Annotated in this window: 218 protein-coding genes, 2 tRNA genes and 1 pseudogene (2 of these 221 cut by a window edge); 88 read left to right on the top strand and 133 right to left on the bottom strand. The window is 62.9% G+C overall.

Annotation, left to right across the window (positions count from 1 at the left end):
- Both AC2TZ7_RS06525 and AC2TZ7_RS06520 read left to right on the top strand, forming a co-directional pair.
- A protein-coding gene (locus AC2TZ7_RS06525) for a Crp/Fnr family transcriptional regulator (protein ID WP_489866298.1) crosses the window boundary here: on the top strand, nt 1-299 show its 3' end. The gene continues 427 nt to the left of window position 1, outside the view; only the last 299 of its 726 coding nucleotides appear in the window; its start codon lies beyond the left edge, outside the window; it ends in the stop codon at nt 297-299.
- 124 nt (nt 300-423) lie between these two features.
- Complete coding sequence (locus tag AC2TZ7_RS06520; protein ID WP_489866297.1) at nt 424-1,284, top strand: Crp/Fnr family transcriptional regulator; 861 nt, start codon at nt 424-426, stop codon at nt 1,282-1,284.
- Between the two features lie 357 nt (nt 1,285-1,641).
- On the opposite strand, the gene AC2TZ7_RS06515 is transcribed toward AC2TZ7_RS06520, so the two are convergent.
- The 12 genes from AC2TZ7_RS06515 to uxaC form a co-directional block, all read right to left on the bottom strand.
- A protein-coding gene (locus AC2TZ7_RS06515; protein ID WP_489864349.1) for an IS3 family transposase occupies nt 1,642-2,795 on the bottom strand; the annotation gives its coding sequence in 2 pieces (ribosomal slippage) (nt 1,642-2,543 and nt 2,543-2,795; 1,155 coding nt in all).
- A gap of 846 nt (nt 2,796-3,641) precedes the next feature.
- Nucleotides 3,642-4,523 carry a sugar kinase gene (locus AC2TZ7_RS06510; protein WP_489866296.1) on the bottom strand — a complete coding sequence of 294 codons (882 nt, stop codon included), beginning with the start codon at nt 4,521-4,523 and terminating at the stop codon, nt 3,642-3,644.
- The gene (locus tag AC2TZ7_RS06505; protein ID WP_489866295.1) at nt 4,520-6,040 is read right to left on the bottom strand and encodes a UxaA family hydrolase; all 1,521 of its coding nucleotides are present in this window, start codon (nt 6,038-6,040) and stop codon (nt 4,520-4,522) included. The genes AC2TZ7_RS06510 and AC2TZ7_RS06505 overlap by 4 nt, the downstream gene beginning before the upstream one ends.
- Nucleotides 6,033-7,217 (bottom strand): mannonate dehydratase, encoded by a 1,185-nt coding sequence (gene uxuA, locus AC2TZ7_RS06500; RefSeq protein ID WP_489866294.1) that lies wholly within the window; start codon nt 7,215-7,217, stop codon nt 6,033-6,035. The genes AC2TZ7_RS06505 and uxuA overlap by 8 nt, the downstream gene beginning before the upstream one ends.
- Nucleotides 7,214-8,653: a mannitol dehydrogenase family protein gene (locus AC2TZ7_RS06495; protein ID WP_489866791.1), complete on the bottom strand. Its 1,440-nt coding sequence runs from the start codon at nt 8,651-8,653 to the stop codon at nt 7,214-7,216. The genes uxuA and AC2TZ7_RS06495 overlap by 4 nt, the downstream gene beginning before the upstream one ends.
- Nucleotides 8,631-9,374, bottom strand: coding sequence for a 2-dehydro-3-deoxy-D-gluconate 5-dehydrogenase KduD (kduD, locus tag AC2TZ7_RS06490; protein WP_274963303.1), 744 nt, complete (start codon nt 9,372-9,374; stop codon nt 8,631-8,633). The genes AC2TZ7_RS06495 and kduD overlap by 23 nt, the downstream gene beginning before the upstream one ends.
- Nucleotides 9,371-10,195, bottom strand: a complete 825-nt coding sequence (kduI, locus tag AC2TZ7_RS06485; RefSeq protein ID WP_274963302.1) for a 5-dehydro-4-deoxy-D-glucuronate isomerase — start codon at nt 10,193-10,195, stop codon at nt 9,371-9,373. Before kduI ends, kduD begins: the two co-directional genes overlap by 4 nt.
- 11 nt (nt 10,196-10,206) lie before the next feature.
- Entirely contained in the window at nt 10,207-10,512 is a 306-nt protein-coding gene (locus AC2TZ7_RS06480) for a cupin domain-containing protein (RefSeq protein WP_489866293.1), read from the bottom strand.
- A 13-nt stretch (nt 10,513-10,525) separates the two neighbouring features.
- Nucleotides 10,526-11,806 (bottom strand): TRAP transporter large permease, encoded by a 1,281-nt coding sequence (locus AC2TZ7_RS06475; protein ID WP_078540065.1) that lies wholly within the window; start codon nt 11,804-11,806, stop codon nt 10,526-10,528.
- 4 nt (nt 11,807-11,810) lie between these two features.
- Nucleotides 11,811-12,368, bottom strand: coding sequence for a TRAP transporter small permease (locus AC2TZ7_RS06470; protein ID WP_078540066.1), 558 nt, complete (start codon nt 12,366-12,368; stop codon nt 11,811-11,813).
- Between the two features lie 62 nt (nt 12,369-12,430).
- Nucleotides 12,431-13,411, bottom strand: coding sequence for a TRAP transporter substrate-binding protein (locus tag AC2TZ7_RS06465; RefSeq protein ID WP_078540067.1), 981 nt, complete (start codon nt 13,409-13,411; stop codon nt 12,431-12,433).
- Nucleotides 13,412-13,439: 28 nt separating this feature from the next.
- Complete coding sequence (uxaC, locus tag AC2TZ7_RS06460) at nt 13,440-14,846, bottom strand: glucuronate isomerase (protein ID WP_489866292.1); 1,407 nt, start codon at nt 14,844-14,846, stop codon at nt 13,440-13,442.
- A gap of 98 nt (nt 14,847-14,944) precedes the next feature.
- Here uxaC and AC2TZ7_RS06455 point away from each other — a divergent pair, with 98 nt between their 5' ends.
- A complete protein-coding gene (locus AC2TZ7_RS06455) occupies nt 14,945-15,652 on the top strand; it encodes a GntR family transcriptional regulator (protein ID WP_489866291.1) in 708 nt (235 codons plus the stop codon).
- 305 nt (nt 15,653-15,957) lie between these two features.
- Here AC2TZ7_RS06455 and AC2TZ7_RS06450 read toward each other — a convergent pair whose 3' ends face one another.
- The gene (locus AC2TZ7_RS06450) at nt 15,958-17,034 is read right to left on the bottom strand and encodes an ABC transporter ATP-binding protein (protein WP_489866290.1); all 1,077 of its coding nucleotides are present in this window, start codon (nt 17,032-17,034) and stop codon (nt 15,958-15,960) included.
- 101 nt (nt 17,035-17,135) lie between these two features.
- On the opposite strand from AC2TZ7_RS06450, the gene AC2TZ7_RS06445 reads away from it, so the two are divergent.
- The 7 genes and pseudogenes from AC2TZ7_RS06445 (at nt 17,136) to AC2TZ7_RS06415 (ending at nt 23,707) form a co-directional block, all read left to right on the top strand.
- A complete protein-coding gene (locus AC2TZ7_RS06445) occupies nt 17,136-17,843 on the top strand; it encodes a GntR family transcriptional regulator (protein WP_489866289.1) in 708 nt (235 codons plus the stop codon).
- Complete coding sequence (locus tag AC2TZ7_RS06440; RefSeq protein ID WP_489866288.1) at nt 17,840-18,742, top strand: alpha/beta hydrolase; 903 nt, start codon at nt 17,840-17,842, stop codon at nt 18,740-18,742. Before AC2TZ7_RS06445 ends, AC2TZ7_RS06440 begins: the two co-directional genes overlap by 4 nt.
- Before the next feature lie 30 nt (nt 18,743-18,772).
- Nucleotides 18,773-19,990 (top strand): annotated as a pseudogene (locus tag AC2TZ7_RS06435) (ABC transporter substrate-binding protein).
- Between the two features lie 77 nt (nt 19,991-20,067).
- On the top strand, nt 20,068-20,982 hold the full coding sequence (locus tag AC2TZ7_RS06430) for a carbohydrate ABC transporter permease (RefSeq protein WP_088725796.1): 915 nt from the start codon (nt 20,068-20,070) through the stop codon (nt 20,980-20,982).
- Nucleotides 20,979-21,812 carry a carbohydrate ABC transporter permease gene (locus AC2TZ7_RS06425; RefSeq protein ID WP_078540075.1) on the top strand — a complete coding sequence of 278 codons (834 nt, stop codon included), beginning with the start codon at nt 20,979-20,981 and terminating at the stop codon, nt 21,810-21,812. Before AC2TZ7_RS06430 ends, AC2TZ7_RS06425 begins: the two co-directional genes overlap by 4 nt.
- A 12-nt stretch (nt 21,813-21,824) precedes the next feature.
- Nucleotides 21,825-22,712 carry a sugar phosphate isomerase/epimerase family protein gene (locus AC2TZ7_RS06420; protein ID WP_088725798.1) on the top strand — a complete coding sequence of 296 codons (888 nt, stop codon included), beginning with the start codon at nt 21,825-21,827 and terminating at the stop codon, nt 22,710-22,712.
- Complete coding sequence (locus AC2TZ7_RS06415; protein WP_489866287.1) at nt 22,709-23,707, top strand: Gfo/Idh/MocA family protein; 999 nt, start codon at nt 22,709-22,711, stop codon at nt 23,705-23,707. The genes AC2TZ7_RS06420 and AC2TZ7_RS06415 overlap by 4 nt, the downstream gene beginning before the upstream one ends.
- A 623-nt stretch (nt 23,708-24,330) precedes the next feature.
- On the opposite strand, the gene AC2TZ7_RS06410 is transcribed toward AC2TZ7_RS06415, so the two are convergent.
- Nucleotides 24,331-24,921 carry a 2-hydroxychromene-2-carboxylate isomerase gene (locus AC2TZ7_RS06410; RefSeq protein WP_489866286.1) on the bottom strand — a complete coding sequence of 197 codons (591 nt, stop codon included), beginning with the start codon at nt 24,919-24,921 and terminating at the stop codon, nt 24,331-24,333.
- A gap of 171 nt (nt 24,922-25,092) precedes the next feature.
- Here AC2TZ7_RS06410 and AC2TZ7_RS06405 point away from each other — a divergent pair, with 171 nt between their 5' ends.
- Nucleotides 25,093-25,356 carry a hypothetical protein gene (locus AC2TZ7_RS06405; protein WP_489866285.1) on the top strand — a complete coding sequence of 88 codons (264 nt, stop codon included), beginning with the start codon at nt 25,093-25,095 and terminating at the stop codon, nt 25,354-25,356.
- Between the two features lie 171 nt (nt 25,357-25,527).
- On the opposite strand, the gene AC2TZ7_RS06400 is transcribed toward AC2TZ7_RS06405, so the two are convergent.
- From AC2TZ7_RS06400 to AC2TZ7_RS06335, 14 genes are all read right to left on the bottom strand, one after another.
- The gene (locus AC2TZ7_RS06400; protein WP_098410084.1) at nt 25,528-26,130 is read right to left on the bottom strand and encodes a plasmid pRiA4b ORF-3 family protein; all 603 of its coding nucleotides are present in this window, start codon (nt 26,128-26,130) and stop codon (nt 25,528-25,530) included.
- Nucleotides 26,127-27,752 (bottom strand): IS66 family transposase, encoded by a 1,626-nt coding sequence (gene tnpC / locus AC2TZ7_RS06395; RefSeq protein ID WP_489864353.1) that lies wholly within the window; start codon nt 27,750-27,752, stop codon nt 26,127-26,129. The genes AC2TZ7_RS06400 and tnpC overlap by 4 nt, the downstream gene beginning before the upstream one ends.
- A 60-nt stretch (nt 27,753-27,812) precedes the next feature.
- Nucleotides 27,813-28,163 carry an IS66 family insertion sequence element accessory protein TnpB gene (tnpB, locus tag AC2TZ7_RS06390; RefSeq protein WP_009803441.1) on the bottom strand — a complete coding sequence of 117 codons (351 nt, stop codon included), beginning with the start codon at nt 28,161-28,163 and terminating at the stop codon, nt 27,813-27,815.
- Nucleotides 28,160-28,585: an IS66-like element accessory protein TnpA gene (tnpA, locus tag AC2TZ7_RS06385; RefSeq protein WP_489864689.1), complete on the bottom strand. Its 426-nt coding sequence runs from the start codon at nt 28,583-28,585 to the stop codon at nt 28,160-28,162. Before tnpA ends, tnpB begins: the two co-directional genes overlap by 4 nt.
- A 24-nt stretch (nt 28,586-28,609) precedes the next feature.
- On the bottom strand, nt 28,610-28,945 hold the full coding sequence (locus AC2TZ7_RS06380) for an antitoxin Xre-like helix-turn-helix domain-containing protein (protein WP_489866284.1): 336 nt from the start codon (nt 28,943-28,945) through the stop codon (nt 28,610-28,612).
- Between the two features lie 146 nt (nt 28,946-29,091).
- Nucleotides 29,092-30,339, bottom strand: coding sequence for a Mob protein (locus tag AC2TZ7_RS06375; protein WP_489866283.1), 1,248 nt, complete (start codon nt 30,337-30,339; stop codon nt 29,092-29,094).
- Nucleotides 30,340-30,691: 352 nt separating this feature from the next.
- Nucleotides 30,692-32,206 carry an aldehyde dehydrogenase (NADP(+)) gene (locus AC2TZ7_RS06370; RefSeq protein ID WP_489866282.1) on the bottom strand — a complete coding sequence of 505 codons (1,515 nt, stop codon included), beginning with the start codon at nt 32,204-32,206 and terminating at the stop codon, nt 30,692-30,694.
- A 77-nt stretch (nt 32,207-32,283) separates the two neighbouring features.
- Nucleotides 32,284-33,045: an SDR family oxidoreductase gene (locus tag AC2TZ7_RS06365; protein ID WP_078604208.1), complete on the bottom strand. Its 762-nt coding sequence runs from the start codon at nt 33,043-33,045 to the stop codon at nt 32,284-32,286.
- A gap of 119 nt (nt 33,046-33,164) precedes the next feature.
- Nucleotides 33,165-34,193 carry a TRAP transporter substrate-binding protein gene (locus AC2TZ7_RS06360; protein ID WP_078545523.1) on the bottom strand — a complete coding sequence of 343 codons (1,029 nt, stop codon included), beginning with the start codon at nt 34,191-34,193 and terminating at the stop codon, nt 33,165-33,167.
- A 50-nt stretch (nt 34,194-34,243) separates the two neighbouring features.
- Complete coding sequence (locus AC2TZ7_RS06355) at nt 34,244-35,521, bottom strand: TRAP transporter large permease (RefSeq protein ID WP_078545521.1); 1,278 nt, start codon at nt 35,519-35,521, stop codon at nt 34,244-34,246.
- Complete coding sequence (locus AC2TZ7_RS06350) at nt 35,518-36,054, bottom strand: TRAP transporter small permease (RefSeq protein WP_078601893.1); 537 nt, start codon at nt 36,052-36,054, stop codon at nt 35,518-35,520. Before AC2TZ7_RS06350 ends, AC2TZ7_RS06355 begins: the two co-directional genes overlap by 4 nt.
- Before the next feature lie 4 nt (nt 36,055-36,058).
- On the bottom strand, nt 36,059-37,216 hold the full coding sequence (locus AC2TZ7_RS06345) for a fumarylacetoacetate hydrolase family protein (protein ID WP_489866281.1): 1,158 nt from the start codon (nt 37,214-37,216) through the stop codon (nt 36,059-36,061).
- 141 nt (nt 37,217-37,357) lie between these two features.
- On the bottom strand, nt 37,358-38,074 hold the full coding sequence (locus tag AC2TZ7_RS06340; protein WP_078545515.1) for a FadR/GntR family transcriptional regulator: 717 nt from the start codon (nt 38,072-38,074) through the stop codon (nt 37,358-37,360).
- Nucleotides 38,075-38,103: 29 nt separating this feature from the next.
- Nucleotides 38,104-39,522, bottom strand: a complete 1,419-nt coding sequence (locus AC2TZ7_RS06335; protein WP_489866280.1) for an FAD-binding oxidoreductase — start codon at nt 39,520-39,522, stop codon at nt 38,104-38,106.
- A gap of 155 nt (nt 39,523-39,677) precedes the next feature.
- Between AC2TZ7_RS06335 and denD the strand changes: the two genes are divergently transcribed.
- From denD to AC2TZ7_RS06320, 3 genes are read left to right on the top strand one after another with little or no spacing between them, the layout of a single operon-like run.
- Complete coding sequence (gene denD / locus AC2TZ7_RS06330) at nt 39,678-40,661, top strand: D-erythronate dehydrogenase (RefSeq protein WP_489866279.1); 984 nt, start codon at nt 39,678-39,680, stop codon at nt 40,659-40,661.
- Nucleotides 40,658-41,560, top strand: coding sequence for an NAD(P)-dependent oxidoreductase (locus AC2TZ7_RS06325; protein WP_489866278.1), 903 nt, complete (start codon nt 40,658-40,660; stop codon nt 41,558-41,560). The genes denD and AC2TZ7_RS06325 overlap by 4 nt, the downstream gene beginning before the upstream one ends.
- Complete coding sequence (locus AC2TZ7_RS06320) at nt 41,557-43,332, top strand: IlvD/Edd family dehydratase (RefSeq protein WP_489866277.1); 1,776 nt, start codon at nt 41,557-41,559, stop codon at nt 43,330-43,332. Before AC2TZ7_RS06325 ends, AC2TZ7_RS06320 begins: the two co-directional genes overlap by 4 nt.
- A 487-nt stretch (nt 43,333-43,819) precedes the next feature.
- On the opposite strand, the gene AC2TZ7_RS06315 is transcribed toward AC2TZ7_RS06320, so the two are convergent.
- From AC2TZ7_RS06315 to AC2TZ7_RS06285, 7 genes are all read right to left on the bottom strand, one after another.
- On the bottom strand, nt 43,820-44,698 hold the full coding sequence (locus AC2TZ7_RS06315) for an SMP-30/gluconolactonase/LRE family protein (protein ID WP_489866276.1): 879 nt from the start codon (nt 44,696-44,698) through the stop codon (nt 43,820-43,822).
- Nucleotides 44,699-44,724: 26 nt separating this feature from the next.
- Nucleotides 44,725-45,651 carry a 3,5-dioxohexanoate:acetyl-CoA acetone transferase gene (gene kce, locus AC2TZ7_RS06310; protein WP_078545473.1) on the bottom strand — a complete coding sequence of 309 codons (927 nt, stop codon included), beginning with the start codon at nt 45,649-45,651 and terminating at the stop codon, nt 44,725-44,727.
- Nucleotides 45,652-45,655: 4 nt separating this feature from the next.
- A complete protein-coding gene (locus AC2TZ7_RS06305; RefSeq protein ID WP_489866275.1) occupies nt 45,656-46,597 on the bottom strand; it encodes a 3-hydroxyacyl-CoA dehydrogenase in 942 nt (313 codons plus the stop codon).
- Nucleotides 46,597-47,391 carry an SDR family oxidoreductase gene (locus tag AC2TZ7_RS06300; protein WP_078604222.1) on the bottom strand — a complete coding sequence of 265 codons (795 nt, stop codon included), beginning with the start codon at nt 47,389-47,391 and terminating at the stop codon, nt 46,597-46,599. Before AC2TZ7_RS06300 ends, AC2TZ7_RS06305 begins: the two co-directional genes overlap by 1 nt.
- Nucleotides 47,392-47,405: 14 nt before the next feature.
- Complete coding sequence (locus AC2TZ7_RS06295) at nt 47,406-49,469, bottom strand: ABC transporter permease (RefSeq protein ID WP_489866274.1); 2,064 nt, start codon at nt 49,467-49,469, stop codon at nt 47,406-47,408.
- Nucleotides 49,466-51,037, bottom strand: coding sequence for a sugar ABC transporter ATP-binding protein (locus AC2TZ7_RS06290; protein WP_489866273.1), 1,572 nt, complete (start codon nt 51,035-51,037; stop codon nt 49,466-49,468). The genes AC2TZ7_RS06295 and AC2TZ7_RS06290 overlap by 4 nt, the downstream gene beginning before the upstream one ends.
- A 76-nt stretch (nt 51,038-51,113) precedes the next feature.
- Nucleotides 51,114-52,229: a sugar ABC transporter substrate-binding protein gene (locus AC2TZ7_RS06285; RefSeq protein ID WP_078601924.1), complete on the bottom strand. Its 1,116-nt coding sequence runs from the start codon at nt 52,227-52,229 to the stop codon at nt 51,114-51,116.
- Between the two features lie 122 nt (nt 52,230-52,351).
- Here AC2TZ7_RS06285 and AC2TZ7_RS06280 point away from each other — a divergent pair, with 122 nt between their 5' ends.
- The 8 genes from AC2TZ7_RS06280 (at nt 52,352) to AC2TZ7_RS06245 (ending at nt 60,481) form a co-directional block, all read left to right on the top strand.
- Nucleotides 52,352-53,044: a GntR family transcriptional regulator gene (locus AC2TZ7_RS06280; protein WP_489866272.1), complete on the top strand. Its 693-nt coding sequence runs from the start codon at nt 52,352-52,354 to the stop codon at nt 53,042-53,044.
- Nucleotides 53,045-53,602: 558 nt separating this feature from the next.
- Nucleotides 53,603-54,757 (top strand): ABC transporter substrate-binding protein, encoded by a 1,155-nt coding sequence (locus tag AC2TZ7_RS06275; RefSeq protein ID WP_246831799.1) that lies wholly within the window; start codon nt 53,603-53,605, stop codon nt 54,755-54,757.
- Nucleotides 54,758-54,849: 92 nt separating this feature from the next.
- Nucleotides 54,850-55,704: a branched-chain amino acid ABC transporter permease gene (locus tag AC2TZ7_RS06270; protein WP_489866271.1), complete on the top strand. Its 855-nt coding sequence runs from the start codon at nt 54,850-54,852 to the stop codon at nt 55,702-55,704.
- A gap of 3 nt (nt 55,705-55,707) precedes the next feature.
- Nucleotides 55,708-56,679, top strand: coding sequence for a branched-chain amino acid ABC transporter permease (locus tag AC2TZ7_RS06265; protein WP_489866270.1), 972 nt, complete (start codon nt 55,708-55,710; stop codon nt 56,677-56,679).
- Nucleotides 56,672-57,439 (top strand): ABC transporter ATP-binding protein, encoded by a 768-nt coding sequence (locus AC2TZ7_RS06260; protein ID WP_489866269.1) that lies wholly within the window; start codon nt 56,672-56,674, stop codon nt 57,437-57,439. The genes AC2TZ7_RS06265 and AC2TZ7_RS06260 overlap by 8 nt, the downstream gene beginning before the upstream one ends.
- Nucleotides 57,436-58,140 carry an ABC transporter ATP-binding protein gene (locus AC2TZ7_RS06255; protein ID WP_489866268.1) on the top strand — a complete coding sequence of 235 codons (705 nt, stop codon included), beginning with the start codon at nt 57,436-57,438 and terminating at the stop codon, nt 58,138-58,140. Before AC2TZ7_RS06260 ends, AC2TZ7_RS06255 begins: the two co-directional genes overlap by 4 nt.
- Before the next feature lie 72 nt (nt 58,141-58,212).
- On the top strand, nt 58,213-58,983 hold the full coding sequence (locus AC2TZ7_RS06250) for a FadR/GntR family transcriptional regulator (protein ID WP_489866267.1): 771 nt from the start codon (nt 58,213-58,215) through the stop codon (nt 58,981-58,983).
- A gap of 85 nt (nt 58,984-59,068) precedes the next feature.
- Nucleotides 59,069-60,481, top strand: a complete 1,413-nt coding sequence (locus tag AC2TZ7_RS06245) for an amidase family protein (protein WP_489866266.1) — start codon at nt 59,069-59,071, stop codon at nt 60,479-60,481.
- A 990-nt stretch (nt 60,482-61,471) separates the two neighbouring features.
- Here AC2TZ7_RS06245 and AC2TZ7_RS06240 read toward each other — a convergent pair.
- Together AC2TZ7_RS06240 and AC2TZ7_RS06235 are read right to left on the bottom strand one after the other, a co-directional pair.
- A complete protein-coding gene (locus AC2TZ7_RS06240) occupies nt 61,472-62,743 on the bottom strand; it encodes an RNA-guided endonuclease InsQ/TnpB family protein (RefSeq protein ID WP_489866265.1) in 1,272 nt (423 codons plus the stop codon).
- Complete coding sequence (locus AC2TZ7_RS06235) at nt 62,733-63,368, bottom strand: IS607 family transposase (RefSeq protein ID WP_489866790.1); 636 nt, start codon at nt 63,366-63,368, stop codon at nt 62,733-62,735. Before AC2TZ7_RS06235 ends, AC2TZ7_RS06240 begins: the two co-directional genes overlap by 11 nt.
- 679 nt (nt 63,369-64,047) lie before the next feature.
- On the opposite strand from AC2TZ7_RS06235, the gene AC2TZ7_RS06230 reads away from it, so the two are divergent.
- The gene (locus tag AC2TZ7_RS06230; protein ID WP_489866264.1) at nt 64,048-64,359 is read left to right on the top strand and encodes a CopG family ribbon-helix-helix protein; all 312 of its coding nucleotides are present in this window, start codon (nt 64,048-64,050) and stop codon (nt 64,357-64,359) included.
- Nucleotides 64,356-64,637: a type II toxin-antitoxin system RelE/ParE family toxin gene (locus AC2TZ7_RS06225; RefSeq protein ID WP_489866263.1), complete on the top strand. Its 282-nt coding sequence runs from the start codon at nt 64,356-64,358 to the stop codon at nt 64,635-64,637. Before AC2TZ7_RS06230 ends, AC2TZ7_RS06225 begins: the two co-directional genes overlap by 4 nt.
- A gap of 62 nt (nt 64,638-64,699) precedes the next feature.
- Here AC2TZ7_RS06225 and AC2TZ7_RS06220 read toward each other — a convergent pair whose 3' ends face one another.
- Together AC2TZ7_RS06220 and AC2TZ7_RS06215 are read right to left on the bottom strand one after the other, a co-directional pair.
- Nucleotides 64,700-65,191 carry a plasmid pRiA4b ORF-3 family protein gene (locus AC2TZ7_RS06220; RefSeq protein ID WP_489866262.1) on the bottom strand — a complete coding sequence of 164 codons (492 nt, stop codon included), beginning with the start codon at nt 65,189-65,191 and terminating at the stop codon, nt 64,700-64,702.
- The gene (locus tag AC2TZ7_RS06215) at nt 65,188-65,652 is read right to left on the bottom strand and encodes a helix-turn-helix domain-containing protein (protein WP_489866261.1); all 465 of its coding nucleotides are present in this window, start codon (nt 65,650-65,652) and stop codon (nt 65,188-65,190) included. Before AC2TZ7_RS06215 ends, AC2TZ7_RS06220 begins: the two co-directional genes overlap by 4 nt.
- Before the next feature lie 181 nt (nt 65,653-65,833).
- Here AC2TZ7_RS06215 and AC2TZ7_RS06210 point away from each other — a divergent pair, with 181 nt between their 5' ends.
- Complete coding sequence (locus tag AC2TZ7_RS06210; protein WP_489866260.1) at nt 65,834-66,262, top strand: YdcF family protein; 429 nt, start codon at nt 65,834-65,836, stop codon at nt 66,260-66,262.
- A 238-nt stretch (nt 66,263-66,500) separates the two neighbouring features.
- Here AC2TZ7_RS06210 and AC2TZ7_RS06205 read toward each other — a convergent pair whose 3' ends face one another.
- The 7 genes from AC2TZ7_RS06205 to AC2TZ7_RS06175 all read right to left on the bottom strand — a co-directional run bounded on the left by AC2TZ7_RS06205 (nt 66,501) and on the right by AC2TZ7_RS06175 (nt 73,907).
- Nucleotides 66,501-67,274, bottom strand: coding sequence for a carbon-nitrogen hydrolase family protein (locus AC2TZ7_RS06205; protein WP_489866259.1), 774 nt, complete (start codon nt 67,272-67,274; stop codon nt 66,501-66,503).
- 52 nt (nt 67,275-67,326) lie between these two features.
- Nucleotides 67,327-68,502, bottom strand: a complete 1,176-nt coding sequence (locus AC2TZ7_RS06200; protein ID WP_489866258.1) for an iron-containing alcohol dehydrogenase — start codon at nt 68,500-68,502, stop codon at nt 67,327-67,329.
- A gap of 21 nt (nt 68,503-68,523) precedes the next feature.
- Complete coding sequence (locus tag AC2TZ7_RS06195) at nt 68,524-69,357, bottom strand: ABC transporter permease (protein ID WP_489866257.1); 834 nt, start codon at nt 69,355-69,357, stop codon at nt 68,524-68,526.
- Entirely contained in the window at nt 69,350-70,222 is an 873-nt protein-coding gene (locus tag AC2TZ7_RS06190; RefSeq protein WP_489866256.1) for an ABC transporter permease, read from the bottom strand. The genes AC2TZ7_RS06195 and AC2TZ7_RS06190 overlap by 8 nt, the downstream gene beginning before the upstream one ends.
- A 3-nt stretch (nt 70,223-70,225) precedes the next feature.
- Nucleotides 70,226-71,314 (bottom strand): ABC transporter ATP-binding protein, encoded by a 1,089-nt coding sequence (locus AC2TZ7_RS06185; protein ID WP_489866255.1) that lies wholly within the window; start codon nt 71,312-71,314, stop codon nt 70,226-70,228.
- Nucleotides 71,315-71,376: 62 nt separating this feature from the next.
- Nucleotides 71,377-72,486 carry an ABC transporter substrate-binding protein gene (locus AC2TZ7_RS06180; RefSeq protein ID WP_489866254.1) on the bottom strand — a complete coding sequence of 370 codons (1,110 nt, stop codon included), beginning with the start codon at nt 72,484-72,486 and terminating at the stop codon, nt 71,377-71,379.
- 74 nt (nt 72,487-72,560) lie between these two features.
- Entirely contained in the window at nt 72,561-73,907 is a 1,347-nt protein-coding gene (locus AC2TZ7_RS06175; RefSeq protein ID WP_489866253.1) for a glutamine synthetase family protein, read from the bottom strand.
- Nucleotides 73,908-74,034: 127 nt separating this feature from the next.
- On the opposite strand from AC2TZ7_RS06175, the gene AC2TZ7_RS06170 reads away from it, so the two are divergent.
- From AC2TZ7_RS06170 to AC2TZ7_RS06085, 18 genes are all read left to right on the top strand, one after another.
- Nucleotides 74,035-74,862 carry a helix-turn-helix transcriptional regulator gene (locus tag AC2TZ7_RS06170; protein ID WP_489866252.1) on the top strand — a complete coding sequence of 276 codons (828 nt, stop codon included), beginning with the start codon at nt 74,035-74,037 and terminating at the stop codon, nt 74,860-74,862.
- A 106-nt stretch (nt 74,863-74,968) separates the two neighbouring features.
- Entirely contained in the window at nt 74,969-75,724 is a 756-nt protein-coding gene (locus AC2TZ7_RS06165; RefSeq protein ID WP_489866251.1) for a glycosyltransferase family 2 protein, read from the top strand.
- Between the two features lie 616 nt (nt 75,725-76,340).
- Nucleotides 76,341-76,742 (top strand): hypothetical protein, encoded by a 402-nt coding sequence (locus tag AC2TZ7_RS06160; RefSeq protein ID WP_489866250.1) that lies wholly within the window; start codon nt 76,341-76,343, stop codon nt 76,740-76,742.
- 366 nt (nt 76,743-77,108) lie between these two features.
- A complete protein-coding gene (locus AC2TZ7_RS06155; protein ID WP_489866249.1) occupies nt 77,109-77,477 on the top strand; it encodes a MarR family EPS-associated transcriptional regulator in 369 nt (122 codons plus the stop codon).
- 22 nt (nt 77,478-77,499) lie between these two features.
- Nucleotides 77,500-77,928, top strand: a complete 429-nt coding sequence (locus AC2TZ7_RS06150) for a YdcF family protein (RefSeq protein ID WP_489866248.1) — start codon at nt 77,500-77,502, stop codon at nt 77,926-77,928.
- Between the two features lie 28 nt (nt 77,929-77,956).
- Entirely contained in the window at nt 77,957-78,970 is a 1,014-nt protein-coding gene (locus AC2TZ7_RS06145) for an NAD-dependent epimerase/dehydratase family protein (protein WP_489866247.1), read from the top strand.
- Nucleotides 78,971-78,973: 3 nt separating this feature from the next.
- Nucleotides 78,974-80,122: an NAD-dependent epimerase/dehydratase family protein gene (locus AC2TZ7_RS06140; protein ID WP_489866246.1), complete on the top strand. Its 1,149-nt coding sequence runs from the start codon at nt 78,974-78,976 to the stop codon at nt 80,120-80,122.
- Nucleotides 80,122-81,156, top strand: a complete 1,035-nt coding sequence (locus tag AC2TZ7_RS06135) for an SDR family NAD(P)-dependent oxidoreductase (protein ID WP_489866245.1) — start codon at nt 80,122-80,124, stop codon at nt 81,154-81,156. Before AC2TZ7_RS06140 ends, AC2TZ7_RS06135 begins: the two co-directional genes overlap by 1 nt.
- Nucleotides 81,157-82,059: a sulfotransferase family protein gene (locus AC2TZ7_RS06130; RefSeq protein ID WP_489866244.1), complete on the top strand. Its 903-nt coding sequence runs from the start codon at nt 81,157-81,159 to the stop codon at nt 82,057-82,059.
- A complete protein-coding gene (locus AC2TZ7_RS06125) occupies nt 82,046-83,362 on the top strand; it encodes a flippase (RefSeq protein ID WP_489866243.1) in 1,317 nt (438 codons plus the stop codon). Before AC2TZ7_RS06130 ends, AC2TZ7_RS06125 begins: the two co-directional genes overlap by 14 nt.
- Complete coding sequence (locus tag AC2TZ7_RS06120) at nt 83,359-84,006, top strand: CatB-related O-acetyltransferase (protein WP_489866242.1); 648 nt, start codon at nt 83,359-83,361, stop codon at nt 84,004-84,006. The genes AC2TZ7_RS06125 and AC2TZ7_RS06120 overlap by 4 nt, the downstream gene beginning before the upstream one ends.
- A gap of 5 nt (nt 84,007-84,011) precedes the next feature.
- A complete protein-coding gene (locus AC2TZ7_RS06115; protein WP_489866241.1) occupies nt 84,012-85,109 on the top strand; it encodes a glycosyltransferase family 4 protein in 1,098 nt (365 codons plus the stop codon).
- Complete coding sequence (locus tag AC2TZ7_RS06110) at nt 85,102-86,514, top strand: hypothetical protein (protein WP_489866240.1); 1,413 nt, start codon at nt 85,102-85,104, stop codon at nt 86,512-86,514. The genes AC2TZ7_RS06115 and AC2TZ7_RS06110 overlap by 8 nt, the downstream gene beginning before the upstream one ends.
- 2 nt (nt 86,515-86,516) lie before the next feature.
- The gene (locus AC2TZ7_RS06105) at nt 86,517-87,677 is read left to right on the top strand and encodes a glycosyltransferase family 4 protein (RefSeq protein WP_489866789.1); all 1,161 of its coding nucleotides are present in this window, start codon (nt 86,517-86,519) and stop codon (nt 87,675-87,677) included.
- A gap of 10 nt (nt 87,678-87,687) precedes the next feature.
- Nucleotides 87,688-89,451: a carbamoyltransferase family protein gene (locus AC2TZ7_RS06100; RefSeq protein ID WP_489866239.1), complete on the top strand. Its 1,764-nt coding sequence runs from the start codon at nt 87,688-87,690 to the stop codon at nt 89,449-89,451.
- A 372-nt stretch (nt 89,452-89,823) separates the two neighbouring features.
- Nucleotides 89,824-90,942 carry a GDP-mannose 4,6-dehydratase gene (gmd, locus tag AC2TZ7_RS06095; protein WP_489866238.1) on the top strand — a complete coding sequence of 373 codons (1,119 nt, stop codon included), beginning with the start codon at nt 89,824-89,826 and terminating at the stop codon, nt 90,940-90,942.
- Between the two features lie 9 nt (nt 90,943-90,951).
- The gene (fcl, locus tag AC2TZ7_RS06090) at nt 90,952-91,923 is read left to right on the top strand and encodes a GDP-L-fucose synthase (RefSeq protein ID WP_489866237.1); all 972 of its coding nucleotides are present in this window, start codon (nt 90,952-90,954) and stop codon (nt 91,921-91,923) included.
- A 10-nt stretch (nt 91,924-91,933) separates the two neighbouring features.
- Nucleotides 91,934-93,382: a mannose-1-phosphate guanylyltransferase/mannose-6-phosphate isomerase gene (locus AC2TZ7_RS06085; RefSeq protein WP_489866236.1), complete on the top strand. Its 1,449-nt coding sequence runs from the start codon at nt 91,934-91,936 to the stop codon at nt 93,380-93,382.
- A 198-nt stretch (nt 93,383-93,580) separates the two neighbouring features.
- Here the strand turns inward: AC2TZ7_RS06085 and AC2TZ7_RS06080 are convergent, their stop codons facing one another.
- The 9 genes from AC2TZ7_RS06080 to AC2TZ7_RS06040 all read right to left on the bottom strand — a co-directional run bounded on the left by AC2TZ7_RS06080 (nt 93,581) and on the right by AC2TZ7_RS06040 (nt 103,425).
- Nucleotides 93,581-94,849 carry a DUF6538 domain-containing protein gene (locus AC2TZ7_RS06080; protein WP_489866235.1) on the bottom strand — a complete coding sequence of 423 codons (1,269 nt, stop codon included), beginning with the start codon at nt 94,847-94,849 and terminating at the stop codon, nt 93,581-93,583.
- A gap of 198 nt (nt 94,850-95,047) precedes the next feature.
- Nucleotides 95,048-96,043, bottom strand: a complete 996-nt coding sequence (locus tag AC2TZ7_RS06075) for an XdhC family protein (protein ID WP_489866234.1) — start codon at nt 96,041-96,043, stop codon at nt 95,048-95,050.
- 151 nt (nt 96,044-96,194) lie between these two features.
- Nucleotides 96,195-97,517 (bottom strand): TRAP transporter large permease, encoded by a 1,323-nt coding sequence (locus tag AC2TZ7_RS06070; RefSeq protein WP_078572507.1) that lies wholly within the window; start codon nt 97,515-97,517, stop codon nt 96,195-96,197.
- A 1-nt stretch (nt 97,518) separates the two neighbouring features.
- Complete coding sequence (locus AC2TZ7_RS06065) at nt 97,519-98,064, bottom strand: TRAP transporter small permease subunit (RefSeq protein WP_489866233.1); 546 nt, start codon at nt 98,062-98,064, stop codon at nt 97,519-97,521.
- A 40-nt stretch (nt 98,065-98,104) separates the two neighbouring features.
- A complete protein-coding gene (locus AC2TZ7_RS06060) occupies nt 98,105-99,178 on the bottom strand; it encodes a C4-dicarboxylate TRAP transporter substrate-binding protein (RefSeq protein ID WP_489866232.1) in 1,074 nt (357 codons plus the stop codon).
- A gap of 80 nt (nt 99,179-99,258) precedes the next feature.
- Entirely contained in the window at nt 99,259-99,720 is a 462-nt protein-coding gene (locus AC2TZ7_RS06055; protein ID WP_083077612.1) for an SRPBCC family protein, read from the bottom strand.
- Nucleotides 99,717-102,083 (bottom strand): xanthine dehydrogenase family protein molybdopterin-binding subunit, encoded by a 2,367-nt coding sequence (locus AC2TZ7_RS06050; protein ID WP_489866231.1) that lies wholly within the window; start codon nt 102,081-102,083, stop codon nt 99,717-99,719. The genes AC2TZ7_RS06055 and AC2TZ7_RS06050 overlap by 4 nt, the downstream gene beginning before the upstream one ends.
- Nucleotides 102,080-102,568, bottom strand: coding sequence for a (2Fe-2S)-binding protein (locus tag AC2TZ7_RS06045; protein WP_489866230.1), 489 nt, complete (start codon nt 102,566-102,568; stop codon nt 102,080-102,082). Before AC2TZ7_RS06045 ends, AC2TZ7_RS06050 begins: the two co-directional genes overlap by 4 nt.
- The gene (locus tag AC2TZ7_RS06040) at nt 102,565-103,425 is read right to left on the bottom strand and encodes an FAD binding domain-containing protein (RefSeq protein ID WP_083077617.1); all 861 of its coding nucleotides are present in this window, start codon (nt 103,423-103,425) and stop codon (nt 102,565-102,567) included. The genes AC2TZ7_RS06045 and AC2TZ7_RS06040 overlap by 4 nt, the downstream gene beginning before the upstream one ends.
- Nucleotides 103,426-103,578: 153 nt before the next feature.
- Between AC2TZ7_RS06040 and AC2TZ7_RS06035 the strand changes: the two genes are divergently transcribed.
- Both AC2TZ7_RS06035 and AC2TZ7_RS06030 read left to right on the top strand, forming a co-directional pair.
- Nucleotides 103,579-104,232 carry a TetR/AcrR family transcriptional regulator gene (locus tag AC2TZ7_RS06035; protein ID WP_198453242.1) on the top strand — a complete coding sequence of 218 codons (654 nt, stop codon included), beginning with the start codon at nt 103,579-103,581 and terminating at the stop codon, nt 104,230-104,232.
- A 227-nt stretch (nt 104,233-104,459) separates the two neighbouring features.
- Nucleotides 104,460-105,164, top strand: a complete 705-nt coding sequence (locus AC2TZ7_RS06030) for a hypothetical protein (protein ID WP_083077620.1) — start codon at nt 104,460-104,462, stop codon at nt 105,162-105,164.
- A 109-nt stretch (nt 105,165-105,273) separates the two neighbouring features.
- Here the strand turns inward: AC2TZ7_RS06030 and AC2TZ7_RS06025 are convergent.
- The 15 genes from AC2TZ7_RS06025 to AC2TZ7_RS05955 all read right to left on the bottom strand — a co-directional run bounded on the left by AC2TZ7_RS06025 (nt 105,274) and on the right by AC2TZ7_RS05955 (nt 114,852).
- Nucleotides 105,274-105,349 (bottom strand) — tRNA-Phe (locus AC2TZ7_RS06025).
- A 98-nt stretch (nt 105,350-105,447) separates the two neighbouring features.
- Nucleotides 105,448-105,639, bottom strand: a complete 192-nt coding sequence (locus AC2TZ7_RS06020) for a DNA gyrase inhibitor YacG (RefSeq protein WP_078545394.1) — start codon at nt 105,637-105,639, stop codon at nt 105,448-105,450.
- A complete protein-coding gene (locus tag AC2TZ7_RS06015) occupies nt 105,636-106,688 on the bottom strand; it encodes a ribonuclease E/G (RefSeq protein WP_083077623.1) in 1,053 nt (350 codons plus the stop codon). The genes AC2TZ7_RS06020 and AC2TZ7_RS06015 overlap by 4 nt, the downstream gene beginning before the upstream one ends.
- Nucleotides 106,688-107,257 (bottom strand): Maf family protein, encoded by a 570-nt coding sequence (locus tag AC2TZ7_RS06010; protein WP_489866229.1) that lies wholly within the window; start codon nt 107,255-107,257, stop codon nt 106,688-106,690. The genes AC2TZ7_RS06015 and AC2TZ7_RS06010 overlap by 1 nt, the downstream gene beginning before the upstream one ends.
- Complete coding sequence (gene infA, locus AC2TZ7_RS06005; protein ID WP_010397442.1) at nt 107,254-107,472, bottom strand: translation initiation factor IF-1; 219 nt, start codon at nt 107,470-107,472, stop codon at nt 107,254-107,256. Before infA ends, AC2TZ7_RS06010 begins: the two co-directional genes overlap by 4 nt.
- A gap of 82 nt (nt 107,473-107,554) precedes the next feature.
- A complete protein-coding gene (locus AC2TZ7_RS06000) occupies nt 107,555-108,448 on the bottom strand; it encodes a carbon-nitrogen hydrolase family protein (RefSeq protein WP_489866788.1) in 894 nt (297 codons plus the stop codon).
- Between the two features lie 8 nt (nt 108,449-108,456).
- The gene (locus AC2TZ7_RS05995) at nt 108,457-109,038 is read right to left on the bottom strand and encodes a GNAT family N-acetyltransferase (protein ID WP_489866787.1); all 582 of its coding nucleotides are present in this window, start codon (nt 109,036-109,038) and stop codon (nt 108,457-108,459) included.
- Nucleotides 109,038-109,445, bottom strand: a complete 408-nt coding sequence (locus AC2TZ7_RS05990) for a ketosteroid isomerase-related protein (RefSeq protein ID WP_489866228.1) — start codon at nt 109,443-109,445, stop codon at nt 109,038-109,040. Before AC2TZ7_RS05990 ends, AC2TZ7_RS05995 begins: the two co-directional genes overlap by 1 nt.
- A gap of 82 nt (nt 109,446-109,527) precedes the next feature.
- Complete coding sequence (locus tag AC2TZ7_RS05985) at nt 109,528-110,358, bottom strand: NAD(P)H-binding protein (protein ID WP_489866227.1); 831 nt, start codon at nt 110,356-110,358, stop codon at nt 109,528-109,530.
- 138 nt (nt 110,359-110,496) lie between these two features.
- On the bottom strand, nt 110,497-110,949 hold the full coding sequence (locus tag AC2TZ7_RS05980) for an arsenate-mycothiol transferase ArsC (RefSeq protein WP_489866226.1): 453 nt from the start codon (nt 110,947-110,949) through the stop codon (nt 110,497-110,499).
- A gap of 4 nt (nt 110,950-110,953) precedes the next feature.
- Complete coding sequence (locus AC2TZ7_RS05975; RefSeq protein ID WP_078521735.1) at nt 110,954-111,430, bottom strand: UPF0262 family protein; 477 nt, start codon at nt 111,428-111,430, stop codon at nt 110,954-110,956.
- Nucleotides 111,430-112,743: a histidinol dehydrogenase gene (gene hisD / locus AC2TZ7_RS05970; protein WP_489866225.1), complete on the bottom strand. Its 1,314-nt coding sequence runs from the start codon at nt 112,741-112,743 to the stop codon at nt 111,430-111,432. Before hisD ends, AC2TZ7_RS05975 begins: the two co-directional genes overlap by 1 nt.
- Before the next feature lie 137 nt (nt 112,744-112,880).
- Nucleotides 112,881-113,360, bottom strand: a complete 480-nt coding sequence (locus tag AC2TZ7_RS05965; RefSeq protein ID WP_489866224.1) for a DUF2948 family protein — start codon at nt 113,358-113,360, stop codon at nt 112,881-112,883.
- Between the two features lie 51 nt (nt 113,361-113,411).
- Nucleotides 113,412-114,680: a UDP-N-acetylglucosamine 1-carboxyvinyltransferase gene (murA, locus tag AC2TZ7_RS05960; protein WP_083077647.1), complete on the bottom strand. Its 1,269-nt coding sequence runs from the start codon at nt 114,678-114,680 to the stop codon at nt 113,412-113,414.
- A 1-nt stretch (nt 114,681) separates the two neighbouring features.
- Nucleotides 114,682-114,852: a hypothetical protein gene (locus AC2TZ7_RS05955; protein WP_165756964.1), complete on the bottom strand. Its 171-nt coding sequence runs from the start codon at nt 114,850-114,852 to the stop codon at nt 114,682-114,684.
- 118 nt (nt 114,853-114,970) lie between these two features.
- Here AC2TZ7_RS05955 and AC2TZ7_RS05950 point away from each other — a divergent pair.
- Nucleotides 114,971-115,045 (top strand) — tRNA-Thr (locus tag AC2TZ7_RS05950).
- Between the two features lie 28 nt (nt 115,046-115,073).
- Here AC2TZ7_RS05950 and AC2TZ7_RS05945 read toward each other — a convergent pair.
- The 5 genes from AC2TZ7_RS05945 to AC2TZ7_RS05925 form a co-directional block, all read right to left on the bottom strand.
- Nucleotides 115,074-116,381, bottom strand: coding sequence for a sigma-54-dependent transcriptional regulator (locus AC2TZ7_RS05945; RefSeq protein ID WP_489866223.1), 1,308 nt, complete (start codon nt 116,379-116,381; stop codon nt 115,074-115,076).
- Nucleotides 116,378-118,141 (bottom strand): ATP-binding protein, encoded by a 1,764-nt coding sequence (locus AC2TZ7_RS05940; protein WP_489866222.1) that lies wholly within the window; start codon nt 118,139-118,141, stop codon nt 116,378-116,380. The genes AC2TZ7_RS05945 and AC2TZ7_RS05940 overlap by 4 nt, the downstream gene beginning before the upstream one ends.
- Nucleotides 118,142-118,163: 22 nt before the next feature.
- Nucleotides 118,164-118,547, bottom strand: a complete 384-nt coding sequence (locus tag AC2TZ7_RS05935) for a DUF1850 domain-containing protein (RefSeq protein ID WP_489866221.1) — start codon at nt 118,545-118,547, stop codon at nt 118,164-118,166.
- Entirely contained in the window at nt 118,544-120,625 is a 2,082-nt protein-coding gene (locus AC2TZ7_RS05930) for a TRAP transporter permease (protein ID WP_489866220.1), read from the bottom strand. Before AC2TZ7_RS05930 ends, AC2TZ7_RS05935 begins: the two co-directional genes overlap by 4 nt.
- Before the next feature lie 72 nt (nt 120,626-120,697).
- On the bottom strand, nt 120,698-121,648 hold the full coding sequence (locus AC2TZ7_RS05925) for a TAXI family TRAP transporter solute-binding subunit (RefSeq protein ID WP_489866219.1): 951 nt from the start codon (nt 121,646-121,648) through the stop codon (nt 120,698-120,700).
- A gap of 309 nt (nt 121,649-121,957) precedes the next feature.
- On the opposite strand from AC2TZ7_RS05925, the gene AC2TZ7_RS05920 reads away from it, so the two are divergent.
- The gene (locus AC2TZ7_RS05920) at nt 121,958-122,992 is read left to right on the top strand and encodes an AbrB family transcriptional regulator (protein WP_489866218.1); all 1,035 of its coding nucleotides are present in this window, start codon (nt 121,958-121,960) and stop codon (nt 122,990-122,992) included.
- 8 nt (nt 122,993-123,000) lie between these two features.
- Here the strand turns inward: AC2TZ7_RS05920 and AC2TZ7_RS05915 are convergent, their stop codons facing one another.
- The 5 genes from AC2TZ7_RS05915 to AC2TZ7_RS05895 all read right to left on the bottom strand — a co-directional run bounded on the left by AC2TZ7_RS05915 (nt 123,001) and on the right by AC2TZ7_RS05895 (nt 127,116).
- Nucleotides 123,001-123,636, bottom strand: coding sequence for a hypothetical protein (locus tag AC2TZ7_RS05915; RefSeq protein WP_246831640.1), 636 nt, complete (start codon nt 123,634-123,636; stop codon nt 123,001-123,003).
- 52 nt (nt 123,637-123,688) lie between these two features.
- Complete coding sequence (locus AC2TZ7_RS05910) at nt 123,689-123,823, bottom strand: aa3-type cytochrome c oxidase subunit IV (RefSeq protein WP_078521743.1); 135 nt, start codon at nt 123,821-123,823, stop codon at nt 123,689-123,691.
- 61 nt (nt 123,824-123,884) lie between these two features.
- A complete protein-coding gene (locus AC2TZ7_RS05905) occupies nt 123,885-124,379 on the bottom strand; it encodes a DUF6173 family protein (protein ID WP_489866217.1) in 495 nt (164 codons plus the stop codon).
- Nucleotides 124,376-125,428, bottom strand: a complete 1,053-nt coding sequence (locus AC2TZ7_RS05900; protein ID WP_489866216.1) for an MBL fold metallo-hydrolase — start codon at nt 125,426-125,428, stop codon at nt 124,376-124,378. Before AC2TZ7_RS05900 ends, AC2TZ7_RS05905 begins: the two co-directional genes overlap by 4 nt.
- Nucleotides 125,425-127,116 (bottom strand): acyl-CoA dehydrogenase, encoded by a 1,692-nt coding sequence (locus tag AC2TZ7_RS05895; protein ID WP_489866215.1) that lies wholly within the window; start codon nt 127,114-127,116, stop codon nt 125,425-125,427. The genes AC2TZ7_RS05900 and AC2TZ7_RS05895 overlap by 4 nt, the downstream gene beginning before the upstream one ends.
- Before the next feature lie 114 nt (nt 127,117-127,230).
- Here AC2TZ7_RS05895 and AC2TZ7_RS05890 point away from each other — a divergent pair, with 114 nt between their 5' ends.
- Nucleotides 127,231-128,193 carry an L-threonylcarbamoyladenylate synthase gene (locus tag AC2TZ7_RS05890; protein WP_489866214.1) on the top strand — a complete coding sequence of 321 codons (963 nt, stop codon included), beginning with the start codon at nt 127,231-127,233 and terminating at the stop codon, nt 128,191-128,193.
- 82 nt (nt 128,194-128,275) lie between these two features.
- On the opposite strand, the gene AC2TZ7_RS05885 is transcribed toward AC2TZ7_RS05890, so the two are convergent.
- Nucleotides 128,276-128,836 carry a YqgE/AlgH family protein gene (locus tag AC2TZ7_RS05885; RefSeq protein ID WP_078521749.1) on the bottom strand — a complete coding sequence of 187 codons (561 nt, stop codon included), beginning with the start codon at nt 128,834-128,836 and terminating at the stop codon, nt 128,276-128,278.
- Nucleotides 128,837-129,009: 173 nt separating this feature from the next.
- On the opposite strand from AC2TZ7_RS05885, the gene AC2TZ7_RS05880 reads away from it, so the two are divergent.
- A complete protein-coding gene (locus AC2TZ7_RS05880) occupies nt 129,010-129,867 on the top strand; it encodes a protein-disulfide reductase DsbD domain-containing protein (RefSeq protein ID WP_489866213.1) in 858 nt (285 codons plus the stop codon).
- Between the two features lie 25 nt (nt 129,868-129,892).
- Here AC2TZ7_RS05880 and AC2TZ7_RS05875 read toward each other — a convergent pair whose 3' ends face one another.
- From AC2TZ7_RS05875 to AC2TZ7_RS05865, 3 genes are all read right to left on the bottom strand, one after another.
- Entirely contained in the window at nt 129,893-133,261 is a 3,369-nt protein-coding gene (locus AC2TZ7_RS05875; RefSeq protein ID WP_489866212.1) for an efflux RND transporter permease subunit, read from the bottom strand.
- Between the two features lies 1 nt (nt 133,262).
- On the bottom strand, nt 133,263-134,723 hold the full coding sequence (locus AC2TZ7_RS05870) for an efflux RND transporter periplasmic adaptor subunit (RefSeq protein WP_489866211.1): 1,461 nt from the start codon (nt 134,721-134,723) through the stop codon (nt 133,263-133,265).
- A 162-nt stretch (nt 134,724-134,885) separates the two neighbouring features.
- The gene (locus AC2TZ7_RS05865; protein WP_489866210.1) at nt 134,886-135,710 is read right to left on the bottom strand and encodes a uracil-DNA glycosylase; all 825 of its coding nucleotides are present in this window, start codon (nt 135,708-135,710) and stop codon (nt 134,886-134,888) included.
- A 98-nt stretch (nt 135,711-135,808) separates the two neighbouring features.
- Here AC2TZ7_RS05865 and AC2TZ7_RS05860 point away from each other — a divergent pair, with 98 nt between their 5' ends.
- From AC2TZ7_RS05860 to plsY, 4 genes are read left to right on the top strand one after another with little or no spacing between them, the layout of a single operon-like run.
- Nucleotides 135,809-136,774, top strand: a complete 966-nt coding sequence (locus tag AC2TZ7_RS05860; protein ID WP_098409958.1) for an aspartate carbamoyltransferase catalytic subunit — start codon at nt 135,809-135,811, stop codon at nt 136,772-136,774.
- Nucleotides 136,767-137,252: a hypothetical protein gene (locus AC2TZ7_RS05855; RefSeq protein WP_489866209.1), complete on the top strand. Its 486-nt coding sequence runs from the start codon at nt 136,767-136,769 to the stop codon at nt 137,250-137,252. The genes AC2TZ7_RS05860 and AC2TZ7_RS05855 overlap by 8 nt, the downstream gene beginning before the upstream one ends.
- A gap of 10 nt (nt 137,253-137,262) precedes the next feature.
- Entirely contained in the window at nt 137,263-138,543 is a 1,281-nt protein-coding gene (pyrC, locus tag AC2TZ7_RS05850) for a dihydroorotase (RefSeq protein WP_489866208.1), read from the top strand.
- 19 nt (nt 138,544-138,562) lie between these two features.
- On the top strand, nt 138,563-139,171 hold the full coding sequence (gene plsY / locus AC2TZ7_RS05845) for a glycerol-3-phosphate 1-O-acyltransferase PlsY (protein ID WP_078521757.1): 609 nt from the start codon (nt 138,563-138,565) through the stop codon (nt 139,169-139,171).
- An 18-nt stretch (nt 139,172-139,189) separates the two neighbouring features.
- Here the strand turns inward: plsY and AC2TZ7_RS05840 are convergent, their stop codons facing one another.
- Nucleotides 139,190-139,921: an SDR family NAD(P)-dependent oxidoreductase gene (locus AC2TZ7_RS05840; protein WP_078521758.1), complete on the bottom strand. Its 732-nt coding sequence runs from the start codon at nt 139,919-139,921 to the stop codon at nt 139,190-139,192.
- A gap of 149 nt (nt 139,922-140,070) precedes the next feature.
- Here AC2TZ7_RS05840 and argB point away from each other — a divergent pair, with 149 nt between their 5' ends.
- The 4 genes from argB to AC2TZ7_RS05820 all read left to right on the top strand — a co-directional run bounded on the left by argB (nt 140,071) and on the right by AC2TZ7_RS05820 (nt 143,185).
- A complete protein-coding gene (argB, locus tag AC2TZ7_RS05835; RefSeq protein ID WP_078521759.1) occupies nt 140,071-140,949 on the top strand; it encodes an acetylglutamate kinase in 879 nt (292 codons plus the stop codon).
- A complete protein-coding gene (locus tag AC2TZ7_RS05830) occupies nt 140,942-141,580 on the top strand; it encodes a ferredoxin (RefSeq protein ID WP_489866207.1) in 639 nt (212 codons plus the stop codon). The genes argB and AC2TZ7_RS05830 overlap by 8 nt, the downstream gene beginning before the upstream one ends.
- Entirely contained in the window at nt 141,577-142,095 is a 519-nt protein-coding gene (locus tag AC2TZ7_RS05825; protein WP_489866206.1) for a SixA phosphatase family protein, read from the top strand. The genes AC2TZ7_RS05830 and AC2TZ7_RS05825 overlap by 4 nt, the downstream gene beginning before the upstream one ends.
- Nucleotides 142,096-142,201: 106 nt before the next feature.
- Nucleotides 142,202-143,185: a malate dehydrogenase gene (locus AC2TZ7_RS05820; RefSeq protein WP_078540190.1), complete on the top strand. Its 984-nt coding sequence runs from the start codon at nt 142,202-142,204 to the stop codon at nt 143,183-143,185.
- A 119-nt stretch (nt 143,186-143,304) separates the two neighbouring features.
- On the opposite strand, the gene AC2TZ7_RS05815 is transcribed toward AC2TZ7_RS05820, so the two are convergent.
- The 18 genes from AC2TZ7_RS05815 to rplO all read right to left on the bottom strand — a co-directional run bounded on the left by AC2TZ7_RS05815 (nt 143,305) and on the right by rplO (nt 159,078).
- On the bottom strand, nt 143,305-144,096 hold the full coding sequence (locus AC2TZ7_RS05815; protein WP_078540191.1) for an amino acid ABC transporter ATP-binding protein: 792 nt from the start codon (nt 144,094-144,096) through the stop codon (nt 143,305-143,307).
- Nucleotides 144,097-144,112: 16 nt separating this feature from the next.
- Nucleotides 144,113-145,432 carry an amino acid ABC transporter permease gene (locus AC2TZ7_RS05810; protein WP_098409951.1) on the bottom strand — a complete coding sequence of 440 codons (1,320 nt, stop codon included), beginning with the start codon at nt 145,430-145,432 and terminating at the stop codon, nt 144,113-144,115.
- Between the two features lies 1 nt (nt 145,433).
- On the bottom strand, nt 145,434-146,696 hold the full coding sequence (locus AC2TZ7_RS05805; RefSeq protein WP_489866205.1) for an amino acid ABC transporter permease: 1,263 nt from the start codon (nt 146,694-146,696) through the stop codon (nt 145,434-145,436).
- Between the two features lie 137 nt (nt 146,697-146,833).
- Entirely contained in the window at nt 146,834-147,850 is a 1,017-nt protein-coding gene (locus AC2TZ7_RS05800; protein WP_489866204.1) for an amino acid ABC transporter substrate-binding protein, read from the bottom strand.
- A 219-nt stretch (nt 147,851-148,069) separates the two neighbouring features.
- On the bottom strand, nt 148,070-148,780 hold the full coding sequence (locus AC2TZ7_RS05795) for an ATP12 family chaperone protein (protein WP_489866203.1): 711 nt from the start codon (nt 148,778-148,780) through the stop codon (nt 148,070-148,072).
- Entirely contained in the window at nt 148,777-149,442 is a 666-nt protein-coding gene (locus AC2TZ7_RS05790; RefSeq protein WP_489866202.1) for an HAD-IA family hydrolase, read from the bottom strand. Before AC2TZ7_RS05790 ends, AC2TZ7_RS05795 begins: the two co-directional genes overlap by 4 nt.
- Entirely contained in the window at nt 149,439-150,479 is a 1,041-nt protein-coding gene (locus tag AC2TZ7_RS05785) for an RluA family pseudouridine synthase (RefSeq protein ID WP_489866201.1), read from the bottom strand. The genes AC2TZ7_RS05790 and AC2TZ7_RS05785 overlap by 4 nt, the downstream gene beginning before the upstream one ends.
- Entirely contained in the window at nt 150,476-150,853 is a 378-nt protein-coding gene (gene crcB / locus AC2TZ7_RS05780) for a fluoride efflux transporter CrcB (RefSeq protein ID WP_078521781.1), read from the bottom strand. The genes AC2TZ7_RS05785 and crcB overlap by 4 nt, the downstream gene beginning before the upstream one ends.
- A 44-nt stretch (nt 150,854-150,897) precedes the next feature.
- Entirely contained in the window at nt 150,898-152,214 is a 1,317-nt protein-coding gene (locus AC2TZ7_RS05775; RefSeq protein WP_098409945.1) for a replication-associated recombination protein A, read from the bottom strand.
- A gap of 86 nt (nt 152,215-152,300) precedes the next feature.
- Entirely contained in the window at nt 152,301-152,891 is a 591-nt protein-coding gene (locus AC2TZ7_RS05770; RefSeq protein ID WP_489866200.1) for an acyl-homoserine-lactone synthase, read from the bottom strand.
- A gap of 52 nt (nt 152,892-152,943) precedes the next feature.
- The gene (locus AC2TZ7_RS05765) at nt 152,944-153,555 is read right to left on the bottom strand and encodes an autoinducer binding domain-containing protein (protein WP_489866199.1); all 612 of its coding nucleotides are present in this window, start codon (nt 153,553-153,555) and stop codon (nt 152,944-152,946) included.
- 245 nt (nt 153,556-153,800) lie between these two features.
- Nucleotides 153,801-154,220, bottom strand: coding sequence for a 50S ribosomal protein L17 (gene rplQ / locus AC2TZ7_RS05760; protein ID WP_078521789.1), 420 nt, complete (start codon nt 154,218-154,220; stop codon nt 153,801-153,803).
- A 140-nt stretch (nt 154,221-154,360) separates the two neighbouring features.
- On the bottom strand, nt 154,361-155,377 hold the full coding sequence (locus tag AC2TZ7_RS05755; protein WP_075775948.1) for a DNA-directed RNA polymerase subunit alpha: 1,017 nt from the start codon (nt 155,375-155,377) through the stop codon (nt 154,361-154,363).
- Nucleotides 155,378-155,497: 120 nt separating this feature from the next.
- On the bottom strand, nt 155,498-155,887 hold the full coding sequence (gene rpsK, locus AC2TZ7_RS05750) for a 30S ribosomal protein S11 (RefSeq protein ID WP_078521791.1): 390 nt from the start codon (nt 155,885-155,887) through the stop codon (nt 155,498-155,500).
- Nucleotides 155,888-155,902: 15 nt separating this feature from the next.
- Nucleotides 155,903-156,271: a 30S ribosomal protein S13 gene (gene rpsM, locus AC2TZ7_RS05745; RefSeq protein ID WP_078521793.1), complete on the bottom strand. Its 369-nt coding sequence runs from the start codon at nt 156,269-156,271 to the stop codon at nt 155,903-155,905.
- 184 nt (nt 156,272-156,455) lie between these two features.
- Entirely contained in the window at nt 156,456-157,106 is a 651-nt protein-coding gene (locus tag AC2TZ7_RS05740; RefSeq protein ID WP_078521795.1) for an adenylate kinase, read from the bottom strand.
- A 30-nt stretch (nt 157,107-157,136) separates the two neighbouring features.
- Nucleotides 157,137-158,507 carry a preprotein translocase subunit SecY gene (gene secY, locus AC2TZ7_RS05735; RefSeq protein WP_078540199.1) on the bottom strand — a complete coding sequence of 457 codons (1,371 nt, stop codon included), beginning with the start codon at nt 158,505-158,507 and terminating at the stop codon, nt 157,137-157,139.
- A 103-nt stretch (nt 158,508-158,610) separates the two neighbouring features.
- Nucleotides 158,611-159,078 carry a 50S ribosomal protein L15 gene (gene rplO, locus AC2TZ7_RS05730; RefSeq protein ID WP_078521799.1) on the bottom strand — a complete coding sequence of 156 codons (468 nt, stop codon included), beginning with the start codon at nt 159,076-159,078 and terminating at the stop codon, nt 158,611-158,613.
- 421 nt (nt 159,079-159,499) lie between these two features.
- Between rplO and AC2TZ7_RS05725 the strand changes: the two genes are divergently transcribed.
- The gene (locus AC2TZ7_RS05725; RefSeq protein WP_489866198.1) at nt 159,500-160,513 is read left to right on the top strand and encodes an SDR family NAD(P)-dependent oxidoreductase; all 1,014 of its coding nucleotides are present in this window, start codon (nt 159,500-159,502) and stop codon (nt 160,511-160,513) included.
- 85 nt (nt 160,514-160,598) lie between these two features.
- The gene (locus tag AC2TZ7_RS05720) at nt 160,599-161,777 is read left to right on the top strand and encodes an MFS transporter (protein WP_489866197.1); all 1,179 of its coding nucleotides are present in this window, start codon (nt 160,599-160,601) and stop codon (nt 161,775-161,777) included.
- On the opposite strand, the gene AC2TZ7_RS05715 is transcribed toward AC2TZ7_RS05720, so the two are convergent.
- The 7 genes from AC2TZ7_RS05715 to ectA all read right to left on the bottom strand — a co-directional run bounded on the left by AC2TZ7_RS05715 (nt 161,774) and on the right by ectA (nt 170,605).
- On the bottom strand, nt 161,774-164,056 hold the full coding sequence (locus tag AC2TZ7_RS05715; RefSeq protein WP_489866196.1) for an FdhF/YdeP family oxidoreductase: 2,283 nt from the start codon (nt 164,054-164,056) through the stop codon (nt 161,774-161,776). The two genes, AC2TZ7_RS05720 and AC2TZ7_RS05715, sit on opposite strands and share 4 nt — an antisense overlap.
- 186 nt (nt 164,057-164,242) lie before the next feature.
- A complete protein-coding gene (cydB, locus tag AC2TZ7_RS05710) occupies nt 164,243-165,256 on the bottom strand; it encodes a cytochrome d ubiquinol oxidase subunit II (RefSeq protein WP_489866195.1) in 1,014 nt (337 codons plus the stop codon).
- Nucleotides 165,253-166,671 carry a cytochrome ubiquinol oxidase subunit I gene (locus AC2TZ7_RS05705; protein WP_489866194.1) on the bottom strand — a complete coding sequence of 473 codons (1,419 nt, stop codon included), beginning with the start codon at nt 166,669-166,671 and terminating at the stop codon, nt 165,253-165,255. Before AC2TZ7_RS05705 ends, cydB begins: the two co-directional genes overlap by 4 nt.
- Before the next feature lie 171 nt (nt 166,672-166,842).
- On the bottom strand, nt 166,843-168,273 hold the full coding sequence (locus tag AC2TZ7_RS05700) for an aspartate kinase (RefSeq protein WP_489866193.1): 1,431 nt from the start codon (nt 168,271-168,273) through the stop codon (nt 166,843-166,845).
- A 10-nt stretch (nt 168,274-168,283) separates the two neighbouring features.
- Complete coding sequence (locus tag AC2TZ7_RS05695; RefSeq protein ID WP_078540207.1) at nt 168,284-168,685, bottom strand: ectoine synthase; 402 nt, start codon at nt 168,683-168,685, stop codon at nt 168,284-168,286.
- Nucleotides 168,686-168,737: 52 nt separating this feature from the next.
- On the bottom strand, nt 168,738-170,024 hold the full coding sequence (gene ectB / locus AC2TZ7_RS05690) for a diaminobutyrate--2-oxoglutarate transaminase (RefSeq protein WP_093476885.1): 1,287 nt from the start codon (nt 170,022-170,024) through the stop codon (nt 168,738-168,740).
- 50 nt (nt 170,025-170,074) lie between these two features.
- Nucleotides 170,075-170,605, bottom strand: coding sequence for a diaminobutyrate acetyltransferase (gene ectA, locus AC2TZ7_RS05685; RefSeq protein ID WP_255266394.1), 531 nt, complete (start codon nt 170,603-170,605; stop codon nt 170,075-170,077).
- A gap of 253 nt (nt 170,606-170,858) precedes the next feature.
- On the opposite strand from ectA, the gene AC2TZ7_RS05680 reads away from it, so the two are divergent.
- Nucleotides 170,859-171,338: a MarR family winged helix-turn-helix transcriptional regulator gene (locus tag AC2TZ7_RS05680; RefSeq protein WP_098412416.1), complete on the top strand. Its 480-nt coding sequence runs from the start codon at nt 170,859-170,861 to the stop codon at nt 171,336-171,338.
- A 15-nt stretch (nt 171,339-171,353) separates the two neighbouring features.
- Here AC2TZ7_RS05680 and AC2TZ7_RS05675 read toward each other — a convergent pair whose 3' ends face one another.
- Nucleotides 171,354-172,139: a metallophosphoesterase family protein gene (locus AC2TZ7_RS05675; protein ID WP_489866192.1), complete on the bottom strand. Its 786-nt coding sequence runs from the start codon at nt 172,137-172,139 to the stop codon at nt 171,354-171,356.
- A complete protein-coding gene (locus tag AC2TZ7_RS05670) occupies nt 172,136-173,221 on the bottom strand; it encodes a diacylglycerol/lipid kinase family protein (RefSeq protein WP_489866191.1) in 1,086 nt (361 codons plus the stop codon). Before AC2TZ7_RS05670 ends, AC2TZ7_RS05675 begins: the two co-directional genes overlap by 4 nt.
- Nucleotides 173,222-173,471: 250 nt before the next feature.
- On the opposite strand from AC2TZ7_RS05670, the gene AC2TZ7_RS05665 reads away from it, so the two are divergent.
- From AC2TZ7_RS05665 to AC2TZ7_RS05655, 3 genes are all read left to right on the top strand, one after another.
- A complete protein-coding gene (locus tag AC2TZ7_RS05665; RefSeq protein WP_489866190.1) occupies nt 173,472-174,479 on the top strand; it encodes an ABC transporter substrate-binding protein in 1,008 nt (335 codons plus the stop codon).
- Between the two features lie 92 nt (nt 174,480-174,571).
- Complete coding sequence (locus AC2TZ7_RS05660; RefSeq protein WP_489866189.1) at nt 174,572-175,483, top strand: ABC transporter permease; 912 nt, start codon at nt 174,572-174,574, stop codon at nt 175,481-175,483.
- Nucleotides 175,476-176,576, top strand: a complete 1,101-nt coding sequence (locus AC2TZ7_RS05655; RefSeq protein ID WP_489866188.1) for a quaternary amine ABC transporter ATP-binding protein — start codon at nt 175,476-175,478, stop codon at nt 176,574-176,576. Before AC2TZ7_RS05660 ends, AC2TZ7_RS05655 begins: the two co-directional genes overlap by 8 nt.
- Nucleotides 176,577-176,626: 50 nt before the next feature.
- Here the strand turns inward: AC2TZ7_RS05655 and AC2TZ7_RS05650 are convergent, their stop codons facing one another.
- Nucleotides 176,627-176,911, bottom strand: a complete 285-nt coding sequence (locus tag AC2TZ7_RS05650) for an antifreeze protein (protein ID WP_489866187.1) — start codon at nt 176,909-176,911, stop codon at nt 176,627-176,629.
- A gap of 335 nt (nt 176,912-177,246) precedes the next feature.
- On the opposite strand from AC2TZ7_RS05650, the gene AC2TZ7_RS05645 reads away from it, so the two are divergent.
- Together AC2TZ7_RS05645 and AC2TZ7_RS05640 are read left to right on the top strand one after the other, a co-directional pair.
- Nucleotides 177,247-178,467: an efflux RND transporter periplasmic adaptor subunit gene (locus AC2TZ7_RS05645; RefSeq protein ID WP_489866186.1), complete on the top strand. Its 1,221-nt coding sequence runs from the start codon at nt 177,247-177,249 to the stop codon at nt 178,465-178,467.
- Nucleotides 178,468-178,477: 10 nt separating this feature from the next.
- A complete protein-coding gene (locus tag AC2TZ7_RS05640; protein ID WP_489866185.1) occupies nt 178,478-181,546 on the top strand; it encodes an efflux RND transporter permease subunit in 3,069 nt (1,022 codons plus the stop codon).
- A 143-nt stretch (nt 181,547-181,689) separates the two neighbouring features.
- Here AC2TZ7_RS05640 and ptsP read toward each other — a convergent pair whose 3' ends face one another.
- The 4 genes from ptsP to AC2TZ7_RS05620 form a co-directional block, all read right to left on the bottom strand.
- Nucleotides 181,690-183,933, bottom strand: a complete 2,244-nt coding sequence (gene ptsP / locus AC2TZ7_RS05635; RefSeq protein WP_098409924.1) for a phosphoenolpyruvate--protein phosphotransferase — start codon at nt 183,931-183,933, stop codon at nt 181,690-181,692.
- A 40-nt stretch (nt 183,934-183,973) separates the two neighbouring features.
- Nucleotides 183,974-185,227: an aspartate kinase gene (locus AC2TZ7_RS05630; RefSeq protein WP_078521836.1), complete on the bottom strand. Its 1,254-nt coding sequence runs from the start codon at nt 185,225-185,227 to the stop codon at nt 183,974-183,976.
- A 156-nt stretch (nt 185,228-185,383) separates the two neighbouring features.
- Complete coding sequence (locus tag AC2TZ7_RS05625; protein ID WP_489866184.1) at nt 185,384-185,818, bottom strand: DUF1178 family protein; 435 nt, start codon at nt 185,816-185,818, stop codon at nt 185,384-185,386.
- A 67-nt stretch (nt 185,819-185,885) separates the two neighbouring features.
- Nucleotides 185,886-187,094: a 3-deoxy-D-manno-octulosonic acid transferase gene (locus tag AC2TZ7_RS05620; protein ID WP_489866183.1), complete on the bottom strand. Its 1,209-nt coding sequence runs from the start codon at nt 187,092-187,094 to the stop codon at nt 185,886-185,888.
- Between the two features lie 168 nt (nt 187,095-187,262).
- Here AC2TZ7_RS05620 and AC2TZ7_RS05615 point away from each other — a divergent pair, with 168 nt between their 5' ends.
- A complete protein-coding gene (locus tag AC2TZ7_RS05615) occupies nt 187,263-188,858 on the top strand; it encodes a GMC family oxidoreductase (RefSeq protein ID WP_489866182.1) in 1,596 nt (531 codons plus the stop codon).
- Nucleotides 188,859-188,997: 139 nt separating this feature from the next.
- Here AC2TZ7_RS05615 and AC2TZ7_RS05610 read toward each other — a convergent pair whose 3' ends face one another.
- Together AC2TZ7_RS05610 and AC2TZ7_RS05605 are read right to left on the bottom strand one after the other, a co-directional pair.
- Complete coding sequence (locus tag AC2TZ7_RS05610) at nt 188,998-189,753, bottom strand: EcsC family protein (protein ID WP_489866181.1); 756 nt, start codon at nt 189,751-189,753, stop codon at nt 188,998-189,000.
- Between the two features lie 48 nt (nt 189,754-189,801).
- Entirely contained in the window at nt 189,802-190,284 is a 483-nt protein-coding gene (locus tag AC2TZ7_RS05605; RefSeq protein WP_489866180.1) for a GNAT family N-acetyltransferase, read from the bottom strand.
- Nucleotides 190,285-190,361: 77 nt separating this feature from the next.
- Between AC2TZ7_RS05605 and AC2TZ7_RS05600 the strand changes: the two genes are divergently transcribed.
- Nucleotides 190,362-190,961 (top strand): flavin reductase family protein, encoded by a 600-nt coding sequence (locus AC2TZ7_RS05600; RefSeq protein WP_489866179.1) that lies wholly within the window; start codon nt 190,362-190,364, stop codon nt 190,959-190,961.
- On the opposite strand, the gene AC2TZ7_RS05595 is transcribed toward AC2TZ7_RS05600, so the two are convergent.
- Nucleotides 190,951-191,829, bottom strand: a complete 879-nt coding sequence (locus tag AC2TZ7_RS05595; protein ID WP_489866178.1) for a DMT family transporter — start codon at nt 191,827-191,829, stop codon at nt 190,951-190,953. The two genes, AC2TZ7_RS05600 and AC2TZ7_RS05595, sit on opposite strands and share 11 nt — an antisense overlap.
- A gap of 137 nt (nt 191,830-191,966) precedes the next feature.
- On the opposite strand from AC2TZ7_RS05595, the gene AC2TZ7_RS05590 reads away from it, so the two are divergent.
- The 3 genes from AC2TZ7_RS05590 to AC2TZ7_RS05580 are packed head-to-tail and all read left to right on the top strand — an operon-like array spanning nt 191,967 to nt 193,796.
- Complete coding sequence (locus AC2TZ7_RS05590) at nt 191,967-192,839, top strand: S-methyl-5'-thioadenosine phosphorylase (protein ID WP_489866177.1); 873 nt, start codon at nt 191,967-191,969, stop codon at nt 192,837-192,839.
- A gap of 7 nt (nt 192,840-192,846) precedes the next feature.
- Nucleotides 192,847-193,377, top strand: coding sequence for an adenine phosphoribosyltransferase (locus AC2TZ7_RS05585; protein ID WP_078521850.1), 531 nt, complete (start codon nt 192,847-192,849; stop codon nt 193,375-193,377).
- Nucleotides 193,374-193,796, top strand: coding sequence for an NUDIX hydrolase (locus AC2TZ7_RS05580; protein ID WP_489866176.1), 423 nt, complete (start codon nt 193,374-193,376; stop codon nt 193,794-193,796). The genes AC2TZ7_RS05585 and AC2TZ7_RS05580 overlap by 4 nt, the downstream gene beginning before the upstream one ends.
- A gap of 123 nt (nt 193,797-193,919) precedes the next feature.
- Here the strand turns inward: AC2TZ7_RS05580 and AC2TZ7_RS05575 are convergent, their stop codons facing one another.
- The 10 genes from AC2TZ7_RS05575 to coxB all read right to left on the bottom strand — a co-directional run bounded on the left by AC2TZ7_RS05575 (nt 193,920) and on the right by coxB (nt 202,915).
- Entirely contained in the window at nt 193,920-195,323 is a 1,404-nt protein-coding gene (locus tag AC2TZ7_RS05575; RefSeq protein WP_489866175.1) for an FAD-binding oxidoreductase, read from the bottom strand.
- A gap of 134 nt (nt 195,324-195,457) precedes the next feature.
- Nucleotides 195,458-196,042, bottom strand: coding sequence for a GNAT family N-acetyltransferase (locus AC2TZ7_RS05570; RefSeq protein WP_098409914.1), 585 nt, complete (start codon nt 196,040-196,042; stop codon nt 195,458-195,460).
- The gene (locus tag AC2TZ7_RS05565; protein WP_078604301.1) at nt 196,042-197,301 is read right to left on the bottom strand and encodes a M16 family metallopeptidase; all 1,260 of its coding nucleotides are present in this window, start codon (nt 197,299-197,301) and stop codon (nt 196,042-196,044) included. The genes AC2TZ7_RS05570 and AC2TZ7_RS05565 overlap by 1 nt, the downstream gene beginning before the upstream one ends.
- Entirely contained in the window at nt 197,298-198,695 is a 1,398-nt protein-coding gene (gene thrC, locus AC2TZ7_RS05560) for a threonine synthase (RefSeq protein WP_489866174.1), read from the bottom strand. Before thrC ends, AC2TZ7_RS05565 begins: the two co-directional genes overlap by 4 nt.
- 9 nt (nt 198,696-198,704) lie before the next feature.
- Nucleotides 198,705-199,385, bottom strand: a complete 681-nt coding sequence (locus AC2TZ7_RS05555; RefSeq protein ID WP_489866173.1) for an SURF1 family protein — start codon at nt 199,383-199,385, stop codon at nt 198,705-198,707.
- 72 nt (nt 199,386-199,457) lie between these two features.
- Nucleotides 199,458-200,261: a cytochrome c oxidase subunit 3 gene (locus AC2TZ7_RS05550; RefSeq protein ID WP_098409911.1), complete on the bottom strand. Its 804-nt coding sequence runs from the start codon at nt 200,259-200,261 to the stop codon at nt 199,458-199,460.
- A 17-nt stretch (nt 200,262-200,278) separates the two neighbouring features.
- Nucleotides 200,279-200,872: a cytochrome c oxidase assembly protein gene (locus tag AC2TZ7_RS05545; RefSeq protein ID WP_078521866.1), complete on the bottom strand. Its 594-nt coding sequence runs from the start codon at nt 200,870-200,872 to the stop codon at nt 200,279-200,281.
- Nucleotides 200,869-201,063: a cytochrome c oxidase system small membrane protein gene (locus AC2TZ7_RS05540; RefSeq protein WP_078540229.1), complete on the bottom strand. Its 195-nt coding sequence runs from the start codon at nt 201,061-201,063 to the stop codon at nt 200,869-200,871. The genes AC2TZ7_RS05545 and AC2TZ7_RS05540 overlap by 4 nt, the downstream gene beginning before the upstream one ends.
- A gap of 3 nt (nt 201,064-201,066) precedes the next feature.
- A complete protein-coding gene (gene cyoE, locus AC2TZ7_RS05535) occupies nt 201,067-202,002 on the bottom strand; it encodes a heme o synthase (RefSeq protein WP_078521869.1) in 936 nt (311 codons plus the stop codon).
- 34 nt (nt 202,003-202,036) lie between these two features.
- A complete protein-coding gene (gene coxB, locus AC2TZ7_RS05530) occupies nt 202,037-202,915 on the bottom strand; it encodes a cytochrome c oxidase subunit II (RefSeq protein WP_489866172.1) in 879 nt (292 codons plus the stop codon).
- A gap of 168 nt (nt 202,916-203,083) precedes the next feature.
- Between coxB and tldD the strand changes: the two genes are divergently transcribed.
- The 5 genes from tldD to AC2TZ7_RS05505 all read left to right on the top strand — a co-directional run bounded on the left by tldD (nt 203,084) and on the right by AC2TZ7_RS05505 (nt 210,057).
- Nucleotides 203,084-204,508, top strand: a complete 1,425-nt coding sequence (gene tldD, locus AC2TZ7_RS05525; RefSeq protein ID WP_489866171.1) for a metalloprotease TldD — start codon at nt 203,084-203,086, stop codon at nt 204,506-204,508.
- Between the two features lie 195 nt (nt 204,509-204,703).
- On the top strand, nt 204,704-205,834 hold the full coding sequence (dprA, locus tag AC2TZ7_RS05520) for a DNA-processing protein DprA (RefSeq protein ID WP_489866170.1): 1,131 nt from the start codon (nt 204,704-204,706) through the stop codon (nt 205,832-205,834).
- Between the two features lie 102 nt (nt 205,835-205,936).
- A complete protein-coding gene (gene topA / locus AC2TZ7_RS05515; RefSeq protein ID WP_489866169.1) occupies nt 205,937-208,480 on the top strand; it encodes a type I DNA topoisomerase in 2,544 nt (847 codons plus the stop codon).
- A 239-nt stretch (nt 208,481-208,719) separates the two neighbouring features.
- On the top strand, nt 208,720-209,424 hold the full coding sequence (locus tag AC2TZ7_RS05510; RefSeq protein ID WP_078521876.1) for a CoA transferase subunit A: 705 nt from the start codon (nt 208,720-208,722) through the stop codon (nt 209,422-209,424).
- Between the two features lie 3 nt (nt 209,425-209,427).
- Nucleotides 209,428-210,057 (top strand): CoA transferase subunit B, encoded by a 630-nt coding sequence (locus tag AC2TZ7_RS05505; RefSeq protein ID WP_078602074.1) that lies wholly within the window; start codon nt 209,428-209,430, stop codon nt 210,055-210,057.
- 36 nt (nt 210,058-210,093) lie between these two features.
- Here AC2TZ7_RS05505 and AC2TZ7_RS05500 read toward each other — a convergent pair whose 3' ends face one another.
- Complete coding sequence (locus AC2TZ7_RS05500; RefSeq protein WP_489866168.1) at nt 210,094-210,975, bottom strand: lytic transglycosylase domain-containing protein; 882 nt, start codon at nt 210,973-210,975, stop codon at nt 210,094-210,096.
- 354 nt (nt 210,976-211,329) lie between these two features.
- Between AC2TZ7_RS05500 and AC2TZ7_RS05495 the strand changes: the two genes are divergently transcribed.
- The 13 genes from AC2TZ7_RS05495 to AC2TZ7_RS05435 all read left to right on the top strand — a co-directional run bounded on the left by AC2TZ7_RS05495 (nt 211,330) and on the right by AC2TZ7_RS05435 (nt 223,570).
- Entirely contained in the window at nt 211,330-211,560 is a 231-nt protein-coding gene (locus AC2TZ7_RS05495) for a hypothetical protein (protein ID WP_274962983.1), read from the top strand.
- A gap of 125 nt (nt 211,561-211,685) precedes the next feature.
- Entirely contained in the window at nt 211,686-211,895 is a 210-nt protein-coding gene (locus AC2TZ7_RS05490; RefSeq protein ID WP_489866167.1) for a hypothetical protein, read from the top strand.
- A gap of 79 nt (nt 211,896-211,974) precedes the next feature.
- Entirely contained in the window at nt 211,975-212,877 is a 903-nt protein-coding gene (gene cpaB, locus AC2TZ7_RS05485; RefSeq protein ID WP_489866166.1) for a Flp pilus assembly protein CpaB, read from the top strand.
- A 210-nt stretch (nt 212,878-213,087) separates the two neighbouring features.
- On the top strand, nt 213,088-214,479 hold the full coding sequence (locus AC2TZ7_RS05480) for a type II and III secretion system protein family protein (protein WP_489866165.1): 1,392 nt from the start codon (nt 213,088-213,090) through the stop codon (nt 214,477-214,479).
- Between the two features lie 17 nt (nt 214,480-214,496).
- A complete protein-coding gene (locus tag AC2TZ7_RS05475; protein ID WP_489866164.1) occupies nt 214,497-215,144 on the top strand; it encodes an OmpA family protein in 648 nt (215 codons plus the stop codon).
- A 261-nt stretch (nt 215,145-215,405) separates the two neighbouring features.
- Entirely contained in the window at nt 215,406-216,674 is a 1,269-nt protein-coding gene (locus tag AC2TZ7_RS05470; protein ID WP_098409900.1) for a CpaE/TadZ family protein, read from the top strand.
- A 19-nt stretch (nt 216,675-216,693) separates the two neighbouring features.
- Nucleotides 216,694-218,148 carry a TadA family conjugal transfer-associated ATPase gene (locus tag AC2TZ7_RS05465; protein ID WP_098409899.1) on the top strand — a complete coding sequence of 485 codons (1,455 nt, stop codon included), beginning with the start codon at nt 216,694-216,696 and terminating at the stop codon, nt 218,146-218,148.
- 12 nt (nt 218,149-218,160) lie between these two features.
- Nucleotides 218,161-219,120, top strand: a complete 960-nt coding sequence (locus AC2TZ7_RS05460) for a type II secretion system F family protein (RefSeq protein WP_098409898.1) — start codon at nt 218,161-218,163, stop codon at nt 219,118-219,120.
- 10 nt (nt 219,121-219,130) lie between these two features.
- Nucleotides 219,131-220,138: a type II secretion system F family protein gene (locus AC2TZ7_RS05455; protein ID WP_098409897.1), complete on the top strand. Its 1,008-nt coding sequence runs from the start codon at nt 219,131-219,133 to the stop codon at nt 220,136-220,138.
- A 4-nt stretch (nt 220,139-220,142) separates the two neighbouring features.
- Entirely contained in the window at nt 220,143-220,712 is a 570-nt protein-coding gene (locus AC2TZ7_RS05450) for a tetratricopeptide repeat protein (RefSeq protein WP_489866163.1), read from the top strand.
- A 27-nt stretch (nt 220,713-220,739) separates the two neighbouring features.
- On the top strand, nt 220,740-221,612 hold the full coding sequence (locus tag AC2TZ7_RS05445; RefSeq protein ID WP_098409895.1) for a tetratricopeptide repeat protein: 873 nt from the start codon (nt 220,740-220,742) through the stop codon (nt 221,610-221,612).
- A 4-nt stretch (nt 221,613-221,616) separates the two neighbouring features.
- A complete protein-coding gene (locus AC2TZ7_RS05440; protein WP_134330293.1) occupies nt 221,617-222,117 on the top strand; it encodes a prepilin peptidase in 501 nt (166 codons plus the stop codon).
- A gap of 142 nt (nt 222,118-222,259) precedes the next feature.
- Nucleotides 222,260-223,570, top strand: coding sequence for a DUF8689 domain-containing protein (locus AC2TZ7_RS05435; protein ID WP_489866162.1), 1,311 nt, complete (start codon nt 222,260-222,262; stop codon nt 223,568-223,570).
- 5 nt (nt 223,571-223,575) lie between these two features.
- On the opposite strand, the gene AC2TZ7_RS05430 is transcribed toward AC2TZ7_RS05435, so the two are convergent.
- Nucleotides 223,576-224,433, bottom strand: a complete 858-nt coding sequence (locus AC2TZ7_RS05430; protein WP_489866161.1) for a LytTR family DNA-binding domain-containing protein — start codon at nt 224,431-224,433, stop codon at nt 223,576-223,578.
- Between the two features lie 107 nt (nt 224,434-224,540).
- Nucleotides 224,541-224,760: the 3' end of a bifunctional methylenetetrahydrofolate dehydrogenase/methenyltetrahydrofolate cyclohydrolase FolD gene (folD, locus tag AC2TZ7_RS05425; protein WP_078545214.1), read on the bottom strand. The gene runs 683 nt beyond the window's last position; 220 of the gene's 903 nt are visible here — the last part of the coding sequence; its start codon lies beyond the right edge, outside the window; it ends in the stop codon at nt 224,541-224,543.

Here is a 224,760-nt window from a genome sequence, read left to right as displayed (position 1 = left end):
TTGGCCGTCGCAGCGCGGATAAACGCGTCGCACATTTTCTCCTCGAGCTTGGCGAGCGCCTTTCTTTCGTGGGCTTTGCGGACAAGCGCGGCTTCGATTGTCCGCTCACGCAGTATCATCTGGCCGATGCTCTGGGGCTAAGCGCGATACACGTCAACAGAGCGCTTCGCCGGCTGCGCGAGGATGGGCTGGTCACCTTTCGCTCGGGCCGCGTTTCCTTCCACGATTACGACCGGCTGATCAGCGAGGCAGAGTTCGATCCTTCCTACATGGACCAGGAAGGCCCATTGCTGACGTGATTGCACTCGGCACGCTGATCCATGTCAGGACCGTTCCTTATGATCGCGCTAATATAAGATGGGAAGTTTGAGCGGAGGTCCTCGAAACCGACCCGCAAGGAAACTTCAGTTAGGCGAGGTCTAAATGCTGCTTAATAGTCAACTCACCTGCGCATCATCATCGACCTGTCGACAGTTCGTGGAAGATGGAATTGGATTCTTCGGGGAGATTGACGCATGCGCGGCGAAAGCCTTGGCGACGCGAACACACGTCGCCCGCTTCCCTTCGGGCACGACCATCTTTGCCCAGGGCGAACCCGCTGCCTCGATTGGTATTCTATGTTCTGGAATCGTCAAAGTCGTCAACCAGACTGAAGACGGTGAAATGCACATCCTGAGCCTGCTTTCCCCCGGCGATATCATTGGTGATCTCGGAACCTCCGAGAACAGGTTGGCTTGGGAAGCTGCGACAGATGTTGCCCTTTGCTGGATGACGCGTTCGAGTTTTGAAGCGCTGCTGTCCGAGCACGCAGCGTGGCAGAAAGGCTATCTCGCCGCGACCGTCCGCCAGCTCGAGAAGGAACGCCTCTGGGCGTCATCCCAGCGCGGCAAGGGAACGACACAACGTGTTGCGGCCTTATTGTTTGCGCAGCTGCCAGCGGAATCCAGCACGACGAATACAGAGTTGCCGATATCACTTAAGCGGCGCGACATCGCCTCTCTGCTGAGTATGTCCTGCGAGTCTCTCTGCCGAGCTCTTCACAAGATCAGAGAGACAGGGGCAATCCGCATGCCTACGCCCGCTCTGATCGTCGTGCAGCAGCCTGGCACTTTGCTCGCGATCGCAAAAGGCGTGGGGGCCTCGCTCCCCAACGGCATGAGGAACCGACCGAAACTCAACAACTCTTTTCCGATAACGGCCCATACGCCAAGGCGTATGAAGCCAGTCATGATCAAGGCTATCGAAGATGAAATCGGCTTTCTGCTGCCAATCGGGAGGCCATGAGCAGACGCTGCGACCGCGCATCTGCGCTCGAAACCACCTTGCTGACAGCGTGTTATACGAGGACCCAGTGGTCAATCCGCCGAGATTCATCTGAGGCGTCGGCGCAACGGGTGCTCGCCGCATGCAAGGCCCTGAAATCGGGATAGCTGAAAGTGAATGCTCCCCGTTCTCTGCTCACACATCGTGTTCGGAGAAAAGGGAGTTCGTTCGGTCAGCGCGAGCGTCAGGATCTGGTCGTCGCGGGGAAGGTGTCCGGTTCCAAACCATCGTCCTCGCGGATACCGGCAGCTCAGTTTCTCTGTGAGATGAGCTGATGGTTGAGCTACTCCCCATCTCTTGGACAGGATCTGACGTAAATTAAGCTACTCGTTGCACCTGCTGACCGGGTTGGTTGATATCATTTCTCTGCCAATACACCAGCGCCGGTGGCTTGCCGCCGAGGGCTGAGTGAGGGCGCTGGTGGTTGTAGAAGGTCATCCATTTCCGGATGGCCGCCTTCGTCTCCGATCCTGTCTCCCAAGCGTGCAGGTAGACGCACTCGTATTTCAGGGTGCGCCACAGCCTCTCGATGAAGATGTTGTCCAGGAAGCGGCCTTTCCCATCCATCGATATGCGCACGCCGGATCGACGCAGCGTGTCCGTCCAGGCGAAGGACGTGAACTGAGACCCTTGATCGGTATTCATGATCTCGGGCGGGCCGAACTTGTGGACGGCTTCGTTCAGCGCTTCGACGCAGAAGTCGGCCTCCAGCGTGTTCGAGATCCGCCAGGCCAAGACCTTTCGCGTGTGCCAGTCCATGATCGCAACGAGGTATAGAAATCCGCGCCTCATGGGCAGGTAGGTGATATCCGAGCACCAGACTTGGTTCGGGCGATCCACTCGCAGACCTCGCAGCAGGTAGGGATAGGTCTTGTGGCCCTTTGCGGGCCTGCTGGTGTTGGGCTTCTGGTAAATCGGCATCAGCCCCATCAGGCGCATCAGTCGCCGTATCCGCTTCTCGTTCACCAAGTGTCCGTCGTTACGCAGATGCCAGGTCATTTGCCGGACGCCGAAGAACGGGGTCTCCAGGAACTGCTCGTCGATCCGTCGCATCAGGCCGAGGTTCTGTTCGGTCTCGCCCTTGGGGGTGTAGTAGAAAGACGAGCGCGCGATCGACAGCAGCTTGCACTGCTGGCCGATCGACAGGTCCGGGTGGTGAGGCTCGATCATGCCGCGCCTCACTTCCCGCCCCAGGGCTTCAGCTTTCGTTCCAAAAAAGAGTTGGCCACCGCCAGCTCCCCGATCTTGGCGTGGAGCTCCTTCACCTGCTCCTCGTCGATCTCGGGCTTCTTGCGGCCCCCGCGCTCGAACACGCCGGACGCGCCTTCGAGCAGGGCCCGCTTCCATTGATGGATCATCGTCGGATGCACCCCGAACCGGCTCGCCAGTTCGGCCGCTGTCTCTTCACCCTTCAGGGCTTCCAGCGCGACCTTTGCCTTGAACTCGGGCGCGTGCTGCTTGCGTTTCGACATCTCTGATCTCCTTCTCGTCGAAGATCAGCAGACTGCAAATCGTAGCTTATGTCAGTGTCCGAATTTCAGGGGGTAGCTCAGGTGTCCCGTGGCAGGTCAACTGCCCTGCACTCTTCGAACTCCCGTGCGAAAAACCAGGAAGGTGACCTTCGCCGTGCCAAGTCAAAGCCCGCTGGCATAGGAAAACACATGGGCCGGATACCCTCAGGGTGTTCGGTAACAGCCATTTCGCGGCCTGACTGAATATTATCGAACATGCAGCGCCGATGGGCTTCGGGTGTTCGATAAACAACACTCTTTCATACGGGGGTGTTCGGATCGCAACGCAGCATGTCAGTTATCGAACACGCCTGCCCGATATCAACTGATTGATATACATATGAAACCAGTGCCGCGAAATGCTGCGAAACGAACACCCCGACGCTATTTTCGTGCCGCAGCCTTCCCAGGAGGATGTTGCTTCCGCATTCGTCGGCGGATGTTCTTCTTCATCGACTCCGCCGTCGGCTTCGCTGTTCCGGCTTTCTGTTTCATCTTCACGCCTTGGTGGTTACGATGAGCCAGAAACTCGCCGTTACAAAATCAACTCAGATGTCCCAGGGGCGCTGACGGGGGACAGGCGTTTTCAAGACTGCCCGCCCCCTTCATGCAAGCAGGCAAACTTCACCGCCTATAGGTGCTCGACCAAGGATATCCCGTTGCCTGACGTATAGTGTCGGGCATGCAAAAGACGGGAGCGACCCTGCTCGACTAACGACATGGAGCACCCACCCTCCCCGCAAGGCATTGAATTCTACAGAATCGAGATAATGTCTCATGCCGCAAAGGAGCCCCCCTCTTTGGTAGTTACGCAGCTATGATCGCCCCCGGCTGCGCGATCACCTCGAGCGCGCAGGCATGCGCCTGAACAAGGCAGTCCTTGTCTGAAGCGCCCCGAAAATGCGCGGCGAGCCATGCACCGTTGAAACTGTCGCCAGCCGCGGTGGTATCGACCACCTTTTGCGCGGCAGCCAGGTCGAGCGGCTTGGCGGTGGGATCGAACGATATCGCCCCTCCCGCGCCCATCTTCAACGCGCCTTTGCGCGCGCCCCAGCCGTTGAGCCGCGCGCGCACCGCTTGCGCATCGCGATCACCGAACAGCGCCATCTCGTCATCCAGCGATGGCAGCGCGATATCGGCGATCCGCCACGCAGCCTCCGTCACCGCGCGGGCGGTCTCGGCATCTTCCCACAGCCGCGGGCGGTAGTTGGAATCGAAAGCCACCCGGGCGGGATGTGCCGCCAGATGCGCCAAGAGCGACAGGCGCACCGGATGGGGCAGGATCGCCAGCGTGATCGCGCTGAGGTAGATCAGATCGACCCCTTCAAGCTGCGCGAACCCGTCCTCGAACAGGCAGCGCGCCGCGGATTGGTCGCGCCAATAGGAAAAGCTGCGCTCGCCCTCTGCGTCGAGCGCGATCGCGTAGATCCCGGGCAGGCGCTCGGGGTGGCGGCGGATGCGCGCGCAGCCCACACCTTGGGCGGCGATGAAAGCGCTCATGCGATCGGAGACAGCATCGCGCCCCAGCACGGTGACGAATTCGACCTGCGCCGCCTCCCCGGCCGCGCGCGTAAGATAAACCGCCGTGTTGAGCGTATCTCCGGCAAAGCCGATCTGCTGCTCGGGGCGATCGAAAGACAGCTCGACCATCGCTTCCCCGACGCAGGCGATCACGGGTTTCTTCGTCACATCACCGCTCCGATTTGCCACGGCTGGAATTCGTTATCGCCCAGTCCGAGGTCTTCCGATTTGGTCTTCTCTCCTGACGCGACCCTCAAGATCGCCTCGAAGATTTCCGCGCCCTTGTCAGCGATCGACACGCCTTGGCTGAGGATGTCACCGCAGCCGATATCCATATCGTCGGGCATCGCCTCCATCAGCCGGTCCGAGGTCGCCAGCTTGATCGTCGGCGCGGGCTTCGAGCCGAAGGCGGAGCCGCGCCCGGTCGTGAACACCACGATCTGCGCGCCCGCCGCGATCTGGCCCGTGGCCGAGACCGGATCGTAACCGGGGCTGTCCATGAAGCTCAGCCCCGGCGTGCGGACCTGTTCGGCATAGTCATAAAAGGCCCGCAGCGGCGTCGCCCCGGCCTTCGCGACCGCGCCGAGGGATTTCTCGAGGATCGTGGTGATCCCGCCCTGCTTGTTGCCGGGGCTGGGGTTGTTATCCATCGAGCCGCCGCCCTGTGCGGCATAGCCTTCCCACCAGTCGAGACAGCCAAGGAGTTGCTCCGCAACCTCGGGTGTCGTTCGGCGCAGCAGCAGGTCTTCGGCGCCATGGATTTCAGGTGTCTCGGAGAGGATCACGCCCCCGCCCTGCCCCACGATCAGGTCCGAGGCAACACCCAGCGCCGGGTTTGCAGTGATCGCGGAGAACCCGTCCGAGCCGCCGCATTGCAATCCGATCCGCAGCGCGGAAACCGGGCAGGAGCTGCGGCTGGCCTTGTTTACCTCCGGCAGTATTTCACGGAGTTTCGTCTTGATCGCCTCGATCGTGGCGCGGGTGCCGCCGGTCTCCTGAATGGTCAGCGCGTGGAACCGTTCGGTCCCGGCCGACCCGAAATGCGCCTCCATGCGCGCAATCTGCATCACCTCGCAGCCCAGTCCCACGAAGATCGCCGCGCCGACATTGGGATGGATCGCATGGCCCCAGAGGACACGCTCGAGGCTGTCCGCCCCGCGCCCGCTCGCCGCCATGCCACAGCCGGTGCCATGGGCGAAGGCGACGACGCCATCGATGTTGTCATAAGGATCGAGCGCGCCCTCAGCCGTGATCTCGGCGGCTGCGCATTTGATCACCGTGGCCGAGCAGTTCACCGTTGCGCAGAGCGCGATATAATTACGCGTGCCGACCCGACCGTCGGCGCGTTCGTAGCCCATGAAACTGCGGGGCGCGCCCTTCGGGATCGCGGCCTCGGCGTTTGCGAGATCCGCGCCGATCTGGTGGGTCTCGTCATGCTTGGAATAGCTGACATTGTGGCTATGGACATGTTCGCCCACCGCGATCGGGGCGCTGGCCCGGCCGATAATCTGGCCAAACTTGATCACCGGATCACCCTCGGCCATCGCGACGCGCGCCAGCTTGTGCCCGGCGGAAACCGGATGTGCGAGCGGCTCGCCGGTGCCGAGCGGCGTGCTGCCGGCATCCGCCCGCGCGGGCAGAACGGCGACCGTGTCGCACGGATGCAGTGTAATCGCTTCAGCCATCGCGACGCCCCCTCAATCCGGCGATCACGCCGCGCATCTCGGCCAGCCCGCGCATCCGCCCGATCAGCGGATAGCCAGGGAAAGAGCCGCGCGTGGCGTCGTCGAGCAGGACATGACCGTGATCGGGCCGGAACGGGATCTGTGGGTCCGCACGCCCCTCGGACGCCCGGCGTGTTTCCTCGGCGAGCAGTGCGGCAGCCACCGCGACCATGTCGGTGTCGCCGCCCAGATGCGCGGCCTCCTCGAAACTGCCATCGGGATCTTTGCGCACGTTACGCAGATGCGCGAAATGGATACGCGGCGCAAAGCGCTCGGCGATCGCGGGCAGATCGTTGGCCGGGTTCGCCCCGAGCGAGCCGGTGCAAAGCGTCAGCCCGTTCGCGGGACTATCATGCGCCCGCAGGATCCAGTCGATATCCTCGGCGTTGGAGACGACACGGGGCAGACCCAGAATGTCGCGCGGCGGATCGTCGGGATGGACGCAGAACCGCAGCCCCAGTTCCTCCGCCGTGGGGATCACCTCATCGAGGAAGCGTTTGAAATTGCGCCGGATCTCGTCGCGATCGATACCGTCATAAAGCGCGAGCTGGTCCCGCAGCCCGGCGATGTCGTAGCGGTCATAGGCACCCGGCAGACCCGACATGATCGCGTGCAACAGCGCGTCACGCTCGTCTTGTGTCGAACCCTCGAACCAGGTCTTGGCGCGGGCGCAAACGTCGGGCGTGTAATCGTCCTCGGCCCCTTCGCGCTTCAGCATGTGAATCTCAAAAGCCGCCATGCGATAGGCCTCGAAGCGCAGGCAGCTACCGCCTGTCGCAAGTGGCGCGGTCAGATCGGTGCGGGTCCAGTCCAGAACAGGCATGAAATTGTAGCAGATCGTGGTGATGCCCTCGGCGGCGAGATTGGCCATCGATTGACGGTAATTGGCGAAGAGCGCGCTCAGATCGCCTTCGCCGCGCTTGATCCGCTCATGGATCGGCAGGCTTTCGACCACGTGCCAATGCAGCCCCGCCGCCTCGATCCGGGCGCGCCGCTCCGTGATCGCCTCGCGCGACCAGACCTCGCCATAGGGGATCTCGTGCAAGGCGGTTACGATGCCGGATGCGCCCGTCTGCACGATCTGCGGCAGGGAAATCGTGTCCAGCTCGGGGCCATACCAACGCCAGATCTCGATCATTGGAGAACCTCCCGCACCGCGGCGCGCGCGCCTTTTTCGACGAGCGCGCGATAGGCCTCCGTGACCGGGGCCTGCAGGGATTGTGCGAGCTCGGGCGGAAACACAGAACGCAACGACAGAAGCGCCGCAACCTTGCCCTCGGCATCCGCGGCACTGTCGGAGAGCGCACGCAACTCAGCGGCCAGCGGGTCTTTCACCTCGATCGGCTGCCCGCTCTCGTCGACGCCGCCGACGTAGCGCATCCAGGCCGCGATCGCGAGCATCAGGCCCGGGCAGCTCCGCCCGGCCTTCAACGCATCGGCGACGGTGGCCAGAATGCGCTGCGGCAGTTTCTGGCTGCCATCCATCGCGATTTGCCATGTCCGGTGACGGATCGCGGGATTGGCGTAGCGCTCTGCGAGCGCGTCGGCATAACGCTCGAGCGAGACGCCCGGCGGCGGGGTCAGCGAAGGGATGATCTCGTCGCGCCACAGATAGCGCACGAAGTCGGCCATCACCTCGTCGTCCATCGTGTCGGAAATCGTCTCGAACCCCGCCAGATAGCCAAGATAGGCCAGAGAGCTGTGGGTGCCGTTCAGCATCCGCAGTTTCATATGCTCGAACGGAGTGACGTCGCTGACCATCTCGACACCGACCGCGCCCCAATCGGGCCGCTCGCCATCGACGAAATCATCCTCGATCACCCATTGGCGGAACGGCTCGTGCATTACCGGCAAGGCGTCGTGCCAGCCGGCGAGCTCTTCGAGCCGCGCGATGTCCTCGGGCTTCGTCGCGGGCACGATGCGGTCCACCATGGTCGACGGGAACCGCCCCTCAGCCGCGATCCAGTCCGCCAGCTCCGGGTCGATGCGACGCGCCAGATCCAGTACCACGCCGCGCAGCAGCCGGCCGTTTTCGGGCAGGTTGTCACAGCTCATCGCGGTGAAGGGACGCAGGCCGCGCGCGTGGCGCAGCTGCAGCGCACGCACAAGATAGCCGGGCGCAGAGACGGGCAGGTCGTTGGCCATGTCATGCACGATATCGGGATGATCGGGGTCAAGCGCGCCGGTCGCGGGCGAATGGCAATAGCCCTTCTCAGTGATCGTGAGCGATACGATGCGCACATCCGGATCGGCCATCACGTCGAGCACTGCTTGCGGATTTTCGCGGGCCACCAGAATATCGCTGACGATCTCGATGCGCTCGGGCGTTTCGCCCTCGGGGCCGAACTCCAGCCCGCTATAGGCGAAATCCTGCGGCGCCAGCGCATCGCGCATCCGCGACGATTGCAGCGACACGCCGGTGATCCCCCAGTCGCCGCCGCTTTTCGCAGCAGCCTCAGCCGTGTAGATCGCCCCATGGGCGCGGAAGAACGCGCCGAGGCCGAGATGGACGATACCGGTTTTGAGCTTCGCGCTTTCGCGAGTGAGACGTTCAGCGGGCAAGCCAGCCTCCATCGACATTCAGGACCGCGCCATGGATGTAGCGCGCGGCGGGGGAACACAGGAAGGCGGCGGTGCCGCCGATATCGGAAGGATCGCCCCAGCGCCCGGCCGGAATTCGCGCAAGGATCGCTTCGCTGCGCTCTGGATCGGCGCGCAGAGCCTCGGTGTTGTTGGTCGCGATATAGCCGGGTGCGATGGCGTTTACGTTGATCCCTTTGGCCGCCCATTCGTTGGCGAGGATCTTGGTCAGCCCCGCCACACCATGCTTGGACGCGGTGTAGGACGGCACGCGGATGCCGCCCTGAAAGGATAGCAGCGAGGCGATGTTCACCACTGCCGAAGGCGTATTGCCCTGCTCGAGCGCGGCGCGGGCGAAGGCTTGCGTGGTGAAGAACAGCGCCTTGAGGTTCACGTCCATCACCGCGTCCCAATCGGCCTCGGTGAACTCCAGACTGTCTTCGCGCCGGATGATGCCCGCGTTGTTCACGAGGATCGAATAGCCCGCATCCGTGAAGACATCCTGCGCGGCCATCGGGTCCGCGAAGTCGAGGAGCAGCGCCTCGCCCTGCCCGCCCGCATCCGCGATCATCTCCAGCGTCTCGGTGCATTCGCGCCGCCCCGCGCAGGTCACATGTGCCCCTTGCGCGGCGAGCGACACTGCGATCGCCTGACCGATGCCGGTATTCGCGCCGGTGACGAGGGCGCGGCGGTTCTTTAGCGAAAACGGGCTCATTTCAGGTCCGCCGGCTGCACGAAGTCCATGTCGGTGTAATCGACATTGTCGCCCGCCATCGCCCAGATGAAGGTGTATTCCCCGATCCCGGCCCCGGAGTGGATCGACCACGGCGGCGAGATCACAGCCTCCTCGTTGGCGATCATCATGTGGCGGGTCTCGGTCGGCTCGCCCATCAGGTGCAGCACGCGCGCCTCGGGCGTCATGCCCCAGTAGAGGTAGGCCTCCATCCGGCGGTCATGGACATGCGCGGGCATCGTGTTCCAGACCGACCCCTCGACCAGTTGGGTATAGCCCAGCACCAGCTGGCAGCTTTCCATCACGGTCGGATGGATGAACTGGTTGATGACGCGTTTGTTGGAGGTCGCAGCTTCGCCCAGCTCGACGCGGTTCGCCTCGGCAAGCTTGATCAGGCGATGCGGACAGGCGCGATGCGCGGGGGCGGAAACCAGATAGAACCGGCCGTCGCCCTCGAAGGTCACCGGTCCTGCGCCCATGCCCAGATACAGGACATCACCGCGCCCCATCTCCCAAGTCTCGCCAGCGGCTGAGACGCGTCCCGTGCCGCCGATATTCACGACGCCCATTTCGCGCCGCTCGAGGAAGGTGGCGGTCCGCGTCTCGTCCACCACGTCGAGCGTCAGCGATGCGCCATTCGGCACCGCGCCTCCGAGGGTGAACCGGTCGTAATGCGTGTAGATCAAGCGGATCTCGCCGGGCGCGAACAGCCCCGTGCCCAGGAAATGCTCACGCAGCTCTTGCGTGCCCATGGTGCGGGCGTGATCGGGATGGATGGCGTGGCGGGTTTCTACGCTGAGCATTGAATGTCCTTTCACAAAAAGTCGTCGCGGCGCGGGGTAAAGCAGTCGAGCAGCTCCCCCGCTTCGACGCAGACACAGCCGTGTTCGGCGCCGGACGGTATCATCAGGCTGTCCCCGGCGCGCAGCACGTGCTCCGCACCATCGAGGACAAAGCGAAATTCGCCGGAGGTGCAGTAGGTGGCCTGCACGTGAGGATGGGAGTGGAGCGCGCCCTCTGCCCCGGCCTTGAAGCGAACCGAGACCAGCATCATCTGCTCGTTTTCGGTCAGCACCTGACGGGCGATGCCCTCATCGGGATAGGCGATCGGATAGCTCATGCGAAAACTCCTCTCAGTGGAAGACCGACGGCAGCCAGAGCGAAAGCGCCGGGATGTAGGTCACCAGCATCAGCGTGGCGAAGGTCGCGAAATAGAACGGCCAGATCGATTTCATCACCGTCGTGATCGGCACCCGGCCCACTGCGCAGCCGACGAACAGCACCGCACCGACCGGCGGCGTGCAGAGACCGATCCCGAGGTTGAGCACGAGGATCACCCCGAACTGCACCGGATCGACGCCGAAGGCCTGAGCCACGGGCAGGAAGATCGGCGTGGTGATCACGATCAGCGGCGACATGTCCATGAACGTGCCCAGCACCAGCAGCAACAGGTTGATCAGCAGCAGGATGACGATCGGATTATGCGAGAAATTCTCGAGCAGATTGATCAGCTTGGCCGGCACTTGCAGATAGGCCAGCAGCCAGCCGAAGGAGGCCGCGCAGCCGATCACCATCAGCACCATCGCCGTCGTGCGCACCGCGCCCTTGGTCGCTTCGATGAAATCCGACAGCTTCATCGTGCGATACAGGAAGACGGTCACCAGAAGCGCGTAGACCACCGCGATATTGGAGCTTTCAGAGGCGGTAAAAATGCCCGAGCGCACGCCGCCGAAGATGATCAGGATCATGATCAGACCGGGCATCGCATTCCAGAACAACCGCCCGAGGGCCCTGCGACCGGGAAACGGTTCGGTCGGGTAGCCGCGGCGTTTGGCGACGAAATAGGCGGCGGTCATCAGCGACAGCGCAAGCACCAGACCCGGAATAATCCCGGCGGTGAACAGGTCGGCGATCGAGATCTTCCCGCCTGCCGAGATCGAATAGATGATCATGTTATGGCTGGGCGGTAGCATCAGCGCGATGATCGCCGCCGTGACGGTGATGTTCACGCCGTAATCCGCGCCGTAACCTCGTTCGCGCATCTGCGGCACCATCAGGCCGCCCACTGCCGAGGCATCCGCCGCAGCCGAGCCCGACACGCCGCCGAACATCACCGAGGCGAGGATGTTCACCTGCCCCAGCCCGCCGCGCATATGCCCCACCAAGGCGCCCGCCAGCGCGACCAACCGCCGCGCGATATCGCCGCGCACCATCAGGTCACCGGCATAGATGAAGAACGGGATCGCCATCAGCGCAAAGACCGAGACGCCGGAATTCAGACGCTGGAACACCACCACCGGGGGAAGCCCGAGATAGGTGACTGTCGCAAAGGAGGCCACGCCGAGACAGAATGCGACCGGCGTTCCGATCAGCAGAAGGACGGTAAAGGTCCCGAACAAGATCCAGAGTTCCATGAGCTCAGTTCCCTTCGCCAGTTACAGCTTCGCCCTCGAGCTCCGCCGCGTCGTGATCGTCGCCGAACCGCGACGTAGACAGACCCGCGAGCCGGCGCAGGATGCGCTCGGCGCAGAAGATCATCAGCAGCGCTCCGCCCGCCGCGACCGGCACGAAGCGGAAGGCCCCGGAAACGCCGAGCCCCGAAATCGTCGTGGCGGCCATCTTGTCAGCCAGCTCCCAGCCGTATTTGAGCATCCCGAAACCGAAAGCCGCGACAACGAGGTCCGAGATCGAGAAGAAGGTCAGGCGCACCTTTTCGGGCAGCACGAAAAGCAGCACGTCGAAGCTGAGGTGGTAGCCCTCCCGGATGCCGACAGCCGCGCCGAGAAAGATGAACCAACCCATCAGGATCACACTGGCCGGTTCGGCCCAGAACAGGCTTGAGCCGAGGACGTAGCGGTAAAAGACCTGGGCGAAGACGAAAGCCGTCATCAGCACCAGCCCGATCCCTGATAGCCATAGGGCAGCGCGGCCCAACCAGCCGGTCCAGACGGCCAGTTTTTCCACAACGTTGCGCATCGGAGGGAACTCCACGGAAAGAATGTGACCCCGCCCCTATGGGCGGGGGTCGATGGGTCAGATCACTCGGTCGCTTGAATGCGTGCCACCAGATCCTTCGCTTCGGGCGTGGTCACGTATTTGTCGTAGACCGGCTTCATCGCGTCGATGAAGGGCTGCTTGTCGATGTCCTTCACGACTTTGACGCCAGCCGCTTCGACCTTGTCCTCGGATTTCTTTTCCTGCTCGGCCCAGAGCTTGCGCTCGAGCGTTTCCGAGTTCTTCGCAGCAGCCTTGATGACCTTCTGGTCTTCGGGGCTCAGCTTGTTCCAGGTCGTGAGCGACATCGCCACCAGTTCCGGAACCATGAGGTGCTGGTCCTGCGTGTAATAGGGCGCGACCTCGTAATGGCCCGAGCTGTCATAGGAGGGCCAGTTGTTCTCCGCACCGTCGATGACGCCGGTCTGGATCGAGGAGTAGACCTCGCCATAGGGCATCGGCGTGGCATTGGCCCCGATCGCCTTCATCATGTCGACGAACACGTCGTTTTGCATGACGCGGAACTTCATGCCCTGAAGATCGTCGATCGATTTGATCGGATGCTCGGAGTTGTAGAAGCTGCGCGAACCGGCGTCGTAATTGGCCAGCTGCACCAGATCATGTGCCTCGAACGCCTTGCCGACTTCGGCGCCGATCGGGCCGTCGAGAACGTGGTGCTGATGTTCGACCGAACGGAACAGGTAGGGCAGCGAGAACAGCTGCGTTTCCGGAACGATGTCGTTGAACGTGCCGAACGAGGCGCGCACCATGTCGATCACGCCCAGCTGGGTCTGCTCGATCGTATCCTTCTCCTCGCCCAGCTGCGCGGACGGGTAGACCTCGATGCAGATCCGGCCATCGGTCTTCGCCTCGACCTCCTTGGCCATCGATTTCACCGCCTCGACGGTCGGGTAGCCGTCGGGGTGGGTGTCCGACGAGCGCAGGGTCATGTCGCAGGCCGACGCGGTCGTGACGCTGGCGGCCGAAATCAGCAGCGCAGCGATAGGTGTCAGTGTCTTCTTCATTACTTCTCTCCTCCCAGAAAGTGCTCAATCAGAGCTTGTAGGCTTGGCGTGCAAGCCTGTGTGTGAGGTCATGAATGACCTCAGAAGCTTCCTCCTCCGTCAGCCGCCCGGTGGCGACCAAGTTGGCAAGGAATCCGGCATCGACCCGGCGCGCGACGTCATGGCGCGCGGGGATCGACAAATAGGCACGGGTGTCGTCGTTGAAGCCGACCGTGTTGTAGAAACCCGCGGTTTCGGTGGTCATCTCGCGGTAGCGCCACATGCCCTCGAAACTGTCATGGAACCACCACGCGGGACCAAGGCGCAGACAGGGATAGACACCCGCCAGCGGCGCCAGTTCGCGCGCATAAGTCGTCTCGTCGAGCGTGAACAGAATGACGCGCAGCTCGGGGTCCTGCCCCACCGCATCGAGAAGCGGTTTGAGGGCTGCGACATAATCGGTGCGCGTCGGGATATCGCAGCCCTTGTCGCGCCCGAAGCGGGCTAGGATAGGGTCGGAATGGTTGCGCGACGAGCCGGGATGGATCTGCATCACCAGACCGTCCTCGCAGGACAGCTTCGCCATCTCGGTCAGCATCTGGGCGCGGAATGCCTCGCGCTCCGCCGCGTCCGCTTGCCCCGCGAGCACCTTGTCATAGAGCGCCTCTACCGCGGCGCGATCCAGATTGAGCGTCGCGGCACTCGGATGACCGTGGTCGGTCGAGGTCGCCCCGAAAGAGGCGAAATAGGCGCGCCGGTCGCGATGGGCGTCCAGATAGGCCGCGAAGGATGTGCCCGACTGCCCGCCAAGCTGACAGAACGTCTCGACATTCTGCGCGAAGCCTTCGAAATCGGGATCGACCACCGGATCGGGGCGATAGGCGGTGATCACGCGCCCGCCCCACCCGCTTTCGCGGATCATCCGGTGCCATTTCAGATCGTCGAGCGGGCTTTCGGTAGTCGCGATCACCTCGATATTGAACTGATCAAACAAAGCGCGCGGGCGCATCTCCGGGCGCTGAAGCGCCTCCGAAATGCGATCGTAATACATGTCCGCGGTGTCGGCGCTGAGCCGCTCGGTGAAGCCGAAGATCGTCTCGAACGCATGGTCCAGCCAGATCCGCGAGGGCGTGGCGCGGAACAGGTGGTAATGCTCCGCGAACAGCCGCCAGATCTTGCGGCCATCGGTTTCCGTCTCGCCGCCATCGACGCGCGGCACGCCAAGCGCTTCCAGCGGCACGCCTTGGCTGTGAAGCATCCGGAACACATAGTGATCGGGCGTCACGAAAAGCTGGGCGGGATCGGGAAAGGCTTCGTTCTGCGCATACCAGCGCGGATCGGTATGGCCGTGGGGCGAGATGATCGGGGCGTCCTTGATCGTGTCATAGAGATCGCGCGCAAGGGCACGAACCCCCGGATCCGCTGGCAGCAGGCGATCTTTATTCAACAGCGCCATGGTCTATCGCTCCCCCTGTAGCTATTTTCTTAGGTGGACTACCACCGAACTAATAAACTAATATGCTAGAATACCCGGACCGTCAACGAGGAGTTCCGATGCCCGCGCCCCTGCCTTTGACCCAGCTTGATCAGAACGCACGCATGTCGGTTTCCGATGTCGTTTTCGAACATTTGCGCCAACAGGTTCTGGGGCTATCCCTGCCACCGGGCACCAAGCTCTCAGAAGTGGAGGTCGCCAAGCAGATGGGGGTTTCGCGCCAGCCGGTGCGCGATGCCTTCTACCGTTTGTCGAAGCTCGGATTTCTTGTGATTCGACCTCAGCGTGCGACGACGGTCTCGCTGATTTCACGCGAAGCGGTGCTGCAGGCGCGCTTCATTCGCAACGCGCTCGAGGTTGAAACTGTGCGCGTCGCGGTCGCCGCATTGACCGATGAGGATCTCGCGGCGTTGCGCGATCTGATCGAGCAACAGCGTGCCGCAATGGAAAAGGGTGAGAAGACCAAATTCCACGAACTGGACGATCAGTTTCATCGCGAGATCTGCACCCGTGCCGGGCTCGGCTTCACATGGGAACTGATCGCCGAGAACAAGGGGCACATGGACCGCGTGCGGATGCTGTCGCTGTCTTTCGCCTCGCGCGATGCGTTCGACGATCACGTGAAGATCCTGAGCGCGCTCGAAAGCCGCGACCTCGACTGCGCGACACAGGCGATGCGCGATCACCTGTCGCGCATCCTCGATCAGATCGACCGCATTCAGGACGATCACACTGATCTTTTCGAGGTCGCGCCTCGGCAAGAGTGAGGTCAAGATATTATAGCATCCGTGAACTTCCGCCTTTGGTCGTCCATCGAATTTAAGACAGAGGCTGCTATCAGCCGGCGCCGCAGCCTCGAAGAAGCTTAAGCTTGGGCACCCCTTTCTCCAGAGGGGCAATTAAGCGCTTGCTGTCATCCTTCCTGAAGATCCGCACAGCGAGAGAGCAATCTTGTCAAAACCATCTATCGGACCCGCCTCTCTCATCCCGATAGATCGGAGCAAGGGAATTCTTTAAAAATCAAGGCGTTACGAACTGCTCACGACAGCCAACCAACACGAAAATCGGAGCTTCAAACAGTCGCCAGCCTCTTCCCGGTTTCAGCATCGAAGTAATGCAAATTCTCCATAGCGTAGCTAAGAGGGATCGGCGTGCCAGCCGTCAGGCGGGAATTCGGCTCGAGTCGCGCTGTCAGTTCATGCGCACTGAAGCTGCAGATCGCCATCAGGTCCGATCCGAGCGGCTCGAACACTTCGGGCACGGCCCGGATCATCTCAGCCCCCTGCCCGGCCAGGGTCAGATGCTCAGGGCGAACGCCCACATCGATGCGAGCCCCGTCTGCTGCCGCGACCGCGCCCAGCGGCATCGCTTGATCCCCCAGACGCAACTGCGGAACGTCTCCGGACCGATCCAGGATTCCCGACATGATGTTCATTTGCGGCGAGCCGATGAACTCTCCTACGAAACGTGTCTCAGGGTTGGAATATAGTTCCATCGGAGCACCCTGCTGCACGATATGACCTCCCCGCAGCACCACGACGCGATCTGCAAGCGTCATCGCCTCGGTCTGATCATGGGTGACGTAGATCATCGTCGTGCGCAGCATCGCGTGAAGTCGTTTGATCTGGGTGCGCATCTCGACCCGCAGCTTGGCATCGAGGTTCGACAAAGGCTCGTCGAACAGAAAGACCGACGGCTCGCGAACGATGGCGCGTCCCATCGCGACGCGCTGCCTCTGGCCACCGGAAAGTTGACCGGGTTTGCGATCGAGGAAATCGGCAATTTGCAAGATGCCCGCCGCGCGCTCGACCCGCTCGTTGATCTCAGCCGCTTTGAAACCACGCATCTTGAGGCCGAAACCGATATTGGCGCGGATCGTCATATGCGGATAGAGCGCGTAATCCTGAAAAACCATCGCCACATCGCGATCGCGCGGCTCGAGTTCATTGACAACGCGACCGCCGATCGACAACTCGCCATCGGAGATTTCTTCGAGCCCCGCGATCATTCTCAGCAAGGTGGACTTGCCGCAGCCCGAAGGGCCGACAAATGCGACGAACTCTCCGTCGGCGACGTCCAGATCCACACCGTGCATGGCCCGCACGGCCCCGTAATCCTTGACGATCTTGCGTAACGAAATCTCTGCCATGGCGCGTTGCCTCCTCCCGTTCGAAATGCGCTTGCATTATCGATAATTTGCATGTTATCGATAATGATAATCTGAGGCAAGCCACGAAATTGGGAAAACGAATGGCCGCGGAAAGTTTTGATACGTTCACGTCGACCGGCGGCACAGTCCGCCCCTCGGGCCGCCGCAGCCACCAGGTCTTCGAGGCTCTGCAGCAGGAAATCGTATTGGGCACCTTGCTGCCCTCAAGCGCGTTGACGGAACTAGATCTCGCGCAACGGTTCGGCTGCAGCCAAGGCACGATTCGCGAAGCGTTGATGCGGCTGAACGAAGAAGGGCTGGTCAACCGGCTGCCCAACCGGGGGACGCATGTGGCCCCCTGTGCTGCTGATGACGCGCGCGCCCTACTGGAGATCCGCCGCGGAATAGAATGCAACCATCTCGACCGGGTGATGGCTCGCACCGACGCCGCCTTGCTTGGCGAGTTGCGCGCAAGGCTGGACGCGATGCGCAACGCCGCGCGCGACGGCGATGAATACCGGCTTTCGACCCATGACCGCGGATTTCACGCACGGCTCTTTGCCGCGGCCGATCTGCCGCTGGTCACCCCCATCCTCAGCCGGTGCCTGATCCACAACCACCGCTACAAGATTCTGAATTCGCAACCCAATCGTGCGCTGGAAGAGACTGCTGAACGGCATGTTCCGATCATCGCGGCTCTGGCTCAAGGCGACGTAGAACATCTGCGGCAACTGCTTGATCACCACATCACCACGATTGTGGATTTCGGCCCCGATCTGCGCGCGAGCGATGCCGGAGAGCAGTCATGACACGCCTCAGCGCCTCGATGGAACCGGTGCTTGAACGCCTCGCACAAGAGGATGCCGGTCTGGGCGATCCCACGCTGATGGCGCCGCGTCTCGGGCGCGCACTCGCCGAAATGACCAATGCCCGCTGGAACGCCGACCTGCCTCCGATGGAGGCGCGCACGGTGCTGATCGGTGGGCTGCCCGCGCGGCTGGTGACGCCGCCGAACGACGACGGGCGTCACGCGATCTTGCATGTGCATGGGGGCGGCTGGGCGTTTTGCTCTGCGCTAACCCACGAAGGCGCAGCGCGCCGGCTCGCGCTTGCCTGTGGCTGCCCGGTGCTGACCTTCGATTATCGTCTGGCCCCGGAAAATCCCTTTCCGGCCGGGCTCGATGACGTCGAGGCGGCCTGGGAGGCGCGAGACAGGACCCGGCATTGGAGTATTGCGGGCGACAGCGCCGGGGCGAACCTCGCGATGGCACTGATGCTGCGCAGGATCTCGGCGGAGACCGATCTGCCGCAAATGGGACTTCTTTTCTACGGCGTCTACGGCGCGGATTTCGAGACAGATTCCTACCGCACCTATGCCGCGGGGCCGGGCCTGACACGCGACAAGATGCAACGCTATTGGGATTGGTATTGCCCCGCCGGAGACCGAAAAGAGGCGACGGTCTCACCGTTGGCTGCGGATGATGCAGCTCTGCGTGCCCTGCCACCGCTCTACCTGAACGCCGCCGAGATCGACCCGTTATGCTCGGACAGCGACCAGCTCGCGGCGCGCCTTCACGGGTTGGGGCGCAACGATCCTTATGACCGCATCGAAGGCGTCGTTCACGGCTTCATGCAGATGGGCAGCATCCTGCCCGAGGCCCGCGCGGCCTTCGCTCGTGTGGGCGAGGTATTTCAACAGACCGTCTGAGGAGAACGGTCAACCCAAGGGAGGAGAAAGATGAAACGGATCAAAACCTTCGGACTTGCCTCGATTCTGGCCATGGCGGCCGGGATCGCGCATGCCGACAGCACAGTGCATTTCTGGTATCACTTCGACAATGCCGACAACCCGATGAGCGGCTTGGTCGCGAAATTCGAAAAGGAAAACCCCGGCATCAAGATTGATGCTCAAAACGTGCCGTGGAACAGCTATTACGACCAGCTTTACACCGCAATTATCGGGGGCAATGCACCCGACGCGGCGATGGTCAAGATGTTTGCCTAACCGCGCCTGATCGAGATGGGCGCGCTAGAACCGATCGACGATCAGCTCTCGAAGTGGGCCGGCAAGTCGCAGATCGACGAGAACCTCTTCAAACTTACGCAAGCGGCAGATGGTGAGCATTATTACCTGCCGATCCAATACGTGATCCTCTACCTCTACTACCGCACCGACATGTTCAAGGAGCTGGGCCTGACCCCTCCGCAAACCTGCGCGGAGTTCGAGGAAGACGCCAAGAAGCTCACTCGCGACACCAATGGCGACGGAACACCCGACGTCTATGGCTTCGGCTTTCGCGGCGCCAAGGGTGGCCAGGACCAATGGGCGAGCTTCACCCTCGGCCGTGAGGGCGTAAGCCTGACCAAAGGTCTGACCTCGGATGCAGGCATCGCGGGCACGCAATTCGTGCAGGACCTGTTCCGCAAGGATCACGTCTTCCCGCCGTCGGCTCCCAATGACGGCTTCTCGGAGATCATCGGTGCGTTCAAGGCGGGCAAGACCGCGATGACGATCCACCATATCGGCTCGGCCAATGGCATGGTCGAGGCTCTTGGCGACAAAGTCTCGGCAGTGCCGGTGCCCGAATGTGGCGGTGGACGCTGGACGGCATTCGGTGACGAGAGCACCGCAATCTTCTCAGGCGCAGAGGACAAGGAGGCAGCCTGGAAGTGGATCTCGTTCCTCTCGAGCCCCGGAAACAACGCCAAGTTCAACGAGGCGACCGGCCAGCTGCCAGTCGTGAAATCGGATGCGGACAGCTGGACGCTCCAGCCCAAACGCTTCGTTCAGGCCACGGTGGACTCGCTACCCTTCGCGCATCTCTATCCGAACGTTTCTCAAACCTCGGACTTCGTGAACACCGTCTGGCCCACCGCGATGCAAAGGGTTCTGACCGGGGAGATCACGCCCAAGCAGATGAACGAGGAAATCGCCAAACTCTATAACGGCGACTGATCCCGCCGACGCAGCCGGGGCGCGCGCGCATCCTTCGTGCGCGCCCTTATCCAAACCTGCCCTGATTGGCTTCGAACATGACAAGACCAGAGCTTTCCACCTCCCCGCCGCGGCGTGGGCTGGGCCGTCGCGTGCTGCCCTACGCGATGCTGTCGCCAGCCGTGCTGGTAACATTGGCCATCGTCTTCCTGCCGATGCTGCAAACCGCATGGATGAGCCTGCACGATTACGTGCTGTTCCGACCGAATGCCTTCGACTTCGTCGGGCTGAAGAATTTCAAGGCCGCGCTGAACGATGAGGTTTTCTGGATATCGCTGCGCCACACCGCGATCTGGATGGCAGCGACTATCCCCGCGCAATTGTTGTTGGGACTGATCACCGCCCTCCTTCTGAACCAGGAGTTTCCGTGGCGCCCGTTGGCCCGCGCATTGGTGATCATCCCCTGGGCGCTGCCCTCTGTCGTGATCGCCCTGATGTGGGTCTGGATCTACGACAGCAATTACGGCATCGCCAACGAGTTCCTGCTTCGGGTCGGTCTTATCCAGAAGGCGATCCCGTGGCTTGCCGATCCGAAGACCGCCCTCGGCGCGATCATTGTCACGCTGACATGGCAAGGCTTTCCTTTCTTCGCGGTGATGATCCTTGCCGGGCTGCAATCGATCCCGCGCAGCTATTACGAGGCTGCATCGATCGACGGCGCGTCGACCTGGCGCCAATTCTGGCACATCACCCTGCCCGGCATTTCTGGAGTGATGGCGACCGCGGTCCTGCTCAGGCTGATCTGGGTGGCCAACAGCTTCGACGTGATCTTCGTGATGACCGGCGGTGGCCCCGGCTACTCGACCTACACGCTCCCGCTCTACGCGTTCATCAAGGCCCGCACGAACCTCGATTTCGGCTACGGCTCGGCGGTCGCGGTCCTGTTCACAGCCATGCTGATGGTCGTCGTGGTCTTCTATCTGCGCCGGACCGGAAAGGCGGTGTCCTCATGAGCCTGCGCAAACGCTCCCGCCTCAACCGCTTTCTGGTCGTCGAACTGCCGATGCTGGCGGTTCTCACCTTCACGCTCGGCCCCTACCTGTGGATGCTGATCACTTCGCTCAGCCCGCAATCGACACTGTTCACGCAAGGCCCTTCGATCTGGAACGCTACGATCGAGAACTACACGCGCCTCTTCGAAACGGTGGGCTTCGGGAAGAACCTTCTCGACAGCTTCATCGTCGCGGCGGGCACCGTCGTCGTGGGCCTCTCGCTCTCGATCACGGCGGCCTACGCCTTCTCGCGCTTCAACTTCCGGGGCAAGCGGATCCTGATGCTGCAATTCCTGCTCATCAACATGTTCCCGCTGGTGCTTCTGATCCTGCCGCTCTTCGTCTTCATGCGCCGGCTGCACCTGCTCGACACCCACCTCGCGCTGATCATCGCCAATTCGACCGTCGCGATCCCCTTCTCGATCTGGATGATGGTCAGCTACATGAACGGCATCCCCCGCTCGCTCGACGAGGCGGCAATGACCGATGGCTGCACCCGCCTGCAAGCGCTGCGCCGCGTCGTGCTACCTCTGTGCCTGCCCGGCATTATCGCCACCGGTATCTACATCTTCATCACCGCTTGGAACGAGTATCTCTACGCCCTCACCCTCGGTGGACGCGACGTGCGCACGATCACCGTCGCCGTGCAGACACTCATCGGCGAATACGAGGTGCAATGGGGCTTGCTGACGGCGGGTGGGATCGTCGGCGCGTTGCCCGCGACCGTGCTCTTCCTCATCGTTCAGAAACGCCTGATCTCCGGCCTCACGCAAGGCGCCGTGAAAGGCTAGAAAGGACATATCTTGAAAAACCCGATTGGTATCATCTCAATGCAGTTCACCCGGCCATTCACCGGCAAGGACCTGCACTATTTCGCCCATGCTGCGGAGCTTGGCTTCGACTTCGTCGAGCTACTGGTGCCCGAACCAGAGGACGATCTGCCGCTGGCCGATGTCAAAGCCGCAGCTTCCGATGCAGGTATTTCGCTGGTGCTGGCGGCGCGGGTCAATCCGCAACGCTCCATCGCATCCGATGACCCTGAGAATGTGAAAGGTGGCCTCGATTATCTGAAGTTCTGCGTGGAGGTCGCGGCCGAATTGGGCGTCGGCATCGTCGGCGGCCCGCTCTACGGGGAACCGATGGTCTTCGCGGGGCGTCCACCCTGCCCGCGCAGCGATGACCAGATCGCGGCCCGCGCCGATCGCACTATCGAGGGTTTTTCGCAGGTGGCGCCGTTGGCACGTTCGGCGGGTGTGGTTCTTGCAGTCGAGGCCCTGAACCGGTTCGAAACGGATATCCTCAACACCACCCGTCAGGCGGTCGAGCTGGTCGACGCGGTCAATGATCCGGGTTGCCAGCTGATGCTCGACACTTTCCATATGAACATGGAAGACCGCTCGATCGCCGATGCGATCCGACTGGCGGGGCCCCGCATCGCGCATTTCCAAGCCAATGAGAATCACCGTGGGCATCCCGGCACCGGGCATCTCGACTGGACCGCGATCATGCGTGCCCTGCACCAAGTGAGCTACGACGGGCCGATATCTCTCGAGCCGTTCCGGCGGGCCGATGACCGCATCGCTCTCCCCATCGCGCAATGGCGCGCGCCGCGCGAAGATGAGTCCGACAAGTTGCGCGCCGGTCTGGGCGTGATCCGCAATTCGCTGACGCTCGCGGAGGTAGACCAATGATGAAGATCGGCTGGATCGGCTGTGGGCGCCATGCGCGCCAAATGCTGCTACCTCAACTCGGGCGCAACGACATCCGCATCGCGGCGCTCTGTGATCGCGATGCAGCGGCGTTGACCCGCACCGGCGAGGAATACGGTGTCACCGCACTGTTCTCCGACTTCGAGGAAATGATCTCCACGCCTGGACTTGACGCGATTGGCATGGCCGTGGGGCCGGAGCTTCACCGGATGGCGACGCTGGCCGCGCTCAAACGCGGGTTGCCGGTTTTCATGGAGAAACCTCCCGCCGCCACCGCCGAAGGCGCCCGGGAGATCGCACGTGCCGCGCAGGCCGCGAAAAAACCGGTCATCGTCGGCTTCATGAAGCGCTACTCGACCGGCAACAAGATCGCAAAGAACGTCCTCGATCATGGGGAGTTCGGCCCCGTTCTCGGGATCACCGGAGCCTACATGACCGCCCCGACCTATTTTCAGGGCGAGCCCGACTACACCGGCTTCTTCCTGCATCACTGCGTGCATTACATGGACCTGATCCCATGGTTCGCGGGGGACGATTTCGGCGACATGCAGGTGCGCCACGTCTCTCCCGCACCAGGCAAACTTTTGCTACACCTCAATTTCACGACGCAGGCCGGCGTGATCGGCAATATCGTCATGGGCACCGTGCAATCGCGCGGGACCCCGATGGAAGAGATCCGCATCATGGGCGATCACACGCGCCTGCATGTCGACAATATCATCGATGTGGCGCTCTATCGCGATCCGCCCTTCAAGGCCGACGATCCAAGGGCAATGCTCGATCCAACCTGCGACACCTTGAGCTGGCGACCGAACTTCACGGCGGCCGCGAATGAAGATCACAAAGGCTACGCGGCGCTCCTCTCCGATGCGGCGGCGGTGCTGCAGGGCGAGAGCCGCAATGTGCCCGATATCGAGGACGGCGTGCGCGCGATGGAACGGCTGGAACGGATGATCACACAATTGAACCTGCAATGACGGCATAGCCGAAAAGATCAATCGATCGCGGAAGGTTGCGGGGGCCGGTTTGGTCAAACCCTCCTGGATTTTCCAGTTTGATTATCAGCGCGCCGCTGTCCTTGAGCCATCAGTGCGACGGCTCGCGGGGCCGCTCGACAAGCTTCCTCCGTCGTTCGATCGGATTTGTGCTTCGAGAAGGTTGCCGGAACTGAGAAGAACGGCGATTGAAGAAATCCGCGAGAGAGCACGCGCGCAACTCGCTCTCCCTGGTGCTCGATAAACTGCCTTTCAGCTCGGAATGCATATTATCGAGCAGGCAAAACACCGCGCGTGCAGGTGCTCGATAATATGCATAGGGGTGCGCGGTTCGCGCTGTGACATACCATTTATCGAGCACCCCCACCCCGCCGTAAGCCATTGATATGTTTTGGAAGCGGGGTTTATGAAATACAGCAAAACGAGCACCCCCTGTTTGAACGACTGTCCTTGCGAGGATCGCAACCACGGTGGACATTGCGCCCCCTGCGCGCGGAGCTGTTTTGCCATCCGCTCCATATCCGAGCGGCGGCTTTGGCCCTAGGGGCGGCCCGAGCACAATGCGCATTTTCGGCGCCTGAACTGAACGCAGATTGCTGGCCGTATCAGCTCGACTGCTGGTGCCAGGCAATGGCATCTTCGAGCCGATCGTGTCCCCAGAAAATCTCTTTTCCTACGACAAAGTTGGGGGCGCCGAAGAGACCCAGCGATAACGCCTCGTCGGTGTCGCGTTCCAAAGCTTCAGCTATCTCTGGGGCATCGGCGCAGGCGAGCGCCTCTTTCGGGTTCTGACCCGCCTCCCGCAGGCTTTCCGAAAAGTTGGGTTCAGCGCCGGCATCCTGGCCCTCGACGAACCAGCGCCGATAGCTGGCACGAATATAAGTCTTGCCCCAGCCCTCCTTCAGGCCGAGGAGCGCGATGCGGTTAGCGCGCACGAGGTCGTCAATCATGTAAGGAGGAGGCATGGAGACCGTGAGCCCGAAGCCCTTGGCACGGCGTTCGATTTCGCGCCACATGTAGGCGAGTTTCGCGGGCTTGTCAGCATAGGGGACGCTGTTCATCGAGACCAGCACCCGTCGCAAGTTGAATGGACGCCAATTGAAGCGGATACCGGTTTGAGCTTCGACAGTGTCTAGGCGCATAACCGGGAAATAGGTGTAGGTGCTGCCAATCGCGAACCAGAAATCGATGGCCATTCATTTCTCCACCGAAAAGCTTACCTCTAGAAGTATATCACTATCGCGCCGATCTGCCTAACTGGTGACCTGTCAGATCGTTGCGATATTGATGCAGGCAGCCACAGGAACATATATTATCTCATGAGATCTCGGGCGCGTTGCCTGAGGATGATGAGAATAAGTGGGGCAATGTCGCAGATCGCGTCCCTTGTTCTTGGAACGGTTAACGCACCCTATCGTGCGAACTTGTCCGCTCATCAACTCGCCCAGAGCATCTCGGATATCGATGCCGCAAAACGCGCCATCGGCCCCGTCTTCGCATTCTTTTCCGAAGTCCCACTGGAGCTTCAGAACTCCTTCGTGAGCGAGATGGGGCTCTCTCCTCAGAAGGTTCACGAGGTCGCCAGGCACTTGCAGAGCTCCTGCCCGTTTCCCTTGGCACTTGCTCAGTAAACGCTCGGAATGAATATAGCGTCGTCAAGGGCGGTGCTCATGCGCCTTCCAGCAGATCGTCGAGATAGGTCCGGATCGCGAGGATCTGCGGCAGGCCACCCTCGATGGCTGCCTCGACCGGACAGCGGCCATCAGTAACCATCCGGCGTGGACCGCACATGGGAGCAATTCTCAGGTCGTGCCCTTGGGGGCTTTGGGTTTGCGGGCCCGCGGGGCCCATTTCTTGGCAAGCCGGTTGAAGCGTTCAAGGATGCTGTCGATCCCGGCATCTTCGGCGTCGAAGTCCCCACCGGACCAGTGGAGCATGTCCTCGTGTTGCTCGTGATCGGGATCGGCGAGGGCTTCGAGGAACTCCTCGTAGCCCCAGGCACCGCCGACGTCCTCGGGTGGACAGGCACCGGTCGCCTTGAGAAGCCGTGGGTAGATCATGCCGGGGATGGCCTCGTAGACCCGCTCGATACGGATGCTGTGGTCCCAGTCATCGCCGAAGTCATAGATATACTGGATCGTCCTGGCACCGGTGTCCTCGAGCACCTTTTCCAACGTCGTCTTCTTCGCGTCCATGGGGCCGTCGTAGAACCCGTCCGGGTCGGGCACGCCCCAACCGGCATCACCGGCGCGGAACTCGTAGAGGTGGGTATCTGTCCAGCCCATGGCAGCCTGTATGACCGCATGCAGCCGGTCGAGCCTGATCTTCAGCGGCACCTCGATATGGCGCATCGGCTGCGGGTCGACGTCGTTCAGGATGATCCGGAGGCGGGCGATCAGGGTCATGCGGCTATCCTTTGCTCAGCCCGGGCCCAGTTCCAGGGCAATAGATCCGGCACCCGGGAGGCGGTCGTGCCAGGCAACCGGACGAGGACATCGGCGAGCCAGGCCTGAGGGTCGACATCGTTCATCTTGGCGGTGACGATCAGGGAATACATGAAGGCGGCGCGGTCCCCGCCGCGCTCGGAGCCAGCGAAGAGCCAGGACTTGCGGCCAAGGGCGATGCCGCGCAGCGCCCGCTCCGCGGCATTGTTCGTCAGGCAGATCCTGCCGTCCTCGAGGAACCCGGTAAAGGCTGGCCAGCGCTCCGCCTTGAACATGTAGTCGATCGCCTTGGCGACCGGGTTGTGCTTCGACAGCCGGTCGCGCTCGGCACGCAGCCAGTCATGAAGCTCCTCGACCAGAGGCCGGGACAGCTGGTGCCTGGCCGCCTGCCGTTTTGCAGCCGTCAGCCCGTTGATTCCGCGCTCGATGCCGAAGATCGCGTCGATACGGGCCACGGCCTCCAGCGCGACGGGGGAGATGTCATGGGCCGGCTTGCCCTTCCGGGCGTTCCCCTTGATATCGGCGAGCTCGAAGAACTTGCGCCGGGCGTGGCTCCAGCATAGCGCAGACTCGACCGGCCCCGGGTCACGGTCGGCGCGGTAGAGGTCGTTGTAGCCCCCATAGGCATCGGCTTGCAGGATACCCTGCCATCCGGCGAGATGCCGGTTCGGGTTGGTCATTCCTCGGTCGCGGGAGAACTGGAACAGCGCGGCAGGTGGAGCCCCGCCGCCGAAGGGTCGGTCATCCCTGACATAGGTCCAGAGCCGGGCGGTTTTTGTCCCGCCCTTCGCCAACAGCGGCACTGTCGTATCGTCGCCATGCAAGCGGTCGCCATCCAGAACATGGGCACCGATCAACGCATGGATCGGCTCCAGCGCGGCGGCGCAGGCGCCAACCTGGTCGGCGAGCGTCGACAGGCTGAGATCGACGCCTTCCCGGGCATAGCGTTCGGCCTGGCGATTGAGCGGCTGATGCTGTCCGAACTTCTCAAAGAGGATCGTCGCCAGCAGGTTCGGGCCAGCCCATCCGCGCGGCGTGGCGTGGAAGGGCGCCGGCGGTTGGCTGATCTTCTCGCAGGTCCGGCAGGTGAACTTCTCGCGGACGGTCTGGATCACCTTCCACTGCCGCGGGATCACCTCCAACGTCTCGGTGACGTCTTCCCCCATCTTCACGATGCGATCCGAGCCGCAGCAGGAACAGGCCGTGGGCGCCGCGATCACCACGCGCTCGCGCGGCAGATGCTCCGGGAAAGGCTTGCGCGCCGGGCGGCGACGTTTGAGCCCCGCGACGATCGTGGTCTTCGCCAGCTTCTCGGCGGCAATCTCGTCTTCGGTGGCCGCGGCTTCGAGTTCCTCGAGCTGCAATTCCATCTGGTCGATCAGTCGGGCGCGGCGTTCCGAGCTGTGGCCGTATTGCTCGCGTCGGAGCTTGGCGATCTCGAGCCGGAGATGCTTGATCATCGCCTCGGAGGTCGAGACCACCGCCCGGGTCTGCGCTAGCTCGCTCTCGGCGGCCTCGGCACGGGCCTCGGAGGCCGCGAGCGCGGCGCGCAATCTGGCAATCTCGGAAGCGTTGTTCGACATGGCCAAGACCTACCATGCCGGCATCGGAAAGCCCATGCAAATAGGGTCGATGAGGCCAATTTATCCCGCCTTTGCAGGGCGTTGGGTCCAGCGTGGATTGCGCCAGTCGATCCCCTCCAGAAGATAACCGAGCTGGGCCGCGGAGATCTGCACCGCCTCGCCGCTTCCACTGGTCGGCCAGATGAACTTCCCCGCCTCCAGCCGCTTGGTATAGAGCGACATGCCCACCCCGTCGTGCCAGAGAAGCTTGACCAGGTCGCCCTTGCGCCCGCGAAAGCAGAAGATCTCGCCGGCATGCGGATCGCGCCCCAGACCCTGCTGCACCGTCAACGCCAAGGTGTTCATACCGCGCCGCATGTCAGTCACTCCGCCCGCGATCCAGACGCGCACCCCCGCCGGGAACGCGATCATGACGGATCCAGGGCTTGCACGAGGCGCGCCAGCACCATCGGGTCAATCGTGGCCGCCACAGACAGGCGACGGCCATTCGCGAGGGTAATATCTGCCATCAGGACCTCGGCTGTCTCTGGCGTCGGAACCGGTGCAAACGGTCCGCCTTGATCCTCAGCTCCCTCAGGAGCGGCGATGGCCAACGGTGTGAACTGCGGTCGTGCATCGCCGCTCGTCAGCCTGCCTTCGCGGTATTGGCGACGCCAGCGCACCAGCAGGGTGCGGCCAATATCATGACGTCGGGCTGTCTCGGCGACACGCCCTCTACCGCCAAAGCTTTCTTCAACGATGCGCACCTTCTCTTCATCCGTCCAACGCCGACGGCGCCCGGTATCGGTGACAGAAAGGATCTCAATTTCGGGTCTGTATCTATGGTCGGACATAGCTCCGGACCTACGCCGCCTGCCTCAAGTCCGAAAGACGGTCCGCCCCGGAGCCTTACGGCCATCAAACAATGGACCTGCATTCGGCCGCGCGAACCAGCTTCTCGCGAGCGGCTCGGAAAAATAGAGCTCGAGCGCCTCGTAGATGCCCACCACCGCGCTCAGGCGCAGGAGCTGATCTCTGGTCAGGTCGCCCGCGAAATCAGGCTTCTTGGCACGCGTCCACTCGCTTTCGGACATATCCGCGAGGCCGGCGGCCTCTTTCTCGCTGAGACCCCAGGACGCGGCGACGCGTGCAAAAGCTTTCAGCGCAACAGCGGCGATCTGCGTCGGATCTTGAGTTTTGCCGTTCGTCTGCATTTCGGGCTCGCTTAGTCACTAGGAGGAGCATAGGGCACCGCGCCAACGTTCAAAAGCTCCATTTGAGAGCCTCTTCCAGGAAGGCAACGCGAGTTTGCATGGTTCCCCTTGGCGGGCCGAGGGTATCTTGCAGCAAGCGCCCAGGATCACCCCATTCCCGGTCCGTCAATCTCCTCATCGCGCGACAGCTGCAGCGCACCAACACCGGCCTCCCCTGCACGCACTAGGAGATCGAGAACAGCTTGGATCATCCAATCCTCCTTCTTCTCACCGAGTTCCTTGAGGGAGGCAGGCATATCTTCCATCACGACGTCCCCTCTGAAGATTTCAGCACGGCCTTCGGCAAGTGCTGCGATGACCTCACGCAGGGCGGCTTGCTTTTGCGCAAACTCGAGAGTTCTTCGGTCGAGCTCCGCAGACTGCACTCGCATCTGCTCCGCGATCGCCTTGCGCGCGGCATGTTGTTTCGTCGTTAGCCGCGCTTTTCGCGGCCCGTCACGCAAGAGCCCGCAGTGCTCTCCGACCGCCCGGTGGTAATTGTCCTGGAACTGACGCATGGCCGCACGGTAGGCGACCATTTCCGGAACCTCACCCCGCAGTTTTCGAGCCGCCTTCAGATGAGCGCGGTTCGCGTCCTCCCACCTTGCAAGTGCCGCGGCATTGTCGGCGCGCACGGTGCGACAGTCCGAGCGCCAAGCCTCGAGACGCGCGGCATTATGCTCCTTGTTGCGCGCGATGGTCTTCGGTCGTTTTCCGAGAGCCCGTTTGCGCGGTCTCGGCGGAAGCGGCCTGGGAGCAGGGCGCGGGAGAGAGACGATGGCTGAAGGGACCTCGCGGGAGGCGCGCACCTCCGCGGCTGCGCGCTTGCCCGCATGTAGTTTGTTTGCATCAAGTTTCGGGTCTTCGGCATTGACTGCGAGAATGTGGAGATGGACCTGCGCCTCGTCGACATGCAGCACCGCCACCCACTCCACGCCCTGCGGCATACGCGCTTCGAAATGCGTGAGCACCCTTTCCGCCCAGCTGAGAATCTCTCGTTTATGGCGCTCCCAGTCGTCCCTTAAGGCCGCGGCGGTCATCGGATGCGAATGGACTTCCGCATAGAGCGTCGCCGCATCCCGACGCAGCCGACGCTGATAGCTCGTGCCTTTCGCACTTTTCACGGTCTCACGGATCGTCTCCACCTTCTTGGCCCAGAGCGCCTCGAGCTTTTTGAGCGTCGTCGTGCCGTCAAGCTTGATTGGCGCTTTCGGCTCCGCAACATGGCGCGAATAGCGTGGCACCCGCATCGCCTCGCCAAAGACCTGCTCGGCCGTATTCACCTGCTCAGGCGCCCCCTTAACCTTGCGCGGGGCGGCCGAGTAACATTCGATATGGACAAACTGATAGCTCATGGATCACCTCTTCTCTTCCTTGGCTCTCGCTCGAGGATAAGTTGGTGACCTGAAAAAACGGGCAGGAGACCGGTGCGAAAAACGGCGCCGGGGGTCTGTCGGGAAAAGCTAGCTATATGACAGACTATAGCTAGCTTTCCTGAACGGCTGGATTGCGGGCCGGCGCGGCAGCTTCGGCTTATGCTCAAAAAAGGCGGCACGCGGGGGGCACCATAGTTCGCCCCCCCGGGAAGGACTTCGCCCGACCAAAAATCGAAGGCCTCCCAAACGCAGCAACATCCTCAAGAGCGTGTAGCTTAAGCGACCACTTCAGGCTGTTCATCGTTCTGCCTGAAACGAAAGCCGACGAAACTCACGCAAGGTCCGCGGGCAGCACGCCCTCGGGGATGTTCTGGTAGCAGACCGGGCGCAGGAAGCGCCGGATCGAGAGCGTGCCGACGCTGGTCGCGCCGAAGTTCGTGGACGCCGGATAGGGCCCGCCATGGACCATCGCATCGCCGACTTCCACGCCGGTCGGGAATCCGTTGGCCATCACGCGGCCCGCCTTGCGCTCGAGCACCGGCAGCAGCTTGCGGGCAAGCTCCGCATCGCCGTCATCGAGATGCATCGTCGCGGTCAGCTGACCCTCGAAGCCCTTCGCAAGATCGACCATCTGCGCGGGGTCCGAGACCCTGACGACAAGACCGAGCGGCCCGAAGACTTCCTCGCCAAGCGCATGATCCTGCAGGTAGTTCTCGGCGCTCGTCTCGTAGAGGTTCGGGGAGGCGTTGCGGCCTTCCTGCTCGGTCGTCAGCACCGGGGTCACGGAGTTTCGCGTATCGAACCGGTCCTTGCCGTCTCGATAGGCCTGCGCAATGCCGTCCGTCAGCATGACCTGCGGGCCGGAGGCCGACAGCGCCTCCTTCGCGGCGGCGACAAAAGCGTCGCCTGCGGGGCCCTCCTCGACCACGGCGATGCCCGGATTGGTGCAGAACTGGCCCGCGCCCATCGTCAGCGAGCCTGCCCAGCCGGTGCCGATCTCGGCGCCGCGCGCCTTTGCGGCCTCGGGCAGCAGGAACATCGGGTTGACCGAGCCCAGCTCGCCAAAGAACGGGATCGGCTCGGGGCGCTGCGCACACAGATCGAACAGCGCACGACCACCGCCCAAGCTACCAGTGAAGCCCACGGCCTTGATCAGCGGGTGCTGCACGAGCCCTCGACCCACATCGCGGCGTCCGCCCTGGATCACGCTGAAGACGCCCTTGGGCATGTTGCATTTCTCGGCTGCGGCCATGATCGCCTCGGCCACGATTTCGCCGGTGCCGGGATGGGCGGAATGGCCCTTCACGACGACCGGGCAGCCTGCGGCCAGCGCGGCGGCGGTGTCGCCGCCGGCCGTCGAAAACGCCAGCGGGAAGTTCGACGCGCCGAAGACCGCGACCGGACCGATCGGACGCTGCATCATCCGCAGATCCGGGCGCGGCAGCGGCTGGCGATCGGGGAGTGCCTCGTCATGGCGGCGGTCGAGATAGTCACCGTTGCGGATGTGGCTCGCAAAGAGACGCAGCTGGCCCACGGTGCGCCCGCGCTCGCCATTCAGGCGCGCCTCGGGCAAACCGCTTTCCTGCGTGCCGATCTCGGTGATCGCCTCGCTGCGGGCGTCGATCTCGTCGGCGATAGTCTCGAGGAACTTGGCGCGGGTCTCACGGCTCGAATAACCGTAGTCCCAGAATGCCTCCTCGGCTGCCTCGCAGGCCGCGTTCACCATCTCGACCGTGCCGACGCAGAACTCATGGCTCGGCCCATGGGCTGGGTCGGAAGAGAACGTTTTGTCGGTGCCGATCCATTCGCCGGCGATCAGGTGTTGTCCGTGCGGGGTGAAGGTCATGATGTCTCCTTGTTAATTCGTCACCGGGCCCGACGCAGAACGGCGTCGCAGAGACCCTTCGTTCAATGCGCGCGGTTTCAAAGAACCGCCGTCATGCCGCCGTCGATGTAGAGGATTTGTCCGTTCACGAAATCCGAGGCCGACGAGGCGAGAAATACCACCGCGCCCTGCAATTCCTCGGGCTTTCCCCAGCGCCCGGCGGGTGTGCGCCCGCGGACCCAGCTGTCGAAATCCTGATCTTCCTGAAGCGGGCGCGTCATGTCGGTCATCATGTAGCCGGGTCCGATGGCGTTCGCTTGAATGTTCGAGCCGGCCCACTCCGCCGCCATCGACCGCGTCAGCATTTTGACGCCCCCTTTGGCGACCGTGTAGGGCGCGACCGTGACGCGGGCGAGGTCGCTCATCAGCGAGCCGATATTGATGATTTTGCCGCCCCCTTTCGCGATCATCCGCGAAGCTGCTTCGCGGCCACAAAGGAATGCAGAGGTCAGGTTGGTATCGAGCACGCGCTGCCAGTCCGCCGCGCTCAGTTCCAACATCGGACGGCGCAACTGGATACCGGCATTGTTCACCAGAATGTCCGGGGTGCGCCCCTCCGCGTCGAGCCTCTCGAACGCCGCGCGCACGGCGGCCTCGTCGGAGACGTCGAAGGCCGCGGCGCTCACGTCGTAGCCTTGTTCGATCATTTCCTTTCGAGTCTGCTCGAGCCGTGCGGCATCAAACCCGTTGAGCACCACGTGCGCGCCCGCGGCCGCCAGCGCCTCCGCGAAGGTTCTGCCCAGACCGCGAGACGAGCCGGTGACCAGTGCGGTTTTGCCTGAGAGATCGAATGTGTTCATCGCCCTATCCTCGTGTCCGTGTCGTGACCAAAAAGGGAGAGGCGGGCCGGAGGACATGGCCCGCCTCTTGATCCGCCCGAGGGAATGGGCGGATCAGCTTGAGACTACATTACGCAGCCTCAGTTGCTGCTCGCTTTCTTCTCGGAGCGAAGCCCGTCGATCGTCTTCTGCACCCGATCGATGACGTCGCCACCGATTTCGTCGCGGTGCTTGTCGTAGACGACCTGCGACTTCTCACGCATGCGAGCCAGCTCTTCAGGCGAGACTTTGTTGAACTTGATCCCGGCCTTTTCCATCTTCTCGAGCGATTTCTTGTTGAGATCCTGGATCACGTTGCGCTCGACCGAGCCGCCCTTGACTGCACAGGTGCGCAGCGCATCCTGTTCGTCGGGATCGAACGTATCAAAGATCGGCTTCGAGAACAGGAAGAGGAAGGGCGTATAAGCGTGCTTCGTCTCGCTGATATATTTCTGCACCTCGTAGAACTTCGAAGTGTCGATCGTGACATAGGGGTTTTCCTGTGCATCGATCGCGCCGGTCTCCAGTGCAGAGAACACTTCGCCGAAGGCCATCGGCGTCGCGTTGGCACCGAGATTGTCGAAAGTGTCGAGGAAGATATTGTTCTGCATCACGCGGATCTTGATGCCCTTGAGGTCTTCCCACTTGGTGATCGGACGCTTCGAGTTCGACACGTTACGAAACCCGTTCTCCCAATAGGCGAGGTTGACCAGCCCTTTGTCGGCCAGCTTGTCATTCAGAAACTTGCCGAAATCGCCATCCATGACGGCGTAGGCTTCCTCGTTGGTCTGGAACAGGAACGGCAGATCAAACACACCGAGCGCCGGTTCGATCCCGACAAGCGGCGAGGACGAGGTCACCACCGCGTCGAGCGTGCCCGAGCGAAGCGCCTGGGTCGCCTGAAGGTCGCCGCCAAGCGAACCGCTCCAGTAAGCCTGAAGCTTCATCTTGCCGCCGGTCTTGTCGTCAAGACACTGCTGCATCGCATCGACGCCATTATGCACCGGGTGGTTTTCGGCGACACCGTTGGAAATACGGATCGTGCGGTCGTGGAATTCGGCTGCGGCAGGGCTTGCGACCGCTACCATCGTGCCAAGCAGAAGCGCTGCTTTAATTGCCTTGGTTTTCATTGTTTCCTCCCTTTGGAAATTAACGTTGGCAAATGTTGACCCGTGACCGGTCAGTAGAACCAATGTGCCGGAACGAGCACGATCTGCGGAAAGGCCACGAGAACGAAGAGCACCAGGATCTCGGCCACGAGGAAGGGCCAGACACCGATGATCACACGGCCAAGGGGGATCCTCCCGACCCCGCTGACCACGTTGAGGACGACACCGACAGGCGGCGTCAGAAGTCCGATGCAGCAGTTCATGATGAACATCACACCGAAGTAGATCGGATCGATCCCCGCCTTCTGCACCAGCGGCAAGAGCACCGGGGTCAGGATCAGGATCGTCGGCGTGAGATCGAGGGCGGTGCCGACCATAATAATCAGCACCATGATGAAGGCCATGAGCAGCTTCGGATGCTCGATCAGCGGTTCGATGATGCTGCCGAGCTCGGCGGGGATATTCGCCATCGTGATGAGCCAAGCCGAGACCAGCGCGGCACAGACAAGGAACATGATCGCCGCCGTTGTGCGACCTGCCGCGATGAACACGCCCGGCAGGGATTTCAAGGTGAGTTCGCGATAGACGAAGAGCCCGACGAAGAGCGCATAGAAGGTCGCGATCACCGCAGCCTCGGTCGGGGTGACGACACCGAACTTGATACCGCCGAGAATGATCACCGGCATGCCAAGCGCCCAGATTGCGCGCATCCCTGCCCGGCCTTTCTCGCCCCAGCTGGCACGCGGCAACGTCTCGGCCTTGTCCTTCCGGGCAACGAAGAGCCAAGTGACGATCAGCACGGTCCCCATCAGGACACCAGGTGCGATGCCAGCCATGAACAGCTTGGAGATCGAAAGGTTGCTCGCGACGCCGAAGATAATGAAGGCCATCGAGGGCGGGATGACCGGCGCGATCACGCCACCTGCGGCGATCAGGCCGGCAGAACGCGGCACGTCATAGCCGGCGCGGCTCATCATCGGCAGCAAGATCGCAGCGAGTGCGGCACTATCGGCGGCAGCCGAGCCAGAGATCGAGGCGAGGATTACCGCCGCCATGATGGCGACGATGCCCAGACCGCCGCGGATATGCCCGACGCAGGCGATCGCGAAGTCGATGATCCGGCGCGAGAGCCCGCCGGCATTCATCAGTTCGCCTGCGAGAATGAAGAACGGGATCGCGAGAAGGGTGAAGGTATTCGCCCCGATCGCCATATTCTGGGCGATGATCTGGGTGTTGAACATCCCCAGATATTCCATCAGCGCGATGCCGCAGAAGATCAGAGCGAAGGCAACAGGAACCCCGATGGCCATGGCGCCGATGAGCGCGACAAGAAAGACAACGAGGGTCATGATGCACGCCCCTCGATATCTTCAGCGTCATGATGTTGGCCTGCGAAGCGGGCGAACTCGGCGTCGCTCATCCGACCGGTCAGCAACCGGAAGAGCCGCTCGAGCGAGATGAGGATGATCCCGGCACCCGTGAACAGCCCGGTGCCGTAGACAAAGCCCATCGGCATCATCGTTACCGGAGCGCCCATCGTCATGTTGATCGGCAGCTGCTTCCATGTGCCGATAAAGAGCACCGCCGAACAGCCGATGATCACGATCTCGCTCAGCCCCATCAGGACCATGCGTCCGCGACGACCGAAGGCCGCGACCACCGTCTCCATGCCCATATGCATATGGTGATGGTGTGCGACGACGGCGCCGATGAAGGTCAGCCAGACGAAGAAGAAGCGCGACATTTCCTCCGAGACGGCAATGCCGCTATCGAACGCGTAGCGCAGGATGACATTGAGAAAGACCATCAGAGCCATCCCGGCGAGCAAAAGCGCCAGCAGGATGTCGAGGCCACGGTAGAAGAGTGCGATAAGTTTTTGCATCCGCTTACACCCTGTCGCCGAGGCCGCGGGCGACCAGGTTGGCAATCAGCGCGCGGCTGCCAAAAACCCATTCGGGACAGGCATCACAGCGAGCGACGCGGTTCACCAGAGCCCCGAGTCGCGGCGAAGCAATCTCGACCTCGTCGCCGGTCTCGTGGGTGAAGCCCTGCCCCGGCGCACGGCGATCCTGCACCGGCGCGAAAAGCGTGCCGAGGAACAGGACCGCGCCGTCGGGATATTGGTGGCTGCGATTGAGCATCTGCCGGGCGAGCTCGGCGGGCGACCGGCTGATCGCCTCCATGCGGCTCTCACCCGCCATCTCGAACCCGTCGGTGCCGCGCACGCGCAGAGTGACGACCGCGGTCTCGACATCGGCGAGCGTGAAATGGTCGTCGAAAATCCGCAGGAATGGCCCGATCGCGCAGGAGGCGTTGTTATCCTTGGCCTTGCCGAGCAGGAGCGCCGAGCGGCCTTCGACGTCGCGCAGGTTTACGTCATTGCCCAACGTCGCACCGAGGATCGTGCCATCCGAGCGGATCGCCAGCACAATCTCGGGCTCGGGATTGTTCCAGTCCGAAATCGGGTGGATGCCGATCTCGGCACCGCATCCGACAGATGACATGGGCTGGGCCTTCGTGAAGATCTCTGCGTCCGGACCAATGCCGACCTCGAGATATTGCGACCAGAGGCCCATCTCCTGCAGCAGTGCCTTCACTTTCGCAGCAGCTTCCGATCCGGCAGAGATATCGCGCAGGTTCTCACCGATCACCGGAGCAAGCTTGGCGCGAATGTCCTGCGCGGCCTGAAGGTCGCCGCCGGCGCGTTCTTCGATCACGCGCTCCAGCATACTTTCAGCGAAGGTGACGCCCGCGGCCTTCACCGCCTGAAGATCGATCGGGGCCAAGAGATGACCGGCCGCCCCGGACAGAAAATCCTTGAGTGAGCCGAGCACCGGCAGATCGTCGCGCCGCAGAATTGCGTGCAAATCGTCGCATTCCAGAAGCCCGGAAACCGTCGCTGCGATATGCGTAAGATCGTGCAGGATTCCGTTGCGCAGAACGGTTACGCAGGGCCCGCCTTCCGCCTTCGACCAGACCCGACCGACCAGCAGGGCGCGTGCGTCATCCTCGGGCAAAATACGGCCCGTTTCCAAATTGAGCATAAGTGCCAATTCCCCCTCCATGTTGTCGGGCGCAGTATCTCCTCATACCGCACTGACATATGATGTCAGACAACACTACAACATAAAATACAACCCCTATTCTGCGCCGCCTATGCGGCTCAAGCGTATGTGATGCTCAGCTTACTCGACGAATTCGAACTGCAGGCCGACACGTTCCGCGGAGTTGACCAGATGGCGCTGCATCGCGGCCCGTGCCGCGGCGGGATTGCGCGCTCGAATGGCCTCGCAAATCGCCCCGTGCTCTTCGATCGTCCACGCGATCACATCGTCGAGCTGCCCCTCGGCGCGCGCAATCGTAATGACATGGCTGATCCGCTCCGAGATCGCGGTGACGAATTGCACGAAATAGTCATTGCCCGTCGCCTCGGCGATGATGCGGTGGAAATCGAGGTCGGCTGTGACCCCCGACTTGCCCCAATCACGAATACCCGACAGCCCCATCATCGCGGCGTCGAGCGCCGCCATCTGGGCCTCGGTGTGGTTCACTGCTGCGAGTGCAGCCGCTTCCATCTCCAGCGGCACGCGCACCTGATAGAGATCATTGAAGGCGTGCCGGTCCATCTTCTTGCCATCCTCGAGACGGATCTGGCGTGCTTTGCGCTCCACCACGAAGGCACCGACACCCTGTCGCGTCTCGACCAGCCCCTCGTTGCGCAGTTGCGCAATCGCTTCGCGCACGACGGTGCGGCTCACGCCGAAGGTCTTGGACATCGCATGCTCTGTCGGCAGCTTGTCACCGGCTTTCAGCACGCCATCATAAATCCGCTTGGCGAACTGCGTGGCGATCCGCGTTGGCAGGTGATCCGTGCGGGCAATCTGCTCGAACTCATTATCCATCACTCATTCCTCATCTCGTCCCAAGTCCGTCAACTTTCGAGGTCGATCAGACACCCGGGGTTCATCGTCAAATTTGGATCGATCGCCCGCTTGATCCGCCCCAGCAGATCATGCTGAACCGAAGACGCGCGCGCGGCGAAGTCGGCCTTCTTGAGACGTCCGACCCCGTGCTCTGCGCTGATCGAACCGTCATAGCGATCCAGGACCCCGTTGAGAACTGTTTTAGCTCGAAAAATCTGCTGATCGAGCGCCTCCATGCCCTCCGGGTCTGGCAGCACGTTCAGATGCACATTGCCATCCCCCACGTGACCGTAGGAGACGCAGACCGCCCCGGGCAAGGCTTCTCCGACCGCCGCCTCGGCCTCAGCGACGAACGCAGCCAGTTCTGAAAGCGGCACCGAGAGATCCGTGCGCAGATGTTTTCCGCGCCGCGCCTGCCCCTCGTTCATCCCCTCACGCACCAGCCAGATATTCTGCGCCTGAGCTTTCGACTGCGCGATCACGCCGTCGCGCACGAGCCCCTCTTCCATCGCAAGTTCGAGGAATTGAGAAAGAAGAGCCTCGATATCGACGAGACCCGAGCCCGAAAGCTCAACCAGCGCATAGGCGCGATGTGCGGGCTCAAGCGGCAGCGAAAGATCGGGAATACCCTCGCGTGCGAGCGTGAATGCCTCGGCGGGCAGGAATTCGAAGGCCGACATCAGGTCACAGCACTGGCGACGCGCGAGACGGTAAAGCTCGATCGCGTCTTCTAGTGAGTCGAGCGCCAGCAACGCGGTCGAGACTTGGTCGGGTGCGGGCATCAGCTTGAAGGACACGGCCGTGACGATGCCCAGCACCCCTTCGGCTCCGATGAAAAGCTGCTTGAGATCGATCCCGCGATTATCCTTGCGCAGCCGACTGAGCCGATCGAGCACGCGACCGTCCGGCAGGACGACCTCAAGCCCGAGCACCAGCTCGCGCGTCATTCCATAGCGCAGGACGTTCACCCCGCCCGCATTGGTCGAGACATTGCCACCGATCTGGCAGGTGCCTTGCGCGCCGAGCGCGAGCGGGAAGTAGAGACCGGCCTCGGCCACTTCTTCCTTGAACGACTCGAGCACGACACCAGCTTCGACAACCGCCGTGAAATCCTGTGCGCTCAGGCTGCGGACCCGGTCCATACGCTCGAGCGACAACACGACCTGAGACTCAGGCGCATCGGGCACCGCGCCCAGAGCAAGTCCGCTACGCCCCCCCTGTGGCACAACGCCGAGCCCGAGCTTTGCACAGGCTCGCACGGCGCGGGATACGTCTTCGGTGCTCCGCGGTCGCAAAAGCGCAATGGCAGAACTGGTGATGTCGCCGTGCCAGTCCTGGCAATGGCGCGCGATCAGCCCGGCATCGGTCGAGACCATGTCGCCGCCCAGCATCGTGCAAAGTTCCTTCGCCGCCTCACCTTCCTGCATGCCTATCTCCCCCACTCTTGTTCTTCGTGCTCGCCCGTCGCCCCATCTCGACCAGCTGGACAAAAATGATTTGCATCCCGCATATATCTGGTTATCAGACAACATTACAACATCTTTGATGCTGGACTGCGAATTTCTCAGGGAGGAGACACGTTATGCACGCACTCATTGTCGGCGCGGCGGGAATGGTTGGCCGAAAACTCACCGATCGAATCGTCCGAGGAGCGCCCCTTCAGGGCAAAGCGGTCGACCACCTGTCGCTGGTCGACGTAATCGCCCCCGAAACGCCGGAGGGATACTCAGGCACCACCGATTGCCTTCAAGCCGACCTGTCCGAAGCAGGCACGGCAGAGAAACTGATCGCCGCGCGGCCTGATGTGATCTTCCACCTAGCCGCGATCGTTTCGGGCGAGGCCGAGAAAGATTTCGAAAAGGGCTACCGGATCAATCTCGACGGCAGCCGCGCACTCTTCGAGGCAATCCGTCACGCGAACCTCGCCGATGGCTATCGTCCGCGGGTGGTCTTCGCCTCTTCCATCGCGGTGGTGGGCGCGCCCCTGCCCTATCCGATCCCCGACGAGTTCCACGCGACGCCCCTGACCAGCTACGGCACCCAGAAGGCGATCTGCGAATTGCTGCTGTCGGACTATTCGCGCCATGGTTTCTTCGACGGGATCGGCATCCGCCTGCCCACGATCTGCATCCGTCCGGGCAAACCGAATGCCGCAGCGTCAGGCTTCTTCTCGAACATCCTGCGCGAACCCCTGGTGGGTCAGGAAGCCGTGCTTCCGGTGCCCGAGACGATCCGGCACTGGCACACCTCGCCGCGCTCGGCAGTGGGTTTCATGCTGCACGCAGCCGATATCGATCTGGATGAGGTCGGGCCGCGCCGCAACCTTTCGATGCCGGGTGTCAGCGCCACAGTCGGCGAACAGATCGAAGCCTTGCGCCGAGTTGCAGGACAAAAGGCTGCCGCCCTGATCCGGCGCGAGCCAGACGCGATGATCACCAAGATGTGCGAGAGCTGGGCCGCAGGCTTCGACGCGACCCGCGCCCGCCAACTCGGCTTTACCTCGGAAGACAGCTTTGACGCGATCATCCAAGCGCATATCGAGGATGAACTGGAAGGTGCCGCGTGACACAGCCGCTCCCCAATATTGCTTTTCTGGGCACAGGTCTAATGGGGGCGCCGATGGTTCGGCGCCTCCTCGGGGCGGGCTATCCCGTCACCGTATGGAACCGCGCTGCCGAAAAGGCCCGCCCGCTGGTCGCCGCCGGGGCCGAGCAGGCGGGGAGCCCCGCCGAGGCCGTCGCGAAGGCGGATATCACCTTCACCATGCTTTCTGATGGCGCAGCGGTGGCCGACGTGCTGTTTGCGCAAGGCACAGCCGAAGCCCTGCGCCCGGGCAGCGTGCTGATCGACACCTCGTCGATCGCGCCGGATGTGGCGCGCGATCATGCCGCCCGGCTCGAAGAGCTTGGCGTGACGCAGATCGACTGCCCTGTCTCGGGCGGCACTGCGGGCGCCGAGAGCGGAACGCTCGCTTTGATGGCGGGTGGGCCGAAAGAGACGATCGCGCGGATCGCGCCCGTGCTCGAACCACTTGGGCGAATGACCCATGTCGGCCCTGCGGGCGCCGGTCAGGTCTGCAAACTGGCCAATCAGCAGATCGTCGCGGTCACCATCGGCGCGGTCGCCGAGGCGATGGTCCTCGTGAGAGCGGGCGGCGCAGATCCCGCGAGGTTCCGCGACGCGATCCGCGGTGGCTTTGCCGAAAGCCGCATCCTCGAACTGCATGGCGCGCGGATGATCGCCCGCGATTTCACCCTAGGCGGCCCGTCGCGACTGCAGCTGAAAGACCTTCGCGGCGTCGAGACGCTTGCGAACGCGAACCATCTCGAGCTCCCGCTGACCGATACCGTGCGTGCGGCCTACGAGGCCTTCGTCGCCGCTGGAAACGGCGACGTCGATCATTCCGGGCTGCTGCTTCATATTGAGACGCTCAACAGCGCGTCCCTTCTCGAGGAAAGATCATGACCAAAACCGAACGCCGCCTGCGCTCGCAAGACTGGTTCGACAATCCCGATCATGCCGACCTGACTGCGCTTTATCTCGAACGCTTCATGAATTACGGCACGACGCCTGAAGAGTTGCGCGCGGGCAAGCCGATCATCGGGATCGCCCAGTCGGGCAGCGACCTGAACCCATGCAACCGCCACCATCTGGATCTCGCCAAGCGCGTGCGCGACGGAATCCGCGATGCAGGCGGCATCCCGATCGAATTCCCGACACATACGCTCTTTGAGAACTGTAAGCGTCCGACCGCCGCGCTCGATCGCAACCTCGCCTATCTCGGTCTTGTCGAACTGCTTTACGGCTACCCGTTCGACGGTGTCGTGCTGACCACGGGTTGCGACAAGACCACCCCGTCGGCCCTGATGGCCGCGGCGACAGTCGACCTACCCGCGATCGTTCTGTCCGGCGGGCCGATGCTCGACGGCTGGCACGAGGGAGAACTCGTGGGCTCGGGCACGGTGATCTGGCGTTCACGCCGCAAATACGCCGCGGGCGAAATCACCCGCGACGAGTTTCTCGAAACCGCGCTCGACAGCGCGCCCTCGATTGGCCACTGCAACACGATGGGCACGGCCTCTACCATGAACGCCATCGCGGAGGCGCTAGGTATGTCGCTCACCGGCTGTGCGGCGATACCGGCAGCCTATCGCGCCCGCGGCCAGATGGCCTATCGCACCGGGCGCCGTGCCGTTGAACTGGTTCACGAGGACATCCGGCCCTCGAACATCCTTACCCGCGAGGCCTTCCTGAACGCGATCAAACTGAACGCGGCGATCGGCGGCTCGACCAATGCCCAGCCCCATATCATGGCAATGGCGAAACATGCGGGCGTGACGCTCGATCCGTCGGACTGGCAAACGCATGGCTACGACATCCCGCTGCTGGCCAATGTGCAGCCCGCCGGGAAATATCTGGGCGAACGGTTCCACCGCGCGGGCGGTGTCCCTGCGATCCTGTGGGAACTACTGCAGGCGGGACAGCTGAACGGCGATTGCCCCACCGTCACCGGTCACAGCGTGGCGGAGAACTTAGACGGGCACGAGAGCACCGATCGCGAGGTGATCTACCGTTTCGAGGAGCCGATGATGGAGCGCGCGGGCTTCTATGTCCTCTCTGGCAATCTCTTCGACTTCGCGATCCTGAAGACTTCGGTGATTTCGCCGGAGTTCCGCGAGCGTTATCTCAGTGAGCCGGGCCGCGAGGGAATTCTCGAGGGCACGGCCTTCGTCTTCGACGGCTCGGAAGACTATCATGCCCGCATCAACGACCCTGCACTCGAGATCGACGAATCCTCGATCCTCGTGATCCGGGGGGCGGGTCCGCTCGGCTGGCCGGGCTCTGCGGAAGTGGTGAACATGCAGCCGCCGGATCGCTTGCTGAAACGCGGCATCACCAGCCTGCCGACGATCGGTGACGGGCGACAATCGGGCACCTCGGACAGCCCCTCGATCCTGAACGCCTCCCCCGAGAGCGCGGCGGGCGGCGGGCTGGCATGGCTCCGCACGGGCGATACGATCCGGATCGATCTGAACACCGGGCGCTGCGACATGCTCGTTGCCGACGACGAACTGGCAGCGCGCAAGGCTGGCGACCTGCCGCCGATCCCCGAGGCAGCGACCCCGTGGCAGAAGCTCTACCGCGAGACCGTCACGCAGATGGCCGACGGTGCGACGATCCGCGACGCCGAGCAGTTCCGTCAGCTTGCGAAGAGACTGCCGCGGCACAATCACTGAGATAAACCTCCCCCACCAATCCGATCGGTTGGAAGGGGCTTGTGGTGAGGTCTTTTGGTCAAATTGGCCGGGCCGCAGGCGACAATCCTGCGGTCCATTCCCCCGAGAAGTGAAAGCAGCTATTTCTATTGCCTGTCTCGGAAGAGAGCGCGAGCCGAGCCAATAACAATTGAAGGCGGGCGACGCTAAGAGCTTTGGACTTAAGTGCCGTGCTGAGTGACCTTCAAATGACCCGTGCAGCCTATTTTCAAATCGGTCGCGACAATCTGAAAGCTGCTCTGCGACCAGCTCTTTGACCTATCGTCGAACGGTCACTCTGCGGTCGGTGAGCTAACATATGGGAGCGAGCAATGACCGGCGCACAGCCCGCCTGAACACTGATTTTCGCGACGACACGTTTGGCCGCTCTCCGGTCTCACGCAGCCCCTCTGGATGCGCCTGCGCGCCGAGTGCGCGCAGGACTTTGGAGGGGGGCGGCTTCGACTACTCAGCCGCCGAAGCGCGGCTCCGGCACGCCTTTCACGCCGAGACCGCGGATCGCGAACAGGCTGCCGCGCTGAACACCGTCGTCGGGAAAACGCGGCAGCGGCGGCTTCGCCATCGACGTGACGTAGAGCACGTCGAGATCGGGGCCGCCGAACTGGACGCTCGTGACCTTCTTCACTGGCATCGGGATTTCCATGTCGAGCGTGCCGTCCGGTGCGAAGCGGCAGATCCGCCCGTCATAGACCAGCGCCATCCAGTAATAGCCCTCCGCATCGACCGTCGCCCCATCCGCGGCGCCCCCGTTCGAGGTATCCGCCTTCGCAAAGGTGCGACGGTTCGAAATGCCGCCCGTCTCGATGTCATAGTCATAGGCCCACATCTCACCGGTCCAGGTATCGGTGAAGTAGAAGGTTTTGTCGTCCGGCGAGAAGCAAGGCCCGTTCGAGCAGATGATCCCCTCCTCGAGCTTGGTAACGCTCAGGTCGGGATCGACGCGGTAGAGTGCGCCCAGCGGCCCCGCTTCCTGCATATCCATCGAACCGGCGAAAAACCGGCCGCGCCGATCGCATTTGCCGTCGTTGATACGGGTCGTTGCGAGGTTGGCTTCCGGGTCGTGCAGCAATTCGCAATCGCCGCTGTCAAAATCCAGCAACCAGAACCCCTTGTCGAGCGAGACGATGGCCCCCTTGCCGTCCTTGCGCACCGCCATCGAGCCGATCTTACCCGGCACGTCCCAGGCGCGCAGCTCCGTGCCGTCCGCAGTGCAGCGAAACACCCGTCCATCCATCGAGTCGATGAAATAGAGCCGCTGGCTTTCGACGTCCCAGACCGGGCCCTCGCCCAGCGTCGTCTTCACGTCGAGCAGAATATCGATCTGCATGTTGGTCTCCTCCCTTGGTATCCGGTTCAGAAGTTCACGGCGTCGCCGCCCTTGAGCGCAAGCATCTCGCGCGCCTCGTCCGGCGTCGCGAGCTCGAGGCCCAGCCCCTCGACGAGGGCGCGCGCCTTGGCGACCTGTTGCGCGTTGCTCTCTGCAAGCTTGCCGCGCGAGATCCAGATGCTGTCCTCGAGACCGACGCGGATATTGCCCCCCATGCTCAGTGCCTGTGTCGCGATGCGGAATTGGTCCTTGCCGGCGCCCAGAACCGACCAGCGGAAATCCTTTCCGAAGAGACGGTCTGCCGTGCGCTTCATGTGCATGACATCCTCGGGATGGGTGCCGATCCCCCCCAGAAGACCAAAAACGGACTGAACGAAGAACGGCGGCTTCACGAGGCCACGATCCGCGAAATGCGCGAGGTTGTAGAGATGCGAGATATCGTAGCATTCGAACTCGAACCGGGTGCCGTTGTCGTAACAGGTCTCCAGCACGTATTCGATGTCCTTGAACGAATTGCGGAAGACGAGGTCACGCGACCCCTCGAGATGCTCACGCTCCCATTCGTGCTTGAACTCCTTGTATTTCGCGAGAAGCGGGAAGAAGCCGAAATTCATCGACCCCATGTTGAGCGAGGCGACCTCGGGCGCCCATTGCGCTGCGGGCTTCGTGCGTTCGTCCACCGTCATGTAGGGCGAACCGCCGGTAGTGATATTCACCACCGCATTCGTCGCCTGCTTGATCCGGCCCAGGAACGGCGCGAAGGCCTCGGCGGACTGGTCTGGCTTTCCAGTTTTCGGGTCACGGGCATGCAGGTGCAGGATCGCGGCCCCCGCCTCGGCCGCCCCGATCGCGGCTTCAGCGATCTCGTCGGGCGTGATGGGCAGGTGGTCCGACATCGTCGGCGTGTGGATGGCGCCGGTCACGGCGCAGGTGAGGATGACCTTGTCTGGCATTCTATCAATCTCCGATTTCATCTGTTGCGCGGCGCTTGTGAGCGGCGAGCGCCATGAGGCGCCGGTCTCGCCACGCCTGCCGCTGAGCAAGCTCGTCTGCGGGAAGCGCCGCACGGCGCTCCGCCTCGATCCGGTCCAGCACGGGGCCGCGCCAGTCCGCCGCGGGTTGCCCCGCCATGCCGTCATAAATGCCGCCGTAGCGCGTCACATATTGCCGCACGCCCTCGGGCGCGTTGAGGTCGATGGTCTCGAACGGGCCGATGAAGGACCAGCGAAGCGCGAGCCCTTCGCGCAACCCGATATCGACGTCTTCAGTGCTGGCATATCCATCGGCCACAAGCCGGAACGCCTCATGCAGAAGTGCGCCCTGAAGGCGGTTCATCACGAACCCGTCGATTTCCTTCTGCATGACGATCGGGCGCATGCCGGCCTCGCGCAGAAGATCCGCCGTGCGCTCAAGAAGCGCGGGATCGGTCCAGGGCGCGGGCACCAACTCTGCGGCGGGCACGAGATAGGCGGGATTGATCGGATGATTGACCATGACCCTGTGACGTCCCGCGAGCCCCTCGGAAATGGCCGACGGCAGCAGGGCCGACGACGAGGAGGCGAGCACGGTATCGGGGCCGGCAATCGCGTCGAGACGCGCGAAGATTTGGCGCTTCACTCCGATCTCCTCGAAGGTGCTCTCCTGCACGTGCCGCGCGCCCTCGAGCGCCTCTTCGAGCGTGGCGACCGGCTCGATGCGCGCGAGCGCTTCCTCGGCTGTTCCGGGGATGAGGCCCAGGCGCTCCAGTTCCGGTAGCATCTCGGCGGCGAAGTCGCGCGCGGCTTTTGGCGCCGCGGGCACCTCGTCCCACAACCGCACCGGATGACCGGCACGGGCGAACACGATGGCCCAGGCACGCCCGATAAGCCCCGAACCGACGCAGGCGACAGGCTCTTTCATCACAAGGTCTCCACATTGCCATCGACGGGGAAGCTCTGCCCCGACAGGTTGCGCCCGGTCTCAGCGATCAGGAAGGCGGCCATGTCCGCCACGTCCTCGGGCGGGGTCATCCGGCGCAGCGAGACGTTCGACAGATACCGCTCGGTCATCTCTTCATGGCTGATCCCGGTCTGCTTCGCGCGAGCTGCGATCACGCCTTCGATCCGCGGCCCTTCGATAATGCCGGGCAGGATCGCATTGGCACGGATATTCTCGGGACCGAGCTCTTTCGCCAGGCTCTGGGTGAACCCGATCACCCCCCATTTCGCCGAGGCGTAGGGCGTGCGGAACGCATAGCCGAACTTGCCCGCCGAGGAGGAGATGTTGACGATCGCTCCGCCCCCTGCCGCGCGCAGCATCGGCACCGCTTTCCGGGTGCATAGGAACTGACCCGTCAGGCCGATATCGAGGCAGCGCCGCCAATCCTCGGGCGAGATTTCGTCGACCGAGCCGGTGGGCCCCGCAATGCCGGCATTGTTGACCAGCGCATCGAGCCCGCCGAGGGTGTTGCCGATCGCCTCGAAGAAAGATGCCACCGCAGCTTCATCCGAGACGTCGGCGCGCAGGGCCACTTCGGCGCCCAGCTCCTGCGCGGCCCGTTCAAGCGCGGCCTCATCGATGTCGCAGATAGCCAGCCGCGCGCCTTGCCGAGCCAGTTCCCGCGCGATGCACAGACCGATGCCGGAAGCGCCCGCCGTGACCGCTACGCGTTTGCCCTCGAGGCCGGGCAATTTCATCCTGGATGTATCACTCATCGAAATCTCCTTGGTTATTTGCGCAATGCGATCACGGCCATCAGGATGACGAGCCCGAAGAACACTGAGCGGAATGCGAAGGGCAGCGCGGTGCCGGCAAGCAGGGTCTGCATCGCGGTCAGCAGCAGTGCGCCCCCCAGCATGCCCGCGTAATGCCCGCGGCCACCGGTGATCAGCGCCCCACCCACGACGACGACCGCGATCGAGGGCAGAAGGTAGTCATCCCCCATCCCGAGGCTCGCCTGTCCGGAAAAGCCCGCCAGCAGAACGCCGACCAGCGCCGCGCAGAGAGCCGAGAGGATGTAGACAGAGATGATGACCCTTCCTGTGCGCACCCCCGAGAGGCGCGCCGCCAGTTCGCTGTTGCCGACCGCGTAGACCCGGCGCCCGAACGCGGTGCGTCCCAACAGGACAATCGCGAGCGCGACGAAGGCGGCCATGAAGATGATCACCGGGGTCACCCCCATCAGCTTGCCGGTCATCAGCCAACGCAGCGAGGGCGGTGCGAACCCGGCGGGCGTGCCGCCCGACCAGATCAGCGCCGCGCCCTGAAGAATGCCGTTCATCGCAAGCGTCACGACGATCGGCGACAGGCCCAGCGCCACGACGCCCAACCCATTCGCGAGCCCGATCAGCGCAGCCACCGCGAAGACCACCGGCAGCGCCGTGAGCAACCCCATGTCCTGCCCGCCAACGAGCCCGGTCAGCATCACGCCCGACAAAGCGATGCTCCAGGGCAGCGACAGGTCCAGCCCCCCGGTCAGGATCACCGCGCCCTGCCCCAGCGCGAGGATCGCGAGGAAGCTCGAGAGCACGAGGAGCGAGTCCCAGTAACGCCAGCCGCTGAAGACATTGCCCAGCACCAGCTGCGTCGCGATCAGGACCACCACGAGGCAGATCCAGGCGGGCAGGACGTGGCGCAGCGTATGACCGTGACGCTGCAGAAAGCTTTGCGAGGGGGCGGTCTCTGCCGGTCGCGTGAAAGCCAGCCTGTGATCCTCGCCCGAGCGTTGGCCTACGAGCCAACCGCGCCGCCGGGCGCCAATCGCATCGGTGACTTCGCGCAGGCGCTGCGAGAGCGTGCTGTCACGGCGCAACGAGCCCGCGAGCACCGCGATCAGGAGCACTGCGCTTTCCGCGATAGTCGAATAGTAAGCCGAGACGTTGAGCGACAGCAGAAGGTTCACCACGATCATCAGGATATAGGCCCCGAGGATCGTGCCCAGCACACCGCCTTTGCCACCGCCAAGACGGGTGCCGCCGATCACCACAGCCGCGAAGGTCGGCAACAGGAGCGAGTTCCCCACCAGCGGGTCGCCGCTGCCGGTCTGGGCGCTGACAAAAACCCCGGCGAGCCCGTAAAGCCCACCTGCGAGCACGTAGGTCGCGAAGGTAACGGTGCGCGCGTGAAGCCCCGTCGCGCGGGCAGCCTCGGCGTCGCTGCCCACTGCATAGAGCGTGATCCCGTAGCCGGTGCGCTTGAGCCAGAGCCACAGCGCCACCAGCACGAGCATCAGCGTGATCGGTGCAGGCAGAAGACCGGGGATCGTGTCACCAAGATAGACGGATGCGAGCGAAGGCGCGACGAAGCCGCCCGGCATTGCCATCACAAGAAGCGTCAGCCCTTGGACGATGAACATCACCGCCAAGGTGACCACGATGGGCTGCAGGCGCACCACAGCCACGAAAAAGCCGTTCACCGCGCCCACGGCCATGCCGATACCGATCCCGATCGCGGTCCAGAGCGGCACGGAGGCCTGCATGTTCGCCGGGTCCATCGAGGTCGCAAGCACCGCGTTGACCAGCGAGACCACCGCGCCAGCCGACAGGTCGAACCCGCCCGACAGGATAACCAGTGTTTGCCCCGCAGCCGCGATCGCGGAGGTCGCCCCGCCGCTTGCGAGGAATGAGATGTCGAAATAGCTCAGCGGATAGGGGCTCAGTCCCGCGTTCAACGCCATGAGGCCCGCCAGCACCAGCGCCGCGACGATCACGGCCTGTCCGTGACGCAGGCTGCGTAGCCAGTTGGAGGACTTGCGGCGCGGCGCGGCCCCGGATGATAGGCTTTGGTCACTCATGCCCGGACCTCCTGTTTCGGATGCGTCGTGTCTCCCTTCAGCGGTGCGTTGCCGCCGAGCGTGGCCTGCATGATCGCGTTCTCGCTCAATTCTTCACCCTCGAGCCAACACGACAGCCGACCCTCGTAGAGGACGCCGACCCGGTCGCACAGATGCACGAGTTCAGGGATTTCGGTGGAATGGAGCAGGACCGAACCGCCTGCATCCGTATAGGCGCGCAGCAGCGCATAGATCTGCTCTTTCGTCCCGACATCGATGCCGCGCGTCGGATCGAAGAGGAGCAGAATCCGGCTCTGCGCCACGAGCCACTTGGCCAGCACGATCTTCTGCTGATTGCCGCCCGAGAATGCGCCCGCGGGCAGGTAATGCGCGCGCTCGTCCACCTCGACGGCGGCGAAAGCCCCCGCAGCGGCACGCGCCTCCGCCCCGTCATCGAGAACCGGCCCCCGGTGAAATCGCGAGAGCACGGGCAGGCTGGCATTCTGCCGCCCGCTGAGTTCCAGGAACAAACCTTGAGTCTTGCGTTCCTCGGGCACGAGCCCGATCGCGACCGACGGATGCAGCGCATCGGCCGGGGCGCGCAGATGGAGGGGCGTCCCGTCCAGCTCGATATGGCCCGCGCGCAACCGCTCCTGTCCGAAAAGGGCGGAGAACAGCGCCTCCTGCCCCATGCCTTGCAGCCCGGCAATCCCGAGGATTTCTCCCTTATGTAACGCGATCTCGGCATTGCGCAGCTTCGGCCCCGCCGACAGCCCACGGGTGGCGAGGACCGGGACCTGCCCCGCGATCGCCTTCGGGGCGCGGCGCGGCGGGAAGGCATTCTCGACCGAGCGGCCCACGATCATCTCGACCACTTCAGCGTCAGTGACATCCGCGACCTTCGCCGAGGTTACGGACCGTCCGTTGCGCAAGATGGTGAGCGTGTCGCAGAAGGCACGCACTTCGGGCAAGCGGTGCGAGATGAACAGCACGGTAATTCCCTGCGCGGCCGCGTCCGCGATGATCCGGCCGAGCCAGTCGACATCGCTACCAGAGAGCGCCGATGTCGGCTCGTCGAGCAAAAGGATTTCGGGCTGGCGGTAGAGGGCGCGGGCGATCTCGATCTTCTGGCGCACGGCCAAAGTCAGCTCCTCGGCCAACGCATCGAGATCGACGTCGAGGCCCAGCGCTTCGAAATGTGCGGTCACCTCGCGCCGCGCACGGCTGCGGTCCAGCGTGCCGATGATCGTCCGGCGCGACCGGCCCAGCAGCATGTTGTCGAGCACGCTCAGGTCCGGCACCAGCGTCAGCTCCTGAAAGGCGGTCTGGATCCCCGCGGCATGGGCATCGCGCGCATTGCGCAAGCTAACGTCGCGGCCGCCTATTCGGATCGTGCCAGAATCTGGCCGCACGAGCCCCGAGAGCAGTTTCATGGTGGTCGACTTGCCGGCGCCGTTTTCGCCGAGCAGGGCGTGGACGCGGCCGCGAGCGACGGAGAAGCTGACCTTGTCATTGGCGACGGTGGGACCGTAGGCCTTCGATAAGTCGTGAACTTCCACCGCAGGCGCTGAATCGGCGATGCGTGACATGCAATTCTCCGGAATGCGTATGTATGGTGCGGTCTGCGCCCGGCGGCGGAAAGCCCCCGCCGCCGGGCGTGTGACCTCAGTTCTCGGGCTGGCCGACGAGCGCGGCGTTCAGACCAAGCTGCGGCAGATCTTCCGAGAAGATCGAGGCGAACCAGCCGGGGTTCGACACCATCGAGGGCTGGAACACATTGCACCCCGCCTTTTGCTCATCCCAGCTGCCCGTCTCGCAAAGCTGCACGGTGTCGTTGGTGACCAGGGGCAGCGGCAAGGTGGTATGCTTCGGGATGTCCTTCCCTTCGAGCTTGTCGACCGCGAGCTTCAGGGCCAGCGCGCCGGAATAGGGCGGCGAGGCGTAGGAGATCCGGGGCGCGCCCATCGGCGCATAGGGCTTGCTCGCCCCTTCGACCGCTGTATCTGCCGGAAGCATCTGGATGCGCCCGCCATTCGATCCCTCTCCCGCACAGGGCAGCAGCTCGGAAGGATCGCGTCCCGCTTCGAGCTGCATGGAATCCGCCGTGTAGCAGCCGACCTGCATCCAGAGCCCGTTGATATCGGACCAGTCGCGGGTGGCCATCAGCTTGTTGAGTTCAGTCCGGGCCACCGCCTGGCTCCACATGCCCACGGCCTCGCCGACGATATTGATGCCGTCATGCTGGGCGAAGACCTCTTTGGCCGCCTTGGTCCGGGCGGTATCCACGGACGTGCCGGGCACACCTGTCACCATCACGACATCGCCCTTGCCGCCCATCTTGTCGACCAGCCATTCCGCCGTCTTTCGACCGGCCTCCTCTTGGTCGATCGTCACGTTATAGGCACAGGGCTCCGTGATCTCTGCATCATAGGCGATAACCGTCACACCGCGCGAGCAGGCGCTCTTGACGACGCTGTTCAGCGCAGTGGGCGAGATCGGGTAGACGACGATCGCATCCGCACCGGCCTGCACCATCGCGTTGATCTGCTGAATCTGGCGCTGGGCGTTCGGCCCGGCGACCTGGACCTCGAGATCCACCTTGTCGGCATAGTCCTTTGACGCGGCGAGCGCCTTGACCATGTTCGAAGCCTCGGCCTGCCAATCGTTCCCGATATAGCTCATCGAAAGATAGACTTTGTATGGCCCGTCGCTCTGCGCCTGGGCAGCTCCAGCCACGAGACCAAGGGCGCAGGCGGCGCCCGCGATATAGCGTTTGATCATTTCTTCCTCCCATGTCCGGCGACTCTCCCCGGTCGCCTCACGGGATTCACGATCCGATATCTTTGATCAAAAGTCAAAACGTGTTTTATTCTTTTTCGAGCCGGCGTAGTTTAAGCCGTGAAATGAAAGGTCTGACCATGTTCGAAAGCGTCACGCCGCTAAAGCGCGAAACCCTGCAGACGCTGGTGCATCAGCGGCTTTGCGATCTGATTCTGCAGGGCGAGATCGCACCCGGCGAGTCGATCACTGTCGCCAGCATCGCAAAGGCGCTCGACGTAAGCCCGATGCCGGTGCGCGAAGCAATTTCCCGGCTCATGGCCCTCGGAGCCCTGACCATCGTGTCGGGACGATCCATCGGCGTGCCGCGTCTTGGGGCAGAGGAACTCGCCGACCTGCGCAAAGTCCGCTCGGAGATCGAGACCACCGCGGTGGCCTGGGCGGTCGAGCACCGCGATCCCGAGTTCATCGCACAGCTGGAAAAAATTCTCTACGCGATGGAAGCTGCGGAAGCCGCAGGCCAGGTGCGCGAATTCATCCACGCGAATTACGACTTCCACTTCACGATATACCGGCAGGCAGGCTCTCCCCTTCTACTGGAGATCATCGGCAATATCTGGCTGCGGATAAATCCGCAGTTCCACCTGCTGCAACGCCATGGCCACTACCGCGTCTCCAACAAGCAGCACCGCAGGCTGTTCGAGGAGATCCGGGACGGCGACAGTGCGGCGGCCATCGCAGCCCTGCGCGAGGATATCGACAGCGCCTATGAGGTCATCCTTGCCAGCCTCAAGGAGAGCGAAGCCGAGCGCGGGTGAACGGACTGGCCGGCGATGCTGGAAAGAGCGGGCAAAGCCGACCTGAAAAAGCTACCTATATGACAGACTGTAAGTAGCTTTCTCGAACGGTTGGATTGCGGGACGGGGCGGCAGCGCCGTAAAGGGGCGCATGGATACGCGCGTCTTTATCGCCTTCGCGCCGTGGTTATGATTCCACCCTCTGCCACTTTCATCGAGACTGAGACCTCATCACCAGAACCGGACTGTCTCGGCGCGGGCTCTCGCTGGGACGAATATCGTTGGGCGCCTATCGTAACGGGCCGTCACGCGCCGCCAGCCTTTAGACCACCGAACACTCGGACAGGCAGGCGTCCACCGGCCTCCTTTCCGCTTCGGTCTTTTCGTCCGCATTCCCTTATTGCGATGATGAAAAAACTTGCGACTGACGCATCGCGGGCCGACTCACGCGTTTGTGATTGAATCTATGCGTATAGTTATGATCAACATGAGAAATACAAAAAATCACGACAGGGAAAGACCATGATCACAAGACGCAAGTTTCTGGCGACTTCCGCTCTCGCCTCAGGAGCCCTCGCGATGCCCGGGCTGTCGGGACAGGTTCTGGCGCAAGGCCAAGCCATCACGCTCGCCGTGCCGGTGCCGATCTCAGGCGCATTCGCGGCCAATGGCAAATACGCCGTGATCGGAGCGAAGCTGGCGGCTGAAGAGGTCGCTGCGGCGAAGGGCATCGAGGTGAACACGCTCGATCTCGACACCGAGGGCAAGCCCGCGACCGCCGTGCGCAAGGTGCAGGACTCGGCCGAGCAGAACGGCGCGAAGCTATTCGCCGGCGGCATCCTGTCCTCAGTCTCGCTGGCGATGGGCAAGGAAGCCGAGCGCGCGGGTGGCGTCTTCATGACCACCGCGGGTGCTGACGAGATCACCGGCAAGGACTGCAACAGCGCGACCTTCCGCTGGTCGGTGCCGACCTATGGCGCGATCAATGAGACCGTTCGCCCGCTGATCGACATGCTGCCCGATGCAAAGAAATGGTATACGATCACCCCGCAATATGTCTTCGGCGAAGGGCTTCTGAGCGCCGCCAAGGACGTATTCGAGGAAAAGGGCATCGAGCATGTCGGCAACAGCTACCATTCGCTGAGCGAACGGGAATTCTCGGGCTACCTGACCAACGCGATGGCCGCGCAGCCCGACGTTCTTCTGCTGCTGAACTTCGGCTCGCAATCCTCGGCCACGTTGCGTCAGGCAATCTCCTTCGGGATGAAGCAGCGTATGACCATCGTCATCGCATGGGCGTCGGGTCTCGAGCAGTTCGAGGAGCTGGGCGCGGATACCTGCGAGGGCGTCTATTTCGGCGCGCAATATTGGCATCAGGCGGACACGCCCGCGAACAAGGCGCTCGTGAAAGCCGTGCAGGAGAAATACGGCTACAACCCGAACTATTCGCTGGCGGGCTCCTACATCATCTCGAAACTTCTGCTCGAAGCTGCCGCCGAGGCTGGCAGCACCGAGGGCGCAGAGGTGGCCAAGGCGCTCGAAGGTCGGAAATACGACGGCCTCACCGGGCCGGAAGAAATCCGCGCCGCCGATCATCAGGTGATCAAGAACTACTACCTCCTGAAGGGCAAGGCGAAAGCGGATATGCAGGACAAGGACGACTACGCCGAGATCATCAATTCCGGCCAGTCCTTCCTCGATCCGGAAGCTGCGGGCTGCAAGTTGCCGGCCTGACCAGCCGACAGACCGTAGCCATGCCGATCCGCCGGGAGCCCCCCCCGTCTCCCGGCGGATCCCCTCTACTGCCTTACTGGGAGCGTGTGCCCGTGATCTACCTATTCCAGATCCTCAACGGCATCGGGCTGGGAATGCTATATTTCCTGCTCGCCGCCGGGCTGAGCATCATCTTCGGCCTGCTGCAATTCGTGAATTTCGCCCATGGCGCCTTCTATCTGCTGGGCGCCTATCTGACCTATGATCTCGTCGAGCGGGGCGTGAGCTTCTGGATCGCGCTGCCGGTGGCGACACTGATCGTGGCGATCGTCGCTGGCGCGATCGAAGCGCTGCTGCTGCACCGGATCTATAAGCTGCCGCACACGTTCCACATCCTCGTGACGGCGGGCATCGCGTTGGTCTTCCAGGAGCTCGCGATCATCATCTGGGGGCCGATCGGCGGCTCCGTCCCCACGCCTGACGGGCTGGGCGGCGTCGTGATGCTGGGCAACTTCATCTACCCGCAATACCGACTGTTCACGATCATCGTGACGGCGGTGATGGCCGCGGGGCTGTGGTGGCTGCTGGAGGGCACGCGGCTGGGGGCAATTGTGCGCGCGGGCTCTGAGTCGGCGTCGAACATGGCGCTTCTCGGCTACAACACGATGCGCATCAACACCGCCGTTTTCGCCTTCGGCGCCGGGCTGGCCGGCCTTGCCGGAGCGCTTGCCGCGCCGATCCGCGGCGTCGAACCCTTCATGGGCGCCGAGGCGCTCTCGGTCGCCTTCGTCGTCGTCGTGATCGGCGGCATGGGCAGCTATACCGGCGCGTTGGTGGCGGGGTTGCTGATCGGTATCATCCAGAGCCTGATGACGACGATCTGGCCACAGGGCGCACAGCTCTTCATCTATATCGCGATGGCGGCGGTGATCGTGATCCGCCCACGCGGTCTGTTGGGGAGGGTCTGAGCGATGCATGTCCTCGATACTGCCAAGGTGCAGATCTGCCTCGCGCTGGCAACCGTGCTGATCCTGCCATTCGTGCTCAGCTCGGGCATCCTCGCGACCGAGATCCTGATCTACGCGATGGTCGTCGCGGCCTGTAACCTACTACTGGGCTATACCGGGCTTCTGTCTTTCGGACAGGGCATCTTCTTCGGGCTCGGCACCTATGTCGCGGGCGTTCTGACAACGCGCTGGGGTGTTCCGATCCCGCTCGTGCTGCTGGGCGCGGTAGTGCTGGGCGGGCTGGTGGCGACCGTCGTCGGCTGGTTCACGATCCGTCGTCAGGGGGTCTATTTCGTGATGCTGACGCTGGCCTTCGCGCAGATGTTCTATTTTCTCGCCTACACGTTCAGCGACATCACCGGCGGCGATAACGGCCTCCTCGGCGTGCCCCGGCCGCAGATCATGGGACAGGCGCTCGACGGGCCTTGGGCCTATTACACCTTCGTCGCGGTGTTCTTCCTCGTGATCTTCGGGCTGCTGCTGATGGTCACGCGCTCCACTTTCGGGCGCACGCTGCTTGCGATCCGTGAAAACGAAGGTCGCGCCGCTGCGATCGGCTTCCCGGTGCGGCTCTTCAAGATCGAGGCCTTCGCGATCTCGGGTGCGATCACGGCCCTCGGCGGCGCATTGCATGCGCTGCTGATCGGCGTCGCACCGCTCGAGAGCATCAACTACCACACCAGCGAGATGATCCTCGTGATGACGATCATCGGCGGCTCCACGAGCCTCTTCGGGTCGGTCATGGGAGCCGGGTTCTACCTGCTGCTGGCCGATACGCTCTCAGTCATCTGGCCGCGCTGGCTTTTGCTGCTGGGCCTTGTGTTGGTCACAGTCGCGCTGTTCTTCCAGCGCGGACTCTGGGGGCTGGTCGAGCGCGGCTGGGACGCGCTGGTCGAACGCCGCAAGGTGACGCGGAAGGAGGCTGGCGATGTCTGATATTGCCCTGCAAACCCACGGGCTCGGCGTCCGCTACGGCACCTTCGATGCGCTGAGCGACGTCGATCTGAGCGTGAAGCGGAACTCCGTTCATTCGATCATCGGGCCGAACGGCGCGGGCAAGACGACGATGTTCCACGCGCTCACCGGCACGGTTGCTGCCAGCAGCGGCCGGATCGAGCTGGAGGGCCGTGATGTGACGCGCGCTTCCGACGATGACCGGGTGCGCCTCGGCATCGCGCGCTCGTTCCAGGTCACTAGCCTCTTTCCGGAACTGAGCCTGCGCGAGAACCTGCGGCTGGCCGCGCAAGGGCGCACGCCGTGGCAGGCACTGATCCCGTGGCGCAGCGCGGAGGCCCGCAAGAGCGTGCTCGAGACCGCCGACGCGGTGATCGAACGGCTCTCGCTGAGCCATGTTGCGACCCGCGCGGCGGGGGAGCTGTCACACGGCCAGCAGCGCCGCCTCGAGGTCGGCATGGCGATCGCGGCGCGCCCGCGCGTGATCCTGCTCGACGAGCCGACCTCCGGCATGGGGATCGACGATATCGAGGGGATGAAGACCCTGATCCGCGATCTTGGTCGCGACCACACCGTCCTTTTCATCGAGCACAACATGGGCATCGTGATGAACATCTCGGACACGATCACGGTAATGCGCCTCGGCCGCAAACTGGTCGAGGGGTCGCCCGCCGAGGTGCGCGACAATGCAGAGGTCAAGGCGGCCTATTTGGGCAACATGATCACGGGAGACATCGCATGACGGCGGCGCTTCGACTGACGGATCTGCACAGCTATTACGGCAAGAGCCACATTCTTCAGGGCGTCTCGCTGGAACTGGGAGAGGGCGAAATCGTCACGCTTCTGGGCCGCAACGGCGCAGGCAAAAGCACGACATTGAAAACCGCTGTGGGTGCGGTCACGCCACGCTCGGGCCGGGTAGAGCTGGCCGGGCGTGACGTCACCGGCCAGCCCGCACATCGGATCGCCAAAGCCGGTGTGTCGCTGGTGCCCGAGGATCGCGGTATCTTCCAGTTGCTGAGCGTCGAGGAAAACCTGCGCATCGCGGTCAAACGCGGCTCGCCTTGGGCCATTGCGGATATCTACAAGACCTTTCCGCGGCTCGAAGAGCGCCGGCGCAACGGTGGCGGACAGCTTTCGGGCGGTGAGCAGCAGATGCTGTCCATCGCGCGCGCCTTGCTGGGTGGACCGAAAGTGCTGATGCTCGATGAGCCGGTCGAGGGTCTCGCGCCGATCATTGTCGAGGAGATCGTCTCGCAGATCGGGCTGATCCGCGACGCGGGTGTGCCGATCCTTCTGGTCGAGCAGAACCTCGCCGTGTGCCGCGCTCTGGCCGACCGTCACTACATCCTCGAGATGGGCCGGATCGTCCACGAGGCCAGTGCGACAGAGTTCGCCAGTGATTCCGAGACGATAGATCGCTATCTTGGAGTGAAGGCCTGAAACGGGTCACGGACATAAGGGAACAACGCAGCAGGCGCTTGCGCGCGGCGCAGAGCGTTGGTCAGGGAGCGGATGAACAAGAACGAAACCCGAGCCAGCGGCGGTCGATTGTCGCGGATCAAGCTGTCGGACCAGATCACCGAGGATATCCGCCGACGCATCTCGCGCGAGGGACTGCATCCGGGAGATCGGCTGCCGAACGAACGCAGCCTGATGGAATATTACGGCTGCTCGAAAGGGACGATCCGCGAGGCGCTCAAAGCGCTGGAGGTGGAAGGGCTGTTGCGCATGGTCTCGGGCCCCAACGGCGGGCCCGAGGTGCAGGCGGCCTCGATCGACATCGTGACCCAGCAACTGCGCCGCTATCTGCATTTCCAGAAGCTCGATTTCGCGCAGGTCTACGAATTGCGCGAGACGCTGGAGGTGGTTCTGGCGCGCAACGTGACGCCGCGACTGACCGAGGAACATCTCGGGCGGCTGGAGCAGAACATCGCGGATTGCGATGCGGCCAACGCCGCGCAGGACCGCGAGCGGGTGCGCGCGCTCGAGACCGAATTTCACGACATTCTGTGCGAGGCCTCGGACAACGTGATGCTGATCTTCATGTGCCGCTTCCTCAATTCGATGCTGCGCGATCTGGTCAGTTACCGCTCCGAGGCGATGCCCGAGCACGAGGATTTCGGCGAGCACAATGTCGATGCGCATCGGCAACTGCTCGCGGCGTTCCGGGCGCGCGATGCCGATGCGGCGGCGCGACTGATGGGCGAGCATATGGCCTGCGCCGCCTCCTTCATGGGCAAGCTCGACGCCTCCTTCCACATGGATCGCATGCTGTCGCGCTGACCGAACCCCGCAGTTTGCATCCCCGCAGGGCTTGCCGCTTTGGCACAGCCCCGATGCCCTATTTTTCAAGACTGGAGTTTCCGAAATGAACGACACCGCCGAACCCGCTCTCTGGTCGCTGGGCGCCACGCAAATCGCGGCCCTCGTGCGGTCGCGTCAGGTCAGTGCCCGCGAGGTGGCGCAGGCCGGACTTTCACGGCTTGAGGCGGTGAATCCCGCGATCAACGCCGTCGTCGAATGCCGACCCGAGGAGACGCTGGCCGCGGCAGAGGCGGTCGATGCCCGTATCGCGCGCGGCGAGGATCCGGGGCCGCTGGCCGGGGTGCCGGTGACGATCAAGGTGATCGTGGACCAGCGCGGCTATGCGACGACGAACGGGCTGACCTCGCAGAAGGATCTTATCGCGAAGACCGACAACCCGGTGGTTGCGAACCTGCTGGGCGCGGGGGCGGTCAGCCTCGGGCGCTCCAACACGCCCGCTTTCAGCTATCGCTGGTTCACCAACAACCTGCTACACGGGCACACCTACAACCCGCGGCGCAAGGACCTGACGCCGGGCGGATCGTCGGGCGGTGCTGGCGCTGCGGTTGCGGCCGGGATCGGAGCGATCGCGCATGGCACGGATATCGCGGGCTCGGTCCGCTACCCGGCCTATGCCTGCGGTGTGCATGGGTTGCGGCCGAGCTTCGGGCGTATCGCGGCGCATAATTCCAGCGGGGCGGAGCGCGATATCGGCGGGCAGCTGATGGCGACTTCCGGGCCGCTCGCGCGCTCGGTCGGGGATCTGCGGCTCGCTTTCACCGCGATGGCCAAGCCCGATCCGCGCGACATCTGGTCGGTGCCCGCGCCGCTGCACGGGCCTGCGGTGGATCGGCGCGCGGCGCTTTGCCTGCGGCCCGATGGCGCGCAGACCGATCCCGCGCTGGAACAGAGCCTCCTGCAATCCGCCGAGAAACTTCGCGCCGCTGGCTGGATCGTGGACGAGCTCGACGCGCTGCCGCCGATCGCCGAGGCCGCGCGGATGCAGGTCACGCTTTGGCTGAGCCACGACTATCCCGGCAAGCTTGCGGCGGCGCAAGCCGAGGGTGATCCGGGTGCGCTTCGCGTGCTGGAAGGCCAGGCCGAGTTCATCCGCTCCCTCGCCCCCGATGCGATCCCGCGCGCGCTGATCCGCCGGGCCGAAATCGCGCGGGAATGGGCGCTCTTCCTCGAGCGCTACCCGCTGGTGCTGCTGCCGCCGAGTTCAGAACTGCCCTTCGCCGACAATCTCGACCTGGGGAGCGATGCTGATTTCCGCCGCGTCTGGGACGCACAGAACGCGATGGTGGGCCTGCCAATCACCGGGCTGCCGGCGCTTTCGCTGGCAACTGGGGCCACGCCCGAAGGCGCGCCGCTCGGTATCCAAATGGTGGCAGAGAGGTTCCGCGAAGACGTGCTCTTCGACGCCGCGAAAGAGATCGAGGCGCGCTCCGCCCCGGTCGAGATCGCGCTACGTTGACTGCGGGATAGATGGCTCTTAGCGCTGCCGGGCCAGACGGCAGCCGCCCTGGGCTATCGACCGGCAAGAGGGTTTCGTCGCCCGGCTTTCGCTCGTTTCCGCAGGGCGAGATGCCGTATCGAATGGGAAATGCGATCGAGCGGGCCCTGCTCCTCTGCGAGATTCGCGCTTTCCGAGAATGCACGATGGCGAGCTTTGAGCGGGCCGGATGGAAGTAGGTAGTCCCCTATCGCCCAGCTTCTCCTGATCGACATAGGCCGGGATATGCCCCAGCCGATAGTCATGGGCGCGCTGAGCTTTCGCTTTCGAGAGAGTGCAGGTTTGCAGACGGGTCGACGCGGCCCGAGGATTGGAGCGCGCCGGATCGGCGGGAGGGTTTGCAAGATCTTTCATGGGACCCAGTGTCCCTCGCCGACCTGAAAATTCCGGTCGAAAAAATTCAGGAAATTTCCAGGCTCCGCATCGGAGAGAGTTTGGACTGGCAGACCTACTAGGGATAACTTTTTAGAAGAGGAACTTTTCACACCAGGCGGCTCGGAAACCGAACCGCTTCCTGCAGTTTTTTTTCACGTTGTTTCCTTGACTGAAGCGCATCGCTTTCCAGACGCCAGGATCCTGCTCTCTGGCGGCAGCGGCGCTTTGCGCGATCTGGAAAGAGAGAGTATGCCCGGCGCTGAAGTCACGGCCGCCGCCTTTCGCGAAACAGGCATCGCGCCAACCCAGACCCTCCGGGTGAGTATTGAACAGCTTGCCGCTCGTGGCGCGGCGCGTATATTTTTAGGTATATCCAAGGACCCATGTAGTGATCGAAACGAAGATCCGAAAGGTCGGCAACTCTGCGGTTTGCCGCCGTCTTTGTCATCCATGATCGACAGAGTTCCCGCCACGGCGGCGCGTCCGAGCTGCGTCACCAAAAGGCCCCACCACAAGCCTCTTCCAACCTACGGGCTTGGTGGGGGAGGTTCATCCTGTTCAGAGGTCATACCGCTTTCATGGACCTGATCTTTCCTGATCAGGTCCATTTTCCTGCTTCATCATGGCCGGTTTCACGACAGGATCAGTCCCGCCGCCAGAGCCTTCCACTCCACAAGCTGACACCGGACGGACTTTGAGGTCCTCGCTACCGGCCAAATTCTTGAGGTTGATCGCCGCATTGATGTCGCGATCGTGCTGCGCGCCGCAGTTGGCGCAGGTCCAGGAGCGGACCGAGAGCGGAAGAACCTCCGCTTTGGTGTGACATGCCGAACAGGTCTTGCTGGACGCAAAGAACCTGTCGGCGGCAACAAGAGTGCCACCAAGGCGCGCGAGCTTGTAGCTCAGCTGCCAACGGAACTCGAAAAACCCCATATCGGAAATGGCGCGGGCAAGATGCCGGTTCGCCATCATGCCCCGAACATTGAGGTCTTCGATGACCACTGTGCCGGCTTCACGCGACAGCTTGGTCGTGAGCTTGTGCAACCCGTCCTGGCGGATATTGCGGATACGTGCATGGAGTTTTGCAATCCGGGCGCGAGAGCGGGCACGGTTCTTTCCACCCTTTTGTTTTCGCGCATGAGATCTCTGTAGCCGCGCCAGCCGCTTCAGGTTGCGACCCAAGGATTTCGGGCCGGAGAACTTGCGGCCGTCGCTCAAGGTGGCCAGATCGGTAATCCCCAGGTCGACCCCGAGAACTGATCCCTTGGGACGAGGCGCAAAGCTGTGATCGATCTCAACCGCAATCGCCGCGAACCACCGGCCCGCCTCCCGCGAGATGGTGACGGATTTCAAGGTTGGATTCATTTCGGAACCAAAGCGCAGGGCCTCCCGCATAGACACCCAGCCAATGCGCGGCAGTTTCAGGCGTCGCCCTTCGACACGGAATGTCCCGGGGCCATTGTCCGGCCGAAAGCTCTCACGACAGAGGTCTTTTGCTTTGAAGTTGGGATAGCGAGAGCGCCCCTCGAAGAAACCCTTGAACGCGGCACCAAGATTCTTGATCGCCTGCTGTGGAACCGCTTTGGGCGCATGCAGCATCCAGGGGCATTCAGCCCGCTTGATGGCATTGAGTTCGCGTCGCAGCGCAGCCTCGGAAGGCTTGGGCAGGGAATTGTTTTCGCAATGCGCGGTATATTGGGATTTCCATCGGTCGAGAGCCCAGTTCCAGCTGAACCGGGCGATGCCGGCGCATTGCGCAAACAGTGCGTCCTGCGCCTTGTCTACATCGAGGGCGATGCGGTGAACTGTCATGATCCGGGTAGAGATCGCTGCTCCATCAAGCGCCATCATCGCCTCCTTCAGCCGCGGCCTTGATGTCGGCGATCAATTTCGCATTCTTGCGGGAGCGCGCACCGTAGAGCCGCGCGCTGAAGACCGTGACGATCTCAAGCACGTCCCGGGCAAGATCCTCTTCGAAGCTGGTGTCTTCGCCCTGGTTCAGGATTACGACCTCGACGTTCTTCGCCTCACAGATCGCGAAGACGAGCTCGGCGCCGAAGCGCAGCAAACGATCCTTGTGAGTGATGACCAGTCGCCCGACGCGATCCTCGACAATGTCTTCGAGTAGGCGCTTGAGGCCCTTCTTGCGATAGTTCATGCCAGAGCCGAGATCGGTGAGCACCTCGTAGGTCCAGCCCTGCCCGGCGCAATAGGCCTCGAGAAGCTGCGCCTGGCGCTCCAGGTCAGGTTTCTGGTCATGGGAGGAAACGCGTGCGTAGGCAACCGTGCGCCGAGCAGCGTTATCCTGCTGCCGATGGAGCTCCGGCTGAAGTTTGGCGAGGTCATAGCGGCGCCGCCCACCCTCGGTTACGAGGTCGGGTTTGAGCTTGCCGCTCTCATCCCATCTGCGCAAGGTGAGCGGTGTCACGCCCAGGGCCTTCGCGGCCTCGCCAATACTTACAAGCTTCTTCATCATAAAGATGATATATGATGCGAAAAGCATAAGTCAAATGGAAGATGTTAAAGCCCCCCCCGAGGATCCCGCCGATCTCGAAGAATCCGACCCGAGACAAGGAGGAGAGGACCTTCCCGGTGTTAACATCGAGCGAGAGGATCCCGGCGGCCTTCAGCATCGACACTAGGGTCGCGTTCTTCTTTCGCCAACCGTCTTAGACCTCCCGCTCGGCGCGCGCCGCCGCGACGGTCGCCAGGACCTCCGGCGTTTCAGGGCCGATCGTTTTCTCCACGACTCGGTCCCCGATGCGGCGCCTCGACACCCAATAGCCCCGACCGGACTTCTCGATCCGCATGATGGACCCAGGGACGGAGAGGGGTGGCCGGGCCCGGAACCTCTGCATCAGCTCATGATAGGCAGTGTGGATCGGGACCGGGAGATACTCCATCAGGCATTCCTACACGCTATATTACTTTGTGTAGGAAAATATGGTTCCCCTGGCCCCGCGGCAAGCTATGAACCTCCCCCCTTCCAACCTACAGGATTGGTGGGGGAGGTTCATCTGCTCGAAGGTTTTTCGAGACATTAGGTCACTCAAGCGAAAAGCCCTATTCGCTCGCAGTCATCACGCATTGAACCCACTTTCGAGCGCCTATCTGATCAAATCTTGCTTTCCATGAGGGATGTATTACGATGTATGACGCCGCAATCGAAAGAGCAAACCATGGGCAGCTCGCCATACTCCATCCGTCTTGACGACGAGCTGAGAAAATCTCTCGAACGCGAAGCGGAAATCGAAGACCGTTCGCCTGCCCAGCTCGCAGTGCGCGCCATTCGATCCATGCTGGACGCCAAGGCCGCCAAGCGGGCCGCCATAGACAACGCTTTGGCGCGTGCCGAAGAGGGAGCTTTCATTTCCGCCGAAGCGATGAACGCCTGGATCGATTCATGGGACACGGGAGATGAGCTCCCTTCCCCGAAACCGGACATCACGCCCGACAGCGCATGAAGATCGTCTTTCTTGAAGAGGCGGCCCAGGACATCCAGTGGTTTCGCCATTACTATCAATCGGTTTTTCCAGAAGGTAGCTTGAAGGCCCGCGCGAGCCTGAAAGCCATCCAGCAGACGCTGGCCGCCAATCCTTATGCGGGACACCCCAGCGATTCAGGGCGCGCTGTGCGAGAGCTCTCGATTCCTCGGACACCGTTCTTGCTGATATATCGCGTAATGCCGACCCAGATCGAAATTCTCCGCCTTTGGGATAACAGGCAGGAGACGGATTACTGAGAGGATACTGATAGGAGATACAAGGTGGGCATTCGGCGAAGACCGCGGGCGTTCGCTTTTGATCAGATCTGCTTGGTAGAAGCTTTGGATTTCCGAGGCTTTGGTGACCATTTACGGGCGAGGCGTTCGAAATTCTCGAGGATACGGCCGATATCTGCCTCATCAGGATCGAACTTTGCGCCATGCCATTCCAACATGTCTGCGTGGGCTTCATGTTGCGGATCGGCAATGGCGTCCAGGAAGTCCGCGTAACCGGGAGAGCCACCGATATTTTCCGGCGGGCAAGCCCCGATGGCCCTGACAAGGCGCGGATATACGGCACCCGGGATGGCATCATCGATTTTCTCGACCTTGATTACGTGGTGCCAGTTGTCGCCAAAGTCGTAGATGTAATGAATGGTCTTGGTTCCCACATCTTCGAGCACATCAAGTAGGTTGGTCTTACTGGCCGGCATCGGGCCCTCGTAAAACCCATCTGGATCTGGCACGCCCCAGCCGACGCCGCCGGCCCTGAACTCATAGAGGTGGCTAAACCGATCAGCGTATCGGCTCATACAAGACCGTCTTCCGCATCCATGGCGGCAAGGTCGCTCAATGCGCCCGAGCGAGATGCGTCACGCTTCTCTTTGTAGGCAAAGAGATCGTCGGCACGAACCCGGCGATGACGGCCGGTCTTTGCAAACGGAATCTCGCCTTCCTCGAGAAGCTTCACCAGGAACGGACGGGACACATTGAGAAGATCCGCCGCCTGCTGCGTGGTCAGCTCTGACTCGACGGGGATCATCCGAAAGCCGCGACCGCTTGACACGAGCCGCAGCACCTCGAGCAGCGAAGCCGTCAAGGCAGGCGCAAGCGTCACGGTTCGGACTTCGCCGCCTTCCAGGGCAAGCGACAGCTTCGTCGGTTCGCCTTCCTTGATCTGGGAAGCGACCATCGTTCTGAGCTGTTCGGCGTTCTTGATCTCGACCTCGTCGGGCAAACGATCAAAGAACGCCTCTTTTCTGAGGGCGTTCATCTTCTCTCTCCGGTTCTCTCTTCTCGTGTTGGATATAGGGTATCCGCCATTCGAAACAATCGCAACAGTCGCAACAAACGCAAAAATCGCAACATTCGAAGTTTTCGAATATCGTGTAAACAGGTTACTGAACCGCCCCGAGTTTGCCGGAGGCTCCAACTCTTGAGCAGGAGGGAGCATCATGAGCAAGACAACGAACAAGTTTTCCCCTGAAGTGCGCGAACGCGCGGTGCGGATGCTTGCCCGAGAGAGCATGCCGGGCGCCGATGTCATGGCCGCGGCGTTTCGCGAAACGGGCGTTCCGCAGACCCGGCTGCTTCTCGAGACCCACTCACGCAACACCACCGAGAATGCACGTTTCAGCTACAACCTCGCCCAGCCCAAACCGGATGAGACCTGGCTGCTCATCACCAGCGCCTTCCACATGAGACGCGCGATGGCGAGCTCTAAGCGAGCCGGATGGGAGGCGCTCATCCCCTACCCTGTCGATTATCGCGCAGAGGAATTTCTCGAAGATACTGGCTGGGATCTCGCGGGTCATCTCGACACGTTAGATCTCGCGCTCAAGGAATGGGTCGGGATCTGGGCTTATGCAGCGAGCGGGAGATAGCTTGCCTGCGAGGCAACGAAAGCACGACTGGTTTCATCCTCCGCGGGGAGCGCCTATAGGAGGGTCGAACAGATTTTTCCCGGGCCGTCATTTTCATGAAGATACCGGAACGCGCTTGCGAGGCGTGCCGAACGGGTCGATCGACCGATCTTACGGGACATTACCGGTCAGTTTGAGAACTTGTTTAGGACGTTCATTTTGCGATCTTTCGGGTCACAGACACAGGCTGGGGCTTCCGCTAGGAAAAGCTACGTAAATCGCTGAATTGAACCGAGATTGCCTCGCCGGGATAATCCGAGGGTCTCGGCAGGTCCGCAATCAACGTCGTCGGCCCTCTTCCAGCCTGCGCCACAGCCTGTCCGTCTGGACCCGCGATGATAGACTTGCCACCAAAGACGATTTCGCGATCCGGTCCGGTATAATTCGCATAGACAACGGTGACTGCATTCTCGCTCGCGCGTGCCCGCACGAGCAGATCGGGAGCGTGATCATAGCCAACCGGATTCGCTGTCGGCACGAGGATTAGGTCGGCCTTGGATCGAGCGAGAGCCCTGGCATATTCGGGAAACTCGATGTCATAGCAAATCAGCAGACCGGTCCGCGTGCCCTCCAGATCGAACACGGGCGGTGGCTCCACGCCGAACGTAAAGCTGGCACGCTCCATCTCGCCGAAAAGCTGGATCTTGCGATAGTGTCCGACCCGCGCGCCGCTCTTGTCGAACACGGACGCCGCGTTGAACACGTCATCGCCCAACCGTTCGGCCCAGCCATAGCAGATCGCGGATCCGTATTTCCGTGCCATGTCGCCCATCGCGGCGCACCACTCTCCGCCGAGTGGCTGCGCCCGCGCACGATGTTCCTCGGGCCGGTTGTAGCCGGGCAGGATCAGCTCGGGCAGCACGACCAGATCGGCGCCGAGCGACGCCACACCGCTCACCCATGTCTCGATGATCGGCAATATCTGCGCCGGGTCAGAAGAAAGCGGCTGCGGCTGGACGAGCGCGATTTTCATGTTTGTCTCCATTCTCGACAGACAAGGTATCGCTTGCGCCGCAGCCCGGCAATCAGCGTGCGGCGCGCAAGATTTGCTCCACACCCCCCGGATCCAAGGGGGTCGGATTTCCTCCGGCGCACGGATCACGCAACGCATCGGCGATCAGATCGGGAATATCACTGTCATTCACCTTTACGCCCATCTCGCTCAGCGTCGAGGGCATTTCGATGCGCGCCTGCAACGCCTCGAGCCAGGCAAGAACCGCCGCGCCGGGATCATCGCCCTCGAGCCGCAATTCATGCGCGAGCGTCGCCATCTGTTCGCTCACGGCAGGCAGGTTGAAGCGGAGCACATGGGGCATCAGCACCGCATTGAGCATTCCGTGATGCGCATCGTAGCGCGCGCCCAGCGGATGCGCCAAGGCATGAACCGCACCGAGCCCCTTTTGCAAGGCCGTGCAGGCCATCGCGGAGGCGACGATCATGTTCGAGCGCGCCTCCAGGTTTTCGGGTTCCCAATAGGCCGTCGCGAGAGCCCCGTCGATCATCTTCATCGCCGTCAGCGCCAAGCCATCGGCCATCGGGTGCCAACCCGGCGCGCAGAGCGCTTCCAGCGCATGCGAGAGCGCATCCATACCGGTTGCGGCCGTCAGAGTGGGCGGCAGACCGACGGTCAACTCTGGATCGAGGATGACCAGTTCCGGCAGCATCTCGGGGTGGAAAATGATGACCTTGCGATGGGTCTGGGTATCGGTGATCACCGACGATCTGCCGAATTCGGAGCCCGTCCCCGCGGTGGTCGGAATCGCGATGACTGGCACCATGCCCTCGGTCTGAACGCGCCGGAAGTTGTCGCCGACATCCTCGAAATCCATCAGCGGGCGCGCTTGCCCCGCCATCATCGCGACCGCCTTCGCGGCATCCATCGCGGAGCCTCCGCCAAGCGCGATGACGCAATCATGGCCGCCTTTGCGCAAGACCTCCCGTCCCGCCATGACATTTCCCACGGTGGGGTTCGGCTGAACATCGTGGAAAAACCCGGGCTCCATGCCGGCAGCTTTCACGATCTCCAGCGCCTGCGTGGCGATCGAAGAGGTCGCGAGGCCCCTGTCGGTGATCAGAAGCGGTGCCGTCGCGCCGATCTCCGCAAGGCCTGCCGGAAGATCGGACAGGCGTCCGGCTCCGAACCAGACTTGCGTCGGGAAATTCCAACGAGTCCGAAGACTCGCAAAATCGAATTCACTCATGGGAAGGTCCTGTCGAAGTGATCAGCTCTCGGCAATCGCGCTCAGGCGACGACGGGCTGCGCGTTTGCGCAACCTGTCGACCGCGAAGATCAATACCAAGGCGGGGATGAAAGTCAGCGTGGCGAGGGCCGGGTAGATCGGGGACGAGCCCACGGCGATCCCCGAGAAGACGAAGGTCGGGAGTGTGCGCGTCGAGCCCGAGAGGCTGTAGGTGATGTAGAAATTCCCCCAAGACAGCAGGAAAGCGAAGATCGCGGCCGAGAAGATCCCCGGCCAGATCAGGGGAAGCGTGATCTCCCGCAGGATCTGCCAGCGGGTCGCTCCCGCATCCTCGGCGGCATAGTCGAGCGTGTTGTCGTAGCCCTGCATCTGCACCGAGATGATCACGATGCAGAAGGGCGTGATGTAGATGACATGCCCGATCACCGCGGACCAAAGCCCGGGCGACATGTTCAGCCAGCCGGCCAGCACCGAGAACCACAAGAGCATCACGACGCCCAGCAGAAGCTGCGGAAACAGGAGCGGCGCGAAGGTCAGGATGCGGAAACCCCACTGGAAGCGGAACTTGTAGCGACTCCAGGCGAAGGCGCCCCCGATGCCAAGAAGCGTCGCGAAGGCCGTCGCGAGCACGGCGAGAAGCGCCGAGTTGCCAAGCGCGGACCAGAAATCGCGATCCGCCAGCAACTCGCCATACCAGCGGGTCGAGAATTCGGGGATCGGCCAGGACAGGAAGCGGCTCTTGGTGAAGGAGAAGAGAACAAGCGTGGCGATCGGAATGTAGAAGAAAATTAGCGCGGCGATTACGGATCCATAGAGCAGGACATCCGCAATTCGCTTTTCCATGCGATCAGTCATTTACCACCCTCCGCGCCTGCCAGAGCGCGACCGCTCCGAACACCGTCAAAGCCGCCGCCCCGATCGCGATCAACACGAGCGTCAGCGCCGCCCCCAAGGGCCAGTTCACGCGGGTCTCGAAACTCTGTCGGATCAGTTCCGCCGCAAGCGGAGAGGTCCCGCCGCCCATCACCTTTGGCTCGAGAAACACGCCGAGGCTGAGGACGAAGACCAGAACCGCCCCCGCCCAGATGCCGGGCTTGGCAAGCGGCAAGGTCACCTCGATGAAGGCACGCAGCCGGGACGCGCCCGCGTCGCGTGCCGCGAGCACCAGATCCCCATCGATCCGCGCCATCGAGAGCGCAATGGTAAAGATGGTGTAGGGCAGCAGGTTGTAGACCATGCCGATCATTGTCGCGTTCGGCGTGAAGAGCACGTTCACCGCAGCCGGCGGGAACCCGATCGCCTCGAGCGTGCCGTTCAGCACGCCGGAGCGGTCGAGAAACAGCACCCAACCGAAGGTCTTCAGAACCGCGTCGGTGAGAAAAGCAAAGACCATCAACAGGGTGATATGGTCGGACCAGCGCGACAGGCGATGCAGCATGCCATAGGCGATCGGGATCGCGAGGATCGTGCAGAGCACGGTGCAGACCAGCGCCATCATCAAGGTGCGCCACATGATCGTCCAGTAGTGGACCTGGCTGAACACATCGGTCCAGACCTTCAGATCCCAGGTCCAGACGAGCCGGTAGTATTGCGTGCCCTGAAAGCTCAGGAGCGCCGTCATGATCAGCGGGATCACGAAGAACAGCCCCATCAGCAACAAGAGCGGCAAGGTCGACAGGCGCAACGCCCCGTCCCGCCAGGTTTTCTGTATCTCGGCCATCGCTTACGCCTCCACGGCGAACAGGTCGCCCAGCGCGAGACCGAGCTTCACCGGATCGCCTTGTTTCGCCGGCAAGGTGGAGGTGCCGGGAATATCCATCACGATCTCTGCTCCAGCCGCCGCGATCCGATACTGGATCGACGCGCCCCGGATGAAGAACTCGTTCACCGTCCCGGTGATGGTGCAGTCGGCGCTTTCGCCTTGCGCAAGCAGGCGCAGCATTTCCGGACGGATCATCAGCGCCGCATCAGCCCCCGCCGCAACACCGGGCGCGACCTGATCGGCGGCAATGATCGGGTTTGCGCAGTCAAGAACGTCGCAGGCGAACCGGAATGCATCGCCCTCTCGCGTGACCTTGGCGGGCAGGAGATTGGTATCCCCGATGAACCCGGCGACGAAAGCATTCGCGGGGCGGTAATAAATCTCGGACGGCTCGCCCAGTTGCACGATCTTCCCCGCGCGCATGACGCAAATCCGGTCGGCGAGCATCATCGCCTCTTCGAGGTCATGCGTGACGTGGACGAAGCTCGTCCCGACATGGCGATGCAGGTGCTTGAGTTCAGCCTGCAGGGATTTCTTGAGCTTCGCATCGAGCGCGCTCATCGGCTCGTCCAAGAGCAGCACCGGCGGCTGCGACACCATCGACCGCGCGAGCGCCACGCGCTGTTGCTCCCCGCCCGACAGCTCGTGCGGGTATCGGTTGAGGTAGCTCTCCTTGAGATGCATCAGCTCCAGCATCCGGCGCACGGCCGCGTCGATCTCAGACTTCGGGCGTTTGGCCAGATGCAGCGGGAAACCGATATTTTGCGCGACGGTCTTGTGCGGGAAAAGCGCGAGCTTCTGGAACACCATCCGCGTCGGTCGGGCCGAGGCGGGGATCTCCGTCATATCCTCCCCGTCGATCACGAGGCTGCCTGCCGACAGGTCCTCGAAACCGGCCAGGATCTTGAGCAACGTGGTCTTGCCGCAGCCCGAAGGCCCGACGAGCGCCAGAAACTCACCATTGGCGACTTCCAATGAGATATCGGTCAGCGCGCGATAGGTGCCGTAGTATTTATCGATTCCGGTGGCTTTGATGATGGGAGAAACCAAGGGGGACTTCCTGTCTCAGAAAGGGAGCAAGGGCGGCGAAACCGCCCTTGCAAATCGGGAGATCAACGCGCGGCGGCCAGTTCCTGAGACCAGATTTCGAGCATCTGGTCGATATTCGGCGCCACGTTGTGGAAGTGGGACTTGTCCCAGGCCTCCCACATGTAATCCATCTGCAGCACGTCCTTCTGCTCGTCGGTGAACAGAGCTTCGGCTTCCTGCGAGGGCACGAGGTTGCAGGTCGCTTCCGTCCAGGCGAGTTTGACGGCCACTTCAGCCGAGGTCAGGTTGCGCAGCAGCGCCTTGGCCTTGGCGTCGTCGACGGGGTCTTTCACGATCCCGCCCGCTTCCATCCAGATGATGCCCTGGTTCAAGCCGTCTTTCGGCTCGGGCACGATCGACATGATCTCTTTCTGGCCATCCTTGCGCAGCGCCGAGGTGCAGTAGGTGCCGCCCCCGATCAAGGTTCTGAACGAGCCATCCATCAGGCCTTTCTGCGCGACCGACAGGTCTCCGACGATCGCCCGCGTGTTCTTGAAGAGCGCGCGCAGCACGAGGCGGATTTCGTTGAGCTCGGCATCGTCGAGCTCCTTGTAGGGATCGATCCCGGCATAGAGCGCCATCGGCATGATCGGCCAGTCGCCCCAGTCGAGCACGCAGATCTTGTCCTTGTAGGCCGGATCGAAACAAGGAGCGTAGCTGCTCCAGTTCTCGAGCTTGTCATACTTGGTGTTGACGGTCGGCCCGACCCAGCCCCAGCGCGTCGGCAGGCCCGTCGTCTTCCCGTCGAAATCCAGCGGCGCGAAGGGGGCGCGGAATTGCGGGTAGAAGCTCTCGTAGACATCGGCGAACTCGGCATCGTCGAGGAATTCCCCGATATCGGCCGGCCCCATGCGCTGCACCCACGGGCTGTCAGTGGCGACGACGTCGAAATCGCGCCATGCGCCGGCTGCGAGCTTGGCGAAACCGCCGGGGCTGTCGGTGATGAGGTCGATCGAGATCGAAACGTCGTTCGCCTCCTCGAAGGGCTTGATGATGTCGGGGCTGTCATAGCCCTCCCAGCACATGAATTTCATCGAGGTGGCGGCGTGAGCCTTTCGCGGCATCAACCCTGCCCCCGCGAGCCCCGCCGCGCCCATGCCTTGCAGGAAGGTTCGGCGATTGGGCGAAAACATCGGTATTCCCTTGGACTTTGTCATCTCTCTTTACTCCCGGTTGGTTGGATCAAGGCCAGCTTTCTTTTCTTGTTTCAGACGACCTCTAGGTATCTTTCCCGTTCCCACGTGCTCACATGGCGAAGGAAAGTTGCGTATTCGTGGCGGCGCGCGCGCACGAAACTGTCGATGAACACGTCGCCGAAAATCTCTCGGGCGACCTGGCTTTCGTTCAGCCGTTCTGCGGCCATGCCGAGATCGCTCGGGAAGCGGGTTTCGGGCGACGGCTCCAGAAGATACTGGTCCCCCGAGGCAGGCGGACCGGGGTTGAGCTCGTTCTCGATGCCCCACAACCCGGCTCCGAGGCACATGGCCAGGGCCAGATGCGGGTTCGTATCTGCCGACGGCACACGGAATTCCACGCGGGTGGCATCGGGGCTGTCATTCATCACCCGCGCCGCGACCGTGCGGTTCTGGATCGCCCAGGAGGCCGCCGTGGGCGCCCACATCCCCGGAACCATCCGGCGATAGGCATTCACGGTCTGGCTGCACAGCGCGAGCATTTCCGGCATCAAGGCGACCAATCCAGCGATGAAATGCCGGGCGGTCTTGCTCAGCCCGTCCGCATCGCCGGGATCGACGAAGGCGGGGCTATCGTCGGTCAGGTTGCGCAGCGAGACATGCAGGTGCCCGGACTGCCCCGAGAGGTTTTCGTTCAGCTTCGACATGAAACAGGCGGTGAGCCCGTGGCGCCGGAAATAGGTCTTCGCGAAGTTCTTGAACAAGGCGGCATCGTCAGCGGCTTTCACACCGGGCGCATGGCTCAGCGGCACTTCGAGACAGCCGGGGCCAAGTTCCGTATGCAGCGCGTCGAGACCGATTCCGAGGCTCTCCATCATCGCCACGAGCCCATCCAGCAGATCGTGCTCATTCGCCAGCGTCTCGAGCGAATATGTCTTGTTGCCCAGCGCATAGTGCTTGGGGTCGGCATAGCCGCCTTCGCGCAGGCTCGCCGCATCTTCGTCGAGCAGGTTGAACTCGAACTCGAAAGCCGAATGGACCGAGAAGCCCATGTCGCGCGCTTTCTCGAACTGGCGGATCAACTGATTTCGTCCCGACCGCTCTCCGAAGGGCATCGCGTAATCGGCGATGCAGATCGCCTGATCGCCCTCAAAGGGCCAGGCGCGCACCGTCTCGGGGAAAAGCTGCGCTGGCACGTCGGTATAGTCGCCGCTCCCATAGGTCTCCTCGGCGCTGTCCCAATTGTAGAGCACATCGCAGAACGGGTAGCCCCCTTGGGCCAGCTTCTCCGCCTTGGCGCGCGCGACCCGTTTGACGCGGAACATCCCGTCCTGATCGAAAATCCCGATATGCACATATTGCGCGCCGATCCGATCGAGCATTTCGTGCATATCGACATGATGGGGGGTATCAGCTTGCATTCCGCTGCATTCCATTTTTTCCTAATCCGGTTCAGCTTAGAGCCTTGGCTGAGCCGACCAATACCCCCCGAGGGGTATGCCGCGACTCCCGCAAGGGGTGCTGCGGATCAAAGCGAGACCGGGAACGATGTCAGGATGGAATGAGCGCATCGCCGATGCGATCACCGCGATGGGAACAGAAGACTTCGCCCGAGCGCTGGACCGGGCGACGGAAGCGCTGTTTCCCTACAAGATTTGCATGGTCTTTGCCTATGAGGGCAACGCGACGCCGCAATCGCTCTACCACAATCTGCCTCCCGAAGCCGCGCGGATCGTGATCTGGGATTACTGCACCGGTCCGTATCTTCTCGACCCGTTCTACGCCGAGACCGAACGGCGGCGCTCGGGCATGGCCGGCCTTCGGCAGATGGCGCCGGACAAGTTTTTCCAGTCGGAATATTACGCCAAGCACTACAGCCGCACCGGCATTCGCGACGAGATCGGCATCTTCGCCGCGATCGGGCCGGAGCGGGTCGCAGTGATCAGCTTCGCCCGAGAACGCGGCCAGCCGGTTTTCAGTGCGCGCGAGCGGGCGCGTCTCGCCGAGGTCGGCCCCGTCATCGAGGCCCTGATGCGCGGCCATTGGGGCGTCACGGCAGCGCGCGAGGCGCGCGACGATAGGGCGGAGACCGCCCTGCCCCCTCTGCAGGTCCTGCTCGACCGCATTGCCGGAGGGGTGCTGACCCCGCGCGAGACCGAGGTGATCGCGATGGTGCTGCGTGGCTATTCGACGACTGCGATCGGGGCAAATCTCGAGATCAGCGACGAGACGGTGAAAGTCCATCGCAAGAACGCCTACCGGAAGCTGTCGATCTCCTCTCAGGCGCAGCTCTTCTCGCTCTTCCTGAAGGCTTTGGACGAAAGCTCTGCGCCAGTTCGCGAGACACAGGCGGCGTCGCTCCGGAAGCGAGGATAGCCGGAGCTTTTGGCAACTGCGTGCCGGGTTAGGGATTGGTCGGTTTCGTCCGCCCCGCTAAGCGCCTATAGACAGACGTAGCGCATTATACTGGGCCGTCATTTTCATGAAGATTAGCGTTATCACAGCCGTCTACAATTCCGAAGCCACCGTCGGCGAGGCTATCGAGAGCGTCGGGCGACAAACCCATCCCGAGCTCGAGCACCTTATCATTGAGGGGAAATCGAAGGACGGCTCGCTCGCCGCGATCGAGCGCGCCGCACATGACCGGATGGTCCTCGTCAGCGAGCCCGACAAGGGGATCTATGATGCGCTCAACAAGGGCGTGACCAAGGCCTCCGGTGATGTCCTGGGCTTCGTCCACAGCGACGACTTCCTCGCCCATGACGAAGTTCTGTCACGCATCGCCACCGCTTTTGAGGACCCGCAGGTCGAGGCGGTCTTCTCCAATCTCGATTATGTCTCGCAAGCGGACACGGCAAAGGTGGTGCGACATTGGGCGACGGGCCCTTACAGCGCGGCGAAACTCAAGCGCGGCTGGATGCCGGCCCACCCGAGCCTCTATCTCCGGCGCTCGGCCTACGAGCGCCTCGGCGGCTTCGACACCAGCTTCCGGATCGCCGCCGATTACGACTTCATCCTGCGCTATTTCTCGCAAGCGACCGGTCGCTCGGTCTATATCCCCGAAGTGCTCTACAAGATGCGTTTGGGCGGCGTGAGCAATCGCAACCTTGCGCGCATTCGCGAGAAGATGGGCGAAGACTGGCGCGCGATCCGCGGCAACAAAGTTGGCGGCGTGATGACCATTGCGAGCAAGAACTTCTCCAAGCTTTGGCAGTTCGTCGAGCGGCAGAAGGGCTGACGCTTCAATGAGACGTCAGACTGGCGTCTAGGCGTCACCGCTTACCCAGCGCCAGGCGCAGCCCTACAACCTAGAGATATTTTTCTATTTACTTCAGCGCCTTGCGAGCATATTATGTCTAAGCGATCCGGTTAGTGTTCTCTCTTCGGAAGGATCTTTACGTCCTTCCGAAAGGAGGATCGACAACGATTAGACACAATTATTCTTCGAGAATTCGACGAAGTTTTGCGTTTGAGAATTGTGCCCCGAAAGGGGAGTGTCCCCTGCAAGGGGGATCGAAAAGACTATCGGCAACGATGTCGCTCGGCGCAGCCCGAAGATCTCCCCACTGGGAGATTTGCGAGCCGCAAAGTGCAAGACCGGATCGCACCTTTCCCCTGAGATAATCACCCTAGGACAGGTGAGGGTCTATTCCGAATACACCGCGTCCAGGCGTTACGAGCGACGAGCCCCCCCAACGCGGCCACGCCCCCTATCTGCCTGACCTTCACCCGGCACACGCCTCCGAGTTGTCCACATAATTCGACCAAACCGAGAGATTTTCGAGATTTTTCAAAACCGATTTTTCACCCGCCTCGGCTAAACTGGGATCACTCAGCAAGCAAAGGACAACATCATGCTCGACATCCTCCCCACCTCGGGCCCGCGTCGCGAATTCGCGGTCTTCGCAACAAGTCTCGCCTATACCAGCGCTGAAATCGCGGCGGCGTTTGAATATCTCGACCGTAAAGAGCGGCGCACCGACCCTCCGGGAGAATTCGATCATCGCGGGCGGTTCTTCGCCGCCGAACGCACGCTGGCCGTCACGTTTTGCCGCGCGCCTTCGGCCAGGTGGCCATTTCCCCAAATGCTCGCCGCTCGCACGGCTGATCACTGCGCCGAACTCTTCGACGTCGACGAGGCAAAACATGTGAAGCGCCTGGCGCTTGCCTTCCGGCGGTTCCGCGGCGGCGAAACTTTCGAGGATTTGCGCCCCCTGCTCACCCCTGGCATCCGGGCACGTCAAGCAGCCCACTGAGGCAAGTGGCGGCGCACCTCGAACAAGCGACTGGAGACGCTTCTGTTGCGGCGCGCTTGGCGACACCCTCCCGCGACGAGCTGCTCTCCAGACAAACTGGGCACCTTTCCCCGTTCGACACCTAAGGCTCCTGCCATACTTCACCGGCCGATCTCCGCTGCCTCCAAGCAGCTTGCGATCACACGCCCGTGACCTCCCTTGCCGGATGACTGGATTTGCATAAACACCCTTTTAGCGGGTGCAGCACTCTGCTACCGCTCAACTTTGAACGATGTCGGATTTTCGACCCCAGACTGTGAACACCCCTCCCCTCAGGCTGACCCGAGTCAGCGCTGATGCGGTAGCCTGCCAGAATGCGAGCTTCTGATGGCAGGCCAGCGCAGCAAGGTCCAGGAAGATATCCGCTTTCGCATCTTGCGCCTTCTTGAGGAAAACCCGGAGATGTCGCAGCGCGAGCTGGCAGACGCGGTCGGCGTGAGCACCGGAAGCGCGAACTATGTGCTCAAAGCTCTCGTGGAAAAAGGCTTCGTGAAGCTCGGGAATTTCAAAGCAGCCGAAGATAAGCGCCGGTATGCCTACCTGCTGACGCCGAAGGGCGTGGCGGAGAAGGCGGCGATTACGCAGCGGTTCTTGGCGCGGAAGATGGCGGAGTTTGAGGCGTTGAAGGCGGAGATTGAGGCGCTTCGTAAGGAAACCACTGCCCCACACAACTCGTCAGAAAAAAAGACGCATTAACTTTGCCTGAAGATCGCAAAAAATGATCGGAAATCTCGAATTTGTTTTTGTGCATAGCTACAGCAGCAAGGCCGAGAATTGGACACAGGTTATGCTGGGTGACGACTGTAAAAGCGGCCGATTGACACGCGCCATTGCCTTGGCGGAGGAATTGAAACTACCGCTTTATGCAAATGACGCGCGGGACAAGAAAAGCGGCGAATTATTCGCAGCACATGGAATTACCAATCTTGGAACCGCAAGAAACACATCAGACGAAGTGAAACTGGCACTGGAGCATAGTGATCACCAGGCCGTTCTCTTCGTCAGCTCGCCGGACCACTTGCCGAGGGTCGTCCGCGACGCCCTCGCCCACGGGGGCCAATCTTGTGTCTTCGCGGCTTCCGACGTGCCCTTCTCTAAGACCGGCGTCGAGGCGGTAGAGGTGAGCGAACCGGCGCACCTGAAATAAAACTGATTTGGAAACGGAGAACGCTGACATGCGGTGGTTGATTACAGGAGGTTGCGGTTTCATCGGGCGCGCACTGATTACGGAACTGTTGGCCAGCTCCAACGACCAAATCAGAGTCTATGACAACCTATCGGTCGGTAGCAGAGACGACCTCGCCTCAGCGACAGATTTCGTAGACCTGGCCGAAGGTGCCGACCTATCAGAGTGGGACCAAGATCGCGTTGCCTTGATCGAAGCTGACATACTCGACGCGGAGCGCGCTCGCGCCGCCAGCATCGGCGCCGACGTCATTGTCCATCTTGCAGCCAATACCGGCGTCGCGCCATCGGTCGCGAACCCGCACGAAGACTGTCGCACAAACGTAATCGGCACACTAAACATGCTTGAGGCGGCACGCCACGCAGGAACCAGCCGCTTCGTCTTCGCGTCTTCGGGCGCACCGCTCGGGGTCCAGACGCCGCCACTTCATGAAGAAATGGCGCCACACCCTGCCTCTCCTTACGGCGCCTCGAAGTTGGCAGGCGAGGGATATTGTTCCGCTTATTATCATTGCTTCGGCGTAGAAACCGTCGCGCTTCGCTTCGGGAATGTCTACGGCGAAGGCTCCGGCCATAAGAGTTCGGTCGTGGCAAAGTTCATCAAGCAGGCTTTGGCGGGTGAAAAGCTTGAAATCTATGGCGATGGAGCACAGACACGCGACTTCATCCACATCTCCGACCTGATCGATGCCATTCGCCGTGCAGCCACCAGCAAGGGCTCCGGCGGCGAATGCTTCCAGATTGCCACGGCCAAGGAAACCACTGTTCAAGAAATGACGCGAGTGCTCCTGGATGCGCTCGAGGCCGAAGGCGTGCCTCGCCCCATCACTTTTCTCGGGCCGCGTCGCGATGGGGATGTCATGCGGAATTTCTCCGACACGTCCAAAGCAAAGACCAAGCTTGGCTGGCAAGCCCAATTACCGCTCGAAGAAGGACTGCGGCGCACAGTGCGTCATTTCCTAGAAGCCGAAAAACACCAACAAAATGCTAATACTGGAGTTTAAATCATGAAAGTTTTGATCCTCGGTGGAGACGGATATCTCGGTTGGCCGACCGCAATGGATTTCGCGGCAGTTGGCCATGAAGTAACCGTCGCCGATAATTATCTTCGCAGACGCATTGCCGAGAAGACCGATAGTGAAGCGCTTATCCCCACCCCTAGTTTGAGTGGTCGCGCGCGGCACTTCGAACAACTGACCGGGAAACATATCGAAGTTCGCATCGGGGATTTGTCCGACCCCGAAGTGATGTTCGACATCGTGCGTGAAGCGCAGCCTGACACGATCATTCATTACGCGGAACAGCCCTCTGCCCCATATTCGATGCGCGGTTTCTCAGAGGCGCGCGAAACCTTCAAGAACAACCTTGATGTCACCTTCAACTGCATCTGGGCAGTTAAGGACCTCGTGCCGGAATGTCATATCGTCAAACTTGGAACGATGGGCGAATACGGCACCCCTGATATCGACATCGAGGAGGGCTGGATCGAAATCGAGCACAAGGGTCGCAAGGATAAATTCCTCTTCCCCCGTGCTGCCGGCTCGCTCTATCACACAACGAAAGTGTTGGATACCGATCTGCTTTGGTTCTACGTGCGGACTTATGGCCTACGTGTCACGGACCTTATGCAAGGGCCTGTTTACGGCATCTCGACTCCTGAAGCGGATCTCGACCCTTCCCTCGTGCCCAATTTTAACTACGACGACATCTTCGGAACTGTCGTCAATCGCTTCCTTGTCCAAGCAGTTGCGGGAATTCCGCTTACTGTTTACGGAGGTGGCGGTCAGACGCGAGGCTACCTCAACCTACGCGACACGCTACAATGCGTGCGGCTTGCAGCGGAGCAACCCGCCGCGAAAGGCGAACTGCGCATCTTTAATCAACTGACCGAGACCTTCACGGTCAACGAACTCGCTGAACGCGTCAAGAAAACGGGCGATGCAATGGGCCTCAATGTCGAGATCAAGTCCATTCCAAATCCGCGCAAGGAAAAAGAAGAGCACCACTACAATCCCACCTATTCAGGCCTCATCGAATTGGGACTGCAGCCCAATTACATGACCGACGAAGTGCTAGCGCAGATGATTGAACGCATTATCGCCAACAAAGACTCGATCGTAGCCGATCGGATCATGCCGCGCGTGAGGTGGAACTGATGTCGAACAAATTCGACGGCAAGACCGTCCTCGTGACCGGCTCCTGCGGCACCGTTGGCGCAGAGCTGGTGCGCCAACTTGTCGAAGGGCCTGCAGCACACGTCATCTGCATCGACAACAACGAGACTGAACTGTTTTTCCAGCTAGAGCATTTTAGAGGCACTGGCAAAGTTTCGGCCCACCTCGCGGATATTCGTGATGCTGATGCTCTGAAGCTAAGGATGCGCGGGGTGGACGTGGTGCTACACGCCGCGGCACTCAAGCATGTCGGCCTATGCGAAGACAGCCCGAACCAAGCGATTCACACCAACATTCAGGGCACTCAAAATGTCATCGACGCCGCACTAGCAAACGGCGTCGAACGGGTGATCTTTACTTCCTCGGACAAAGCGGTGAACCCGACCAATGTCATGGGAACCTCCAAGCTGATGGGGGAACGTTTGATGACAGCGGCAGCCGAAACCTACGGCAAGCCGATCGGACGCTCGGAAAATGGCCCGGGAACGATTTTCGCCTCGACGCGGTTTGGCAATGTACTCGGTTCACGCGGCTCCGTCGTGCCACTCTTCAAACGTCAAATTGAAGCGGGCGGTCCGATCACCCTCACCGACAGACAGATGACGCGCTTCATCATGACGCTTGAAGAAGCGACTTCGCTCGTCCTCGACTCGGTATGGTTAGCGACCGGAGGGGAGGTCATGGTGACCAAAATGCCTGTCGCTCGGATCGAAGATATCGCTGAGCTCATGCGCGCGCGTCTAGGAGCAGATCGCGACATCGAGATTGTCGAGATTGGTGCCAAGCCGGGCGAGAAGATGTATGAAGAGTTGATGAATGACGAAGAGGTACGACGCACATTCGAATACGAGAATTTCTTTGTCGTGACCTCAGCCTTCGCCGACATGAACGCACCGCAATACGCTCATCTCGTCGATTGTCCTCGTTCCGACCGCCCATATCACTCCTCGCTCGAGCCTGCGATGCAACGAAAGGAGCTAGAAGCGTACTTCGAAAACCGAGGACTACTAGATTGAATGCCTAAGACAGAACCCAACTTCTTCATCATCGGCGCACCGAAGTGCGGCACGACCACGCTGCATGAGTGGCTATCGACACACCCAGATATCTACATGCCGAAATTGAAAGAGTTACGATTCTTTTCGGACTCCAACCTATATAATGAAATTGGATTTGACGGCTATTTGACGAAATTCTTTACTGGAGCAAAAGGAGAAAAAGTTGTTGGCGAAGCGACGCCGGCCTACTTACATAACGCTAATGTCGTAATACCACGCATGAAAGCGATGCTTGCGCATCCCGAAAAGCTACGTTTCGTTGTATTGTTTCGAAATCCCGCCGATCGGGCTTTTTCTCACTACCTACATGCTCGGCGTTTAGAAGCCGAAAGCGCCGACTTCTCCGAAAGCGTTTTCGACGCTTCGACGGGAACGTTGGATTACGACTGCCTTTATGTACGTGAGTCTTTTTATTCCTCGTCTGTAGAAACTTGGCTGCAACATTTTGGTCGCCACCAGTTCTTCTTTGCTCGATTGGAAGACTTGAATAACGGAGCCATACGCACAGACATTTCTAGTTTTTTGGAAATTTCTCCTAATGGCCTGAGTCTAGAAGTCAAAGCATCGAATGTTCAGGCAAGAATGCGCAGTAAGTTTGTCGCACAATTCATGGCCAAAGACTCTATTCTGAAAAGGCTAGCCAAAAACCTTCTTCCATCAGTCGCGCGTAACCGCCTGCGGCATGAAATTACAAATCTCAATACACAGACCTCGGAGAAGAAGAAGTCACTCGATTTCAAAACGCGCGCAGAAATACTTTCTGGCTTCTCCGAAGACATCATGCGGCTAGAGGACATTACAGACCTAGACCTCAGTGAATGGCTGCCGGCGCGACGCGAGCAATCGAATGTCACTTCATAGAATATTTCGGCATACGTCCGAAAACAGCCTGCTTCGGCTGCTTAGCGGAACCGGTGCGATCAAGCTCCTCAATACAGGGTTAGGCTTCATCGTCTCGATGTTACTTGCCAGAATGCTCGGCGCATCTCAATTTGGTCTTTATTCCTTTGCTATCGTGGTTGCGTCGATCTGCGGCGTGGTAACACAACTGGGTTTCCCACGGCTCGTCCTACGCGAAACTGCCTATATGCAGTCCGACGGAAACTGGGGAGGAATGCGCAACCTTTGGCGTTGGGCAACGGTGATCACGCTAATCATGAGCGCGATGATGTTCGCCGGCATCTTTGTAGTAACCCGAGTTTGGCATGGCGACCCTTCGAGCGATCAGCTGCCTCTTCTTCTGGCCGGGTTTATTATTCCTCTCGCTTCGCTCACCGCAGTATACGGCGCTGCTATTCGGGGACTCCATCGTGTCGTTTTGGGCCTATTTCCTGATCTCGCATTTCGACAAATGATCTTGATTTCTTTGCTACTCGCCTGTGTATCGCTTGGGATATCGGTCGATGCAAAACTATCGGTCATCTTATATATTATATCTTCAGCGTCAGCTCTTATACTCGTTTGGCTCATACTTTCCCGTTATGCACCGAGCCCGAAGACAAGTAATACCCAAAATACTTTCGATTATTCTTGGCTATCAGCCGGAGCAATCTTCGCCATCACGGGTGGAATACTTCAAATAAACAACTATGCCGACATTTTTTTGATCGGTATGCTTCGAGGTGACGAGAGCGTCGGACATTATCGTATCGCCCAGCAGCTCTCATTTCTGCCGATCATAGGGCTTCAGATCGTTGGCACCTCATTCTCGCCCCGCTTTGCCGCACTCTGGCGTGAGCGCGCGACGAAGGAGCTCGAGCAGTTCTTCCGACTTAGCGTGAAGCTTTCGGTTGCCGGCGCCGCACTGCCGCTCGTCTTCCTCATGGCGATGGGCGATCATATAATCTTAATCATTTTCGGAGCCGGGTTCGACGCAAGCTACTCTGCGATGGTCATTCTACTTGTCGGCCAGAGCATATTTGCATCGACCGGTCCAGCAAGTGTGCTCTTAAACATGATCGGGAAGCAACGCATTAACGCGACGCTTAGTGCAGCAGCTGCTCTCGCAAACGTAGCACTGAATCTACTCCTCATTCCCCGGTTCGGCATTGTCGGCGCCGGGCTGGCGACGGCGCTAACCCAAGCAGTTCTTGGCCTAGTGACCTTAAGATTGGTATCCCAAAGTATTGCCCATCAGCTCCCACCCACGTCGGACCGAAAATGAACTTTGCTCCTCCTCCAATCCCAATCGGAGGCCTCCGAAGGAGGCTAATTTCTGCAAGCCTCAAAGTCAGGGACGTTCATATTAACTACAGTAGATTATCAGTTGGAACAAAGCTCAACGCTCCTCTGATATTAGGCTATCATAATAATATTAACGGCCCTGCCTTGATCAAAGGGAGTGAGCTCGTTTCTATTGAGAATTTCAATGCCATTGGTGCGGACGTGCGCATCATCAGCTCAAACCACCCTGAAGGCGCGACTTGCAACCAATTGGCTCTTCTGAAAAGTTTAGGCCTAACGCGACCAACTTCGGAAGGTACAGGAGTTCGGATCGGCTCCGACGTCTGGATCGGAGATTTAGCAGTTATTCTTCCGGGCGTCACGATTGGTAACGGGGCAATAGTTGGAGCCGGTAGCGTGGTCACAAAAGATATCGCTCCGTTTACGGTCGCGGCAGGCGTACCGGCAAAATCGATCAAAATGCGTTTTCACGAAGAAATCGTAACCCTGCTAACCGAGATTAAATGGTGGCAGTTCGATCTCGCTTCGCTGGAAGGAATAAAATATATTTTCAGATATGAGAATGAAGCGGAGTTGATGAAAAACCTGCAGCGCGCGCGTGACAGCCTGCGCGAAAATGTCTAGTAGCGATGGTTAAGCTTCTCGTTATCGCGAATTCGCCCAGCCCAAACACGACTGACCTTTACGAGGCCCTGAACCGCTGCGACGATATTGAGGTCCGGGTGGTCTACACCAGCGGGCAAAATGCAAAATGGGCCGATCCTGTCTGTATCGCTGGTTACGACGCTGAGTTTTTACCGGTTGCGAATTCGCGACTGTGGCGTTTACGAGCGCTCTTGTCCCGGATCCGAGCACAAGGGAACGGGCTCGTATTAGTCCAAGGATACATGCCTCCGCTTCACTTGCTTTGTATTCTCTATCTCAACATTGTCCTCGCGCGACCCTGGGTCTTCTGGGGCGAAAGGATGCGCATATGGCCGAACGAAACGAGACTTCGCAAATGGGCCAAGCGACTAGTGATACGTGAAATCGCACGTGCTAACAGGGTGTTGACGATTGGGGCGGCGGGTGCCGACATCTATGCACAGTTGGGTATTCCGCGCGCACGGCTGGCTTCAGTTCCCTACGCGCGTGATCTGTCGACATTCCTGCAGGTGCAGCCGCATGACGATGAAGCTTCTGTGTCAATCGTCTGCACTGCTCGGCTGGTCGCCTCAAAAGGCATCGATCGGCTGATCGATGCCTTTAGTCGGCTCGCCGGGGAGCATCCCTCATCCGTATTGCATCTGATCGGCGATGGCCCCGAACGTTCCAATTTAGAGGCTGCAGTACCCGTTTATCTGCGTAGCCGCGTGATTTTTCACGGTTATCTTGGTCCCGTAGGCCAAGCTGAGATCTATGCTTTGGCGCACCTTTTCGTTCTGCCGTCCTATCACGACGGTTGGGGAATGGTTGTGCTGGAGGCGATGGCTGCTGGCCTCCCAGTGGTTACGACCGACGGTGTGATGAGTGGGGTGGAATTAACGGCAGGCGGCAATACGGGGATATTGGTACCTCCACGCGACACTAAAGCATTGATGGAGGCAATGCGAGAGCTTTGGGGAAATTCGGAACGGTGCCGCCATATGGGCGCAGCAGCTCGTGAAACCGCTCGTCACTACGATAGCGCCCTAATTGCACGCAAGCTTCGCCGTCACGTAATTAGCGCGATGACTAAGAATGACTAATATATTTCAACGCGCACGCACTGGTACGCTCACTCTAGTGCTTTTCTTGGGGTTCGCAGTAATGCCACAGTTGGCACAAGATTCCCCTGCATTGCCGCGAATGAACATTTTGTTGATCGTGACCGCGCTCTTTACTTTCTATGCCATCTTAACGGCCAGATACGCCGCTGTTTTTGCTAACTCTGTAATCTACTTCCTAACTCTTTTCCCATTTCTTATCCAGTTGACCGTTGGCTTCTCATTCTCGTATTCTCCATCGACAGCTCTAACCGAAAAAACGATGTGGCTTTTCCTATTATTCGTCGTGTGCTTCAATCTATCTTTCCATTTTCTCAGCTTCAGTACCAACTCAGGAAACAGACTAGCCAAACCTCCTCGCGACCGTCCGCGTGTCGGCAACTTTGTTCTAATAGTTATTGCGATAGTTTCTCTCGCCATTTTCTTAGGTGTTTTTGGTCCGGATGAAATTTTTCTCGCGCGGAACCGTTACCGGGTCGATGGTGTAGAAAGATTGTCAAGCTACGCGAACTTCATCAAAGGCGCATTGAAGATTTTACCGTTCTGGGCTTCCTACTTCTACATCGTTGATCGCAAACACTTTGGTTCGCTGCGTATCACGCCAGCGCTATTATTTTGCCTTGGTGTTGGCCTTCTGATGTCAAACCCGTATAACACACAGAGATACGTGTCTCTTTTCGGCCCAACCATTATATTCTTCGCCTATGTTGAACGTGGCAACCTACGTTACATCTGGCATCGCGCGCATCTCTTAGTAATGGTCGCAATAATAATGCTGCCATTCTCGACAAGTATGCGAAGCGGCAATCTCAGCTTCAATATACAGCAGGTAGCTCAAAGCTTTTTTTCCCTAGAGTTCTCTTCTATGTCACTTTTTAACGATATATTCTCAACAGAATTCACCTCGCAATCTCCTCCAGTGCGGGTTCTATCGGCAGTTTTCATACTCGTCCCACGCTCGATTTGGACATCCAAAAATCAAGGAACAGGTCCGGAAATTGCAGCACACGCCGGCTATGTCTTTGACAACGTAGGGGTGCTTTCCATCGCCGATGCATATCTTGACTTCGGCTTCTTAGGCGTAATCCTAATATCCATCATGGCGGGTTGGGCAATGCGGCGGGCCGACACGATCATCTCAAGCCCAAAAAAAATGCCATCAGGTATAATACACGGGTCACTAGTTAGCTATATCGCGCTTTTCCCAATCTTTATCCGCGGTGATCTTAGCACTTTCTTTATCGGGTTATATTCATCCGTTGCGGCTTACCTTTTACTCTCTACAACCTTCAGATCATTGCCTGTCCGAACACCCGCGAAAGGTGCGGCATCACCCCGCTCTTCTGACACTGCAAACAAATCAGTCAAAAGGGAACTGCAAGATTGATCGTGGCCAACGTCATTGAAGAAGGCAAGCTCGGTGGACCGCAAATCAGAATGGTTCGGGTCGCCGCTGCTCTGGAGGGAGCCGAGACACTGATTATCATGCCGAAAGCGAACTCTGAACCGTTCCGTGCCCTCTGCGAATCCGCAGGCGTGCCCTACCGCACACTACCGATGACTAGGATAACTAAGGAATGGCGCATCGCTTTAGGTTACCTATTGTTCTCGCCCGTCGAGGTGTTACAGCTCACCTTGTTGCTTAAGCGCGAGCGTGTCGATCTCGTTCATGCCTCAGGCGGAAGCTGGCAATATAAGGCAATACTGGCGGCGTGGCTGGCCGGGGTTCCCTCAGTCTGGCATCTCAACGACACCCAAATGCCAGGCTGGGTGCGCAAGCTATTCAGCCTCTTCGCACCTCTAGCCTCTGGCTTCATATTCGCATCTTATCGTTCCCGAGACTACTACGGCGCTGCTCTTGAGAATAGGTTACAGGCAGTCGTGCCTTCAACTGTCGATACTGACAGCTTCAGCATCGAGCATACATGCAGATCAGAGAATGACGTTGTTCTTCCTTCAGTTGACGGACCGGTGATCGGGACGGTGGCCAACGTCACACCAGTCAAAGGGCTCGAAACACTCATCCGCGCAGCTGCAATAGTTCGGCGGGAGACGCCTACCCTGAAAGTAATAATTGTTGGAGCCATCCACCAGAACCGCAAGGCGTATCTATCGAGACTGATGGAAATGGCCCAAGAACTGGGGGTTGCAGACTGTATTGAATGGGCAGGCGCTCTTAGTGATGTTCGCCCATATCTCGCACGTTTCGACGTCTACGTCTGCAGTTCTCAAGCAGAGTCCTCTCCAGTGTCAGTGTGGGAAGCTATGGCGATGAGCCGTCCGGTGGTGTCTACCGATGTTGGGGATGTCGCACGCAAGATTAGAAATGGACAGAGCGGGTTCATTGTGCCGGTGGGAGACGACAAGTCGATGGCAAGATCTATTGCACAATTGCTCCGCGACGAGACGCTACGAAAGCAGTTCGGAAAACAAGCTAGAATTGCAGTTGACGAGTTTTCACCTGAGAGGATCGCCGCCAAGACGCTCGGCACCTATCAAAAAGTGCTTGGGACGAGTGGTGAAACAAAGAAATCAGAATCGCTAAATTGAAGGACCCCAAATGACTGTCATACTCGGCCTAAATGCGTTTCACCCCGACTCTTCCGCTTGTCTTCTGATCGACGGAAAGCTGACGGGCGCCGTCGCTGAGGAGCGGTTGGGGACGCGCAACAAGCACACCATGGCCTTTCCGGAAAACGCCATACGCTGGCTTTTGAAAAGCTCGGGCGTCCGTCTGCGCGATGTCACCCATGTCGCCATGGCGCGCCAGCCCAACGCAAACCTAGGCGCCAAAGGCAAGTATTTACTGTTCAACCCTAGCATTGGGGTTGATGCAGTCTCTCGATTTACGTCGCGTCACAAGAAAACTCTTAGTACGCTCGAAAACCTCGCCCAAGTCTGTGACGAAGATCCGGCCAAGGTCAAGTTTGAAGTCTGCAATGTCGAGCACCACCTCGCACACATCGCCAGCGCCTACTACCTCTCACCTTTCGACCAGCTCACGGCTGGTTTCTCTTACGACGGGTCAGGCGATTTCGTTTCGGCGATGGCTGCACGCTGTGAGGGGACGAAGATTGAGGTCCTTGATCGGATTACCGTGCCTAACAGCCTCGGCCATTTCTATACCGCGCTCTGTCAATTCATCGGTTTCGACCTATTCGGAGAAGAATATAAGGTCATGGGCCTCGCTCCCTACGGAGAGGATCGATATGCTGATGTGATGGCTGATATCGTTAACCTGCCTGAAAACCGTTGGTTTCGCCTAAACCAGAAGTACTTCACCATCAGTCGTGGCCTGAGCGAGGCTCAACTGGCCGACGACGGGCAGATGCGACTGGGGCGCATCTATTCCGACCGACTGCAGGATAGGCTTGGCGCACCGCGCGGGCGCACCGAAGAGATCACGCAGCGCGAGAAGGACATTGCGCGCTCGACCCAGGTGCGGTTCGAGCAAGCTGCAGTGGCTTCGTTGCAGAAGCTATCAAAGAATGTAGGGATAGAACGCCTAGCAATGGCAGGTGGCTGCGCCCTCAACGGCGTCATGAATGCGCGGATTTATCGCGATCTCCCGGTCGAACAGATGTATCTGCAATCTGCGTCATCCGACGACGGCACCGCATTGGGAGCAGCTTATTATTGCTGGCATATGGCGCTGGGCCAAACCGAACGTTTCGAGATGAAGCACTCCTTTTGGGGGCCGGAATACCCCGACTGGCGCATGCAGGAAGCAGCGCATGCCTCGGGCTATCCGGTCAAAGAATGTCGTGACTTAGAAGAAGCGATCGCGCTGGCTGCCGACTATATTTCTGATGGCGCGGTATTGGGGTGGTATCAAGGCCGAAGCGAGTGGGGACCACGCGCTCTGGGCAATCGCTCAATTCTTGCCAATCCGGCGATTAAAAACATGAAAGATACGATTAACCGAAAAATCAAAAAGCGCGAATCCTTCCGACCCTTTGCTCCTTCGGTACTGCGCGAGGAAGTTGGTCGCTTCTTCGAACAAGACATTGAGAGTCCCTTCATGATGCATGTAGTGAAGTTCCGTCCGGAATGGCGAGAAGTCTTTCCAGCTGTCACTCACGTCGACGGAACCGGCCGACTGCAATCAGTGGACGAAGAAAATAATCCAATCTATTTCAAGTTGATAAGCGCACTTAAGGCACGCACCGGCTACGGCATTGTGCTCAACACAAGCTTCAACGAGAACGAACCGGTTGTCGATACCCCCGAGCAGGCTATCGCCTGTTTCAACCGCACCGATATGGATGTACTTGTGATTGGCCGCTTCGTGCTAGTTAAGCCAGACTATTGCAGCGTCTCTTGAAGCTCCACTCAAGCACTATTGGCTTGATCGAATGCGACTGAAGTTCAGGGGGAGTAAGAAAGCCGCTTTCTCCGCCCCTTAGACACTGGACCGTCTAAAATGAAATTCCCGGCCGCTCTTTCTCTGCTGGGAAAGAGGCGGGATGTCAGCATCGAGAAAATTGAACCCAAGCCATATCTGACAATGGTCTATATCATCCATATTCGCCCTCCATTTTCCCAAGCTCTTCCTTCTCGAACTGGACTGCTCTAGCAATGGATCGGACTGTTCCGTTTTTCATGTTCGCATGGGATTGCAAAGGAAATCGGCGCGTCGGGCTGTAGCAACGTCAACGATCCAAACTCGTTTTTCCATCGTTTTGAAGGTCCTCCCATGAAAAAAGCTTTGATTTCCGGCATCACCGGCCAAGACGGCTCCTACCTCGCGGAATTTCTGTTGGAGAAAGGCTACGAGGTGCATGGCATCAAACGTCGGGCTTCGCTCTTCAACACGCAGCGGATCGACCATATCTATGAGGATCCGCATAGCAACCACGCTCAGATGAAGCTGCATTACGGCGACCTGTCGGACACTTCGAACCTCACGCGCCTAATGCGCGACATCGAGCCGGACGAAGTCTACAATCTCGGAGCGCAGAGCCATGTCGCGGTTTCGTTTGAGGCGCCAGAATACACGGCCGATGTCGATGCGATCGGCACGCTGCGCCTGCTGGAGGCGATCCGTTTTCTCGGCCTCGAGAAGAAGACGCGGTTCTACCAAGCATCGACCTCCGAACTCTACGGTCTCGTGCAGGAGACGCCACAGAAAGAAACCACGCCTTTCCACCCGCGCTCACCTTACGCGGTCGCCAAACTCTATGCCTACTGGATCGCGGTGAACTATCGCGAAGCCTACGGGATGTATGCCTGCAACGGGATCCTATTCAACCACGAGAGCCCCCGTCGCGGCGAGACTTTCGTCACCCGCAAGATCACCCGTGGTCTTTCGAACATCGCCATGGGGCTCGAGCCGTGTCTCTACATGGGGAACATTGACAGCTTGCGCGACTGGGGCCACGCCAAGGACTACGTCCGGATGCAGTGGATGATGCTGCAGCAGGACACGCCCGAAGACTTCGTGATTGCCACCGGCAAACAGTATTCCGTGCGCGAGTTCATCACCTGGAGTGCGCGGGAATTGGGGATTGAGCTGGAGTTCTCGGGCTCTGGGATCGAAGAGACTGCCACGGTTGCATCGATCACGGGCGACAAGGCGCCCGCTTTGAAGGTCGGCGACGTCGTCATGCGGATCGATCCGCGTTACTTCCGTCCCGCCGAGGTGGACACGCTGCTGGGAGATCCGACCAAGGCCAAGGAAAAGCTCGGCTGGGTGCCCGAGATCACCGCGCAGGAAATGTGTGCCGAGATGGTCGCAGAGGATCACAAGGCGGCGCGGCGCTATGCGCTTCTGAAAGAACACGGGCTGGACCTGCCGGTCTCGCTCGAAGGCTGAGGCAGTCCAATGACCAAGATCTATATCGCAGGCCATCGCGGAATGGTGGGTGGCGCGATCCGGCGCAAGCTGGAGGCGCGCAAAGCCGAAGGTGAGGCGCTCGAGCTGATCACCCGCACGCATTCCGAGCTCGACCTGACCGATCAGGCGGCGGTGCGCGAGTTTATGCAGGTGGAGCGACCTGACGTGGTGATCCTCGCCGCGGCCAAGGTCGGCGGGATCCACGCCAACAACACCTACCCGGCCGAGTTCATCTACGAGAACCTCATGATCGAGGCCAATGTGATCCATCAGGCCTTTGCCGCTGGCGTCACGAAGCTTCTCCAGCTCGGCTCCTCCTGCATCTACCCAAAAACCGCACCGCAACCGATGGCAGAGGATGCACTGCTGACGGGGCCGCTCGAGCCCACGAACGAGCCCTATGCCATCGCAAAGATCGCCGGGATCAAGCTTTGCGAGAGCTACAATCGCCAGCACGGCGTGGACTACCGCTCGGTGATGCCCACGAACCTCTATGGGCCGGGCGACAACTTCCACCCGCAGAACAGCCATGTGCTCCCCGCGCTGATCCGGCGCTTCCACGAAGCGGCGCGCGACGGGCTCGAGGAAGTCACGATCTGGGGCACCGGCACGCCGCGGCGTGAGTTCCTGCATGTGGATGACATGGCCGAGGCCTCGCTCTTCGTGCTCGGCCTTCCCAAGCCGGAGTATGAAGCAAATACCGATCCGATGCTGAGCCATATCAACGTGGGCACGGGGAGCGACATCTCGATCCTGGAACTCGCGCAGATGGTCGCGAAGGTGACCGGCTTCGAGGGCCGGATCACGACCGACCCGTCGAAGCCCGATGGAACGATGCGCAAGCTGATGGATGTCACCCGGCTCAAATCGATGGGCTGGCAGGCACGTATCGACCTCGAAGACGGGATCACTGAGACCTATCGCTGGTTCCTCGCAAACTACGACACCGCCAGAACCTGAGAGAGAATTCATGAGCAAGACGATCCATCCCGTCCTCCTCTGCGGCGGCTCGGGCACGAGGCTCTGGCCGCTCTCGCGCAAGAGCTACCCCAAGCAATTCGTCAACCTGATGGGCGAAGAGAGCCTGTTCCAGGCCTCGGCGAAGCGTCTCACAGGCGACGGCTTCTCCGCGCCCTCGGTAATCACCGGCGCAGATTTCCGCTTCGTGGTGATCGAACAACTGGCCGCGCTCGAAATCGCCCCCGCCGATATCCTGATCGAGCCGTCCGCCCGAAACACCGCCGCGGCGATCTGCGCAGGCGCTCTTGTGCTGGAGGCCCGTGAACCTAGCGCGCTGATGCTGATAGCGCCCTCCGATCACGTCATCCCAGATTCCGCGCGCTTCCGCGCGGCGGTCGAGGCCGCCGCGCCTGCGGCAGAGGCTGGGCAGTTGGTCACCTTCGGTATTCGACCCGACCGGCCCGAAACCGGCTATGGCTGGCTGGAGCTGAGCGAAGCTCCGGACGCGGAATTCTCCGCGACTCCGCAGCCGCTGAAATCCTTCGTCGAAAAGCCTGATCTGACCAAGGCTGAGACGCTGCTTGATGGCGGCATGCATCTCTGGAATGCGGGCATCTTCCTCTTCTCGACCTCGGCGATCCTTGAAGCCTTCGCAAAGCATGCGCCCGAAACGCTCGCGCAGGCCAAGGCCGCCGTCGACGCCGCAGAACCCGATCTTGCCTTTACCCGGCTCGCGCCCGAGCCTTGGGCGCAGCTTGAAGACATCTCGATCGACTACGCGGTGATGGAACGCGCCGACAACCTGACCGTCGTGCCCTACAGTGGAGCGTGGTCGGATCTTGGCGACTGGCAGGCGGTCTGGCGTGAGCAGAACCCGAACGAGCACGGCATTGTCGCGACCGGTCCCGCGACCGCCATCGACTGCCGCGATACACTCCTGCATTCAACGGATAACGCACAGGAACTCGTCGGAATCGGGCTTGAGGATATCATCGCGGTCGCCATGCCCGATGCGGTTCTTGTCGCCCACAAGGATCGCGCGCAGGACGTGAAGAAAGCTGTCGCCGAGCTGAAGGCCAAGGGCGCCGCCCAAGCAGAGACCCTGCCCCGCGACTTCCGCCCCTGGGGATGGTATGAGAGCCTTGTCGTCGGCCAGCGCTTCCAGGTGAAGCGCATCCACGTCCACCCAGGTGCGGCATTGAGCCTGCAAAGCCACCACCACCGCGCTGAGCATTGGATCGTTGTGGAAGGCACCGCTAAGGTGACCATTGATGACGAGGTGAAACTCGTGACCGAGAACCAGTCCGTCTACATCCCGCTCGGTGCCGTCCATCGGATGGAAAACCCGGGGAAAGTTCCGCTGACGCTGATCGAAGTGCAGACCGGCAGCTATCTCGGTGAAGATGACATCATCCGCTACGAAGATGTCTATGCGCGCGGGCAAGGCGCCAAAGGGTAAGAACGCGGCTTCTCTCTGAAGAAAGGCAGCGCCAAACCTCAAAGCCGTCAACGGAAACGAAGAGCCGCGACTATTTTGGTCGCGGCTCTTTTTGTTGGGATATTTTTCTATCGGAATGCCATCGAAGTAAAGAAATCCTGACATCCACATTTCTGAGGGCACATAGAACGCGATCACAGAACTGGCCCCGCCGAATGCTTAGAATGCAATCGGTTCAAGGAGCTCCGCAATCGCTGCCAGCCGCCCCCCTTCCCCGTATCGTTCGCGCCCCAGCGCATGCCCCATCACGTCGCGCCGGATCCGCTCGTCGATCCCAGCAGCAAGCATTCGATCCTCAAACCCGTGCCGCAAGCTGTAAAGAGAGTGCCGCTCGCTCTCGAGGAGGCCTGAATCCCGCAGATAGGTGTTCACTGTGGCACTCAGCGTGGCCGAGCTCTCGCGATAACGCGAAAACCCATCCGGGAACGCTCGCATCGCCTCGAACGACACCCCGTGCAGCGGCATCACCCGCTCCGCATTCTGGGTCTTCAGAACCCGTCCGATCGGCTGCAGGAGCAAATGCGGGATCGGATCCTTGAGCCGGATCTCCTCAGGCCTCAGCGCTGCGATCTCGCTCGGTCGGAGCCCAGTATTCACCATCACGTGGAGGATCGCCCGCGCTTGCGGCTCCAAGCCATCGAGCGCACCGCGGGCCAGCAAGCGACCCCGGATCCACGCGTCGGAGAAGGACGGCCGCCGCGCAGCTTTCCCCTCTCGAAAGCCGAGATCCTCAAGCGGCAGCTTGAGCCCGAGCCGCTTGTCGCGGTTCACGCGCCTCAAAACCGCACTGAGATGCGTCAGATCCTTGTTCGCGGAATTCGCTGTGAGCCTTTCTGACGCCATCCGCTCTGCCCACCAATCGCGAAAATCGAGGAAATCATCGCGCGTCAGATCATCAAGCGGCTTGTCACCGACAACCGCGATGAAATTCTGCACCGCCTTGATATGCGGGTAACGCCAGCGTCGAACCTGATCCGCACTCTTGCCCAAGGTCTTGTCACGCGCGAGCCCCCAGAAAAGCTCAAGCGCCCGCGATACGGTGATCAACGGAAGCTCTGCCCCACCCAGAAGCGAATCCGCCCCAAGCGGATCGCGCATCTCGTCACTGGCAACCAGATCGATACGCGCGAGTAGCTCTTGCACAGGCAGACGCGCCACCTTGCGAGCATCGAGAAACCGGTAGCCTCGCGCCTTGGCAAACCGCTTGGCCGCAGCGAACCGTGCCTCCGCGTCTTCCGTGTCGCCATCGAGCATCGCCTCCCAGACCTCGACCTGCCGCCCCCACAGGAGCGGCGCCTTCTGTCGCGCCACCGTCTCGGACCCCGTCCGAAGGCTGATCACGACCTCACGGCGCGGATCGACCGGGGCATAGGCTTTGGGGACCCGCCGACGCAGATGCCAGACTTCGCCACGCTTGGTGATATTCATCACACACCTCCGGGAAAGAGCATTCGTGTAGCACAATGTGTAGCACGAGAACCTTCCTGACGGCGCTGAATTTAACCTAAAACATTGACATTATTTACTTAAGTTGCAAATTTGACTCGGAATCCGGTGTAGATCTGTCGGAGAGGAATTCCGCCAAAAAGCCCCGAGAAGGGAGCATGAGGTCATCCCGCGCCTACGTCAGACGCGCCGGGCGTGATCGATAACCTGAGCAAGCACACCAGCGGCCATTTCCTGTGCGGAACGTGCATGCGCGACATATCCGAAGGGTTCGACGAGCCGCGCAATTCCCGCGTCCCCCACCCCGGCGGCGCTCAAGGCCGCTTCGCGCAATTGACGCGCCCGAAGGCTTCCCTGCGCCCCGATATAGAAAGCGGGCGTCTCCAAGGCATGCGTCAATAGCGCAGTTTCGCGCTCATGGTCATGGAAGAAAAGCGTGACGGCCGTGCGATGATCGACATGGGCCGTATCGGGCCAGGTCTTGCCGGAAAACGCGCATGCGCCCGCAATGCCGTCGCGCGTCTCCTTGGATCCGGCATATAGCGTGACCGGCAATCCCGCAGCCTGCGCAAGCGCGGAAAATCCCCGAGGCTCGGGACCGTCGCCGAAGACCAGAACCCGCACTTTGGGGCGCAAGGTCATCGTCAGACCGCCGCGCGTCGCGCCGTTTTCGATCTGGCCATCCGGCAGCACCGTCAGCGTGACATTTTCACGCGCGACCAGACGGCGATGCACCACGTCCAGAACCTCACGATCCGGGGCCGGCAGCAAGGTGACTTCCAGCCCGCCCCCGCAAGGCAGTTGAATATCCATGAAAGGCGACCCGCGCCCGTAACGCAGCACTTTCGGAGCGCCGGTTTTCAACGCCTCCACCGCATGAAGCGCGACATCCTCGTCGATACATCCCGACGACAAATTGCCGAACCGCCGCCCGGCAGCATCGACGGCCATGCCAGACCCGAGCGGGCGATATGACGGCCCCTCGACATGGCTGATGAAGCACAGACACATTGGCCCCGGCCTCAAAAGCCGAGCCAAGGGCCATTCGGTCTCGCATAGAACTGTCGTTGACTGATCCATGCCATTTACCCTCTTAGACAGACGTTCATTTTCTGTGTGTCTCGATCGCGGATCGGTGCCTCCAGCTCGCCAGCTCGTTCTTGCGACCAAGCTCATCCAATCCCGTTACATACGGCCCACGCGGCCCGCCGCGACGGCTTCGGACGGCTCTGCTCCCCAGGTTCAACTCTAGCGTTCTCTCCCAGACCTACGCGCCGCGCTTTGGCCCGAGAGAGAGGAGTAGATCAATCACAGCGCCTGAGATCTCTTAACCGATGATCAGCACTGGAAAGGAGGCCACGAGGATCAGCACACCCAGCATCACCCCGACATAGGGCAGCGCACCAGCAAAGATGGATTCCAGGGAGACGCTCCGGTCTCCAAGCGTCGAATGCACCGTGAAGATCGAAATCCCGAAGGGCGGTGTGAGCAACCCGACCTCGACCGCAATCACCGTGATGATGCCGAACTGGATCAAGTCATAACCAAGGTGCTGCGCGATCGGAGCGGCGATAGGAACCACGATCAGCAGGATCGAACTGCTGTCCAGGATCATACCGAGAAGCAGCACCAGTAGCACATAGACGATCAGGAACCCGACCGGACCAAAGCCGCTGCCGCTCACAAAGGCGCCGATAGCGGCGGGGATACCTGCGACGGCAAGCATCTGGCTGTAGAAGCCAGCGGCCACCAGCAGCGCGAGAATGCCGACCGAGATGGTGCCGGTCTGGCTCAGCACCGCCCAGCAGCCGCGCAGGTTCAGGCTACGCCGGAAGATCGCAATGATCAGCGCCGCGAAGGCTCCGACGCCCCCGGCTTCCGTCGGGGTGAAGAACCCGGAATAGAGCCCGCCGAGAACGAAGGTCACCAACACAATGATCGGGACGATCTTGCGCAGGAGTTCTCCCGTCGACAGGTCATCATAGGCCTGCGCCTCGGGGTCGGTCTCTTGGGCCTTGGGGGAGGCAAAGACGATGCCGGGCGCGAATTTCGCAGCCAACAGGATCCACAGCACGAAGCCCGTCGCCAGGAGCGCGCCAGGCACCAGCCCCGCGATGAACATCCGGCCGATGGATTGCTCGGCCAAGACGCCATAGATGATCAAAAGCAGGCTCGGCGGGATGAGCATACCGAGAACCGAACTGCCCGCGACGGTGCCCGCGGAAAACGAGGGCGAATAGCCGTGGCGCGTCATCTCAGGCACGGCGACCTTGGTGAAAACCGCTGCCGAGGCGATGGAAACGCCGGTCACGGCGGCAAAGACGGTGTTGGCCGCCACGGTGGCGATGCCGAGGCCACCAAGCAGGCGGCGCAGCAAAGCCTCGGCGACGTCGAACGTATCCTTGCCCACATTCGAAATGCTGACGAGATGCCCCATCAGAACAAAGAGCGGGATCGTCGCGAAGAGATAGTTGGCAACCCCATTGTAGGCGGCGATGGACATGAGCCGCATGGAAAGGTCGAAATTGCCGCGAATGATCCAGACCCCGGCAAAGGCCACGACCAGAAGCGCCACGGCGATGCGCATCCCCAAGAGCACGAGCGCGAAGAGCACGCCAATGAGGATCAGTCCTATGGTGATGCTGCTCATGTCAGAAGTGCTCCTCAGTCGGGCGGTTCAGCAGAGTCTCGACGGCCGAAAAGATGCAGGCGAGACTGGTGACAGAGGCCCCCAGCACCACCAACAGGTGGAAGGGGAAGGTCGGCAGCGTCCAGACGCCGCGCACCCCGAAAAACTCGGAACTGACCCAGGCGTCATGCGTATCGGGCCAGGCGGCGAGCGCCACGAGTCCGAAGATGACCGCCCCGGCAAGCGTAAACAGGCTGTCCAGTAGCCGCACCGACCGGGGCGAAAAACGCTGGAGCCCACGCATCAGGAAATCCGACCGGATCAGGGTGCCGTTCAGCGCGGCAGCCGGCAGCAGCAGGAAGACGATGGCCACGACCGAGCGGGCCGCGATCTCGGCGACGCCGATGATCGGCGCGGCCAGAAAATTGCGACCGACCACGTCGGCGACGATCAGCAACATGATGGCAAAAATCCACAGCACGCCCACCGCCGCCATCGCGTTCAGGGCAAGCTGGAGCCCGCGCCGAAGCGCGGGCAGGCTGGTAGCCAAGAGACTGGCGCGTTGCATAGAGGCTCCCTCAGTTGCGCGCGGGATCGAAGCCATGGCTTCAGATCCCGGCGGTCCAGTCGCGGGCAGGTTTGATGCCACGAGCTTCCAGTTCGCCAAAATACGCTTTGGCCACCGTTGCCGCCGCCGCACCATTGGCCTCAAGCCAGGGCTTCGCGACGTCGGGGAGCGTCTCGGCCCAGCGTTCGCGCTCTGCGGGAGCCATTTCGGTGATCTGCAGCCCGGCGCCCTTCATCTCGGTGATCGCCTCGGTCGTGCGTTTCGTGATGTAGTCGCCATGCGCACGCGAGGTGATACGTCCCGCCTCTTTCAGCGCGGCCTGCACGGGCTCGGGCAGCCGGTCGTAGAAGCCCTTGTTCACCGCGATCCCGCCGAAATACATCGAGCCGAAACCGACCCGGGTCAGATGCGGCGCAACCTCGTAGACCCGTGTGGGCTGGATGCCGCTGGCGAAGGAGAGCGTGCCCTCGGAGACGCCGGTCTGGATGTCGGTGTAATAGGTGGTCAGCGCGCCATCCACCGGCGTGCAGCCAGTCTCCGCCAGCCAGTTGGCCGAGGTGCCCGGCGCGTTTAGGCGGCGGTTCCGGATGTCATCGACCGAGGAGATGGGGAATTTGGCATAGACGTCGTAGCTGTCGGTCACCAGCGAGGACAGATGCACCATGTTCTGGTCGGTCCACCCTGCGCGCAGCTCCGGCAGCTCGTCGGTCAGTTTGTCGAAGATGTCGATGGTGACGTTGTGATCGACATTCGCGAAGGGGGTGAAATAGGTCACGTTCTGCAGCGGCATCGCCGAGCCTTCCCAGACCGTCCCCACCATGCCCACATCGACGATGCCGTCGCGCACCGCCGTGCGGGTGTCCTTGAACTTGTAGAGCGTACCGCCGTAATTCTCATTCCAGCTCACGGAATACTCGCCGCCCGCATCCGCCAGCAGCTTTTCGAGCGCCGGTTGCAGTGCGTTCTGCATGGCGTAGACCCAGATATTGTTGGTCGGGTGGCTAGACCCGATCTGAATCGAGATGTTCTGAGCCGCGATGCTGCGGGTGTTCAGAAAGGGCAGCGCCAAGGCTGCCGAGGACATGGCCACAAAGGCCCTGCGTGTGGTTGTCATTGGTATCCTCCTCCCAAGGATGGTTCTTGTTATACGCGCTTTTTTTCGTGTCTGGCCTGACCTCGCTGCGCGCCAGCGGATCAGGTCGGCCCAGCCTCCTCCGGTTGGGCCAACGCATCGGAAAAATTGGTGAAAAAGGCGTCGGTCAGCTTCTGCGCCGTGGCGCCGATCAGCCGGTTGCCGAGAGAGGCGAGCTTCCCGCCCACCGCGATATCGGCATCATAGCAAAGCCGCGTGCCGTCCGCCTCGGGCACCAGCGTCACCTGTGCAGCCCCTTTGGCGAACCCCGCGACCCCGCCCGAGCCTTTGCCGGACAACGTGCAGGATTGGCCGGGCACGATATCGCTCAGCGTGACCGCGCCCTTGAAGCGGGCCGAAACCGGGCCGATCTTGAGTTTCACCACGGCAGTAAATTCGGTTTCGCTCAGCTGTTCGAGGCTTTCGCAGCCGGGAATGGCTTCGGCCAGCACGTCGCGGTCGAAGAGTGCCGCCCAGACGGTCTGGGGGTCGGCGCTCAGGAGCTGCTCTCCTTCAAGCTTCATGGATCGGTCCTTTGCTTTCGGGCCGCGTCGAGCGCATCGAGGATGCGCAGCGGCGTCATGGGTGTCTGGGTGAGCCGTGCGCCAAAGGGGCGCAGCGCGTCATTCACCGCGTTCATCGCGGCGGCGCCGGCAGCGGCGGTTCCCGCTTCGCCCACGCCCTTGGCGCCAAGGATCGTGTCCTCGGTCGGCGTCTCGATATGGGCGATTTCGATATCGGGCATCTCGCAGGCCATGGGCACGAGATAATCGGCGAGCGACCCGTTGGTAAGCTGGCCGTCCGCGTCGTATTGGCATTCCTCGAAGAAGGCGGGGCCAAGTCCCTGCACCACGCCGCCTCGGATCTGTTCATCGACCAGAAGCGGGTTGATGATGCGACCGCAATCCTCGACGACCCAATGTTTCAGGATCCGCACGATGCCGGTTTCCACATCGACCTCGACCAGACTGCCCTGAATGCCGTTGGTGAAGTCGAACGGGTAGCCGGAGGGCGCGAAATGATGCGCTACGGTCAGCGAATGATCGACCCCGTCGGGCAGCGTGTCGGGGCGGTAGGTGGCGACGCGGCCAATCTCTTCGAGCGTGATGCGCGCCTCGCCCGTGGTGACATCGACAACCGCGCCATCTTCGAGCCGCAGCGTTGCCGGATCGGCCTGCAGTAGCGCGCCCGCCAAAGTCAAAATCCGCTCGCGCAGCTTGCGCCCCGCGCGCAGCGCCGTCTCGCCGCCGATGCCCGCGCCCCGGCAAGCCCAGGTGGCGCCGCCGCTGGGCGTGGTCGCGGTGTCGCCCGTGGTGACGCTCACCCGTTCGGGCGAAACACCCAGCTGATCGGCGACCACCTGCGCGATGATCGTCTCGGTGCCCTGCCCCTGCTCGGTGACCGAGATGGCGCAATGGATGTCGCCAGAGGGCGTCATCCGCACCACTGCACCGTCCTGCGCCGAGATCCGCGCTCCGCCGACACCGTAGAAGGCCGCGCCGGGATTGGTAATCTCGACAAAGGAGGCAATGCCGAACCCACGATAGATGCCCTGTTCGCGCAGGCGAGCCTGATCGGCGCGTAGCGCGTCGGGGTCCACCATCTCGCGCAGCTTGGCCAGACTGGCCTGATGCGAGAGCTTCTCGAACTGGTAGCCGGTGGCCGACACATGCGGATAGGCATCGTCGGCAATCAGGTTGCGGGCACGGATCTCGAACGGATCAAGGCCCGTGACCTCCGCCGCCCGTTCAACCAGCGCCTCGGTCACCGCACAGGCGATGGGATGCCCCACCGCGCGATACTGGCTGGTCTGCACCTTGTTCTGGAAGGCGACCTGCAGCCGGCCGCGATAATCGGGCATGTTGTAGGGAGCACCCATAAGGCGGATCACCTGATTGCCCTCGGCAGCGCTGGTGCGCGGATAGGCCGAGACCGCGCCGACCGGCGCCAGATCATCGACGTCCATCGCGAGAATCTTGCCCTCCGCGTCCAGCGCCATGCGGCCTTTCACGATATGATCGCGAGCGTGGATGTCGGACAGAAAGCTTTCCAGCCGGTCGGCCACGTAGCGCACCGGGCGCTTGAGGATCATGCTCGCCGCGACGGCGCCCATCTCTTCGTTATAGACATGCAGCTTCATGCCGAACGAGCCGCCTACATCGGGCGCGATGACGCGGACCTTGCCCTCCGGCAGACCGAAATGGCGCGCATAGACGTCCTGAAACTGGTAGGGGGTCTGCGTCCCGTGATGCACGGTGAGCGCACCACTCGACGGGTCGAAATCGGCGATCACCGCGCGCGGCTCGAGCGTGACGGCGGTGTGGCGGCCAAAAGTGAAGCTGCCCTCGACCACATGCGCGGCACCGGCGAAGGCCTCGTTCACCGCAGGCGTTTCCAACAGCGCCTCGTAACAAAGATTGTCCCGCGCGGCACTGTTCGCCAGGGGCGCGCCGTCCTGCAGGGCCGCAGCGCCATCGGTCACCGGCTCGGAATCCTCGATATCCACCATCACCAAGTCGGCGGCATCCTCGGCCTCGGCCCGGCTCTTGGCGATGATCATCGCCACCGGTTGCCCGGTCCAGAGCACTTCCTCCTCGGCAAGGATGTTCATCGGCGGGCTCTGCATACCTGCGAAATGCGCGAGCGTGCCGACCCACGGCTTGCAGCGCGCGTTCAGCTCGGCGGCGGTCAGGATCCGCACCACGCCGGGGGATTGTTCGGCTTCGCACGTGTCGATCTCGACGAGCCGCCCCTTAGCCATCGGGCTACGGACGAAGACTGCGTGCAGCATGCGCGGCAGGGTGAGGTCGCTGACAAAATGCCCCCGACCCGAGAGGTGGCGCCGCGCATTCTCGCGGCGCTGCGACTGGCCGATATACATGGTCATTTCGCCGCCTCCGTCCGGGCCGCGCGGTCGCGGGCTGTGGTGTCGATGGCGTCCACGATGGCCTCGTAGCCTGTGCAGCGGCAGTAATTGCCCGACAGCGCGTCGCGGATTTCGTCTCGCGTCGGTGCCGGGTTCGCCTCCAGCAACGCCTGCGCGCTCATCAGCATTCCATTCGTGCAAAAACCGCATTGCAGCGCGTTGCGATCATGAAAACGCGCCTGAAGATCGGCCGCGGCACCGGTCTCGTTGAGCCCCTCGATCGTCTCGACCGTGCTATCCTCCGCCTGCACCGCCAGCACGAGGCAGGCATGCACCGGCACGCCGTCCATGAGCACCAGACAGGCCCCGCAGGCACCCATTTCGCAGCCCAGATGCGTGCCTGTCAGGCCGAGATCCTCGCGCAGGAAATCGGCGAGACTGGTGCGGGGGAGAACGGCTTCCTGAACCTGTTCACCATTCACGGTCGTGCTCAACATAACCTTCATTGAACAGCCTCCATCCGGGTCAGCACCCGTCCCAGGAGGACGCGCGCGAGTTGCAGACGACGCTCTGCCGGGAAACCGGGGTCGTCGGGTGGGTCGAGATCGGTGGCCAGGGCGGCCTGAGCGCGGGCAATGGAGTCCGTTGAGAGCGGGGCGCCTTCCAGCGCGTCTTGCGCCGCGGCGGCGCGCATCGGGGTGACACCCACTGAAAACAGCGTCACCGACGCATCGGAAACCACGCCATCGGACATATCGGCCTGTGCGGCCACGCCCACCATGGCGTAATCGCCCCGGCGACGCGCGATCTCGTCGAAGCCGAACACCCGTCCTTCGGGAGGGAGCGGCACGTGAATGGCGGTCAGCACTTCGCCGGGGATGAGGGCTGTTTCGTAAAGGTCGAGGAAAAAATCGTCGGCGGCGATCATGCGCCGGCCTTCGGGGCCCATGACCTCAAGTTCCGCCCGCATGGCCAGCACAGCAGCCGGGAATTCCGATGCCGGATCGGCAAGCGCCAGATTGCCACCGATCGTGCCACGATTGCGAATTGCCGGGTGCGCGACATGGGGTGCAGCGCGGGAAAGCAGCGGCGCATGGCGCGCGATCAACGGATTGGCCAGCACCTCCGCATGACGGGTCATCGCACCGATGCGCAGCGTTTCGCCCTGTAGCTCGACACCGTGCAGTTCGGCAATTTGCGAGATGTCGATCAGCCGCGACGGCGCCTGCAGACGCAGCGCCATCGAGGGCACGACACTGTGCCCGCCCGACAGGTAGACCGCGTCGCCTCCCGCGTCGGAATGCAGCGCCCATGCCTCAGCAAGACTGCGCGCACGCAGAAATTCGAACGATGGTAGTTTCACTTATCCTCCTCTGGCCCGCAGCTCTCCCCAGCTACAAAGTGACCAATTGGTAACTTCTATAATGCAGGACAATCAGGACCGGTCAAGAAAAAATGACCAGTTGGTTACAACAATGGTTTGCATTAGGCTCGGGATAAGAGAAGAGAGACAGGCATGACCTCGGAGAAAAAGACCGAAAATCAACGGCCGCGCCGCAAGAACATGCGCGGGGAGGAACGCGAAAAACTGATCGTCACCGAGGCGGTTCGGTTCTTCGCCGAATCGGGATTTGAGGGCCAGACACGCGAGCTGGCCAAGCGTATGGGCGTGTCCCACGCGGTCATCTACCGGCATTTCGAAAGCAAGGACGCACTGATCGAGCGCGTCTACGAGCATGTTTTTCTCGAACGCTGGAACCCGGACTGGGAGCAGCTGGTGCTCGAAGGCGGCCGTTCTCTTCAGGATCGCCTTACGCAATTCTACATCGAATACTCTGAACGGGTGTTCGACTATGACTGGGTTCGCATTTTCGTGTCGTCCGGGCTGAAGTCCTACGGGCTGACCGAACGCTACCTCGATATCATTCGAACGAAGATCATCGAACCGGCTGCGATGGAATTGCGCGCTTCCCGGCAAAACGCCGAAGACCGCGCTGCGCCGAACACCGACGAGGTCGAACTCCTCTGGGGGCTACACGGAGCGGTGTTCTACATCGCCATTCGAAAATTCGTCTACAACATGCCCTTGGAAATCGACGTCGAAGCAACTGTGCGCGCCACCGTGACGAATTTCTTCGAGGGCGCGCTTCACGACACTTCACCGCACTAACCTGCCCCGGCGCTGCGTCGTTCAAACCGAGAGTCTGCGGGTTTGGCTTTGATGCCCATGAACTTGCGGTGGCGTTTGCATCCGAGCGACGAATGCGGCCTGAGCGCGTTGGAATTGCGCGCCTTGTCGGAGCGGCGCAGCCACGACAAAGAGAGCGCGCCACAACTTGCCTTCCCCAGCACCCGCCGATAGCGTCACGCGAAACCACATAAGCGGGGAGGCGGACCATGGCGCTTTGCAGCGATGCGGCGATGGTGCTGTTCTATGACATCGACGGTGACACCGCCGACCACGACCACTGGCACAGCCATGAGCACCTGCATGAGCGCCTCTCGGTTCCCGGGTTCCTGCGGGCGACGCGCTGGATCGCGACCGAGAGCGGGCCACGCTACATGGTCACCTATGAAGTCAGCGGGACCGACGTGGCGACGTCGCAGGGCTACCTCGACCGCCTGAACGACCCCACATCTTGGACCGGTGCGATCATGCCGAGATTTCGCGGCATGACGCGCGGTTTCTGCACGATTCCGGCGAGCGAGGGCTACGGTCTGGGTGGTTTCGCCACCGCTTTCCGCTTTCAACCCGGCACCGGACATGAAGACGCTGCGGCTTCCTGGATCGCTCAGGAGGTGCTTCAGGAGATCGCCTATCGTCCGGGTGTCGCCAGCGTTCAGCTGCTCCGTCCGACTGCACCACCGCCGATGACACGCGAGCAGGCACTGCGCGGCGCCGACACACCACTGCCGTGGCTACTCATCGCCACCGGCTATGACGCGACGCTGCTGGGTCAGGCAGTGGAGCGCGGTTTCGATCCGGCTTCGGAAGCCGCTGCCGGGCTGATCGGCGACGTCGTCGCGACGCACTATGTGCTGAATCACACCGCGACTGCTGACGAGGTCGCGCGCACGCCCAAGCCGCAGTTTCCGCGTTAAGTTATTCCCGTCTGCGGCGGGGAAAGTTCACCGGCGCAGAACCGTGTGAAGCCACGCTATGAATAGAGCGAAGCCAGACCAACACGTAATTCTATTTTGAGGATTTTAGTGGTGCCCGGAGGCGGACTCGAACCACCGACACGCGAATTTTCAATCCGCTGCTCTACCAACTGAGCTATCCGGGCACTGCGACCTTTCGGTCTTGGTGGAGCGGTTACTAGACGAGGGCGCGGGGGGTGTCCAGAGGGATTTCGCAGAAAATTACGCGAACTTGCGAAACGTCTCAGTGCGGCTTGCCGGGGGGCGTATCATCGCCTGCGGGACCGGTCGGCGCGCGCTCTTCTTCCTCGGCGATATCGCCGGGAATGACGTAGGAACCGTTCAGCCAGCGCGCCAGATCGACATCGGCGCAACGCTTCGAACAGAAGGGGCGATATTTCGGGTCGGCATCCTTACCGCAGATCGGACAGCTCATTTCGCCTCCCTGTTTTGGCCCCGCAGAAGGCGCACGAGCGGGACGCGGTCGCGCTTGCGTTGCATCTCGAAATTGCCCAGCGGCGTCCAGCCGGCCAGCGACGTCTCGGGCTCGCCTTTGACGGAGCGGCGCAGCTGCTGTTCCAGCGCCTGACGGTCGCGCTTGGGCATCGGGGCGAAGTCGATCACGACCTGCCCTCCAAGGCCGCGCAGGCGCAGCTGACGGGGCAATTCGCGGGCCGCGGCGATATTCGCCTTCAGCGCCGCGGCGGGCGACGTGTCATTGCCGGTATTGACGTCGACCGCGATCAGGGCACGGGTCGGCTCGATCATCAGATGCGCCCCGCCCGGCAGGTCGACCCGCGGGTGCAGGAGCGCTTCGATCGCGTCGGTGACGCCGTGGTCGTCGAACCCGCCTTCGATCACCTCGTCGGGCACGGGTTCGGCCCAGTCACGCCAGGCTTCTTCATGCGGGTCGGGCGCATCGACGAGCAGTTCCGGCCCGCCTTCAGTATCATTAGTCACGGCCTCGGCCAGCTCGCGCATCGCGGCGACATCCTCTGCCACCTCTTCGAGCGACACATGGGCCGCGGCGGAGCGCAGGATCACGCCCATATCCGAGCCTTCCATCACCGCCTCGGCTGCTGCCTGCAGGTCGGCGCGCAGATCGTCTTCATGGATCCGCCGGGAGACGTTGATGCCGGGCGCGCCGGGAGTGACGATGGCGTAGCGCGACTTGAACAGCACCCGCAGCGTCACAGGCAGCGCCTTGCCGGGCTCGGTGCCGCCGGAGACCATGCAGATCACGGTTTGGCCGGGGGCGAGCCCCTTCACCTCTTTCAGAAAGCCACGCGTGCCTTCGGGCAGATCGACGAAGACGCCGCCCTGCCCTTTCATCTGGCGGCCGATGGTGCCGCGCAGGATCGCGCCGGGGGCGAAGCTGATCTCCTCCGGGGTGTCGATAATCAGGTCTTCAATTTGCCCGTCGACCATCAGCGCCGCCGCTTCACGACCGGCGATCTCGTCCAGCAGAACCACACGCCCCTGCATTATACGTCCCCTCGAATGCCCGCGCTTGCGAGCAGCGTTGCGGTTTCAGCTAATGGCAATCCCACGACAGCGGTGAACGACCCTTGAATCCACGGCACGAAAGCGCCGCCGCGACCCTGGATCGCGTAGCCGCCCGCCTTGCCGTGCCATTCGCCCGAGGCGAGATAGCCGTTCACGTCCTCGTCGCTGAGCGGTTTGAACTTCACCACCGTATCGACAAGCCGCTCACGCAGGCCCTGCGCCGTGCGCATTGCCACGGCGGTGAACACATGGTGCCGACGCCCGGAGAGCAGCCAGAGAAACTCCGCCGCTTCTTTCTCGTCTTCGGGTTTGCCCAAGATACGGCGCCCGCAGGTCACCGTGGTATCGGCGCTCAGCAGCACCTCGTCATCGGCCACATCGAGCGCCATCGCTTTCTCGCGGGCCATGCGGGCGACATAGTCGCGCGCGGCCTCGCCCTTCAGCGGCGTCTCGTCGATATCGGCGGGGCGCACATCAAAAGGATCCAGCCCGAGCTGGGCCAGAAGCTCTCGCCGTCGCGGGCTCGCCGAGCCGAGGATCAGCTTCACTTGAAGCGGTAGTTGATACGACCCTTCGTAAGGTCGTAGGTGTTCATTTCCACCTGAACCTTGTCGCCTGCCAGAACACGGATGCGGTTCTTACGCATCTTGCCTGCCATATGCGCGATGATCTCATGGCCGTTTTCCAGCTCGACCCGAAACGTCGCGTTAGGCAGGAGTTCCTTCACGACACCGGGAAATTCGAGCATTTCTTCCTTGGCCATGGTCACTCCATAAATGGTTACCCGCGTCATCTGCGGGCGAGCGTTTAAATGCGCCCGTAAGCCGCGAAATTCAAGGGCAATGTCAAGGCTGGGCGGGGTTTTCCGAGGCGATCCGGATTATTTGGGCCGCTTCGGACTGCTCGGACCAATGTTTGTAGGGCAAAACAGTTCCTGCAGTCCGGCTTTGCGCGACGCGATCCAAGTCCACCGTCGCGAAGGTCCAGCCAGGTGAGTCGGGCGCCCCTTCGGCCACGATCCCGCTTTCAGGCCAGAACCCGTCGGGCGGCGCGAAGATCGCAGCCGTGCCGCAGTTTTCATCCACCGCCGGGCACCAGAGCGCTTCGCCCACGGTGGGGGCCTGCACGGTCACGCATTGGTTTTCCAACGCGCGCGCCATCGCACCGATCCGCACCCGATTAAAGCCCGCGAGCGTGTCGGTGCAGGAGGGCACGAGGATGATCTCCGCCCCGGCCTCCGCCAGCGCGCGCGCCAGCAGGGGGAATTCGCTGTCGTAGCAGATTGTGACGCCGATCTTGCCGAGCGCGGTTTCGAAGAGCACCAGCCCCTCGCCCGCGTCGACATGCCAGATCTCGCGCTCGAAGCGCGTCATGATCGCCTTGTCTTGATGCCCGATCAGTCCGCCGGGGCCGAACAGGCTCGCCCGGTTCACGCGCTTGGTGCCGTCGATGACGGGTCCGGAGGGGGCGAGAATATGCAAGCCATGCTCCGCCGCGAGGCCTGCGAACAGCGTTTCCATGTCCGCCCGCAGCCCGGCCACATGGACCAGCGCGGCTTCCAGATCGCCCGCGACCTCTGCGCCGCCGAGGCTCGCCAGTTCCATTGCGCCATATTCGGGAAAGACCAGAAGCTGCGCGCCCTGCCCTGCGGCCTCGGCCACCCAAGCCGTGACCTTCGCCGCATAGCCCGCCCAATCCTCGAACCAGTCGAGCGGATAGGCCGCCGCCGCGATCGTCACCTCGCGGCTCACAGCGTGCGCCCCCAGAATTGCAGCGCCTTCTCGGTCTGCTGATCTTCACCGAGATCGGTCCATTTGAACCGCGCTACGACGCCCTCCATCGGCGCATAGCCGCGCTTGCGCCAGAACCCGTCGAGCGGGCGGTAATCGGCGGGCTTGAGCGGATGATCGTCAGGACGGATCACAGAGCAGAAGACCGAATGGCGGCGCCCCAGCTCGCGCGCATGGGCCTCACGGTGATCGAAGAAGGCGTGCCCGAGCCCCTGCCCGCGATAGTCGGGCAGAAGAACCGACTCGGCACAGTAGAACACGTCCTGAAGCTTCAGCCCCGTGCCCGCGAACGGTGCCGCGAAATCGCCCGCGTGATCTTCCAGCGGCGTGCCTGTGGCCGCACCCACCAGCGTCGCCCCGTCGAACGCGCCGACGACCACGGCGGCCTCGCTTTCCCGGTAGCTCTGGACATATCGCCGCTCATACGCCAGCGACCCGTCGTAGATATATGGCCAGTCCCGAAACACCGCGATCCGCAGCCGCGCCACGTCGTCGAGCGCCGCATCCAGCGCCTCTCCGGTCAGCCGCCGCACCTCCATCATGAGACCTGCGCGATCCAGTCGGCGAGGTTGTAATAGGTGACGACGCGCGTGATCTTGCCCTCGTCGAGCGTGAAAAACGCCCCCGCAGGCAGCACATAGCTTTGCCCATGCGCCTCGGGCAGCCCGTCATCGGTCTCCAGATAGACGCCGTTGACGATGAACTCCGCCGCCGCCCGCGTGCCTGAGTCATTGGCCATGATGACCATATCGGTCAGCTGCTCGCGATAGCAGCGGCTCATATGCTTGTTGAAGGCGCGGAACGCCTCGATCCCGTGGCGGATCTTTCCCTCGTTCACATGATGCGCGAAAGGCTCGCCCAGCTGGGCCTCCATCCCTGCCGTATCGCCTGCGTTGAAGGCATCGTAATAGCGGCTGATCGTGTCGAGAGTGCGGGCGCGCGGCATGGCCATTCTCCGTAAAGCTGTCTGGCCTTGAGTGCCACGCGCCACGCGCCGCGTCAAACGCGGTTACAGGCGCCGTCGCGGGTCACCCCAATGCAGCGCGCACGATCTCGGCCAGCGGCGTGGTCGGGCGGCCGATCAGCCGCGACAGGTCGTGGCTGTCATCGAACAGCGCGCCATTGGCGGCCTGCGCGTCCGAATCCGCGATGATCGCAGCGAAGGGGCCGGGCCGGCCCATCGTCTCGAGCAACGCGCGATACTCGGCTTCGGCGAGGTGCGAGACCTCGACCGCGCGACCGGCCTGTGCGGCGATCTCGGCGGCCAGTTCGTCGAGGGTGAAACCCGCATCGCCCGCCAGCTCATAGGTTTTGCCCTGCAAGCCGGGATCGAGCGTCACGGCGGCCAGCGCCTCGGCGAAATCCGCGCGCGCCGCTGCCGCGATCCGGCCTGCGCCCGACGCCCCGGCGATCGTGCCCGACTGCGCAGCATAGGCGATCGCGCTGTCGTAATTCTCTCCATACCAGCCATTGCGCAAAAGCGTATGGCTCAGCCCCGATGCGGCCAGCGCCGCTTCGGTCGCCACGTGCTCCTCGGCCAGTTGCATCTTCGAACGGTCGGCATGCAGCAGCGACGTGTAAAGGATATGGCCGACCCCATGCGTCTTGGCGGCCTCGATCACGTTGCGATGCTGCGGCGCGCGCTGGCCGACCTCGCTCGACGAGATCAGGATCAACGTGTCGACACCTGCCAGCGCGTCGAAACTGTCGGGATCGGAATAGTCGAACCGACGCGCGGCGCCCGTCAGCTTTTCAGGGCTGCGTGCCAGTCCGATCACGTCGGTCGCGCCGCGCGCGGCCAGTGCGGCAAGGGTGAGTTGGCCAAGCTGGCCGGTGGCTCCGGTAACGGCGATGGTCATGGCGAGGTGCCGCCGCGCGTGGATTATTGCCTGACCGAGGCAGGAGAGGCGATCGCGATCCGCTATTTCGAGCTAGCGCATTGGATCGAGGCGAACCTGGGCCGACTTTGCACGCAGCCTGCACAGTCTGGCGGCTGATCAGGCGGTCGGCTCTCCGAAACGGTCGATGAGATGGCGGCGAATCTGGTCGCGGGTGTCGCGATAGGCGGCGAGCTTGGCCTCGCGCGTCTCGCCAATCCCGGTCGGGTCGAGGATCGGCCAATATTCCACGTCGAGATGAAAGAACCGCGTCAGCTCCAGCGCCTGACGCTGCGAGGCGGGCGAGAGCGCGATCACCAGATCGAAGGCCGACAGATCGTCGCCCCATTCCTGCAACTCGGTGAAAGAGCGCGCGCGGTGACGCTCCAGATTGACGCCGATCTCGGACATCACCGCGATAGTGAAGCCGTCGATCTCCAGATCGGCCTTCACGCCCACCGACTGCACGTAACATTCGGTGCCGTAGAATTTCTTCATCATCCCCTCGGCCATCGGGGAGCGCGTGGAATTATGATCGCACGCGAAGAGAACGGAGTTGGGGATCTCGCCCATCCGTTTACCTCGGGGCGAGAACGGCAACGAGGGTGAAGAGGCGCCGCGCCGTGTCGATGTCGATCTCGGCCTTGCCTTCCAGACGCTCCTGCAAGATGCGCGCGCCTTCGTTATGGATGCCGCGCCGAGCCATATCGATCGCTTCGATCTGGCTGGGCGGCAGCTTCTTGACCGCCTCGAAATAGCTCTCGCAGATCTGGAAGTAATCCTTCACCGCCTGCCGGAACGGGCCGAAGGACAGATGAAACTCCGCCACTTTCGCGCCGCTCTCGGTTTCGGTGTCGAAAACCAGCCGCCGGTCCCGCACGCCAAGCGTCAGTGCGAACGGCCCTTCAGGTGCAGGTTGCCCGTCGCGGCCCGGAATATTGAAGCTGTTATCCTCGAGCAGATCATAGATCGCGACCTTGCGCTCCTGCTCGATCTCGGGCGAGGGCGCGGGCAGCCCGCCCGTGTCCAGCTGGATATGAGAAATCCGGGCCATCACCCCTCCCCTTCGTCATTGAGCGCATCGAGCCGCGCACGCACCGACAGCCCATGCGCCTCGAGGCTTTCCGATTGCGCCAACACCTCGGCCGAAGGCCCGATCGCCTTCAGCGCGCCGGGCGTCATCTTCGCCAGCGTCGTGCGCTTAATGAAATCCATCACCGACAGGCCCGAGGAGAACCGCGCCGAGCGTGCCGTGGGCAGAACGTGGTTCGGCCCGCCAATGTAATCGCCGATCGCTTCGGGCGTGTAGGCGCCAAGGAAGATCGCGCCGGCATGGGTGATCGCCTCGGAGAGCCAATCGGGATCGGCGACGCACAGCTCCAGATGCTCGGGGGCGACCCGGTTCGACAGCTCGGCCGCCTCCATCAGATCGCGCGCGACGATCACCGCCCCGAAGTCACGCCAGCTCGCGCCTGCAATCGCACGGCGCTCCAGCGTTTCGAGGCGTTTCTCGACCGCCGCTACGACCGCCTTACCGAAGGCCTCGTCGGTGGTGATCAGGATCGCCTGCGCGCTCTCGTCATGCTCGGCCTGGCTCATCAGGTCGAGCGCGATCCAATCCGGGTCGCCCGTGCCATCTGCGATCACGAGGATTTCCGACGGTCCCGCGATCATATCGATGCCCACGCGCCCGAAGACGCGCCGCTTGGCCGCCGCCACGAAAGCGTTGCCCGGCCCGGTGATCTTGTCGACCGCCGTGATCGTCTCGGTCCCGTAGGCCAGCGCGGCAATCGCCTGCGCGCCGCCCATCCGGTAGACCGTATCGACGCCCGCCAGTTGCGCGGCCAGCAGCACCAGCGGGTTCACCGCCCCGCCCGGCGTCGGGCAGGCCACGACCAGACGCTCCACGCCCGCGACTTTCGCCGGGATCGCGTTCATCAGCACCGAAGAGGGGTAGCTCGCCAGCCCGCCGGGCACATAGAGCCCCGCGGCTGAGACCGGCCCCCAGCGCCAGCCAAGCTCCGCCCCGCTCGCGTCGATCCAACGCGCGTCATGCGGCATCTGGCGCTCGTGATAGGCGCGGATACGCTCGGCCGCCAGTTCCAGCGCCGCGCGCTCCTCGGAGGGCACTTTCGCGACCTCGGCCTCGATCTCCTCGGGGGAGAAGGCCAGCGTCTCGGGCGTCAGCTCCAGACGGTCGAATTTGGCGGTCAGCTCGATGAGCGCTGCATCACCGCGCGCGCGGATATCCGCGATGATCCCGGCCACGACAGCGTCCACATCGGGGCTGTCCTCGCGCTTCATCCCCAGAAGTTCGACAAACCGGGCCTCAAAGCCCTCTTCGCGCGTGTCCAGAAAGTGCGGCATCGACAGTCTCCTATTGCGCTCTTCGGATTAGAGACTCCCGCCCTGCCCCGCAAGCGCGACCCTGCCCCCAAGGGCAATTCCACTTCGACTTGGCGTAAATATCCCCGCCGGAGGCATCTCCGGCGGCAAAACGCGGCTCACTCGGGATGATGCGGCACCTTGCCGGAGGGCGCCCTATACGGCCGCTCCACGTCGCGCAGATCGACATCGAGGCATTCGACATCCGCCGCCAGCGCGCCATCGCCCGCCAGCGTCAGGGTCACCCGCCCGGCGCCGTCTTCGGCCTCTTCAAAGGTCATATCGAGGATCGAGAGCACCACGTCGCGATCCGAGCGATCGATCCCCATGCTCGCGACATGGGTGACGTCCGAGATCACCAGCAGCGACCGCACGCGCTCATAGGGGCGCTTTTCGGCCTCGGCCTGCGTCTTATCCTCCCAGCGGAACCGGTTGATCAGCAGCGCCAGACGCCGGGACTTCGCCTCCCAGGCAATCTCGGTGATCGGCAGCACGGCATCCTGCACCAGCGCCGCGATCACGGAGAGGTCGTCGCGGGTCTCGGCGCGCAGCGCGATCGCGCCTTCGCCACCATCTTCGAATTTCGCGTCACGGGTCATTGGGTCACCTCTGCATTCGATATGGGGAAGACGGCGGGGATTGCCAGCCGATCAATTCGCTTTCACGCGCTCGATATGCGCACCGACGCCCGCCAGTTTCTCCTCGACGCGCTCATAGCCGCGATCGAGGTGATAGACACGGCTGACGACGGTCTCGCCTTCCGCGGCCAGCCCTGCGAGGATCAGCGACACGGAGGCCCGCAGGTCGGTCGCCATCACCGGCGCGCCTTTGAGCTTCTCGACGCCATGGACCGTCGCATGACCGCCATGGACGTCTATATTCGCCCCCATCCGCACCAGTTCAGGCGCGTGCATGAAGCGATTCTCGAAAATCTTCTCTTCCAGAACGCTGGTGCCCTCGGCGGTGCAAAGAAGCGCCATCATCTGCGCCTGAAGATCGGTCGGGAAGCCGGGGAACGGCTCGGTCGTTACGTCGACCGCGCGGATGCGGCCATTCTTGCGCGCGACCTTGAGGCCGGTATGGGTCTGCTCGACCGAGATGCCCGCCGCGTCGAGTTTCTCGCAGAAGCTCTCCAGCAGATCGATTCGACCGCCCAGGCACTCCACCTCGCCGCCGCAGATCGCGGGTGCGAGCATATAGGTGCCGAGCTCGATCCGGTCGGCGACCACCGGGTGAGTCGCGCCGTGCAGCCGATCCTTGCCCTCGATCACGATTTCAGAGGTGCCGTCGCCCTCGATCTGCGCACCCATCGCACGCAGGCATTTCGCCAGATCGACGATTTCCGGCTCGCGGGCTGCGTTCTTCAGCACGCTCGTGCCCTTCGCGAGCGAGGCCGCCATCAGGAAGTTCTCGGTCGCGCCAACGGACGCAAAGCGCATCTCGTGGGTGGCGCCTTTCAGCCCGCCCTTCGCTTCGGCATGCAGATAGCCATCCTTCAGCTCGATCTCCGCCCCGAGCGCCGCGAGCGCGTCGACATGGATATCCATCGGGCGCGCGCCGATCGCACAGCCGCCGGGCAGCGACACGACCGCATGGCCCAGACGTGCCAGCAGCGGCCCCAGCACCAGATTCGAGGCGCGCATCTTGCGGACGATTTCATAATCCGCGACCGGGTTGATCTCGCCATGACACGAGGTCGCCAGAACCTTGCCATCCTGCAGCGCAGTCACTTCCGCGCCGAGGCTCGCCAGCAATTCGGTCATCGTGCGGATGTCCGACAGGCGCGGCGCATTGGTCAGGGTCAGCGGCTCATCGCTGAGCAGCGTGGCCGGCATCAGCGCGAGACAGGCGTTTTTCGCCCCCGCGATCGGGATTTGGCCGGAAAGTGGCCCGTTGCCGCGTACGACGATGCTGTCCATGTCAACTGCCCTCGGATTCGTTGTTATTCGGCGGCTTGGATTCGGATTTGCGGGCGCGCGCCTGCGCCTTGCGCCGCTGCAGATTCGCGCGCAGCGCCTGCGCCCGACGCTCTTCGCGGCTCAATTCCGCATCGCGGGAGGTGCCCGATCCATCTTTCTTTCCGCCTGTCATGGCGCCTCGTTTAACCCGCCTGTGAAATCCTGTCGAGAGAGAGCAAGATTTGCCCTTGCACCCCCGCGCGATTGCGTCTAAATCCCCGCCACGGTCGAAGCGACGGACCGAAACCGGCGCTGCTGTAGCTCAGCGGTAGAGCACTCCCTTGGTAAGGGAGAGGTCGAGAGTTCAAGTCTCTCCAGCAGCACCACTTCCCCCTTTCCGAGTAAAACCACCGCCTAATCGGCGCGAATCCCGTAGCGGCTGATCTTGTCGTTGAGCGTGCGCCGCGCGATGCCGAGCGCCTGGGCGGCCCGTTCGGTATTGCCCCGGCAGCGTTCGAGCGTGGCGCTGATCTCGCGCGCCTCATAGGCCGCGACCTTGTCGGCGAGGCTTTGCGGAGCCGAGGGTGCCTCGGTCGGCGCATCGGGCAGATCAAGGCCCAGCGCGAAGCGTTCCGCCGCCGCTTTCAGTTCGCGGACATTGCCGGGCCAGGGGCGGCGCTTGAGCTGTTCGCGCAAGCTATAGGGCAGGTCCGGGAGATCACGGCCATAGCGGCGCGCGGCAAGCTCGGCGAAATGGCGAAACAGCAGAACGATATCCTCGCCCAGAGAGCGCAGCGGATCGAGCGTGATCTCGGCCCCGGCGAAGCGATAGAACAGATCGGCGCGGAAGCTGTCATCGAGCGTGCGCGCGCGCAGATCCGATTTCGTCAGAGCGATGATCCGCAGGTCGAGCGGGCGCAGACGGTTTTCGCCCAGCCGCTCCACCTGACGTTCCTGCAAGGCGCGCAGCAATTTCGGCTGCACCGCCGCCGGCATAGCCTCGACCTCGTCGAACACCAGCGTGCCGCCCGAGGCCGCCTCCAGCTTGCCGGGCTTGTCCTGAGCGCCAGGGAAAGCGCCCGCGACATGGCCGAAGATCTCGATCTCGAACAGCGTCTCAGGCAGCGCGGCGCAATTGAGCGCTACGAACGGCCCCTGCGCGCGGGGGCTAACCGCATGAAGCGCACGGGCGACGAGTTCCTTCCCCGTCCCGGTTTCCCCCGTCACCACGAGGTCGATCTCCAGCGGGCCGAGCGCCGCGATTCGCGCGCGCAGCGCCGCGATCGCCGCCGACTGACCAAGGATCTCCGCCCCGTCGCGCCGCGCGATCTCGTCTTGCAGCCGCCCCAGCTCGGCCCGGGTCGCGCGGGCCCGAAGCGCCCGGTCGACCACCGCCAGCAGATGTTGCGCGTCGTAGGGCTTCTCGAGAAAATCCTCGGCCCCCAATTGCATCGCCTTCACCGCATGCGAGACATCGCCATGCCCGGTGATCATCAGGACCGGCAGATCGGGGCTGCGCGCCTTGAGCGCCTCGAGCAGGCCGAACCCGTCGATCCCCGGCATCCGCAGATCGCTGACCACCAGATCGGGCAGCGCGGGCGCATCGAGCGCCGCCTGCGCATTGGCAAACCCCTCGCAGTCATAGCCGCCCGCCTCGATCAGATCGGCAAGCGCCGCGCGGTGGTCGTCATCATCTTCCACGACATGGATCAGTGCGGTCATACCGGCTCCTTTTCGCGCACCCGTGTGAGCGTCACGATCATCTGCGTGCCCTCCCCCGGCGTCGAGCGGATATCGAGACGCCCGCCGATCTCAGACAGGATCGCCTGCGAGATCGCAAGCCCGAGACCCAGCCCCGAACCCTCCTCCTTGGTCGAGAAAAATGGCTCGATCACGCGCGGCACGTCTTCGGGCGCGATACCGGGGCCGTTGTCGCGGACGCTCAGATGCAGTTCATTTTCCGCGCCTTCCAGACGCAGCTCGACTTCGGGCGCGGGCTGGCCCTCGACCGCATCAAGCGCATTCAAGAGCAGGTTTACCAACACCTGTTCCAGCCGCACCCGTCCCGCATTGGCGAAAAGCGGACCATCGGGGACAACCACGCGCGGCTTGATCCCGAGCGCTCTAGCCCGCGGTGCAACCAGTTCCAGCGCGCTTGCCGCTACGGCGCCGATCTCGACCCGCTCCAGCGCGGCTGTGTCCTTGCGCGAGAAGCTTTTGAGGTGCTTGATCGTGCGCTGCATCCGGCGGATCAGGTTGCGCGCGGTCTCGATGCGGGCGACCGTCTTTTCGGTGCTGCGCGCGGCGCCCATCTCGGCGGCGGCAAGGGTTGCCTCCATCGCGGCAAGCGGCTGGCTCACCTCATGCACGATCGCGGCCGACATCCGGCCAAGCGCGGCCATCTTCTCGGAATGGATCAAGCCTTCCTGGGCGGCGCGCAATTCGGCTTCGGTATGGCGGCGGGCCTCGATCTCGCGGCCAAGAGCGCGGGTGCGCTCGGCCACCTTGCGCTCCAGCATCTCGGATTGGCGCAGGCGCAGCGCCACGAGCTGCCGCCGCTGCGCCTGCGTTTTCGTCAGCGCCAGACCGAGCACCGAGGCCAGCGCCGCCGTCACCCCCGCGATCAGCGCCGAGAGCATCGCGGGCTGCACCGGGGCGGCGGCCACCACCGTCCAGCCCTCGCCGAAAGCAGCAGTCTGGCTGCGCAGCCGCGCGCCGCTCGCATCGAACATCCACGCGGCACTGCCTTGCATCAGCGGCCCCTGTTTCGCGGGATCGCGCCCGGGATAGGTCTTCAGGTCGGCCAGCCGCGCGCGGGCCTCGGGGGCAAGCGGATGGAGCGGGTGATAGAGCCAGTCGGGATTGCCCGAGAGGAACACCACCCCATCGGGATCGGCCACCGCCACCGCCTGGCCCGCCTGCGCCCAGGCCTGTTGCAGCGGGTCGAGATCGACCTTCACCACCACCACACCGGGCGGACCATCGCGATCCCCGATCCGCGCGGACAGGAAATAACCCGGAACCCCGGTGGTCACGCCGATCGCGTAGAAGGCGCCCTGCCCGGTGGCGATCGCGTCGCGGAAATAGGGGCGGAAGCTGTAATCGTGGCCTACGAAAGAGGCCGGGCTGTCCCAGTTCGAGGCCGCCAGCGTCACCCCCTGCCCGTCCATCAGGTAAAGCTGATCGGCCCCCGAGAGCCCCAGCACCTCGGCAAGGTAGCGGTTCGCCGCGAGATCCGCGCCGGGTGCATCGGGCGTGCCGATCACCGCGCGGATGCGGGCATCCTGCCCGACTACGGCGGGCAGGTAGCGGAAGCGGTCAATCTCGGTTTCCAGCGCGCGCAGGGTCAGGATCAGGCTGCGGTCAAGCCGCGCGTCGATGCCCGACAGCGCGATGCGCCATGCACCCACCGCCGCCGCGACGGAGATCGCGCAGACCGCGATCACTCGCCAGAATGTCATGCGCGCGGCAGGCTTGGCCATGCGCCCTCCCTCTCGATCGCTCTCAGCCGTCGTCCGGCGCGGCGGGGCAAGGCGCGATCCGGATCGGCGCCTCGCGCACGGCTCCGATCACCTGACAGTCGACCGAGCACAAAGTCCAGCCCGAGACAGTCGCGCCCGAGGCCGCCAGTTCCAGATCGGGCACGTCGGGGCCGGTCGTGCTCCAGACCCACCAGCCACCCTCGAAATGACCGCCCGGGCCCGGCTCCATCCCCGCGCCCGAGCCTTTCACCGCCGCGCCCACAAGGCGCAGCGTGTTGTGATCGGTCACCTGCCAATGCTCGCGCCAGCCCTCTTTCTCGACCGAATGGGTCCATTCCAGCGAGAACTGGCCCGAGGGGGCCAGCGCGATCATCGCCGCCCCGACCATGAGGCAGGTCGCGCTCATGCCGTGGCCCGCGCGCGGCGCAACCAGAGCGTCGCGCCAAAGGCCACAACCAACGCGAAGCCGATCTCATCGGTCAGCGGCAGCGCCGCGATCAGGGTGAAGCCCGCGACCATCGCCAGCGCACGTTCCCACAGCGCCAGCGGACGGCCCAGCCAACCGATCACCGCTACGCCCCAGAGCGCGAGCGCCAGCAGCGCCTTGATGATGATATAGGCGACCGCGGGCCAGTAGCCGATCTCGGCGGCGAGCGGGCCACCATCCTGCAGCATCAGCGCGGGCGTATAGACCGCCATGAAGGGCACGACGAAACCGGCGGCGGCGACCTTGATCGCCTCGAAACTGATCCTCAGCCCGCTTTCCTTCGCGATGGGCGCGGCGGCGAAACAGGCGAGCGCGACGGGTGGCGTCAGATCCGCGAGGATGCCGAAATAGAAGACGAACATGTGGCTCACGATCAGCGGCACGCCGAGATCAAGCAGCGCCGGACCCGCGATCGAGGAGGTGATGATATAGTTCGGGATCGTCGGGATCCCCATGCCCAGCACGACGCAGGTGATCATCGTCAGGATCAGCGAAAGGAACAGGCTCGACTTGCCGACACCGACGATGAACTGGCCGAAGGTGGTGGCCGCGCCCGTTAGGGTCATCACGCCGATGATGACGCCAACCAGCGCGCAGGCAATCCCCACGGGCAGTGCGGTGCGCGCGCCATCGGCAAGGCTGTCGCGGCAGATCGCCAGCGTCTCGCGCCCGCCCTTGTTGAAGGCATTGATCGCGACCAGCACGGCCACCGCGCCCAGCACCGCCCAGATGCCGATCTCGAAGAAAGCGGCTGCGACCAGCGCGATCACCACCCAGAAGATCATCCGCAGCACCTGATTGGGTAGCCCCAGCGCGACCGACCCGCCAAGGATCAGAAGCCCCGTCAGCGACAGGCCCACCGTGCCCGCAAACAGCGGCGTGTAGCCCGAGAACAGCAGGTAGACGAGCACAGCGAGCGGCAGCAGCAGATACCAGCCCTCTTTCAACGCCTTGCGCGGGGAGGGCAGCTCGGATTTGGCAAGGCCGCGCAGGTCGCGCTTGCCCGCCTCCAGATGCACCATCCAGAAGGCACCCGCGAAATAGAGAATCGCCGGGATCAGCGCGGCTTTCACCACCTCGACGTAATCGACGCCTAGCGTCTCGGCCATGATGAAGGCCACCGCCCCCATCACCGGCGGCATGATCTGCCCGCCCATCGACGAGGTCGCCTCGACGCCGCCCGCGAAGGCCGGGCGATAGCCGAAGCGCTTCATCAGCGGAATGGTGAATTGCCCGGTGGTGACGACATTGGCCACGCCCGAGCCCGAGATCGTGCCCATCAGCCCCGAGGACAGCACAGAGACCTTCGCGGCCCCGCCCATCTTGTGGCCGACCATCCCAAGCGAGACATCGGTAAAGAGCTTGATCATCCCGGCTTTCTCGAGGAACGAACCGAAGAGGATGAAGAGGAAGATATACGTCGCCGAGACATAGGTGGGGATGCCGTAGATCCCTTCGGTGCCGAAGCTCATCTGCTCGATAACCTGCTCGAAAGCGTAGCCGCGATGGTTGAGCGGCGAGGGCAGGTATTGCCCGAACATCGCATAGGCGAAGAATGTGCCCGCGATGATCGGAAGCGCCGGGCCCATCAGCATCCAGGCGGCGGTGAAGACGGTGATCAGAAGCACCACGCCGACGACGAGATCGAGCGTGTTCGGATCGCCTGCACGCAGCAGGAGCGGCGTGTATTCGATCCATTGATAGGCGGCGACGGCCACGCCACCGGCCGCGAGCAGGTAAGCGACGGAACGCCCGAGCGGACCATAGCCCTTGGCAAGCGAGAGAAGCGGGAAGCCAAGCGCCAGCAGGAAGCCCACATGGACAGCCCGCGCGACCTGGCTCGAGGGGTTGATCACATGCGCGGCGAAGGCGATCTGCCAGACCGAGAAGGCCACCGCGAGCCAGAACAGCACGCGCCCCTCGCGGCTATGCGGGAACCCGTCTGCCAGCGGGTCATGCACCACGGCATCGACCGCCGCTTCCTTATCCATATCCATCACTCTCTCCTCCCTCGAAAGGCGAGGGCGACCCGCCCGAACGCGCCGCCCTCTCCATGTGTCTGCGCGGCGTTACTTCAGAATACCGATTTCCTTGTAGTAACGCTCGGCGCCCGGATGCAGCGGGATCGGAAGACCCTGCACCGCCGCCTCGGCCGAGATGCCATTGGCCGCCGAATGCGCCGCCTTGAGCGTGTCGAGATGCTCGAAGAGCTGCTTGGTCATCTGGTAGGCTTCCTCATCGGACACGCCTTCGCGGGTCACGAGGATATTCGTGATCGCCACGGTCGGCACATCCGCATCCTGGCCCGGATAGGTGCCCGCCGGGATCACGCCCGCCTTGTAGGGCGCGCCCAGTTTCTCGGCGATATCGGCCGGGATCGCGACGAAGGTCACCTCCTGCGTCGTCGAGAGGTCCTTCAGCGCCGCGTTGCCGAGACCCGAGGACTGGAAGGTCGCGTCGAGCTGGCGGTTCTTCATCAGTTCGACCGATTCCGAGAACGGCAGATACTCGACCTTGCCCAGATCGTCATAGCTCATGCCCGCCGCGTCGAAGATCTTGCGCGCGTTCAGTTCGGTGCCCGATTTCGCGGCGCCGACAGAGAGGCTCTTGCCCTTGAGATCGGTGATCGTGGTGGCACCCGCATCCTTGAGGGCCGCGACCTGAATGAAGTTCGGGTAGATCGCCGCGATGGCGCGCAGCTTGCCCAGCGGCGCCTTGAAGCCCGCCTCCGGGTTGCCCTCCCAGGCGTCCTTCACCGAATCCCCCAGCGCGAAGGCCAGCTCCCCCCGGCCTTGCTGCAGCAGGTTGAGGTTCTCGACCGATGCCTTGGTCGACTGCACCTGCACGCGCGCGTCGGGCATGGTCTCGCCATAGACTTCCGACAGCGCCACGCCGAGCGGATAGTAGACGCCCGAGGTGCCCCCGGTGAGAATGTTGATGAAGTTCTCGGCTTTCGCGACGGGCGCGCTCAGCGCCACTGCCCCGGCGATCAACGCGCCGAGCTTGATGTTCTGGAACATCCTTTCCTCCCATATGTCTTTGCCCGCATTGAAAGCGGGACTGGCTCTAGGGTGCCCGGTTTCGCGCAGGGATCAATTCAACTCACACCGCTGCGACAAGAAAGCTGGCAGATCTCTGCGCGGGCTCTGGCAGAACCCCGCCACGAGCGCTGCGCAAAGCCGATATGCCGGGCAATTTCCGCCCCTATTTCGCTGGGCGCTTGACGCTACGAGCCCTATCTGCTCGGAAGCACCTGATTTCCGTCTTCAAAGCCCCCTATGCGCTCATCGCCTCCCTTCCGATACGCCCCCGACCGCTGGCCCCCTGCATTGCGCTGGGCCGTCCTCCTCGCAGGCTCCGCGCTTCTGGCCTTCGCGCTGAGTCTCGCGCATCTCTCGGCGGCGCTTCTTCTGGGGCCGATGGCGGTCGCGATCGCGCTTGCCGCGAGCGGCGGGGCGGTGCGGCTGCCGCCTCTGGGCTTCATCGCGGCGCAGGGTGTCGTGGGCGTGATGATCGCCTCGAAGCTTCCCGCCTCGATCCTGCCCGAGATCGCCCGCGACTGGCCGATCTTCCTTGCCGGGACGCTCTCCACCGTGCTGGGGGCGAGCGTGCTCGGCTGGGTGATGGCGCGTGCGGGCGGCTTGCCCGGCACGACGGTGATCTGGGGCTCCTCCCCCGGCGCGGCGACCGCGATGACGCTTATGTCGGACGATTACGGCGCTGACATGCGGCTTGTCGCCGTGATGCAATATACCCGCGTCGCCTGCTGTGCGATCGCCGCAACTGCCGTCGTGCAGATTTTCGGCGTGGCGCAGGCGAGGGATGTCGGCGCGGCACTCGCCGAGCAAGGCCCGATGGGCTTCTTCGCCGCGGTCGAGACGCTCGCGCTCGGGATCGGGGCGGCCTTTCTGGGCGTGCGGCTGCGCATTCCGGGTGGCGGGCTGCTGCTGCCGATGGCCTTCGGCTTGATCGCGAGCGCCACGGGCCTTCTGGAGATCACCCTGCCCCAGACCGTGCTCGCAATCAGCTATGCGGTCGTCGGCTGGGGGATCGGGATGCGCTTCACCCGCGCCGTGCTGCGCCATGCCGCAAGGCTGCTGCCACGCATCCTCGGCTCGATCATCGCGCTGATCGCGCTCTGCGCCGCCTTCGCGATGGGATTGGTCTATTTCGCCGGGATCGAGCCGGTGACCGCCTATCTCGCCACCAGCCCCGGCGGAGCGGATTCGGTCGCGATCATCGCAGCGGGCACGCAGGTCGATGTGCCCTTCGTCATGGCGATGCAGATTGGCCGCTTCCTGCTGGTGCTGATCGCAGGTCCCGCACTCGCCCGCGCATTGTCACGCAGGCGAGGCGATGTCTGAAGGCTCGGTCAGTTTCTGAACTGGGTGTCGCCGTGATTGTAGGGCTGCTGCTGGATCATCAGCACGCCGGAATTGTCGTCGGGATCGTTGTCGTAGTGATCCTTCTCGGTCACGCCCGGCAGCTGCCCGAACGCCTTCGACAATTTCAGCGGCGAGAAGGTGAAGGGCACCTTGTCGTGCAGCCACGGCATGTCGCGCAGCGCGCTCGACACCGAATCCGCACACATCATCTTGTTGACCGAACCGTTGCGCTCCACGCGGGCCATCAGCTGATCGGCCTGCGCCATCGTGATCGGAAGCTTCTGGGCCCGCACATACCAGCTTTCGCGGGCATGATAGTCGATGTAGAATTTCCGCATCTTCTCGGTAATGCCGAAATGCACATCGTGGCGCTCGGGCGCCCAGGGATGATTCCAGGTGCCTGCCGGATCGAAGATGATCCGCTCGCGCCCGTTGATCAACAGCGCCGAATGGCCGCCCGACCCGGTATTGGTCGAGATCACGGTATAGAGCGTAACCGAAGGCGGCTCGTCGGAAACATAGCGATATTTGGCGACCTCGGCATCCGAGGCATAGATGTTATCCGCCCCGCAGCCAGCCAGAAGAAGCGGCAGCATCAGGCAGACAAGAAGCACGCGCATCATCTGCCCGATCTCCCGTTCCCAAGCGTGTCTTTTTCAGCCGCCGCCGGTCGCGTCAGCCGCCTACGAGAGCGAGAAACACCAGAAAGCAGATGATCACAATCACCGAAATCGTAACGAAGCGAACAAAACCGCTGAATGTTCTCTCCTGATCACGAATGTCCATATTGCCCGGTTTATACTCGGCCATTGCGCGTTCTCCCTTTTGCGCTGTCTCCCAGAGGGAAAACTAGCCGAGCCGCGACAAGCTGTCACGCCTCGTCTTGAGGCTTCGCGTCGTCAGACGCATTTTCTTCCTCCAGCGCGCGGGCGAGCCGGAAGCCGATCCGGCGCGGCGCTTCGTCTGCGGCCGGTTTCGGCTGGGCGATCAGCATCACATTGAGCTGGTTTACATGCTGGATAAGCTGCGTGTGCGCGCCGTATTCGTCCGTGCCGTAGAAGGTGAGGATGTCGGGGTCGAAAAAGCCGATCCCCTCGATCTGCAGCACGCCCGCCTCGCCGCCGGTGAGGCCAAGCACGACCTCCTCGTCTTCCTGCAACTGCTCTTCGAAGTTCTGGATATAGAGCAGGACCCGCTCATAGGCCCATTGCGCCGGGCTCTTATCCTCGGGCCGTCCGCGCGCCTGTTCGGGCGGAAGCGGTTTGACCTCGGCGGTCTTCGGCGCGTTCTCCGAGGTATGCACCACCTTCGCATTCGGAAGGGCGGCTTCCTCATGGGCTTCGGCGGTAGTGCGTATCTCGGTCATTTCAGGCTCCAGAGCCAGGCGCCGTCCTCTCGCAAGGTGCGGCTCACCTCCCCTTTGTGCCAAAGATGGTTGAGATGCGCCATCGCTTCGACCATCGCGAGCCCGTGAGTGCTCTCGTCGATCTGGCGTTTGAACAGCGGCGGGAAGCACTCGCAGGCGGTGCGCGGGGTGTCGAGATGCTTGCGCAGACGTTTCAGCGCGCCTTCATGGTTCTCGATCATCTGGCGCAGCCGCAGCGGCAGCCCGGTGAAGAGCAGCTTGTGGCCGGGCAGCACGAGGTGACGATCCTCCGCGATCTCGGCAAACCGCGCGCAGGAGGTCAGCCAGTCGGCGAGCGGATCGGCCTCGGGTTCGGTCGCATAGACGCCGAGATTGGCCGAGATCGAAGGCAGAAGCTGATCGCCGCCAAGAACCAGATCGTCGTCGAGGCTCCACAGCGTCGCATGTTCGGGCGCGTGCCCGTCGCCCATCTTCACCGCCCAGCGCCGCCCGCCGAGGGTGATCTCGTCGCCTTCCACGATCCGGGTGAAGCCAAGCGGCAGCGCGTGGACGCAATCGGCGAAGTTGAAGGGCCGTTCATTGGCGCGTTTGTCCAGAAGCGCCGGGTCCATCCCGGCGCGCCGGTAATAGGTCAGAGTCTCGGCCACGGGCCGGTCCTGCGGATCGAGTTCCAGCATCCGCGCGAACAGCCACGAGGTCCGGGTCGTGATCAGCTCCGCGCCCTGCTCCTGCAGCCAGCCCGCCAGCCCGATGTGATCGGGGTGGTAATGCGTCACCAGAACCTTGGTGACCGGCTTGCCGCCCAGCGGGCCGTCCATCGCCGCCTGCAGCGCCGCGCGGCATTTGCGCGTGTCGATGCCGGGATCGACCAGCGCCCAGCCATCGCCCTCATCGAGCGCGAAGCAATTGACGTGATCGAGCGCCATCGGCAACGGCAGACGGATCCACATCACCCCGGGCGCGACCTCGACCGCTCCGCCTGGCTCGGGCGGCTCCGCCCAAGGGTAGCGGATGCCATTCGTCGACACGGGAGCGCCGTCGCCCCTCATGCCTCGAGATCTTCGACGCTCAGCGCGTAGAGCCCGTCAGCCCCTTCCTTCGCCTGGGCCAGCGAAGCCGAATAGGCGGGCATCAGGCGACGAATATAGACGGCGGCCAAGTGACCGCGCGCGGAATCACGCCCCTCGGCCATCGCGGCGCGCAGGTGGTAATAGCCACCCAGCACCCGCGCGAAGGCATCGAGATAGGGCACGGCCCCCGCGAAACGGTCCTGCATGCCCTGGCTCACCATCCATTCGGTATGCTCGCGCAGTTCCTCGGCGGCCTGCCAGACGTCTTCGGCCAGCACCGGGAAGGCCTCGCGCGCGCCCTGCGCCTCGTCCTCGATCTCCTGCAGCAGACGGAAGGCGGCCTTGCCCTCGTCCATCATCTTGCGGCCCACAAGGTCCATCGCCTGAATGCCGTTGGTGCCCTCGTAGATCGTGGTGATCCGCACATCGCGCAGATATTGCGCCGCACCGGTCTCCTCGATGAAGCCCATGCCGCCATGGACCTGCACGCCGGTCGAGGCCACGCGGATGCCCATATCGGTGCCGTAAGCCTTCGCGATCGGCGTCAGCAGCGCCGCGCGGGCCTGCCAGTTCGCATCATTCGTCGCGCGCCCCATGTCGATCGCGACGCCACAGGCCAGCGCGATCGAGCGTGCCGCGAAAATCTCGGCCTTCATGCCCGCCAGCATCCGGCGCACATCGGCATGCTCGACGATCGGCGCGAATTGCACCCGGTCCTTCGCATAGGCCAGTGCCTGCTGATAGGCGGCCTCGGCCACGCCGATGCCCTGCGCGCCGACGTTCAGACGCGCGTTGTTCATCATCGTGAACATCGCCGCCATCCCCTTGTTCTCTTCACCGACGAGCCAGCCGGTCGCACCCTCATAGCTCATCACGCAGGTGGGCGAGCCGTGGATGCCCAGCTTGTGCTCCAGCGAGACCACTTTGAGCGAGTTGGCCACGCCCGGTTTACCGTCGGCATCCGGGATCAGCTTCGGCACCATGAAAAGGCTGATGCCTTTCGTGCCGAGGGCCGCATCGGGAAGACGTGCGAGCACGAGATGGCAGGTATTCTCGACGCAGTCATTGTCGCCCCAGGTGATGAAAATCTTCTGCCCCGAGATCGCATAGGTCCCGTCATCGTTCGGCACCGCCTTGGTCTTGAGCGCGCCCACATCCGAGCCCGCCCCCGGCTCGGTCAGGTTCATCGTGCCCGACCATTCGCCCGAGATCAGCTTGGGCAGATACAGTGCCTTGATCTCGTCGGAGGCGTGATGCTCCAGCGCCTCGATCTGGCCCTGCGTCAGCAGCGGGCTGAGCTGCAGCGACAGGTTCGCGCCCGAGAGCATATCGTTGAAGCCGACATTGAGCGCCTGCGGCAGCCCCATCCCGCCATGCTCCGGGTCCGCCGCGATGCCGATCCAACCGCCCTCGGCCAGCGCCGCGAAGGCCTCCTTGAAACCGGCGGGCGAGCGCACAACGCCGTTCTCCAGTTTCGCGGGCGTCAGATCGCCGTCGCGATTGGTCGGCGCGATCACCTCGTCGCACAGCTTGCCGCCTTCGGTGAGGATCGCCTCGACCATATCGGGGGTCGCCTCGGCGAACATCTCGGTAGCCGCGACCGGTGCGAGCGGCACGACGTGGTCGAGAATGAAGCGAATATCGGTGACGGGGGAACGGTAAGTCATGGGTCTCCTCCGGGCAGCTTGGCAATTGCCGCGCGCGCGTCTATGTCCTGTCGGGTTGCCGATACCCTACCGCAAGGGCAGCCCCCTTCAACTCCAACGCTGCGTCACGACTGCATGAGCCAAGACACGAAACTCCTTTCCGCCGATGCCGAGGGCTATGCGCAGGCAGCCGCCCTGCTGCGCGCGGGCGAGCTGGTCGCGATGCCGACCGAGACGGTCTACGGGCTTGCAGGTGATGCGCGCAACGACCGCGCGGTGGCGGCGATCTTCGAGGCCAAAGGGCGTCCGAAATTCAATCCGCTGATCGTGCATCTGCCGTCGATCGAGGCTGCGGAAGAGATCGCCGTGGTCTCCGACGCCGCGCGCGAAATCGCCGCGCGCTACTGGCCGGGACCGCTGACGCTGGTGCTGCCGCTGCGCCCCGAGGCCGGGCTCTCCGATCTGGTGACGGCTGGGCATGACACGGTCGCGATCCGCCTGCCCGCGCATCCGGTCGCCCGCGCGCTACTAACCGAATTCGGCGGGCCGCTCGCTGCGCCTTCCGCGAACCCCTCGGGCAAGATCAGCCCGACCACGGCCCAGCATGTGATCGACGGGCTCGGCGGCAAGATCGCGGCGGTGATCGATGGCGGCCCCTGCGAGGTCGGGGTGGAATCCACCATCCTCGCACTCGATCCGCCCGCGCTGCTGCGCCCCGGCGGGGTCGCGGCCGAAGAGATCGAGGCACTGATCGGCCAGCCCCTGCCCACCGGCGGCGACGCGGCCAAGCCCAACGCGCCGGGGCAGCTCAAATCGCATTACGCGCCCGGCGCCGCCGTGCTGTTGGACGTGACTGCACCGCGCCCGGATGCGGTCTGGATCGGTTTCGGCGGCGATTGCACGACCGCCGATCTGAACCTCTCGCCCTCGGGCGATCTGACAGAGGCCGCGGCGAACCTCTTCGCGTTACTGCGCAAGGGCGACGCGCTCGCCCAGACGCGCGGCCTCACCACGCTCGCCTTCGCCCCGATCCCGGAAACCGGCCTCGGCCGCGCGATCAACGACCGCCTGCGCCGCGCAGCAGCCCCGCGCGACTGATCGCCTCTTCGTTTTGGCTTAAACATCCCGGGGGTGAGGCGCGGACGCGCCGAGGGGGCAGAGCCCCCTCCCCGTTAAGCCCTCAGGCATGACCCGCCGCAGCCGAAAGCGTTCTGGGGTCGATCCCCATACCTTCGAGCGCGCGCACCCATTTGGTCTCATGCTCGGCATCGAGCGCGAGGTCGGCGTCGCTGTCTGCGGTGAGCCAGCCATTGTCGAGGATTTCCTCCTCCAGCTGACCCGGCCCCCAGCCCGCATAGCCCAGCGCCATCAGCGCCTGGTTCGGGCCGCGCCCCATCGCGATATCTTCGAGAATGTCCCGCGTGCCCGTCATCCGCAGGCGGTCGGTGACCTCCATCTGACCCTCGCCGGTCGTCCAATCGGGCGAATGCAGCACGAAGCCGCGCCCGGTCTCGACCGGGCCGCCAAAGAGGATCGGCTGATCGAAGCGGATATCCGCACCGGGCCGTTCGATATCGAGGCTTTCGAGAAGGTCCGAGAAGGCGGGCGTCGGCAAGGGTTTGTTGATGATCAGCCCCATCGCACCCTCGTCGGAATGGGCGCAGACGGCGATCACCGAATGCTCGAATCGCGGATCGCCCATACCGGGCATCGCGATCAGAAACTTGCCTGTCAGGTCCATCTCGCTCCCCTTCGCAGTTGCACCCCATCTCTTTTCAAGGTGGCGCGAGCGGCGCGTCACTTCAAGCCAGACGCAGGAATTGTTTCGCATTGCGGCGCGTCGGGACAAAATGTTGCACGCTTCTGTCGCGTTTGTGACTTCTGAACGTGCAGGGAAGCGACTAGGTAAGACATATGACACGTTTGTTACCAGTCATGGGAATCCTGCTTGGCTGCTGCCCGCTCGGCGTGGCGGCCCAGGAAGCCGTTGCACAGATCGCCGCACAGGAGCAGGTCGCACCGCAAGACGCGTCCATGCCAGCCCTGCCGACGCCCCCGGGGCTGGAGCAGGCGCAGCTGCGCGCAGGCGGAAAAGGCGCCAACGGCACCCGCATGGCGGCGCTGGAGATCGCGCTCGCGCCCGGCTGGAAAACCTATTGGCGCTCGCCGGGCGATGCGGGCATCCCGCCGCATATCCAGTTCACCGGGTCGAGCAATCTCGCTTCGGCCGTGGTCCACTGGCCCGCGCCGGAAGTCTTCCTGTCCTCCGGCATGCGCACCGTCGGCTATCACAACGGCGTTGTGCTGCCGATTTCGGTGACACCGAAAGACCCGGGCAAGCCGGTGCAGTTGAAAGCCGATGTGATGATCGGGATCTGCGACAATATCTGCGTGCCGGTCAGCCTGCATCTGCAGACCGAGGTCACCGGAGACGGCACGCCCGATCCGAAAATTCAGGCGGCGCTCGCGCGCGAGCCGCGCAAGATCGACCCGCAGACGCGCTGCGAGACAGAGCCGACGCGCGACGGGGTCCGGCTGACGGCGCGGGTCGATCTGCCGCCCGCGATCGGCACGGAAAACGCGCTTCTGGAACTCGCCTCGCGCCCGGTCTGGGTGTCCGAGGCCGACAGCCACCGCGAGGGCGACACGCTCGTGACCAGCGCCGACTTCGTGCCGCCGGACGCGAAGCCCTTCGACCTCGACCCCAGCGATCTGCGCATCACCGTGCTCTCGGATCGCGGCGCGGTCGAGATTACGGGCTGCACCGAGTAATCAGCTCACTCAGGGGTCAGACGTATCAGACTTCGGGCGGCGGTCTGTGGCGGATATGGCCGCGCAGCAGCCGGGGCGCGATCAGCCCCGCCCCCATCGCCACCATCCCCGCGATCAACGCGAAGCCTCCGAAGGCGGGCATCAGCGCCTGACCCTCCCACATCGCGCGCCCCAGCGTAAGCGCGAAGCCCACCGCCATCAGCGCCGCAACCCCGGCCAGCACGGCGCGCAGCCGCACGACCCGCACGCCGTGACGCACCGCCTGCACCTGCCGCCCGAAATCGAGTTGCACCGCGAGCACCGCAGGCACGACCAGCAGCACGATGACCATCCCGAAGCCCAGACCGTAGACCAGCGTGATGACGGTGGATTTCAGGAACAGCGCCGAACTCGACTGTTCGTAGAGAAGCGGCGCAAGACCCAGAACCGTCGTCAGCGTCGTCAGCAGCACCGGGCGCAGACGGTCGGCGACCGCATCGACGATCGCGGGCACGATCCCGCGTTTCTCGGCGTATTCGTCGACCGTGGAGATCAGCACGATCGCGTCGTTGATGATGATCCCGATCATCCCGATCCCGCCGACCACGGCGAACATCGACATCGGCAGGTTCCAGACATAGTGGCCCCAGATCGCGCCGACCGCGCCGAAGGGGATCACCGACATCACCACGATCGGCCGTGTCCAGCTCGCGAAGATCCAGGCCAGCACGATGTAGATGCCGATCAGGCACATGATCAGACCGATCAGCGCGTCGCTCATGAAGTCGCGCTCCTGCGCGGCCTGCCCGGTGAGCGTATAGGCCACGCCGCGTTCCTCGGCGATGCGGGGCAGGATCTCGTCGGAGATGCGCGCCAGAATCTCGTTGGCCCGCGCAGGATCATCCTCGGAGACATCGCCCGTGACCGAGACCTGCCGCACGCCATCCTCGCGCCGGATCGTCGAGAAGCCCGTCTGGCTGCGCACCGAGACGATATCGGCCAGCGGCACCCATTCGCCACCGGGCGCACGCAGCTGCATCCGGTCGATAAAATCGGCGGCCAGCTCTTCCTCGGGCAGTTCCACACGGATCGTGGCCGAGCGCACCCCGTCGGGGAAGCTCGCAGCCTCGGTGCCGTTCAGACGCGCGCGCAATTCGCGGCCCAGCGTCGCGATGTCGAAGCCCAGCGCCTCGCCCTGCGGGGTGAGATCGAGGATCAGCTCCTGCTTGTCATAGGCGAGGTTGTCCTCCACCGCCGAAACCTCGGGGAATTGCGCAAGCTGCGTCTTCAGGTCTTCGGCGGCGTCTTTCAGTATGCGCGTCTCGTTGCCCGAGAACTGCACCGCGATCCCGTCCCCCGCCCCGCCGGAGCGGAAGCGGCGGAAGCTGATCTCTTCGACCAGCGGCAGGCGCGGCGTTTCGGCCTGCAACCGCGAGACGAAATCGAAGCTGGAATAGGGGCGGTAATCGGGGTCGATCACCTCGATCGAAAGCGAGCCGAGGAGATCGGCATCCTTGGTATCGGCAGAGGCCAGCCCCCGCCCCGATGCGCCGCCGATCTGCCCGATCGCGTATTCGACGGGGTTCACGCCGTATTCGTCCTCGAATTCCTTCGCGACCTTGGTCACGGTCGCCTGCATCGTGCGCATCATCTCTTCGGTATCGGCGCGGGTCGCGCCCTCGACCATCGAGAAGGCGCCGTTCACCGTCGATTGCTCGGGCGGGTTGAAGAAGCGCCATTGCACCTTGCCCGACATCACGAAGCTGACCTGCCACAGCAAAAGCGCGATCGCCGCCGCGATCACCGGGTAGCGCCCGACGACGATCAGCCGGGTGAGCGGCTTCATCACCACGCGGCGGAACCAGTCGAGCCCGCGATTCACCTGCCGCGAGGGCCAGTCGTACCACTTGCCCTCGGAGGTGTGGCGCAGCGCGTGGCTCATATGGTTGGGCAGGATCACGAAACACTCGATCAGAGAGGCGGCGAGCACCGCGATCACCGTGTAGGGAATGTCGACGATCATATTGCCCATGCGTCCGCCGATCACGGTGAGCCCTGCGAAGGCGATCACGGTCGTCAGGGTCGAGGCGAAGACCGGGGCGGCCATGCGCCGCGCGCCGTTCTCGGCGGCCAGCACCGGATGCTCGCCCAGATGTCGCGCGCGGAAATCGGCATGTTCACCCACCACGATCGCATCGTCGACCACGATCCCCAGCGTCAGAATGAGCGCGAAGATCGAGATCATGTTCAGCGTCATGCCGGTGAAATACATCACCGCCAGAGCCGCAGCCATCGAGGTCGGAATCCCCATCGCCACCCAGAAGGCCGTGCGCGCGTTGAGGAACAAAAACAGCAGCACCAGCACGAGGCTCAGCCCCAGCACCCCATTGCCTACCAGCAGATCGAGGCGCTGCGTGATGGCGTCGGACCGGGTGCGCACCAGATCCATCGAGGTGCCCGCAGGCAGCGTCGGCTGCATCTGGTCGATCACGCCTTCGACCTTGTGCTGGATCGCGATCGCATCGCCCGCCGCCGAGCGCGCGACATTGATCACCACCGCCGCGTTGTCGCCGACGAAATAGGCCCGGTTCCGGTCGCCACCTTCAACGCGGATATTGGCGACGTCGCCCACGGTCAGTTGCGAGCCGTCCGCTTCGGTGCGGATCACGAGGTTCTCGATCTCGGGCGCGGAGCGGCGCTCCTCGCCCGTGCGCACCCGCGTGGCGCCGCCCGCCACCTCCCCCGCCGGATCGGTATTCGCCTCGGCGGAGATTACGTCGATGATCTGAGTCAGCGTGACGTCATGCGCCATCATCGAGACGGTCGGCACTTCGACGACCGTCTCCGGCGCGGCGATCCCGGCAAGCGAGGTGCGCGTGACGCCCTGCTGATAGAGCCGCACGACCGCCTCGTCGCCCAACCGGCCCAGTTGCTCCGGCGAGAGCGGCCCGGTGATCACCAGATCGGTCACCGTGTCGCGCCAGACGCCGCGCGCCACTTCGGGCTCCTCCGCGCCCTCGGGCAGATCGCCTGCCGAGGCCAGCGCGTTCTCGACATCGTTGACCGCGCGGGACATGTCCCAGTCCGGTTCGAAATCGAGGCTGATCCGTGCCGAGCCTTCCGAAGCGCGGCTGTCCGAGGCTTCCACCCCCTCGACCGAGATCAGCGAGGGCTCCAGCACCTGAACGATGGCGCGGTCGACCTCTTCGGCCCCAGCCCCGTCCCATTTCACCGAGACGGTGATCGATTCCTCGACCGAATCCGGGAAGAACTGCGCGCGCATCCGCGGCAGGGCGACGAGCCCCGCGCAGATCATCACGACCAGCACGATATTCGCCAGCGTCGCGTGGCGGGTGAAGAGACCGATCAACCCGCGGGCGGGCGGCAGCTCTCTGGGGTCGAGGCCAGACGCCATCTCAGCCTCCGATCCGGGATTCGAGCTTCTCGACGGTGGCGACGGGCACCTCCTCCTGCTTCAGCTCGGCAAGGAAGCGTTTCTTGGCATTGTCGGGCATCGCGGTATTCGTCTCGACGAAGCTGACCAGCTTGGCGCGGCGCTCGGGAGCGAGCTTGATCGTCTCGGGCGCGGTGGCCGCCTGCGGCTGGCCGGGGCGCATCGGGCGCAGCTTGATCCCGCGGCCCAGAAGCGGCGTGCGCTCGGCCACGATCTCGGTGCCGGGCGCGAATTTGGCGCGGATGATCACGGCATCGCCCTGACGGCGCAGCACGGTGACATCGGCGGCTTCCAGACGATCCTCCGGGCCGAGCACGAGAACCGTGCTATCCGCGTCGACGGCTGCGGCAGGGATTTCTGCGACATTCTCGAGCGCGGGCTCTTTCAGGCGGACGGTCACGAAATCGCCCGGACGCAGATTGCCCAAGCCGTCGGTGACGCGCGCGAACAGCAGGCGCCCCGTCACCCCGTCGTCGACCGCCGCCGAGACGCGCGACAGCTCGGCCTTGGCGGTCAGCGTCTCCTCCCCCGCGACCAGCTCCACTCCCACGGGCAGATCGCGCAGCGCGCCGCGATCGTCGGTCAGGCGCGCGAATTGCGCGGTGGAGACGCGGAAGGCGATCTCCAGCGCGTTCGGGTCGATCAGCTTGCCCAGCATCTCGTTATTCGACACCAGCCCGCCCGCGACCGCGTTCACCTCGGCCAGACGGCCCGAGAATTCGGCGCGAATTTCGGTGTCGGCCAGTTTGCGATCGGCTTCGGTCAAGCTGATCTTGGCGCGGGTCAACGAGGTGCGCGCGGTATCGAGCTGCGCCTGCGCGGTCGACAAGGCCGAACGGCGGTTCAGCACCGCCTGATCGGCCGCCGAGGCCGCCAGTTCCGAGGTCTCCAGATTGGCCGCCGAGCCGACGCCCCGCTCCGAGAGCGAGCGTTGCCGGTCGAGCGCCTTGAGCCGCAGGTCCGCCTGCCGCTGCGCCGCCGTCACATCGTCCTTCGATATGGCCAAAGCGCGCTCCGCCTGCGCAAGCGCGGCCTCTGCCTCGGCCACGGTCGCCGCGGCGCTGTCGCGCGCCGCCTGCGCCTCCGCCGGGTCGAGCTTGACCAGAAGCTCGCCCTTTTCGACCTCCGCGCCATCCTCGAAATCGGGGGCAAGTTCGACAATCGTGCCCGCCGCCGAGGCGCGAAGCTCCAGCTCGCGGGTCGAGCGCACCTCGCCATAGGCGGTCAGCACCGGCGACATCGTCTTGAAGGTGACCGGGATCACATTGGCTGCGAAAACCCGTTCGCGCGCGGTGGGCGCACGCCCGCTCTCGGCATTGCGGGCCTGCATCGCCTGAAAGATCGAGAAGCCGCCCATCGCCAGCAGGCCGACGGTTAGCGCCAGAAGAAACAGCCCCATCAGGGAGCGGGTGAGAAAGCGCATGGCGTCTCCGATCTGTCGTCAGTGCTGCGGGCGCTCGCAATTGCCCACGGTCGCGCGATTTCCATGTTACCTTGCCGAAATAGGTGCAGGGAATGGTTATCTCTACGCGTCACGGCGCCGCGTCCGTCACTTTTTCACGAAAGCGCGACCGTTTGGCGCGGTTTACGCCTGGTCGAGACGGGCGCGAATTTGCAGAAGATCGGCCCAGGCTTCGCGCTTGGCGGCCGGATTGCGCAGCAGATAGGCCGGGTGCGTCATCGGCAGCGTGGCCCGCCCGAAGGCCTCGGCCCAAGTGCCGCGCAACCGCAAGATGCCGCGCTTGCCGAGCGCCGCCGCACAGGCGGCATTGCCCATCAGAACGATCAGGTCGGGATCGGCCAGATCGACATGCCGGGCAAGGAAGGGCAGCATCTGCGCGATCTCGGCAGGCGAGGGATCGCGATTGCCCGGCGGACGCCAGGGCAGGACATTGGTGATATAGAGCGCGGCTTCGGCATCGGGCGATTGCCGCGACAGACCGATCGCCGAGAACATCTTGTCGAGCAGATGCCCCGCGCGGCCCACGAAAGGCAGGCCCTTCTGGTCCTCCTCGCGTCCCGGCGCCTCGCCGATGATCATCACCCGCGCGGTGGGCTTGCCATCGGCAAAGACCGTGTTGCGCGCCCCGAGCTTCAGATCGCACATATCGTAGGAGTCGATGGCGGCCCGCAGCGCCTCAAGCGTGTCGGCCTTGCCCGCGGCATCGCGTGCGACGACGACCGGATCGGGACCCTCGATTTTCGCCATCTGCGCGACCGGCGGCAATTCCCGGTCCGGCGTGGGCGCGGCCTCGGGGGCCTTCGCCTTGGCCTGCGCGGATTTGTCGGGCAGTTCGTAGCAATCGACAGGCGTATCGCCGATGACGGTATCGACGCCCATTTCCAGCTGCCATTCGAGGGCGGCCAGAGCGGCGTGATAGTCGAGTTCCGGGGTCGGCTGAGTCTCCATTGCGCGACCCTACCCCATGCGCGCTGCGACGGTAAAGCGGCTGGACGCCCGCCCCCCTGTTTGCCATAAGCGATGCAGTCTAACCGGAGCATCGCGCAATGGCTTTTCGCCCAAGGCACCTGCTGGGGATCGAACATCTGAGCCCCGAGGATATCCTCACCGTTCTCGACCTCGCCGAAAAATATGTGGATCTCAACCGTCGCACGGTGAAAAAGACCGATGCGTTGGCGGGGATGACAGCGATCAACATGTTCTTCGAGAATTCGACGCGGACCCAATCCAGTTTCGAGCTTGCGGGCAAGCGGCTCGGGGCGGATGTGATGAACATGTCGATGCAGACCTCGTCGGTGAAGAAGGGCGAGACCCTGATCGACACCGCGCTGACGCTGAACGCGATGCATCCCGATCTGCTGGTGGTGCGGCACGGCGCGTCTGGTGCGGTCGATCTGCTGGCGCAAAAGGTCGAATGCGCGGTGATCAACGCGGGCGACGGCAAGCATGAACACCCCACGCAGGCGCTTCTGGATGCGCTGACGATCCGGCGCGAAAAGGGCCGGATCAAGCGCCTCACCGTCGCGATCTGCGGCGATGTCGCCCATAGCCGCGTCGCGCGTTCCAACCTGATCCTGCTGGGCAAGATGGAAAACCGCGTGCGCCTGATCGCGCCGCCGACCCTCATGCCCTCGGGCGTTCAGGAGTTCGGCTGCGAGGTCTATCACGACATGCGCGAAGGCCTGCGCGACGCCGATGTGGTGATGATGCTGCGGCTTCAGAAAGAGCGCATGGATGGCGGTTTCATCCCCTCCGAGCGCGAATATTTCCACCGCTACGGGCTGGATGCCGAGAAGCTCGCCTATGCCAAGGAAGACGCGATCGTGATGCATCCGGGCCCGATGAACCGCGGCGTGGAGATCGACGGCACCATCGCCGACGACATCAACCGCTCGGTCATTCAGGAACAGGTCGAGATGGGTGTGGCGGTGCGCATGGCGGTGATGGACCTCTTGGCGCGCAACCTTCGGGCCGAGCGCGGGCGCGCGCTGACGGAGGGCACCTATGTCTGAGATCAAGCGCGACGAAGTTCTCAACTACCGCCCCGGCCCCGAAAGCGAATTGCCGCTGGACGAGGGCGAGAAGGTTCTGGCCGTCTTCGCGGCGGACAAGAAACGCTACTGGACAGATCATGCGGTGCTGGCGGTGATCGGCGCGGTGCTGATCTCGACGGTGCTGTTCTGGCTCGGCAAGCCCGATCAGGTGGTGATCGCAAGCTTCGCCGTCGTGGTCGGCATGGCGGCGCGCGGGCTCTATTTCCGCTCGGAGGCCTTCGCGCGGCGCTGGCAGCTGACCGACAAGCGGCTGATCGGGCCGCAGGGTAAGCAGGTGATGCTGCTGCAAATCTCCGGCGTGCGCTCGCTGATGGGCGATGTGCAGGTCGTGACGAAGGCGGGCGACAAACATCTGATCCGCCACCTCGCCGATGCGGGCCCGGTGGTGCGTGAGATCGAGAGCGCGCAGGCCGCGCGCAAACTGGTGGCGAAGTGAGGCACGACGCATGACCCTTTTCCTCGAAAACGCCAAGCTGATCGACCCCGAGGCGCTGACCGAAACCCTCGGCAACGTGGTGATCGACGGAGGCAAGATCGCGGCTATCGGCGACATGTCCGCCCCCGCCGATGCCGAGGTGATCGATTGCGGCGGTAAATACCTCGCGCCGGGGATCGTCGATCTGGGCGTGAAGATCGGTGAGCCGGGCGAGCGCCACATGGAAAGCTTCCGCACGGCGGCACTGGCCGCCGCAGCCGGGGGCGTGACCACCATCATCGCCCGCCCCGACACGCAGCCCGCCATCGACAATCCCGAGACGCTGGAATTCGTCACCCGCCGCGCGGCGGACGCGCCGGTGCGCATCCTGCATATGGCGGCGCTGACCAAGGGCCGCGACGGGCAGGAGATGACCGAGATCGGCTTTCTGAAAGATGCAGGCGCGGTGGCCTTCACCGATGTCACGCGGGTCTCGGATCAGACCAAGGTGCTGCAACGCGCCTTCACCTATGCGGCCCATCTGGGCGCTCTGGTGATCGGCCATCCGCAAGAGCCGGTCCTGTCGAAAGGCACGGCCGTGACCTCGGGCAAATTTGCCTCGCTGCGTGGCTTGCCGGGCGTGTCCCCGATGGCCGAGCGGATGGGGCTCGACCGCGATCTGGCGCTGGTCGAGATGACGGGCCTCGCCTATCACGCCGACCAGATCACCACCGCGAAAGCCCTGCCCGCGCTGAGCCGCGCGAAAGAGGCCGGGCTCGATGTCACCGCCGGGGTCTCGATCCATCACCTGACGCTGAACGCGCTCGACGTGGGCGATTACCGGACCTTCTTCAAACTGACGCCGCCGCTGCGCGACGAGGAAGACCGGCTCGCGGTGATCGAGGCGGTGGCCGACGGCACGATCGACGTGATCTGCTCGCTGCACACGCCGGCGGATGAGGAATCCAAGCGCCTGCCCTTCGAGGAAGCGGCCTCCGGCGCGGTCGGGCTCGAGACGATCCTGCCCGCCGCGATGCGCCTTTACCATGCCGGTCAGCTGACCCTGCCGCAGCTGTTCCGGGCGATGTCGCTGAACCCGGCGAAGCGTCTCGGACTGCCGCAGGGACGGCTTTGCGAAGGGGCTCCGGCCGATCTCGTTCTCTTCGATCCGGATGCGCCTTTCGTGCTCGATCGCTTCAAACTGCGCTCAAAATCGAAGAATACCCCCTTCGATACTGCTCGAATGGAAGGCAAAACGCTTGCCACATTCGTCGCGGGGGTGCAGGTTTATGACAACAATAACGACTCATAAATGAGGCGAGGGCAGGCTTATGCCGGGAATTGAGAACGGGTCAGCATGGCTCGGGCTGGTGGCTGCACTGGGCTACCTGCTCGGATCTGTGCCGTTTGGGCTCGTTATCACCAAGCTTTTCAAACTGGGCGACTTGCGCAAGATCGGCTCCGGGAATATCGGCGCGACGAATGTTTTGCGCACCGGCAGCAAGAGCGCGGCCCTTGCGACCCTGCTCCTCGACAGCGGCAAAGGCGCGATTGCGGTTCTCATCGCCCGCTACACGCTGGGCGAAACCGCCGCGCAGGTGGCGGGCGCGGCTGCCTTCATCGGTCACATCTACCCGGTCTGGCTGCGCTTTCAGGGCGGCAAAGGGGTGGCGACCTTCCTCGGCACGATGATCGCGCTGGCCTGGCCCGTGGGCCTTGCGACCTGCGCCGTCTGGCTGGTCACGGCGCTGCTGACGCGGATTTCCTCGCTCGCGGCGCTGGTTTCGGCGGCGGCAACGGTGCCGCTGGCTTATTTCCTCGGCTATCGCGAATTGATGATGCTGGCGGCGGGCCTGTCGGTGCTGATCTTCTGGCGGCACCGCACCAATATCGCGCGTCTCGCGATGGGCACGGAGCCGAAGATCGGCAAGAAGACCTGAGCCGTCTAGGGCACGACCTTAGACGTGCTGGCCCGCGTTCACCTCGATCTCGGTGCCGGTAACGTAGCTCGACGCATCCGAGCACAGGAACCAGATCACATCCGCCACTTCCGACGGCTGCCCGAGCCTGCGCAGCGGCAGCTTCTCGACGATCTTCTCGGTGCCGGGGCTGAGGATCGAGGTTTCGATCTCGCCCGGCGCGATGGCGTTCACGCGCACCCCGAGCGGCCCGAAATCATGCGCCATTTCGCGCGTCAGCGCCTTGAGCGCGGCTTTCGAGGTGGAATAGGCCGCCCCCGCGAAAGGATGCACCCGCAGCCCGGCGATGGAGGTCACGTTGACCACGGCGCCCTGCGCGGCCGACAGTTCCTCGACCAGCCCGCGCGCGAGCACGATGGAGGCGAAGAAATTGACGTGGAACACCTGCCCCCAGGTGCGCAGATCGGTATCGAGCGTATTGAGCCGCTCGCCCTCGGGCCCTTTCGGCGAGATGCCTGCGTTGTTGACCAGCGCATGGAGCCGCCCGTCGATCCGGCTGCGAATGTCTGCAATCGCATCGATCACCTCGTCGGGCTTGGCGAGATCGACCTGGATGTGATCCTCGCGCCCGCCGCCCCACGGGCATTGCTCGGGGAAAGGCTGGCGCGAACAGGTGATGACGCGCCACCCTTCGGCTGCGAAGCGTTTCACCGTGGCGTGGCCGATGCCCCGGCTCGCCCCCGTCAGCAGCATTACTTTGCGATCATCCATTACTCGAACTCCCCGTCTGCGCGCTCCCGACCCTAGTCGGTTTTGTTCCGAGCGCAACGGCCCCGATTGCGCCCTTCCAAACCCGGCGCGAACGGTCTAGCAAGATGAGACCGCCCTGCCCGAGGACCAGCCAGATGAGAAAGCAGACCATGGATCGTGACTGGATCGCCACCGCCCGCACCCTCTCGGAAGCCTTGCCCTACCTGCAACGCTATTCCGGCGCCGTGGTCGTGGTGAAATTCGGCGGCAACGCGATGGGCGACGAAGAGGCGATGGCCGATTTCGCCCGCGATATCGTGCTGATGCGTCAGGTCGGCATCTTCCCGGTCGTGGTGCATGGCGGCGGGCCGATGATCAACGAGATGCTGGGCAAGCTCGGCATCGAGAGCCAATGGGTGCGCGGTAAGCGCGTCACCGACAAAGCCACTGTCGAGGTGGTCGAGATGATCCTCTCCGGCCTCGTCAACAAGCGCATCGTGCAGGCGATCAACGATCAAGGCGGCCGCGCGGTCGGCATCTCGGGCAAGGATGACGACCTGATGGTCTGCGAGGCGGACGATCCCGAACTGGGCTTCGTCGGTCGCCCGGTCGAGATGAACGTGCAGGTGATCCGCGACCTCTATAACGCGGGCATGATCCCGGTGATCGCCCCGGTCGCGACCGGCATGGCCGATAACGAGACCTTCAACGTCAATGGTGACACCGCAGCCGGCGCCATCGCGGGCGCGCTGCGCGCCGATCGCCTGCTGCTGCTGACCGATGTGGCGGGCGTGAAGAACAAGGCGGGCGAGGTGATGACCCAGCTCACCCCCGAGGACGTGACCGCGCTGATCGAAGACGGCACCATCGCTGGCGGCATGATCCCGAAGGTCGAGACCGCGCTGAAAGCGGTCGACGAGGGCGTGCGCGCGGTGGTCATCGTCGACGGGCGCGTCGCCAATGCCTGCCTGCTGGAGCTGTTCACCGAACATGGGGCGGGCTCGATGATCCGCTCGACCGAACCGCGCGTGAAACCGCGCAGTGAGTGAGACGCCGCCGGTAATCGCGGCCCTCGCCGCGGCGCTGGCCCCGCACCGGCTCTTCGTGTCGGGGCTGCTGCATGAGGATGGAGAGACGATCGCGCTGATCTCGCCCGATGAGCCGGGCTTCTGGGATCACGTCACCGCTCAGCCGGAATTTACCGAAGACGCGCCCGATCCGCTGGACCGCTGGTCTGCGCGGGTGATCGGCACCCTCGCACGGCAATTTGAAGCCCGCGCACTCTTTCCCTTCACCGGCCCGCCCTGGCAGCCTTTCGTGAGCTGGGCCGTGAAAAGCGGTCAGAGCTTCGCCTCCCCGGTCCACCTGATGTGCCATGCGCAGATGGGGCTCTGGGCCTCGGTTCGGGGCGCGCTGGCCCTGCCTGGCTTGCTTCCCCTGCCCGCGCCCGCCCGAAATCCCTGCGTCGGATGCCCCGCACCCTGTGCCACCGCCTGCCCGGTCGATGCGCTCAAGGCGGACGGTTACGACACCGAAAGCTGTCACGCGCATCTCGACCGTCCCGAAGGTGCGGCCTGTCGCGATCACGGCTGCCTTGCAAGACGCGCTTGCCCGGCAGGTGAAAGCTATGGCAGGCTGCCCCAGCAATCCGCATGGCATATGAGGCAGTTTCACCCATGACCCCGCTCGGCTATCGCCGCCTGATCCTGACCCGTCATGCCAAATCCAGCTGGGACGACCCGGCGATGGAGGATCGCGATCGCCCGCTCAATGCGCGCGGACGCGCGGCCGCGCTTGAACTGGGCGATTTCCTCGCCTCGCGCGGGCTGGAACCGGAAGAGGTGCTCTGCTCCTCGGCGACGCGCACCCGCGAGACTTGGGACCGGGTGGAGCGCGCGGTGATCGAGACGCGGCCGCAGGTGAGCTATGTCGAGGATCTCTACCACGCCGCCCCCGAGATGATGCTGCAGGTCCTGCGTACCGCCACGGCGCCGACGGTGATGATGCTCGGCCACAACCCGGGCATCGCGGAATTCGCGCACCGCCTGCCCGCACGCGCGCTGCACGATCCCGATTTCCGCCGCTTCCCGACCTGCGCCACGCTGATCGTCGATTTCCAGATCGACAGCTGGGACGAGGTGCAGGCGGGTCAGGGATCGGTGCTCGATTTCTTCACGCCGACCCGGCGGGGCTGAACACAGCTTTTCCCTCCCGTGATCGTGACGTTAGGGCACGGTTTTCTATGGCCAGCCGCGCGCCTGTGCCCTATCTCTCTGGCGTAATCATCACAGGAGGGTTTCCATGTCCGCTCAAACGCCCAAACGCATCGCCGTCACCGGGGCTGCCGGTCAGATCTGCTACGCGCTGCTGTTCCGCATCGCCAAAGGGGATGTCTACGGTCCCGATCAGCCGGTGATCTTGCAGCTTCTGGACCTGCCGCAGGCGCTCGACGCGGTGCGTGGCGTGGTGATGGAGCTGGAAGACTGCGCCTTCCCGCTGCTCGCCGGCACCGTCGTGACCGACGATCCGGTCACCGCCTTCACCGATATCGATGCCGCCTTCTTCGTGGGCTCGCGCCCGCGCACCAAAGGCATGGAGCGCCGCGACCTGCTGTCGGCCAATGCCGAGATCTTCCGCGTGCAGGGCGAAGCGCTCGACAAGGCTGCCAAGCGCGACGCGAAATGCGTGGTCGTCGGCAACCCGGCCAACACCAACGCGATGATCCTCGCAGCCAACGCGCCGAACTTCCCGACCGAGAACATCACCGCGATGATCCGCCTCGACCATAACCGCGCGCTGACGCAATTCGCGTCGAAGGCCGATCTGCATGTCGACGACATCGAGCGTTTCGTGGTCTGGGGCAACCACTCCCCCACCATGTTCGCCGACTGGACCGAGGCCGAAGCGAAGGGCCGCAAGCTCTCCGAGATCATCGGCGACGAGACCTGGTATCGCGAGACGCTGATCCCGCAGGTCGCCACCCGTGGCGCTGCGATCATCGAAGCGCGTGGCGCGTCCTCGGCCGCCTCCGCCGCCAACGCCGCGATCGATCACATGTATGACTGGATTCACGGCACCGACGGCAAATGGGTGTCGATGGCCGTGCCGTCGACCGGCCTCTACGACATCCCCGAGGGGCTGATGGTGGGCCTGCCGGTGATCTGCAAGGACGGCCATTACGAGCGCGTCGAAGGTCTGGAATTCAACGATTTCCAGAAAGAGATGATGGCCCGCACCGTCGGCGAACTGGAAGAAGAGCGCGAAGCGGTTTCCGACCTTCTTTAAATCAGACGCGAATATCTAAAAAGGGGCGGCACGAGTATTCGCGCCGCCCCTTTTTTAATTCTTCGCCTTGGCGGAAATATCCCACGGGGGTCTGGGGGTGTGAAACCCCCAGCTTGCCCTCAGTGCCCGAGGATCTGGCTCAGGAACTGCTGGGTCCGCTCGGATTTCGGGTTGTTGAAGAAGTCATGCGGGTTGTTCTGCTCGACGATCTGACCGTCGGCCATGAAGATCACCCGGTTCGCCACCGCCTGCGCGAAGCCCATCTCGTGGGTCACGCAGAGCATGGTCATCCCCTCTTCGGCGAGCTCGATCATCGTATCGAGCACTTCCTTGATCATCTCCGGGTCGAGCGCCGAGGTCGGTTCGTCAAACAGCATGATCCGCGGCTTCATGCACAGCGAGCGCGCGATCGCCACACGCTGCTGCTGGCCGCCCGACAGCTGGCCGGGATACTTGTCGGCCTGCTCGGGGATTTTCACCTTCTCGAGGTAATGCATCGCCGTGGCTTCGGCTTCTTTCTTGGGCGTCTTGCGCACCCAGATCGGGGCCAGCGTCAGGTTCTCGAGAATGGTCAGATGCGGGAACAGGTTGAAGTGCTGGAACACCATGCCGACTTCGCGGCGGACCTTGTCAATGTTCTTCAGGTCGTTCGTCAGTTCGATCCCGTCCACGACGATCTTGCCCGCCTGGTGTTCCTCCAGACGGTTGATGCAGCGGATCAGCGTCGATTTCCCCGAGCCGGAAGGCCCGGCGATGACGATGCGCTCGCCACGCTGCACTGTCAGATCGATGTCGCGCAGAACGTGGAACTGGCCGTACCACTTGTTCATGTTCTCGATCTGAATCGCGACCTCGTCGGAGACCTGCATATGGCTGCGGTCGACCTGACGTTCGAATTGCGGTTCGGTCATTGTGTCTAGTCCCCGATTAATGGTTATCACGCTGCAGTCGACGCTCGAGAGCCATCGAGTAGCGCGACATAGCGAAGTTCAGGATGAAGAAGATGGCGCCGACGAAGATGAAGGGCTCCCAGTAGATGCCTTTCCAGTTGAAGTCGGCGCGGATGAAGTCCGGGATGCCCTTGAGCGGGTCGAAGAGACCCACGAACACGACCAGCGTCGTATCCTTGAACATGCCGATGAAGGTGGAGACGATGCCCGGGATCGAGATCTTCAGCGCCTGCGGCAGGATGATCAGCCGCTGTGCCTTCCAGTAATCGAGCCCCAGCGCATCCGCCGCCTCGTATTGGCCCCGCGGAAGTGCTGCCAGACCGCCGCGGATCACCTCGGCGATGTAAGCGGCTGCGAAGAAGGTCACGAGGATCATCACCCGCAGGATGATGTCGAAATTCGTGCCCGGCGGCAGGAAGTAATTCAGCAGCAACGAGGCCACGAACAGCAGCGTGATCAGAGGCACGCCGCGGATGAACTCGATGAAGACCACCGAGAAGGCTTTGACCAGCGGCATGTCCGACTGCCGCCCGAGCGCGAGAACGATCCCCAGCGGCAGCGACATCATGATGCCGCCCACGCCCAGCGTGATCGCCAGCAGGAAGCCCCCGAACTTGGCGGAGTCCACCGATTCCAGCCCCCAGGGCAGGATCGCCTGCAACCCGTCGATGAGCGGGCCCACCACGAAGAGGAAGTAGAGGATCGCGACCAAAGCGCCGATCGAGAAAGCCATGATCGAGCCAAGCCGCGGTGACAGCACCAACAGGATCGCCGCGCCCAGCACGAAGCCTGCGAAGATCATGATCGGCGTCCAGCCGGAGCCGCCCCAGAGCAGCCAGACGGCGAGGAACGGGTAGACCGGCGTGAACCACGCGAGCACGCGCGGCACCCAGGTGAAGAGAAGCGGACCGACCGCCACGAAGAGCAGCAGGAAGGTCAGGATCGGGCGCCAGTAAAGCTCCGGCGGGTAGAAGCCGAAGATGAACTGGTGCCAACGCTCGCGGATCACCCCCCAGCAAGCGCCGGTCGCGCCTTCGCCGTAACGGTCGGTGATGATCGTGCGGCATTCCTTGATCGAGTTGGCGTCCCAGACGCCATGCAGGAACCAAGGCAGGAAATGCATGACCAGCGTGTAGATCACGGCCACGCCCAGAAGGGTCAGCAACGTGTTCAGCCAGCCCGAGAACAGGTTCTCGCGCAGCCATTGGACCGCACCGGACTGCCCTGCGGGGGCAGGCTGTTGCGGCAGCATCGTGTCGCGGACATAGGCGACGGAATGGGCTTGTGTATCGCTCATCTCACCGCTCCTTCAGCTTCACGCGATTGTTGTAGACGTTCATCACGCCCGAGATCGACAGCGAGATCGCGAGGTAGATCAGCATCATCAGCGTGATCGCCTCAAGCTCGCGCCCGGTCTGGTTCAGGGTGATGCCGCCCAACGTGCCGCGCAGTTCCAGATAGCCCACGGCGATCGCGAGCGAGGAGTTCTTCGTCAGGTTCAGATATTGCGAGATCAGCGGCGGGATGATGACCCGCAGCGCCTGCGGCAGGATCACGAGGCTCATCGTGCGATTGGCCCGCAGACCCAGCGCGAAGGCGGCCTCGGTCTGGCCTTTCGAGATGGCGAGGATGCCGGCGCGGACGATCTCGGCGATGAAGGCCGCCGTATAGAGCGACAGGCCGAGCCAGAGCGCCACGAAGGAGTTCGACACGTTCGTGCCGCCGGTGAAGTTGAAGCCCTTGATCTGCGGCTCCTCGGGATTGATCCCGAGCGCAATGGCAAGGATCACGACGGGCGCGATGAGGATCAGTGCGCTCTTCCACCACATTGTAGGTCGGACCCCGGTCGCCTCCTGTACCTTGGCGGCGTGGGTCAGCATCCGCTTGTTCACCCAGATCGAGGCGATCAGCACGATCACCAGCGCAAGAAAGTTGAGCGAGATCGGCGCAAGCGCCGTGTCGAGCGAGCCGAGCGAGCGATCGAAATGCACCGAGGGGATCGCGGTGTAGCGATTGGTGAAAGCGACCGAGTCGAGCAGCATCGAAGCCTGTGCCTCGCCCGTCTGCTGGTTCACCTTATAGGCGTTGGGCGACGGAGCCACATCGGTCAGCAGCGCGATCGCCACCAGGATCCACAGCAGCACCGGAATGTTGCGGAAGACCTCGACATAGACGGTCATCAGCCGCGCCACGAGCCAGTTCTTCGACAGGCGCAGCACGCCCACGACGACCCCGATGATCGTCGCGGCGACGCAGCCTAGGAAGGACACCCAGAGCGTGTTGATCAGACCGACAAGCAGCGCACGTCCGTGGCTCATGTCGTTGTTATACGGGATGATCGCATTGCCGATATCGTAACCGGCCCTCTGCCCGAGGAAGGAGAAATTGAAATCCTTCCCGAGGTCGTTGAGGTTCTGGATCACATTGTCCACCAGCCATGCCGCGCCGCCCATCACGAGGATGAAGACGATCGCCTGAATCGTCAGGGAGCGATAACGCGTGTCATAGATAAGCTGGCTGAGCCGGAAGCCCTGCTCCGGCGCGTCGGGCGCGCTTGTCATTCTTATTTCCCCTGTTGCCGCGTCGTTATTTTTGTCTGGCCATTCTTGCGGGCCTTAGTGGGGATGTCTCCCCTACGCACGGTCTCTTGAAAACGGAACAGGGGCGCGGATTGAACCGCGCCCCTGCCGGGCCCTTCTTAGCGGAAGGGAGGAGCGTACATCAGACCGCCTTGGGTCCACTGAGCGTTCAGGCCACGGGCCAGACCGATCGGGGTCTGCTCGCCGATGGTCGCGGCGAAGATTTCACCGTAGTTGCCGTTGGCCTTGATGGCTTTGACGGCCCAATCCTTGTCGAGGCCGATCATCGCGCCGAGGTCACCCTCGGTGCCGAGCAGGCGGTTGACTTCCGGGTTGTCGGTGCCTTTGGCCAGCTCGTCGATATTCGCCGAGGTCACGCCGTATTCTTCAGCGCCGATCAGCGCGAAGATGGTCCAGCGGACGATGTCGGTCCACTGATCGTCGCCCTGACGGACGGCCGGAGCCAGCGGCTCTTTCGAAATGATTTCCGGCAGGATCACGTAGTCGGCCGGGTTCGCGAAAGCGGCGCGGGTCGCGGCGAGGCCGGACGCGTCGGTGGTGTAGGCGTCACAAGCGCCGGCGAGGAACTGCTGTTCGCCTTCGGCGTTCGAATCAACCGTGATCGGCTGATAGGACATGTTGTTGGCCTTGAAGTAGTCGGCGAGGTTCAGCTCGGTCGTGGTACCGGTCTGGATACAGATCGAAGCACCGTCGAGTTCCTTGGCCGAGGTCACGCCCGAATCCTTGCGGACCATGAAGCCCTGACCGTCGTAGTAGTTGGTCGCGGTGAACTGGAGCTTCAGGTCGGTGTCGCGCGAGAAGGTCCAGGTGGTGTTACGTGCGAGCAGGTCCACTTCGCCCGAACCGAGCGCGGTGAAGCGCGTCTGGCCCGAGGTGGGGACATATTTAACCTTCGAGGGGTCGCCCAGTACAGCGGCGGCGACGGCCTGGCAGACCGCGACGTCGAAGCCGGACCAGTTACCGTTGGCATCCGGCGCGGCGAAGCCGACGAGACCGGTGTTCACGCCGCAGATCAGCTCTCCGCGCGATTTCACGTCATCGAGCGTGGCCGCGCCAGCCAGACTGGCAGTCAGCGTCGCAGCCGTCAGCGCGCCGAAAAAGACGGATTTCTTCATTTTTACCTCTTCCTGTTGTCGCCGCTCTGACAGAGCGGTTCTTGGTCCCTCACGGACCTGGTCGATCGTGTCTACATGACACGGAGTAACGAAAGTTTGGTCCATCCGATCAAAGAACGTCAAGGCCAGTTTCCGGAATTCGTGAGGACCCCTGCGTAAATCATCAGCAAGTGCTGATGCTTTTGGCAGGTCAATAAGCAGCGTGAGAATCCGTGGCGGTCACCTTTCGGTGAGCGCCCAAATTCGAGCCGCGTCACACAGCGCCTCGCGCTTGTGTGCGGCGATCTCCGCCGCCTCTTCATCGTCGCCCCATTGGGCGATTTGCCAGTCTTCATCGAGCCGCGAGAGCTCCCACGCTTCCTCGGCCGAGAGCCTGCCGCAGGTGACCGCCAGACCCAGAACGAGGGAGCCGGTGATGCCCACGAGATCATGCAGCGCCGCCAGCGCGAAGGGATCGAGGTTTGCCACCTCCGCCTCCAGCCGCGCCAGATGGTCCGGAGGCTGATCGACCGGCAGGATGCCCGTCGTGACCTTCAGCTCCGCGTCGTAGGTTTGCGCCGCCCAGTCCAGCAGCGGGTCCCATTTCGCGGTCTGAAGCTCGACCAGCTCCGTCGGGGCCTCGGCGCGGTAGCACAGAAGATCGGTGCCGCCGAATTCGCAGACATGGGTGACGACCTCGGGGTGCTGATGCGCCACCTTGTCGATCGCCGCATTGGCAGAGCGGGTGACGGGCATCGTATGGGGCTGGATCGCGCCGTCCTGCGCGTCCCATTCAGCCGCGATAGCTTCGGCATAGGCGCGGGTCGGCACGGTCAGCGCGGCTTTCGCCGGCGTCTTCACCGCACGCCCGTCCAGCGCCACGCCGAATCCTTCGGGGTGCTCGGTGACGGTGGTTTCCGTCCAGAACCGCTTGGCCGCCCATTCGCTCATGCGCTCATCTCCCACAGATCGAGAAGTGTCGTTTCCAGCCCGTCGAAATCATCGACCATCTGATGCGCGCCCGCCGCTTCGACCAGGTGCGGCGCGTGGTAACCCCAGCGCACGCCGATGGTCGCGACGCCCGCGCTGCGGCCCATCTCGATGTCGAAGCTGGTATCGCCGATCATCACCGCGTCGCGTGCATCCACGCCCGCCTCGCTCAACGCCGCGCCGATCATCGACGGGTGCGGCTTCGAGGGGTGATCGTCGGCGGTCTGTTGGCTGACGAAGAGCCCGTCCAGACCGTGATGCTCGATCAGCGCGCGCAGCCCGCGGCGGGATTTACCGGTGGCGACCGCCAGAAGCATGTCGTCGCGCGCGGCGAGCTTGCGCAGCAACGCCTCGGCCCCGGGATAAAGCGGCGCGGGCGAGGCCGCGCGGGCGGTCTTGTAGCTCTGCTTGTAGCCCTCGACGATGCGCGCCTGCGTCTCGGCATCGTGCTCCGGCGCAAGCCGCGCCACCGCGAGCGGCAGCGACAGACCCACGATCTGCAACACGGCGGAGGCCGGCGGGGCCGGCAGACCCGCCGCCTCGAACCCAATCGTCATCGCGTGGGTGATGTGGTTCTGGCTGTCCGAGATCGTGCCATCAACGTCGAAGATCGCGAGCTTCATTTCAGATCCTCGAACGGGTCGGCAGGCACGTCGCGCTCATGCCAATCGAGCAGATCCCAGGTCCGCTTCATATGTTCGGGCAGCGGCGCGGTCAGCGTGATCCGCTTTTTGGTGATCGGATGATCGAAGCTGATCTGGCGGGCATGCAGGTGCAGCTTGCGGGAAATCTCGCCGCCCAGTTGCGCCCCCCAGCCGTCGCCCATGTTCTCCTGGCTCGAGCCACCATATTTGCCGTCGCCGATGATCGGGTTGCCGATCTCGGCCATATGCGCGCGCAGCTGGTGGGTCCGCCCGGTGATCGGCACCAGCGCGACCCAGCTGACCCGCTGGCCGAGGATGTGCAGCGTGAAATAATCGGTCGTGGCCCGCTTGGCGCCTTCGGTCTTGTCGACCTTGGCGGGATGGATGCAGATCATTTTCTCGCCCTCGCCGCCACGGCCGTGACCCGGCGCTTTCACGAGACCGAAGCGGATCGTGCCGGTCTTCGGTTCGGGCGCGCCTGCGACGGCCGCCCAATAGATCTTGCGGGTGGTCTTGCCGCGGAACGCCTCGGACAGGCGGCGCGCGACCCGGTCGGTGCGCGCGAGCAGCAGAACGCCGGAGGTGTCCTTGTCCAGGCGGTGCACCAGCTTCGGCTTGTCCTTGTAGCCGAATTTCAGCGCCTCGCTCAGCCCGTCGACATGGCGATTACCCTGCCCCGAGCCGCCCTGCGAGGGCAGCCCCGGCGGCTTGTTGAGCGCGATGATATGCTCGTCCTTCCAGAGCACGCAGCTCTGGATGAACTTCGCATCCGCATCCGAGATTCCTTCGGTCTTCGGCGCGGGCGCGGAATCGGGGATCGGCGGCACGCGGATCTCCTGCCCCGGCGCCACGCGGGAATTGGCCTTCACCCGGCCCTTGTCCACGCGCAGATCGCCCTTGCGGCAGAACTTCTCGATCATGCCCTGAGACAGATGCGGAAACCGCTTTTTCAGGAACCGGTCGAGGCGCTGTTCGCCCTCGTCCTCGGTGACGGTGATATGCTGGACGCCGCTCATAGCATGGCCCTCATCAATAGAACGCCCGCGACGAGGCCCAGAAGCCCCGCGCCGACCGACAGTCCGATATAGCTGACTGCCAATGTGACATCGCCTTTCTCGATCAAGCGATAGGCTTCGAGCGAGAAAGAGGAGAAAGTGGTGAAGCCACCGAGAAAGCCGGTCGCGAGGAAGGCGTTCCAATGGGTCAGCTGCTTGTCACCGAGGAACACCACGAGCGCGCCCATCAGGAACGAGCCGAGGATATTCACCGTGATGACGCCCAGCGGGAAAGGCTGCGCGCCGAAGCTGCGCATCATTCCGACGCCAACGAGGTAGCGCCCCGATGCACCCATCGCGCCGCCTAGCGCGACCTGCAAAATCGTAGAAAGCATCGCTGTCTCCTTTGGCGCCCTAAGAGCGGTCACAGGCCTGAATGTCAAGATTTGCGCTGTTCGCGCAGCTTGGCAAACCAGTCGACCCGCTTTTTCAACTCGCGCTCGAAGCCGCGCTCGACCGGCTGATAGAGCACCGGGCGCTTCATCGTGTCGGGGAAGTAGTTCTGCCCGGAGAAGCCGTCCTCGGCGTCATGGTCATAGGCATAGCCCGCGCCGTAGCCCTGTTCGGACATCAACTTGGTCGGGGCGTTGAGGATATGTTTGGGCGGCGGCTCCGATCCGGTCTTCTGCGCCTGCGCCCGCGCGCCCTTATAGGCGACGTAACCGGCGTTGGATTTCGGCGCGAGCGCGAGATAGATCACCGTCTGCGCCAGCGCCAGCTCCCCCTCGGGCGAGCCGATCCGCTCGTAGATTTCCCACGCATGAAGCGCATGGGTCTGGGCCTGCGGGTCGGCCAGCCCGATATCCTCGACCGCCATGCGCACGAAGCGCCGCGCGAGATAGCGCGGGTCCTCGCCGCCCTCCAGCATCCGCGCGAACCAATAGAGCGCGGCATCCGGGTCCGAGCCGCGCACCGATTTATGGAGTGCCGAGATCAGGTTGTAATGCTCATCGCCGGACTTGTCGTATTTCGCCGCGCGACGCATCAGACGGGTCGACAGCGCGTCGGTGTCGAGCGTGCCGGTGACTTTCCACGCCGCAACTTGCTCGATCAGGTTGAGAAGCGCGCGGCCGTCGCCGTCGGCCATTTCCAGCAGCGCTTCGCGCGCCTTGCCACTGAGCGGCAGCGGACGATCGAGCGCCTTCTCGGCGCGCTGCGCGAGGCGTTCGAGATCGGCGAGGTCGAGCCGTTCCAGCACCATGACCTGCGCCCGGCTGAGTACAGCGGCGTTCAGCTCGAAGCTCGGGTTCTCGGTGGTGGCGCCCACCAGCATGATCGTACCGTCTTCCATATGCGGCAGGAAGCTGTCCTGCTGCGCCTTGTTGAAGCGGTGGATCTCGTCGACGAAGAGGAGCGTTCCCCTGCCCTGCCCGCGCCGCAGCTTGGCGGCCTCGAAGACTTTGCGCAGTTCCGGCACGCCGGTGAAGATCGCGGAAATCTGGACGAAGGCGCGATCGGAGGCATCGGCCAGCAGTCGCGCGATGGTGGTCTTGCCGACACCCGGCGGCCCCCAGAGGATCAGCGATCCGAGCGAGCCTGCAGCCAGCATCGCCCCCAAAGGCCCATCGGGGCCGAGCACCTGTTCCTGACCGATCACCTCCCCCAGAGTTTTCGGGCGGATGCGATCAGCGAGCGGGCGCGGCGCTTCGGGCGCAGGCGCATTGGGGTCGGGGGGCGTGTCGAATAGGTCGGCCATGATGGCGTGAACCTAGTGTCTAGCTCCGCCTACGAAAAGCCCCCGCGCGTGTGGGGCGCACGGGGGCTCTCATCTTTCCCATCCCTTTAATGAAGGTTTTGGGAAAAGTTCATCGATACGACCTGGTTCTTGATCCCGTCGATCTCTAGCACCGGGCCCATCGCAGTCATGTCCACGCCAACCCGACCCGCCCAACGCGGCCAATTCGCGTTCAGAAGGGTAAGGGCGGAGCTTGCGCCGAGTTCACGCGCCGAATTGCCGATTTCCTGCACGAGACGCGCATGAACCTTGCGGCGCATCGCCATCGGGACGTCATGGGACACGAACAGACGCGAGCTTTCCCAGACGGTCTCGCTGACCGGAGCTTCGTCATAGAGAAGATTGGACGGGATCGTCGCGAGCAGCCCCCGCTGCGCATCGCGGATCATGTAGCTGTAGATCCCGCAGGTCGCCGTGGTGGGCGTCAGACGGTTGCCTGCCAGCACCTTGCCCAAATCGTCGTGAACCACCACCCAGCGGCTCGCAGGGGTGTCATACTGGTCATATTCCATGCCCATCGCTTCAGGCAGGTCCCATTTGTTCTGGACAATGAAGAGCTCGCGCCTGGCGCGGAGCATGTTTGCGAAAAGCTCACCATGATTATGAAAATTGGTGAACGAAAGCGTTGTGGTCTGCATGTCTTCCTCCTGCAGGTTAGTCACAGTACAGCCGTGCGGAGGGTCAACAACACTATAACAGGCGGAAATCCTTTGCGCGCTGAATAGCTTCGGCGGTCGTCCGAGCCATCAGTCTTGCGCGCGCAGAATTCAGCCGCGCCTTGAGCGCGCTTTCCGAAATTCCAAGTTTCGCGGCCGCCGCCGCGTGTCGGTCACCCCCAGCCACACAGCGCAGGGCTTCGATCTGAGCTCTCGTGAGTTCCTCAGGCGGTTGTGTCATGTCGTGCAATTCGCGCACGATAAACTCAAAGGTCTCGATCTCGGGTAGGTCGAATTCCCGATCATCGCGCGCCATGCTTGCGATAGTACGGGACCGGATCGGGCCGCATGAGACTGTCGCCCCGTAGATCAGACCATATTGTTTGGCCTCATCGAAGAGACGGAAAGGATCGGGCAAGCGCGGGTCGCTCCACCGGATTGAACCGGTCTCGCTAAACCCCCAAGCAGTCATTGGGTCACGGAGCACATAGCCGTTTGCGGTGTAATGATCGAGCCAGGCCTTGTCGTAAGTCTGGAACGTCATCAAAGGCGCCGTAAAACGAATATGCAGTCCAACAAAATAACCGCTTGGAGCTAAACGATCCAAGTCACGAAGTTTCAAATCGATTCTGCTCTGTATCGACATATCTTTTTAGACAGTTTGGAATTAACCCGGTCAACTTAAAAGTGTTCGCGGCGTGCGGAGTTCGCTCCGACAGTGACATTACGTCCCTACCCGCCCACGCGAATACACTCGCGAATGCGCCTCACCTGCGCAATAACCTTTTGCGGGAGAATTGCGAGAAAATGCAGGCGGAAATAAGAAAATCCCGCCAAATTGGCGGGATTTCCCAATTCTCATTGATTTCGCAGGGAAATCGGTCGCGAGGATCAATCCTCGGCAGCCTCTTCGGCTTCGACGCGTGCCTTATCTGCCGCACCTTTTGCGTCCAGATCGCGCTCGACGAATTCGATGATCGCCATCGGAGCCATGTCGCCGTAACGGAAACCGGCTTTCATAATGCGAACGTAGCCGCCCTGACGGTCCTTGTAGCGCGGGCCGAGGATGTCGAAGAGTTTCGCGACATACTGGTCCTGCTTGAGCTGCGAAGCCGCCTGACGGCGTGCGTGCAGATCGCCGCGCTTGGCGAGGGTGATCAGCTTCTCGATGACCGGGCGCAGTTCTTTCGCCTTCGGCAGGGTCGTCTTGATCTGCTCGTGCTCGATCAGCGAGCCAGCCATGTTGGCGAAGAGCGCCTTGCGGTGCTCATGGGTACGGTTGAGGCGGCGGTAGCCACGTGCGTGACGCATTGTCATTCTCCAATCTTGCGTTTTGCTTTGTCAGGCCAGCGATGCGTGTCACCGGCTCACCTTGGGGTCTTGTGACCCAGATCGTCCCCGGCAGTCCGGGCATTGGAGGGGCGTTTAGCCAACGCCCCTCAATTCGTCAATCAGAACTGGTCTTCGAAACGCTTGGCCAGATCTTCGATGTTCTCCGGCGGCCAATCTTCGACTTCCATCCCGAGATGCAGGCCCATGCCCGAGAGCACTTCCTTGATCTCGTTCAGCGACTTACGGCCGAAGTTCGGGGTGCGGAGCATCTCGGCTTCGGTCTTCTGGATCAGGTCGCCGATATAGACGATGTTGTCGTTCTTCAGGCAGTTCGCCGAACGCACGGACAGTTCCAGTTCGTCCACTTTCTTCAGCAGAAGCGGGTTGAACTCGAGACCGTCGTCCTGGTCCTGCTTGCCAGCCGATTCCGGCTCTTCGAAGTTCACGAAGATCGACAGCTGGTCCTGCAGGATGCGGGCGGCAAACGCCACCGCGTCCTCGGCCGAGAGCGACCCGTCGGTCTCGACCTTCATGGTCAGCTTGTCATAGTCCAGAACCTGACCTTCACGGGTCGGCTGCACTTCGTAAGCCACTTTCTTCACCGGCGAATAGATCGCGTCGACCGGGATCAGGCCAATCGGCGCATCCTCGGGACGGTTCTTGTCGGCGGCGACGTAGCCTTTGCCGGTGTTCACGGTCAATTCCATGAACAGGTCGGCACCATCGTCGAGGTGGCAGATCACGTGATCCTTGTTCAGGACCTCGATGCCCGCGGTCTCGGTGATGTCGCCAGCGGTCACGACGCCCGGGCCCTTGGCCGAGATCGAGAGGCGCTTCGGACCTTCAACGTCCATACGCAGAGCCACGCCCTTGAGGTTCAGGACGATGTCGGTGACGTCTTCACGAACGCCTGCGACCGACGAAAACTCGTGCAGCACGTTGTCGATCTGGACGCTGGTGATCGCGGCGCCCTGAAGCGACGAGAGCAGCACGCGGCGCAGCGCGTTGCCGAGCGTCAGACCAAAGCCACGCTCGAGCGGTTCAGCGACGATCGTCGCCTGACGCAGCGGGTCGTTGCCGGGCTTGATTTCAAGCTGCGTCGGCTTGATGAGTTCAGCCCAATTCTTGTGGATCATGCGTTTGCCTCCATACCTGTCCCAGACCCATGCCCAAAGTCGGGGACGCCCGAGGATAAAACCGAAAAATGCGGGCGGGCCGCACGGGAAATCCGCACGGCCCGACCGTCGTAATCTTGATTAGACGCGGCGACGCTTCGGCGGGCGGCAGCCGTTATGGGCGATCGGGGTCACGTCACGGATCGAGGTGACGGTCAGACCGACCGCAGCCAGCGCGCGCAGCGCCGATTCACGACCCGAACCGGGGCCCTGAACTTCGACGTCCACGGTGCGCAGACCGTGATCCTGAGCCTTCTTAGCCGCATCTTCTGCAGCCATCTGAGCGGCGTAGGGGGTCGACTTACGCGAGCCCTTGAAGCCCATCGTGCCAGCCGACGACCACGAGATCGCGTTGCCCTGCACGTCAGAGATCAGGATTTTGGTGTTGTTGAACGACGAGTTCACATGAACGACGCCAGCGGCGATGTTCTTGCGTTCCTTGCGCTTAGCGCGAACCTTATCACGAGCCATTTGTCCTGCCTCCCCTTACTTCTTCTTGCCAGCGATGGGTTTCGCCGGACCTTTGCGCGTACGCGCATTCGTATGGGTGCGCTGACCGCGCACGGGCAGGTTGCGACGATGACGCAGGCCACGGTAGCAGCCGAGATCCATCAGGCGCTTGACGTTCATCTGAACTTCACGGCGCAGGTCGCCCTCGACGGTGTAGTTGGCGTCGATATGTTCGCGGATTGCGAGCACTTCGGAATCCGAAAGCTCGTTGACGCGACGGGTCACGTCGACACCGGTAGCTTCGCAGATCTGCTTAGCCGAGTGAGGACCGATCCCGGTGATGTAGGTAAGTGCGATCGGGACGCGTTTCCCGGTCGGAATGTTGACGCCAGCAATACGAGCCAAAGCGTGTATCCTTTCGTTGCGAGCCCGTAACCCCAGGCCCTTTTTTCACAACACGAGGCCCGAAACTGCCGCTTCGGACCCCACGATTAACTCCCTCGAGAATCTTCCCTTCTCGGAAACGATTCCCGTCGGAGACGCCGTGACCTAGAGGTAAACGCCCTCCGGGTCAAGGCTTCATTTACGATTACTCTTGCTGATCGAGAATTCGTGCGATCGACGTCGCCACGGTCTCGATTTCAGCCAGCCCGTCGATCGTGAACAGATCGCCCGCGTGGTAGTAGTAGCCGATCAGCGGAGAGGTCTTCTTGTAATACTCCATCAACCGGGTGCGCAGGCTGTCTTCGTTGTCGTCCGCGCGGCGCTTCACGTCGGTGCTGCCGCACTTTTCGCATTTGCCGTCTGCGGGCCAGGGCTTGGTCTGGTCGTGATAGACCTCGCCGCAGCCGCCGCAGGTCGAGCGACCGGTGATGCGGGCGACGAGCGCTTCGTCATCCACCTGCATCTCGATCACCGCGTCGAGCTTGGTGCCCATCTTGGCGAGCAGCTTGCCCAGAGCGTCGGCCTGTCCCAGCGTGCGCGGGAAGCCGTCGAAGATGAAGCCCTCGCCACCGGCGGCGAGCTTTTCCTCGATCAGACCGATGACGATCTCGTCGGTCACGAGCTGGCCCTTGGCCATGACATCGGCGACGAGATTGCCCATCTCGGTGCCCGAGTCCTTCGCTTCACGCAGCATGTCGCCGGTGGAGAGTTGGACCATGCCGCGCTCTTCGACGAGACGGCGGGCCTGGGTGCCCTTGCCCGCGCCGGGCGGGCCGAGAAGAATGATATTTGCCATGTCGGCTCCCCCTGAAAACGCTTGGCGGATTTAGCGGCGCGCGGGCGGCTTGCGCGGCCCCTTCTTCTTCTTGCCCGAACGGCCGCGAAGCTGCGAGCGCTCGATCAGACCCTCGTATTGGTGGGCCAGAAGATGCGACTGAATTTGGTTGATGGTGTCCATCGACACGGTGACCACGATCAGGACCGAGGTGCCGCCGAAGTAGAACGGGATGGACAGCTGCGAACGCAGGATCTCGGGCAGAAGGCAGACCGCGGCGAGATAGGCGGAACCGATCACGAGAATGCGGCTGACGACGTAGTCGAGATATTCCTCGGTCTTCTTGCCGGGACGGATGCCGGGCACGAAACCGCCCTGGCTCTTCAGGTTGTCCGCGACCTCGTCCGATTTGAACGACACGTTCGCGGTGTAGAAGTAGGCGAAGAACACGATCATCGCGACGTAGAACAGCAGGTAGAGCGGCTGACCCGGGCCGAAATAGGCGAGGATCGTCGACATCACCGGACCGGTGTTCTGGCCCGAGAAGGTCGCGATGGTGGTCGGCAGCAGCAGCAGCGACGAGGCGAAGATCGCCGGGATGACGCCCGCCGGGTTCACCTTGATCGGCAGGTGGCTGGAGCCGCCGTCATAGACCTTCATCCCCACCTGACGGCGCGGATACTGGATATGGATCTTGCGCAGCGCGCGTTCCATGAAGACGACGAAGGTGATCACGATCGCGATCATCAGGATCACCCCGAGGATCACCGGAGTGGAGATCGCACCGGCACGGCCCTGCTCGAGGAAGCGGGCCAGAGCCGCCGGGATTTCCGCGACGATACCGACGAAGATGATCAGCGAGATGCCGTTGCCGATGCCGCGTGCGGTGATCTGCTCACCCAGCCACATCAGGAACATGGTGCCGCCGACGAGCGTGATGACCACGGCAGCGACGAAGAACAGGCCCGGATCATGTGCCAGATCGCCCTTTTCGAGCGAGACGGCCAGACCCCATGCCTGGAAGGTCGCCAGAGCCACGGTCGCATAGCGCGTGATCTGGTTGATCTTCTTGCGGCCCTGCTCGCCTTCCTTCTTCATCTGCTCGAGTGCGGGCACCAGAGCGGTCAGAAGCTGGATGATGATCGAGGCCGAGATGTAGGGCATGATGCCGAGCGCGAAGACGCCCATCCGGCCGAGCGCACCGCCCGTGAACATCGACAACACGCCGCCGAGGCCAGAGCCCGCGCTTTGCATGAATTCGCGCAGTGCCTGCGCGTCGATGCCCGGAACCGGAATATAGGTCCCGAGGCGGTAGATGATCAGCAAACCAATGGTGAAGAAGATGCGCTGGCGCAGCTCGGTGGCTTTGCCCAGGGCGTCCCAGCTGAGGTTCGCCGCCATTTGCTCTGCAGCAGATGCCATATGCTCGTCTCTTTCATGTAAAGCGCCGCCCAACCGGTTCCCGGTCGGCGGCGCCTAGAAAACCTTCGCCTATGTAATCGGGCCGGAGCCCGCTCACAACAGCTTATTCAGCGGCCTGCGCCACCGTGACCGAGCCGCCAGCCTTCTCGACAGCCTCAACGGCCGATTTCGAAGCGCCGGTGACCTTCAGAGCCACTTTCGACTTGATGTCGCCCTTGGCGAGAACACGCACGCCATCGAGCTTGCGGCGCACGACACCGGCCGCGACCAGCGCGTCTTCGGTGATGTCCGACTTCGCGTCGAGCTTGCCGGCCTCGATGAATTTTTCGATCTGGCCGAGGTTCACAACGTTGAACTTCTTCGCGTTCGGCTTGGTGAAGCCACGCTTCGGAAGACGACGATAGAGCGGCATCTGGCCGCCTTCGTAACCGTTCAGGGCCACACCCGAACGCGACTTCTGACCTTTGATACCACGGCCAGCCATCTTGCCTTTGCCCGAGCCGGGACCGCGGGCGACGCGTTTTTTCTTCTGGGCCGCGCCGTCGTTGTCGCGCAGTTCATTGAGTTTCATATCGCTTCTCCTTGCCGGAACACCTTCCCGAAGCGAGTGCGGAAGGGACACGGCTTTTCATGTTGATTCTTATGCGGCCATCGGGCCACCGGGGGCGTATAGTGCGTTTGCCCCGCGCACGCAACTCCCGCGTTTTCGCGCAATCGGGGCGGTGTCGCGGCCAGCGCGCGCCCTGCCCCACCGGGCTGGTCGCCCGAAGGTCACGCGCCTCAGGCGTGGTATGGCGCCGCCGGTCTCTCGCCGCCCTATCACGATACCGCGATGAACCAGCCGGTGGTCTATATAGACGCCAACGCGCCGGTCGGCGAGCCCGAACAGACGAAGCTGTCCGCACGCCCGGGGCCTTCTGATATCCCGCGCGGCGCTTGACCTTCCCGCCCCCCGCTCGCTACTGCACAGACAGCATTGGCGAGGGACTTTAATGACGCGCATCCTGATCACCGGCACCGCAGGCTTCATCGGCTACCATCTGGCGAAGCTGCTGCTCGACGAAGGCTACCGGGTGCATGGCTATGACGGGATGACCGACTATTATGATGTCGCCCTGAAACAGCGCCGCCATGCGATGCTGTTGCAGAACCCGAATTTCTCCGCGACCGAGGGGATGCTCGAAGATCTCGAAACCTTCGACGCGATGGCGGATGAGTTCAAACCAGAGATCATCGTTCATCTCGCCGCCCAGGCGGGCGTGCGCTACAGCCTCGAGCAGCCCCGCGCCTATATCGACGCGAACATCGTCGGCACCTTCAACGTGATGGAGGCCGCGCGCCGCCACGAGGTGCAGCACCTGCTGATGGCCTCCACCTCGTCGGTCTACGGCGCGAACGAGGACATGCCCTATGCCGAGACCGACAAGGCCGACACACAGCTGACGATCTACGCCGCGACGAAGAAGGCGACCGAGTCGATGGGCCATTCCTATGCCCATCTGTGGAACCTGCCGACGACGATGTTCCGCTTCTTCACGGTCTATGGGCCGTGGGGACGCCCCGATATGGCGCTGTTCAAGTTCACCGATGCGATCCTGAACGACCGTCCGATCGACATCTATAACCATGGCGAGATGTATCGCGACTTCACCTATGTCGAAGACCTCGTGCGTGGCATCCGCCTGCTGATCGACGCGGTGCCCGAGCGCCCCGTCTCGCGCGACGAGATCGCCGAGGGCGACAGCCTGTCGCCCGTGGCCCCCTACCGGGTCGTCAATATCGGCAATTCGGACAAGGTGAAGCTTCTGGATTTCGTCGATGCGCTGGAGGCCGAGCTGGGTCGCCCCGCGCAGCGCAATTACATGGAGATGCAGAAAGGCGACGTCCCCGCGACATGGGCCGATGCCTCGCTTCTGCAGTCCCTCACCGGCTATCGCCCGCAGACCGATGTGCGCGAGGGGATCGCGAAATTCGTGGCGTGGTTCCGCGACTATTACGGGAAATAACCCGGCCGCCCCCTTGCCGCAGCGCAGCAATCGCCTAAGTCACGTGGCTGATACCCGGCGCTACACCTATTTTCGGAGACTACCCATGACGCACGAACCCCGCCACGCGCGGGCCGTGATCCTGTCGCTGGCCCTTGGCACTTTCGGTATCGGCGTGATCGAATTCGCGTCCATGGGGCTGCTGCCCTATTACGCGGCCGATTTTGGGATCACCGAGGCGCGGGCGGGTCATGCGATCTCGGCCTATGCGCTTGGCGTCGTGATCGGCGCGCCGCTTCTGGCGGTGATCGGCGCGAAAATCCCGCGCAAGCAGTTCCTGATCGGGTTGATGGGGTTCTATGCGGTGGCGAACGTGCTGGCCGGGTTCGCACCGAATATGGATGCCTTCATGGCGGCGCGCTTCGCCTCGGGCCTGCCGCATGGCGCCTATTTCGGGATGGCGATGCTGTTCGCCGCCGATCTGATGCCCGTAGGCAAACGCGCGCAGGGCATCGCGATGGTGATCACCGGGCTGACGATCGCGAATATCGTGGGCGTGCCGCTCGCGGGTGCGATCGGGCAGAATTTCGGCTGGCGCTGGGGCTTTGCCATCGTCGCGGTGATCTGCGCAGCCTCGGCGCTGATGATCGCCCGCGTCGCCCCCGCGACGCCGCGCGACCCGAATGCCAGCCCGATGCGCGAGCTGGGCGCGCTCGCCAATCGCTCGGTCTGGCTGACGCTGCTGGTTGGCTCCATCGGCTTCGGCGGCATCTTCGCGGTCTATTCCTATCTGTCGGCGGCGATGATCGACACGCAGGCGGGGCCCGCCTGGGCGATCCCCGTGGCGCTTTCCGCCTTCGGCGTGGGCGGCACGCTGGGCAACTGGATTTCGGGCAAGCTGTCGGACTGGTCGCGCTTCGGCGCGGGCGTGATCCTGCTTTGCGGGATGATCGTGATGTCGATCCTCTACACCTTCACCATCGGCAACTGGGTCGCGATGTCGGTGGCGATGATCGCGCTGGGGTCGACCGCCGGTATGGTGATCCCGATGCAGATGCGGCTGATGGAGGTCGCGGGCGAGGCCCAGACGCTCGCCGCGGCCCTCAACCACGCGGCCTTCAACCTCGCCAACGCCATCGGGCCGTTTCTTGCGGGCATCGCGCTGGCGGAAGGCTATGGCTGGACCGCCACCGGCTATGTCGGCGCGGGGCTGGCGGCGGCGGGGCTCGTGTTCCTCGCCATCGCGTGGCTCGATAGCCGCCGCCCCGCCGCCGTTCCCGCTTAGGCTTTCTCGATGCGGACCGGGACGCCCTTGGAGCCGGGCGTCTTCGACAGCTCGTCATTGAGCCCCACCGGCACCAGCACGTTGCATTCGGGGTAATAGCCCCCGACCGTGCCGCGCGGCAGCTCGAAGGTGATGACGCTCAGCCCGGTCTTGCGGCGCGCGACGCCGTCCTCCATGTCGCCATGGACCACGACCGGATCGCCGTGCGCGAGCCCCAGATCGGCCATGTCGATCTTGTTCATCAACAGCACGTCGCGCGTCCCTTCGATGCCACGGAACCGGTCCGAATAGCCGTAGATCGTGGTGTTGAACTGATCGTTCGAGCGCATGGTGATCATCCGGAAACGGCCCGGCTTGTCCTCGAAGCCAAGCGCGTTCAGCTTGGACGGCGTGGTGAATTCCAGCTTGCCGCTTTCCGTCTTCCAGATGCGATCATGCGCCGGATTGCCGCGCCAGAAGCCGCCCGGCTCGTTCATCCGCGCGTTGAAGCCGCGGAAATCGTCCGGATAGGTCGCCTCGATCAGATCGCGGACGACGGAATAGTCCTTCACCCATTCGTCCCATTGCAGCTTCGGGTTCGGCGCGCAGGCGGCTTTCGCAATGCCGCAGGTGATGGCCAGTTCGGATTTCAGCTTGTCCGAGGCGGGCGTGCTTTTGCCGAGCGAGCCGTGGATTTTCGAGAAGCTGTCCTCGACCGAGACATATTGGTTGCCGCTCTCCTGCTCGTCCTTCTCGGACCGGCTGAGACACGGCAGGATATAGGCCACCTCGCCCGGATAGAGATGCGAGCGGTTGAGCTTGGTCGAGATCATCACCGTCAGCTTCTGCTTCGGCCAGGCCTCTTCGATCCGCTCGCTGTCGGGCAGCGCGCGCACGAGGTTGCCGCCGAGCGAGAACATGGCCGAAACCTTGCCCTCCATCATCGCCTGCGCCGCGTCGACGATGTGATAGCCGTCTTCCTGCGGCGGCTCGAAGCCGTAAAGCTCGCGCAAGCGATCCATCGGGATCAGCTTGGCCTTCTCGGCGATACCCACCGTGCGCTGGCCCTGCACGTTCGAGTGCCCGCGCACCGGGCAACAGCCCGCGCCCTTGCGCCCAATATTGCCGCGCAGCGCGAGGAAGTTCACCAGCATCCCGATATTGGTCGCGCCATGGGCGTGCTGGGTCAGCCCCATCCCATAGACGCCGATGACCTTCTTGGCGTGGATATAGACATCTGCCGCCTGACGCAGCTCGGCCTCGGACAGCCCGTATTCCTCGGTGATCTTGTCCCACGGCGTCGTCCGGCAGAAGGTGAGGAACCCGTCATAATTGACCGCGTGTTCCTTCAGGAAATCCCAGTCGATGATCGCGGCGCGGCCCTGCTCCTGCGCCTTCTCATCCGCTTCGATCACCGCCTTGCACAGCCCGGTCAACGCCGCGATGTCCGAGCCCGCTTTGAGCTGGTGATACTGGTCGGAAATCTTGGTCTCGCGGCCCGTCGCCATATCGTAGAGGTTCTGCGGATCGACGAAGCTGACGAGACCCTGTTCTTTCACTGGGTTGAAGGTGACGATCTTCGCACCGCGATCCTTCGCCGCCTTCAGCGGATGCAGGAAGCGCGGCGAGTTGGTGCCGGGGTTCTGGCCGAAGAAGAAGAAGCAATCGGTCTCCTCCAGGTCTTCCCAAAGCACCGTGCCAACCGACGACCCGATCACCTTCTTCAGGCCGACCGAGGTCGTCTCGTGACACATGTTCGAGCTTTGCGGCAGGTTGTTGTTGCCATAGGCGCGCGCCATCAGCGCCCAGAGATAGCTGGCCTCCAGACCCGCATGGCCCGAGGAGTAGAACACGACTTCCTTCTTCGGCAGGCCTTTCAGGATCGACCCGATCTCGGAAAAGGCCTCATCCCAGCTCACCTCGACATAGCGGTCGGTGGCGCGATCATAGCGCATCGGCGCGGTCAGACGGCCGGTCTTTTCCAGCTCGTGGTCGGACCAGTCCTTGAGGTCGGAAACCGTGTGATCGTCCCAGAATTCCGGCGTGTGGCGCGACTTGGTCATCTCCCACAGCGTCGCCTTCGCCCCGTTCTCGCAGAATTCGAACGGGTGATAATTGGCGGGTTTCGGGAAGGCGCAGGACGAGCACATGAGACCGCCCGGTTTGTTCTGGCGCTCCAGCTCGCGCAGCACATCGGGCGAGGGCCAGGACTCGCCGAAGACCCGGGCAATCCCCCGCATCGAGCCCCAGCCACCGGAGGGGCCGCTCTCTTCGGGTAGTTTATCAAGCTTTTCAGACATGGCGCGTCGCTCCTCCGGCGTCGAGCCGCGCATATGAAATTGCGCGCGCCCCTCGGGGCGCGCGCAGGCCAGCCGACCGGCTGAAGACCGCAGAGGGAAAGGCTCTGCTTATGATGCGCGGGATGTGGGTCACATCGTTCCAACCCTGCCTGCGCCCGGTCGGTTCCGGCCGTCCCGTAGTCTCACTCAGTAGTGATGCTCATGCTCCGATGTCTTGCCGCGGAAAACCCAATAGGCATAGGCGGTATAGGCGAGAATGATCGGCAGGAAGATCGCCGCGCCGACCAGAATGAAGCCCTGCGACATCGCCGTGGTGGACGCCTCGCGGATCGTGATCGAGGCGGGCACGATATAGGGGAAGATCGACAGGCCGAGCCCCGCGAAACACAGAACGAAGATCGCGATGCCGGACAGATAGGCCATCACGCCGCGATCCGAGCGAATGCATTTCCAGTAGCCGAACGCCGCCGCGAGCAGCAACAGCGGCACCACCGCGCTCAGGATGATCCCGGGCCAGGCGAACCAACGATTGTAGTATTCGGGATGCAGGAACGGGGTCGCCAGCGAGGCGAGGCCGATGAAGCCCAGCGTCGCGATCAGGGACATTTGGCCCACGCGCCGCGCCAGATCGTAAAGCCCATGCGAGGTCTTGATGACGAGCCAGGCCGATCCCAGCATCACATAGCCCGCGACCAGCGCCAGCGCGGTGCCGAGCGAGAACCAGCTGACCCAGTCGAAAGGGCCGCCGGTGAAGGTGCGCCCGGTCACTTCGGGGCCGCGCAGCAGCCCGCCGAGGATCGCGCCCTGCGCCAGCGTCGCGATCAGCGAGCCGCCGAAGAACGCCTTGTCCCAGAGCTTCTGCCAGCGCCGGGTCTTGCCCCGAAACTCGAAGGCCACGCCACGAAAGGCGAGCGAGAGCAGCATGATGATGATCGGCACGTAAAGCGCGTTGAGGATGATCCCGTAGGCCAGCGGGAAGACGGCGAGCAGACCGCCGCCCCCCATCACCAGCCATGTCTCGTTACCGTCCCAGACCGGCGCGACCGAATTCATCGCGCGGGTGCGGTTCTCCTCGGAGCCGAGGAAGGGAAAGAGGATGCCGATGCCGAGGTCGAACCCGTCGAGCACGACATAGGTCAGGATCGCGAAGGCGATGATTGCGGCCCAGATGTCGGGCAGGTAGTGGGCGAAGCCGCTCATGCGTGGGCCTCCTCTTTTTCAGTGGTGACATCATTGGCGAGCATCGCGCCCGCGACGCCACCGGCGCGCTGGGGCGTATTCTCAACGGGCTCTGCGCCTTCGGGACCGCGCTTCATCAGACGACCGAGGTAGAAGATCCCCGAGCCGAAGAGGAACGCATAGACCAGCACGAAGCAGATCAGTGCAGCCCAGGCCGCGCCGTGGCTGAGGTTCGACACCGATTCCGCGGTCGTGAAGTGGCCATAGACCGTATAGGGCTGGCGGCCGAATTCGGTGGTGAACCAGCCCATGATGATCGCGAGGAACCCGCCGGGCGCGAAGACCAGCGCCACTTTGTGGAACAGCCCCGGCTCGTGCAAGCGCTTGCGCCACATCAGCCAGCCGCCCCAAAGCCCGATCGCCGCGAAGGCGAAGCCGAGCCCCACCATGATGCGGAAGGTAAAGAAGACGATCGTCATCGGCGGGCGTTCATCCGGCGGGAAGTCCCCGAGGCCGGGCACTTCGCCGTCGAGCGAGTGCGTCAGGATCAGCGACGAGGCATAGGGCACCTCGATCTTGTAATCGGTGCGCTCCTGGCTCGGGTTCGGAATGCCGAACAGGATCAGGCCCGCGCCCTTGCTGGTTTCCCAGTGCCCTTCCACCGCCGCGATCTTCGCGGGCTGGTGTTCGAGCGTGTTGAGCCCGTGCTGGTCGCCTGCGAAAATCTGGATCGGCGCGGTCACGAGGATCATCGCCACCGCCATGCGGAACATCGTGCGCACCGCGTCATCCGCCGTGCCCTTGATGTGGTGCCAAGCCCCGACCCCGGCCACGACGAGCGCCGTGGTCAGGTAGGCCGCCAGCACCATATGCACGAAGCGGTAGGGCAGCGAGGGGTTGAAGATCACCTCCCACCAGTCCTTCGGGATGAACTGGCCGACATCGTTCATCGCAAAGCCCGCGGGCGTCTGCATCCAGCTGTTGACCGAGAGGATCCAGAAGGCCGAAAGCAGCGTGCCGAAGGCCACCATCGTCACGGCGAACATGTAGATCCACTTGTTCACCCGGTTGCGTCCGAACAGCATGATCCCGAGGAAACCGGCCTCGAGGAAGAAGGCCGTCATCACCTCGTAACCCATCAGCGGCCCAATCACCGGTCCCGCCTTGTCGGAGAAATGCGCGAAGTTCAGGCCGAACTCGTAAGACATCACGACGCCCGAGACGACGCCCATGCCGAAGACCACCGCGAAGATGTGTTTCCAGAACTCAAAAATCCTGAGGTAGACGTCCTTGCCGGTGATCATCCTCAGCGCTTCGAGCACCATCAGGTAGCTCGCCGTACCGATGGAAAAGGCCGGGAAAACGATATGCGCCGAAACGACGAAGGCGAATTGCGCCCGCGCCAAGTCGAGTGTCGGTATGTCGAATATACTCATTTCAGTCCGCGTTTCTGCTGGGTTCAAAGGCGAGCTAGACTACTGAGTGGTTACGGCAACCTTGGCTCCGTGGTTCACCTTGTCGCACTGTGGCGGCATGTCGCAGAACCAATGAAATAAGCCCGCGCGGGGTTCCGCACGGGCTTTCAACACTACTTGGACTTTGCGCCGTCAGGCCGCTTGCTTCAGATCCACACTCGCCGGAATGAACTCTTCGTGAAGCGCCTTGATGACGGGCTTCAGGTCGCCGCGTTCGAGCACGAACTGCACATCGACATTGCGCGGACCCTGAGTCGCACCGAGGCTTTCCATGCCCGCTTTCGCGATCGCCTGCAGACCCCGGGTCAGAACCGAGAGGCCTTTCAGGTCACGCCCGATGACCGAAGCCATCGACAGCATGCGCGCCGAGATTTCCGCCGAAGGGTAGATCTCGCAGAGGTCTTTCTCGACCTTCTGGAGCACTTCGATCGGCGCGTCGACATAGTGGGTGATCGTGTTCGCGTTCGACGCTTTCGACACGATGCGCACGCCGTGACGCGTCAGCACTTCGAGGATCTTGGCGTCGTAGCCCTTCACACCGACCATGTCCTGTTCGAACACTTCCAGCGCGATGATATCGAGCCCGGTCACCATCTCGACCGCCGCTTCCTTGGCAGGCTTGTCGTCGATCAGCGTGCCCGGATCGCCCGGGTCGAACGCGTTGGTGACGCGCAGCGGAACATCCGCCTGGCGCAGGGTCTTGGCGGCTTTCGGGTGGATCGCCTCCATGCCCATGTTCGACATCTGGTCGGCCACGTCATAGTTCGTGTGACCCAGCTTGCGCACCTTGCCTTCGCCCACCAGCTTCGGGTCGGCAGAGGACAGGTGGAATTCCTTATGGATGATCGCCTCGCGCGCGCCGGTGAGGGCTGCGAGCATCGAGAAGGTCACCTCGGAATAGCCACGGTCGAATTCCCGCATCAGGCCTTCGGCGCATTGCGCATAGCCCGTCACGATCGGCATTTCGGTCGCCGGGTCGACATCTTTCATCGCACCCATGATCCGGCCTTCGAGGTCGTGATCGGTTTCATCGCGCCAACCGGAAAGGTCGACAAGACGTGCGTTCACGCCGTTGCGCTGCAGCAGGAGCGTGGTGACGAAGGCGGAATGCGCCTCACCCAGACCCGACAGCAGCTCGCGGATCTGCAGCATGTGCTGCGAGAGGCGGAAGTGCCCGTAGGAGCACAGGCGCTGCAGGTCGATCAGGCAGTTGCGCGCGCCTTCGATACGCTCGCGCACGAATTCGGTGGCCTGCGAGATGTCGCCCGGATGCGTCAGCACGCTCTCATGGGCTTCGACCATCGCGGACGAGACGCGGCTCAGCGCCTCGTGCCAGCCATGTTCGCTATCGGCCTTGGCGAATTGTGCATAGACGCCCGCCTCGCCCGACTTCTTATGTTCGAGCAGCAGATTGGTGATGCCACCAAACGCCGAGACGACGAAAATGCGGTTGTAAAGATCGGCGCCCTTGCGGTCTCCGATGAACAGCGTGTCGAGCAGCTCGTTCACGCGGCTCATCGAGGTGCCGCCGATCTTTTCGACTGTGTGATTCTGGTGGGTCAATTTGGCCCCCTTACGAATTTTCCAGTTCTTCGGCCGGCGCATACGAGCCGTCCTCACGGTGAACTTCGTTGCCGGTCACCGGCGGGTTGAAGCAGCAGGCCATGACGAGGTCTTCGTCACCCGCGACGAGGCGGTGATGGTCATGCAGGTTCAGCGCATACATGACACCCGGCTTGATTTCGTGGCGCGTGCCGTTGTCGAGCTCGGTGATGTGGCCGTTGCCCGAGATGCAGTAGACGCTCTCGAAATGGTGCTTGTAGTGGAACGTGTGGTCCGAGCCGGCCTTCAGCGTGGTGATGTGGAAGCTGAAGCCCATCTTGTCGTCGGCGAGCAGCATGCGCACGCTCGTCCAGTCGGCATCCGCCACGGCACGGTCGGTGTTTTTCAATTCGTTGAAGTCGCGAACGATCATTGTCGTGTCTCCGTATCTTAATTTCTTGGTCGCTGGGGGAGGCAGCGGCGGATTATTCCGCCGCGATGTCCGTGCGCTCGCCGGTCACCTCGGTGGCGGCTTCGCGCAGGATTTCCAGACCCTTGCGGAATTGTTCCATCGGCGTGGTCAGCGGTGCGAGGACCTTCACGACCTGGTCGTCATTGCCCGAAGTCTCGATCACGAGGCCTTTTTCGAAGCAGCGGCCACAGATCGCCGAGGCGAGCTCGCCGGTGCCGACATCGACACCCTGCATGAGACCACGGCCTTTCAGGAAGGCACCCGGCACGAGATCGGCCACAGCGGCCAGACCTTCCCGCAGGACGTCCGATTTCACGGCCAGTTCCTTCTGGAACTTGTCGTCGGCCCAGAACTTCTCGATCGCCACGGTGGCGGTCACGAAGGCATGGGTGTTGCCGCGGAAAGTACCGTTATGCTCGGCCGGGCCGAACACGTCATAGTCGGGACGCACCAGAACCAGCGCCATCGGCATGCCGAAGCCCGAGATCGACTTCGCCTGGGTCACGACGTCCGGCATGACGTCCATCTCCTCGAAGGAGAAGAAGGTGCCGGTGCGGCCGCAGCCTGCCTGAATGTCGTCGATGATGAACAGCGCACCGTGCTTGCGTGCGACTTGCTCGACGCCTTTCACGAATTCCGGGCTTGCGGCGTTGAGGCCGCCCTCGCCCTGAACCGTCTCCAGCATGATCGCCGCCGGAGCGTCGATCCCGCCCGAGGCGTCCGAGAGCATCTGGTCGAGCAGCGCGACCGAATCGACACCGTCGGCATAGGCGTCATAGGGCATGCGGGTCACGCCATGCGTATCCATGCCGGCACCACCGCGGTGGTAGCCGTTACCGGTCGCCGCCAGCGCCCCCATGGTCACGCCATGGAAGCCGTTGGTGAAGGCGATGATGTTGGTGCGGCCGGTCGCCTTGCGCGCGATCTTCATCGCGGCTTCGACGGCATTCGCGCCGGTCGGGCCGATGAACATGAGCTTATGGTCCATGCCGCGCGGCGCGAGGATGTGCTCCTCGAACGCGCTCAGGAACTTGGCTTTGCTGTCGGTGTGCAGGTCGAGCGCGTGGCCCATCTTGTTCTCGGTCAGGTGCTCGATCAGCGCCTGCTTCATGTCCGGGTCGTTATGCCCGTAGTTCAGCGACGAGCAACCGGCGAGGAAGTCGATATAGGTGTTGCCCTCGGCGTCGGTCAGTTCCGAGCCTTGCGCGCTGGTGAAAACGGTATCGAAGCCACGGCAGTAGGAGCGGGCCTCAGATTCGCGTTGGGTAAAGATCGTCTTATCCGTCGAATGAACGGTCATGGGGGACTCCATAGAATTGGGGGAATGAGGAGGGGGACGCGCGCGTGAGATCAGGCGGCGGCACGCGCCTCCTCGGGGAAGGTGATGGTGACCATATGCTCGGTCGAGGCATGGCCATCGAAATGGTCTTCTTCGTGGAAGTGCGCCTCATCGGTCAGCTCGCCGCCGATCGAACGCGCGAAGGAGCGGAAGAGCGCCCAGCTCGCTTCGTTGCTTTCGGTGATGGTCGTCTTCAACTTGGTGCAGTCTTCGGCGACGTCGCGCTGGATGAGGTGGCGCAGCATGCGCTTACCAAGGCCAAGACCGCGTGCGTCGGGGGAAACAGCCACTTGCCACACGAAGAACGTGTCCGGCTCGGACGGGGCGATGTAGCCCGAAATCCAGCCGACGACTTCGCCTTCGCGCTCCACGAGGACACAGGTGTCCCCGAAGTGATCGCACTGCAGAAGGTTGCAATACATCGAATTTTCATCAAGCGGCTTGCAGCGGCGGATCAGCTTCCAGATTTCGCTGCCGTCTTCGGACTCCGGCTTACGGAAGACCAGTTTAGAACCCTTCTTGATCGACTCGACTTGCGGCACGGCTCTTTCCTCTCGTTTGCTTCGGTAGCCTAAGTAGTTCATGTGGTCGAAAATTTCAACCACCTAACTAATGGAACCCGGAAAAGTTCCGCTTATAGCCTTATATTCTTGCTTATAAGCCCTAAATACCGTTAGTATGACGAAGCAAATGAGTAAAAACGAACACGATAAGCTTAGCAAAGCCAAGCAATTGCAGAGCACGGAACTCTCTGCGATACTGGGCCGTCTTGATAAAAAAGGGGCCCGCCGCCTGATGGAGCGTGTCGATACGAGCCTGATCGCTTTGCGTAGAATCCTGCGCGCGACCGAAATGTTCGGCCGCGACCTGGCCAAGGCTGCCGGGCTGACGCCTGCGCAGTTCCGCGTGCTGCAGGTGATTTCCGAAAAAGGTTGGTCCACGCCGAAGGCGATCGCCCAGCGCATGGGCGTGAGTCAGGCGACGATGACGGCGCTGATCGACAAGCTCGAGCGCAAGGGCATGGTGACCCGTCAGCGATCCGAGCGCGACCGCCGTCAGACCGATATCGTGATTACCAAACTTGGCGCGAGCGCCATCGACGAAGCCCCCGACGCGCTGCAACAGATCTTCGTGCGCCGCTTCGAGGCGCTGGAAGACTGGGAGCAGGCGCAGATCATCGCCTCGCTCGAGCGCGTGGCCTCGATGCTCGACGCACATGATATCGACGCGGCGCCGGTTCTGGATTGGGGCGACATCTCGGGCAAGCCGAACTGATCGGGCCCGAACCGATCAGGCTTTGACCCATGCCCCATCGGGGCCCCGCGTGAACTCGTCGGCCCCGATTGGCTCGAAGCCCATGTCGCGCGCCCCGTAAAGCGTGATCGACAGAGCGTCGCGCCCCCCTTCAATCACATTGAACGTATTGGGTTCGCCGCGCAGCCGCGAGGACAGCCCCGTCCCCGCCTGCACGAACAGGATGCCCGGCACCGCCGAGAAGGGCGCGACCGATCCGCTGTGCAGATGCCCCGACAGCACGAGATCCGCGCCGCAGTCCGACATCCCCTCCAGCGCATCCCCTGCCCCGTCCATGAGCGCCTTGTCGACCTCGGGCCCATGTTCGAGCGGATGGTGCATCACCGCGATTCGCAGCCTCTCGCCCGCGCTGTCGAACTCGCGACACAGCCGGGAGATCGTACGCTCGGGCACCTTGCCGCGCTGCCACGCGAACCGGTTCACCGTATTCACACCGACCGCCTTCACGCGATCGGTCTCGAAAACCGGCTCCAGATTATGATTGATCGCGGATTTGTAGCGCCCGAAGGGTTTGAGCATCCGCAGGAAGAGGTTGTCGAGCGGCGTGTCGTGATTGCCGGGCACCGAAAGCGTCTCGCTTTCGATCTGCTCCACGAAGCACCGCGCCTGCGCGAACTGGCCGCGTCGGGCGCGCTGCGTGAAGTCCCCGGAAATCACCGTCAGATCCGGCGCGAGACGGTTCACCGCCGTCAGTAGCGGCGTCTCGAGCTCGGGCAGGCTGCGCCCGAAATGCAGATCGGAAAGGTGAACGATACGGGTCATGCGGTCGCGTCTTGGGTCTCGGTGTCCGTGTCCTCGGCCGGCAGCACGATCCAGAGCGGCGCGTCGGACATCTTGAAGCGGTAGGGGCTTTCTTCACGGCATTTCTCCCCGTCGAAGGCCAGCAACCCGCGCCCGCGGGCGGTTTCAATCTCGAAGGATTTCGCGCGGATCAATTCGTAATCCTCGCCCCGTCTGGTCTTGCGGCGCACCAGCCGCGACGACAGGCGAAAGAGGTCGCGGCGGCTCTGCGCCTTCGCGACCAGCACTGCGAAGGCATCGTCGCTGATGACCGTCGCCCCATCGAGCCCGAAGAAATCGAGCTGATAGGCCGAGCGCGCGATGAAGACGAGCGCGGTGCGGCGGTTCCTGGTTTCCCCGTCCGCCGTGATCTTCAGCCGCATCGGGCGCTGGAAGCGCAGGAAGGTCTTGAAGACCGACCAATGCGCGACGATCCGGCGGCGACCCCAACGGGCGTAAATGTCTTCGCGCGCCTTGAGGATCGACGGGTAGATGCCGAGCGACGCGTTGTTCAGAAACACCCGCCCGTTCACCTCGCCGACCCGGATCGGATGGGCGCTGCCCTCGCGGATCGCGCGCGCCGCCTCCTCCGCATCCTCGGAGAGGCGCAGGCCGCGCGCGAAGAAGTTGAATGTGCCGAGCGGCAGCACGGCCATCGGCACCTCCTGCCCCACCAGCGCGCCCGCGACGGCCATTGCAGTGCCATCGCCGCCCGCCGCGACGATCATCTCCGCACCGTCGTCGAGCGCCTTGCGGACGGTCGCCACAATGTCGCTTTCCGGAGACCACCGGTAAAGCGACGCACCGTCACCAAGCGCGTCCATCGCGCGGCGGATCGCCTCTTCATCTTTCGCGTTGCCGCCCGAAGAGGGGTTCGCGATCAGCGCGACCGCCTGTCGGCGCAATGCGACGCTTGGCTCCGGCGGGGTGCCATTCGTCAATTTTTCATCGCCCTTCTCGTCATTCAACCCGGACTGGAGCGCGGATTTCGCGTCTCGATCCACGAGACTGTCAGGCCCCGTATCATACTCCGGCTGGACGGAATCCTTCGGCTCAGTCGTCATGATGTCACCTCTTCGTCGCGGCTGTAACGCCGCAGGGAGGTGGAAAGGTCCGTGAAAAGGTTGCGCCTCGGGACTTGGTTATTTACGACATAGAGTGTCGGAATTTGGCAAGTCTTGCGAACGTTATCGCGTGAGCGTGACTGTGCGAAGATTCCAACCTGGGGAAAAACCGGGACTTATCGCGACCGATATCGCGGCGGCAGCCCGCGCGGATCGCATCAATCAAAGCTGCCGCAACAGGAGGACCTGGATGAACAAGAAAGCGCTTGCCGCGTTACTGACGGCGCTGCCGCTGGCGACCTTCTCGGCGCCTGCTTTCGCCGCAGACGGCGAATGTGGTTCCGTTACCGAAGCCGAAATGAACTGGGCTTCGGCCGGGGTCGCTGCTTGGGTCGACAAGATCATTCTCGAAAACGGCTACGGCTGTGACGTGACGCTGGTGACCGGCGACACGATGCCCACCTTCACCTCGATGAACGAGAAGGGTGAGCCCGACATCGCGCCCGAGCTTTGGGTGAACGCGGTGAAAGTCGCGCTCGACAAAGCCGTCAGCGAAGATCGCCTCGTGATCGCTGCCGAAATCCTCAAGGATGGCGGCGAAGAAGGTTGGTGGATCCCGAAATACATCGCCGACGAGCACCCCGAGATCAAGACGGTCGACGATGCGCTGGCGCATCCCGACCTGTTCCCCGATCCCGAAGAGCCGTCCATCGGTGGCGTCTACAACTGCCCGTCGGGATGGAACTGCCAGATCTCGACCGCGAACCGCTTCAAGGCTCACAAGGCCGAGGAGAAGGGCTTTAAGCTGGTCGACACCGGTTCTGCTGCGGGCCTCGACGGCTCGATCGCCAATGCCTACGAGTCCAAGAAGGGCTGGCTGGGTTACTACTGGGCCCCGACCGCGATCCTCGGCAAATACCCGATGGTCAAGCTCGACGCGGGCGTCGAGGGCGACAAGGAAGCCTGGGACAACTGCAACTCGCAGGCCGATTGCGTCGATCCCAAGCCCAACGCCTACCCGACCTCGGACGTGTACACGGTCGTGACCAAGGAATTCGCCGAGAACAACGCGGTGGCGATGGACTACCTTGGCAAGCGTGAATGGTCGAACAAGACCGTGGGCGAATTCCTCGCATGGCAGGCCGACAACCAAGGCACCAACGAGGACACCGCTTACTACTTCCTCGAGAACTATCCGGACGTCTGGAAGGCATGGCTTTCCGACGACGTGATCAAGAAGGTCGAGGACGCGCTCTGAGCGGGCGATCCGAGATTTTGGCGCGCGTGAGGGGAGCCTCGCGCGCGTTTTCTTTTAACCGGCGCAAATAATCGACCGGAGGACATAACAAGATGGCATCTTCATGCTGGGGCTTGCCGGAACTGCTCTGTGAGTTCCCTTCCCTTCCCAACTCCACCCTGCGCCACATGCGCATGGGCATCGACGACGGGTTTCGCGGCATCGTCCGCGCTTATTCCGATCAAATCGACGCGGCCACCCGGCCGCTTCAATGGTTTCTCAACACTCTCGAACACGCCTTCGTGGACACGCCGTGGTTCATCATCTTCGCGCTGATCCTCGTCGTGGTGTGGTTCGCTTCGCGCAACCCGAAGATCGTGCTCGGCTCGTCCATGGGCCTTGCCTTCATCGGCATCTTCGGCCTGTGGGAGGACACGATGACCACCCTCGCGATGGTCACGGTGGCGACGCTGATCGCGATCGTCCTCGGCCTGCCGATCGGGATCCTGATGGCGCGCTCGGACCGGATGCAGAAAGTCCTGACGCCGGTGCTCGACGTCATGCAGACCATGCCATCCTTCGTCTACCTGATCCCGGTCGTCGTGATCTTCGGTATCGGTAAGGTGCCCGGCGTGATCGCCGTGGTGATCTACGCGATCCCGCCGATGATCCGCCTGACCAATCTGGGCATCCGCCTCGTGGACAAGGAAGTCATCGAAGCCGCGGACGCTTTCGGCGCCAATCCCCGTCAGAAGCTCTGGGGCGTGCAGCTTCCGCTTTCGCTGCCGACGATCATGGCGGGCGTCAACCAGACCATCATGATGGCGCTGGCGATGGTCGTCGTGGCCTCGATGGTCGGCGTTGGTGGCCTCGGTAAAAACGTGCTGCAGGCGATTAACAACCAGTTCTTCACCATCGGCTTCCTGAACGGCTTCGCACTCGTTGCGATCGCGATCATCTTCGACCGCGCGAGCCAGGCGTTCGGCAAGCGGCTGCAGAAACATTCGGAGGCTGGCCATGACTAATGCCACGACCAACACCGATACCGGCAACCGCTCGGGCATCGAGATCCGCAATCTCTACAAGATCTTCGGGGCGCGCCCCAAGGATTACGTGGAGAAGGTGCAGGCCGGCATGGGCAAGGAAGAGCTCAACGACAAGCACAAGCACGTTCTGGGCCTGCAAGACATCAACCTAGACCTGCCGCCGGGCAAGATCTCGGTGATCATGGGTCTGTCGGGCTCGGGCAAGTCGACGCTCATCCGCCACATCAACGGGCTGATCATGCCCACGGCCGGGGAGATCCTCTATAACGGCCGCGACGTGGTGAAGATGAACGAAGAGGAGCTACGGGAATTCCGTCGCCATGAAACGGCGATGGTGTTCCAGAAGTTTGCGCTTCTGCCGCACCGGACCGTGCTGGAAAACACCTGCTACGGGCTGGATATCCAAGGGGTCGACCGGTCGAAATCGGAACCGATCGCGAAGAAATGGATCGAGCGCGTCGGGCTCGCGGGCTACGAGGACAACTATCCGAACCAGCTCTCGGGCGGGATGCAGCAGCGGGTGGGCCTTGCTCGCGCGCTGGCCAACGATGCGGACATCCTGCTGATGGACGAAGCGTTCTCGGCACTCGATCCGCTGATCCGGATGGATATGCAGAAGGTGCTTCTGGACCTGCAGGCCGAACTGAAGAAGACCATCGTCTTCATCACCCACGACCTCGACGAGGCGCTGCGCCTTGGCGACAAGATTGCGATCCTGCGTGACGGCGCGCTCAATCAGGTCGGCACGGGGCAGGAAATCGTGCTGCGCCCGGCGAATGAATACATCGCCGAGTTCGTGCGCGAGGTGAACCGTGGCCGCGTGATCCGCGCCGAAACCATCGCGCTGCCGCTGCCCGAGGGCGAGTTGCCGAAGATGAAGGTCAAAGCCAGCTCGGTGCTCGAAAAGATCGCGCGCCGGATGGCCGATGCCGAGGTGCGTACGGCGACGGTTGTCGACGCGGCCAACAAGCCGATCGGCGTGGTCGACATGACGACGATCCTCACGGCGATGGTCACGCCCGCAAGCGTCGAAGAAGGCGATGACGAGGTCGAGGAAGACAACGCCGCCTGAATACTACGGGGCCGCCGCGTCAGCGTGGCGGCCCTGCCCGGCCAGTGCCGTCAGAGCCAGCTGGGTCCACGGCGCGACAACCGCGTCATATTGGCGCTGGTGTGGTTTCCGATCTGCGTGATCGACGCCGAAATCGCCCGATCCGCCGTTTGCCCCCGCAGAAGCGCGAATGCCGCAGCCTCCGCCGCCGCAGCGACCGCCACGGGCTTTTCCTGCACCATCTGAAGCGATTCGAGCGGGGAGACATCCCAGAGCCCCATCATTCCCGCAACGCGCATCGAAATCACCGCTTGCGCCTCAAAGCCGATCCGCGCAGCCTCGAAGCCAATGCGCATAAAAGACAGGGGACCCATACCAACACCTCGAACCAGAACATCGCTGCAAAGCGACGTCAGGTCGTCAGGATCGCAGGTATCGGTAAAATAAGGCACTCTTCTTCACCGTCGAGCATAGAAAAATCAGATTTTCGCGAGATGAGCATTCGTGAAGCCCTGTTATGGCTTTGACGCACAGACTTTTCGCCTTGTATTCACGGAACTGTGACCCATCCTTTTTACGTCACTCGCGTATTGACAGTACAAGGACGTGAACCAAATGGTTCAAAATCGCGCGCAGGTCGGCCGGCGGGGTCGTATTTGCGTGCAAACAGGGATTCTGACGGGACAGCCAAATGATCAAACGCCTCCTCATCGCCCTCGTCGCGCTCATCCTCGTGGTGGGTGGCGTCGTCGGCTACAATCTTTTCCGCTCGAAGATGATCGCGCAGTTCTTCGCAAACATGACACAGCCCCCCGTGGCGGTTTCGGTCAGCGAAGTGAAGCCGATCACCTGGCAGCCGGGCCTCGAGGCGATCGGCACCGCCGCCGCCGTTCGCGGCACCGAACTGGCCGTCGAAATGGGCGGCACGGTTCAGGAGATCCATTTCAAGGCGAATGACAAGGTCGAGAAGGGCCAGGTCCTCATGCAGATCGACGACAGCTCCGAGCGCGCCGATCTGGCCTCGGCCAAGGCCGCTCAGGACCTCGCCGAGACCAATCTCAAGCGCGCGCGCCAGCTCGCCGACCGGGGCGTGTCCGCCACGTCCAATCTCGATCAGGCCGAGGCCAGCGCGCAGGAAGCGCGCGCAAGCGTCGCGAAGCTGCAGGCCGTGCTCGAGAAGAAGCGCCTGACCGCGCCCTTCGCGGGCATCATCGGCATCCCGCAGGTGGAGGTCGGCCAGTATGTCGGCACCGGCACTACCTATGCGACGCTGCAGGATCGCGACCATATGCGCGTCGATTTCACCCTGTCCGAACAGCAGGCGCGTCACGCCGAAGCGGGCCAGACCGTCAAGGTGAAGACCGAGGACGGCTCGGTCGATCTGGAAGGCCAGATCACCGGCATCGAGCCCAAGATCGATCCGAATTCGCGCCTTGTGACCCTGCGCGCCGAGGTCCCCAATGGTGAAGGGAAACTGACGCCCGGCCAGTTCGTCCATGTCACGGTCGTGCTGCCCTCCGAGGACAACGTGATCGCGCTGCCGCAAACGGTGGTGAGCTCCAACCTCTACGGCGACTCGGTCTTCGTGGTGCGCAAGCAAACGCCCGAAGGCGCGGATCAGCCGCAACTGGTGGCCAAGCAGGTCTTCATCACGCTCGGCCGCCGCTCGGGCACGCTCGTCGAAGTGACCAAGGGGCTGAAGACAGGCGACATGGTCGTCAACGCGGGTCAGAACAAGCTGAACTCCGGCGCGACTGTGAGCATCGACAACGCGATTTCGCCCGATCCCGACGCACCCTCGACCGAAGAGGTGATGAAAGCCTTCGGTATGGAGGGCAACGCGCAGGCAAGCTCCGACACGACGTCGGACGCCCAATCGGACACGACCTCAGACGGCGCGAAGGCGCAGTAAGGCCAAGCCCATGAACATCTCCGAGATCTTCATCCGCCGCCCCGTCCTGTCGATGGTGCTGGGCGCGTTCATGCTCCTGCTGGGCGCGCAGGCCTATTTCAACCTGCCCGTCCGCCAATATCCGGAAGTCGAGGAAACGGTGGTCACGATCACCACCGCCTATCCCGGCGCCTCGCCCGAACTGATTCAGGGCTTCATCACCTCGCCGCTGGCCGCCGCCGTGGCGACCACTGAGAACGTCGATTACGTCACCACCCAGTCGCGGCCCTCGGCCTCGGTCATCTCGGTCCACATGAAGCTCGGGTCGAACTCCGACGCGGCGATGACCGAAGTGCTCTCGAAGGTGCAGCAGGTCAAAGGCCAGTTGCCCTCGGCGGCGAAGGACCCGGTGATCCAGAAGGGCACCGGCCAAACCTTCGCGCTGATGTATCTCGCGGCGCTCAACCCGAACATGACGCCCGAGCAGCTGACAGAATATCTGCGCCGGGTGATCCGTCCGCGCATGTCGACGATTCCGGGCGTGGCTCAGACACAGATCATCGGCGCCTCGGATTACGCGATGCGGGTCTGGATCGATCCGGACAAGCTCGCCGCGCGCGGCGTCACGGCATCGGAAGTCGTGGGCGCGATTCAGGCGTCGAACTTCCTCTCGGCCCCGGGCAAGACGAAGAACGAATACGTCGCCCAGTCGATCACGCTGCAATCCACGCTGCAAACGCCGGAAGCCTTCGGCAAACTGCCGATCTCGGGCAAGGGCGATGACGTGGTGCGGCTGCGCGATGTCGCGAAGATCGAACTCGCCAAGGCCTCCGAGAACGAGATCGTCACTTTCGAGGGCAAGGAAGGCACCTTCCTCGGCGTCTATCCGACGCCTGCCGCCAACCCGCTCGATACGGCGGCGGCGGTGCGCAAGGCGCTGCCCGACATCAACGCCTCGCTCCCCGAAGGCATGAAGATCCAGCTGGTCTACGACTCGACCGAGACGATCTCGGCCTCGATCCACGAGGTGTTCAAGACCATCGGCGAGGCGGTCGCAATCGTGACCGTGGTGATCCTGCTGTTCCTCGGGTCGCTGCGCTCGGTGGCGATGCCGATCGTGACCATTCCGCTCTCGCTGATCGGGGTGCTCGCGGTGCTCTTGGCGCTGGGATATTCGATCAACCTTCTCACACTGCTGGCGATGGTGCTGGCGATCGGCCTCGTGGTCGATGACGCGATCGTGGTGGTGGAGAATATCCACCGACATATCGAAGAGGGGATGAAACCGATCCCAGCCGCCGTGCAGGGCATGAAGGAGATCACCGGGCCGGTCATCGCGATGACGATCACGCTAGCCGCGGTGCTCGCGCCTCTCGGCTTTACCGGCGGGCTGACGGGGCAGTTGTTCCGGGAATTCGCCTTCGCGCTGGCGGGATCGGTGATCCTGTCGGGGGTGATCGCACTGACGATCACGCCGATGATGTCGGGCCGCCTGCTGAGACATGGCGAGTCCAAGGGCTTCCAGGCCTTCGTCGACCGCAATTTCGACCGGCTCTCGGGCTGGTACGGGCGGCGCGTCGATGGCTCGCTCGATTTGCGTGGGATCACCCTGCTCATCGTCGCCTCGCTCGTGGGCGTGACCGGGTTCATGCTGATGAACACCAATTCCGAGCTTGCCCCGGATGAGGACAACGGCGCGCTCTTCGCGATCCTGAACGGGCCGCGCTACGCGACCAGCGAGTACACCCAGAAATATATCGACCAGATCGGGCGCGACACGGCCGATATTCCCGAAGTGCGCACCGATTTCTCGATCGCGGGCTTCGGCGGCGACAGCTCTCAGGGCATCTATATCTGGGCGCTCAAGGACTGGGCGGACCGCAACCGTAGCCAGAAGGAAATCCAGCAGGAGATTCAGGGCGATCTCGGCAAATCGACCGGGTTGAAAGGCTTCGCCTTCGCCCCGCCGTCGCTGCCGGGCACCGGGGGCGGCCTTCCGATCTCGGTGGTGATCCAGTCGATCCACTCCGCGAAACGCGTCGCCGAAGTGGCCGAGGAGATCAAGAACAAGGCGCAGGCCTCGGGCAAGTTCATCGTCGTGCAGAACTCGCTCAACTTCGACAGCCCGCAGGTCAATGTCACGATCGACCGCGACCGGGCGGCGGCGCTGAACGTGCCGGTCTCCGATATCGGCTCGACCTTGGGCTTGCTGGTGGGCGAGGCGTCGGTGGCGCAGTTCGACCGCGACTCCAACAGCTACGACATCATCCCGCAGGTGCCGCAGCGGTTCCGCGCGAACCCCGAAGAACTGGGCCGCTACTTCGTGCGCTCGTCCTCGGGGGCGATGATCCCGCTGTCGTCGCTCGTGAAGATCGACACCGGGGTGAACGCGTCTTCGATCGAACAGTTCGACCAGCTGAACGCGGCCACGATCACGGCGCTGCCGCTGCCCGGTGGCTCCACCGGCGAGGGTGTGCAGACCATCGTCGACATCGCCAAGCAGGTGATGCCCGAAGGCTTCTACGTGAACTATTCGGGCCAGTCGCGGATCGAGACGCAGCAGGGCAACACCATCCTGATCGCCTTCGCGGCGGCCGTGCTGGTGATCTACCTCGTGCTCGCCGCGCAGTTCGAGAGCTTCCGCGACCCCTTCATCATCATGATGACGGTGCCGCTGACGATCTTCGGGGCGGTGCTGCCGCTGAACCTTGGGTTGGGCACGCTCAACATCTATTCCGAGGTGGGGCTGATCACGCTGGTCGGTCTGATCACGAAGCACGGGATCCTGATGGTCGAGTTCGCCAATCAGCAGCGCGAGCAGTCGGGCCTCACCCGCAGGCAGGCCATCGTGAAAGCCGCGCAGACCCGTCTGCGTCCGATCCTGATGACCACCGCCGCAATGGCGCTGGCCGTGGTGCCGCTGATCCTCGCGCAAGGCGCGGGTGCAGAGGCGCGCAAGGCGATGGGCCTCGTGATCTTCTCGGGGATCCTGATCGGGACGATGTTCACGCTGTTCGTGGTGCCGATGTTCTACACCTTCATCGCGCCCTCGGATAAATCGTTCAAGGAAGCGGAAGCGAAGCGTCTGGCCGCAGGCTGACGAATGAAGACAAGGCTGGGGGCTTCGCGCCCCCAGACCCCCGCGGGATATTTGGGCCAAGGCGAAGTGTCAGAGCTTCGCCTTGGCCCAAAATCATTCCGGGGGTGAGATTTCGTGGATAGGAGAGGCTGCCCCTGCCCCGCTCAGAGATGGGCGAGGTAGCTCGTCACGGCGGGGCGCACGCTGGATTGGCCGGCATTGCGCGCCTGCTGGATCACCTGCCGCAGCTCGCCCAGATCGGCGCGGCGGATCAGGTGTTTGACCGGGCCGATCGAGGCGGGCCGCATCGAGAGCGTGCGGATGCCGAGCGCCGCGAAGGTCAGCGACTCGATCGGGCGGCCCGCATCCTCGCCGCAGAAGCTGAGATGGGTATCCGAGACCGCGCAGCGCGCGATGATCCGTTCGAGGAAGTTCAGGAACGACCCGTCGAGCGTATCGTAGCGGCGGCGCACCCGTTCGTTCTCGCGGTCGGCGGCGAAGAAGAACTGCTTCAGATCGTTGCCGCCGATCGAGATGAAATCGCAATCGCGGTAGAAGCTGTCGGGGGCGAAACCGAGGCTCGGGGTTTCCAGCATCGCACCGATGCGCAGCTCTTCAGGCACGGTGCGGCCCAGCTGCGCCTCGCGGTCGCGGACCCGCAGCAGCGTGTCGCGCGCGGCGTAGAATTCCTCGGGCAGCGCGATGAAGGGGAACATGATCGAGGTCGGGCGCCCGTCGGCGGCGCGCAGCAGCGCCTGCAGCTGCATCCGCAGGATCCCCGGCTTGTCGAGCCCCACCCGCAGCGCGCGCCAGCCCATCGCGGGGTTCGGCTCGTCTTGCGGCTTCATGTAGGGCACGACCTTGTCGGAGCCGATATCGAGCGTGCGGAAATTCACCCGCTTGCCATCGGCGGCATCCATCACCCGCTTGTAGAGCTGCACCAGCTCGTTGCGGCGCGGCACCTTGGTGCGGGTCAGGAATTGCAGCTCGGTGCGGAACAGGCCCACCCCGTCGGCGCCGGAGCCCTTCAGCGAAGGCAGGTCCGCCATCAGACCCGCATTCATCATCAGCGAGACGGTCTGGCCCGATTTGTCCATCGCGGGCTGGTCGCGCAGCGAGGCGTAGCGTTTCTGCGCCTCCGCCTGCATCGCGATCTTGTCGCGGAAGGCATGGGCCACGCTTTCCTCGGGCCGCAGATGCACCACGCCCTGATCGCCGTCGACGAGGATCGGATCTCCGTTCAGCGCCTCGGCGGTGATCCGGCCCGCATGGATCACCAGCGGGATCGAGAGCGCGCGGGTGACGATCGCGGCATGCGATCCGACGGAGCCCTCCTCCAGCACCACGCCCTTGAGCTTGCGGTCATAGTCGAGCAGTTCCGCCGGGCCGATATTGCGCGCCACCAGAACCGGGTTCTCCGGCATCTCGGCGCCGGTATCGCTGCCCTGCCCCGTCAGCTGCCGCAGCAGGCGGTTCGACAGGTCGTCGAGATCGTTGAGCCGTTCGCGCAGGTAGGGATCGGGTGCCTTGCGCATCCGGTCGCGTGCGGCGTTCTGTTCCTTCTCGACGGCGGCTTCGGCGGAGAGGCCGGCTGCGATGTCTTCGAGCATCCGCCGCTTCCAGCCCTTCGAGGCCGCGAGCATCTTGAAGGTCTCCAGCACCTGCCGCTGATCCTTGTCGATCAGGGTCGGGCTGGCCAGCATCTCGTCGATCTTGCCGCGCAGTTCGGTGATCGCCTCTTCGAGGCGCGCAGCCTCGGCCTCGGGATCCTCGGCGACCGGGTTCGTCACGACGACGCGCGGCTCGTGCAGCCAGACGCGCCCCTCGGCGGCGCCCTCCTGCCCCGTCGCGCCGCGGAACATGACCGGGAAGCGATGCGTCGCGCCGATCTCGGAATTCTCGCCGCCGGTGAAAGCACCGAGTTCGGTCATTTCGGCCAGCACCATCGCGACGACCTCGAGCCCGTAAAGTTCGTCATCCGAGAAGCTGCGCTCGTCCTTCGACTGCACGACCAGAACGCCCAGCTTCTCGCCCACGCGCTGGATCGGCACGCCGACGAAGCTGGAATAGATCTCTTCGCCCGTCTCCGGCATGTAGCGGAAGCCCGGCTCGGAGGGCGCATCGGCGGAGTTGATCGGACGACCCGACCGCGCCACGCGGCCCACGAGACCCTCGCCCAGCCGCATCCGCGTGTGGTGGACGGCCTCTGCCTTCAGACCTTCGGTTGCGCAAAGCTCGAGCGTTTCGGGATCGCGGAAAAGGTAGATCGAACACACTTCGGTGCCCATCGAATCCGCGATGATCTGGGTGATGTGATTGAGCCGGTCCTGCCCGTCGCCCTCTGTGGCCAGCGTATCGCGCAGGCGTCGCAATAGCGTGCGACTATCACTTTCGCTCAGTTCCACCATCCGCGCAGGTCGTCCCTGTTTCTGCGGCCCTTCGGGTTACTCAGGCCTTGTCGAGTTCGAAGGCATCATGCAGGGCCTGAACCGCCAGTTCCAGATATTTGCGGTCGACCAGCACCGAAATCTTGATTTCCGACGTAGCGATAACCTTGATGTTCACGTTTTCAGCGGCCAGCGCCTTGAACATCTTCGCCGCGACCCCCGCATGGGAGCGCATACCGATGCCCACGACGGAGATTTTCGCCACGTCTTCGTCGGCGACCAGCTCGTCGAACTTGATCAGCCCGGCGTCGCGGGCGTCTTCCATCGCCTTGCGGGCGCGGGCGACCTGATTGACCGGGCAGGAGAAGGTCATGTCGGTGACCTTGACCTCATGCTCGGCCTGACGCTCGGAGATGTTCTGGACGATCATGTCGACATTCACCCCCGCATCGGCGAGCGGCCCGAAGATCGCGCTGGCGATGCCGGGGCGGTCTTCGACCGTCACGAGGGTCATTTTCGCTTCGTCGCGGGAAAAGGCGACGCCGGAGACAACTTTCGATTCCATGATTTTATCCTCGTCGCAGACCAGAGTGCCCGAATTCTCCGTGGTTTCCTCGAAGGAGCTTAGCACGCGCAGCGGCACCTTGTAGCGCATCGCGAGCTCGACCGAGCGGGTTTGCAGAACCTTCGCCCCGAGGCTCGCGAGTTCCAGCATCTCCTCGAAGGCGATGCGGTCGAGCTTGCGCGCCTTGGAGGAGACGCGCGGGTCGGTGGTGTAGATGCCGTCGACATCGGTGTAGATGTCGCAACGCTCCGCGCCGAAGGCGGCGGCGAAAGCCACGGCGGTCGTGTCGGAGCCGCCCCGGCCGAGCGTGGTGATCCGGTTTTCCGGCGAAAGCCCCTGGAAGCCCGCGATCACCGCGACCTTGAAGCCCTCGGAGAATTTCTGGTCGAGATTTTCGCGCGGGATCGACACGAAGCGCGCCGCGCCATGCGCCGAGGTCGTGTTGATCGGCACCTGCCAGCCCTGCCAGCTGCGCGCGGAGACACCCATCTCCTGCAGGCGCAGCGACATCAGCCCGGCTGTGATATTCTCGCCCGAGGCGACCACGGCGTCATATTCGCGCGCGTCATAGAGCGGCGAAGTGGTCTCGACCCAGTTGACGAGTTCATTGGTCTTGCCCGACATCGCCGAGACAATCACGATGACATCGTAACCGCGTTCGACTTCGCGCTTCACCTTTTCGGCGGCGTTGGCGATCCGGTCGAGATCGGCGACGGAAGTGCCGCCGAATTTCATCACCAGAATGGGCATGGAAATCCCCCTTGGGCAGAGTCGGGCCTCTGCTAGCTCAAGCCGTTGAGCCGCGCAAGAGATTTGGCGTTTTGAAGGCCTCAGATCGGCACTGGGGCGCTGCCCCTCTTCGCTTTCGCGAATTCACCCCGGGATATTTGGAAAGAGCGAAAAGGGTCAGTTCGTCTTGCGCGTGGACAGGAAGGGGAGCGGCAGAACCGGCAGCCCGTCCTCCAACATCTTGCGCGCCTCTTCGGGCTTCGCCTCGCCGTGAATCGCGCGCCTTTTGGCGGTGCCCTCATGCATCGCCCGCGCTTCCGTGGCGAAATTCATGCCGACGTAATCCGAATTTTTCTCGATCTCGCGGCGCATCGCGGCGAGGGCCTGTTCGGCCTCGGATCGCGGCTGCGAAAGAGGGCGGTCGGGGGCGGACTCATCCGTCTTGCGCGTTTGTGCGACAGGCGGTGCCATCAGCGATTTCTCGATCTTTTTCGCACCGCAGATCGCGCATTCCAACTGGCCTGCGGCTTTGAGCGCCTCGAACCCGGAGGCCGAGGGGAACCAACTGTCGAAGCGGTGCTCATTCTCGCATTGCAGCGTATAACGGATCATGTCTGCATCTCCCGGATGCATATGCAAATAAGCGTTTCAGGCCGTTATGCAAGCGCGTCGCCGTCGCTCAGAGCCGTGCGAGGAGCGCCTTTGCAAGGCTTTCGACATCCGCAGGCGGGCCAAGAGCCTTCCGGGCAGCGCGCGCAATATCGGCCTGCGCGTCGGCGTCAATCGTAGTGAAGGCCGCCGCAAGATCGGCTTCGGTTTCGCAAAGCCGCGCCCCGCCTGCCGCATCGAGCGCGGCATAGGCATCGGCGAAATTCGCGACATGCGGGCCGTGCAGCAAAGCGCAGCCGAAGCCCGCGGGCTCATAAGGGGTATGGCCACCCTTTTCGACCAGCGAGCCGCCAACGAAACACAGGCCTGCGCTGGCATACCAGCGCCCCATCTCGCCCAGCGTATCGGCCAGATAGACCTCCGCCGTCGCGGGTTCATCCTTCGAGCGGGTGGTATGAGGCAGCCCGGCCTTGCCGATCAGCGCCGCGATCTCGGGCGCGCGGCGCGGATGGCGCGGAGCGAGGATCAGGCGCAGGCCGGGGCGGCGCGCGCGCGCCTTCGCGAAGGCGGCAAGGATCGGCGCGTCTTCCCCCTCATGAGTCGAGGCAGCCAGAACCGTGTCGCTGCGCGGCCAGTCGAGCGGCACCCCGGGCGCGACGGTGATCGCCGTCTTGAGATTGGCAGGCGGCATCAGTCGGTCGCGCGGCAGGCCAAGGTCAAGGAACCGCGCCTCGGATCCCGCATCCTGCGCCGAAAGCGCGGTGATCTGCGCGACCATCGGCTGCGCGATCCCGATCTTGGCCCAGCGCGCCACCGAACGCGCCGACATCCGTGCACCGATCACGAAGATCGGCCGCCCCGCATCGGCCATCAGCGCCATGCGGTTCGGCCAGAGCTCATTCTCAATCACGACCAGCGCCTGGGGCTCGTGGCGCGACAGAAACCGCCGCAGCACGGCGCGATGATCGAGCGGGGCCATGCGGATCGCGATGCGCGGATCGGCCCAGCCCTGTCCCAGCTCGCGCGCCGTCACCGTGTTCACCGTCACCAACAGCTGCAACGCGGGATCTGCGGCCAGCAGCGCATCGATTAGAGGCTTGGCGGAGGTCAGCTCTCCATTCGAGGCGGCATGCAGCCACAGACGGCGCTGCGCGGCCTCCCCGCCGCCCAGCCGCTCCGCGAGAGCCGTCCAGCTTTGCCGCCCGCGCAGAACGCGCCAGAGCAGCGCCGCCAGAACAGGCAGGCTCGCGATACTGACGAGAAGGCGGTAGAGGACCATGAAAGGCTCCGGCAGGATTTGCGCCATAGAACGGATCACCCCCCTCACAGGCAAGCCCCTCCTTGCGTTTTCGCAAAGCTACTTTGCGCGAATGAACGGGTCATGGCCTTGTTTCCCGCGCGGCAGCTTGCGAAAGTCTTGCCCGGAGGCGCAGTTCGGGAGGGGCTAATGGAGCAATACGATTACATCGTGGTCGGCGGTGGCAGCGCAGGCTGCGTTCTGGCGAACCGTCTGTCGGAGAACCCCAAGCACAAGGTGCTGCTGCTCGAAGCAGGCGGGCGCGACAATTACCACTGGGTGCATATCCCGGTGGGCTACCTGTACTGCATCGGCAATCCGCGCACCGACTGGGGCTACAAGTCGAAAGCCGATGCTGGTCTGAACGGGCGCGAGCTGCTCTATCCGCGCGGGCGTATCCTTGGCGGCTGCTCCTCGATCAACGGCATGATCTACATGCGCGGTCAGGCGCGCGATTACGATATGTGGGCGCAGTCGGGCAATCCCGGCTGGAGCTGGGACGACGTGCTGCCGCTGTTCAAGAAGCAGGAAGATTTCTATCGCGGCGAGAGCGACCTGCACGGCGCGGGCGGCGAATTGCGGGTGGAGGAAGCCCGCGTGCGCTGGGAGATGCTCGACACCTTCCTCGAGGCCGCAGAAGAGGCCGGCTTCCCACGCACCGACGATTTCAATACCGGCACGAACGAGGGCGGCGGCTATTTCCACGTCACGCAGAAATCCGGCTGGCGCTGGAGCGCTGTGAAAGCCTTCCTGAAGCCTGCGATGCAACGCCCCAACCTGCGGATCGAGACCAATGCGCAGGTCGAGAAGCTGCTGATCGAGGAGGGCCGCGTCCTCGGCATCCGCTATAACCAGAACGGCCAGAGCCACGACGTGAAGGCGGGCGAGACGGTTCTCTCGGCAGGCTCGGTCGGCTCGGTGCAGATTCTCGAGCTTTCGGGGATCGGGCGCGGCGACGTGCTGTCCGAGCATGGCATCACCCCGGTCGCCGAGGTCGATGGCGTGGGCGAGAACCTGCAGGATCACTTGCAACTGCGCCTCATCTACAAGGTTTCGGGCGTCAAGAGCCTGAACACCATGTCCTCGACCCTTTGGGGCAAGGCGAAGATCGGCATGGAATATGCGCTGTTCCGCTCGGGTCCGATGTCGATGTCGCCCTCGCAGGTGGGCATCTTCACGCGCAGCTTCCCCGAGAAGGAGACGCCCGATCTGGAATATCACGTCCAGCCGGTCAGCCTCGACAAGTTCGGCGATGCGGTCCACCCCTTCCCCGGCATGACAGCGAGCGTGTGCAACCTGCGCCCCGAAAGCCGTGGCCATGTGCATATCACCTCGCCCGATTTCCGCGCCCATCCCGAGATCGCGCCGAATTACCTCTCGACCGAGGGCGATCGCCGCGTCGCCGCCGAAGCGATCCGACAGGTCCGCCGCGTGGCCTCGCAGCCAGCGTTCTCGAAATACAAACCCGAGGAATACAAGCCCGGCCCGGACTATCAGACCGAAGCCGAGTTGGTGAAAGCGGCGGGCGATATCGGCACCACGATCTTCCACCCCGTCGGTACCTGCCGGATGGGCTCGGATGACGGCGCGGTGGTGGACTCGCGGCTGCGGCTGAAAGCGCTGAAGGGCCTGCGCATCGCGGATGCTTCGGTGATGCCGACGATCACCTCGGGCAACACCAACGCGCCGACGATGATGATCGCCGAGAAGGCGGCGCAGATGATCCTCGAAGACGCGAAGAGCTGAGGGTTCAGAGGGGGCGCTGCCCCCGCTCCTTCGGAGCCCCCCGGGATATTTTCGCCAAGAGGAAAAGAAACGTTCTTCCTCTTGGTCTAAACATCCCCGCCGGAGGCATTCGACCGCGACCAGAGGCGCGGCGCTTCGATCACGTGGAGATGCGGGCGACAAGCTCCTCGCGCAGAACGCCCTCATCGGTGCCGGTGTCGCGCGCAAGGCGCTTGAGACCGAAATGGACGCGGGCGATTTCCTGATAATAGCTGGTGAAGGCGTAGTTGACGGCGGCACCTGCGACCGCGCCAAGAACCGGGGCCGCCTGAGCCGCAAGCTTTTGCCCCAGCACGATCGACAGGCGCGGCGCGACCTTGGCGATCAGCGACTTCATGCTCGGCCCGGTGATCGTGGCCCGCGCGGCGAGGAAGCTCAGGTCCATCCCGTCATCATCTTCGAGCGGCCCGGCAGAGGCGAAGACCCGCAGGCATTCGAGCCGCACCTCTTCCGAGGCCGGATCGAAGCCATGTTCGGCGGCGATGCCCTGTATGGCGCGCAGGAGCATGGTGACCGTGAAGGGCAATTCGGCGAGCGAACTGCCCAGGCCCCCGACGCCGCCCGCAGCCCCCATCGCGGTGGTCAGCGTCCGGTTCATCCAGTCGGGCCGGTCCGAGACGATCCCGCGCGAACGCTCAGCAGCGGTCATCGCCCCTGACAACGCGCGTTCGGTCGCCCCGTCGAGCCCATTGCGGACCGGGGTGGGCAATTTGCCCAGCAGCCCCTCGGCAGAGCCTCCGATATAGCCGATCACCTGCATCACCACGCCGCCCGCCGCGCGGTGGCGTTTCGCGAGCGAGTCGAGCTGTCCCAGAATCGCCGGGTCGCTCACGGGGGGAAGAATATCTGCCATCATCGCCTCCTTGCCTTTCCCTGATATGGGGCGGCGGGGGCGCTTCGGCAATCAGTCGTCTTTCTCGACCTGACCGCGCACGCCCTCCCAGGCGCCGGGCACCAGTTCGAGCCCCAGAACGCGGTCGGGATTGGTGGGCGGCGGCATCTCGACATCGTCGAGCTTTGAAAAGCCAAAGCGCTGGTAATAGGGCGCATCGCCCACCAGCAGCACCCGCTCCCAGCCCAGATCGGCAGCGCGCGAGAGGCTTTCATGCATCAGGATTCCGCCCAGCCCTTCGCCCTGCCGCGTCGGGTGGACCGCGATCGGCCCCAGCAGCAGCACGCGCTTGCCGCCCACCCTGACCGGCCAGAAGCGGATCACCGCCGCGAGGATGCCGTCCTGGCGCAGCGTGAGGCAAAGCGGGCGCACTGGATCGACCCCGTCGCGCAACCGGTAGGAGGACAGCGCCGTGCGACCCGGCGCGAAGCAGAGGTCATAGAGCGCCTCGACTTCCCACCAGTCTTCCGCTGTCTCTTGTTCGAGCTGATACATACGCCCGCCGCCCCTTTCAGGCTGCCCCTTTCCTGCGCGGTAGCATGCGCTAAGTTCGGGATCAAACAGGAGAAAGCATGTTCTATCGCACCTCGGATGGCCACCCTCTCGCCCATAACCCGTTCAATTCCATCGTCGCCCCGCGTCCGATCGGCTGGATTTCGACGCGCAGCGAGATGGGCGACAACCTTGCGCCCTACTCCTTCTTCAACGCGGTCGCCTATACGCCGCCGCAGGTGATCTTCTCCTCGACCGGGGTGAAGCCCGACCGCGACGGCACGAAGGACAGCGTCTCGCAGCTGCGCGAAGCGGGCGTGTTCTGCGCCAATCTCGTGACTTATGCACTGAAGGATCAGATGAACGCCTCCTGCGCGAACTTCCCTGCTGGCACGGATGAGTTCGCCGAATGCGGGATCGAGAAGGCGGAATGCGAGACCATCGACTGCCCGCGTGTGGCGGCGGCGCCCGCGTCGCTCGAATGCCGCGTGGTGCAGGTGATCAAGCTTCTGGGCGAGGGCAATTACCTCGTGCATGGCGAGGTGACGGGCATCCATATCGCCGATGATTGCCTGAAGGACGGGATCTATTCGCCGCCTGACCGTCTGGTGCGGCTCGGCAATCGCGGCGATTACGCGGCCGTGTCGGAAACCTTCGAGATGCTGCGGCCTAAGCTCTGACCCGTGCGCGGGCCCGGCTGCGGCGGCCTTCGATCAGCGTGTAGAGGCCGCTCGCCACGATCAGGGCTGCGCCCACGATCATCGCCGCATCGGGCCGCTCGCCGAACACCACCGCGCCGAGGATCAAAGCAAAGATCAGGCGGGTGTAGCGGAAGGGCGTGATGACCGAGACCTCGCCCATCCGCATCGCCTTGGTCAGCGACCAATAGGCGAGGCTGCCGAAGGCCACCGCACCGGCCACGTCGCGCAGCGCGAAGAAATCAGGCGTCGTCACACCGCCGAAGATCAGCAGGATCAGCACGCCGGTCGGGATCAGCATCATGAAGCCGTAGAAGCTGAGCTGGAAATTCGACAGGACCGGCGGGCAGGCGCGCGTCGCCAGATCGCGCCCCGCGAAGCCCAGCATCCCCAGCACGGTCCAGAGGGCAGCCGGGACGAAACCGTCGAGGCCGGGGCGCAGCACGATCAGCACGCCGATGAACCCGATCCCCACCGCGACCCAGCGGCGGATGCCGACGCGTTCGGAAAACACCACCGCTGCACCTGCGACCACCACGAGCGGCGTCGCCTGCAGGATGGCGGAGGCGTTCGAGAGCGGAGTCAGTGCGATCCCAAGCGTGTAGCCGAGGCGCCCCACCACTTCGAGCGCGAGCTTTATCAGGAGCGGTTTCGAGGCGAGCGCCGGATGTAGCAGCCGCTGACCGCGCGCGGTGATGAGCACGCCGAAGACCACCATCCCGCCGAGGCCGAACAGCATCAGCACCACGCCCACCGCGAGATGGGTAGAGGCGGATTTGACGAACATGTCTTCCATCGCGAAGGCCGCCATCGCGACGACCATCAGCACCGAGCCGCGGATATTTTCCATAGATTCTCCCGTGGGGACTCCCATATCCCCCTGCGCCGATAGACCGCGCGGCAAGTGGCTGCAATCCCTCTTTCCTCCCGGGGCCGTGGCGCTTAGGCTCGCCGCGACGCGGAAAAGACAGGCGAAGGATGCGCAGAATGGACAGAATGATCGGGGTGATCGGCGGCTCGGGCGTCTATCAGATCAACGGGCTCGAAGGGGCCGAATGGATCACCGTCGAGACGCCGTTCGGCGCGCCCTCCGATCAGGTGCTGACCGGCACGCTCGACGGTGTAAAGATGGCCTTCCTGCCCCGCCACGGGCGCGGCCATGTCGAGACGCCGACCACCGTTCCCTACCGCGCCAATATCGCCGCGATGAAACAGCTGGGCGTCACCGATCTGGTCGCCGTTTCCGCCGTGGGCTCGCTGAAAGAGGCCTATGCGCCGGGCGATTTCCTGATCGTGGACCAGTATATCGACCGCACCTTCGCCCGCGAGAAGACCTTCTTCGGTCCCGGCATGGTGGGCCATGTCTCGGTGGCGCATCCCGTGTGTGCAGAGCTGTCGGCCGCCTGCGCCGAGGCCGCGCGCAAGACCGGCGTGAGCGTCCATGAGGGCGGCACCTATGTCGCGATGGAGGGCCCGCAATTCTCGACCAAGGCCGAGAGCGAGCTTTACCGCCAATGGGGGGCCGACGTGATCGGCATGACCGGCATGCCCGAGGCCAAGCTCGCCCGCGAGGCAGAGCTGCACTATGCCTGCGTCGCAATGATCACCGATTACGACTGCTGGCACCCCGATCATGATGCCGTGGATGTGGCGCAGGTCGTTGCCGTCGCGATGAAGAACGCCGATAAGGCGCGCGATCTGGTCGCGGCTCTGCCCGGTCTGCTGAAGGGCACTGCGGGCGATTGCGCCACCGGCTGCACCCACGCCCTCGACAGCGCGATCATGACCGCCCCCGACAAGCGCGACCCCGAGATGGCGCGCAAACTGAAGACCATCGCGGGCCGTGTGCTCGACCTCTGAGGATCCCATGACCAACGTCAAAGACTATATCCGCACCATCGCCGATTTCCCGCATGAGGGGATCATGTTCCGCGATGTGACGACGCTTTTCGCCGATCCGCGCGGCTTCCGCATGGCGATCGACCAGTTGCTGCACCCTTGGGCGGGCCAGCAGATCGACAAGGTCGTGGGGCTGGAGGCGCGCGGCTTCATCATCGGCGGCGCGATCGCGCATCAGCTGTCGAAAGGTTTCGTGCCGATCCGCAAGAAGGGCAAGCTGCCCGGTCAGACGATCTCGCAGGCCTACCAGCTGGAATATGGCGAGGCGGTTATGGAGATGCACGAGGATGCGATCAAACCCGGCGAGAAGGTTCTGGTCGTCGACGATCTTCTGGCCACCGGCGGCACCGCGCAGGCGGGCATCCAACTGATCGAGCGCGTCGGCGGCGAGATCGTGGGCCTGTCCTTCATCGTCGATCTGCCGGAACTGGGCGGGCGCAAGCTGCTCGAAGATCGCGGCATGAATGTCAGCGTTCTGTGCGAATTCGAGGGGGCGTGAGCCCCCGTCCCGTCCCCGCCATTCTCGCGGTCGTGATCCGCGACGGGCAGGCGCTGCTGGTCCAGCGGGCGAACCCACCCGATGCCGGGCTCTGGGGTTTTCCCGGCGGCAAGGTCGAGTTCGGCGAAACGCTACTTGCAGCGGCAGAGCGCGAGTTGCTGGAGGAGACCGGCGTGCAGGCGCGGGCCACCCATGCCTTCAACGCGCTCGACGTCCTCGCCGAGGATGGAAAGGGCACGCTGGAGCATCACTTCGTGCTGATCGCAGTCGAATGCCAGTGGCAGGCCGGAGAGCCGGTCGCGGACGACGACGCGCTGGATGCGCGCTGGGTCGATATCGACCGGATGGAGGAAGAACTGTCCCTCAGCCGCGACGTGGCGCGGATCGCGCGGCAGGCCGCCGCACTGGGACCGCGTTAACGTCTTTCTTACGCGAATCGACCTAACCTGAGCGGGCCTGATGGTTCGGCTGCTTGCAATGACACGTGAACCAGAACGCCGCGCTCCGCCTGCTCTCCTGGCGGGGCGCGTTTCTCTTGGCCCTCAGCGCTCCGCCAGCACCGCGCCGGGGTTCAGGATGCCTTTCGGGTCCAGCGCCGCCTTGATCGCGCGCATCGCGGCCAGTTTGCCCGGATCGCCGTAACGCTCCAGATCGCCCACCTTGAGCCGCCCGATCCCGTGCTCGGCCGAGATCGAGCCGCCAAAGCGGTCGACCAGATCGTAGACCGTCTCGGGGATCGCGCGACGCAGGTTCTCGTATTCCTTGCGGTCGCGCCCCTCGGCGGGGAACGCGTTGAAATGCAGGTTGCCGTCGCCGACATGGCCGAAGCAGTTGATGCGGATATTGCCGAGGTCGAGAAGCGCGCCACGCGCCTCTTCGATGAAAGCAGCCAGTTTCGGCAGCGGCAGCGAGATGTCATGGCTCGAGATCGACCCGATTCGCTTGTTCGCTTCCGGCAGACTCTCACGCAGGGTCCACATCTGGGCGCGCTGGCTTTCGGAACTGGCGATCACCCCATCGCTGACCAGCCCCTCGGCCGCCTCGAATAGCTCTGCCAGCGCCTCCTCCGGTGCCAGCCCTTCGGGCAGACCGATCTCGATCAGCACCGACCAGTCGGGGCGCGCCTCAAAAGGGTGATGCACCTCCGGCCCGACTTCGTCGAGAAAGCGCAGCCCCTGCCCCGAGATCATCTCGAAGGCCGAAACGCAGCCCGGCATCCGGGCCTCGGCCAGTTCCAGCAGTTCCAGCGCGGCGGCGGGGCTTTCGACCACCATCATCGCCGTGCCGACTGCCGCCGGGCGCGGGAACAGCCGCAGGGTCGCCGCCGTGATGATCCCGAGCGTGCCTTCCGACCCGATCAGCAGGTCCTTCAGATCGTAGCCGGTATTGTCCTTGCGCAGATGCTTGAGGCCCGAGATCACCGTGCCATCGGCCAGCACCGCCTCGACGCCCAGACACAGCTCGCGCGCATTGCCGTAGCGCAGCACGTTCACCCCGCCCGCATTGGTCGCCAGCACACCGCCGATCCGGGCAGAGCCCTGGCTTGCGATGCTCAGCGGGAACAGCCGCGCCGCGCCTTCCGCTGCCTGCTGCGCCTCGAGCAGCGTCGCGCCGGCCTCGATCTCCAGCACATGGCCAGTGACCGCGCGCACGGCATTCATTTTCTCGAGGCTCAGGATGACCGGTGCAGGTCCGTCTTCGGTGATCTGGCCGCCGACCAGACCGGTGCCCCCGCCATAGGGCAGCACGGCGACGCCCGCCGCGTGGCAGTGCTTCAGAACCGCCGCGACCTCTTCGGTCGACGTCGGCTTCACCAGAACTCCGCCAAGACCGTGGTACCGCCCGCGCGGTTCTTCGAGGTAAGACGCGCCCGGCGCCCCGAGGCTCAGGCCCGGCACCGCGTTCCGCAGCGTCTCGACGAAACTTTCATCAGCGGCGGTGCGCATCTCTGCCTCCTTCGGCTTGGCTGAAATATCCCGGGGGGTGAGCCGGGATCAGCGGCCTTCCAGTGGAAGGACGCCCCGGCGAACGCCCGTAGCGCAAGCGAAGGGCCGGACGTCCGTCGCCAGCATATCCGTTCCTATCGGACATCCGTCCGTCCCCGGCGATCCGAGCGCAGGTTGGAATAGAGGACGTGATTGCGCCAGCGCCCGTTGATCTGCAGGTAGCTCTGCGCGACGCCCTCATATTTGAAGCCGGATTTCTCCAGCACCCCGCGCGAAGCCGCGTTCTCGGGCAGGCAGGCCGCCTCGATGCGGCTCAGGTCGAGCTTGGTGAAAGCGTAGTGCACCACGGCTTCGATCGCCTCTCGCATGTAGCCCTGACGCGCGTGGCGTCGGCCGATCCAATAGCCCAGCGTGCCTGCCTGCGCAGGTCCGCGCCGGATATTGTCGAGCGTGATCGCCCCCAGAAAGATGTCGTCGCGGCGCGAGAACAGGAAAACGGGAACGGCGGTGCCATTCGCAATCGCGCGCGCCGCCCAATAGACCCGGTTCGAGAACGCCTTGCGGCTGAGGTGATCGGCGGACCAGCTCGGCTCCCACGGGACCAGGAAGTCGCGGCTGTCCTCGCGCAGGCTGGCCCACGGACGATAATCCCCATGCTGCGGCGGACGCAGGATCATGCGATCCGTATCGATCCGCAGCTGACGACGACGCGCGAACATCAGGCGGCGAGCCTTTCGCGCAGCTCCCCGAGCTCGGGCGCATCCTTGACCGGCCCGTAAAGCGCCATGGCCGTGCGCCCGCCAGTGGCGAGCCGTTCCCCGAAGTCGCGCACCGCATCGCGGGTGACGCTGTCGATCCGCGCCGAGGCCTCGTCGATCCCGGGCACCCGGCCCCAGATATAGAGGCTGCGCGCCATGCGTTCCGCGCGCGCCGAGGCGCTTTCCAGCCCCATGAGAAGCCCCGCCTTGATCTGGGCGCGGGCGCGGGCGATCTCGACCTCGGTCATGTCTTCGGCCGCGCGTTTCAGCTCGTCGATGGTCAGTTCGGCCAGACCGCGCACCTCGTCGCCGGAGGTGCCCGCATAGACGGTGAACATGCCGGTATCCTCGTAGGCGCCGGCCTGCGAGAAGATCGTGTAGCACAACCCGCGCTCTTCGCGGATCTTCTGGAACAGGCGCGAGGACATCCCCCCGCCCATCGCCACCGAATAGACCTGCGCGGTGTAGAGATCGGCATCGCGATAGCTTGGCGACTCGATGCCAAGCGCGAAATGCGCCTGTTCGAGCTGTTTGATCTCGCGCCGCTCGTTGCCGACCCATTTCGCGGGATAGGGCGCGGGGTTCAGCGCAGGGCGCAAGTCGCCGAAGATATCCTCGGCGCGCTTCACGATTTCCGCGTGATCGACCGCGCCAGCCGCCGAAAGGATCATCTGATCGGGGCCGTAATGTTCGGTCACGAAAGCCGAGAGGTCGTCGCGCGCGAAGCTGCGGACCTTCTCCGCCGGGCCAAGGATCGTGCGGCCCATCGGCTGATCGGGGTACGCGGCCTCTTGCAGCCAGTCGAAGATCACGTCGTCAGGCGTGTCGAGCGATTGACCGATCTCTTGCAGGATCACGCCGCGCTCCACCTCGATCTCGCGCTGATCGAAGACCGGGTTCAAGAGGATGTCCGAAATCACGTCGAGCGCGAGCGGCACGTCCTCGGCCAGCACGCGGGCGTAATAGGCGGTCATCTCGCGCGAGGTATAGGCATTGATATAGCCGCCCACGTCTTCGATCGCTTCCGCGATCTGCAGCGCGGAGCGCGTCTTGGTGCCCTTGAACGCCATATGTTCGAGGAAATGCGCGATGCCGTTCTGCTCGGGGCGCTCGTGGCGGCCACCGGCCGTGATCCAGACGCCGATCGCTGCAGAGGCGAGGCCCGGCATCGACTCGGTGATGATGCGCAGACCGTTCTTCAGGGTGGTCATTTCGATCATGTGCGGCGGCGCTCCCGGATCAGGGCTTCGAGGTCTGCGAGATCGTTCGGCACGCGGGTCACGCGCTCCTCGCGGGTGAACAGGTCTGCCATGCGCGGCGGCAGGTCGGGGCGGATGCCCGTCGCCTCTTCCACAGCATCGGGGAACTTGGCGGGATGCGCGGTCGCGAGCGTGATCATCGGCGTGGCCGGGTCACGCGCGACCGCCGTTTTGCCGACGTTCACGCCGACCGCGGAATGCGGGCAGAGCAGTTCGCCGGTTTCCTTGAGCGTATCACCGATCTCTTCCATCGTGCGCGCCTCGCCGACCGAGCCGCTGTCGTAGATATCGCGCAGCGCACCGATGGCGTTTTCGGAGACGGTGAAGGAGCCTTCGGCTTTCAGCTCGTCCATCAACTTCTCGATCGCGGCCCCGTCCTTGCCATAGGCCCAGAACAGCGCGCGTTCGAAGTTCGAGCTCACCTCGATATCCATCGACGGCGAGATCGAGGGCGTGACGCCCTGCTTGGTATAGTCGCCCTTTTCGAGGCAGCGGTGCAGAATGTCGTTCTGGTTCGTCGCGATCACCAGACGCTCGACCGGCAGACCCATTTCCTTCGCGAGGAAGCCCGCGAAGATATCGCCGAAATTGCCGGTGGGCACGGTGAAGGACACTTTGCGATGCGGCGCGCCAAGCGCCACGGCGGAGGAGAAGAAATACACGATCTGCGCCAGCACGCGGGCGAAGTTGATCGAGTTCACGCCCGCCAGACCGACCTCGTCGCGGAAGTCGAAATCGTTGAACATGTCCTTAAGCTTGCCCTGACAATCGTCGAAATCGCCGTCGAGCGCGAGCGCGTGGACATTGCTCTCGATGGGCGTCGTCATCTGCCGGCGCTGCACTTCGGAGACACGGCCATGCGGGAAGAGGATGAACACATCGACATTGTCGAGCCCGCGGAAGGCCTCGATCGCCGCCGAGCCGGTATCGCCCGAGGTGGCGCCGACGATGGTGATCTTCTGGTTGCGCTTTTGCAGTTCGATCTGGAACAGCTGCCCGATCACCTGCATCGCGAAATCCTTGAACGCGAGCGTGGGGCCGTGGAACAGCTCCAGCAGGAAATGGTTCGGCGCCAGCTGCACCATCGGCGCGCGGGCGACATGGCCGAAACCGGAATAGGCGCGCGTGATGGCGCCGCGCAGTTCCTCGTCCGAGAAGGTCTCGGAGACGAAGGGCTTCATCACGCGGAACGCGACTTCCTCGTAGGGCTGCCCCGCGAGCGCGGCGATCTCGTCGGCGGAGAACTGCGGCACGGTCTCGGGCACGTAAAGCCCGCCGTCACGGGCAAGCCCCGTCAGCATCGCATCGCCGAAATTCAGAACCGGGGCTTTGCCCCGAGTGGAAACATAACGCATCGTCAATCCTCAGGCCTGTTGCCGCCTGATACGCCAGAGAAGAAAGATTGTCATCCCAGCCCAGACGATTGCGAGCAAAAACCAGGTGATCGCATAGCCGAGGTGGTCATTCGGGATGCCGGTGATGGTGACGGGGACCGGCGTTATGCCCTGCGCGGCGCCCTGAACGGTGCGGGCGACAATCAGGATCGGCTCAGTCCCGAGCTTCGCAGCCATCGCGGGCACGTCGCGGGCAAACCAGATACCGGTCTTTGCATCGGGTTCGGGCGTATAGCTATCGGCCTCTTCGGGCCAATGGAGGTTGCCGGTGACGGTGAGCTCCGTGGCGGGGCGGTCGGTGCCCTTTTCGCCCTCGGGGATGAAGCCACGATCGAGCATGATCTTGCGGCCCTGATCCGTCTCGAAAGCGTCGATGACCCGGTAGCCCGCGCCGACGCCCTTCCGACCCGAAAGCACGAGAATCTCCTGCCCCGTCGTGCGCCCGCTTACCGTGACGGGTTCGTATTTCAGCGGCTTGGTGTCGGTGCCCTTCGTCGGCAGCGCCTGCGGCTGACCTTCGATCTTGGCGGAAATCTCGGCCAGCATCGCCTCTTTCCAGCCAAGGCGCTGCACCTGCCAGATGCCGAGCGAGATCAGGATCGCGCAGCCGACGACGCCCAGCAGCAGCGGAAAGATGTAGCGTTTCATCAAGCCTCCAACAAAGCGGCGCGAGGGTCGCCCCCCGCGCCGATCTGCGCATTTGCGTGTGATGGCCGGGGGCGCTTACGCGCTGCCCCAGATATAGATCGACGCGAACAGGAAGAGCCAGACCACATCGACGAAGTGCCAGTACCAGGCGGCGGCCTCGAAGCCGACATGCTCGTTCTGGGTCATCTGGCCTTTGACGATGCGGATCAGGCAGACCAGCAGGAAGATCGTCCCGATGATCACGTGCGCCCCGTGGAAGCCCGTCGCCATGAAGAAGTTCGCGCCGTAGATATTGCCCGCCAGACCGAAGGCCGCGTGGCTATACTCGTAAGCCTGCAGCACCGTGAAACAGGCGCCGAGGACGACCGTGAGGATCAGCCCCTGCTTGACCTGGCTGCGGTCGTTTTCATGCACCAGCGCGTGGTGTGCCCAGGTGAGCGTCACGCCCGACAGGAGCAGGATCACGGTGTTGATCAGCGGCAGGTGCCACGGGTCGAAAGTCTGGATGCCTTCGGGCGGCCAGACGCCATCCTGAATGGGGCTCATCGGGCCCATCGGATACATGGCGTGCTTGAAGAAGCTCCAGAACCAGGCCGCGAAGAACATCACTTCGGACATGATGAACAGGATGAAGCCATAGCGCAGGCCGATCCGCACCACCGGGGTGTGATCGCCCACTTCGCCCTCGTGGACTACGTCCGACCACCAGCCATACATGGTGTAGAGCACCACGAGCAGGCCGCCGAAGAAGACGTAATGGGTAATGCTCTGCATCCAGAGCACCGCCCCGAAGAGCATGATGAAGCCGCCCACGGCACCGAGGAATGGCCAGATCGAGGGCGGTAGGATGTGGTAGTCGTGGTTCTTTGCGTGGGCCATGCGTCTCCCTCCGATGGCTAGTTGACCGTCTCCGTCTCCCTTTGACGGACCGAGGCAGTTTCCTCCGGCTCGGGAAGGTCGGTTTCATAGAAAGTATAGCTCAACGTGATCGCGTGAATCCGCTTCGCATCGGCATCCTCGACAATGTCGGGATCGACGAAGAAGCTCACCGGCATCTGCACCCTCTCCCCGGGTTGCAGCACCTGTTCGGTGAAGCAGAAACACTGGATCTTGTCGAAATAGTAGCCAGCCACGTCGGGCGAGACATTGTAGCTCGCCGTGCCCGCGATCGGATGATCGGTCGGGTTGTAGGCCTCGTAGAAGGCGAGCCCGTTCTGCCCGATCTTCAATTTCATCTCGGTCTGGACCGGCTTGAACTCCCACGGCATGCCGCGCGCGACATTGGCGTCGAAACGCACGAGGATCTCGCGGTCGAGAACTTTGTCGGGCAGCACCTCGGCGGTGTTGGTCGTGCCGCCATAGCCGGTCGTCTTGCAGAACCAGTTGTAGAACGGCACCGCAGCCCAGGCCCCTGCCCCCATCACGACGATCACCGCGAGCAGCGAGAGCAGCACGCGGGTGTTCGACCGATCTGCGGGGCGTTGGGTCATTGCGAAGCCCCTTCCGCCGGCAGCACGGAGGCGCGCGGCTGGTGGTCGTAGGCTTCCATCTTCGAGCCGTTCTCGACCTTGACCACGGTCAGACCGAAGACGATTGCGACGAACCCGAGAAGAACCGCGCCCAGCCCCGCATTGCGCGAGAACCGACGGATATGAAGGTCACTGTCCCGGGTGATTGCCATCGCTTACCAGACTCCCAAACCGATATAGCTCAGCCCCGCTTCGGCCAGCAAAGCCGCGAAATGCGCGAAGAGGTAGATGAGCGAGAAATAGAAGAAGCGCTTCTCGACCGCGTATTTGTCGGCCTCCGCCTGCGCTTCGGTGCGGGCGTGGATCTCGATCGCGCCCTTGATGAAGAGCGCATTCATGATCAGCGCCGTCGCGAAATAGACCGGGCCGCCGATCGAGGTGAAACCGGTGCCGACCGCGATGGGGGCGAGGATGAAGGCGTAGAACAGGATGTTCTTGCGCGTCACCACCCGACCGTGGGTCGAGGTCAGCATCGGCACTTTCGCCTCGTCGTAATCGGCCTTCATGAACAGCGCGAGCGACCAGAAATGCGGCGGCGTCCAGAGGAAGACCAGAAGGAACATCGCCACGGATTCGATCGAGATGCCACCCGTCGACACGGCCCAGCCGATCATCGGAGGGAAAGCGCCCGCCGCGCCGCCGATCACGATGTTCTGCGGCGTCGCGCGCTTGAGCCACATCGTGTAGACGACGACGTAGAAGAAGATGGTGAAGGCGAGGAACAGGCCCGAGAAGATATTCGTGGCCAGCGCCAGCATCACGCAGGAGATGCCCGACAGCGCGAGGCCGAAGCCCAGCGCCTCGCGCTCCGACACGCGGCCCGCCGGGATCGGACGGTTCCGGGTGCGGCGCATGATCCGGTCGATATCCGCGTCATACCACATGTTCAGCGCGCCCGAGGCCCCGCCGCCCAGCGCGATGAACAGGATCGCGACGAAGCCCACGAAGGGATGCACCGGATTCGGCGCCACCACGAGACCGACGAAGGCGGTGAAGACCACCAGCGACATCACGCGCGGCTTCAGAAGCGCGATGTAGTCGCCGAACCGCGCCTCGTTGTCCTGTTGGCGGATATAGCTGATGTCACTCATGAAAGCGTCCCTCGGGTGTTATCGCACAATGAATTCAGTTCTGTGCGACCCGAACCGCGCCATCCGTCTCGACCGAGGCGAAGTCATTCTTCGCACGCTCAAGCCAGTTAGCGTAAACTTCCGGTGAGACAACTTTGACCACGATGGGCATATAAGCGTGATTGGTGCCGCAAAGCTCCGAACACTGGCCGAAATACACACCTTCTTGATCGGCCTTAAACCACAATTGCGCGATCCGGCCCGGCACGGCGTCCTGCTTCACGGCGAAGGCGGGCACGGTCCAGCTGTGAATCACGTCTGCGCCAGTGACTTGCACGACGATCGTCTTGCCCGCGGGCACCACCATCGCGTTGTCGGCTGCCAGCAGATATTCGTCGGGCGCATAGCCATGATCTGCAAGCTCGTCTTTCGCCAGCATCAGCGAATCGAACGCCACGCCCTCATCGGGGTATTCGTAGCCCCAGTACCACTGGTAGCCGGTCACCTTAACGGTGATATCGCCTTCCGGGATTTCCTGCTGATTCCAAAGCGCGGGCAACGAAAACGCCCCGATCGCCACGAGGATCACGATCGGCACGAAGGTCCAGGTGATCTCGAGCGGCGTATTATGGGTGAAGCTGCGCGGCGTCGGATTGCTGCGGCTGTTGAAGCGCAGGATCGCGTAGATGATCAGCGCGAACACGAAAACGCAGATCGCGGCGATGATCACCAGCAGCATATGGTCCAGCCATTGCTGATCCTCCGCGAGGTTCGAGGACGCGGGCTGGAACCCCGTGCCGCCCAGATGCGGCTTACCGATCACCGGCAGCCCCTTGATCATGTCCTGAGCCGAGGCCTGCCCGGCGACGAGCGTCAACATAACAGCCGACGTGACAGTGGCCGCGATGCCGCGGCCCTTGCTTGCAAAGCGCATAAGTCCCATGTCTCCCTTTTGGCGGCGTTTCTCCCTGCCGCCCGACGGCGTTCGGATCTCCCAAACCGTTCACCGTTGCGTGTTCTCACTTTAAAATCATATTGGGAGGGTGGCGCAAGCAAAAGCTGCGACATTTTGTCAAAATTGATCGCCCTAGCAGGAGTCCAGATGACCAAGCCCGACCGTTTCGCCCCTTTCGAGGACAAGCTCGACCAGGATCGCGCGCTGCATCTGCTGCGTGAAGCGACAGCAGGGGCCGAGGATGGCGAGCTGTTTCTCGAACAGCGCCGGTCCGAGGCGCTGGTCTTCGACGATGGCCGGGTGAAAACCGCCTCATACGACGCCTCCGAAGGATTCGGGCTGCGCGCGGTGAAAGGCGATGTCGCGGGCTATGCCCATTCGACCGAGATTTCCGAAGCCGCGCTGAAGCGGGCGACAGAGACGGCGCGGCTGGCCGTGGGCGATGGCGGCGGCACGATGGCGCCCCCGCCCAAGGGCACGAATTTGCATCTTTATAGTGATACCGATCCCGTCTCGGACACACCCTTCGCCGCGAAGATCGACATCCTGCGCGAGATCGACGCCTTCGCCCGCGACCTCGACCCGCGCGTCGTGCAGGTCTCGGCCTCGATGGCGGCGAGCCTGCAGGAAGTGTTCATCCTGCGCCCCGAGGGCGGGCTGGTCTCGGATATCCGCCCGATGGCGCGGATCAACATCTCGGTCATCGTGGAAGAGAACGGACGCCGCGAGTCCGGCGGTCATGGCGGCGGCGGGCGGTTCGGCCTGTCGGGCCTGATCGAGCCCGCGCATTGGCAGCCGGTCGCGCGCGAGGCGCTGCGCATCGCGCTGGTAAACCTGCGCGCCGAGCCTGCCCCTGCGGGCGTGATGGATGTGGTGCTTGGCCCGGGCTGGCCGGGCGTACTGTTGCACGAAGCAGTCGGGCACGGGCTGGAAGGCGACTTCAACCGCAAGAAATCTTCGGCCTTCGCCGGGCTGATGGGTCAGCAGGTGGCGGCGAAAGGCGTGACCGTGCTCGATGACGGCACGATCCCCGACCGGCGCGGTTCGATCACGATCGACGACGAGGGCACGCCCTCGGGCAAGAACGTGTTGATCGAGGATGGCGTGCTCGTGGGCTACATGCAGGACCGCCAGAACGCACGCCTGATGGGCGTGGAGGCCACCGGAAACGGGCGGCGCGAGAGCTTTGCCCATGCCCCGATGCCGCGGATGACCAACACCTATATGCTGGGCGGCGATGCCGATCCGGGCGAGATCCTCGCCGATCTGAAGGACGGCATCTATGCGGTCGGCTTCGGCGGCGGTCAGGTCGACATCACCAACGGAAAGTTCGTCTTCAACTGCACCGAAGCTTACCGCGTGAAGAACGGCGTCGTCGGCGCACCAGTGCGCGGGGCGACCCTGATCGGCGACGGGCCGACCGCGATGCAGCATATCCGCGCCATCGGCAACGACCTCGAGCTTGATCCCGGCATCGGCAATTGCGGCAAGGCGGGCCAATGGGTGCCGGTGGGTGTCGGCCAGCCGACCCTGATGATCGGCGGCCTGACCGTGGGCGGCTCGGCCGCGTAAACGATTCGCCAACGGGCGCGGGGGAGATGATCCGGCAAGGCCTCCCCCGCAGCCCCAAGCGGCAAATCGGTGGCGCCGAAAATCTGCAACTAAAACGTGAAAAATTTATCCCAAACGCGTTACGACACGGGTTTTGGTAACGAGTTATTAAGAATAACGCGGCAGAAAGGGCGGGCGATTGAGGCGGAGGGCCGGATGGAAACAGATTTGTTTTCTTACCCCACCCCCTTCACCCCACCCACCACGGAAGAAGATGAACTGCCGGTTCTTCGCCTCATTCGTTCCCGACGTGTCGGGCCCACAACCTTCCACAGATTGATCGGCGAACATGGCTCCGCGTCGGCAGCGCTCGCGGCCCTGCCCGAAGTGGCCCGCGCGGCGGGTGTCGCCGATTACACTCCCTGCCCCGAGGAACAGGCCCGTGCCGAGCTCAAGGCGGGCAAGGCCGCCGGCGCGCGGCTGTTGATCCATGGCGGGCCGGGCTATCCCTCAGCACTTGCCGAGATTGACGACGCACCGCCCGTGCTCTGGGCGCTTGGCCAGCTGGAATTGCTCACCCGCCAGATGATCGCGCTGGTCGGCGCGCGCAATGCTTCTTCGCTGGGGCTGCGCATGGCGAAGCGGTTGAGCGAAGGTCTGGGCGCGGCAGGCATCTGCGTGGTCTCCGGGCTGGCGCGCGGGATCGACGCCGCCGCCCACGAAGCGGCGCTGCCCACGGGCACGATCGCGGTGCAGGCGGGCGGGATCGATGTGATCTACCCGCAGGAGAATACAGCGCTTGCCCAGCAAATGGCCGAGACCGGGCTGCGGCTGACCGAAGCCCCACCCGGCACCCAGCCGCAGGCGCGCCACTTCCCCGCGCGCAACCGGATCATCTCGGGGCTCAGCGCAGGCGTCGTCGTGGTCGAGGCGGCGCTGAAATCGGGCAGCCTGATTACTGCACGCGACGCGCTCGATCAGGGGCGCGAGGTGATGGCCGTGCCAGGCCATCCGATGGACGGGCGCGCGGGCGGCTGCAATGCGCTGATCCGCGACGGAGCGACTTTGGTGCGCGGGTCCGAGGATGTGCTGGCAGCGCTGAACGCCCGCGCGGCCTCACCCGAACCGCGCCCTGCTCCAAACCCTCCGCCAACGCGCCGCGCCGTGAAAAGCGGCGATCTCTGCGCAAAGATCCTCGAACGGCTAGGCCCCTCCCCCACCGCCGAGGATCAGGTGATCCGCGATCTCGACGTGCCTGCCGCGGCCTTCTCGCAAGCCCTCACCGCGCTCGAAATCGAGGGCCGGATCGAGCGGCATCGCGGCGGTCGGATCAGCCGTCCGCTCTGAGGGGGACGGGATTACCTCAGGGTCAGGACGCATTGACAATTCGCCCCAAACGCCCACATGTTCCGCGCCCAGACCCTTTTTGCACTGAATAGTGAGGACCTTATGGCTGTTGTTGTCGTCGAATCCCCTGCCAAGGCCAAGACGATCAACAAATATCTAGGGTCTGACTACACCGTTCTCGCCTCCTTCGGCCACGTCCGCGACCTGCCTCCGAAAGACGGCTCGGTCGATCCCGAGCACGATTTCGAGATGAAATGGGAAGTCGCGAGCGACTCGAAAAAGCACATCAAGGCGATCACCGACGCGCTGAAAGACGACGACACGCTGATCCTCGCAACTGACCCCGATCGCGAAGGCGAAGCGATTTCGTGGCACCTGCAGGAAGCGTTGGAGAAGAAGCTCAAGGGCAAGAACGTCTCCCGCGTCACCTTCAACGCGATCACCAAGACTGCGATCCAGGAAGCGATGAAGCATCCGCGCGATGTCGATGCCCCGCTGGTCGAGGCCTATCTGGCCCGCCGCGCGCTCGACTATCTCGTGGGCTTCAACCTCTCGCCGGTCCTGTGGCGCAAGCTGCCCGGCGCGAAATCGGCGGGCCGCGTGCAGTCGGTCTGCCTGCGTCTCATCGTCGAGCGCGAGATGGAGATCGAAGCCTTCAAGCCGCGCGAATACTGGACGGTGAAGGTGATCCTGACGACGCCGCGCGGTCAGGAATACGAGGCGCGCCTGTCGGTTCTGGGCGGCAAGAAGCTCGAGAAATACGACCTCGAGAACGAGACCGCGGCCGAGATGGCGGTGCAGGCGATCACCTCGCGCGATCTCAGCGTGACCTCGGTCGAGGCGAAACCCGCCAATCGCAACCCCTACCCGCCTTTCATGACCTCGACGCTGCAGCAGGAAGCCAGCCGCAAGTTCGGCTTCGGCGCGCGGGCCACGATGTCGGCGGCGCAGCGTCTCTATGAAGCCGGTCACATCACCTATATGCGGACCGACGGCATCGACATGGCCCCCGAGGCTGTGATGCAGGCGCGCGATGCGATCAAGGACAAGTTCGGCGACAGTTACGTCCCGAAATCTCCGCGCATGTACAAGAACAAGGCGAAGAACGCGCAGGAAGCGCACGAATGTATCCGCCCGACGGATATGTCGAAATCGCCCGACAAGCTGAAGCTCTCCGACGATCAGTGGAAGCTGTATGACCTGATCTGGAAGCGCACGATCGCGTCGCAAATGGAAGCGGCTCGGTTCGAGCGCACGACCGTTCTCGTCGGCTCCGGCGACGAACAGGTCGAACTGCGCGCGACCGGCTCCGTCGTCGTGTTCGACGGCTTTCTGAAAGTCTACGATCAGGGCCGCGACGATGACGAGGGCGAGGACAGCAACCGCCTGCCGCAGATCCACGAGGGCGAAGAGGCCAAGAAGGGCGACATCACGCCCGAGCAGCACTTCACCCAACCGCCGCCGCGCTACACCGAGGCGACGCTGGTCAAACGGATGGAAGAGCTCGGCATCGGGCGCCCGTCCACCTACGCCTCGATCGTCACAACGATTCAGGACCGCGGCTATGTGCGCAAGGACAAGAACCGTCTGATGCCCGAGGATACCGGGCGGCTGGTGACGGCCTTCCTGTCGAATTACTTCAAGCGCTACGTGGAATACGATTTCACCGCCGATCTGGAAGATCAGCTCGACGATATCTCGGCGGGCGATCGCGACTATAAGGAAGTGCTCAAGCGGTTCTGGCGCGATTTCTCGGCGGCTCTGGAAGAGACGTCGGAGCTGCGCATCTCGGAAGTTCTCGACAAGATCGACGAGGTTCTCAGCCCCCATCTCTATCCGCCGCGCCCCGACGGGTCCGACCCGCGCATCTGCCCGCTTTGCGGCAGTGGCAAGCTGCATCTGAAGACCGCGCGCTCCGGCGGGGCCTTCATCGGCTGCGGCAACTATCCCGAATGCCGCTTCACCCGACCTCTGTCCGCGCCCGATTGCGATGACGAGGTGCAGGCGCTCGACGGTAAGGTGCTGGGCTATGACGAGGATCAGGCCATCACGCTGCGCGTCGGTCGTTTCGGCCCCTACGTCCAGAAGGGCGAGCCGACCGAGGATGTGCCCAAGCCGCCGCGCGCCTCGCTGCCCAAGGGCTGGAAACCCGAAGAGATCGACCTCGAGAAAGCGCTGCTTCTCTTGAGCCTGCCGCGCGAGATCGGCCCGCACCCGGAAGATGGCGAGCTGGTCGAAGCCGGGATCGGGCGCTACGGGCCCTACGTCAAGAAGGGCCGGATCTACGCGAACCTCCCAGAGGTCGACGAGGTCTTCACCATCGGCATGAACCGCGCCGTGGAAGTCATCGCTCAAAAAGCCGCCAAAGGCGGGCGGGGTGCAGCCGCGAAGCCGCTCAAGGAGCTGGGCGAACACCCCGAGGGCGGCCCGATCGCGGTCATGCCGGGGCGCTACGGGCCTTACGTCAAATGGGGCAAGATCAACGCGACCCTGCCGAAAGAGCTGGAACCGGAATCCGTCACCCTCGAAGACGCGCTTCCGTTGATCGAGGCCAAAGCGGCGAAGAAGGGCGGCACGAAGAAGAAAGCCGCCCCCAAGAAGACAGCGGCGAAAAAGACGGCGACCAAGAAGACCGACGAGAAGTGAGGCGCCCGCGCCCCACTTCTTTCTTCTCGATCAAAATATCCCGGGGGAGCGCGACAGCGCGGGGGCAGAGCCCCCCCTCTCTGAGGTCTTGTCGCCCTACGGCGACGGGGGGCAGAGCCCCCTCCCCCCGGTCTATTTACGCGTGAAGTTGATCCTGGCACCCGCCTTCGCCGCATCGCAGCAATTGACTCCCCCCCGCCCCGGCGTCATCTTCACGCGCACATGAGCGGAGGATATCCATGAACAAGATTTACGGTTCCGCGGAAGAGGCCCTGGACGGGCTTCTTTTCGACGGAATGCTGATCGCGGCCGGGGGCTTCGGGCTTTGCGGCATCCCCGAAATGCTGATCGACGCGCTGGTCGAGAGCAAGGTCAAGGACATCACGGTCGCGTCGAACAACTGCGGCGTGGACGGGTTCGGCCTCGGCAAGCTGCTCGATACCAAGCAGATCAAGAAGATGATGTCGTCCTACGTGGGCGAGAACGCGGAATTCATGCGCCAGTATCTGAGCGGCGAGCTCGAGCTGGAATTCAACCCGCAGGGCACGCTGGCAGAGCGCATGCGCGCCGCCGGCCACGGCATCCCCGGCTTCTACACCAAGACCGGCTACGGCACGCAGATCGCCGAAGGCAAAGAGGTCAAGGTATTCAACGGCGAGCACTACATCCTCGAAGAGGGCATCTTCGCCGACGTCTCCATCGTGAAGGCGTGGAAAGCGGATGAGACCGGAAATGCGATCTTCCGCAAGACGGCGCGCAACTTCAATCCGCCGGCGGCGATGTGCGGCAAGGTCTGCGTGATGGAAGTCGAAGAGATCGTGCCCGTGGGCTCGCTCGACCCCGACTGCATCCACCTGCCCGGCATCTACGTGCACCGCCTGATCCAGGGTGAGCACGAGAAGCGCATCGAGAAAGTCACCACCCGCGAAAAGAAGGAGGCCTGACCCATGGCATGGGATAGAAATCAGATGGCCGCCCGCGCGGCGCAGGAGCTTGAAGACGGCACCTATGTGAACCTCGGCATCGGCATCCCGACGCTGGTCCCGAACTTCATCCCCGAGGGCGTGCACGTCACGCTGCAATCGGAGAACGGCATGCTCGGCATGGGCCCCTTCCCCTATGAGGGCGAAGAGGATCCCGACCTGATCAACGCCGGCAAGCAGACGATCACCGAACTGCCCAACACGGTCTACTTCGACAGCTCGATGAGCTTCGGCATGATCCGCGGCGGCAAGATCGCGATGGCGATCCTCGGCGCCATGGAAGTGGCCGAGAATGGCGATCTGGCGAACTGGATGATCCCCGGCAAGCTGGTGAAGGGCATGGGCGGCGCGATGGACCTCGTGGCGGGCGTGAAGCGCGTCATCGTCGTGATGGACCACACCAACAAGCATGGCGACAGCAAGCTGCTGAAGGAATGCACCCTGCCGCTGACCGGCACCGGCGTCGTCAACCGCATCATCACCAATCTCGGTGTGCTCGATGTGGTCGAGGGCGGGCTGAAAATCGTTGAATGCGCCGAGGGCGTCACCGAAGACGAGATCCGTGCCGCGACCGAGGCGACGATCATCAACTGATCGCCGTCCATAGGCTAGAGACGTGAAGAGCGGCCCTCAGGGGTCGCTCTTTGCCATTTGGGTGACCTGGAAGACGCAACCGTCGCTCACGAGCTGCGGACGCGTCGCACAGAGCCCCCGCGCCACGTTCCACGCCGCCAGCACCTTCGGCACGTAGTCGCGCGTCTCCGCATAGGGCGGCACGCCGTCATTGCGCTTCACCGCGTTCTCGCCCGCGTTATAGGCGGCGATCACCATCAGCGGATCGCGGTCGAATTCCTTCATCAGCCAGTCGAGATAGCTCACCCCGCCCGCGATGTTCTGCGCAGGGTCCTTGCTGTCTTCGACGTCGAACCGCTCGGCGGTGGCCGGGATCAGCTGCATAAGCCCCACGGCGCCTGCATGGCTTTGCACATCGTGCCGTCCGCCCGATTCCACCGCGATCATCGCCAGCACCAGCGCAGGCGAGACCTCTGTCCCGATGGTAGAACGCAGGATATCGGTGCCATGCGTGCGCGCGATCTTCGCCAGATCGTTGAGGCGCGGCTCGCGCACCCTTGTGCCATTCGGTCCCTGCGACAGCGCGGAGATCGCCTGATCGAACCGACCCGCCCGCTCTCCAAGCCGCGGCGAGACCTTTTTCCAGTACCATGCGTAATGCGCAGGCGTTGGTGTGGACGCCGCTGCATCGCCCGTCGCGCTGTCCTCTTTGGCAGGCGCCGTTTCCGGCTCCCAAGGCTGCTTCGCCATCGCGGCAAGCTGGCGCTTCTGTTCCTCGGGGTCGATCTGGATCGTGATGAAGCGTTTGGTGCCGGGCGCAGGCGGCTTGACCGTCTTCGGCTTAACGCTCTTGAAGACGGGAGCCGCAGGCTCGGCCCCCACGGGCGCGACCACGGCCACCATCGCACTGCAGAGAATCCCTGCGAAAACCTTGCGCATCTGCGCCACCTGCTCACTGCCTCACGCGGCTCTCGAGGGCCGCTTTAGCCAGACTATCCCTGAAAACCCGGAAAAATTCCAGAAAATCCGCCCTTTTCAGGCCGACGATTCGTGGTCCGACAGCCGAAATTCGGACGCAAAATGCAAATCTCACAAAAAGTTAGATTTTTGTTTCGTTAATTAACAATGACTTAGCGGATTCATCAGCCGCAATTTTCGTTTTCGCGAAATCGCCTGCGATGCGCCCAAATCGCGCCACGTTCCGGGGGCCATATGTCCCCATACCGCGAGACGGAAACCGGCACGGACGCCAACCGAGATTGCGGGGCAGAGACAAACCTAAGGAGAGACACCATGATGAAGTTTTTCAAAATCAAGAAGTTCCACGACGAAGAAGACGGCGCTGTGACCGTTGACTGGGTTGTGCTGACCGCTGCTGTCGTCGGCCTCGGCGCTGCTGCAATGGCGCTGATCCGCACCCAGACGGGCGAACTCAGCGGCAAGATCGCAACCTACCTTGACGGCGCCGAAGTCTCCGAGAACTTCACTGCCGCCGAATCCGGCTTCACCGACGACGGCAAGTGAGCCTAGTCAGCCACTTCAAGAGTTGGGCCGCTCGAAAATCGGGCGGCCCTTCATTTTAAGGGGCGTGGAAACCGTCGCGGATAGCGTTGCGCCCGAAACCTTTTCTTTGGAAAGCGGAACAGGACATGAGACATGCCTCAAAAGCAGCGCGCATATTCCGAGAGGAAGATGGCGCCGTTACTGTGGATTGGGTGGTTTTGGTTTCGGCGGTCGTCTCGTTCGGCTTCATCGCGACCATCCTGATCTGGCAACAAACCGCCGAAGTTTCCGGAAAGATTGCGACATTCGTTGACAGGCAAGAAGTCAAAACTGTCTTCGCAGAAGATGAACTTTAACCGCCACTTCCACAGCAAGACTTCGAATACGCCTACATTTCGCCACTTTGGCCTGCAATAAACAGCGTTGATCGTAGGATTGTCGCCGATCAAAAAACAGAAGGATGAAGCGATGCGACTGATTTTTGTTGTTTTCCTCGTGGCTGGCGTCGGCCTCGCTGGTGTCGCCGTGATGATGGCGCAGGGACAAATCTCACAGTTCCAAGCGGAACGCGATCAGTTGGCTGAAATGCAGAAAAACGCACCGAAACTGGCAGATGTCGTCGTTGCGCGTAAGCCGCTCAAATATGGCGAGCATTTCGGGCCCGAAGACCTCGTCGTAATAAAGATGCAAGCCAATGCCGTTCCAAAAGATGCATTCCGCACGATCACGGCCAAAGCTGGCACCGAAGACGCCGAAACCGCGGCATTCCTAGAAGGAGAAACGCGTCAGCGCGCCTCCATGCGGTCCATATCCCCGCGTGAGGTCGTGCTTGCGACGCGCGTCACCCAACCAGGCGAGAACGCGGGCATCATGGCCAGCCTCCCTGACGGTCGTCGCGCATTTACCATCCAAGTCTCGTCGAGCTCAGCCGTGTCAGGTTTCCTGCGCCCGGGAGATCTGGTCGATGTCTATTGGTCCGGCCAGATCGACGGCGAGCCTGTGACCAAGCTGATCGACAGCAATCTGAAACTGATAGCGATCGATCAGAGCACTAATCCCGACCGCAGCAGCGCCACGCAGATCGCGCGTTCTGTCACGGCCGAAGTCAGCCCCGAACAAGTTGCGGCCCTGACGCTCGCTCAGAACACCGGTCGCCTCACCCTCTCGCTCGTCGGCCTCGAGAACAGCGCGCAGCTCGGCCAGATCGAAATCAACCGGGACGAGTTGCTCGGCATCCAGAAGCAAGAGGCCAAGAAGGTCGAGAAGGCGGAGGTCTGCACGGTCAAGACGCGCAAGGGCACGGAAGTCATAGAGACGCCGATCCCCTGCACCAACTAAATAAATGACAGATATCAGTCATTTGCGCGGGGTCCTTCGGGGCCCCGCTTTCACATGTGACCGTTTATCCACATCAAGAACGGCGCTCAATCCATTGATTCTTGCAAAAAAACAGGTCTTGGCGCATTCTCTTTTGCAATAATGGACCAAAACAGTCCCTAAGCAGACATAAGATTTGCGAGTGGCGTGATCGGAGAGGCAGGGTCACAGATGAAATTGAAAACCTTAATGCAGGCCTGCCTATGCGGCATGGCGCTGAACGTCGCGGCGATGAGCCCGGTGCAAGCAGACACGTTGCGGATTCTGTCCGGGGCGACTCAAGCTCCGCTGACGGTTCCGTTGAACCGCGCGGTGGTCGTGGAAAGCGACACGCCGTTTTCGGAACTCTCGATCGCCAACCCCGGCATCGCGGACATCCAGACCCTTTCGGATCGCTCGATCTACGTGCTGGGCAAGGTGCCGGGCCGGACGACGCTGACGATTCTTGGTGCCGACGGCAAGCTGGTGTCGAATGTCGACGTTCAGGTGACGCCGGACCTCGCGGAGTTCAAGGAACGTCTCAAGCAGATCCTACCGGGCGAGAACATCCAGGTCCGCACCGCGAATGACGGGATCGTCCTTTCGGGCACGGTCTCTTCGGCGCAGAAACTCAGCCGCGCGCTGGAACTCGCCAATCGCTATGCGCCGGACCGGGTGTCGAACCTGATGATGGTTGGCGGCACGCAGCAGGTGATGCTGAAAGTGCGCTTCGCCGAGATGCAGCGCTCGGTCGCCAAAAGCCTCAGCTCATCGATCAATGCCGGGGTTGGGCCTCGCGGAACGTACGGGCAGGCCGGAGGCTACGGCGGCATCAATCTTGACGAAACGACTGCGCGCACCGGCACCTACGACAACGGGATCGGCCTCGGCCTCACCCGCGGCACGTTCCAGCTGGGCGTGCTGATCCAGGCCCTTGAAAACAAAGGCGTCGTGCGCACCCTCGCGGAACCGAACCTGACCGCACTTTCGGGCCAGTCGGCAGACTTCCTGGCCGGTGGCGAATATCCGATCCCGGTTCTCAACGACGGCGATGTCTCGATCCAGTACAAACCCTTTGGCGTCGAGATGTCCTTCACGCCGCGCGTGGTGGACGGCGACGTGATCAACCTCGACATCGCCGCCTCGGTCTCCTCGATCGACACGGCCAACGGCTACACGAGCGGTACGTTCAACGTCAGCGCCTTCAAGAAGCGCTCGACCTCGACCACGGTCGAGATGCGCGACGGCGAAAGCTTCGCGATCGCGGGCCTGCTTCAGGACGACTTCAACGATTCCGTGGGCCAGATTCCGTGGCTCGGCGACGTTCCGGTGCTCGGCGCGCTGTTCCGCTCGACCGAATTCGAACGCAAACAATCCGAACTCGTGATCATCGTCACGCCGCATCTTGTCTCGCCCGTCAAGGGTGACACGCTGGCGCTGCCGACAGATCGCCTGAAGCCGCCAACCGAGTCCGAGCTGTTCCTTCACGGCAGAACCTCGGGCGGCAAAGCGCCGCAGAAAGGCCCTGCTGCAGAAGTCGCCAAGCAGGACTTCTCCGGCTCCTATGGCTATGTGATGGAGTGAGCGAGATGGCAGAGAACATGAAACTACGCACTCTCGCGATCACCATCGGCACCATGGCTGTGGTGGCTGGCTGCACCGAAGGCACCCAGACCTTCAACTCTGAGGTCGGCTCGACCGCGGAAGGATCGCTGGGCTTCGGCTCCGCCATCGCACAGAATCAGGCAATGATGAGCGGCGACAAAAGCTACGTCATCAATATGACGCGCAAATTCGCCGCCGACGTGCCGAACACGGTGCATTTCGCCTTCAACTCTTCGGTTCTCGATGCGCAGGCGCGCAATGCGCTGTCGCAGCAGGCGAACTGGATCCGGCAGAACCCGGAAGTGCGCTTCCGCGTCTACGGACATACCGACCTCGTCGGCTCCAACGCTTACAACAAGGCTCTGGGGCTGCGCCGCGCGCGGGCGGTGGTGAATTTCCTCGTCTCGCAGGGCATCTCCCGCTCGCGACTCGAGGCGCTCGTGTCCTACGGTGAAACGCATCCGCTGGTCTACACCCAAGCCCCGAACGAACAGAATCGTCGCACCGTCACCGAGGTCTCGGGCTTCGTGACCAAGGGCAAACCGATGCTGCTCGACGGCAAGTATGCGGCGGTGATCTATCGCGACTACATCACCTCGGCAACCGCCAACACCAGCGGCAGTGGCGGCGGCGGCGGCAACTAAACTTCTGAAATTACTAACCTCGTCGCAATTTGCGGCAGAGAACATCTTTTGACGGCGGGCGCTTTCAACAAAGCCCGCCGTTTTTCTTTATCGTCTCCCTTTATCCCACAATTGAAACAGTCTGGCCCCAATGTCGCCCAGATTGGAACCGAGATTGATCCTCGACGGAATAGGCGCGTCCAGCGAGTCGCGTCCGGTCCGCGGTGTATCAACAGAGTTAACGGAACACCGCCGCGGGTCACGAAAAAGAGGACAGAGGCAATGACTGCAGCAGCTATCATGACTTCGGAGCCGGCCCCGATTCAGGCCTGCACCGTGTCCCGCGATGTGTCGAACTTCGACCTGCTGATCGAGGATATGGAGACCGAGCTTGGTGAAAGCTGGGGCGACCTGACCTTTGATGAAGCGGTAATCTTCCTGAGCCAACCCGACGCGGAACAGCTCGAGTTCATCGCGATCGCCGTGGATGGCGAAGACGAGGACGAGCTGACCAAGATCTCCGGCATCATCACCGAGGCAAAGGACCGCAATATTCGCGTCATCCTGATCGCCGACGAGGTCAGCCCGATCGCGCTGCATCAACTGCTGCGTCTGGGGGCCGATGATTTCGTCCCCTACCCGCTTCCCGAAGGCGCGCTCCATGACGCGATCGAGCGTCTGGGCCAAGCCGCGCCGCCGCCCGAGATGGCACCCAACATGAACGCCCCGACATTCTCGGCGAGCGGCAATCATGACGGTGTCGTTCTTCCGGTCCACGGCCTGTCCGGCGGTGTCGGGGCCAGCACCTTCGCGGTGAACCTCGCCTGGGAAATGGCGACGATCCATGACGGCAAGAAGAAGAAAAAAGATCCTTCGACCTCGCCGAAAGTCTGCCTGCTCGATCTCGATCTGCAATTCGGCGCTGCGGCGACCTATCTCGACCTGCCGCGCCGCGAGGTGATCTACGAGATGCTCGCCGATACCGAGCATATGGATAAGGAAACCTTCCGGCAGGCGATGCTCAGCTTCAACGACAAGCTCGATGTGCTGACCGCGCCGACCGACATGCTGCCGCTCGATCTGCTGAGCGGCGAGGATCTGGAGCGCCTGATCGACATGGCGCGCGCGCATTACGATTTCGTCGTGATCGACATGCCCTCGACCGTGGTCAGCTGGACCGAGACGGTGCTGAACAAGGCGCATCTCTACTTCGCGCTGATCGAGCTGGACATGCGCTCGGCCCAGAACGTGCTGCGGATGCAGCGTGCGCTGAAATCCGAAGGGCTGCCGACCGAGAAGCTGCGCTACGTGCTCAACCGCGCGCCGAAATTCACCGATCTGAACGGCAAGGCGCGCGTGAAGCGACTGGCCGAGAGCCTCGATATCTCGCTCGAACTGCTGATGAGCGATGGCGGCAAGCAGATCACGCAGGCCAACGACCACGGGCTCCCGCTGGCGCTCTCGGCGCCGAAAGTGCCGCTGCGCAAGGAATTCCAGAAGCTCGCCGGCTCGCTGGTGGAGCTGAACGAAGCCGTCGAAGCGGCCGCCTGACCCGAAAGGACACGTCCAGATGTTTTCGCGCTACAAGAAAGACGGGGCAAAGCCCACCAACGGCAAGGCCGCCCCCCCGCCGCCCGCGCCCGGTGCCGCCAAGCCGCCGCCGATCGACGCTGCGCCGAAGACGCAGGTACATCGCAAGTTGGCCCCCCAGAAGGTCGCCGCCGACCCGGTGGCCGCCGACAAGGAAAAGAAGCGCAAGCAGCGCCTTCAGGAACTCAAGGTGGAGCTGCACAAGCGCCTGCTGGAGAACCTGAACCTCGCCGCGCTCGAGCACGCCTCGGAACGCGAGCTGCGCGCGGAGATCGCCGACATCACTGCCGAGGCGATGACGGAGCTTTCGGTCGCGCTGAACGCGCAGGACCGCCAGGCGCTGCAGCAGGAGCTGTATGACGAGGTCATGGGCCTCGGCCCGCTCGAGCCGCTGCTCAAGGACGAGACCGTCAACGATATTCTGGTGAACGGCCCGCAGCAGATCTTCATCGAACGCGATGGTAAGCTCGAACTGAGCGACATCACCTTCAAGGACGAGCGCCACCTGCTGCGCATCATCGACAAGATCGTGTCGGCCGTGGGTCGTCGCGTCGATGAATCCAACCCTTACGTGGACGCCCGTCTCGCCGATGGCTCGCGCTTCAACGCGATGGTGCCGCCGATCGCGGTGGACGGCTCGCTCGTCTCCATTCGTAAGTTCAAGAAGGACAAGCTCGGGATCGACGATCTCGTCAATTACGGCGCCTTCACCGAGGAAATCGCGGCCTATCTGCAAGCCGCCGTCGCGACGCGTCTCAACGTGATCGTCTCGGGCGGTACGGGTTCGGGTAAGACGACCACGCTCAACGCGCTGTCGTCCTTCATCGACAACTCCGAGCGCATTCTGACGATCGAGGACACGGCCGAACTTCAGCTGCAACAGACCCATGTGGGCCGGATGGAAAGCCGTCCCCCGAACGTCGAAGGCAAGGGCGCGGTCACCCAGCGCGACTGTCTCAGGAACGCGCTGCGGATGCGTCCCGACCGTATCATCGTCGGCGAAACGCGCGGCGAGGAAGTGATCGACATGTTGCAGGCCATGAACACCGGCCACGACGGGTCGATGACAACGATCCACGCGAACTCCGCCCGTGACGGCGTGGCGCGTCTGGAGAACATGATCTCGATGTCGGGCATCGAGATGCCGATGAAGGCGATGCGCAGCCAGATCGCATCGGCTGTGAACCTGATCGTGCAGGCCTCGCGCCTGCAGGACGGCTCGCGCCGCATGGTCTCGGTGACGGAAATCACCGGCATGGAAGGCGACGTGATCTCGATGCAGGAAGTCTTCCGCTACGAGCGTCTCGGCCTCGCGCCCGACGGCAAGATCATCGGCCGCTTCACCGCGACCGGCGTGCGCTCTCACTATTCCGATCGGTTCCGGCAATGGGGCTACGACCTGCCGGCTTCGATCTACGAACCCGTGCAGGACTAAGGACACCCCGCCATGGCGACCCCCATTATCTACCTGCTGATCTTCGTCGCAGTGCTGCTGCTTGTCGAAGGCGTCTATCTGCTGTTCTTCGGTAAATCGATCTCGCTCAACAAACGGGTCAATCGACGCCTGGAGATGCTCAACAAGGGCGAACGGCGCGAAGAGGTGCTGGAACGTCTGCGCAAGGAAGCGACGCAGCACAGCGACGCGCGCTCGATCCCGCTCTATTCGCTGCTGGCCGAAAAGGCGCAGAAGGGCAATATCGCCTTCTCGCCGATGGCGCTGATCGGCATCATGGCCTTCGCCTGTTTCGCGTCCTTCATGGCCCTGACGCTGAGCTCGCAGGCGGGCCTCTTCATCCGCCTCTTCCTCGCGCTCTTCATGGGCGTGGGCGGGGTGTTCTTCTGGGTCTCCTCGAAGGCCAAGAAGCGCATGGCGCTGATGGAGGAGCAACTTCCCGACGCGGTGGAACTGATGGTGCGCAGCTTGCGCGTCGGCCACCCCCTGGCCTCCGCGATCCAGGCGGTCGCGCGCGAAATCCCCGATCCGATGGGCACCGAGTTCGGCATCATCGCCGACGAGGCGGCCTATGGGCGCAACGTGGCCGAGGCGATCTCGGAAATGGCCGAACGTCTCGATATGCAGGATCTGCGCTTCCTCGCGGTCGCCGTGTCGATCCAGCAGACCTCGGGCGGCAACCTTGCCGAAGTTCTCGAAGGCCTGTCGAAAGTCATCCGCTCGCGCTTCCGGCTGTTCCGCCGCGTGAAGGCGATCACCGCAGAGCCGCGCTGGTCGGGTATCTTCCTGTCGGCCTTCCCTGTCATCGTGATGGTGATCATTCAGGTCGTCTCGCCCGATTACTACGACGAGGTGAAAACGACTGCCGCCTTCATTCCGGCCGCCATCGTGGTGTTCCTACTACTCGGCGCCAACGTGATCTTCATGAAGGTCATGACAACCATCAAGGTTTGAGGAGAGCCCAATGGATTTCGCAGCCATCAACCAGATGCTGACCGATGCGCTCGGGCCAATGGGCCCGATGATCGCTCTGGCGGCGCTTGGCGGGCTTCTGGTGCTCGCCGCGGTCCCAGCGCTCCTGAAGAAGCGCGAGGACCCGTTCGACAAGATCCGCGGAAAAGCCCCGCGCCCGCCGCGCCAGAACACCGGCGGGAACACGGACAAAACCAACCAGAAGCTGCGCGACACCCAGAGCGACAAGCTGCAGAAATATTCAGCCTTCCTCGAGCCGCAAAACGCCGAGGAACTCTCAGAATCGCGCAAATGGCTGCAATCGGCGGGCTATCGCGGCCCGAATGCCGTGCGCACCTTCCACGCGATCCAGTTCGCGGCGGGCATCGGCCTGCTCGCGCTCGGCTCGCTCTATGTCGTGCTCTACAATGCCTCCGCTCCCGAAGGGCAAGCGATGGGGATGCTGGGCACGGTGATGTGGGTGCTCGGCCCCGGCGGCGTCGGCTATTACGGCCCGAAATACTGGGTGAACAAGCGCGTGAATGCGCGCACCGACGAGATGCAGAACGGTTTCCCCGACTCCCTCGACATGCTTCTGGTCTGCGTCGAGGCAGGCCAATCGCTCGATCAGGGGATCATCCGGGTCTCGAAAGAGCTGAACAAATCCTACCCGGCGCTGTCGGAGGAATTCGCGATGGTCGCGCATGAGATCAAGGCCGGTCTCGACAAATCGACCGTGCTGCGCAATTTCGGCGAACGCTCGGGCGTGCCGGATATCGCGAGCTTCGTGACCGTGATGATCCAGTCGCAGCAATTCGGCACCTCGATCGCCGAAGCCCTGCGCCTCTATGCCGCCGATATGCGCGACAAGCGGATCATGCGCGCCGAGGAAGCCGCCAACAAGATCCCGACCAAGATGACGCTGGGCACGATGATGTTCACCGTGCCGCCCCTTCTGATCATTCTTGTTGGCCCATCGATCTATGATATGCTTGAGACCTTCAAGAATATAGGCATTTGACGGCATGATCCCAAAGCGCCGCGGCCTGATACTGGCCGCGCTGACACTAAGCACACTGGCCGCCTGCAACCCGGGCGGCCTTTCGGCTGAGAAACGGGGCGCATTCGCCCCCGGCACCAAACCCGGTGCGCAGGCGGTCGACGGGCTTCTCGTCGGCCACCGGTTGATGGAAGCGGGCGAATACGAGCTTGCTCTGAAAGCCTATTACCGCGCGGCGGGCCAGCATGGCGCGACGGCGGAAATCCTCTCGGGTATCGGTTCGGCCGACCTGAAACTGGGACGTCTGAACCAGGCCGAACAGATGCTGCGCCGCGCGACCGAGGCCGACCAGACCTTCGTGCCGGCATGGAACAACCTTGGCGTCGTTCTGATGGAGCGCGGCAAATACGCCGAAGCCGCGCGCGTCTTCAAGCTCGCCTTCGCGCTGGACAGTGGCCAATCGGACGCGATCAAGCAAAACCTCAAGCGGGCGCTCGCAAAAATAAAAGAGCCGGGTTACGCTGCGCCACAGGACAAGCAGTTCACGCTCGTCAGGAAAGGGGTCGGTGACTACCTGCTGCTGACGAAGCACTGAGGCTCGAGCAAAAAGGACGCAGGTAACATGCGCCACCCGATCTTTCTGGCAGCCTTGGCTGGCTGCGCGATGACTCTCTCCGGCTGTATGGGCAATAACAGCGACGCCGAAGTCGCCCGCGCGATGAAAAGCGTGAATGCCGTTGATGAGACCAACCTTACCGACATCATGCTGACGGTCGCCGATCCGAACGAGGCCGTGACCTATTTCACCCGGCTGTCCAACGACCATCCCGACCGGATCGACGCCAAGCGTGGGCTCGCGAAATCGCTCGTGCGCGCGCAAAAGCCCGTGCAGGCCGTGAAGGTCTGGCAAGAGGTTCTCACGATGCCGGGCGCGACCAATGACGACCGCGTGTCGATGGCCGAGGCGCAGATCCGCTCCAATGACTGGTCCGGGGCGAAGGCCACGCTGGACACCGTGCCGCCGACCCATGAGACCTATGATCGCTACCGGCTCGAAGCGATGGTGGCCGATAGCGAGAAAAAGTGGAAGAAGGCCGACAGCTTCTATGAGACCGCGGCGGGCCTGACCACGAAGCCCGCGGGCATCTACAACAACTGGGGCTTCTCCAAGCTCAGCCGTGGCGATGCCGCAGGCGCCGAGAAGCTGTTCAAGGAAGCGCTCACCTACGATCCGACCCGGTTCACCACGAAGAACAACCTCGTGCTCGCGCGGGCCAGCCAGGGCAAATACGACCTGCCCGTGATCGACATGACCCAGATGGAACGCGCGCAGCTTCTGTATACGGCGGGTCTGGCGGCAGTGAAGCGCGGCGACGTCAATATCGGCAAGACGCTGTTGCAAGACGCGATCGACACCAATCCGCAGTATTTCGCGGAGGCCGACCGGGCGCTGAAGGCGCTCGATCAGGGATCGTCGAGCGCGCTGAAAGGCTAAGAGGATGCTCGGTCTCGCCCCGCCGCTTTCGGCACTGATCTTTCTGGTGCTGATCACCCCGGTTTGCGCTTGGGTGGTCTTCACCGACCTCAAATACATGAAGATCCGCAACAAGGCGGTGCTGGCGCTTCTGGTGATCTTCGCCTTCGCGGGGCCGTTCCTCTTGCCGATCGATGTCTATGCCTGGCGGTGGAGCCATGCGCTGGTCGTCTTTCTTGTCGGCTACATCCTGAACCAGATCGCGCATTTCGGTGCGGGCGACGCGAAATTCGCAGCCGCCGCCGCGCCGTTCTTCTCGCATGAGCTGTTCGACGTGCAGCTGACGATGTTCCTGCTATGCGCCTTCCTGCTCGCGGCCTTCGCCGCGCACCGGATCTTTCGCGCAATCCCCGCCGTGGTGAACGCCACGCCCGACTGGGTGAGCTGGAAGCGCAAGGACTTCCCGATGGGACTGGCGCTGGTCGGCACGCTCTGGGCGTATCTGCTGCTCGTGGCGTTGGGCTGATTGTTTAGCCTCCCGATCGGGTATCGCGGCGATTACCCGGTTTTTCCAACATTTGGCCACAATCACCGGCAAGATTGGCCCGGACCGATCTTAGCCCCCGCGCAGGACCAAAGCGGGGTGCATAGCCGAGAGGACGCGCCAGATGAACATGATGACCTCGAATGTCATCGCCCCGGCCCCGCCGCGCGCGCTGGAGGAAACCGGGCTGAACGTCGTGATGATGCGGGACATCCTGCTCAAGACGATGTTCCGTACCAATACGGACACGGCCTCTGCGCTGTCCAAGCTCGTCTGCCTGCCGATCACGATGGTGCAGGACCTGATCGACATGTGCCGCAAGCAGGGCCTGTTGGAGGCGATGGGCACGCTGCACGCCAATTCCGGCGGCGAGATGGGCTTCCAGCTGTCGGACACCGGCAAGGCGCGCGCGCTCGATGCGCTGGCGCAGTCGGAATATTACGGCGCGATGCCGGTGCCGCTGACCGTCTATCGCGAGCAGGTGAAGCGCCAGTCGATCCGCAACATCCAGCTGACCCGCCAGCAGCTTCTGGGCGCGATGGGCCACCTGATCCTGCCGCCCGACCTGATCGGCCAGCTTGGCCCGGCGGTCTCCTCGGGGCGCTCGATTCTGATGTATGGCCCGCCCGGCAACGGGAAATCCTCGATCTCGAACGGCATCCGCGACGCGATCGGCGACAACATCTTCATCCCCCGCGCCATCGAATATGCGGGCCAGATCATCACCGTCTACGACCCGATCGTACACACCCCCGTCCCCGTCGAGGAAGACGACCCGACCTCGCTGCGCAAGCGCGGGATGCAGTTCGATCAGCGCTACGTCTATTGCGAGCGTCCGACCGTGATCACCGGTGGTGAACTTTCGCTCGACATGCTCGACCTGAAATACAACGCAACCGCGCGCACCTATACCGCGCCGCTGCAGTTCAAATCGGCGGGCGGCGTGTTCATCGTGGACGACCTTGGCCGTCAGGCCGAACCGCCGCAGAAGCTGGTGAACCGCTGGATCGTGCCGCTGGAAGAGAACCGCGATATCCTCTCGCTGCAATCGGGCGAGAAATTCGAGGTGCCCTTCGACACGCTCGTGATTTTCTCGACCAACTTCCACCCGAACGAGATCTTCGATAAGGCGGCGCTGCGTCGTATCTTCTTCAAGATCAAGATCGACGGGCCGAACCAATCCGACTATCTCAAGATCTTCCAGATGATGGCGAAGAAGCGCAACGTGCCGCTCGACGAGAAAGCGCTGCTGCATCTCCTCAAGGTCAAATACCCGACGATCGACAATATCTACGCGAATTATCAGCCGATCTTCCTGATCGACCAGATGATCTCGATCTGCGAGTTCGAGGGTATCCCCTATCAGATGACGCCGGAGCTGGTGGATCGCGCCTGGGACAACATGTTCGTCAGAGACGAGGTGATCGTCCACTAAGGGCGTTACTGGGCGGCCATCCGATCGGATCCCGGGGAATTACGGAAGTCCGCCGCCTCGACCTGCGGCTGGTAGGTGCGCGAGACGGGCACCTCTACGCCATCAGCCATCTGCAGGAAGACCCGCCCCTTTTCCTTGCGCAACCCGCGCACCGCGTCACGCGCCACCCAATGCGAGCGATGGACCTGCAGGCCCGGCGTGCCCTCGGTCTCCGCAATCGCATCGGCAAGCCGGATCAGCAGGCTCGTCTCCCCCGCCTCGGTCACCACGTCGACATAGTGGTCGTTCACCGCGAGGCGGATCAGCGGCGCGCGCAGGTCAGGCTCTAGCCGATAAAGCAAACGCGGCGCGCGCGAAGAGAGCGTCCCCTCACCGGCAGCCTCGACGTCCCGGTGGGCCTCTTTCGGCGCGGCAGCCACCGGGGCCTCCTGCGCCCGCCTCGGACGCCCCTGCTGAGGCGTCATCCAGTGCCGCAGGGTCGAGCTTGCCATCGACAGGCCGAGGATATTGGCCGCCATGTGGACTATCTCGAAGCCCCCGAAATTCGGATCCGTCGCGAGCAGCAGAACGAGCAGGTAAAGCGGTGCCGTCATCACCAGCGCCGAAAGACCGGCAAGGGTCGGCGCCTCGTAGCGGAACCGGCGGAAACCCAGCTTGCGCCGCACAAAAATGCGGATCGCCGCGCCGATCAGGATGCCGACCGCGACACTGAGCGGCCAGAAAATCACCCGCGCACCGAACGACATGGATTCGAGAGTATTGAACGGTCCGGCCACGATGCCGAATAGCGATGCCACGACCCAGATCACCGGCAGAGCCGGGACCTTCAACGCCCGCCAATATGTCTTCCAGAATCCTGCCATCGCCGCCACGCCCCAATTGACGCTTAGGTAACGCAAGCGTTACAGGTCCGACAACGGAAAAGGCGGTTTTTCCCCGCCCAACCTGCGGAATTCCTTACCTACTTTCGTCAGGCAGTCAGACCTTCAGGTTCGGGCAGGTTATTCGCGCGGCAGCAGGCGGTGACCGTGTTGGCCAGAAGGCAGGCGATGGTCATCGGACCGACGCCGCCCGGCACCGGGGTGATCGCGCCCGCGACCTCCTTGGCGCTGTCGAAATCGACGTCGCCCACCAGCCGGGTCTTGCCCTCGCCTTTCTCGGGCGCGTCGATCCGGTTGATACCGACATCG

This window comes from Thioclava sp. ISO4 (assembly GCF_058105145.1).
This window is presented reverse-complemented; position numbering and strand designations above follow the sequence as displayed.

Excerpts from the sequence above, each read along its gene's own strand:
- AC2TZ7_RS05900 (WP_489866216.1), bottom strand. The coding sequence starts at position 125,428 with ATGAGGGGCGACGGCGCTCCCGTGTCGACGAATGGCATCCGCTACCCT.
- AC2TZ7_RS05775 (WP_098409945.1), bottom strand. The coding sequence starts at position 152,214 with ATGGCCGACCTATTCGACACGCCCCCCGACCCCAATGCGCCTGCGCCC.
- AC2TZ7_RS05785 (WP_489866201.1), bottom strand. The coding sequence starts at position 150,479 with ATGAGCGGCGTCCAGCATATCACCGTCACCGAGGACGAGGGCGAACAG.
- AC2TZ7_RS06235 (WP_489866790.1), bottom strand. The coding sequence starts at position 63,368 with ATGAAGAAGCTTGTAAGTATTGGCGAGGCCGCGAAGGCCCTGGGCGTG.
- AC2TZ7_RS05625 (WP_489866184.1), bottom strand. The coding sequence starts at position 185,818 with ATGATCCGTTATACGCTGCAATGCGAGAATGAGCACCGCTTCGACAGT.
- AC2TZ7_RS05630 (WP_078521836.1), bottom strand. The coding sequence starts at position 185,227 with ATGCCCATTCTGGTGATGAAATTCGGCGGCACTTCCGTCGCCGATCTC.
- cydB (WP_489866195.1), bottom strand. The coding sequence starts at position 165,256 with ATGAGCGGCTTCGCCCACTACCTGCCCGACATCTGGGCCGCAATCATC.
- AC2TZ7_RS05955 (WP_165756964.1), bottom strand. The coding sequence starts at position 114,852 with ATGACAGGCGGAAAGAAAGATGGATCGGGCACCTCCCGCGATGCGGAA.
- plsY (WP_078521757.1), top strand. The coding sequence starts at position 138,563 with ATGCCGGGAATTGAGAACGGGTCAGCATGGCTCGGGCTGGTGGCTGCA.
- AC2TZ7_RS06120 (WP_489866242.1), top strand. The coding sequence starts at position 83,359 with ATGAACTTTGCTCCTCCTCCAATCCCAATCGGAGGCCTCCGAAGGAGG.
- AC2TZ7_RS06285 (WP_078601924.1), bottom strand. The coding sequence starts at position 52,229 with ATGATCAAACGCTATATCGCGGGCGCCGCCTGCGCCCTTGGTCTCGTG.
- rplQ (WP_078521789.1), bottom strand. The coding sequence starts at position 154,220 with ATGCGTCACGCACGTGGCTACCGCCGCCTCAACCGTACCCATGAGCAC.
- AC2TZ7_RS05680 (WP_098412416.1), top strand. The coding sequence starts at position 170,859 with ATGGAGCGTGTCGATACGAGCCTGATCGCTTTGCGTAGAATCCTGCGC.
- AC2TZ7_RS06425 (WP_078540075.1), top strand. The coding sequence starts at position 20,979 with ATGAGCCTGCGCAAACGCTCCCGCCTCAACCGCTTTCTGGTCGTCGAA.
- AC2TZ7_RS05495 (WP_274962983.1), top strand. The coding sequence starts at position 211,330 with ATGATGAAGTTTTTCAAAATCAAGAAGTTCCACGACGAAGAAGACGGC.
- AC2TZ7_RS06170 (WP_489866252.1), top strand. The coding sequence starts at position 74,035 with ATGTCAGGATGGAATGAGCGCATCGCCGATGCGATCACCGCGATGGGA.
- AC2TZ7_RS05550 (WP_098409911.1), bottom strand. The coding sequence starts at position 200,261 with ATGGCCCACGCAAAGAACCACGACTACCACATCCTACCGCCCTCGATC.
- AC2TZ7_RS05445 (WP_098409895.1), top strand. The coding sequence starts at position 220,740 with ATGCGCCACCCGATCTTTCTGGCAGCCTTGGCTGGCTGCGCGATGACT.
- coxB (WP_489866172.1), bottom strand. The coding sequence starts at position 202,915 with ATGCGCTTTGCAAGCAAGGGCCGCGGCATCGCGGCCACTGTCACGTCG.
- AC2TZ7_RS06380 (WP_489866284.1), bottom strand. The coding sequence starts at position 28,945 with ATGCAGACGAACGGCAAAACTCAAGATCCGACGCAGATCGCCGCTGTT.
- AC2TZ7_RS06265 (WP_489866270.1), top strand. The coding sequence starts at position 55,708 with ATGCATGTCCTCGATACTGCCAAGGTGCAGATCTGCCTCGCGCTGGCA.
- AC2TZ7_RS06415 (WP_489866287.1), top strand. The coding sequence starts at position 22,709 with ATGATGAAGATCGGCTGGATCGGCTGTGGGCGCCATGCGCGCCAAATG.
- AC2TZ7_RS05505 (WP_078602074.1), top strand. The coding sequence starts at position 209,428 with ATGGCATGGGATAGAAATCAGATGGCCGCCCGCGCGGCGCAGGAGCTT.
- AC2TZ7_RS05590 (WP_489866177.1), top strand. The coding sequence starts at position 191,967 with ATGGACAGAATGATCGGGGTGATCGGCGGCTCGGGCGTCTATCAGATC.
- AC2TZ7_RS05910 (WP_078521743.1), bottom strand. The coding sequence starts at position 123,823 with ATGGCCGAGTATAAACCGGGCAATATGGACATTCGTGATCAGGAGAGA.
- AC2TZ7_RS05715 (WP_489866196.1), bottom strand. The coding sequence starts at position 164,056 with ATGTCTGAAAAGCTTGATAAACTACCCGAAGAGAGCGGCCCCTCCGGT.
- AC2TZ7_RS06125 (WP_489866243.1), top strand. The coding sequence starts at position 82,046 with ATGTCACTTCATAGAATATTTCGGCATACGTCCGAAAACAGCCTGCTT.
- AC2TZ7_RS06030 (WP_083077620.1), top strand. The coding sequence starts at position 104,460 with ATGGCGCTTTGCAGCGATGCGGCGATGGTGCTGTTCTATGACATCGAC.
- pyrC (WP_489866208.1), top strand. The coding sequence starts at position 137,263 with ATGACCCTTTTCCTCGAAAACGCCAAGCTGATCGACCCCGAGGCGCTG.
- AC2TZ7_RS05990 (WP_489866228.1), bottom strand. The coding sequence starts at position 109,445 with ATGCCGCGCGCCCGCACTCTCGACACGATCAGCCGCTATTACGATGCC.
- AC2TZ7_RS06295 (WP_489866274.1), bottom strand. The coding sequence starts at position 49,469 with ATGAGTGACCAAAGCCTATCATCCGGGGCCGCGCCGCGCCGCAAGTCC.
- AC2TZ7_RS06145 (WP_489866247.1), top strand. The coding sequence starts at position 77,957 with ATGCGGTGGTTGATTACAGGAGGTTGCGGTTTCATCGGGCGCGCACTG.
- AC2TZ7_RS06240 (WP_489866265.1), bottom strand. The coding sequence starts at position 62,743 with ATGGCGCTTGATGGAGCAGCGATCTCTACCCGGATCATGACAGTTCAC.
- AC2TZ7_RS05655 (WP_489866188.1), top strand. The coding sequence starts at position 175,476 with ATGACTAATGCCACGACCAACACCGATACCGGCAACCGCTCGGGCATC.
- AC2TZ7_RS05430 (WP_489866161.1), bottom strand. The coding sequence starts at position 224,433 with ATGGCAGGATTCTGGAAGACATATTGGCGGGCGTTGAAGGTCCCGGCT.
- AC2TZ7_RS06210 (WP_489866260.1), top strand. The coding sequence starts at position 65,834 with ATGAGCAAGACAACGAACAAGTTTTCCCCTGAAGTGCGCGAACGCGCG.
- AC2TZ7_RS05860 (WP_098409958.1), top strand. The coding sequence starts at position 135,809 with ATGGCTTTTCGCCCAAGGCACCTGCTGGGGATCGAACATCTGAGCCCC.
- AC2TZ7_RS06045 (WP_489866230.1), bottom strand. The coding sequence starts at position 102,568 with ATGAAGGTTATGTTGAGCACGACCGTGAATGGTGAACAGGTTCAGGAA.
- AC2TZ7_RS06450 (WP_489866290.1), bottom strand. The coding sequence starts at position 17,034 with ATGGCAGAGATTTCGTTACGCAAGATCGTCAAGGATTACGGGGCCGTG.
- crcB (WP_078521781.1), bottom strand. The coding sequence starts at position 150,853 with ATGCTTTCTACGATTTTGCAGGTCGCGCTAGGCGGCGCGATGGGTGCA.
- AC2TZ7_RS06355 (WP_078545521.1), bottom strand. The coding sequence starts at position 35,521 with ATGACCCTCGTTGTCTTTCTTGTCGCGCTCATCGGCGCCATGGCCATC.
- AC2TZ7_RS05665 (WP_489866190.1), top strand. The coding sequence starts at position 173,472 with ATGAACAAGAAAGCGCTTGCCGCGTTACTGACGGCGCTGCCGCTGGCG.
- uxaC (WP_489866292.1), bottom strand. The coding sequence starts at position 14,846 with ATGGCGCTGTTGAATAAAGATCGCCTGCTGCCAGCGGATCCGGGGGTT.
- AC2TZ7_RS06160 (WP_489866250.1), top strand. The coding sequence starts at position 76,341 with ATGCTCGACATCCTCCCCACCTCGGGCCCGCGTCGCGAATTCGCGGTC.
- AC2TZ7_RS06060 (WP_489866232.1), bottom strand. The coding sequence starts at position 99,178 with ATGACAACCACACGCAGGGCCTTTGTGGCCATGTCCTCGGCAGCCTTG.
- AC2TZ7_RS06035 (WP_198453242.1), top strand. The coding sequence starts at position 103,579 with ATGACCTCGGAGAAAAAGACCGAAAATCAACGGCCGCGCCGCAAGAAC.
- AC2TZ7_RS05940 (WP_489866222.1), bottom strand. The coding sequence starts at position 118,141 with ATGGCCAAGCCTGCCGCGCGCATGACATTCTGGCGAGTGATCGCGGTC.
- AC2TZ7_RS05660 (WP_489866189.1), top strand. The coding sequence starts at position 174,572 with ATGGCATCTTCATGCTGGGGCTTGCCGGAACTGCTCTGTGAGTTCCCT.
- AC2TZ7_RS06050 (WP_489866231.1), bottom strand. The coding sequence starts at position 102,083 with ATGACCATGTATATCGGCCAGTCGCAGCGCCGCGAGAATGCGCGGCGC.
- AC2TZ7_RS05615 (WP_489866182.1), top strand. The coding sequence starts at position 187,263 with ATGGAGCAATACGATTACATCGTGGTCGGCGGTGGCAGCGCAGGCTGC.
- AC2TZ7_RS06455 (WP_489866291.1), top strand. The coding sequence starts at position 14,945 with ATGCCCGCGCCCCTGCCTTTGACCCAGCTTGATCAGAACGCACGCATG.
- AC2TZ7_RS05925 (WP_489866219.1), bottom strand. The coding sequence starts at position 121,648 with ATGTTCCAGAACATCAAGCTCGGCGCGTTGATCGCCGGGGCAGTGGCG.
- AC2TZ7_RS05865 (WP_489866210.1), bottom strand. The coding sequence starts at position 135,710 with ATGGAGACTCAGCCGACCCCGGAACTCGACTATCACGCCGCTCTGGCC.
- AC2TZ7_RS05450 (WP_489866163.1), top strand. The coding sequence starts at position 220,143 with ATGATCCCAAAGCGCCGCGGCCTGATACTGGCCGCGCTGACACTAAGC.
- AC2TZ7_RS06225 (WP_489866263.1), top strand. The coding sequence starts at position 64,356 with ATGAAGATCGTCTTTCTTGAAGAGGCGGCCCAGGACATCCAGTGGTTT.
- AC2TZ7_RS05475 (WP_489866164.1), top strand. The coding sequence starts at position 214,497 with ATGAAACTACGCACTCTCGCGATCACCATCGGCACCATGGCTGTGGTG.
- AC2TZ7_RS06220 (WP_489866262.1), bottom strand. The coding sequence starts at position 65,191 with ATGAGCCGATACGCTGATCGGTTTAGCCACCTCTATGAGTTCAGGGCC.
- AC2TZ7_RS05930 (WP_489866220.1), bottom strand. The coding sequence starts at position 120,625 with ATGGATATGGATAAGGAAGCGGCGGTCGATGCCGTGGTGCATGACCCG.
- AC2TZ7_RS06290 (WP_489866273.1), bottom strand. The coding sequence starts at position 51,037 with ATGTCACGCATCGCCGATTCAGCGCCTGCGGTGGAAGTTCACGACTTA.
- AC2TZ7_RS06345 (WP_489866281.1), bottom strand. The coding sequence starts at position 37,216 with ATGCTCAATTTGGAAACGGGCCGTATTTTGCCCGAGGATGACGCACGC.
- AC2TZ7_RS05440 (WP_134330293.1), top strand. The coding sequence starts at position 221,617 with ATGCTCGGTCTCGCCCCGCCGCTTTCGGCACTGATCTTTCTGGTGCTG.
- AC2TZ7_RS06375 (WP_489866283.1), bottom strand. The coding sequence starts at position 30,339 with ATGAGCTATCAGTTTGTCCATATCGAATGTTACTCGGCCGCCCCGCGC.
- AC2TZ7_RS05755 (WP_075775948.1), bottom strand. The coding sequence starts at position 155,377 with ATGATCCACAAGAATTGGGCTGAACTCATCAAGCCGACGCAGCTTGAA.
- AC2TZ7_RS06305 (WP_489866275.1), bottom strand. The coding sequence starts at position 46,597 with ATGAAAGAGCCTGTCGCCTGCGTCGGTTCGGGGCTTATCGGGCGTGCC.
- tnpB (WP_009803441.1), bottom strand. The coding sequence starts at position 28,163 with ATGATCGCGTTCCCGGCGGGGGTGCGCGTCTGGATCGCGGGCGGAGTG.
- AC2TZ7_RS06350 (WP_078601893.1), bottom strand. The coding sequence starts at position 36,054 with ATGCAAAAACTTATCGCACTCTTCTACCGTGGCCTCGACATCCTGCTG.
- argB (WP_078521759.1), top strand. The coding sequence starts at position 140,071 with ATGGATCGTGACTGGATCGCCACCGCCCGCACCCTCTCGGAAGCCTTG.
- AC2TZ7_RS05885 (WP_078521749.1), bottom strand. The coding sequence starts at position 128,836 with ATGGACCTGACAGGCAAGTTTCTGATCGCGATGCCCGGTATGGGCGAT.
- AC2TZ7_RS05435 (WP_489866162.1), top strand. The coding sequence starts at position 222,260 with ATGAACATGATGACCTCGAATGTCATCGCCCCGGCCCCGCCGCGCGCG.
- AC2TZ7_RS05790 (WP_489866202.1), bottom strand. The coding sequence starts at position 149,442 with ATGAAGCTCGCGATCTTCGACGTTGATGGCACGATCTCGGACAGCCAG.
- AC2TZ7_RS06205 (WP_489866259.1), bottom strand. The coding sequence starts at position 67,274 with ATGAAAATCGCGCTCGTCCAGCCGCAGCCGCTTTCTTCTGACCCGGCG.
- AC2TZ7_RS05945 (WP_489866223.1), bottom strand. The coding sequence starts at position 116,381 with ATGACCGCACTGATCCATGTCGTGGAAGATGATGACGACCACCGCGCG.
- AC2TZ7_RS06230 (WP_489866264.1), top strand. The coding sequence starts at position 64,048 with ATGACGCCGCAATCGAAAGAGCAAACCATGGGCAGCTCGCCATACTCC.
- AC2TZ7_RS05595 (WP_489866178.1), bottom strand. The coding sequence starts at position 191,829 with ATGGAAAATATCCGCGGCTCGGTGCTGATGGTCGTCGCGATGGCGGCC.
- AC2TZ7_RS06520 (WP_489866297.1), top strand. The coding sequence starts at position 424 with ATGCTGCTTAATAGTCAACTCACCTGCGCATCATCATCGACCTGTCGA.
- AC2TZ7_RS06150 (WP_489866248.1), top strand. The coding sequence starts at position 77,500 with ATGATCGGAAATCTCGAATTTGTTTTTGTGCATAGCTACAGCAGCAAG.
- topA (WP_489866169.1), top strand. The coding sequence starts at position 205,937 with ATGGCTGTTGTTGTCGTCGAATCCCCTGCCAAGGCCAAGACGATCAAC.
- AC2TZ7_RS06155 (WP_489866249.1), top strand. The coding sequence starts at position 77,109 with ATGGCAGGCCAGCGCAGCAAGGTCCAGGAAGATATCCGCTTTCGCATC.
- AC2TZ7_RS05705 (WP_489866194.1), bottom strand. The coding sequence starts at position 166,671 with ATGAGTATATTCGACATACCGACACTCGACTTGGCGCGGGCGCAATTC.
- AC2TZ7_RS05565 (WP_078604301.1), bottom strand. The coding sequence starts at position 197,301 with ATGATCGAAATGACCACCCTGAAGAACGGTCTGCGCATCATCACCGAG.
- AC2TZ7_RS06015 (WP_083077623.1), bottom strand. The coding sequence starts at position 106,688 with ATGCAGGGGCGTGTGGTTCTGCTGGACGAGATCGCCGGTCGTGAAGCG.
- AC2TZ7_RS05720 (WP_489866197.1), top strand. The coding sequence starts at position 160,599 with ATGACGCACGAACCCCGCCACGCGCGGGCCGTGATCCTGTCGCTGGCC.
- AC2TZ7_RS05800 (WP_489866204.1), bottom strand. The coding sequence starts at position 147,850 with ATGAAGAAATCCGTCTTTTTCGGCGCGCTGACGGCTGCGACGCTGACT.
- gmd (WP_489866238.1), top strand. The coding sequence starts at position 89,824 with ATGAAAAAAGCTTTGATTTCCGGCATCACCGGCCAAGACGGCTCCTAC.
- AC2TZ7_RS06110 (WP_489866240.1), top strand. The coding sequence starts at position 85,102 with ATGACTAATATATTTCAACGCGCACGCACTGGTACGCTCACTCTAGTG.
- AC2TZ7_RS06505 (WP_489866295.1), bottom strand. The coding sequence starts at position 6,040 with ATGGCTGAAGCGATTACACTGCATCCGTGCGACACGGTCGCCGTTCTG.
- AC2TZ7_RS06300 (WP_078604222.1), bottom strand. The coding sequence starts at position 47,391 with ATGAGTGATACATCCAGGATGAAATTGCCCGGCCTCGAGGGCAAACGC.
- AC2TZ7_RS05470 (WP_098409900.1), top strand. The coding sequence starts at position 215,406 with ATGACTGCAGCAGCTATCATGACTTCGGAGCCGGCCCCGATTCAGGCC.
- thrC (WP_489866174.1), bottom strand. The coding sequence starts at position 198,695 with ATGCGTTATGTTTCCACTCGGGGCAAAGCCCCGGTTCTGAATTTCGGC.
- AC2TZ7_RS06075 (WP_489866234.1), bottom strand. The coding sequence starts at position 96,043 with ATGAGCTTGGTCGCAAGAACGAGCTGGCGAGCTGGAGGCACCGATCCG.
- AC2TZ7_RS05935 (WP_489866221.1), bottom strand. The coding sequence starts at position 118,547 with ATGAGCGCGACCTGCCTCATGGTCGGGGCGGCGATGATCGCGCTGGCC.
- AC2TZ7_RS05880 (WP_489866213.1), top strand. The coding sequence starts at position 129,010 with ATGACACGTTTGTTACCAGTCATGGGAATCCTGCTTGGCTGCTGCCCG.
- AC2TZ7_RS06445 (WP_489866289.1), top strand. The coding sequence starts at position 17,136 with ATGGCCGCGGAAAGTTTTGATACGTTCACGTCGACCGGCGGCACAGTC.
- AC2TZ7_RS05645 (WP_489866186.1), top strand. The coding sequence starts at position 177,247 with ATGATCAAACGCCTCCTCATCGCCCTCGTCGCGCTCATCCTCGTGGTG.
- AC2TZ7_RS05460 (WP_098409898.1), top strand. The coding sequence starts at position 218,161 with ATGGCGACCCCCATTATCTACCTGCTGATCTTCGTCGCAGTGCTGCTG.
- AC2TZ7_RS05695 (WP_078540207.1), bottom strand. The coding sequence starts at position 168,685 with ATGATCGTTCGCGACTTCAACGAATTGAAAAACACCGACCGTGCCGTG.
- AC2TZ7_RS05465 (WP_098409899.1), top strand. The coding sequence starts at position 216,694 with ATGTTTTCGCGCTACAAGAAAGACGGGGCAAAGCCCACCAACGGCAAG.
- AC2TZ7_RS06190 (WP_489866256.1), bottom strand. The coding sequence starts at position 70,222 with ATGGCCGAGATACAGAAAACCTGGCGGGACGGGGCGTTGCGCCTGTCG.
- AC2TZ7_RS06495 (WP_489866791.1), bottom strand. The coding sequence starts at position 8,653 with ATGGAGGCTGGCTTGCCCGCTGAACGTCTCACTCGCGAAAGCGCGAAG.
- AC2TZ7_RS06465 (WP_078540067.1), bottom strand. The coding sequence starts at position 13,411 with ATGAAGAAGACACTGACACCTATCGCTGCGCTGCTGATTTCGGCCGCC.
- AC2TZ7_RS05875 (WP_489866212.1), bottom strand. The coding sequence starts at position 133,261 with ATGGCGTCTGGCCTCGACCCCAGAGAGCTGCCGCCCGCCCGCGGGTTG.
- AC2TZ7_RS05975 (WP_078521735.1), bottom strand. The coding sequence starts at position 111,430 with ATGGCCCGGATTTCTCATATCCAGCTGGACACGGGCGGGCTGCCCGCG.
- AC2TZ7_RS05890 (WP_489866214.1), top strand. The coding sequence starts at position 127,231 with ATGAGCCAAGACACGAAACTCCTTTCCGCCGATGCCGAGGGCTATGCG.
- AC2TZ7_RS05810 (WP_098409951.1), bottom strand. The coding sequence starts at position 145,432 with ATGAGCGATACACAAGCCCATTCCGTCGCCTATGTCCGCGACACGATG.
- AC2TZ7_RS05480 (WP_489866165.1), top strand. The coding sequence starts at position 213,088 with ATGAAATTGAAAACCTTAATGCAGGCCTGCCTATGCGGCATGGCGCTG.
- AC2TZ7_RS06320 (WP_489866277.1), top strand. The coding sequence starts at position 41,557 with ATGACCAAAACCGAACGCCGCCTGCGCTCGCAAGACTGGTTCGACAAT.
- AC2TZ7_RS06250 (WP_489866267.1), top strand. The coding sequence starts at position 58,213 with ATGAACAAGAACGAAACCCGAGCCAGCGGCGGTCGATTGTCGCGGATC.
- infA (WP_010397442.1), bottom strand. The coding sequence starts at position 107,472 with ATGGCCAAGGAAGAAATGCTCGAATTTCCCGGTGTCGTGAAGGAACTC.
- dprA (WP_489866170.1), top strand. The coding sequence starts at position 204,704 with ATGGAAACAGATTTGTTTTCTTACCCCACCCCCTTCACCCCACCCACC.
- ptsP (WP_098409924.1), bottom strand. The coding sequence starts at position 183,933 with ATGGTGGAACTGAGCGAAAGTGATAGTCGCACGCTATTGCGACGCCTG.
- AC2TZ7_RS06280 (WP_489866272.1), top strand. The coding sequence starts at position 52,352 with ATGAAAGGTCTGACCATGTTCGAAAGCGTCACGCCGCTAAAGCGCGAA.
- AC2TZ7_RS06200 (WP_489866258.1), bottom strand. The coding sequence starts at position 68,502 with ATGAGTGAATTCGATTTTGCGAGTCTTCGGACTCGTTGGAATTTCCCG.
- AC2TZ7_RS06085 (WP_489866236.1), top strand. The coding sequence starts at position 91,934 with ATGAGCAAGACGATCCATCCCGTCCTCCTCTGCGGCGGCTCGGGCACG.
- AC2TZ7_RS05640 (WP_489866185.1), top strand. The coding sequence starts at position 178,478 with ATGAACATCTCCGAGATCTTCATCCGCCGCCCCGTCCTGTCGATGGTG.
- AC2TZ7_RS06130 (WP_489866244.1), top strand. The coding sequence starts at position 81,157 with ATGCCTAAGACAGAACCCAACTTCTTCATCATCGGCGCACCGAAGTGC.
- AC2TZ7_RS05670 (WP_489866191.1), bottom strand. The coding sequence starts at position 173,221 with ATGACGACTGAGCCGAAGGATTCCGTCCAGCCGGAGTATGATACGGGG.
- AC2TZ7_RS06245 (WP_489866266.1), top strand. The coding sequence starts at position 59,069 with ATGAACGACACCGCCGAACCCGCTCTCTGGTCGCTGGGCGCCACGCAA.
- kduD (WP_274963303.1), bottom strand. The coding sequence starts at position 9,374 with ATGAGCCCGTTTTCGCTAAAGAACCGCCGCGCCCTCGTCACCGGCGCG.
- AC2TZ7_RS06165 (WP_489866251.1), top strand. The coding sequence starts at position 74,969 with ATGAAGATTAGCGTTATCACAGCCGTCTACAATTCCGAAGCCACCGTC.
- AC2TZ7_RS06020 (WP_078545394.1), bottom strand. The coding sequence starts at position 105,639 with ATGAGCTGTCCGATCTGCGGTAAGGATGCCGACCCGAAATATCGCCCC.
- tnpA (WP_489864689.1), bottom strand. The coding sequence starts at position 28,585 with ATGTCCGACCATAGATACAGACCCGAAATTGAGATCCTTTCTGTCACC.
- rpsK (WP_078521791.1), bottom strand. The coding sequence starts at position 155,887 with ATGGCTCGTGATAAGGTTCGCGCTAAGCGCAAGGAACGCAAGAACATC.
- denD (WP_489866279.1), top strand. The coding sequence starts at position 39,678 with ATGCACGCACTCATTGTCGGCGCGGCGGGAATGGTTGGCCGAAAACTC.
- AC2TZ7_RS06315 (WP_489866276.1), bottom strand. The coding sequence starts at position 44,698 with ATGCAGATCGATATTCTGCTCGACGTGAAGACGACGCTGGGCGAGGGC.
- AC2TZ7_RS06410 (WP_489866286.1), bottom strand. The coding sequence starts at position 24,921 with ATGGCCATCGATTTCTGGTTCGCGATTGGCAGCACCTACACCTATTTC.
- AC2TZ7_RS05490 (WP_489866167.1), top strand. The coding sequence starts at position 211,686 with ATGAGACATGCCTCAAAAGCAGCGCGCATATTCCGAGAGGAAGATGGC.
- AC2TZ7_RS06365 (WP_078604208.1), bottom strand. The coding sequence starts at position 33,045 with ATGAACACATTCGATCTCTCAGGCAAAACCGCACTGGTCACCGGCTCG.
- tnpC (WP_489864353.1), bottom strand. The coding sequence starts at position 27,752 with ATGTCGAACAACGCTTCCGAGATTGCCAGATTGCGCGCCGCGCTCGCG.
- AC2TZ7_RS06135 (WP_489866245.1), top strand. The coding sequence starts at position 80,122 with ATGTCGAACAAATTCGACGGCAAGACCGTCCTCGTGACCGGCTCCTGC.
- AC2TZ7_RS05605 (WP_489866180.1), bottom strand. The coding sequence starts at position 190,284 with ATGTATCAGCTCGAACAAGAGACAGCGGAAGACTGGTGGGAAGTCGAG.
- AC2TZ7_RS05675 (WP_489866192.1), bottom strand. The coding sequence starts at position 172,139 with ATGACCCGTATCGTTCACCTTTCCGATCTGCATTTCGGGCGCAGCCTG.
- AC2TZ7_RS05500 (WP_489866168.1), bottom strand. The coding sequence starts at position 210,975 with ATGCGCAAGGTTTTCGCAGGGATTCTCTGCAGTGCGATGGTGGCCGTG.
- AC2TZ7_RS06335 (WP_489866280.1), bottom strand. The coding sequence starts at position 39,522 with ATGCAGGAAGGTGAGGCGGCGAAGGAACTTTGCACGATGCTGGGCGGC.
- uxuA (WP_489866294.1), bottom strand. The coding sequence starts at position 7,217 with ATGATCGAGATCTGGCGTTGGTATGGCCCCGAGCTGGACACGATTTCC.
- AC2TZ7_RS05620 (WP_489866183.1), bottom strand. The coding sequence starts at position 187,094 with ATGGTCCTCTACCGCCTTCTCGTCAGTATCGCGAGCCTGCCTGTTCTG.
- AC2TZ7_RS06480 (WP_489866293.1), bottom strand. The coding sequence starts at position 10,512 with ATGAGCTATCCGATCGCCTATCCCGATGAGGGCATCGCCCGTCAGGTG.
- hisD (WP_489866225.1), bottom strand. The coding sequence starts at position 112,743 with ATGCCGCACTTTCTGGACACGCGCGAAGAGGGCTTTGAGGCCCGGTTT.
- AC2TZ7_RS06195 (WP_489866257.1), bottom strand. The coding sequence starts at position 69,357 with ATGACTGATCGCATGGAAAAGCGAATTGCGGATGTCCTGCTCTATGGA.
- AC2TZ7_RS06215 (WP_489866261.1), bottom strand. The coding sequence starts at position 65,652 with ATGAACGCCCTCAGAAAAGAGGCGTTCTTTGATCGTTTGCCCGACGAG.
- AC2TZ7_RS05455 (WP_098409897.1), top strand. The coding sequence starts at position 219,131 with ATGGATTTCGCAGCCATCAACCAGATGCTGACCGATGCGCTCGGGCCA.
- AC2TZ7_RS06065 (WP_489866233.1), bottom strand. The coding sequence starts at position 98,064 with ATGCAACGCGCCAGTCTCTTGGCTACCAGCCTGCCCGCGCTTCGGCGC.
- rplO (WP_078521799.1), bottom strand. The coding sequence starts at position 159,078 with ATGAAACTCAATGAACTGCGCGACAACGACGGCGCGGCCCAGAAGAAA.
- AC2TZ7_RS06430 (WP_088725796.1), top strand. The coding sequence starts at position 20,068 with ATGACAAGACCAGAGCTTTCCACCTCCCCGCCGCGGCGTGGGCTGGGC.
- AC2TZ7_RS06275 (WP_246831799.1), top strand. The coding sequence starts at position 53,603 with ATGCCCGGGCTGTCGGGACAGGTTCTGGCGCAAGGCCAAGCCATCACG.
- kce (WP_078545473.1), bottom strand. The coding sequence starts at position 45,651 with ATGCCAGACAAGGTCATCCTCACCTGCGCCGTGACCGGCGCCATCCAC.
- AC2TZ7_RS06255 (WP_489866268.1), top strand. The coding sequence starts at position 57,436 with ATGACGGCGGCGCTTCGACTGACGGATCTGCACAGCTATTACGGCAAG.
- AC2TZ7_RS05570 (WP_098409914.1), bottom strand. The coding sequence starts at position 196,042 with ATGTTCGCGCGTCGTCGTCAGCTGCGGATCGATACGGATCGCATGATC.
- tldD (WP_489866171.1), top strand. The coding sequence starts at position 203,084 with ATGACCAAGCCCGACCGTTTCGCCCCTTTCGAGGACAAGCTCGACCAG.
- AC2TZ7_RS06470 (WP_078540066.1), bottom strand. The coding sequence starts at position 12,368 with ATGCGCAACGTTGTGGAAAAACTGGCCGTCTGGACCGGCTGGTTGGGC.
- cyoE (WP_078521869.1), bottom strand. The coding sequence starts at position 202,002 with ATGAGTGACATCAGCTATATCCGCCAACAGGACAACGAGGCGCGGTTC.
- fcl (WP_489866237.1), top strand. The coding sequence starts at position 90,952 with ATGACCAAGATCTATATCGCAGGCCATCGCGGAATGGTGGGTGGCGCG.
- AC2TZ7_RS05585 (WP_078521850.1), top strand. The coding sequence starts at position 192,847 with ATGACCAACGTCAAAGACTATATCCGCACCATCGCCGATTTCCCGCAT.
- AC2TZ7_RS06475 (WP_078540065.1), bottom strand. The coding sequence starts at position 11,806 with ATGGAACTCTGGATCTTGTTCGGGACCTTTACCGTCCTTCTGCTGATC.
- AC2TZ7_RS06180 (WP_489866254.1), bottom strand. The coding sequence starts at position 72,486 with ATGTTTTCGCCCAATCGCCGAACCTTCCTGCAAGGCATGGGCGCGGCG.
- AC2TZ7_RS06440 (WP_489866288.1), top strand. The coding sequence starts at position 17,840 with ATGACACGCCTCAGCGCCTCGATGGAACCGGTGCTTGAACGCCTCGCA.
- AC2TZ7_RS05905 (WP_489866217.1), bottom strand. The coding sequence starts at position 124,379 with ATGACCGAGATACGCACTACCGCCGAAGCCCATGAGGAAGCCGCCCTT.
- AC2TZ7_RS05805 (WP_489866205.1), bottom strand. The coding sequence starts at position 146,696 with ATGACAAGCGCGCCCGACGCGCCGGAGCAGGGCTTCCGGCTCAGCCAG.
- AC2TZ7_RS05985 (WP_489866227.1), bottom strand. The coding sequence starts at position 110,358 with ATGACCATCGCCGTTACCGGAGCCACCGGCCAGCTTGGCCAACTCACC.
- kduI (WP_274963302.1), bottom strand. The coding sequence starts at position 10,195 with ATGCTCAGCGTAGAAACCCGCCACGCCATCCATCCCGATCACGCCCGC.
- AC2TZ7_RS05980 (WP_489866226.1), bottom strand. The coding sequence starts at position 110,949 with ATGGGCGAGATCCCCAACTCCGTTCTCTTCGCGTGCGATCATAATTCC.
- AC2TZ7_RS06360 (WP_078545523.1), bottom strand. The coding sequence starts at position 34,193 with ATGAAAACCAAGGCAATTAAAGCAGCGCTTCTGCTTGGCACGATGGTA.
- AC2TZ7_RS05995 (WP_489866787.1), bottom strand. The coding sequence starts at position 109,038 with ATGGAGGTGCGGCGGCTGACCGGAGAGGCGCTGGATGCGGCGCTCGAC.
- AC2TZ7_RS06405 (WP_489866285.1), top strand. The coding sequence starts at position 25,093 with ATGTCGCAGATCGCGTCCCTTGTTCTTGGAACGGTTAACGCACCCTAT.
- AC2TZ7_RS06340 (WP_078545515.1), bottom strand. The coding sequence starts at position 38,074 with ATGGATAATGAGTTCGAGCAGATTGCCCGCACGGATCACCTGCCAACG.
- AC2TZ7_RS06175 (WP_489866253.1), bottom strand. The coding sequence starts at position 73,907 with ATGCAAGCTGATACCCCCCATCATGTCGATATGCACGAAATGCTCGAT.
- AC2TZ7_RS06140 (WP_489866246.1), top strand. The coding sequence starts at position 78,974 with ATGAAAGTTTTGATCCTCGGTGGAGACGGATATCTCGGTTGGCCGACC.
- AC2TZ7_RS05575 (WP_489866175.1), bottom strand. The coding sequence starts at position 195,323 with ATGCGCACCGCCGCTGATGAAAGTTTCGTCGAGACGCTGCGGAACGCG.
- murA (WP_083077647.1), bottom strand. The coding sequence starts at position 114,680 with ATGGACAGCATCGTCGTACGCGGCAACGGGCCACTTTCCGGCCAAATC.
- AC2TZ7_RS05610 (WP_489866181.1), bottom strand. The coding sequence starts at position 189,753 with ATGATGGCAGATATTCTTCCCCCCGTGAGCGACCCGGCGATTCTGGGA.
- AC2TZ7_RS05650 (WP_489866187.1), bottom strand. The coding sequence starts at position 176,911 with ATGCGCATTGGCTTCGAGGCTGCGCGGATCGGCTTTGAGGCGCAAGCG.
- AC2TZ7_RS06080 (WP_489866235.1), bottom strand. The coding sequence starts at position 94,849 with ATGAATATCACCAAGCGTGGCGAAGTCTGGCATCTGCGTCGGCGGGTC.
- AC2TZ7_RS06115 (WP_489866241.1), top strand. The coding sequence starts at position 84,012 with ATGGTTAAGCTTCTCGTTATCGCGAATTCGCCCAGCCCAAACACGACT.
- AC2TZ7_RS06070 (WP_078572507.1), bottom strand. The coding sequence starts at position 97,517 with ATGAGCAGCATCACCATAGGACTGATCCTCATTGGCGTGCTCTTCGCG.
- AC2TZ7_RS05855 (WP_489866209.1), top strand. The coding sequence starts at position 136,767 with ATGTCTGAGATCAAGCGCGACGAAGTTCTCAACTACCGCCCCGGCCCC.
- ectB (WP_093476885.1), bottom strand. The coding sequence starts at position 170,024 with ATGACCGTTCATTCGACGGATAAGACGATCTTTACCCAACGCGAATCT.
- AC2TZ7_RS05765 (WP_489866199.1), bottom strand. The coding sequence starts at position 153,555 with ATGTCGATACAGAGCAGAATCGATTTGAAACTTCGTGACTTGGATCGT.
- AC2TZ7_RS05895 (WP_489866215.1), bottom strand. The coding sequence starts at position 127,116 with ATGACTTACCGTTCCCCCGTCACCGATATTCGCTTCATTCTCGACCAC.
- AC2TZ7_RS05725 (WP_489866198.1), top strand. The coding sequence starts at position 159,500 with ATGACGCGCATCCTGATCACCGGCACCGCAGGCTTCATCGGCTACCAT.
- AC2TZ7_RS05965 (WP_489866224.1), bottom strand. The coding sequence starts at position 113,360 with ATGACCCGTGACGCGAAATTCGAAGATGGTGGCGAAGGCGCGATCGCG.
- secY (WP_078540199.1), bottom strand. The coding sequence starts at position 158,507 with ATGGCATCTGCTGCAGAGCAAATGGCGGCGAACCTCAGCTGGGACGCC.
- AC2TZ7_RS05820 (WP_078540190.1), top strand. The coding sequence starts at position 142,202 with ATGTCCGCTCAAACGCCCAAACGCATCGCCGTCACCGGGGCTGCCGGT.
- AC2TZ7_RS06370 (WP_489866282.1), bottom strand. The coding sequence starts at position 32,206 with ATGACCTTCACCCCGCACGGACAACACCTGATCGCCGGCGAATGGATC.
- AC2TZ7_RS05740 (WP_078521795.1), bottom strand. The coding sequence starts at position 157,106 with ATGGCAAATATCATTCTTCTCGGCCCGCCCGGCGCGGGCAAGGGCACC.
- AC2TZ7_RS05825 (WP_489866206.1), top strand. The coding sequence starts at position 141,577 with ATGACCCCGCTCGGCTATCGCCGCCTGATCCTGACCCGTCATGCCAAA.
- AC2TZ7_RS05540 (WP_078540229.1), bottom strand. The coding sequence starts at position 201,063 with ATGGCAATCACCCGGGACAGTGACCTTCATATCCGTCGGTTCTCGCGC.
- AC2TZ7_RS05600 (WP_489866179.1), top strand. The coding sequence starts at position 190,362 with ATGTTCTATCGCACCTCGGATGGCCACCCTCTCGCCCATAACCCGTTC.
- AC2TZ7_RS06260 (WP_489866269.1), top strand. The coding sequence starts at position 56,672 with ATGTCTGATATTGCCCTGCAAACCCACGGGCTCGGCGTCCGCTACGGC.
- AC2TZ7_RS05915 (WP_246831640.1), bottom strand. The coding sequence starts at position 123,636 with ATGATGCGCGTGCTTCTTGTCTGCCTGATGCTGCCGCTTCTTCTGGCT.
- AC2TZ7_RS05770 (WP_489866200.1), bottom strand. The coding sequence starts at position 152,891 with ATGCAGACCACAACGCTTTCGTTCACCAATTTTCATAATCATGGTGAG.
- AC2TZ7_RS06400 (WP_098410084.1), bottom strand. The coding sequence starts at position 26,130 with ATGACCCTGATCGCCCGCCTCCGGATCATCCTGAACGACGTCGACCCG.
- AC2TZ7_RS05795 (WP_489866203.1), bottom strand. The coding sequence starts at position 148,780 with ATGAGCGAATGGGCGGCCAAGCGGTTCTGGACGGAAACCACCGTCACC.
- AC2TZ7_RS05510 (WP_078521876.1), top strand. The coding sequence starts at position 208,720 with ATGAACAAGATTTACGGTTCCGCGGAAGAGGCCCTGGACGGGCTTCTT.
- AC2TZ7_RS05545 (WP_078521866.1), bottom strand. The coding sequence starts at position 200,872 with ATGACCCAACGCCCCGCAGATCGGTCGAACACCCGCGTGCTGCTCTCG.
- AC2TZ7_RS05840 (WP_078521758.1), bottom strand. The coding sequence starts at position 139,921 with ATGGATGATCGCAAAGTAATGCTGCTGACGGGGGCGAGCCGGGGCATC.
- AC2TZ7_RS06055 (WP_083077612.1), bottom strand. The coding sequence starts at position 99,720 with ATGAAGCTTGAAGGAGAGCAGCTCCTGAGCGCCGACCCCCAGACCGTC.
- AC2TZ7_RS05815 (WP_078540191.1), bottom strand. The coding sequence starts at position 144,096 with ATGACCGAACCGCAATTCGAACGTCAGGTCGACCGCAGCCATATGCAG.
- AC2TZ7_RS05870 (WP_489866211.1), bottom strand. The coding sequence starts at position 134,723 with ATGCGCTTTCTCACCCGCTCCCTGATGGGGCTGTTTCTTCTGGCGCTA.
- AC2TZ7_RS06100 (WP_489866239.1), top strand. The coding sequence starts at position 87,688 with ATGACTGTCATACTCGGCCTAAATGCGTTTCACCCCGACTCTTCCGCT.